This window comes from Calditerricola yamamurae (genome assembly GCF_054654135.1).
Genome location: NZ_BAAIFH010000006.1, coordinates 171,291 through 400,954, shown reverse-complemented (window position 1 = coordinate 400,954; position 229,664 = coordinate 171,291). Strand labels below are relative to the sequence as shown.

Sequence of the window (229,664 nt, the reverse complement as noted above, 5' to 3'; positions counted from 1 at the left end):
CCTTGTCATTTTCTTCGTCGCTGCCAGCGGCATTGTGCGCAGCTTGATCGGGCTGTTCCGCCGCACCAAGGGGAAAGGGGGCGCGACCGATGGCATGGCTTCTTAGCCTGGGAGACATCATCCACAACACGCTGGTCTTCTCCACGGCCCTCATCCTTGCCGCTGTGGGCGGGGTGTTCTCCGAGCGATCCGGGGTGGTCAACATTGCCCTGGAGGGATTGATGATCGTGGGGGCCTTTTCCGGTGCTGTGACCGCCATCTTCCTCGGGGAGGTGGCCGGTTGGGGTGACGGGGCGCCCTATGTGGCCCTCGCGGTGGCGGCCCTCGCCGGCATGCTGTTTGCCGTGCTGCACGCAGTGGCCACGGTGACGTTCCGCGCCGACCAGGTGGTCAGCGGCGTGGCCCTCAATTTCCTGGCGTTCGGGTTCACCATTTTCATGGTCAAGCTCTTCTTTGACGGGGCGGCGCAGACAACGACCATCCAGCACCCCCTGTCGGAATGGCGCATTCCCGTGTTGAGCGAGATCCCCGTCCTGGGTCGGGCGCTGTTTGTCGCCTATCCGACGACGTACCTGGCCTTTCTGGTGGTGGCCGTTGCCTACTACGTCCTGTGGAAAACGCCCTTTGGCCTTCGCCTGCGCGCCGTTGGTGAACACCCGCGCGCGGCCGACACGCTGGGCATTAATGTGCAACGCATTCGCTACCTCGCCGTGCTGATCAGCGGGGCACTGGCTGGCCTCGGCGGTGCCAGCGTGGCCCTGACGACGACGTCAAACTTCAGCCACAGCACCATCGCCGGGCAGGGATTTATTGCCCTGGCGGCCATGATCTTCGGCAAGTGGCACCCGGTGGGGGCGATGCTGGCCGCCCTGTTTTTCGGACTCACCCAGGCGGCCCGCACGATCATCCAGGTCTTCGGTCTGGCCAAGGTGGTGCCGGTCGATCTGATCAACCTGCTCCCGTATGTGGTGACGATCCTCGTCCTGGCCGGGGTGGTGGGGCGAGCCGAGGCCCCGGCTGCGCTGGGCAGGCCGTATGTGAAGGGCGAACGGTAATCGGCCGCTGGCGGTTGCAGACACGCCAACGAGGCTTCGCGCGTACGCCGCGCCAAGTGGGGCACGCTAAGGGTAGCCCGATGTCGATGGCAGCTGGCTTTGGAGGTGGGCTCTGTGTGGACGTGCCCGCATTGCGGCGGGACGCGCGGCTTTTTCTTTACCGACGAGAATCTGCAAGGCATGCTGTGCCTGGCATCCGATTGCGGGCGTTTCGATCCAACGGCTGTGTTCCCGGCCCACGAGGTGTCCGGGGATGAGCTCCCGCCCTTCTGATGACGGCGAGCGGAAATCCCGCTCGCCTTTTCGTTTCCTTGGTTGGTGTAAGGCTGGTCGTTCGGGTACAATACGGATAATGAGCACAACACGCGAAAAAGGAGCGATGGGCGTGAACGGTCCGGCTTTTGTGCAAGATGCCGAACAAGGCGTGCGCTATCACGTCCTGTCGACGGAAAAATTCAAGACCAACACCGTGGTGGTCAACGTGCAGCTGCCGCTGGCGGAGGAGACGGTTACCCCGGCCGCCCTCCTGCCCTTTGTCCTCAAGCGCGGCAGCCGGTCGTACCCCACGACGCAAGCGCTGCAGCGCCGCCTGGACGAGCTGTACGGCGCGTCGCTGGAGGTTGATGTGGCCAAACGCGGCGAGCGACAAATCCTGCAGTTCCGCCTGGAAGTGCCGAACGAAGCCTACCTGAACGCGGCCACCCCGCTCCTCACCGAGGCGTTGGCCGTGCTGGGCGAGGTGCTTACGCGCCCGGTGGTGGAAAACGGTGCCCTGGCCGCTTCGTTTGTGGCATCAGAAAAAGAAACCTTGCGCAAAAGACTGGAAAGCCTCCTCGACGACAAGATCCGCTACGCCAGCCAGCGCTGTACGGAGGAGATGTGCCGCGGTGAACCGTACCGCCTCTTTGTGTACGGCCGCAAGGAAGACCTCGCCGCCATTACACCGCAGACCCTCCACAGCCTGTACCAGGACCTGTTCGCCCACTATCCCATCGACGTGTTCCTCGTTGGCGACGTTGACCCCGACCGGGCACGGCAGGCGTTGGGGAAACTGTTTGACGGCCTGTCGCGCCAGCCGAAGGCCGCGCTGCCCCCGACGGTGGTCAAGACGGAGGTGGCTGAGCGGCGCACCGTTGTGGAACGGCTCGACGTGACGCAGGGGAAACTGAACATCGGCTGCCGCACGCCGGTGACGATCGCCGACGCCGACGCGTATCCGGCCCTGCTGGTCTACAACGGCGTGCTGGGCGGTTTTCCCCACTCCAAGTTGTTCGTCAACGTGCGGGAGAAGGCCAGTCTCGCGTATTATGCCGCCTCGCGCCTGGAGTCCCACAAGGGCATTCTGATGATCTTCTCCGGCATCGCCGTAGAGAACTTTGAAAAGGCCTTGGCCATCATCGAGGAACAGCTGGCCATGCTGCGGCGTGGGGAGATCACCGAAGACGAGCTCCAGCGGACGAAGGTTTCCCTGGCCAATCAGTACCGCGAGCTCCTGGATAATCCTCGCCAGCTCATCGATTTCGCCTACCACAGTGTGCTGGCCGAGCGGTCGATCACCGTGGACGGACTCATCGAGGGCATCATGGGCGTCACGCGGGACGACGTGGTGCGCATCGCCGAGGGCGTCGCCGTGGACACCGTATACTTCCTGCGCGACAGGGGGGACGAGCGTTGAAGACGATTGTGTACGACCGCCTGAAAGAGACCCTCCACCATGACCGGCTGCCAAACGGGCTCGACGTGTACGTGCTGCCCAAGCCGGGCTTCCACAAGACCTACGCCACCTTCGCCACGCGCTACGGTTCCGTTGACAACCACTTCGCCCCGCCGGGCAAGGAGCCGATCCAGGTGCCGGACGGCATCGCCCACTTCCTCGAACATAAAATGTTTGAAGAAGAAGACGGCGACATCTTCCTGCGTTTTTCGTCCCTTGGCGCCTCGGCCAACGCCTACACCACCTTCGAGCGCACCACCTACCTCTTTTCCTGCACCGGAAATGTTGAAGAGAATTTGACGACGCTCCTCGATTTCGTTCAGCGCCCCTACTTTACCGACCAGAACGTGGAGAAGGAGAAGGGGATTATCGCCCAGGAGATTCGCATGTATGACGACAACCCCGAGTGGCGGGCCTACTTCGGCCTGCTCCAGGGGCTCTACCACCGCCACCCCGTGCGGACGGAGATTGCCGGCACGGTGGAGTCGATCATGACGATCACCAAGGAGCTTCTCTACCTGTGTTACGAGACCTTCTACCATCCGTCCAACATGGCCCTGTTCGTCGTGGGCCCGGTTGACCCCGCGCGCATCCTGTCCCTTGTCGCCGAAAACCAGGCCGGGAAAACCTTTGCCCCGCCCGGCGCCATCCGCCGCTTCTATCCCGAGGAGCCGGCCAACGCGTGCCAAGCGCGCGTCGAAATCGCCTTGCCGGTGGGCGTGCCGAAGTGCTTGTTTGGCTTTAAGGACCCGGCCGGTGGTGTGTCGGGTGATGCGTTGCTGAAACGAGAGCTGGCTACGCAGCTCCTGTACGACATCGTCTTGGGGCCGGGGTCCGACCTGTACCAGAAGCTGTACGACGAGGGCCTGATCGACGACACCTTTGGGGTGGAGGTGTCGGTGGAGACGACGTACAGCTTCTCCTTGGCCGGCGGGGACACCCCCGATCCCGACCGGCTGCTCGACGAGGTGCGGAAGGGGCTGGAGGCGGTCGTGCGAAGCGGCATCTCCGTCACCGATTTCGAGCGGGCCCGGCGCAAGCGGCTGGGAGAGTTCCTGGCCCATCTCAACGCGCCCGAATTCATCGCCAACCAGTTCACCAAATACCGCTTCCAGGAAACCGATCTGTTCCGGACGGTGGCCCTCCTCGAGTCCCTGACCGCCGACGATGTCAACGCGCGCATGGCCGAGCATTGGGATTTTGCCCGCTTTTCCGCCTGCATCGTTCGCTCCCCGCAGGGGAAGGAGGCGACCGCGAAGGAGGGAGGGGCGTGACGGCAGACCGTCCCCTTTCCGGGCGGTGGGCCCTCGTGACCGGTGCGTCGGGCGGCATTGGCCAGGCCATCGTTCGCGCCCTCGTCGCCCAGGGAGCCAATGTGCACATCCATTACCACCGCCGCGAGCAGGAGGCGCTGGCCCTTGCGGAGTGGTGCCGCGCCCAGGGCGCGATGGCCTTTTGCCATCGCGCCGATTTGCGTGTGGGGGCGGAGCGCGAGGCCCTCTTCGACCGCGTGGCCGTGCTTGGCCGGCCGCTGATCCTGGTGAACAACGCCGGAACCTCCCATTACGGTCTTGCCGTGGACACGACAGAAGCGGTGTGGGATGCCCTCTGCGACCTGCACCTCAAGGCGGCCTTTTTCGCCTGCCAGCGGGTCATTCCGTGGATGGTGGCGGCGCGGTTCGGGCGCATCATCAACATCTCGTCGGTGTGGGGCCTGGCCGGAGCGGCGTGCGAAGTGGCCTATTCGGCGGTCAAAGGGGGGCTCAACGCCATGACGAAAGCCCTGGCCAAGGAGCTCGCCTCCAGCGGCATCACGGTGAACGCCGTGGCGCCAGGGGCCATCGATACGCCCCTCGACGCCTTCCTGTCCCCCGAAGACCGGCAGGCCCTCGCCGAGGACATCCCGGCCGGACGGCTGGGGCTGCCGGAGGATGTGGCGGCGTTGGTCGCTTTTTTGGCTACGCCGGCAGCCGGGTACATCACCGGCCAGGTGATCGCCGTCAGCGGCGGATGGGTTTGCTAGGCGGTGCATAATTTTGTCCCTCCGTGATCACCCTAAACGTGAACCCAAACCCACCGCGACCAGGAGGGACGCAACGATGTCGGTGCTCGACTCCTTCGAGCAGTGGAAACAATTCCTGGCCCAGCGCGTCGAACAGGCGCAGAAGATGGGCATGTCGTCGGATACCATTGCCAACGTGGCGTATTACATCGGGGATTACCTCGCCCAAGAAGTGGACCCCAAAAACCATGAGGAACGCCTCCTAAAGGAATTGTGGGAGGCGGGAACGGAAGAGGAACAGAAGACGCTGGCCAACCTGATGGTGAAGATGGTCAGCAAACAGTAAACCCATGGCAAAACCCTTCTTGCTCGTCAAGAAGGGTTTTCCTTATGTTCAAGAATTTGTTGTCCATGCAAATTCTTTTGCAGGTCGGTGGGGATCCGTGTAGAATGAGGAGGGGAGAGGCGAGAAGCGGAAGGGAGTGGCGCGATGAACGAGTGGTATTTGGAGTATGAGATCACGAAAAACCGCCCGGGATTGTTGGGCGACGTGGCGTCGCTTCTCGGGATGCTCGGGGTGAGCATCGTCACGATCAACGGGGTCGAAAACCGGCGGCGGGGCATGCTCCTCGTCACCGATGACAACCATAAAATTCAGGTCCTGGGTGGCCTTCTTCGCAACATCGAGAATATTCGCGTGACCCGCCTGCGCCCGCCGACGCTCCTGGATCGGTTGGCCGTGCGCCACGGGCGGTACATCGAGCGCGATTCCGACAACAAGAAGACCTTCCGCTTTGTGCGCGACGAGATTGGGCTGTTGGTCGATTTTCTGGCGGAGATATTTAAAAAGGAAGGCCACCAAATGATCGGCATTCGCGGCATGCCGCGTGTCGGCAAGACGGAGTCGCTGGTTGCGGCCAGCGTGTGCGCGAACAAGCGGTGGACCTTCATCTCGTCCACGTTGTTGCGGCAGACGGCCCGCACGCAGCTGGCCGATGATGAGATTTCCCCGGACCATGTTTACTTGATTGACGGCATTGTCTCCACATTGCGATCCAATGAGCGGCATCACATGCTGGTGCGCGACATCATCCGCCTGCCGGCCACCAAGTGTGTCGAACACCCCGACATCTTTGTGCGGGAGACCGAGTTCGAGTGGGACGACTTTGATTACATCATCGAACTGCGCAACCATCCCGACGAGGAGATTACGTACGAAGGCGTCGAAGGCGGGTTTTCCGCCTTTGATTTCTGACGGAGCGAGGTGATCGTATGTCGACCGAACTAGGGGACGTGTTGCGGCGCGCGCGGGAAGCGAAGGGACTCACCCTGGAGGATTTGCAGGAGCGGACGAAAATCCAGCGGCACTACCTCGAGGCGATTGAGCGCGGCGACTTGCACGTGTTGCCGGGCCATTTCTACACGCGCGCATTTGTTCGCCGGTACGCGGAGGTGGTCGGGCTGGATCCCGACGAGATCGTTCGGCAGTACGAGGCGATCTTGCCGAAAACGGAGGAATCCACTCAGATTCCCACAATTACCCAGACGCGTGCCAGCCGGCGCCGGGCGGTGTCGGCGGGCGGATGGACGGCGCGCGTCCTGCTGTATGTGTTTGTGGCCTTAATTGTTACGGTGCTGGTGTTTGCCTTGCGGGAAGGAACAAGCCCGGGGCCGGACGGGCAAGACCCCTTCCACGACGGCATGGTGCAGATTGAATCGCCTCCCGCCGCCGATACGGGAACGGTGAAAACCGTGCCCGAACCGCCCACAGCGCCGGGCACGCCGACGGATCAGGCCGGCGAACCCGCTCAGCCGAGCGAACCGGTCACCCAGCCCCAGCTGCAGCCGGTCAAGACCGACGGACCGACATGGGTATACGTCGTCAAGGGAGTGGACCGGCTCACGATCGCCGTCACGGCGTCCCGCGAGCGGTGCTGGCTGCAGGTGCGCAAGGCCGAGGAGGCGGGCGGGAAGTTTCGAAATGGCGCGGTGATTGAAGAGGTGTCGCTGGCGCGCGGGCAAAGCAAGACGTGGGAGGTGACCGATGCCGCTGCGGTCCGGTTGCGCCTCGGGAATGCCCCCGGCGTTGACGTGACGATCAACGGCGTGTCGCTCCCCACGGCGGACATGCCGCAACCCGTTTCCGTTTACGTCAAGCGCGAAGCGTCGCCGACTCCTTCCGGCACCTGATGTCTTGGCCTGCATCCCGATCGCCCGTGCGGGATGCAGGTTTTTGTTTTTGACACCGTTCATCCGGTTGCAGTATACTTGGGGGAGGAAACTGGAAACGCGTTGGAGGAACCATGCATGGCAGAAAAAGTGGCGATTGTGACCCTTGGCTGTGAAAAGAACCTCGTAGACTCCGACATCATGTCGCAACTGATTGAGGAAAAAGGCTACCAACGCGTCGCGTCGCCGGAAGAGGCGACGGTGTGCATCGTCAACACCTGTGGGTTCATCGACGCCGCGAAGGAAGAGTCGATCCAGGCCATTCTCGACATTGCCGACTACAAGGAAACCGGACAGCTCAAGGCGCTGATCGTCGCCGGCTGTTTGACCCAGCGATATAAGGAAATGCTGATACAGGAGATGCCGGAAATCGACGGCATCGTCGGAACGGGTGATTTTGATAAGATCGCGGACATCATCGAGCAGGCGCTGGCGGGGCACAAACCGGTGTCGGTCGGGAATCCCGTCTTTTCTTATGAACGCGTCTGGCGCCGCAAAGTGCCCGAAGGAACGGCCACGGCCTACCTGAAAATCGCCGAAGGGTGCGACAACCGCTGTACCTTCTGCGTCATTCCCCAGCTGCGCGGGAAGTTCCGCAGCCGATCCTTCGAGTCGATTGTGGAAGAGGCGCGCATGCTGGCCGAGCAGGGCGTCAAGGAGCTGTGTCTGATTGCCCAGGACCTGACCAACTACGGGGTGGACCTCTACGGGCGCCATGCGCTTCCGGAACTCTTAAACCGCATCGCCGAGGTGGACGGCATCGAGTGGATCCGCCTTCACTACATGTATCCGGGGGCGTTCACCGACGAGCTGCTCGAGGTAATCGCCACCAACCCGAAGGTGTGCAAGTACATCGACATGCCGTTGCAACACAGCGAGGACCGGATCCTGAAGCGAATGCTCCGTCCCGGACGGCAGCGCGACATCCGGGCGCTGATTGCCAAAATCCGCGACCGCATTCCCGACGTGGCCCTGCGCACCTCGATCATCGTCGGGTTTCCGGGCGAGACGGAGGAGGAATTTGAACGCCTGTGCGATTTCGTGCGGGAGATCCAGTTTGACCGCCTCGGCGTGTTCACCTACTCGCAGGAAGAGGGGACGCCTGCGGCACGCCTGCCGGACCAGATCGACGAGGAGACGAAGGAACGCCGCGCCAACACGCTCATGGAGATCCAGCGCGAGGTGGCGGCCCAGCGCTCCCAGCGTTTCATCGGGAAGGAGCTGCCCGTCCTCATCGAACGTTACGACGGCCAAAATGACGTCTTCATCGGCCGTACGCCCTACGATGCCCCGGAGATCGACGGCGAGGTGTTCGTCAGCGGATACCGTGGCAAACAAGGGCGGATCGTCAACGTCCGCATCACCCATGCTCATGACTACGACCTGACAGGAGTGGCGTGCGAGTGAACTTGCCGAACGCAATCACGCTGGCGCGCATCATTCTCGTGCCGGTCGTCATGCTGTTCATCCTCGTGCGCTTTGACTTCGGCTCGGTGACCATCGGCGGCATGAGCACGTCGGTCAGCGAGCTGATCGCGGCCGGCGTGTTCATCGTTGCCGCAATTACCGACGGGCTCGACGGGTACATTGCGCGGAAGCGGAAGTTGGTCACCAACCTGGGGAAGTTTCTCGACCCCTTGGCCGACAAGCTGCTCGTCTCCGCCGCGCTGATCTCCCTCGTCGAATTGCAGCGCCTTGACGCATGGGTGGCGGTGGTGATCATCAGCCGGGAGTTCGCCGTCACGGGGTTGCGCCTTGTGGCGGCGGCGGAAGGGCGTGTGATCGCCGCCAGTTCCCTCGGCAAGGCCAAGACGTGGACGCAGATTGTGGCCATCGTCGCTCTCATCATCAACAACTTCCCCTTCCGCTCCATCGGCTTTCCCTTTGACACGGTAGCCATCTGGGTTGCCATGGCGATGACCATCCTTTCGGGGGTCGACTATTTTGTGAAAAACAAACATGTCATCCAGTTGAGCCGGTAGCGGTAGGTTGCGCCTGCGCGGTGGGTGAAGGCGGCCTACGCTTTCATTTTTGGAGGCGAACGATGAACGCGGAGATTGTCGCTGTGGGTACCGAACTGCTGTTGGGGCAAATTTGCAACACGAATGCCCAGTTCCTGTCACGCAAGCTGGCCGAGTGGGGAGTTGACGTGTACGTTCACACGGCCGTCGGGGACAACGCTGCGCGACTGCGCGCCTGTCTGGAGATCGCCAGCCGCCGTGCCGACATCGTCATCCTCACCGGCGGGCTGGGCCCGACGCCGGATGACCTGACCAAGGAAACGGTGGCTGCATTCCTCGGGTTGCCCCTCGAGGTGCACGGGCCGTCGCTGGCGCGGATCGAGGCCTTTTTCCGGCAGCGGGGCCTATTGATGACGGAGAACAACCGCAAACAGGCGCTGGTGTTGAAGGGAGCCACCGTGCTGCCCAATGAGACCGGGCTGGCCCCGGGGATGGCGGTCCAAGCCGAGGGCAAGCTGTACGTCCTGCTGCCGGGACCTCCGCGCGAGCTGGTGCCGATGGTGGAACGCCACCTACGCCCGGTGCTGGAGGCGTTTGCCCCCATGGGCGCTGTTGTGCACTCGGAAGTGCTGCGCTTTTTCGGCATCGGCGAGGCGGCCCTGGCTGAGCAGATCGCCGACCTGCTGGACGCGCAGACGAATCCCACGGTGGCCCCCCTCGTGGAGGACGGCGAGGTGACGCTGCGGCTGACGGCAAAGGCGCCGTCTCGCGAGGAGGCCCGCGCCCTCATCGGCCCCGTGAAAGCGGCCATCCTCGCCCGCATTGGGCGTTACTACTACGGTTCGGACGACGATCGCCTGCCCGTCGTCGTTGTACGCCGGCTCGCCGATCGCGGCCTGCGCTTGGCCGTTGCCGAAAGCTGCACCGGGGGCCGGATTGCCGAGCTCATCACGGGCGTTCCGGGCGCTTCCCGGGTGTTTGCCGGCGGCATTGTGGCCTATACGCTAGAGGCCAAGCGGAACCTCGTGGGGGTGTCGGGCGAAACCCTTGCCGCATACGGGACGATCAGCCCTGCCTGCGCGCGGGAGATGGCCGCGGGCGTTCGTCGCGCCCTGCAGGCTGACGTGGGGCTGGCCGTGACCGGCGTGGCCGGTCCCGACCCGGCCGAAGGCAAGCCCGTAGGCGAGGTGCACCTGGGATTGGCCCTCCCGGACGGGACGGTGCAGACGGAGCGCCTCCAGCTGGCCGGCGATCGTGAGGCAATCCGCTTGCGGGCGGCGAAACATGCCCTGTTCTGGTTGTGGCGGGTGCTGGGCGATCTTTGTCCCCCTCACGCCAAGCAAGACTGCGAGTGAGACCTTGAGAGGTTATGATAACGAAAGGTGAGCGAGACGAATGGCTGACTTTGCGCAATTCGGCATTTCCAAAGCGATCCTCGACGCCCTTGCCGACATGGGCTTCGAAGAACCGTCGCCGATTCAGGCAGCATGCATTCCCCTGGTGCTGGACGGCCGCGACGTGATCGGCCAGGCCCAGACCGGAACAGGAAAAACGGCGGCGTTCGGCATTCCCATTGTCGAACGGGTTACCCCCGTGCCACGCGTTCAGGCCATTGTGCTGGCGCCGACGCGGGAACTGGCCATCCAGGTAGCCGAGGAGATCGGCAAGATTGCCAAATACAAGCGGGGCGTGCGTGCCCTGCCCATCTACGGCGGACAGTCGATTGAGCACCAGATCCGGGCGATGCGAAAAGGGGTGCAGATCGTCATCGGCACGCCGGGGCGCGTGCTCGACCATTTGCGCCGCAGGACACTGCGCCTGGATGACGTGCGCTTTTTCGTGCTCGATGAGGCCGACGAGATGCTCGACATGGGCTTCATCGACGACATCGAGGCTATTCTTCGCCTGGTGCCGAAGGACCGCCAGACGCTGCTCTTCTCGGCGACGATGCCGCCGGAGATCCGCCGTCTGGCCTTTCAGTACATGAACCGCCCGGAGGTGGTCGCCATCTCCCGCGGTTCGGTGGCGGCGCCGACGGTGACGCAGGTGTACTACCGCGCCCTGGAGAGCCAAAAGCTCGACGTGCTCTGCCGTATCCTAGACGCCGAGGATGTCGAGCGCGGCATCTTGTTCTGCCGCACGAAGAAGGGTGCCGCCGAGCTGGCCCAGGCCCTACAGGCGCGCGGCTACAGTGCCGACGCGTTGCACGGTGACCTGAACCAGTCGCAACGCAACAAGGTGATGGACGCGTTCCGCAGCGGGGAACTGGAGCTGTTGGTGGCCACCGACGTTGCCGCCCGTGGCATCGACGTGGAGAACGTCACCCATGTCATCAACTACGATATCCCGCAAGACCCGGAAAGCTACGTGCACCGCATCGGGCGCACCGGGCGGGCCGGCAAGACGGGGATGGCCATTACGCTGGTGACGCCCCGGGAGATGAAACAGCTGCAGCACATCGAGCGCACGGTGAAGGTGTCCATTGAGCCGCGCGACGTGCCGACGGTCAGCGAGCTGGGCGACCGACAAATCCAATACTGGACAGCACAATTGACGGCCCAGCTGGACAAGAAGGACCTGGATCTCTATCGCGCCTTCGTGCAGCAGTGGGCCGATGATGGCGGCGACGTGGTCGACCTGGCCGCCGCCGCGTTGAAGCTGGCCTTTGGGCCGGGCGACGCGGAGGGCGAGGAGTACAACTTCGGGGATACCGGCGCGCGCGACGGCATGGTGCGCTTCTTCCTCAACGTGGGCCGCAGCGCTGGGCTTGGCCCCCGTGAGGTTGCCGAGGTGATCGCCGAACAGGCCGGGATCCCGGCGCGGACCATTGGGCGGATCGACCTCTTTGACTCCTTCGCCTTTGTGGAAGTGCCCACCGAGGTGGCTCCCTTTGTGTACGAGGCGCTGCGCAACGCGCGCATCAACGGGCGGCGGGTGAACGTGGAGCCGGCTAAGCCGCGTGCCGCGCGCGAAAATGGAAACAAGGCGGCGAAGAAGGGGAAGCGCAACCAGACGCCGGTCAGCTAAGGCGAACATTTTTTCGCCTTTCCTCTTGGCAATCCGCCCACGAGCATGTATGATGGAAGAGAAATGACATGCAGCCCGACTTGGAAATTGGGGAAAAGGGGAGAGCGTTGTGTCCGATCGACGTGCGGCCCTTGAGATGGCCCTGCGCCAGATCGAAAAGCAGTTTGGGAAGGGGGCCATCATGCGCCTTGGAGAAGCGGCACAGGCGCAGGTCTCCACGGTTTCGAGCGGCATCCTCGGGTTGGACATCGCCTTGGGAGTCGGCGGCTATCCGCGCGGACGGATCATTGAGGTGTACGGCCATGAGTCGTCGGGGAAGACGACGGTGGCCCTGCATGCCATCGCCGAGGTGCAGAAAATCGGCGGCACGGCGGCGTTCATCGACGCCGAGCACGCCCTTGACCCGGTCTACGCACAGAAGGTTGGCGTCAACATCGACGAGCTGCTCTTGTCCCAGCCCGACACTGGCGAGCAGGCGCTGGAGATCGCCGAGGCGTTGGTGCGCAGCGGGGCCGTCGACATCATCGTCGTTGACTCGGTGGCCGCCCTCGTGCCGAAGGCGGAAATCGAGGGCGAAATGGGCGATGCCCACGTCGGCCTGCAGGCCCGGCTCATGTCTCAGGCCCTTCGCAAGCTGGCCGGGGCCATCTCCAAGTCGCGTTGCATCGCCATCTTCATCAACCAGATCCGCGAGAAGGTTGGCGTGATGTTCGGCAACCCCGAGACGACGCCGGGCGGCCGCGCCCTCAAGTTTTACAGCAGCATCCGCCTGGAAGTGCGGCGGGCCGAGGCGATCAAGAACGGCAACGAAGTGGTGGGCAACCGCACGCGCATCAAGGTGGTCAAGAACAAGGTGGCCCCGCCCTTCAAGCAGTGCGACGTCGACATCATGTACGGCGAAGGGGTCTCGCGAGAAGCGAGCATTCTCGATATGGCTACAGAGCTGGACATCATCCAAAAGAGTGGGGCGTGGTACGCGTACGGTGACCAGCGGCTCGGCCAAGGGCGCGAAAACGCCAAACAGTTCCTCAAGGAGCACCCGGAGGTGGCCGACGCTATCGAGCAGAAGATCCGGGAGTACTATAAGATCAACCCGGTCAAAGTGCCCAGCGCGACGGTCGATGAGGAACCGGTCGATGACCTGTTCCCGGTGGACGTGGAATAACCTCCGGAAAGCACCTGCAACGGGTGCTTTCTTCTTTTTCAAAAGGCGGTGAGCGAACACCATGGACGGGGTGATCACGGCCATTGAGCCCCAACCGGGGCGTTCCAAGCGGTACAACGTTTACGTGGACGGCAAGCTGGCCTTCTCGGTCCACGAAGATGTGGTGGTGCGCCTGCGCCTGGTGAAGGGCCGTCGCCTGGATCCCACTGCCTACCAGGCGGTGCTGGCGGAGGAGGAAGAGAACCGCATCCTGCAGCGCGCCTTGCGCTTCTTGGCCGCGCGGGCGCGCGCGGAGGCGGAGGTGCGCGCCTACCTCCTGCGCTGCGGTTACGCGGCCGAGCGGGTCGAGGCCGTGTTGGCGCGCCTGCGCGAAGCGGGATGGCTGGATGATGCGGCCTTCGCCCGCCAGTGGGTGGAGGCGCGCAAATCCGGACGTCCCCGGGGGCGGCGGCTGGTGCGGCTGGAACTGCTCCGGCGAGGTGTGGCGCCGGAGGTGGCGGATGCGGCCTTGGCCGCGTGGGCGGAGGAGGACGAGCGGCAGGCGGCTTACGCTCTGGCCTGCCGGCGCCTCCAGCGCTACCGCACGCCGAGGGGACTGGATGCGGCGAGGCTGTACCGGTTCCTCCTCGGCAAAGGGTTCGCCCCCGGAATCGCCGGCGACGTGGTGCGGCGCCTTGCGGAGGAGGGGGACGCGTGAAGCTGCTCTTCGTGACCGACACCCACATCCGCGGCACGACGCCGCGCAACCGGCGCGACAACTTTCCGGAGACGTTGAAGACCAAGCTGATCGAGGTGATGGAGATCGCCGCCGCCCACCGCGTTGACGCGATCATACACGGCGGCGATGTTTTCGACCGCCCCGACCTGGCCCCGGCGGTGGTGCGCAGCTTTGCCGCCGTGCTGCGCGACGCGCCGGCGCCCATCTACGCCGTGGCCGGCAACCACGACGTGTACGGGCACAACCCGGAGACGGTGGGCCGGACCATGCTCGGTCTCCTCGACGCCTTCGGCACGGTGCGCCTCCTGCACCCGGGTGAGCCGGTGCGCCTTGAAAAGGGCGGCGTCACCGTGCAGCTGAGCGGTCAGCCGTTTCACTACGACATCGACCGCCGGGACCCGTTGCTTGACTATCGTCCGGCGGACCGCGCACACGCGGACGTCACCGTGCATGTCGCCCATGGCATGGTGACGGATAAGCCGCTCCCCGGCGGCGTGCCCTACACCCTTCTCGACACCCTGTGGGGACCGGACGCACCGGATGTGCTCCTGACCGGCCACTACCACGCCGGCTTCGGTGCCCACAAGCGGGAGGGGAAGTGGATCGTCAACCCCGGGGCCTTGTCGCGGGTCAACAACCAGCTGGCCGAGGTGCAGCGCATGCCGCAGGTGGCTTTGCTCACCGTTGGCGCTGGGATCGACGTGGAACTCCTCCCGCTCTCCTGCGCGCGCCCGGGCGAGGAGGTCCTCGACCGCCACTACGTGGAACAGGCCGCCTACCGCGAAGAGAAGCTGACCCGCTTCGTGCAGCAGGTGCGCGCGGCCGAGGGCTTTCAGACGCTGGAACTGGCACAGATCCTCGACCGCCTTGCCGGGCTGACCCAGGTGCCCGACGCCGTGCGCGCGGAGGCGCTGCGCCGCCTCGCCGCGGCACAGGAGCGGCTGGCGAAAGGGGAGCGTTCGCCGTGAAGAAGGCCATTTGCCGCCTGGTGATCGAGAACTTTCAGTCCCATGAGCGCAGCGAGCTGGAGTTTTCGCCCGGCCTGAACGTCATCGTCGGACCGTCGGACAGCGGCAAGAGCGCGATCATCCGCGCCTTGCGCTGGGCCCTCTTCAATCAACCGCGGGGGAGCGACTTTGTGCGGGCGGGCGCCGATCGTTGCCGGGTGACGGTGTGCTTCGACGACGGCACCGCCATCGTACGCGAGCGCACGGCGACGCGCAACCGGTACCTCGTGCGTTTGCCGGACGGACGGGAACAGGTGTTCGAGGGGTTTGGCACCGGGGTGCCGGACGAGGTGCTCGAAGCCCACGGCATCCGTCCCCTCATGCTCGACGAGGACCTCGAGACCCTCGTCCACCTCGCCATGCAGCTCGACCCGCCCTTTTTGCTCAGCGAGCGGGCGGCGGTGCGGGCCAAGGTGCTCGGCCTCCTCAGCGGGGCGCACCTCATCGACGCGGCCATCCGCGACACGCAGCGCGACGTGCAGGCCCTCGGGCAGGCGATCCGCCACCATGAACAGGAGATCGAGCGGCTCCAGGCCGAGCTGAAGCCCTATGACGCCCTCCCGGCATACCGGGCCGCCCTCGAGCGGTCGGAAGCGGCGGGAGCGCGGGCGGAAGCGGAGTTCGCGCGTCTCACCCGGTTGCAAGCGGTGTATGAGGCGTGGCGAACGGTGGAGGCGGAACGGGCGCGGTGGAAGGCCGTCCAGGCCCGCCTTTCCGCCCTTCCCGCAGCGGAACGCGTCGTGGCGCAACTGGAGGCTTTGGTGCTCCGCCTGCGCGAGTGGCGGCGGTGGGCCCAGCAGCTGGCCGAAGGGGAGCGGGCCCTTGCCGCTTGCCGGACGGTGCTGAAGCAGACGGCGCACATCGCGCTGGCAGAAGAGACCTTGGCGGCACTAGCCCTGCGGGTGGAGCAGCAGAAGCGGTTGCGCACCCTGCGCGAGCGCTGGACGGATCTGGCACGGCAAGAACGCCACGCCGTACGCGTGCGCGATGCAATGCGGGCCGTGGAGGCCGTTGCCGCGCAGGCCGAGGCAGTGGGACAACTGGTGGAGCGATATCGGCGCCTCGTCGACGTCCGCGCACGCTTGCGCGAGGTGGGGGAGCGGCTGGCGCAGGGCGAAGCCTTCCTTCGCGAACAGGACGCGACGCTGCGCCGGCTGATGGGCCGCCTGCGCGCCGTGTTGGCGGCGATGAAAACGTGCCCGCTGTGTGGCAGTCCCGTCGACGAAGACCGCATTGCGCACATCCTGGACGAGTGGGGAGGAGATGCCGGTGAACCAGGCGGGGAAAGACAACGGCAGCCACTATGAGGCGGAGCTCAAGACGATCAAGGAGGCCATCGAGAAGGCGAAAAACCTTCGCTACCGTGCCGAGGCGCGCCTCGAGCAGCTCGAGGCCCAGCGCGACGAGATCCTACGCGAGCTAGACGAACTGGGGGTCGCGCCCGAGCGCCTCGATGAGGAGATTGCGCGGCTGGAACGGGAGATCGAGCGCCTTCTTGCCGAGGCGTGGCAGCACATTCCGAAGGAGCTCGTGGAAAAATGAGCGCAGACCTTCGCGCCGAGCTGGAGCGGCTGCGTGCGGCGCAGCGCCGGGCTCGGGAGCACCTGGCCCGCCTGGAGGGCAAGCAGGAAGCCCTCCTGCGCGACCTCCGCGCGCGGCAAGTGGCTGTGGAAGAGGCCCGTTCCCGCCGCGAGCTGTATGAGCAGACGCGCATCCTGCTGCAGGAGACGGGCGCCTACGCGCGGGAACAGGCGCGCCAGCAGCTGGCCATGCTCGTCACCAACGCCCTGCAATATGTGTTCGGGCCGGGCATGCGTTTCGAAGTGGAGGTGGGCGAGCATGGCGGCAAGCCCGTCGCCGAATTCTACGTGGTGTCCGACGCAGACGGTATGCCGGTCGTCACCCGACCGCAGGACGCCCGAGGCGGCGGCGTGGTGGACGTGGTCTCCCTCGCATTGCGCGTCGCCCTGCTGCAGGCCTTGAACCCCCCGCTTCCCGGGCCGCTCATCCTCGACGAGCCAGCCAAACACGTCAGCGAGGATTACATCGTCTCCGTTGTCCAGTTTTTGCAATCGGTCAGCGACGTCTTCTCGCGGCAAATCATCATGGTCACCCACAACACGCATCTGACGGAGTCGGCCGATACCGGGTACACCGTGCGTCTTGTGGGCGGGCGTTCCCATGTGGTGCCCCTCCGCCAAACTTGACAACCTTTTTTTTATCCGCTTAAAATCAGGTGTATGTGAAGGTTTTTCCTTCACGTTTCCTCCAAGGTTTGCACGCCTGCGGGCGGATCAATCGAGGTACCCGTGGGGCGGTCGCAAGGACGCGATCGTGGCAGATTTGCGCGGTGAAGGAGGTGACGATGTTGGACGGTGTCGTTTTCGTACCCGTCCTCCTCGCCTCCACCGCCGTCGGTGTCGGAGTTGGCTACCTCATCCGCAAGCAAATTGCGGAAAAGAAGATCGGCTCGGCAGAAGAGGCGGCTCGGCAGATCGTTGAAAGTGCGAAAAAAGAAGCGGAAGCTGTAAAAAAGGAAAAAATTCTCGAAGCGCGTGATGAAATTCACCGCTTGCGCAGCGACGCGGAGCGGGAAATCCGCGAGCGTCGTGGCGAGTTGCAACGCTTGGAACAGCGCCTCTTGCAAAAGGAGGAATCCCTCGATCGCAAGCGTGAAACCCTCGAGAAAAAAGAAGAAGCGCTTGCAGCCAAGGAACGGGAGATTGCGGCAAGAGCGCAAGAGATTGACGAATTGCATCGCAGACAGGTGGCCGAACTGGAACGCATCTCCGGTCTGACGACGGAGGAGGCCCGGGAAACGATCCTGAAAACCGTGGAAAACGAGGTGCGGCACGAGGCGGCCCAGCGGATCAAGGAGATCGAGCAGCAGGCCAAGGAGGAGGCCGACCGCCGCGCCCGGCAGATCATTTCCCTTGCCATCCAGCGTTGCGCGGCGGACCATGTGGCGGAGACGACGGTGTCGGTCGTCACCCTGCCGAACGACGAGATGAAGGGCCGCATCATCGGGCGCGAGGGCCGGAACATCCGTACCCTAGAAACGCTCACCGGGATCGACCTGATTATCGACGACACACCGGAAGCGGTCATCCTGTCGGGGTTTGACCCCATTCGGCGGGAAATCGCCAAAACGGCCCTCGAAAAACTGGTTGCCGATGGCCGCATCCACCCCGCCCGCATCGAGGAAATGGTGGAGAAAGCGCGGCGCGAGGTGGACGAGCGCATCCGCGAATACGGTGAACAGGCGACGTTCGAAACCGGTGTGCACGGGCTTCATCCCGATTTGATCAAGATCCTCGGGCGCCTGCATTTCCGCACCAGTTACGGCCAGAACGTCCTCAAGCACTCCATTGAGGTGGCCCACCTGGCCGGACTGATGGCTGCGGAGCTGGGCGAGGACGTGCAGCTGGCCAAGCGGGCCGGCCTCTTGCACGACATCGGGAAGGCCCTCGACCATGAAGTCGAAGGATCGCACGTGGAGATCGGCATCGAGCTGGCCAAGAAATACGGCGAGCACCCGGCGGTGATCAACGGCATTGCCGCGCACCATGGCGACGTGGAGCCGACGTCGGTGATTGCCACCCTGGTCTGCGCGGCCGACGCCCTGTCGGCAGCCCGCCCCGGTGCGCGCCGTGAAACGTTGGAGGCGTACATCAAGCGCCTGGAGAAGCTCGAGGAGATCGCTGATTCCTTCGACGGAGTCGAAAAGTCGTACGCCATCCAGGCGGGACGCGAGGTGCGCATCATTGTCAAGCCGGACCAGGTGGACGACCTGGCAGCCTTCCGCCTGGCCCGCGAGATTTCCAAACGCATCGAAAACGAGCTGGATTACCCCGGTCACATCAAGGTGACGGTTATTCGTGAAACCCGAGCCGTCGAATATGCCAAATGAAGTGGCACATCGGCCACTTCTTTTTTTCGTGGTACAATAAACCTGAATGTGGGATTCGGGAGGGATTCGGTGAAGCTGCTGTTTATCGGTGACGTGGTCGGCGCGCCCGGACGCGCCATGCTGCAGGAATACCTTCCGCTCCTCAAAAGCCGCTTCCAACCCGACATTGTGGTGGTCAACGGGGAGAATGCCGCCGGCGGGCGGGGCATCACGGCGGAGATTGCCCGGCAGTTTTTTGAGTGGGGCGTGCACTGTATCACGATGGGCAACCACACGTGGGACAACAAGGCCATTTTTGACTTCATCGACGATGAACCGCGCCTTGTTCGCCCGGCCAACTATCCGCCGGGTACTCCGGGGCGTGGATACACCGTCGTGGCCGCCGGCGGCCGCGAGCTGGCGGTGGTGAACCTCATGGGACGCACGTTTCTGCCGCCCCTCGACTGCCCCTTCCGCACGGCACAGGCGCTTGTGGACGAGCTTCGCCTGCGCACCCCGCTGATTCTCGTTGACATGCACGCCGAAGCGACGTCGGAGAAGCAGGCCATGGCCTGGTTCCTTGACGGGAAGGTGTCGGCCGTCGTCGGTACGCACACCCACGTGCAGACGGCGGATGAACGCATCCTGCCCGGGGGAACGGCGTACATTTCCGATGTGGGTATGACCGGCCCCTATGATGCCATCCTGGGCATGGAGCGCGAGGTGGTGATCAAAAAGTTCCTCACCGGCCTGCCCGTGCGCTTCGCCGTCGACGAGAGCGGGCGCAAGCAGCTGAACGCCGTGTTCCTGGAACTGGACGATCAAACGGGCAAAGCGCGTTCCATCCGGCGGATCCGCATCGACGACGACCACCTGTGGAGCGGTTAGAATTTTGTGAATCGTCTCCTTGGCGAGAAGGAATTTTCTTGCGCATCGCGAATAGAATACAGTAGATCCCCCTTCACCACCCTTTCGCCAAGGAGGTAGCAGTCCATGGAAGTATTAAAAGTTTCAGCAAAGTCAAACCCGAACGCTGTTGCTGGTGCGCTGGCCGGTGTCCTGCGCGAACGGGGTGCGGCCGAAATCCAGGCCATCGGGGCCGGCGCGCTTAACCAGGCGGTCAAAGCAGTCGCGATCGCACGAGGATTTGTAGCGCCGAGTGGTGTCGACCTCATCTGCATTCCCGCCTTCACCGACATCATCATCGATGGCGAAGAGCGCACGGCAATCAAGCTGATTGTCGAGCCGCGGTGATCACCCCATCATCTGCACAGTGGACCTGTTTGTCTCCGGGGGAGGCAAACAGGTTTTTTGCATGCCGAAGCGTGGAGGTCGAACGATGTTTGTGGTTGACGGCCATTGCGACGTGTTGTGGCGGCTCTGGGAGAACCCGGGCCGCTCCGTTTCCGATAGTGCGCTGCAGGCCGGGGTAGGGCGCCTCGCCGCCGGCAACGTGCGCGCACAAGTGTTTGCCCTTTTCGTTCCCCCGCACGTTCCGCGCGGCCAGCGCCTCCAGGCGGCGCTCGCGATGGTGGATCGCTGGCACGAAGATGTACTGGGCAAGGCCGGCTTTCGGCCTCTCCTGTGGCGAGAGGACGTCTCTGCGGTGAGACGTGGTGACGCGCGCTGGGCTCTTTTGGCCTTGGAGGGGGTCGAGGCGCTGGAAGGGAACCTGGTTCACCTGCGCGTCCTTTATCGCCTGGGCCTGCGCATGGTAGGGCTCACCTGGAACGAGGCCAATGAGGCGGCAGACGGTTGTGGGGAGCCGCGCGGGGGCGGGCTGACGCGCTTTGGGCATGCTCTCGTCGAGGAAGCCAACCGCTTGTCCCTGCTTCTCGACGTGGCTCACCTGTCCGAGCGCGGGTTTTGGGACGTAGCCGCAGCAAGCAACAGGCCCCTTGTCGCCAGCCACGCCAACTGCCGCGCCGTGCACGATCACCCGCGCAACCTGACCGACGACCAGTTGCGGGCCATCGCGCAGTCGGGCGGCGTGGTCGGCCTCACCTTCGTCCCGGACTTTCTCACGGATGGAGAGGCGACGCGTGACGATGTGCGCCGCCACCTTGAGCACGCCGTGTCGGTGGCCGGCGAGGACCACGTGGCCTTCGGCTCCGATTTCGACGGCATCGTGCGCGTGGTGACGGGCCTGGAACATGCGGGTACCTATGCCGAGTGGGCCGACTATCTCCTGCGCTACTATCCGGCATCGAGCGTGGAGAAGTGGCTGGCGGGAAACTGGTTGCGCGTGCTGGCGGCCGGGCTGCCGGCGCGTCCATGACAAACTTGTGACAAAAAGGGCTAGTGACAGATTGCAAAACGTGCTACACTTAGGAATGTAACAAACGAATTATTGGGAGTGTAAGGGGTGGAGTTCGATGCTGAGCCAGCTATCCTGGAAAGTTGGGGGCCAACAGGGGGAGGGTATCGAATCGGCCGGCGAAATATTTGCGACCGTTTTGAATCGGTTGGGGTATTATCTCTATGGCTACCGGCATTTTTCGTCCCGTATCAAAGGGGGGCACACGAACAACAAGATCCGCGTCAGTACAAAACCGGTGTATGCCATTTCAGACGATTTGGATATCTTGGTTGCTTTTGACCAGGAAACCATAGATCTGAATAGTCACGAGCTGAAGGAAGGCGGCGTGGTCATTGCGGACGCGAAGTTTAATCCCAAGCTTCCTGAGGGGATCCACGCACGCCTCTTTTCTGTGCCTTTTACTGAAATTGCCCAGGAGTGCGGCACCGTCCTCATGAAAAACATGGTTGCCGTGGGGGCGTCCGCCGGCGTGCTGGGGCTGCCCATTGAGGCGTTCCGCAGCGTAATCGAGGAGACCTTCAAGCGTAAGGGGCAGAAAGTGGTCGACATGAACATGGAGGCCCTGCGGCGGGGGGCGCAGTTCGTCCTCGACCAGGTGGGCGGGGCGATGCCAGAGTTTAAACTGGCGCCCGCCGACGGCAAGAAGCGCCTGTTCATGATCGGCAACGACGCCATTGCCCTTGGGGCCATCGCCGCCGGATGCCGCCTGATGTTCGCCTATCCGATCACGCCGGCGTCGGAGATCATGGAATACCTGATCAAGAAATTGCCCAAGTTCGGCGGAACGGTAGTGCAGACGGAAGATGAGATTGCGGCCATCACCATGGCCATCGGCGCCAACTATGCTGGCGTGCGGGCAATGACGGCGTCGGCGGGTCCGGGGATCTCCCTCAAGACGGAAGCGATCGGCCTGGCCGGCATGACGGAAACACCCCTTGTCATTGTCGATACGCAGCGTGGGGGACCGTCGACCGGTCTGCCCACCAAGCAGGAGCAGAGCGACATCAACGCCGTGCTGTACAACAACCACGGCGAGATTCCGAAAATCGTCATCGCCCCGAGCACGGCGGAGGAGGCCTTCTATGATACGGTGGAGGCCTTCAACCTGGCGGAAGAGTATCAGTGCCCGGTGATCATCCTTTCCGACCTGCAGCTGTCCCTCGGCAAGCAAACCGTCGAGCCGCTGGACTACAGCAGGGTAGAAATTCGCCGCGGCAAGCTGCTCAAGGATGAGGAGATCACCCCGCCGGAAGGGGAAATGTTCAAACGTTACGCCTTCACCGAGGATGGCATCTCGCCGCGCGTCATTCCGGGGCAGAAGTACGGCATCCACCACGTCACCGGGGTGGAACACGGTGAGACGGGGCGGCCGTCGGAAGACCCGGTCAACCGCAAGAAGATGATGGAAAAACGCCTGCGCAAGCTGCAAAACCTCCGCTTCCAGACGCCGCTGTATGTGGATGCGCCCCACGACGAGCCCGACCTGCTCGTCATCGGCATCGGTTCCACGCGGGGAGCCATCACCGAGGCGAAGGAGCGACTCGAAGCGGAGGGCATCCGCGTCAACCATGTGCACGTGCGCCTCTTGGCGCCGTTCCCGACGGACGCGCTCAAGCCCTACATGGAAAAAGCCAAGCGGGTGGCTGTGGTGGAGCACAACGCCACGGGGCAGCTGGCCAATCAGATCAAGCTGCATGTGGGCATGCCCGAAAAGATTCGCAACGTACTGAAGTACGACGGCAATCCGTTCCTGCCTTCTGAAATCACCAACGCTTGCAAGGAGCTGGTCCAAGATGGCCACCTTCAAAGACTTTCGTAACAGCGTCAAACCCAACTGGTGCCCGGGATGCGGCGACTTTTCGGTCCAGACGGCCATCCAGCGCGCCTGCGCCAACGTGGGCCTGGAGCCGGAAGAAGTGGTGATTGTATCCGGCATCGGCTGTTCGGGCCGCATTTCCGGTTACATCAACGCCTACGGGTTCCATGGCATCCACGGTCGGGCCTTGCCCATCGCCCAGGGCATCAAGCTGGCCAACCGGAACCTCACCGTCATCGCCGCCGGGGGTGACGGGGACGGCTTTGCTATCGGCATGAGCCACACCCTTCACGCCATCCGGCGCAATCTGGACATCACTTACATCGTGATGGACAACCAGATCTATGGTCTCACCAAGGGGCAGACGTCGCCGACCAGCGCCTTCGGCTTCGAAACGAAGAGCACCCCGTACGGCTCGATCGAAGCGCCCGTCAGGCCGCTGGAACTGGTCCTGGCCGCCGGGGCCACCTTCGTCGCCCAAGGGTTCTCCAGCGACCTCAAGGGGCTGACGCACATTATTGAGGAAGGCATCAAGCACAAGGGCTTCGCCTTCATCAACGTGTTCAGCCCGTGTGTCACCTTCAACAAAGTGAACACCTACGACTGGTTCAAGGAGAACCTGGTCAGCCTCGACACGATCGAGGGCTACGATCCGACGGACCGCATCCAGGCCATGAAGACGGTTATGGAGCACAAGGCCCTCGTGACGGGGATCATCTACCAGCGTAAGGACATCCCCAGCTACGAAGAGCGCATCCCCGGTTTTAAGGATGTGCCGCTGGCCCATCAGGACCTGCGCTTGGACGAAGGGGCCTTCGAAGAACTCGTGAAGGAGTTCATGTGATCGGTTCGCATCCCGCCGTCCGCTGTTGGGCGGCGGGTTTTTGCCATTGGAAGAGGAAATTCCCTGTGGAAAGGACGTTCTCCATGAAGTGGATCGTGCTCGGCTGGCAATCGCCACACCCCGGGCCCCACGGGGCCACTCCGGGCTACCTCGTGCAGACGGCCGGAGGAAACCTGCTCATCGACTGCGGCAGCGGGGTGGTGAGCCGGCTCCTGGCCCGCCTGTCCCTGGCCGAATTGACGGCCGTCATCCTCACCCATTACCATGCCGACCATGTGAGCGACCTCGGCGTGCTGCAGTACGCCGTGATGACGGCCGTGCAGCGCGGCGAGCGTGCGACCCCGCTCACGGTGTACGCCCCGCGCCAGCCGGAGGACGATTTCGCCCGCGCCGCATACAAAACCTATGTTCAGGCCGTGCCGATTGACGAGGATGCGTCCCTTGACCTGGCCGGCGTCACGGTTCGCTTCCGCCGCACGGCGCATCCCGTCCCGTGCTATGCCGTGCGTCTTGACGGCGAGGGGCGCGCCATCGCCTATACGGCGGATACCGGTCCCGACACCGCGTGGGGCGCGTTCCTGCGTGACGTGGACCTCCTGGTGGCCGAGGCGACATTCCGGACGGCTGACGTGCCGCCGGGGGCGCGGGGACACCTGACGGCGGCGGAGGCGGGTGCGCTGGCCGGACGGCATGGCGCGCGCCGGCTGCTTTTGACCCACCTGTATCCAGGGTATGACCCGGTGCACCTGGTGGAGGAAGCCCGGACCACCTATTCGGGCCCGATTGTTGTGGCCCGTGACGGCTTTGAGGTGTCTCTGTAGAGTGGACATTTTCTTTACCGCGCGCACGACGTATACTATAATGTTCTTGGTTATCTCGGCATGATTGCGCTTTCAATACAGAAAGGAGCTGTACACCATGGGTGGAACCATGCGCGCGGTGGTCAAGACGCAGGCTGCGCCGGGAGCGGAGCTGCGGGAGGTGCCCATTCCGCAGCCGGGGCCCGGAGAAGCGCTGGTGCAGGTCAAGGCGACCACCATTTGCGGCACCGACGTGCACATCTACGTGTGGGACGAGTGGGCCCAAAGCCGCATCCGCGTGCCACAGATTATCGGGCACGAGTTCTCCGGCGTGGTGGTGGACGTCGGGCCCGGCGTGACCCACGTGAAAGCGGGGGACCACGTGTCGGCCGAGACCCACTTCGTGTGCGGCCACTGCCCCCAGTGCCTGACGGGCCAGGCCCACATCTGCAAAGACACGCGCATCCTGGGCGTGGACCGCGACGGCTGCTTTGCTGAATACGTGGTCGTCCCGGCGCAAAACCTGTGGAAGAACGATCCTTCGCTGCCCTTTGAGGTGGCGTCGCTGCAGGAGCCCATGGGCAACGCCGTTCACACCGTGCTGTCCGGCCCGGTGGCCGGCAAAACGGTGGCCGTGGTGGGGTGCGGGCCCATCGGCATCATGGCCGTGGCCGTGGCGCGAGCGGCTGGCGCGGCGAAGGTGCTCGCCGTTGATGTCAATCCGTACCGCCTCGAGTTGGCCAAGGCGATGGGAGCCCACGTGCTGATTCACGCCGGCGAGGAGGACCCCGTGGCCCGCGCCCTTGAGGTGACCGGCGGCAACGGCGTCGAGGTCGTCTGCGAGATGTCGGGTCATCCGGCTGCTATCCGCCAGGGGCTTAAGATGCTGGCCAACGGCGGCCGCATCGCTATGCTCGGCCTGCCGACGCAGGACGTGCCCCTCGACATCACGAACGACATCGTCTTTAAAGGGGTCACCGTTCAGGGGATCACCGGGCGGCGAATGTACGAGACATGGCAGCAGACATCCGGCCTGCTTGCTTCAGGCCAGGTGAACCTGGAGCCGCTCATTACCCACCGCTTTCCGCTCGAACGGTTTGCCGAGGCCTTTGAATTGATGAAGAGCGGGCGGTGCGGCAAGATCGTGCTCATCCCGTAAATGCGCGCCGGAGCACCGGCCGCGGGTGTCGCGGATGCCGCGGCAGGGTGTTCAGGCGCTGGCCTGATTACGCGCAAAGGGGGAATTGGATGAAGGGCTTGGCCCATCTCCGTGAGGAACTGGAACAGCTCAAAGCCCAGGGGATCTTTCGTCCGCTGACGGAAATCGCGTCGGCCCAGGGCGCGCGGGTGGTCATCCGTGGGAAAGAGGTGATCCAGCTCGCCTCCAACAACTACCTGGGGCTGACCACCCATCCCAAGCTGAAGGAAGCAGCCCTTAAAGCCGTCGAGCGTTTCGGGGCGGGGACCGGCTCGGTGCGCACCATCGCCGGGACGTTCACGATGCACGAGGAACTGGAGAAGAAGCTGGCCGAATTCAAGCACACCGAGGCGGCCCTGGTATTCCAATCGGGCTTCACGGCCAATGTTGGCGTCCTCTCGTCCATCCTCGACGAGCGCGACGTTGTCATTTCCGACGCCCTTAACCACGCCTCGATCATCGACGGCATCCGCCTGACCAAGGCGGCGCGGCGCATCTACCGCCATAACGACCTGGACGACCTGGAGGCGGCGCTGAAGGAGACGCAGCAGTACCGCACGCGCCTCATCGTCACCGACGGCGTGTTCAGCATGGACGGTGACATCGCTCCGCTGCCGCAGATCGTGGAGCTGGCGGAACGCTACGATGCCCTCGTCATGGTCGACGATGCCCATGCCAGCGGGGTGCTCGGGAAAAACGGCCGCGGTACGGTAGACCACTTCGGCCTGCACGGCCGCGTGCACATCCAGGTGGGCACGCTGTCGAAGGCCATCGGTGTTCTCGGCGGCTACGTCGCCGGCTCCGAGGTGCTGCGCGACTGCCTGATCCACCGTGCGCGTCCGTTCCTGTTCAGCACATCCCATCCGCCGGCGGTCACGGCGGCCTGCCTCGCTGCCATCGAGGTGCTTCTCACCGAACCGGAGCGCATCGAGCGGCTGTGGGAGAACACGCGTTTCTTCAAGGACGGTCTGAAGAAGCTCGGTTTCGATACGGGCAACAGCGAAACGCCGATCACGCCGGTTATCGTCGGCGACGGGGCGCTTGCAATGAAGCTGTCCGACAAGCTTTTCGAATACGGCGTTTATGCCCAGGGCATCGTCTACCCCACGGTACCGAAGGACAAGGCGCGCGTGCGCACCATTGTCACCGCCGTGCACACGAAGGAGGACCTCGAAGCCGCCCTCCACGCCTTCGAGAAGGCGGGGAAAGAGCTGGGGATCATCTAAGCGGAATAACGGAACAACGAGCGGGCAGCCGAAGCGGCTGCCCGTATGTTTTTCTTTGCGTTGCGTTTGTCCGCGAACCAGTGGAGCGAGGGGGAGGCCTTTCCGTTCAATTTCGCGATCCCAATGGCATCTTTCTCGAATTGTTTACCGGAACGTTGGCGGAACGGATGAAGGTTTGGGTATGAGCGGAACTGTGGAAGAAGGGCGAGAGGCAGATGAAGCCTCTCGTTTTTATGTGCGGGGGAGAGGTGTCCGCATCAAGGAGACACGTTTTCTTTTTCCTCATAGTTGCGCATTTCCATCCTTGACGGTACAACCAAAAGGAAAGGGTCGCCCCGAGGACCTCACCGGCGAGCGACACGAAAAACCCGTTTACCGATCCAAACACGACGGCATTGGCGCCCGAAAGGAAAACGGACGGCATGTACCCGGGGGAGGTACGCATTGTCAAAAACATCGTTGACAAAGGCTCATGTTCGTGGTATGGTGGACAGGGTAATACCCTAAGGGGGTATTAACGGATGAACCAGGCAAGTGACAAAGCAGCCTTGTTGCGTCGCCTGCGGCGTATTGAAGGACAGATCCGTGGCGTGCAGAAAATGATCGAGGAAGATCGGTACTGTGTTGACATCCTCACGCAGCTGGCGGCCATTCGCGCAGCGACCAACGCGGTCGGCCTGGCCATCTTGGAGCGGCACATCCGGGGGTGCGTGCAGAACGCGATCCGGCAGGAGCAAGGCGATGAGATGATCGACGAACTGCTGGATGTGATCCAATCGTTCATTAAATCCTCGTGAACCCGACGCGCGACCGTAAAAAACAGCATCGCGCCAGCCGATACATAACAAATGGGAGGAACGAGCAGGGGGTAGGGGGCGAAGGAGGAAGAGAACCGGAATGGATCCGTGGTTGTGGTTCAAAAAGCGGAAGTCGGTGAAAAGGCGCCGGTGGACAACGATTTTATTTTTTTGGGTGTGGGTTGTATGGACGGGGACCCTGGTACTGCCTGGGTGGGCATCCCTGGCCGCCGCGTCATCGACGAGTGAGGGCGGCCAGGTGGATCATCCGCCACCGCCGACGATCACGGCGCAGGCGGCGGTGCTCATCGAGGCGGTATCAGGGCGCGTCCTCTTTGCAAAGAACAAGGATCAGCCCATGTATCCGGCCAGCATTACCAAAATTATGACAGGGATCGTCGCGCTGGAAGTAGGGCGGCCCGACGAAATGGTCACGGTGTCCAAACATGCGCGGGCAGCAGACGGAACGCGGGTGTACCTGGCCGAGGGGGAGCAAAAGCCGCTCCTCGACCTTGTGTACGCCGCGTTGGTCAACTCCGGTAACGACGCGGCCATCGCCATCGCCGAACACATCGCGGGGAGTGAGGAGGCGTTCGCCGCGATGATGAACGAAAAGGCGCACGCCATCGGTGCGCAGCATACCCATTTTGTGAACGCGAGCGGCCTGCACGACCCGCAGCATGTGACAACCGCATATGATATGGCCCTGATTGCACAGTACGCCATGCGGAATCCGACGTTCCGCGCGATCGTTCAGACGAAACGCAAACCGTGGCACGGGCAGGAGTGGCAGTCGGAGCTCGTCAACCACAACCGTCTGTTGTGGGAGTATCCCGGAGCCACCGGGGTCAAAAACGGCTTTACATCGAAAGCCCGCTTTACGTTGGTCGCGTCGGCAGAGCGCAACGGCGTGTCGCTCATCTCGGTCGTGATGGGGGCAAATTCGGCGTCCACGTTGTACCGGGAGACGAAGGTGCTCTTGGATTACGGCTTTGCCGTCGCCCCCAACCTTCCACCTGCCCCCTGGGTGCTTGTCGAGAACAGTATGGTGACCAAACAGAAAGCGAAATCCGTCGTTCGCGCTTCCTCGGCCGGAGCGGATGAGGCGGAAAACGATGGCTGGAAGCAGTGGGTTTCCGCTGTAAAGGAACGGATCGGGAAATGGCTTGTGGGGATGGTGCTGCTGACGCTGTGCGGGGTCGGGATCGGGTTGTTGGTGCGGGCGAGCCTGGGGCGTCTTCTCGTAAGGCGTCGCCGCCGGCGGATGTGGGTTTCCCGCTGGGGACCGGATTCCCGACATTTTCCCCCTCGTCACCATCTGTAGTGTCAGTCCGCATCGGAAGCGTTTTTGAGTATAAAACGACTGCGGGGTGCACAGGTCACCCCGCTTCTGTTTTTCCTCTCTAGTTTACATAATGTATATTATAGGACGTAAAAAAGGTGCGAGAAAAAACCTCGGTGTTTGTCTCAAACAAAGAGTTCACTCTATATTTTGAGACGAAAAAGGAAAGCGCGAAATGAGCGGTATCGATTTCATTTCGTACACGTTTCGTCTGGGTCTGCGCGTTTACGGTTCCGAGGATTCGGGATTGTGGGTTTCGCGATACTCCTGATACCGCCGGTGGACCGTCGCCTTGGAGACGTCATACCCTAGGCCGCGCAACGTGGCGGCAATTTCGGCGAACGTCAGTCCGTGTTGTTCCCGCAGGCGCACCACTTCCTCCACCGGCACGTCGAGCCGCGTGCGTCCGGCGTGTGCGCCGCGGTTCTTCAGGTTGTCCTCCGGCCGGTAGCCGGCGGCCATGGCCCGGCGGATGCCGCGGGAAATTTTGCGGTTCATCAGGCGCCGCTGGTATTCCTCAACCTCGGCCAAGATCTTGATGACGAGCCCGTCCATCTCCGACAGGACAATTTCTCCCTGGTGTTCCAGGGTGTACACTTTTGCGCCCATGCGGAAAAGCTGGTGGAGCACCGCGATTTTGGTGTGACCGCGCCCGATGCGCGTCTCATCCTGGATCACGACGCCGTCGGCCTGCCCGTCTCGCACCAGGGACAGGAGCCGAAACAGCCCGTCTCGCTCCACGTCGTACCCGCTGGCCTGCTCGGCGATGCGCTCGACGATGGTCCAACCCTGTTCTCGGGCAAACTGCTCCAACTCCGCGATCTGGCGGGCCAAGCTGGTCGCCTGTTCCGCTTTTTCCGTGCTGACGCGCGCATACAGCACCACGCGCATGCTCCTCTCCCCTCCCCTTTCGCGCCATCACGGCATGCTCTTCCTTCTTATTGTAGCGGGAACGGACTTATTGTAGCGGGAACGGATCGCCTGTGTGGACGCGATGGCGGGATGTGGCAGGCGGTTGATCCGGAGCTTGCTGTCACTCCGGCGGAAATCGGTTTCCGGCGTCATCAAAGGGCACGTGGGCGAGCAGGTGCGGATCTTCCATCAGGCCCGCATCGCGGTCGGCCAAGAAGGTGCGGTCGACAGGTAACTCCTCGCCGGTCCTCGGCTGCTGGGTGCTTAAGGGAGCGCCTTTTTGGGGTGCGCGCGCGGCGGGCAGTTCGCTGTCATCTTTGTGGTGCCAGGAAATGTCCCGAACGTCCATTTCGATCGCTCCTTTGCTGTGGATTTGGCGCAGGGAAATGTGCGCGTGCTTATGGACGAGTATGCCCGATTGCGCGCGCCATTATGCCGAACGTGCGTTTGTGGGGATGCGCGCCATATGGTATAATGAAACCAAATTGTGGGCAGCACGAGGAGGATATCGTGTATGGAAAAGCTATCAAGTCGGCAACGGGCCATTTTGGAATTTATTAAAGAGGAAGTCCGGAAGAAAGGCTACCCCCCGTCGGTGCGCGAGATTGGGCAAGCCGTTGGCCTGGCGTCGAGCTCGACGGTGCATGGCCACTTGGCGCGGCTGGAGAAAAAGGGGTATATCCGGCGCGACCCCACCAAGCCGCGGGCCATTGAGATTCTCGACGTCGATCCGCCGGCCACGGAGGTAGAAACGACGCTGGTGCCGGTGCTGGGGAAGGTAACGGCCGGCCAGCCCATCGAAGCGATCGAAGCCGTGGAGGAAACCTTCCCCCTCCCGAAGGATTGGGTGAACAACGACACCGTCTTCATGCTCCGCGTCGAGGGCAACAGCATGATCAACGCCGGAATTTTCGACGGGGACCTCGTGATTGTTCGCCAGCAGCCGGTGGCCAACAACGGCGACATCGTCGTCGCCCTCACTCCCGACGGCGAAGCCACGGTGAAGCGCTTCTTCAAGGAGAAGAACCGCGTTCGCCTGCAGCCGGAAAATGACGAGATGGCCCCTATTCTGCTTCCCGAGGTGAAAATCGTCGGCAAGGTGATCGGCGTGCTGCGCCGGTTTCAGTAACCGAATCGAGTAGGAGGGGGCGGCTAACCCCCGTCCTCTCACACCACCGTACGTACCGTTCGGTATACGGCGGTTCACAAGGATTGACGAAGCTGAGCGTACAAGTCGGCTAAACTGAAGAGGCCCCGTTCTCGCCAGTACGCGAGGCCGGTGGCCTTATTCATTTGTGGAGAAAGAGCCCGGCGCCAGTATCCCTTTCGGGAACCGCTCAGCATTTTCGCCCATTCAGGCGGCAACCCAAGGGCGATCAGGTTTCGGCGGATCGTCTTCGGTCTTTTCCATTGCTTTAGGAGGCACATCCGCAACCGCCTTTGGATCCATTCATCCAGGGATTGGAGCGGGCTTGGGGTGTCAATCAGGCGGAAGTAGCCGATCCACCCCCCGCAGGTAGGCGTTCAGCCTCTCGATTCGCTCCTCCATGCTGACGCTGTGGCTCCGACGGGTCAGATTCCGGATGCGATCCTTAAACCGTTTAACGGTTTCCGACGCCAGGCGGATGCGCGGCGTTTTCTCGCTGGTAAACGAGAAGCCCAGGAATTTGCGTTTCCACGGGCGGTCTACCGCGCTTTTCTCCAGGTTGATCTTCAGTTTCAGCCGTCCCTCGACGAACTTTCGAATGCTGGCCATGACGCGTTCGCCTGCCCGACGGCTCTTCACGTAGATGTTGCAGTCATCGGCATAGCGAACGAACTTGTGGCCGCGTTTCTCCAACTCTTTGTCCAGGTCATCCAGAAGGATGTTGGCCAGGAGAGGGCTCAGCGGACTGCCTTGCGGCGTTCCTTCCTCGCTCCGCACACATACCCCACCCGCCATGACGCCAGCCTGGAGGTAAGCCCGAATCAGCTTCAGGACACGCTTGTCCTTCACCTTGCGGGCTACCCGAGCCATCAGGATGTCGTGGCCCGCCCGGTCGAAGAACTTTTCCAGGTCCATGTCCACCACATAGCGATAGCCGGCCTCCACGTACGCTCGCGCCCGGCGCACCGCCTGGTGCGCGCTGCGTCCTGGCCGGAAACCAAAGCTGGCCTCCGAAAACCCTGGATCAAAGATGGGCGTGAGGACTTGCAAGAGGGCCTGCTGGATCAGGCGGTCCAGCACCGTGGGGATACCCAGCAGCCGCACACCGCCACCGGGTTTCGGGATTTCGACTCGGCGGACCGGAGACGGCCGATAGGTTCCCGCGAGCAACTCTTCGCGGATGCGTGTCCAGTGGTTGACGAGATAGACGCGGAGATCTTTCACCTCCATCCCGTCAATCCCTGGTGCACCCTTGTTCTGCTCAACACGGCGCAAGGCGCGGAGCATGTTCTGTCGCTCCACCACCTGCTCCATCAGGTTGTCGCCTGCTTCGCGGGGCAAAGTGGCGAGGGGTGCCGGAGAAGGACTCGGCGCTCCTGCGGTCCCCCGCGGGTTCACCGCTTCCTCCCGCAGGCAGCTCCCTTTTGGGATTTTCGGCTGTCGTCGCCCTTCTCGCGAACCCATGTCGCACCCACCCCTTTCCTTGTGTTCGGCCCTTCCGTCTCCCGGACGTCACGGGGGACGTACGATGACCTCTGCTGACTCCTGCCAGTTCAGCCGCGCCTTTCGACGCGCACTTACCCGGTAACCGGGCGTACCCGGCAGGCCTCCCCGGGTAAGAGCGCTGTCTTTCCCTCCATCTACCCGCCCCATTTACTGCCTGTACCCTTCGGCGGCAAGGACTTCGTCTTGTTGTGCAGACTCGTCCAAGCACAGACAGCCTCGTATGGGGTTCCTGTTCGTCGGGCCGCAAGGTTCCGCCGGCTTCCTTCAGACTCCGCCTCGCGGCGGACGCCCTTGCCTTAAGCGAACGGGCGACTGCCATCTTCGCCGCTCGGGACTTTCACCCTATAGACAGCGCCCATGCCGGGCGCACAAACTGTCAATCCCCCACCACAAGGTGGGGGCAAACGCTTTCTGAGCCGTTTGGGACAATGTCGAAAAAGTTGTATGACCATACTTATCCCACGAAGAAGGGGCCAAAAGGTTGACCATGAAAAAAGCATGTTGCTCCTCCACAGGAATTCTCCTAGATTGTAAACCATCCGATCAAAATACTTTTACAAATTCATTGTTGTCTTGCTTTGGTCAATGCGGAAATGAGGTTCACACAAATCACGCAGATCAAACCAACCAGAATCGCTACACCGAACAAAATGCTGTAAACAAACACACTTGCAGGCTTGAATCCACCGAAATAAAGGTAGATGACCACTAGATACCCTAGCATTCCGATAATCAAAAAAGGTAAAGCCCCCACAATGCTTATTCTAAAGATTTCTTTTTTAGTATAATAAGGAAGCTTTATCACAAACTGCCTCCAGAAAATAGCGAACGTGAGCGCAATAACAAGCAGCTCAATAAAGGGAAAGCGAGGACCAGGGAAAAGGAAGATCATAATAAAAAAGAAAGAGATACAAAGCAGAAAAACGATTACGTTTAGAACCGCCAAACGTAAACCATACTTCGTTGTCGAGTCGAGCTTTATAAAAGAAAGAAAGCGAAGGAGCAAATTTAACCCCTCCTCAATAAATGATCTAACCTTATACGGATTCTGATTTAAACGTGTTTGCTAAACAGTTGTTGAATATAGTGGCTCTTTTAATGGCAGTGATGCCATTGGCTATGGCCAATATTTGGAGAACAATTACGCGTTCCGTTGCACCACTTATTCGTTTCTGTATCCATAATTGCTTCTTGCCAACACCACGGTTGCGCAAAAGTAACTAGCGCGTAATAACAATCACTCAACAAAAAACCTTTACAGTCATCTCCTCCATTATCATCAAGGCATGGTATATAGGCGGTTGTGTTGACTTCGGAGTCAGTATTCCTGTGATTTGTGGAATGAGACATTTTCTTAGCAATCTGGCTCACGTCTTTCTCGATGGTCAACAATATATGATGACCATCCTCTTTAAAATTCCATTTTCTTCTAATCATTTCAATGTTATTGAAATAAAGTACTACATCAACTTCATTTTCATAAATATTTTTAATGTGGAAATGACCGTTTTTATCAATTAGAACTTTCATATCACCAACGCCAACCTCCCAATTAGGAGGGTTCAAAACGATCTTACCATTACCGTCAGAGAGTTCAATAAACCTTCCATAATTTTGATCATTCAACTTCATCTTATTATCATGTGATAAATTTTCCATCTCCTCTTTGGGTATATTCAAAACAATTTCAACCTTTCCGGTTAATTCATGTCCGATTGTTGATTTAGCAAATACAACTTCATTTGTATAGTACCCTACAACTAAGACAGCAATCAAAACAACAAGAACAACAGGAAATAAATATTTATTGATTTTCATCAACAAGATCACTCCTTCCTAAATTTACTATGCAAACATTGGGATTAGCATTACCCATGCAAACAATTGATTACACACCCAACATAAGCAGATATTTCGTGCTTAAAGTATGGATCCCTCCGTTTTTTTTACTGCAGCAGCAATAGCATCGATACTGAAGTATTACCTGAAGTATTATTATTGGATTTGTTTTTTAACTTTTTCACTCGTATTAACCCTGCAATGAGTTCACTAATCCCCCCTATCAGAATAATGATGTTAAGAATGAAAGTATGAATACTGTATGGTTGTTTATAATAGGAATATACATTATAAGCACCACCAAAGATCATTATAATGGAAATGAGGAACTGACGTAAAAGGCCCCCATCATTCAAAAATAACACCTCCAAACCATATTTGTGGAGAAGTGAGAACGTAACTTTCTGAAAAGATTGTACAACACATAATTCCATCCGTCAAGTTCTGTAAGTTCTAGAGCTTTTTTCGCTGTGCCTGTATCTAGGTCTGATCTGCATCAGGCCATCTTCAGTTTTGGGGGATTCCCCGATTCTTTTTTAAACAAGATTGGTTTTCATGCATATATTACCCAGGTTTCTAAAAAAAAGACAATACTCACCTCTCTTTTTCCAATCCACGGAAAAAGGATAAACAAAACCATCCTGCTCTTCCTCAACTACGCAACCTGTACAAAACTCCTCAGATTCCCTGACAATCCCTCGCGCAGGCGTCCAAGCGCCATTCCCAGCATGACCACCAGCGCAAGCCCCACACGCACGCGCATCTTCTTCAGCCCTCGGATCGTGTGCGTCTCAAAGCCGTACATCGTATCCAGACGGGAAAACACGCGCTCCACCGCCGTGCGCTTTCGGTACTCTCGCGCCCATCTCGCGCTCCCGCGCGCGATCGGCGTAAACAAACGCCGATTCACGTCCATTCGAATGCGCAATCCCCTCGCTGCGGGGCACTGGGCCTCTCCGGCACAGGGCAAGCCGTACGCCTTTGCCGGACACCGCTTTTTCAGCGTTCCGCGCTCTGCTTCAAAGCCTCCTTCGGCCATTGTCCGCATTGTCCCCGTTTCTGGACACACGCAGAACACGCGTCCTTTGTTGTCATACACCACGTTTGTTTGCCCCTCAAGGATTCGCGTCGCCTCACCGTCCCGCCAGCTTGCCCGGATGTCGATCACCGGCCGGATGCGGTGTTCGTCCCACAGCCGCACGATGAGTTTCGTGTCGTCGTAGCCTTTGTCCGCCGCAAGCACTTCGGCACGCGCCAGCACTTCTGGACGTTTCGCTTGCAGCTTTTCCAAAAGAGCATGGGCTGTGGCGACATCGGCTTTTGAGGCGGGTGTCACCGTGTAGGCCACCGGCAGTTCATGGGTGCTGTCGACGATGAGATGCAGCTTGTATCCAAACCACCGGAGCTTTGTCGCGTTCCCCTCGCGGTCGCGCACCGTCTTAAACCCATAATCCGCATCCCCGTCCCGCCGTCCGTCGGGCGCGGTGTTTTTCGGCCGGTGACGCGCGTACGACCGAATGGCTTTGCTGTCCAGGGCCAGGCGCTTGCCGTAGTCGGGAAGGTATGTGGCCACAGCCTGCTGGAGCGCGACAAAGAGGGACTCCAGCTCGGCCTCATGGGCTTCAACCCGTTTCCAGAAGCGACTGAAGGCCGCGGCACTTGGCACGCGGTCGCCAAAGCCCAAAAGCCAGCGCAACTGCCCGTTTCGGCTCAGTTCGCGTCGCAGGGATCCGACGCGGGTGCTGGAACACGACGAGGGCGATATACGCATTCCACATGGCCCGCACGGGATAATCGTCCCGGCCCTTGCCGCGCGCTTTCTCCAGTTTTTGCATGAGGGCTTCGTCCGGGAGATGTTCAAGGACAAGCTTGAGGCGTTCGAGATCACCGAGTCCGGCAATTTCGTTCCACGAAAACAGGGAGCCTTGTGGTAGAATGGCCATACAGATCTTCTCCTTTGAGGCAGGTTCTTCTCCTTTTGAGTTTACCAAAAGGAGGGACAACCTGCTTTTTTCATGGTCAACCTTTTGGCTCCTTCTTCGTGGGGTAAGTATTGTCAGACAACTTTTTCGACATGGCCCCAAACGGCTCAGAATCGAGTAGGAGGGGGTGGCTAACCCCGTCCTCTCACACCACCGTACGTACCGTTCGGTATACGGCGGTTCACCAGGATTGACGAAGCTGGGCGTACAAGTCGGCTAAACTGAAGAGGCCCCGTTCTCGCCAGTACGCGAGGCCGGTGGCCTTATTCATTTGTGGAGAAAGCGCCCGGCGCCAGTATCCCTTTCGGGAACCGCTCAGCATTTTCGCCCATTCATGCGGCAGCCCAAGGGCGATTAAGTTCCGGCGGATCGTCTTCGGTCTTTTCCATTGCTTCAGAAGACACATCCGCAACCGCCTTCGGATCCATTCGTCCAGGGATTGGAGCGGGCTTGGGGTGTCGATCAAGCGGAAGTAACCGATCCATCCCCGCAAGTAGGCGTTCAGCCTCTCGATTCGCTCCTCCATACTGACGCTGTGGCTCCGACGGGTCAGATTCTGGATGCGATCCTTAAACCGTTTGACGGTTTCCGCCGCCAGGCGGATGCGCGGTATTTTCTCGCTGGTAAACGAGAAGCCCAGGAATTTGCGTTTCCACGGGCGGTCTACCGCGCTTTTCTCCAGGTTGATCTTCAGTTTCAGCCGTCCCTCGACAAACCTCCGAATGCTGGCCATGACGCGTTCGCCTGCCCGACGGCTCTTCACGTAGATGTTGCAGTCATCGGCATAGCGAACGAACTTGTGGCCGCGCTTCTCCAGTTCTTTGTCCAGGTCATCCAGAAGGATGTTGGCCAGGAGAGGGCTCAGCGGACCGCCTTGCGGCGTTCCTTCCTCGCTTCGCACACATACCCCACCCGCCATGACGCCAGCCTGGAGGTAAGCCCGAATCAGCTTCAGGACACGCTTGTCCTTCACCTTGCGGGCTACCCGAGCCATCAGGATGTCGTGGTTAACCCGGTCAAAGAACTTCTCCAGGTCCATATCCACCACATAGCGATAGCCAGCCTCCACGTACGCTCGCGCCCGGCGCACCGCCTGGTGCGCGCTGCGTCCTGGCCGGAAACCAAAGCTGGCCTCCGAAAACCCTGGATCAAAGATGGGCGTGAGGACTTGCAAGAGGGCCTGCTGGATCAGGCGGTCCAGCACCGTGGGGATACCCAGCAGCCGCACACCGCCACCGGGTTTCGGGATTTCGACTCGGCGGACCGGAGACGGCCGATAGGTTCCCGCGAGCAACTCTTCGCGGATGCGTGTCCAGTGGTTGACGAGATAGACGCGGAGATCTTTCACCTCCATCCCGTCAATCCCTGGTGCACCCTTGTTCTGCTCAACACGGCGCAAGGCGCGGAGCATGTTCTGTCGCTCCACCACCTGCTCCATCAGGTTGTCGCCTGCTTCGCGGGGCAAAGTGGCGAGGGGTGCCGGAGAAGGACTCGGCGCTCCTGCGGTCCCCCGCGGGTTCACCGCTTCCTCCCGCAGGCAGCTCCCTTTTGGGATTTTCGGCTGTCGTCGCCCTTCTCGCGAACCCATGTCGCACCCACCCCTTTCCTTGTGTTCGGCCCTTCCGTCTCCCGGACGTCACGGGGGACGTACGATGACCTCTGCTGACTCCTGCCAGTTCAGCCGCGCCTTTCGACGCGCACTTACCCGGTAACCGGGCATACCCGGCAGGCCTCCCCGAGTAAGAGCGCTGTCTTTCCCTCCATCTACCCGCCCCATTTACTGACTGTGCCCTTCGGCGGCAAGGACTTTGTCTTGTTGTGCAGACTGGTCCAAGCACAGGCAGCCTCGTATGGGGTTCCTGTTCGTCGGGCCGGAGGTTTGCCGCCGGCTTCCTTCAGACTCCGCCTCGCGGCGGACGCCCTTGCCTTAAGCTAACGGCTACTGCCGCCTTCACCGTTCGGGACTTTCACCCTATAGACAGCGCCCATGCCGGGCGCACCCAAAACAAGGCGGGTACCGGCCGGTACCCGCCTTTTTTTTTTTCACCACAGGACATCGATCCAGAACCAGGCGATGATCACCAGTTTGAGGATGGCCTTTGCCACCGCCCCGCCCAGGAAGCCGAGAAGCGTCGCCAAGCCCACGGTGAGCGCTTCTCGCAGGTTCCGCCCGCGCACCAGCTCGGCGGCGAGGGCGAGCAGGAACGGGCCGACGAGCAGACCGAGCGGGCCGAGCAGCAGTGGGCCGACGAGGGTACCGGCGATAGCCGCCCACACTGCGGCCTTGGATCCACCAAACCGGCGCACGAAGAGGGAGTTGGCGGCAAAGTCGGCGGCGAAAATGGCGACGGTTACGAAGGCGGCAGCGATCCAGAAGGATGTCGACAAGGCGGTGGAGTTGATGCCGTAGTGATAAAGCAAGAACGCCACCCACAAGAGGGGGATGCCGGGCAAGATGGGCACGATTGTGGCCAGGAAACCGAGGGTCATGCAGGCCAAGACGGCTACCCACAAGAGGCTGGTCATCATTGCGGTTCCTCCATTCTGGGGAAAGGAGTATGGATATCCGACACCGATTTGCCGTTCACTGAACAAAAGGGGCTGGCCAGCGGCCAACCCCTTTTACTTTCGCTGTCCCTACTCCCTCTCCCTGCTTGTTGCGCGTTACCGCCTTCCGCCTTTAGTAGTGCTCGAGGTACTGTTCCCGCTCCCACGGGTGTACCTGTACGCAGAAGAGGTTCCACTCGATTTCCTTCGCCTCAATGAAGTGTGTGAGGGCATGCTCGCCAAGAGCGTCGCAGATGACGGGATCCTGCTTGAGGCACTCGAGGGCCTCCTTGAGCGTTCCCGGCAGGCTTTCGATGCCCAGATCGCGACGTTCCTCTTCGGTCATGATGTAGATGTTGCGGTCGACGGCCGGCGGAAGGGTGAGCTTGTTTTTGATGCCGTCAAGGCCCGCCTTCAGCATGACCGCCAGGGCCAGGTACGGGTTGCACGACGGGTCGGGACTGCGCACCTCGATGCGTGTGGATTGGCCACGCGACGCAGGGATGCGCACCAGTGGGCTGCGGTTTTGCACCGACCAGGCTACGTACACCGGCGCTTCATACCCCGGCACGAGGCGCTTGTAGGAGTTGACCGTTGGGTTGGTGATGGCCGTGAAACCGCGGGCATGCTCGAGAATGCCGGCCAGGAAGTGGCGGGCCACCTGGCTGAGGCCCAGCTCGTCGGTCTCATCGTAGAAGACGTTCTTCTCGCCGACAAACAGGGACAGGTGCGTGTGCATGCCCGAACCGTTGACACCGTAGATCGGCTTGGGCATGAAGGTGGCGTGCAGTCCGTGCTGACGGGCGATGTTCTTGACCACCAGCTTAAACGTGATGATGTTGTCGGCGGCCGTGACGGCGTCGGCATACTTGAAGTCGATTTCGTGTTGCCCGGGAGCCACTTCGTGGTGCGATGCTTCCACCTCAAAACCCATCTTGTCGAGGGTGAGCACGATGTCGCGGCGGCAGTTTTCGCCCAGATCGACCGGTGCCAGGTCAAAGTACCCGCCTTTGTCGTTGAGCTCCATGGTTGGCTGGCCGTTTTCGTCAAGCTTAAAGAGGAAGAATTCCGGCTCCGGCCCTACGCTCATCGTCGTGAAGCCGAGTTCTTGCGCCTCCTTCAGCACGCGCTTCAAGATGCCCCGCGGATCGCCGGGGAACGGTGTGCCGTCCGGCAGGTAGACGTCGCAGATCAGACGCGCCACACGCCCCTCTTCCGCACTCCACGGGAACACGACCCACGTGTCCGGGTCGGGATACAGGTACATGTCAGACTCCTCGATCCGCACGAAACCCTCGATGGTGGAACCGTCAAACATGATCTTGTTGTCGAGGGCCTTCGGCAGCTGGCTGACGGGAATCTCCACGTTCTTAAGGGTTCCGAACAGGTCGGTGAACTGCAGACGAATGAAGCGAACGTTCTGTTCCTTTGCCAGTTTGAGGATGTCGTCCCGGGTGTACTTGCCCATCCTTCCGCCTCCCAATCCATGTGCCTGTCACCCAGTGGTCGGGAACCAGCTGTGTGGGTGATGCGTTTACCTCCATTGTATGGGGAAATGGCAAACTCGTCAACAGTTTTCTAACCTTGTGTGTAAGAAAATCTAACATGAAGGCAAAAACGAAACGCGCAACCTTCCGGACTCCCGGAGGTGCGGAAGGTTGCGCGTCAGGCCGATTTGTTCGCTTTGGCGCGAGATTAGTGGAAAAACCGAGAAAGTTCGCCCTGGATGAGCGTGGCCTCCTGGCCGGGACGGTGCATCAGTACCTGCTGCTTCAACAGCTCGTGCAGCTCCTTTTCGGTCAGCTGTTTCCGCTTCGACTTGCCCTTGGATTCGATGACGTTTTCCGGCCGAGGCGTTTCAGCGTCTTTCATGGCCAGCATCTTTTTGATCCCGGCGATGTTGACGCCCTGTTCGATGAGCGACTTGATCTCCAGCAAGCGGTCGATGTCATTCAGGGAAAACAGCCGTTGATTCCCCTTCGTTCGCGCCGGCTTGACCAGTTCGTGCTGCTCGTAGTAGCGGATTTGTCGGGCGGACAGGCCCGTCAACTTCATGACGATGCCGATGGGAAACAATGCCATGTTGCGGCGGATGTCGTCAGCCATGCTCGCCCCTCCTCCGCCACACCGAAATCGCTTTCATGGGGGTCTTTGAATTTATTGTATGCTCCCCTTCTGCAACCTGTCAAGGGATGTTACATTCTTTCCTGTGTTCCGGGAAGCGACTCCTCGGCGGGGGGCGTGACGAAACCATCGGCCAGCATCTTGTCGACGGCGGTGAGGACGCCGACTTTTACGTGGGCATAGGTGAGCCCGCCCTGCAGGTAGCCGACATACGGCGGGCGAACCGGGCCGTCAAAGGTGAGTTCGATGCTGGCGCCCTGGATAAACGTGCCGGCAGCCATGATGACCGGGTCGGCGTACCCGGGCATGGGGCTTGGCTGGGGCACCACATGGGCATCAACCGGCGAGGCCTGTTGGATACCCTGGGCAAAGGCGATTAGCGGCTCCGGCGAACCGAAAACGATGCGCTGGATGAGGTCGGTGCGCGGTTCGTCCCACCGCGGGCGTGTGCGAAACCCGAGCTGTTCGAGCAGCGCGGCGGCAAACACCGCCCCCTTGAGCGCCTCGCCCACGACATGCGGTGCCAGGAACAGGCCGAGGTAAAAGTCAAAGGTGGCGCCGAGGGTGGCGCCCACTTCGCGGGCAATCCCGGGGGCCGTCAGGCGGGCGGCCGCCTGTTCCACCAAATCGGCCCGCCCCACGACGTACCCGCCTGTCTTGGCCAGACCGCCGCCGGGGTTCTTGATGAGCGAACCGGCGAGGATGTCGGCGCCCACCTCGGTCGGCTCGCGGGTTTCGGTAAACTCGCCGTAACAGTTGTCGACGAACACGATGGCGTCGGGGCGCAGACTCTTGACAAAGCGGACCATCTCCCCGATCGCGTCAATCGAAAACGAGGGCCGGTCGTCGTAGCCGCAGGAGCGTTGAATGGCCACCACCTTGGTGCGCGGGGTGAGCGCCTCGCGCACCGCCGCCTCGTCGATCCACCCGTCGGGCCCGAGGGGCACGGCGCGGTAGCCGACGCCGTATTCGCGCAGCGACCCGGCCCGCTCCCCGCGCACGCCGATCACCTCTTCCAGGGTGTCGTAGGGTTGCCCCGTGATGTACACCAGGTCATCTCCCGGGCGGAGGAGGCCGAAGAGCACGAGGGCGATGGCGTGGGTTCCGGATACAATTTGCGGGCGCACCAATGCCGCCTCGGCGCGGAAGGTGCGCGCGTAGACGGCTTCCAGCGTATCACGGCCGACGTCGTCCATGCCGTAGCCGGTGGACGGCGCGAAATGGTAGTCGCTGACCCCGCAGGCGCGGAAGGCGTCGAGCACTTTCCACTGATTGGCTTCCACGATCCGTTCGATCTCCCGGAAGCGCGGTGCGATTTGCTCCTCCACGCGCGCGGCGATGGTGCGCAGGAGCGGACCGTAACGAAGCGAGGCGTACAGATCGGTTACGGGTTGAGCGGTTTGTCGCGCATCAGTCATGCTGGTTCCCTTCCACGTCCAGAATGTGCACGAAAATGCCGGATTGGGCCAGGCGCCGGGCCGTTTGCCGGTCCATGGAGGCTTCAAGGGTGTAAGCGGACCCGCTTTCGTCCAGCTGCCACCTCCGCACCACGGCGTGTTCGTGGATGGAGGCCAGCAGGCGACCCGCGGAGACGGGCACGCGCAGGCGCACGGTCACGAAGTCGCGCTGCCGCAGGGCATCGATGCGTTGCCGCAGGCGCTCAAGGTCGCGGTCGGAATAGGCGGAGATGGCGATCTCGTCGGGGTGATCCACGAACAGGCGTGCGTGGGGGGGCAAAAGGTCAATCTTGTTCCACACGAGGAGTTCGGGCAGGTGCACGGCCCCGATGTCGGCCAGCACCTGCCGCACCACGGCGATGTGGCGATCGGCGTTCGGATGGCTCGCATCGACGACGTGGAGCAAAAGATCGGCGTCGCAGACTTCCTCCAGCGTGGCGCGAAAGGCGGCCACCAGGTGGGTGGGGAGGTTCTGGATAAACCCGACCGTGTCGATCAGTACCGCGTCATGGCCGCTTGGAAGCTTGAGGCGGCGGACCGTGGGGTCAAGGGTGGCAAACAGCTTGTCCTCGGCCAGGACGTTGGCCCGGGTCAGGCGGTTGAGAAGCGTCGACTTGCCGGCATTCGTGTAGCCGACCAGGGCCACGCGGAAGACGCCCCCTCTGCGACGCCGCTCGCGCAACAGGACGCGGTGGCGCACCACTTCCGCCAGCTCGTCCTCGAGGTCGGCGATGCGCCGCCTGATGCGTCGCCGGTCCACCTCCAGCTTCGTTTCCCCCGGTCCCCGCGTGCCGATGCCCCCGCCCAGGCGGGACAGCTCGCGTCCCTTCCCGGCCAGGCGGGGCAACAGGTAGCGCAGCTGGGCCAGTTCCACCTGCAGTTTGCCTTCCTTCGTGCGGGCCCGCTGGGCGAAGATGTCCAGGATGAGCTGCGTGCGGTCGATCACCTTGCACGGGATGACCGCTTCCAGGTTGCGAACCTGGGCCGGCGACAGCTCCTGGTCCACAATGACGAGGTCCGCCTCGGCCTCCTCGGCTAGCCGGGCCACCTCTTCCGCCTTCCCCCGCCCCATGTACCAGGCCGGATCGGGCTGGTGGCGATTCTGCGTCACCGTGTACACCACTTCGGCGCCGGCCGTCTCTGCCAGGCGGTGCAGCTCGACCAGGGCGTCGTCGAAGGCCGCAGCATCCTGACCGTCTGTGCGAATGCCGACCAAAATGGCGCGTTCCATCGCACCCCTCCCGATTGTCCCGCTCCATCTTACCAAATGTCGCGCGCTTCGGCCACCTCGAGGTCCTCCGGCAGGAGGGTCATCAACTCGTCGCGCGTGACCGGCGACTTGTGGAGGAGGCGAAGGGCCTGCCGGCGAAAGGCGCGCTCGAGCACGTTGCGCACAAAGCGGGCATTGCTGAATCCGCCGGCGGGGTGATCCATCGCCCTGACGATCATGCGTTTCAGCTTGAGCCGTGCCGTCGGTGACAGCACATAGTCGTGGTCACGGACCATCTGGTCGGCGATGGCGAGGAGTTCGTCCACGGTGTAGTCGGGAAAGGTGAGCTGAATGGGAAAGCGCGACGGAAGGCCCGGATTGACGCGCAAGAAGGCATCCATTTCCTGCGGGTAGCCGGCGAGAATGAGGACAAACTCGTCGCGGTGGTCTTCCATCGCCTTCACCAGGGTGTCGATGGCTTCCTTACCGAAATCCTTCTCCCCGCCGCGGGCGAGGGAATAGGCCTCGTCGATAAACAGCACCCCGCCGAGCGCCTTTTTGATGTGCTCCCGCGTACGCTGGGCGGTATGCCCGATATATTCCCCCACCAGGTCGGCACGCTCGGCCTCCACGAGGTGGCCCTTGGCCAGCACCCCCATCTCGTGGAGCAGGCGGCCGACCAGCCGGGCTACGGTGGTCTTCCCCGTCCCCGGATTACCGCGGAAAACCATGTGCAACGTCTGCCGTTGGGCTTTGAGGCCGGCCTCCAGCCGCCGCTGGCCGACGGTCAGGTACGCGTACACGCCATACAGCACCCACTTGACGCGGTCGAGGCCGATGAGGCGGTTGAGCGCCTCCACCGCCTCGCGCAATCCGGGCGGCGTTGCCGGGTCCGCCAGCACGTCGGCAAAGGGCGCGCGCGGAACTCTGGTCGGCGGAACCGGATCGAAGAGCACCTGAATGCGCGGTCGATGCGCCGTTCGCACCTCGCTGTTCATGCCCGCACCCCCTATCTCTCCCAGTATACGCGGGCAGGGGGCGGGGCCTAGCCGGTCAGACGTAGATCATTTTCACCGTCATGCCGCCGTCGATGACCAGGTTCTGTCCGGTGATGAACCCTTCGCGTTCGGTGGCGAGGAACAGGCAGGCGCGGGCGATGTCCATCGGATCGCCGACGCGTCCCACCGGGTGCTGCGCGCGGTCGGCCTCGGTGTGCTCCGGCTCGTGGCGCAGGCGCTTCTTCTTCCACCGGGCCGTCTCGATCCACCCGGGACTGATGGCATTTACTCGGATCCCGTACGGGCCCAGGGAGATGGCCAAGGCATGGGTGAGGGCGAGCACCCCGCCCTTTGACGCCGCGTAGGCCTCGCTGCCCGGCTCCGACATGAGGGCGCGCGTCGAGGCGATATTGATGATGCTCCCTCCCCCGCTGGCTTTCATCAGCGGAGCGGCGTGCTGGCTGCACAAGAGTGTGCCGGTCAGGTTGACGGCGAGGACGCGGTTCCATTCCGCCAGGGTCAGGTCCTCCAGCGGCGTAAACCGGCTGATGCCGGCGTTGTTGACGAGGATGTCCAGGCGGCCGCAGCGGCGTTCCACCTCCGCAAACAGCCGGGCCACATCCTCTTCCCGGCTGACGTCCGTCGGCTGCCACCAAACCTCCTTGCCTGCTGCCCGCAGCTCCGCTTCCGCTTCCCGTCCCGCTTCCTCATCGCATTCGGCGAGCACGACCACGGCCCCTTCCTCGGCAAACAGCGTGGCCACGGCCCGTCCGATTCCCTGACCGGCTCCCGTGACCACGGCGACACATCCTGCCAGTTTCATGGCGCTTCCCCTCCCGGATGACGAATCGACGGAAACGGTCAGCACTTCCGCGCACGTCAAACAGGGGTGGCGCGTGTGAGCGCCGCACAACGAAGGACGGGCGCCACCCGATCGGGAACGCCCGTCCTGAGAAAACACGCCGGACCGTGTTCCGGCGCGTCGGTTGCCACCGCGTGCTTCCGCCATGGGGTCATGCGCGCAGCCGGTTACGATTCGCTCGCAGGTGCCTGCTGCGCCTCCTGCTTGACCGGTTGCGCCGGTTGCGGGGGTTCGGGCATCAGGGAAACCGGCCGCTGCGGCGTGAAGGTGGAAATGGCATGTTTGTACACCATCATCTGCTTCCCATCGCTTTCAATGACGACGGTGAAGTTGTCGAAGCCCCGGATAAACCCGCGCAGCTGAAAGCCGTTCACCAGATAAATGGTCACCGGGATATGCTCTTTGCGCAGCTGGTTTAAAAAGGTGTCCTGGATGTTGATCGCCTGTTTCATGGGCATCCCCCTTCTCTATTTTTCACAGGATCCTATTCGGCGCGGGCAAAGAACTTTCCTGCCACGAGCCGGCAAATTTGTTCGACGCGCTCGGCGCGCGTCGCCGGGTCGGTCATGTCGAACCAGACGATGCCCGGCATGTGACGGAACCACGTCAACTGCCGCTTGGCAAACTGCCGCGTGCGCCGCTTGATGGCCTCCACGGCCGTCTCGAGGGGGACCTCCCCTCGCAGATAGGGCAAGAGCTCCTTGTATCCCAGCCCCTGCATGGCCGTCGCCTGCTCGTCAAATCCCCGCGCCACCAGCCGGCGCACCTCGTCGACGAGCCCGGCGGCGATCATCCGGTCGACCCGCTCGTTGATCCGCTCATACAGCACGCGGCGATCCATGGTCAGGCCGATCAGGAGAAGATCGTAGGGCGAGGGCCGCTCCTTGTCGCGCTGGAATTCGGCCATCGTCCGCCCGGTGTGCGCGTAAATCTCCAGGGCGCGGATGATGCGTCGCACGTCGTTGGGGTGGAGGCGCGCCGCCGTTTCCGGATCGATTTCCCGCAGCTTCGCGTGCAGGGCCTCGTTGCCATGTTGTTCGGCAAAGCGGCGCCACCGTTCGCGGAGGGCAGGGTCGGCCGGGGCGTTGGAAAAGCGGTATCCTTGCACCACCGCCCGCACGTACAAGCCGGTGCCGCCGACGAGGATGGGCAGCCGGCCGCGGCGGTTGATGTCGGCGATGAGGGACGTGGCCAGGGCCTGGAACTGGGCTACCGAGAACGGCTCATCCGGTTCGAGGATGTCGATGAGGTGGTGGGGGATTTCGGCGCGGACGGCGGGGTCGACTTTAGCCGTGCCGATGTCCATTCCCCGGTACACCTGCATCGAGTCGCCGGAGATGATCTCCCCGTTGAAGCGGCGCGCCAGGATGAGGCTGACGTCGGTTTTGCCCACCGCCGTCGGGCCGACGATGGCCACGAGGCGCTGGCGTTCCGGCGGCATTGCCGCGACCTCCTGGCGCGTGCCTTCCCGTGGTGCCTGCCCGGTCATGGCGTGTCCACCCGGATGATGCCGTAGGCCACCGAGTTGCCGACCTCGTGCACCTCGGCAAAGCCGAGGCGAGTGAACTCCTCGCTGCCCTGCCGCTCCTTCATCACCACCATGCGCCGGGCGACGCGCCGCGCCTCGCGCACGGCCTCCGGCGATAGCGGAGCCGGGTTGGCAAAGGGACGAAGGATGGCAATGCCTTCCGACGCCTCCACCGGGCGGCGGAACATCGGGTCGAAGTAGACGACGTCAAAGGAGCGGTCGGCGCATTGGCGCAGGTAGTTGAGGTGGTCGGCGCAGATGACGCGGATGCGGCGCAGTGCGGCGTCAATGGCGGGTGACCCGCTCCGGTAGGTTTTGAGCCCCTCGGAAACGACGGCGGCGATGAGGGGAACCGACTCCAGCCCCACCACTTCACCCTCTTCCCCTACGGCCAACGACAAGACGGCCGCGTCGGCGGCCAGTCCCAGGGTACAGTCGAGGACGCGGTCCCCGGGTCGGATTTCCATTCGCGCGATCATAGCATCAGTATCGCCGCGAAGGAGGTGTCGCATACGGATCATGGCCGTGTTGGGGTGATAGACAAAGGGCCGTTCGACGCCCGCGCGGTACAGGCGCGGCCCCTCCGCTGTCACGACGAGCACCGTGTCGGTGTGTTCCTCGCGCATCAGCCGGGCGATGGTCCGCTTTCCGCGCGGAACCACGCGCGCGTTCAGGAAGCGAGCCAGCCGTTTGGCCGTATCGCGCTGCGCTTCATCGGGTTTTGGCGAGGTGGTGACGATCATTTCACATCACCCGCTTGAACCATTTTTCCAGCTCATAGGTCGTCACCTGCACGACCACCGGTCGCCCGTGGGGACACGTGAACGGCATCCGGCACCGGGCCAAGTCGGCCAGAAGCGCTTCCATCTCCTGGTGTGTCAGGTAGCGATTCGCCTTGATGGCTGCCTTGCACGCCCGTGACGCGGCAAGGTGTTGGCGCAGGGCGGTCTCGTCGACGCGCGGGTGGCGCAAAACGAGGCGAACCAGGTGGTCGACCCATTCCGACTCTTCCCCGCGGGGGAACCAGTGGGGATGGGCGCGGATGACAAAGGCGTGCGGACCAAAGGGTTCGACATCGAGCCCCAGCCGGCGCAGCTCGTCGAGGCGCTGGCGCAGCACCTCCGCTTCGCCGGGCGGAAGGTCCACGGTCAGGGGCACAAGCAGCGGCTGCACGCGCAGGGGTTCTTCCGCATAGGCGCGGAGGATCGCCTCAAACCAGATGCGCTCCTGGGCCGCGTGCTGGTCGATGAGGAACAGGCCGTCGGGGTTCTGCGCCAGGATGTACGTCCCGTGCAGCTGGCCGATGAGGTGCAGCTCCGGGAAGGGACGGGTTGGACCGGAGGCGTCCGGTTCCGCCGGTGCTGTGTCGCGGGGCATGGTCGGTTGCGGGCCGGCCTTGGCGGCGCGTGGCAAGGGCTTCTCGGTCCCCGCAGACGGCTGCGGCACCGGCTTGGGGGGATCCCGGTCCGGTGGCGTGCCCGAATCGTCGGGCAGCGGCCCGGTTGCCGACGGCGGCGATGCAACCGCCGAAGGGGAGTCGGCCGAGGCGAACAGTGCCGCTGCTTCCCGGGCCACGTCGGCTCCCACACGCCGCGCCGCGTCGAGGGTGGCCAGACGCATCGCCATCTGTTCCGCGCGCGGCTGAACCGAGCGAGCGGGTTTGGTCGGCGTGGGAATGAGGGCCTCCCCTGCCAGGGCGTCGCCGATGGCGTCGCGCACCAGGGCCAGGAGCTCCTCTTCCTTGCCGAAGCGCACCTCCAGCTTGGACGGGTGTACGTTGACGTCGACCAGCTCGGGGTCCATCTCCAGGTGCAAGATGGCGATAGGATAGCGGTGCACCGGCAGCAGGGTGCGGTAGCCGTCGAGGACGGCGCGCAGCAGCGACGGGTTTTTCACATACCGGCCGTTGACGAAAACGGAGATGTACCCGCGGGTGGCGCGGCTCACCTCGGGGCGGCCGACGAGGCCGGTCAGCCGGTAGTCGAGGCTCTCGGCGCGCAGCGGGACGAGGTGCTTGGCCGTCTGGTGGCCGTAGACGGCTGCCGCGGCGTGGAGGAGTTCCCCGTCGCCGGGGGTGGCCAGCAGACGATTGCCGTTGTGCGTGTAAGCAAAGGCGACGTCGGGTCGGGCCAAAGCGAAGCGCGTCACGTAGTCGGTGATGTGGCCGAGTTCGGTGTGCACCGTTTTGAGGTGCTTGAGTCGCGCCGGCGTGTTGTAGAAGAGGTCGCGCACCGTCACTTCGGTGCCCCCGCGCGCCGGGGCGTCTTCCACCGCCATCACGCGCCCGCCTTCCACGGTGACGCGCGTCCCCACCGCTGCGCCGCGCGGGGCGCTGGTGAGCACGACACGGGAGACGGCGGCGATGGACGGCAGCGCTTCGCCGCGGAAGCCCAGCGTGCGGATGCGGAACAGGTCGCGCTCGCGTGCGAGCTTGCTCGTGGCATGGCGCTCGAACGCCCGCCGGCAGTCGTCGCGGTCCATCCCCTCCCCGTCGTCGCGGACGGTGATGCGCGCAAGGCCTCCCTCTTCCACGTGTACGTCAACCCGACGCGCCCCGGCGTCGAGGGCGTTCTCCACCAGTTCTTTCACCACCGAAGCCGGCCGCTCCACCACTTCACCGGCGGCAATTTTGTCGATGATCCGCTCATCCAGGCGCTGGATCTTCCCCACCCGGTCTTCCTCCTTCCCGCTACCGCTTCGGTTGCCGGTTATCCGGAGGACACCTCCGATTTGCGCGTCAGACGGCGTTTCCACTCGAACAAGAGCTGCAGCGCCTCCAGCGGTGTCGTTCGCTCGGGATCAAGGCGGCGAATGGCCTCGAGGACCGCTTCCTCCTCGGGATCGCGCGGCGGTGTGAACAGCCAGTCGGTAAAGGACAGCTGCTGCGGTTCGCCGGACACAGCGTCGGGCGATGCCGGCGTCGAGGCGGGAGACGGACGGCCCGCCCCGTCACGATCGCCTTCCAGTTCGGCCAGGATGGCGCGGGCCCGCTCGATCAGCTCCGGCGGCAAGCCGGCCCGTTCGGCGACATGGATGCCGTAACTCTTGTCCGCCTTGCCCGGGAGGATCTTGTGCAGGAAGACCAGCTTGCCGTCCTGCTCCGAACAGGCCGCGTGGACGTTCACCACGCCGGGGAGCCGTTCGCCGAGGACGGTGAGCTCGTGATAGTGGGTCGAAAAGAGCGTCTTTGCCCCCACTCGGTCATGCAGGTATTCGATCACGGCTTGGGCCAGCGCCATACCGTCGTAGGTGGACGTGCCGCGGCCGATCTCGTCGAGGAGCAGAAGGCTTCGCCGCGTCGCCCCGAGCAGGGCGGCCCGCGTTTCCACCATTTCCACCATGAAGGTGCTGTGGCCGCCGGCGAGGTCGTCAGACGCACCGATGCGAGTGAAGATGCGGTCGACGATCGGGATGCGCGCCCGCTTGGCCGGCACGAAACAGCCCATCTGGGCCAGGATCACGGTGAGGGCCACTTGCCGCATGTAGGTGCTCTTGCCGGCCATGTTCGGTCCGGTGATGAGCAGGATGGGTCGCTCGTCGTCGAGGTACACGTCATTGGGCACAAAGGCGCCGTCGGTCAGCGTGGCCTCCACCACCGGGTGGCGGCCCTCTTCGATGACCAACGGCCCGTCATCGGCCAGCTCGGGACGGACGTAGCCCCGCTCGGCACTGACGTCAGCCAGGGCTTGGAGCACGTCCAGCTCGGCGATGCGGCGGGCCAGGGTCTGCAACCGCACCAGGTGCCCCTTCACCCGATCGCGCAGGGCGCAGAACAGCTCGTGCTCCAGGTCGACCAGGCTGCTTTCCGCTTCGAGGATGAGCGTCTCTTTTTCCTTCAGCTCCGGGGTGACGAAGCGCTCGGCGTTGGCCAGCGTCTGTTTCCGCTCATAGCGGTCCTGCGGCACGAGGTGCAAATTGGGCTTGCTGACTTCGATGTAGTAGCCGAAGACGCGGTTGTAGCCCACCTTCAGCGACTTGATGCCTGTGGCCTCGCGTTCCCGTGCTTCCAGCTCGGCAATCCATGCCTTGCCCTCGCGGCTTGCCCGGCGCAGCTCGTCGAGGCGCGCGTGATAGCCCTCGCGGATCATCCCCCCCTCGGTAATCGTCGGGGGCGGGTCGTCGACCAGGGCCTCGGCAATGGCGGTGGCCACGTCGGGACACGTGTCGGTTTCCGCGGCCCATTTCGCCAAGGGGCCGCCCGCCTCGGCCAGTTGCGCCAGAAGGGCGGCCGCCGCCTCCAGTGAGCGGCGCAGCTGGACCAGGTCGCGGGCGTTGGCGCTGCCGAAGGCGATGCGCCCGGCCAGCCGCTCCAGGTCGTAGACACCCTTAAGCTGTTCGCGCACCTCGAGACGGAGCGGCAGATGGTCATAAAAAAACTGAACGGCGTCGAGACGCTGTTCAATGGCCCGGCGGTCCAGCAGCGGCTTGTCCAACCAACGACGGAGCAGGCGCGCGCCCATGGCTGTCATCGTCCGGTCGAGGAGCCAGAGCAGCGAGCCTTTGCGCTCCTTGCCGCGGATCGTTTCCACCAGTTCGAGGTTGCGCCGCGCGCTGGTGTCCAGCTGCAGGAACTGGCGGGCGCGGTACGGCACGATCCGCGTGATGTGGGCGAGCGTCCGCTTCTGTGTCGCTTCCAGGTACGTGACCAGACGCGTCGCCGCGCGAACCAGCCCGTCCGACGCTTCCCCGCTGATGCGGGCGCGGACGGCGTCCCGCACGGCGTCGGCGTCTCCGTTCCACTCTGTCACCACCGCTCCCCACAGTTGCTTCAGGGTGCGGCGCGGGACGCGCGATGCGGCCTGCTCGTCGAGGAGCACCTCGCGCGGGGTGTAGGCGGCCAGCTCGTCCAGAAGGGCCTGGGTTTCCTCCGTCTCTGTCACGAAAAAGTCGCCGGTTCCCACGTCGCACACGGCCAGGGCCAGCCGCCCGTCCGCCTCGCCGGAGACAGCGGCCAGGTAGTGGTTCTCGCGCCCCGCCAGGCTGTGCCCCTCGATGAACGTGCCCGGCGTGATGACGCGCACCACTTCCCGCCGCACGACGCCTTTGGCCGTCTTGGGGTCTTCCATCTGCTCGCAGATGGCCACCTTGTAGCCTTTGTCTACCAGCTGGCGGATGTACTGTTCGGCCGAGTGGTGCGGCACGCCGCACATCGGCACCCGTCCGCTTCCCCCGTCGCGGCCGGTCAGGGTAATCTCCAGCTCGCGGGCCGCCACCACGGCGTCATCAAAAAAGAGCTCGTAAAAGTCTCCGAGCCGGAAAAAGAGCAGCGCGTCGGGATATTGTTCCTTGATGGCTAAGTACTGCCGCATCATCGGCGTGTAGCCGCCCATTTTCCCACCCGTTTCCTCGCCAAATTCATCGCCTATTATAGCACACGCCATGCCGCGTGGAACGCCGGATCGCGCCCCGCTAGGACGGCCTGGGGCCGCCTTTGGCCGGAGAGGATGCGTTCCGGGCAAAGGGCGGGAGTTGCCAGGCCTTGCGGATGTCTGCCGTCTCCTCCCACGGCTCGCCGTGCTGCGCAAGGTCAAAGAAGGCGTTGAGGGTACTTGCGTAGCGGGCAAAGGATGGCAAGCGCTCAATGTCCGCCCGCACCTCCGGCAAGAGGAGACGCAGCGCCTCACGGTCGCCCTCGTAAAAGGCGCGCTGGGCGTCCGGCTCGGCCAGGGGCAGCTTGCGCAGGGCGAGGTAGTGTTCGGCGATCAGTTTGGCCAAGACGATGACGCCCTTGGCGATCGTCGGGGAGACGAGCCAGCTGGGCAGCGTGCGGTATTCGAAGCCGCCGTGTTCCTGGGGCCGCCAGTCGCCGAGAAACCCATATTTCGGCCGACGGGCGCGCGACGCGGGCGACTCCAGGCAGGCCAGCGGAAGGGCCAGATAGTTGTCAAGGGCCCGCAGCAGGTGGCTGTTCGCGCTGACGCGGCTGAAATGCAGGTGCCCGCCGATGGGATAGCCGTCAAAGGGCATGCCCCCCGCTACCCAGGCCACGTCGGATCGCGTCACCCGTCGAACCCCGAGAAGGAGGTTGCGAATCAGGTCGCGCAGAAGGTCCTTCGGTTCTTCTGCGGGGCGTGGGCGCACTTCACCGATCGGCAGGCGCGTGCGCGTCTTGTCGCCGCGCAGCCAGAGCTGGTCGCACCCGATGCCCCCCCTTCGCGGAAAAAATCGGGAGGCCAGGATCAGCTGGCCCCGCCCGTCGCGCAGCATAAATTCGGGGTCGGCTCCCAAGAGCACCGGTCGGGTTCGCTTCCGATCCCGTTGAAGATTCGCCTCGTACAACGCCAGCTGGCGTTCCAGGCGGCGCACCAGGAGATCTGGCAAGGGTGGGGACGGCTTGACATCCAGCACCGCCCACCCCCCGTTTTTGCGGAGGCCCAGGCGCACCCGTGCCACATCGAGGCCCAGCGCGTACACCACCCGCCAGGCAAAGGTTTGGGCGCGTTTGACTTCCCGGCTGGCAGCCGTAGCCGTTACCTCCACAAAACGCGTTGCACCCCGCCGCAGGCGGTGGGCCAGCAGGGGTCCATCCGGTGTCCGGTACACGGCAAAAGACGTAAGCTGGAACACGAACACCACGTACTGGCGGAGCCACTTGTGTTCCGCTGCCTCGGCTTTGGGGGGCAGCCCGTTGACGGACAGGATGGTCCGCATGCGCTCGGGGTCGGCGACGTTGGCCAGTCCTTCCTGCCCATTGAGCACCGGAACCGGTGCTTTGGAGGCCGCCAGCGCGTCAATGCCCCACTGCAACACGAACGGTACGTTTTCCGCCGTCAGCTGGCTCCCGTGCGGCAAGGAAAACCGGGGAAGCTCGGCCTCCTCTCCGTGCAGCACAAATCCCGGCATTGCCTTCGCCATCCTTCCCTAGGCCGGTCGAAAAAAGAACGGGAGGAGGTGCGCCTCTCCAACCCGGTTAGTCGAGATCGTCCAGCAGGATGTCCGGATCCAGCTCCTCCCCTTCGCTAGTGCCATCGGAATGCACCGCATCGTGCTCCTCGTACTTGTCTTCGCCGCATCCCGGCGGATAAACGAGCACGCAGAGCTTTGTCTCGGCCACCGCCTCGACGTAGAATTCCCCTTCCACCTTCACGATCACGCCGTCCCGGTTTTTTGTCGTCGTTGCCTCGACCGCGCTTGGCGCCTGCGTCACCCGGCAGTGGACCTGCACTGACTCGGGAATGACGTTGGCATCGAAATAGTTCAGGGTTACCTTCTCGACGTAGGAAACCGTTTCCTTGGCCACGGCCGTCTTCGTGTTGTTGTCAAAGGAATACCAGATGTTGACGTCATAGGAACCGACAATTTCGACCGCATCCCCCGCTTTCTCTGCGGTATAGGTGTGGTTGATCACCCAGCATCCCAGAATGCTGGAGGGTGTTTCCGGAGGACGCACAGTATGGGTAGCCTGAAAGTAGAGCCGGCCCTTGCCGCAAATCGCCTTGGCAAAAATTTCACGGCATTGAACGTCCCGTTCGGCCAGGGGCATGGCAAACCCTCCTCCTGCGAATGGTCAGTTCCATTCTATGCAGGACATTCGTCTAGGTGCACAAAAATCACCGCCGGGCCCGGAAAGCACAAAAAGCCCTGCGGGTGTATTCCCCGCAGGGTTTTCACTGCCCGCACCGGTCAACGATGCGGCGTGCAGGCCTGCTGTGCGGCGCTTGTCGATCAGTCCGCGCCCGTTTTGACGTCGAGGGTCCCCGAAACCGTCTGCGCAATCACGTCGGTGATGAGCTGCAGGACCTCGTTCAGGTCGGCCTGCAGCGCTTTGTATTCCTGTACGAGGGGGATCTCGTCGAGCTGGCGCAGGAGCGCCGCCACCTCCGCGTCCATCTGCCGGGCCAATCCGGGCTTCCGGAAGTGATCAAAGGCTGTGGCCTGCTTCTGCTTGCGGCGAATCTCGTCGGTGATGCGCCGAACCTTCTCGTTCTGCTTGATCCGCTCCTCGGCCTGGCGGAAGCGCACCACTTCCTCACATGAGGCCAGGTAATCGGCCAGTTGGCGCGCCTTGGCCAGGACGTCTTCGGCCGTCACGCCGGTGTCAGCATTGGCCACGGCGTCACACCCCGCTGGCAACGAGGGCCTCGCCGTAGAGGGTGTGGGCGTGGGCCTCGGTGATCTTCACCGGCAACAGCTTGCCCACCAGCGCCTCACCGCCCGGGAAATGGACGAGCTTGTTCGTGCGCGTGCGGCCAGAGAGCATGTTCGGGTTGGTCTTGCTCCGACCTTCCACCAACACCTCGACCACCTGGCCGCGCAGGGCCTCATTCTTCTTGCGGGCGATCTCGTCCACCACGGCGTTGAGGCGGTGCAGGCGGTCCTTCTTCTCCTCCAGCGGCACGTTGTCCTCCATTTCTGCCGCCGGCGTGCCCGGGCGCGGCGAATAGACGAAGGTATAGGCGGCGTCGAACTCCACTTCCCGCACGAGGGACAGGGTGTCCTGGAACTGCGCTTCCGTCTCGCCGGGGAAGCCGACGATGATGTCCGTCGTCAGGGAGACCCCCGGGATGGCCTCCTTGATCTTGCGCACGAGCTCCAGGTACTGCTCGCGCGTGTACTTGCGGGCCATCCGCTTGAGGATTTCCGAGTTGCCCGACTGCACGGGCAGGTGGATGTGCTCCACCAGGTTGCCGCCCTTGGCCAGCACCTCGATCAGCTTGTCGTCGAAGTCGCGCGGGTGGCTCGTGGTGAACCGCACGCGCGGGATGCCGATCTTGCGGATGTCGTCGAGGAGATCGGCGAAGTCGTAGTCGAGGTCGACGAAGTCCTTGCCGTAGGCGTTGACATTCTGCCCGAGGAGCGTCACTTCCATGTAGCCTTGGCGGGCCAGGTCGCGCACCTCGGCCAGCACGTCCTGGGGCAGGCGGCTGCGCTCCTTACCGCGCGTGTACGGCACGATACAGTAGGTGCAGAACTTGTCGCACCCGTACATGATGTTCACCCACGCGCGGACACCGTCCTGCCGCACCTTGGGCAGGTTCTCGACGATGTCGCCTTCCTTCGACCACACCTCGACGACCATCTCTTTCGAGTAGAGGGCCTCGCGCAGCAGGACGGGCAGCCGGTGGATGTTGTGCGTCCCGAAGATGAGGTCGACGTGCGGGTAGCGCTGCAGGATGCGGTTCACCACTGCCTCCTCCTGCGACATGCACCCGCACACGCCCAGGATGAGCTCAGGCTTGGTGCGCTTGAGCCCCTTGAGGCGGCCCAGCTCGCCGAACACCTTGTCCTCCGCGTTTTCGCGTACGGCGCAGGTGTTGTAGAGGATGATGTCCGCCTCGCGCTCATCCTCCGTCGGCGCGTACCCCATCCGCTCGAGGATGCCGGCGATCGTCTCGCTGTCGTGGACGTTCATCTGGCAGCCGTAGGTGCGGATGAGGTAGGTGCGGCCGCGGCCGATGTCCTTCATGTCCTCGGGTATATCGAAATCGCGGATGACGTTGACGGCTTCCTTTCCGCGCTTTTTCGCTTCCTTCAGGTTCGGCGGGACGAAGTAGCGGCTGAAATCGATCGTCATTTGGGCCATGATGTCACCCCCTTACAAAAGAAAAGCGCCTGCAGAATCGGCAGGCGGCGCAATCTCAATGCTACTTTAGCATGAGGAAGTGGGAATTGTCAAGGGCGGAGGGGCTCTACGCTAAAAAGTGTGGGAACTAAGAGGAAAAGGCGGTCGACGAGCCAAGGGATAGTTAAGCACACCACATCCCGAAGGAGGCTCGCGACCGCCTATGAACAAGCTTACCGCAGAAATGTTCGGCTTACAATCGTGGATTGTTTACCGTACCGTCCATCAATCCGACAGCATCCACGTCTACGCAGGTCGGCCGCGTAAGGAAGCGCGGTGTCCGGATTGTGGACAGCTGACACGCCGCGTCTACGATCGTGCGCGCGAATGGAAACGGAAGCTGCACACCTGGTGCAACGAGAAACCAGTTTACCTCTGGGTACGTCCCCGGCGCTTCCAGTGCACGGCCTGTCGAAAAGTGTTCACCGAACGCTTCCCTGGCATTCGCCCCTGGGCACGCAGGACCGAACGGGCCGAAGCCCTTTTGCTCCAGCGCCTGAAAGCAGGCAGTTTTCGTCGTGCCGCCCAGGAAAGCGGAACAAGCACCAGCACCTTGCGCCGTCTGCTTTTCCGGTGCGTAGGCCAGCAGATAAACCTCGAGGAAGCCCTCCGGGATGTTGATGCGTTCGTGCTGAGCATCGATGAACACAGCTATCGCGGCCGTGACATGATGGTCACGGTCACGTGCGTATGGCCAAAACGGCGCCTTTTGGCCATCTTGCCGGATGACCGCATGAAAACGCTGGAGCGCTTTTTGCGACAGTTGCCGGATACGGTTCGTCGGCGCATTCGGGCCGTATGCATCGACCTGAAGGATGCTTGGCGCCATGCCGTGAAGCGCGCTTTGCCCGGCGCTGTCATCGTGGCAGATCCGTTTCACGTTATCCAGGACGCGAATCGGCGGGTTGACGAAGCACGGCTTGTGGAACAGCAGGTGACCGGGGTACGCCTGCCTCGATGGCCGCTTTTGAAGAACGAGGACGATCTCACTGAACGCCAAGCTGCCCAGCTTGCCGCCATTCGGAAGCATCACAAGAACGTGGCCCACTTTCACTGGGTCAAAGAGCAGCTGCGAGACGTCTACCGCGCCTCCAATCGAGACGAAGCCGCAGCCATCCTGGACCGCGTGATCTTTGAGACCCAGTCGGCAAGCGATGCCGCGCTCCTGCAGTGGGGACGCACGCTCCGCCGCTGGCGCGAGGCGATTCTGGCCTACCACACCTGGCGTGTTTCAAACGGCTACACGGAGGGCGTTCACACCAAGATCAAGCTGCTCAAACGAATCAGCTACGGGTTCCGCAACCGCGAAATCTATGTGCGGAAGATGCTCCTCGCTTTTATGCCCTTGGCTTGGTTGACCTCCCATCCACAGTTATTGACTTAGAGCCGGGCGGAGGGTTCTCTTACGCGTATTTCCATAAAAGGCAGACTCGTGCGCTTGGGAAAAGGCAAACACGCACGTAAGCTTGAGAGGATCAGTCGCGTGTCACACCGTCTTGCCAGCGGGGAGCTCGTTTTTCGATGAAGGATTGAATGCCGTGGATGCCGTCGGGGTGTTTGCTGTTGCGGACAATCACTTCAGTCGCGAATGCGAGCGCGGTCCAATCCTCGAGCGGCAACTGTTGATAGAACAGACGTTTGCCGATCTCGATGACGTTTAAGCTGTGGGCGGCAATTTCCAAGGCCAGCGCTTCGGTGGCCGCGTCGAGTTCATCGTCCGGCACCACGCGGTTCACCAGCCCCATCGCTTCGGCTTCCTTCGCGCTCACGAGACGGCCGGTGAACAACAGTTCGGCCGCTTTTTTGCGCGGCACGTTGCGGCTAAGAAACACACCCGGCGTACTGCAAAAAAGTCCCCATCGAATGCCCGTTGTTCCAAAGCGGGCGCTTTCTGCTGCTACCGCCAAATCCGCCACGGCGACGAGTTCCAGGCCGGCGGCGACGGCGATGCCCTGCACCTTGGCGATGATCACTTGGGGCATCTCGCGGATCGTTCGTTTGAGACGATAGCTTTGTTCAAAGAGGGCGTAGACGTCTTGCAGGTCTCGTTCTTGAATCTCGCGCAAGTTGTGTCCCGACGAGAACACTTTGGGTATGCCTTGGAGCACGACGACCGCCACGTCTCGCGCGCTGGCGATCGCGCGCAACTTCGTTTCCAAGGCTTCCATGAGATCGACCGTCAGCGTGTTATGCCGGTCGGGATCATTCAGGGTCAACCAGCCAACTGGCCCCCGGCGATCGTATAGGATTAAATCCTTCATTTCTAAACCTCCTTAATCTTTTTTATCTAATTTTACTTTCCATCCCCTGCCATTCTCGATTTTTCAACACGTGTTTTTGAATTTTCCCCGTGCTTGTCTTGGGCAACTCTCCGAATTCAATGGCTTTTGGACATTTGAAATGAGCCAAACGCTCCCGGCAAAACCCAATCAGCTCATCCGCCGTCACCTGATGCCCTGGGCGCACGGTGACGAACGCTTTGGGGACTTCCCCCCATTTGGGGTCGGGAATGCCGATCACGGCCACTTCAAGCACTGCGGGATGTTCGAGGAGCGTCCGTTCAACTTCGATAGAACTGATATTTTCCCCGCCCGAAATGATGATGTCTTTTTGCCGGTCTTTGAGTTCGATGTAACCGTCCGGATGCCAGACGGCGACATCGCCGGTGTGAAACCAGCCGCCGCGAAAAGCTTTTTCCGTCTCCTCCGGGGCTTTGTAATAGCCGAGCATGACGCCGTTGCCGCGCATGACGACTTCGCCCATCGTCTGGCCGTCCTTTGGAACCGGCCGCATTTCGGAATCGACCACCATGAGCTCTCCGAGCCCGATATAGGGAATGCCTTGGCGCGCTTTGAGCTTTGCCCGTTCTTCAAGCGGAAGCGCCTCCCATTCGGTGCGCCATTCGTTGATCGTAAACGGTCCGTACACTTCAGTAAGGCCGTAAACGTGCGTGACCTTTCCTCCCAGACGTTCAATCTGGCGGAGCAGAGACGGGCTGGGTGGTGAGGCAGCGGTGATGATATGGATCGGATGGGGGAAGGCGCGCCCTGCGTCGTTTAGGTATTGCACCAACATGGTGAGCACGGTCGGTGCAGCGCAGAAATGGGTCACGCCTTCGCATTCAATCAGGTGGACGATTTGCTTGGGATCGACCTTGCGCAGAAGGACATGCCGGGCACCGACGGCGGTAACCGCCCAGGAGAAGCACCATCCCGCTGCATGAAACATGGGAAGCGTCCAGAGGTAAACACTTTGCGGGTCAAGCCTGGTTTCAATGACTTCCGACAACGCATTGAGAAAGGCCCCTCGATGGTGCAGCATGACGCCTTTCGGGCGTCCCGTGGTTCCGCTCGTGTAGTTGATGGAGATCAGTTCCCATTCGTCTTGAACCGCAATGGGCAGGATGTCAAAGGGCGCCTGTGCCAGCCATTCTTCGTAAATCCTCCAGGTTAGACCGGCCTCGTGAAACCCATTCGTTTCGCTCTGCGTCATGCCATCTCCGTCGACGACAACCGCTTTGAGGGCTTTCGCGTTTTTCAAGATCGGCCGGACGTGCGTCACAAACTCAGAGTCCGCCAGGAGAACGCTCGCCTCGGAGTGATCAAGAATGTACGCAATTTCTTGCGGTGATAAGCGAATGTTGATGGGGACAAGAACGGCCCCGATCAACGGGACGGCCAAGTGCGCCTCAAGCGCCATGCGCGTGTTGGGGGCGAGCACGGCCACGCGGTCGCCGCGCTTCACGCCAAGGCGCGTCAGGGCATTCCCGAGGCGGTGAACCTGTTCATGCAGTTCGCGGTATGTGTAACGACGGTCCCCCTCCACCTCCGCCACTTGGTCGGGGAAAGCAACGACCGTTCGCTCGAGAAACATGGCCGGGGTGAGGGGTGTGCGATAAGCCAGCGTCTCGCTCAAGAGAAGACCCCCCTTTAGATGGTGTTGAGATTGTTGTTTGGGATTATTTTAGGCTAATCTTATCTTTTTTCTCAATATTAATTTTCTTAGTGTTCGAATCAACTTTCAGTATATACAACCAAAAACCCGTGCCAACCGATCCGCCCCGCTTGCTTTTCCAGTGGGTACACAAATGGCGCCGCACCAACAAGCCGGTGCGGCGCTCCCATTAATTCTCCAGATTTGAAAGGTTGAGTAGCAAATTATACGTAAACCAGCCGTCGCCGGTGACAAAAATCTGCGGCTTTGCCGTGGCGGCGTCCCGTTGGATTCCGATCCCGTCGGAATAGGGCGTGAACGAAACGATCTTGTCAAAACGGATCCGGAAGCTTTTCTTAGGGCCGTAGAAATAGAGATGTTTCGTCGTTACGGCAAGGATTCCGGTATCGACGTGAATGCGCTCGGTGGTTTCGATGGGGTGCCCTCGGAAGGAGCCCACGCGGTAATAGACTCCTTTGGCGATCCGGATGCTTACGCCGCGGCTGCCGCCCGTATACCGACGGCGCGTCCGGTCTTCATAATACTTCACATCGTTGAAGGCCCAAATAAGCTTCTCCTTTCGCTGAAAGTTAAAGGGCAACTGGCCGACGGGTCGAAAGCGTTCGGGAACTTTTCCCTCCATCAAGTCGCGCAACACCAGTCCTTTCACAAAACACGTGTACGCGCCATTCATGTCCAGATCCTCTTGCGTCAGTTCAAAGTGCTCGGCAAAGGCAACGAGCCGGGATTCTTCCTGGGGTTCTAGGTTGCCGTCTTCCAAAAAATGCTCTACGGCCTTCTCCCAACCGGTTACTAACGCCTCACGGATTTCGTTTGAAGAGAGAAAGCTATTTGCGGCAATTGCCGCAGAGCGGTTGGTAACGTCTTCTAAGGGGTAGGTGCCAATTGCCGCTTCCCTAGCCAACCGGATGATTTCGTTCCAGCCTTGATCACGTTTTTCCGCACATTCGCGATGCTTTTTGCGAAAGATTCCGGCGGGCTTTCCGCAGTAGATGCACGTGCCCATTGCCCCTCTCTCCTACTCGGTATAATGGGGGGGCAGCTGCGTGGTCAGCCGCCCCCTCCGCTTATTCCTCAAACTCCAGAACATTAACCCCCAACACCCGCGCGTTCTCATTGATTACGCGCTGCACGTGATCGGGCAGGCCGTTGGGGATGCGCACTTCGATGTCCAGTTTTACTTCCACCTCGGCAGCGTCGAGGCGTAGTAGGTGCGCCAGCAGCTCATGGTAGATATCGGATACTTTCCCGATCAACCGTTCCGGTGGCACGTTAGCTGTCAGGTTGAGGCGGCGCACCTTAGGCGGTGGCGGGACAATAGGGGGACCCACCGGCGGGTCAATCGGTTCCGGTCCGGGTCCCGGCCCCGGTGGATTGACGGCGCTGCCCCCGGAACCGCCGGGGTTAGTGCTGCCGCCAGATCCTTCTCCCGGTTTTCGTTCAAGGTTGTCTTGTTCCTCTCGCTTTTTCAACGCCCCTTCATAGGCCCTGGCCACATCGGGGCGGATGAGCACGCCGTCTTCCACGGATACCCGGGCTCCGATGATCCCATATACAAATCCGTCGTACGTGCCGTCGGCGTGAGCGGCCTTCGCATAGCCGAAATGCTCCTTGCTGGCCAAGCCCTTTTCAACAGCCTGTTTGAGGACCTCGGCATCGCGCAGGCGGCTCAGGTAGAGGTAGCGGGCATAGCACGTCCACACTTCTTTTATCGGCAGGTGGCGGTTGTCACGCCACAGCCATGTTTGCAGTTCCCCCGCCAACAGTTGTGGGTGGAAGGACAGGACGAGATGACCGCTTTCTTCCATTTTGTTTCCCGCGCGCACGGCAAGGTTTTCCCCGCTGGTGCCGGCCAGGCGCAACGCTTCCCACTGCACCGGCCCGATGCCGTCTTGCGTGGGCACCAGCAGCCAGTCGTATGCCTCCTGCAGGCGGACATTCACCGTCTGATCCCAGTGGCGAATCTGGCTTTTGACCATGTGCTGCTGGTGCATGTCCAGGTTGAGCTGTTCGCTGTCCTCCTCGACCGATTTCCAGGCCAGGTACAGGCGCACCGCCTGCGCCAGGCTGTCCCAACGCCCGGCGTCGGTGGCGAGGAAGACGAGCATGTTGCGGTACAGCCGGGGCATATTGCCACGCTCTTCGAGGATGCGCGCGGCCAGCTGGATGGCCCGGGTTTCCTCGAGGCCCTTGCGGTGCGCTTCCCGCGGCGGCAAGATGACCAGGCGCACGGCCGGCTCGTCGGCCACTTCCTGGCCGTCATAGGGGGCCACATGAACGGCGTGGAACGGTCCCTTCTCGCGTTTTACGTGCTCGCGCAGACGGCGGACGATTTCCGCCTCCACGTCCTGGTCCGTCCACTGGCCGGCCCGCTCCTGGGCCACGCGGTTGACGGTGGCGCGGGTGCTGAACCAGTACCGTCGGCCGTCGGCATAGAGGTAGGTCAGCTCCTCCTGCAGCCGGCGAAGGGCGTCGCCGAATACGTGCACCTGCTCGCCCGGGAGCACGCAGCCGAGGAGGATGCGGCCTTCTTCGATGCCCCGCGTGCCGCTTGTTTGCGTACCGTGGGGCGCGGTACCCAGAAAGATCGTGCGTGCCACGCGGCGGCAGGCCGACAGCCGGCCAAAGTGGGGATTGGCCAGGTCAAGCTGGTGGGCGCGCGACTGTTCACCGTCCACGTCGGCGTCAAGGACCGGGTGCCAGCCGTACTCGAGCACCTTGGTCAGCTCGGAAGCCACCTGCTGGCTGTCGAGGGGCAGAGTACCAGGCAGGATCACCACCGAGCGGTCCCCCACCTGCCACAGGCGGTGGATCACCAGGGCCATGAACCGCAGGACGCCGCGGGTGCGCTGGAAGCGTTCCAGCGTCGACCAGTCCTCGTACAGGCGGTCAAACAGCTCCGGGTGGATGGGGTAGGCCATGCGGAACCGCCGCTCATATTCCCGCTCCTGCACGTGGCTGGGAAAGAGCGTGCGGTTGTTGCGGTAGAAGGCCATGAATTCGCGCACCACTTTGTCCCGGGCCTCTTCGTCGATGTGCTGGAAGAGGCGCCGCCGCACGATCTCCATGCTTTCCTCGCGCGTGGCCGGCTTCCAGATCGTCTCCAGGCGGCCAAAGGTGTGCTGGAGGCGTTCGAGGGCGGCGCGCCCCCCTTCCCCGCCCACCTCGATGTCTGACTGCGGGATGCTGGCCACCACCAGCGCGTCCTTGACCCGCTTGGCCCCTTCGGTCAGGGTCTGCACAAAGGTGAGGTTGGCGTCAAAGCTGCCGGCGGGCAGGCGCAGGTCGGCATTGGGGTGATAGAGATTGCGGGCGAAGGCCACCCACTCGTCGATCAGGATGAGGGCCGGGCCGTAGCGGAACAGGAGCTCCTTCACCTTGTCCGAACCCGGAGCAATGCCCGTCTCGTCCTCCCGGCGCACCAGCTCGTAGGCTTCTTTGCCGCCCAGCTGGTAGGCGATCTCGCCCCACAGGGTGTGCGTCACCACCCCGTCGGGATAGGTGCGCGGCTCGGTGGGCGACAGCTTGGTGCCGACGATGACGGCGCGGTTGGCCACCGGAAGGTCCTCGTCCACCTCGCGCACCAGCTCGGCCAGGTCGGGCACCTCGGAAAGGCGCACCTCCCCGCCGAAGAGGTGGTACAGGGCGAGCATGGTATGGGTTTTGCCGCCGCCGAAGGAGGTCTGCAGCTGCACCACCGGGGCGCCGCCCTTTCCGGTGAGGCGCAGAATGGCCAGCTTCAGCACCTCGCGCAGCCCCTCGGTAAGGTACGTCCGGCGGAAGAATTCCGTGGGATCCTGGTATTCCGGCTCGGCCTCACCGGCGATCACCTGGGCCAGGTCGCAGGCGAATTCGGCTTCCTGGAAGCGGCCCTGGGCCACGTCGTCGTGGGGCGTGGCCACCTCGCGCCAGGGCTTGAGGTGGGCAAGGGCCTCCACGCGGGTGGGCTCGAGGGTGCGCTGCTGGGCCAGCTTGCGCTCCTCTTCGCGCAGGAGCACCAGCTGCAGGTCGCGCACCATCTTCCCCACCTCGTCTGCCCGGGGCGAGCGGATGGCGGTGAGGAGGCGGTGCATCGTGTCGAGGGCGCGCAGGGCATCGCCGGTGGAAAAGGGCTGCTGGTGGGCCCACTGGTTGCGCACCTCGCGCAGCTCGCTGACGTAGCTGCGCTCGCTGTGCCCGAACTGGCCAGCAAAGAGGGTGCGCCAGTTGTTCCACATGACGATGAGGAGGGCCTGCACGTCGAGCTTAGCAAACTTTTCGTCGTCGGACCCGTCGTGGCGGATGGCGTCGATACCCACGGTGCCCGTAAGATGTGGTTCCACACCTTCTACAAACCAGCCGCGGCCGAAGTGGGCCTTCAGCCTGCCTCTCAGGTACTCGCTGAGGGCTTCCTGGAGAATTTCCAGGCCCTTGCCCACCCGTTCGCGGTTGCTCGTGGCCATGGAAGTCCCCTCCTCTCCCCGTTTCGGACTACGATTTTTTTCTCGTGCATTGGAACGTTCTTGTAGCCTGGTGCGAAAACCTTACCACAGCGAGCCGGTCGTGCTGGATGTCAGGCTCCCGGCTTTTTCTTTGAGGCGCGGCCACAGCGTCACGAGCAGGTTGAAGGCCAGCGCGTCGGCGGCCAGCTGCTTGCGGTCGCACAACGTGTACAAGCGGTAGGCCAGCTCGCGCACCCCATCGGCGCGCGCCCCGAGCCGAGCCAAGAGGGCAGCGGCGGCTTCTTCCCCGCGCCGTTCGAGGGCCTGGGCCACGTAATGGACGGCCTCCCACAGCGCCAGGCGCGTGTCGGCCTCCGGATCCCACTCGTCGCGGTATTCCTCGCGCTTCTTGAGGCGCACTTTCCCCGCGCGGGCTTCGAGGATGCCCGCCTCCTCGAGGCCCTTAACGCTCGTGTTTTTGGCCACAGCCAGCGTCTCGGCGTCGCCGTAGGGCCCCTCGCGGTAGCCGTACTGTTCAAACCAGCCCAGGGCCCAGCGCGTGTCGGCATCGTAGTCGCCCTCCTGCTCGGCGAGGAGCTCGTCCAGCACCTGGTTGATGAGCCCCAGCGCCGTGCGGACGGTCATCGGGGAGCCGTCGGCCTCCAGCACCTGCTTATAACGGGAGAAGACGGCCATGCCCGGACCGATGAGGGACTGGGCCAGGTCGACGGGGGCGATGTTGCCGCTCTTGAGCGTTTGCAGCGCCTCGGCCAGCTCCCGGCGCAGCTGGGTGAGGAAGATGCGCCGCGGCACGACGGGGGCATCCTCCGGGCGCGGGCGCAGGGCCAAGACGATGGAGGAAGCGAGGGCGTTGGTGCCTAGGGCGAGTGCGCGGGCGGTGCGCTCTGTACGCAAAGGCAATGTAGCAGTAATCTGGAAGCCCTCGGCCAAGAGGGCATTGAGCATTGATTCCCATCCCGTGGATATAATGGAACCATCCCCATCATGTTTATTTTCTTCCACTTTGCTTTCCTGTTGTTTGAAGGCATAGTAGAGGGTCATCGGGTAATCTGGATGAGTGCGCTGTTTCATCAAACGAAAAGCATGACGCAGACCCTCTTCAAAATGGCGTCTGGCTGCTTCCTTATCTCCACCAAAACGGTACGGCGTAGCTACAAGCTCCTCTGCTTTAGGTACGAGCATTGTAGCAAACAGGTCAGGGTAGACTGAGCGCAGGTTTCGTCGAAGCCAGATGTAGAAGAAATCCGACAGGTCGGCGTATCCAATATTGTCGTAGTATGGTGGGTCGGTAGAAACTACGAAGGGTCGTCTATTAGGGATTGCTTTGGCTGCGTCAGCTTGCACGGCTTCTCCTGAACCATTAGCCGGTAAGTATTCGACCACCTTAGCCACCCATTCCACAGCACCTGACCAATTACCACTAGAGTCACTGAAGGGATTTGCTTCAGCGTAATCCCAAACCATGGGCAAGGCCTGACGAGCAAAAGTGTGTCCCATTTTTTCTGCTGGTGCAGTCCATGTGCTAATACTTGACCAATAGTCTGCACTCCGATCAATAGCTAATGCCAAATACACCCGCACCGCCTCGGCGTAGGCTTGGGCACCACTGCCTCCTTCCCGCAGCGGCACGTTGTCGTCTACCCAACCGGCGGCAACGGCCGCCGCGCGCACCTGCTCCTCCACCTCGTCCAGCAGGTCGCTGAAGGTGTTGAGCGCCACCAGCTGTCGCGGGGTAAAGAGGTGGGCATAAGTCGTGAGACCGTAAAGTGTGCACCAGATAGCTCTCGGGTCATAAGGAAGGTTTTGTATTGGTTTCCATTGTGGGTAAGCTTTTTTCGCTATATGTTCATGATCTGTTATCGGAGTTAAATAAACACGACCTTTCGTTCCTTCTGCGACGATCGCTAGCAAAATGGAACCGATTTTTCCCTTTTGTCCCTCTCCTTGAATGTATTTAAGAGTTACAGGTTCACCACAGCATAAACAAACCGCTCCTTTTCGACTCAGCACCGTCCCCTCCCGCGGCGCGCCACGGCCTGTGTGCACAACAAAACGCACCGCCGGCGGGTTCTGCGTGCGGTCAACCACCGGTTCCACCCATGCTTCGTTTCCCTTTCGCTTTGATAGCCAGAACGAGCGAACGAGCGGCATTTCTGCCCCGCAGGCGGGATTGGGGCAGCGCACCGTACGCGCCCAGAGCCAGGCGATCACCGTCGCCTCGCCACCGCCCTGCTCCTCAGGCAGCCGTACCTTGGGGTACAGATGGCCAATGCGCTTTTCTGCCTCGTCGCGCATCCACCGGCCGAAATACAGAATGTCTTCGGCAAGGCCGGTGGCGCCCTTCCAGTCGCCGTCGGCCAGACGGCGCCGGGCCTCGGGATTGACCGGAGGCCGGCCGGCAAAGCGCGGCGGGATCTCAATCAGGGCCTTGTTGAGGAGCACGGCGACCGGGTTGAGGTCGCTGGCCACGGGCATGAGGCCAAGGCGCTGCGCCTCAAGGGGAATGCTCCCGCCGCCGGCGAAGGGATCGAGCACCGGCGGGGCGTGCTCTTCCAAAAAGGCCCGCACGGTATCCGGCGTGGGCGGATCGGACAGCGTTAGCCCTTTTTCCCGCGCGATGCTTCGGGCAATCTCCAGCCGCGCTTCATGGAGCACGGCCTCGTCCTGGGCGTTCTCCCATTTCACCAGCCGTTCGATCAGGCGGTGCAACCGTTCCCGCTCTTTTGATGCGGCATCGGGCGGCAGGTCGTTGCCGGGGTCGTCCACCAAACTGGCAAAGAGTACTGCCCGGGCCGCGGCAAGGGGGCGGCGTGCCCACCAAAGGTGAAGCGTCGATGGGTGACCGTGGCGGAGCGACTTTTCCCGTGCCGATTCGCGGTTGATGGCCTCAAGCGGCAACGCTACCTCAATCAGCTTCTTCCGATAAGCCACGTCAGGTCCTCTCCTTTGGCCATAAGCTCAGGCAAATCGTAGTTCACGCTGGTGGCGGCGAAGTCGGGCTCGTTGCGGAAGGGCTGGCGGATGTAAACCACGCGCTGGGCGCGCCCGTCGGCCACTTCCACCACGGCCAGCCAGTAGGCGTCGGGGCGGTTGAGGGCGGTGAGGATTTCGTTCCGCGTCACCGTGACGGTCGGCGCACCGGCAACGCGTCCCTTCACCTCAATGAAGCGGAGCGTCCCCGTCTGTCTGTCGCGCGATTCAATGTCGTAGCCGCGGCGGTCGGCTGACACGTCGCGCGGCTCGTGGCCCAGGGCGCGTTCCACCGCCATCACCGTTTCCATGGCAATACGTTCCACCATCCGGCGTTCGTCCGATGAGGTCCCCTCGTGCGCGCCGGCGGTTTCTCCTTCTACGCGCAAAAGCCCCACTGGAATGACCAGGGCCGCACCGAGGATCACCGGCGGGCGGGCGAAGAGCTGCGCTTCCCGGTCCAGCTCGGCCATTCGCCGTCTCAGGCGTTCCTCCAGCTCGTCGGCGCGGCGGCGAGCGTTTTCCGCGTTGAGGCGGGCGTTGGGCTTGCCCTCACGCTCCTGCATGCGCAGCTCGGCGGCGCGCCGGTCCCAATAGGCAATGGCCTCCAGCAGGCGCTGCCGAACCGCACGGCGCGTTTTGGCCACCTGTTCCGTGCGCAGGGCCTCCACCTCGTGCATATGCTCCGGTACCAGTTGGCGGATGGCGTACTCTAGGGCCTGGTTTTCGACGGCCGCGCGCGCCCACGTTTGCTGTTCGAGCAGCGGTTGGATGCGCGCTCGCTCCTCTTCCGTCAGCGGGCGCAGGTCGAGGTGCGGCGCGTACCCGGCCGCGCAGGGAGCGCCATCGGGCGGAATTTCCACGAAAACCAGCCGCTTCGACACCACACGATGCTCCCCGTTCGGCAGCACCGTCCCGTCGCAGATGGCGTGCTCCAGCATTACGAGCACGCGCATTTCTTGGCCGTGATCGTGTTCGTCCACCAGGATGGCCCCTTCCCGAAGGGCATCGCCGTGCCGCTCAAGAATGAGGTCAACGACGGCGTCGAGGAGCGGATGGCCGGGGCACAAAAACTCCGCGGCCGGTTTGCCGGGAATGTCCATCAGCGTCTTGTCGAAGCAGACGCGGGCATAACGAGGCAGCACGGGCGCGCCCCGGGAACGCTCGCGGGCACGGCGCAGCACGGCCGGCGGCACGGCGATGATCTCGTAGCGCCCCTTCTCCCGTTCGCGGATCTGTCCGCCAAGGTGGGCAAAGGCGTTGCGGAAGAAAGAGGCGATGAAATGCGGCTGCAGGCGGCGGGCAGCGGCGCGCTCCATCTCGTCGCGTACGCGCTGCAGGGTGTTCGGGTCCAGGAGCTCCCCGGTCAGGGCGTGCTCCTGCAGCAGCTTGGCCAGCCGCTCGCGGTCTAGTTCTTGGTCGACCACCTGGTGCAGCCGCGCGCGCACGTCGGGCCGCTCTCCATAGCGAATGGCTTCAATGAGCAGGTCGCGCAGCCGGTTGCCCTGAAAGAGCTTGCCCAAGATGTCGAAAACGGCCCCGCCGAGGGCCTTCCGTTCGGCCTCCAGCTTGCGCAGCAGGTGGGCGAGCACGTCCCCCTCCCGCGTCCCTTCGGCCACCAGGTTCCACAGGTGGCACACCTCGCGCTGGCCGATGCGGTGGATGCGCCCGAACCGCTGTTCGAGGCGGTTGGGGTTCCAGGGCAGGTCGTAGTTGACCATGAGATGGGCGGCGCGGTGCAGGTTGATGCCCTCCCCCGCCGCGTCGGTGGCGATGAGCACCACGGCGGCGGGGTCATGGCAAAACCGTTCCTGTGCTTCCTTCCGCTCCTCGCGCCGCATGCTGCCGTGAATCGTCACCACCGCCTCGTGCTGCCCGAGGAGGTTGCGGATTTTCTCGGCGAGGTAGTGGAGCGTGTCGCGGTGCTCGGTGAAGATGACCAGCTTGCGCCGCTGGCCGTGCTCGTCGCGCATCCAGTGGGATGCCTCCCGATTGGGATCCCCTTCAAGTAACAGGGCCAGCTCTTCCCATTTGCGGTCGCGACCGCTTTGCCGCAGGCGGCGGGCCTTCTCCTCCAGTTCCCGCAAGACGGCGATTTCTGCTTCCAGTTCGGCCACGGTGCGCGCCGCAGTGGCCCGGTGGGCGATCTCCGCTTCCACTTCTTCATCATCGGACAGATCATCCAGATCTTCAAGATCGTCCGGAGCTTCCATTTCCAAGGACGGTTGCCAGAAAGACAGGTGTCCGACGTGGGCTTTCCGCCGCACCTCCTGCAGCCAGCCTTCGAGCCGCTCCCGCCGTCGGCGCAGCGATTGGTAGATGGCCTCCGGTGATGACGCCAGGCGACGCTGCAAAATGGTGAGGGCCAGCCCCACCGTGCGGCGCTGGTTTTCATGGTCCGCCAAACGGTCAATGCGGTTCCACTGTTCGCGTACGTAGGCGGTCACCGCTTGATAGAGCTCGGCCTCTTCCGGCGACAGCTGGTAGGTGACGGTGTAGGCCCGGCGCTCAGGAAAGAGCGGTTTGCCGTCAAAGGTGACCAGCTGTTCCTTCGTCAGGCGGCGCATGAGGTCGTCAATGGGACCGAGCGTCGCGTCACGGTACCGCCCCTCAAAGCGGTCGGGATCGAGCAGGGAGAGAAAGAGCTGGAAATCCTCTTCCTTGCCGTTGTGCGGCGTGGCGGTCATGAGCAGGAAATGGCGGGCAATGCGCGACAGGAGCTTGCCCAGCTTGAAGCGCTTCGTCTCCTTGATCTCGCTGCCAAAGCGCGTCGCCGCCATCTTGTGGGCCTCGTCGACGATGACGAGGTCCCATTCCGTTTTGGCCAGCTTGGCCTGGGCCTCCCCATCGCGGCTGAGGTGATCGAGACGGGCAATGAGCAGCGGCTGCTCCGCAAAGGGGTTGCCCGAGGGCGATTCAGCAAAGGACTGCCGTGTCAACAGGGCAAAACGCAGGTGGAACTTGCTTTCCAGCTCGTCCTGCCACTGCTCGACAAGGCTGCCCGGAGCCACGATCAGGCAGCGCTGCACCTCGCCGCGGAGCATCAGCTCCTTAATGAGCAACCCGGCCATGATGGTCTTCCCCGCCCCGGGGTCGTCGGCCAAAAGGAAACGCAGCGGCTGGCGCTTGAGCATGATGCCGTAGACGGCGGCGATTTGGTGGGGCAGCGGTTCGATTAAAGAGGTATGTACGGCCAAAAGCGGGTCAAACAGGTGAGCCAGTCGGATGCGCAGGGCTTCCACAGCCAGGCGAAAGCGTGCGCCATCGGCCCGGAACGACCATTGCGCGTCAGGCTGCACCGGTTCAAGGCGCTCGGCTTGATGCTGAAAGAGGAGCTGGTTGCCGACGCGGCCGCTCGGGTCTTTGTACGTGACTTCTACGGCGTCCTTGCCGTAACGCGTCACATCAATTAGGGTTACAGCTTGATCCGGCACCAACCCGCGCACCGTGAGGCCGCGGACCAGCTCATCGAGGCGCATGGTGTCTCCTCCTGTTGCCCGTCTGTACAGCATCACAATCCCAAAATCAAAATCACAATCATGCATTTTTCGACAAGGCAAAAAAGATTCCTGCTTCTTCCAATTACTGTTATACAAAAGGCGGCGCCTCGTTCGCGCCGCCTTAACTTGCTGTTCACGAATTTTTCCCCGTAGGCTTCGGGAGGAATCACATGCCCGCCAATGCTTCATCCCGCAGGTCGGTGATGAACATGTGCCCGGGGGCGTGGGTGATCATGAGGTCGAGCTTGGCGGCCATGGCCACTGCCTGGGGTGTCACGCCGCAAGCCCAGAAGACGGGAATTTCCCCTTCCCGAATGGTCACCGGATCGCCGAAGTCGGGCCGGGAAAGATCGTGAATGCCGATGGCCTCCGGGGCACCGATATGCACCGGGGCGCCGTGGGCCGCCGGAAAGCGAGCCGTTACCTGCACCGCGCGGGCGACGTCTTGGGCCGGAATGGGCCGCATGCTGACCACCAGCGGTCCTTCGAAGGGTCCCGCTTTCCGACACGGGAGGGTTGTGCGGTACATGGGCACGTTTTTCCCTTCTTCGAGGTGGCGCACGGGAATCCCGGCGTCCAGCAGGGCCTTTTCAAAGGTGAAGCTGCAGCCCAGAAGAAAGGCAACAAAGTCGTCTTGCCAATGGGACAGCAAATCGGTTGTCTCCTCCACCAGTTCGCCGTGGCGGTAAATCCGATACTTCGGCACATCGGTGCGCAGATCGGCCGTGGGTGCCACCTGCTCGGGAACCGGCGAACCGGGTTCGGTTACGTCAAGCACGGGGCATGGTTTGGGGTTTCGCTGGCAAAAGAGCAAGAAGTCGAAGGCCCATTCTTTTCGCAGCACCACCAAATTGGCTTGCACGTACCCATTCGCCATGCCGGGCGTGGGACGCACCCACTCGCCCCGGCGGATCATCATCCGTGCCTCGTGAGGCGAAAGCTTTGCGATGTCGCGCATCTCCTTTCCTCCTCTTCGGTTGCGCGGCAATGGCGTTGGAGACGGGTTTCCCTCACGTTTGGAAAATCGCCTATTGCAATAATTTTGGAAGTTCGATGGTCAGCGTTTTCACGCCCAGATAGGCCATGGCGATCACCACCACGCCACCAAACACGGCGAGCCACACCGGATGCCGATAGGTTCCGACAATCCGCTTTTGGTAGGCGGCAATCAGGATTACACTGAGGGCAAGGGGCAAGATCAACCCGTTCAGCGCGCCGACGAGGATGAGCACCTTCACCGGCCGGCCGACGGCGATAAACACGAGGGTGGAGATGAGAATGAAGGCAATGATAACCCACTGGTGATGCCGATCAAGAATGCGGCTGAAGCTGCGCAGGAACGACACCGACGTGTAAGCGGCCCCGACGATGGACGTCACCGCGGCGGCCCACATGACCATCCCGAACAGCTTGTACCCCACTGTGCCGGCGGCATGCTGGAAGACCGAGGCGGGCGGGTTATCCGGATTGAGGGCCAGGCCTTGGGATACGACACCGAGGGCGGCCAAAAACAGTACGACGCGCATGACCGAGGCGATCAGGATGCCCGAGACGGCGCTGCGGCTTACCTCCGGCAGGGCGCCCGGCCCGCGCAGCCCGGCGTCGAGGAGGCGATGGCCGCCGGCAAAGGTGATGTAGCCGCCGACGGTGCCGCCGACCAGCGTGACAATGGCCAGCGTATCCACGGTGTCGGGCCAGAAGGATTTCACCACTGCCTCGCCAACGGGCGGTCCCGAGACGATAGCCACGTACAGCGTCAGCGCGATCATCACAAAACCCATCAACTGAGCGAAACGGTCCATCGCTTTGCCGGCTTCGCGAACGAGGAAGAGGGCCACGGCGATGAGTGCGCTCAGCACCGCCCCCCATTTGACGTCGAGTCCGAACAGCACGTTCATGCCCATTCCCGCTCCGGCCACGTTGCCGATGTTGAAGGCCAGCCCACCCATGGCGATCAGCGCGGCAAGCAGGTAGCCGAGCCCGGGCAAGACGGCGTTGGCGATGTCCTGGGCCCGCTTTTCCGACACGGCGATCACCCGCCAGATGTTCAGCTGGGCCCCGATGTCGAGGAGGATGGACATCAGGATGACAAAGCCGAAGCTTGCGCCGAGTTGTTCGGTGAAGACGGTGGTCTGTGTGAGGAAGCCGGGTCCGATGGCCGACGTGGCCATGAGAAACGCGGCACCCAGCAGCAGGCTCCAGTTGCGTGTCATGACGTCCCTATGCCTCCTTGGACCCTGTGGCGAATGTGGTCAAACGTTTGCAGGAGATTGGCTTATTCCGCTCCCACCGCCCTCACCGCGATGCCCTCGGCCTCTAGGCGGGCGCGGATCGCGCGGGCCAATTCCACCGCCCGCGGGCCGTCACCGTGGAGGCAAACCGTGTCGGCTTGCACGGGAACCTCGGTGCCATCGAGGGCGCGCACCGTCCCCTCCTTCACCAGGCGAATGACCTGTTCTGCCGCCCGGTTGGGATCGTCGATCACGGCACCGGGCGTCCGCCGCGGGGTGAGCGAGCCGTCCGCCTGGTACGTGCGGTCGGCGAAGGCCTCGGCGGCGACGCGCAGGCCGGCGCGCTGTCCGGCGTGGACCAGCTCGCTGCCGGCCAGGCCGAAGAGGATCAACCCGGGATCGACGGCGGCCACCGCCGCGGCAATGGCGTCGGCGAGGGCGCGGTCCTTGGCCGCCATGTTGTAGAGGGCGCCGTGCGGCTTGACGTGCTGGAGGCGCCCTCCCTCCGCCTTCACGAAGGCGGCCAGGGCGCCGACCTGGTAGACCACCAGGTCGTAGGCCTCCGCGGGCGTGATGGCCAGGTTCCGCCGCCCAAAGCCGACAAGGTCGGGCAGCCCGGGATGCGCCCCCACGGCGACGCCGCGGTCGAGGGCCATCCGCACCGTCCGGCGCATCGTGGACGGGTCGCCGGCGTGAACACCACAGGCGATATTGGCCGAGGTGATGTAGGGCAGCACGGCCTCGTCGTTGCCGAGGCGCCAGATGCCGAAGCTTTCTCCCATGTCGCAGTTGAGGTCGATGCGGAGCATCCCCATTCCTCCCTTTGGCTTCGTGGGCTTACAACGGGCATTCCGCCAGCCGCCACGCAATGGCCGCCCGGAGCCGCCGAAGTAGCTGCTCGCGCTGGACCAGCAGCGCCTGGGCCTCGCCCATGGACACCTCGCGGAAGCGGACAATGGCCCCCGGCGGCGTTTGGGCCAGCACGGGCAGGTCGACGGTGGCCACACAGGCGATCCGCGGGTAGCCGCCGGCGGTTTGCCGGTCGGCGAGGAGCACGATGGGCTGGCCGTCGGGCGGCACCTGGACTGTGCCGGTGCTCACCCCTTCGGACACGAGTTCGATCGGCTCCCGCAGCGCCAGGGTCGGGCCGGCCAGGCGATAGCCCATGCGGTCCGATTGCGGCGTAACGCGAAAGGGACGCGTAAAGAAGGCCGCCTGCGCCTCGGGGGAAAACGCGTCGAACTCGGGGCCGCGCAGGGCGCGCACCGTCGGCGGGGCCGCGTAGGCGGGATAGGCGCGGGGGCTGACGCGCCACGTCACCGACGCCAGCGGGCGGCGGCCGAGCCGGCCGGACAGGGCAGCCATCAGGTGATGGGCCAGGGGCGTGGGGACGCCCGCGGGCAGCCGGTCTCTTTCCCGCAAGGCGCGGCCGCCTATGCCCCCCAGGCCGGCGCGCCGATCGGTGCTGCGGCTGCCGAGGACGCTGGGCACGTCCCACCCGCCGGCGACGGCCAAGTAGGACCGCACGCCCCAACGCGGCCGTCCGAAGGCGAGCACGCTTCCCCGCCGCACCAGCACCGGTCGCCACTGCGGCAGGGGCATGCCGTCCACCGTCGGCGAAAGGTCGGCACCGCAGACGGCGATGAGCGCGTCCGCGTCAAAGCGCAGGCGCGGGCCCTGCAGGGTGATCTCCAGGGCAGCGGCATCCTCGCTGTTTCCCACCAGCGCATTGGCCACGCGCAGGGCCACGGGATCCATTGCCCCGCCCACCGGGACGCCAAAGCGCTGCCAACCGGGCCGGCCGAGGTCCTGCACAGTGGTGAGCAGGCCGGGGCGCAGCACCGTGACCGTCATGCCGTTGCACCTGCCGGACCGGTTTCGGTTTCATGGGCATGCACCGTACCATCGTCCGGGTTTGCCCTTTCGGCAAGGGTGTCGGCCTCCGGCCAGGCAGCAAACGCCTCTGCGGAGATGGGCCGGAAGCGCACCCGGTCGCCGACGCGGAGCAGGCAGGGCGGGTCGCGGTCGGGCTGAAACAGCCGGATGGGCGTGCGGCCGATGATCTGCCACCCGCCCGGGGTTTCCATGGGATAGATGCCCGTTTGGGCCCCGGCGATGCCTACCGAGCCTGCCGGCACGGAAGCGCGCGGCGTGCCGCGACGGGGAACGCGGATCGGTTCGGGCACCGTTCCCAGGTACGGAAAGCCGGGCGCAAAACCGATCAGGTACACCCGGTACGTCGTCCCGGCGTGCAGGCTCACCACCTCCTCCGGGGCCAGGCCGCAGGCGGCGGCCACCGCCTCGAGATCCGGACCGTGTTCGCCGCCATAGCAAACGGGGATCTCCACTGTGCGCGCCGCCGCTTCCGTCCCCTCCCCCACCGCGTCCAGCAGCGCGGAAAGCCGCGCGCGGACGGCGTCGTAGGGCGTCGGCGCGGCAGCGGAGACGGGCACGGCGCACGGGTCGTAGTGCACGGTCACCGATGCGTACGCCGGAACGGCCTCCACACACCCGGGAAAGGGGTGGCGCGTCAGGTATTCGGCCAGGGCGAGGGCGCGACGATGTACGGCGGGATCGACGGTGCTGCCGAAGCGGACCAGCACGGCCGTGTCGCCCAGCGGCAGGATGACGGGCGTTGCGTGCTCGGGAGTTGCCATGGTGCCCCCTCCTTTCAGCCGCCTTGCCATCCGAGCCGACGGGAAATGTCGGCGGCGGCGCGTTTGACCTTGTCGATCAGCCCGGGCAAGGCGTCCGGCGCATAGTGGGCCTCTGGTCCCGCCACGCTGAGCCCGGCCACCACCTGGCCCGTGTGGTCAAACACCGGGGCGGCCACCGCCGACGAGCCGGTTTCCAGCTCGGAATGGCTGACGGTGTATCCGCATTGGCGTGTTTCCCGTAACACGGCGCGCAGGCGCTGGGGGTCGGTGATCGTGCCGGCACCGATGGGCGTGAGGGTCACGTGGTGGAGGTAGCGCTCCTGTTCGCTTTCCGGCAGATACGCCAGCAGGATGCGCGGACAGGCCCCGGCGTAGAGCGGGGCGCGGCGGCCGATGCGCGTGTACACGCGCACGGGGTGAAGCGCCTCCACCTTCTCGATGTAAATGGCCTCCGTTCCGTCGCGTACCACCAGGTTGACCGCGTCGCCCACCTCGTCGCGCAGCGCCTGCATGACGGGAAGGGCCACACGGCGCAGGTCGAGGCGTTCGGCCACAAGCCATCCGAACTCCAGAAACCGCAGGCCAAGGCGATATGCCCCGCCTGCATCGCGGGTGAGAAAGCCCATGTCCACCAGGGCGCTGACCATGCGGAAGACGGTGGTCTTGGGGAGACCCGACCGTGCGGTAATTTCCGAAAGGGACAGTTGTTCGTGATCCCGGAACAGATCGAGCACCCGCATCGCCCGCACCAGCGTGACGTTCTTCGACGTGACGTTTTCCGGCATGCCTTACCTCCCCCGCTGATCGGCGGATGTGCGCGATTGTTCCGAAATTCGGAATGAGCGTTCCGAATATGAATATTCTTTCGCCTATCGTACCGCGTTTCCCCGAAATCCGCAAGGGCTTGTCGCCCCTTCACCGTCCGGGACAAAAAAGGCGGAGCCCGGCCGCCTCGTGGCAGCCCGGTTCCGCCTCACGAACGTCCTTCACTCTCCCAGTGCCCGCTTGACGCGCCGTTCCATCTCCGCGTAGGGCACGACACCGAGCACCACGTCGACAATGATGCCGTCCGAATTGACGTAGAACGTGGTGGGCACGGCCTGCACCGCATACCGGTTCGCCACCGAACCCTTCTCGTCCAGGAGGACGGGCAAGGAAAACCCGTGAGCCCGAACGAACGTATGCACATCCTCCAGGTCGTCGGTGTCGGTCAGGTTGACGGCGTAAAAATCCACCCGGTTCTTGTACGTTTCGTAGAGCTTGACCAGATCGGGCGCTTCTCGCGCGCACGGCCCGCACCACGACGCCCAGAAATTGATAACCGCCGGCCTACCCCCCGTCGGGAAGACGCTTTCCTGGCCCTCGAGGGTCGGAAGCCGAAACGCCGGCGCACGAAAACCGATGGCCGGCTTTTCCTCTGCCGTGGCGGTTCCGGATGGCGTCGCGTGGGAAGGCGGACCGGACGAAGCCTCCTCCTCCGGCGGGGTGGCGCTCTGGTAGACGGCGAAGGCGGCCATGACCAGCAACAGGCCGACGACAAGCGCGGTGCGCATGGAAACCCCTCCTTTGCCGGTGCCCGATGCTTGGGGCGCCGAACGCGGTTCGTCTTGTCCCATTATAGCCCGGAAACGCGAGATCGATGTGGAAACCGCCGGTACCAGGGGCACGTACCCGGAGCCGGCATGGTACAATATCGGGCGGGTGCCTATCGGGGTCCTCGAGGCCCCCGATGGTGTTGGCTGACCGCACGGGTTGGCTGGCGTGCTCGATCCTGCATACGGGAGGGATGGACGCATGATCCGCGTGCTGTTCGTTTGCCTGGGCAACATCTGCCGCTCGCCGATGGCCGAGGCGGTATTCCGTCACATGGTGAAGGAAGCGGGGCTTGACGGCGTGGTGGAGGTCGATTCGGCCGGTACCGGCCACTGGCACGTGGGTGAGCCGCCCCACGAAGGGACGCGGCGCGTTCTCGACCAAAACGGCATCGACTGGCGGGGCATCCGCGCCCGACAGGTGGTACCGGACGACGCCGAGCGCTTCGACTACATCGTGGCCATGGACGCGGAGAACCAGGGGGAGGTGGTCCGCATGCTGGATCTCCATCGTCCCGGGCGGACCAAGCAGCCGCAGGTGTTTCGCCTGCTCGACCTGGTGCCGGACGCCCCTGTGGCCGACGTTCCCGATCCGTACTACACCGGCAACTTCGACGAGGTGTATGAGCTGATCCACGCCGGCTGCGCGGCGCTTTTGGAGCGCATCCGCCGCGACCTCGCCCTGCAGTCGCCGGGTGACGGGGATGCGGCGGGCCGGAGGGGGAACCGGCCGTGACGCTCCCGGCCGCGCTGGTCGCCGCTGTTTGCAATGCCCTCGCGGACACCGTCGGCCCCGCGGCCGATGTGCGCGTGGTGCCCGTTGGGGGCGGGGACATCTGCCGCGCGGCGAAGGTGAAGGTCGAGCGCCGCACCTTCTTTCTCAAATGGCGACCCGACGCCCCGCCGCACTTCTTCGCCGCCGAAGCGAAAGGCCTGGCGCGCTTGGCCGACGCCCACCGGGATACCGGCGTCGGCGTGCCCCGCGTCCTCGCGGTTGGCAACGGGGAAGGGGACGCCCCGCCGTTCCTGCTTCTCGAGTGGATCGAGCGGGAACCGAACCATGCTGAAGCGGCTGTTGCACTGGGAGAGGGGCTGGCGCGCCAGCACCGCGTGTGCGGCTCCGCCTACGGCTGGGACGGGGGCAGCTTTCTCGGGCCGCTTCCCTTCCCCGCGGGGTGGCGTCCAGACTGGCCGACCTATTACCGCGACCTGCGCCTCGCTCCCCTCGTGGCCGAAGCGGACCGGCGGGGGCTTCTAAATGCCGAGCGCGCCGCCCGCCTGCGCAAGCTGCTCGATCGCCTCGAGGATTGGCTGGCGCATCGCCCCGACCCGGCGTTGCTTCACGGCGACCTGTGGGGCGGAAACTGGATGGTCGGGTTCCCGGTCTCACCGGGTGGCGACGAAGCGAACCGGCAGTCCCGCCCGTATCTGATCGATCCGGCCGCTTTCTACGGCGATCCGGAACTGGACCTGGCGATGACGGAGCTCTTCGGCGGCTTTCCGCCGGCCTTCTACGCCGCATACCGGCGCGTGCGCCCGGTTGATCCGGGGTATCCGGACCGCCGTCCCCTGTACCAGCTCTATTACCTCCTCGCCCATCTCGTGCTGTTCGGAGAAGGGTACGGCACGGCCGTCGACCGCATCCTGCGGCGGTACGTGGGCTGATCCGACCAAAGTAAAACGCCCTCGGCCGCGTCGAGACCGAAGGCGCCGAGTTCAGCATGACACGCCGCCGGGGGCGGCATGTCATTTCGCGCTGACGGGATCCTCTTCCAACCAGTTGTAAAAGGTAAAGGGCTCTTCCTCCTCCGTCTTCTGCGTCGGCGTGTGCAGCGGCGACCGCTTTTCCTTCCGTTCACGGAAGCGCTGGGCGTAGGCGCGGGCTTCTGCCGCCGTACGGATGCCGTTTTTGTGCCACTCCAGGAGGATGCGGTCGATGTACCGGAAGTTGCGCTTTCCGCAGTACACCGCCTCGCGCAGGGCGGCCCGCACCAGCTCTTCGCTGTAACCGTCCTCTTCCAGCCACAGGGTGATGGCCTCGCATTCGAGGGGCGACAAGGGGCGGCCGAATTCCTTCTCAAACAGGCTGTAGAGATCGGTGGGCTCGTTTTGCGGGAGGCGGAGGGCCTCCCGCTGTTCCTCAGCCCACAGTTCGGCAAGCCGGCGATACAGCGGCGAGAGGTCAAAGCGTTCCATGGGCAGCCCCTGCTCGTCGGTCCCCTCTTCCACCGCCAGCACCCCCTGCTGGACGAGACGCTGCACCATCGACAGGATCTGCGTGGCGTCGGCCGACATGCGCGCTTCCAGCTCCCGCACCGAGGGAAACGCTTTTCCTTCGGCACGGAAGGCAATCAGGTGGATCAGAAACATCATTTCGTCGTCGCGAATGCCCAGCTTGCTGTAGTACCGGAGCAGCGCGTGCGGCAGGACGGTGACCGGCTCCTGCCACAGGCGGGCGACCCACGCGTCCACAGCTCTCCCCTCCGGTATTCGTTGGCGGTTCTCACTTACGGGTGCAGCCGGTACAGCATGCGCGGGAACGGGATGGCCTCGCGCACGTGCTCAAGGCCGCAGATCCAGGCAATGGTCCGCTCCATGCCTAGGCCAAACCCGGAATGGGGCACAGTTCCGTAGCGGCGCAGGTCAAGGTACCAGCCGTAGGCCTCCATGGACAGGCCGTGCTCGGCAAAGCGCTGCTTGAGAAGTTCCGGATCGTGGATGCGCTGGCTGCCGCCGATGATTTCGCCGTAGCCTTCGGGGGCGATCAGGTCGGCGCACAGCACCACCTCGGGGCGGTTGGGGTCCGGCTGCATGTAGAAGGCCTTGATCTTCGCCGGGTAGTGGGTGATGAACACCGGCTTGTCGTGGGCTTCGGCGAGGGCCGTCTCCTCCGGCGCGCCGAAGTCCTCGCCCCACTCAATGGCATGGCCCTGCTTCTGCAGGAAGGCGATGGCCTCATCGTATGTCATGCGCGGGAACGGCGGGACCACCTTCTCCAGCTTCGCCGTGTCCCGGCCTAACGTGGCCAACTCCCGGGCGCAGTTTTTCAGCACCGACTGGACGATGTGGGACACGAGCTGCTCCTGAATCTCCAGATTTTCCTCGTGCTCCACGAAGGCCGCCTCCGGTTCCAGCATCCAGAACTCGATCAGGTGGCGGCGGGTTTTCGACTTTTCGGCGCGGAACGTGGGGCCCAGGGTGTAGACGCGGCCTAGGGCCATGGCTCCTGCCTCGGCATAGAGCTGGCCGCTCTGCGACAGGTACGCGTCTTCGTCGAAGTACTTGGTGTGAAACAGCGTCGTTGTGCCCTCGGCCGAGGTGGGCGTGAGGATGGGCGCGTCCATGCGCACAAAGCCGTGCTGGTTCAGCCATTCCTGGGCGGCGCGGAAGACCTCGGCCCGGATGCGCAAGATGGCGTTTTGGCGCGGCGTGCGGATCCACAGATGGCGGTGGTCCATCAAAAAGTCAACGCCGTGCTCCTTCAGGGCGATCGGGTACGGCTCGGCGATCTGAATGATGCGGATATCCTGGACGGCCAACTCGTATCCGCCGGGCGCGCGCGCGTCCTCCCGCACCGTGCCCGTTACGTACAGGGAGCTCTCCTGGGTCAGGCGGTTGGCCGCTTCCCACACCGATTCGGGAACCTCGTTTTTGACCAGAACGCCTTGGATAACGCCCGTTCCGTCACGCAGCTGCAAAAACTGGATCTTGCCGCTGGAGCGTTTGTTGTAAAGCCAGCACCCGATGGTGACGGCTTGTCCGACGTGGCGGCTTACCTGCGAGATCGTTGCCTTCACCTGTGTTCCCTCCGCTTCTGGCGTATCCCAAAAGCCGTTACCCATTATACTGAACGGCCCGTTTGACCGTCAAACGACGGCGCCGGTTGCCCAAAACGCAACCACCGGGGCCCCGATCGGGGTGGCCCCGGTGGTGGCCCGGTCGTTCGCCGGATGGCTCCGACCGGCAATTATCCGGAATGCCGCGCGACAAACCGCTTGATGCGGGCGACGGCTTCCTGGAGCGCCTCGAGCGATGTGGCGTAGGAGATGCGGATGTGGTGCGGGCATCCGAAGCCCGAACCCGGCACGACGGCCACCTTCTCCTCCTCCAGGAGCGCCTCGGCCCACGCGTCGGCATCGGCGAAGCCGCCCGCTTCGCACGCCTCGCGCACGTTGGCGAAGGCGTAAAAGGCGCCGGCCGGCCACCGGCAGGTGATGCCGGAGATCTCGTTGAGCGCCGGGATGAGCCAGTCGCGCCGCTGGCGGAAGGCCCGCTTCATTTCCTCGAGGGCGTCCTGCGGCCCGGTGATCGCCTCCAGCGCGGCGTACTGGGCCGGCGTGGTCGGGTTGGAGGTGCTGTGGGATGACAGGTTGTTCATCGCGCGGATCACCTCGCGCGGCCCGGCGGCGTACCCGATACGCCAGCCGGTCATCGAGTAGGGCTTGGAGACGCCGTTGACGGTGATCGTCCGCGCGTACACTTCGGGGCCGAGGGAGGCGATGGAAACGTGCTCGCCGTCATAGATCAGCTTTTCATAGATCTCGTCGGAGATGATCCAGATGTCGCGGCGAACGCACACCTCGGCCAACGCGGCCAGCTCGTCCCGCGTATACACAGCCCCCGTCGGGTTGGAGGGCGAGTTGAGGATCACGGCCCGCGTGCGGTCGGTGATGGCCGCCTCGAGCTGTTCGGGGGTGATCTTGAACCCGTTTTCCTCCTTTCCTTCCACGAACACGGGCACCCCCTCGGCCAGCTTCACCTGTTCCGGGTAGCTGACCCAGTACGGAATGGGAACGATCACTTCATCCCCCGGGTCGACCAGTACCTGGAAGATATTGTACAGGGCGTGCTTGGCCCCGACGGTGACCGTCACCTGGTCCGGTGTGTAGGTGAGGCCGTTGTCCGCGCGCAACTTTTCGGCGATGGCCTTGCGCAACTCGGGGATACCGGATGCCGCCGTGTACTTGGTGTGTCCGGCGCGCATGGCCCGCTCTGCCGCGACGATGATGTGTTCGGGCGTGTTGAAGTCCGGCTCCCCCGCGCCGAGGCCGATCACGTCGTGCCCCTGGGCGCGCAGTTCCTTGGCCTTAGCCGTGATGGCCAGCGTTGGGGACGGCGAGAGGGCTTGAACCCGCTTGGCCAGACGCATACCGCCAACCTCCTGCGTATACCGTGTTTCTTACAACAAACGCAACACAGCAAGCCGTGGATTTCCCCACTAGCTTACCATGTTGCGCGGCGAATGGGAAGTGAGGATTGTCCGCAAACGCGCGCCGTCGAGCCATTCCTCGTCGAGCAGGATTTGCGCGCCCTTGCGCAGTGCGTCGCGACGTTCCTCCAGCAGCGCGCGCGTGCGCGCCCACAGGTGGCGCACAATGGCCTCGTGCTCCCGCTGCAGGGCCGCTTTGTCCGCCGTTTCCCGATCGACCAGCCCTAAATCGGACAAGCCATGATCGATGATCTGGCGCACCATCTCCTGCACCTGGTCAAAATCGCCCCGCGCGCCGGTGCTGTACTCTCCGAACTCCAGCTCCTCGGCCACCGCCCCGGCGAGGGCGACCATGATGCGCGCCTCCAGCTGGGACCGCGTGTACAGGTACCGGTCGTCGGGTGGCGTCTGGCGCACATATCCGAGGGCCTGGCCGCGCGGCGCCAGCGCCACCTGGGCCACGGAACCCGGCCGCAACGCCTCGCTCACCAGGGCGTGGCCCATCTCGTGAACCGCCACGCGTTCCTTCTCCTCGCGGCTGGCCTCGCGGTCGAGCACCTCGCCCATCATCACCTTATCCACGGCTTTGGCAAAGTGGGCACGCGTGATGACGGGGCTGTCCTCGCGCAGGGCGTAGATGGCTGCCTCGTTGGCCACACTTTCCAGCTGGGCGCCGGAGAAGCCGAAGGTGTCCTTGGCCAGCTGGACCAGGTCCACATCGTCGGCCAACGGCTTGTTTCGTGTGTGGAGGCGAAGGATGGCCTCCCGGGCGCGGCGGTCGGGCAGCGGTACGGCGATGTGGCGGTCAAACCGCCCCGGTCGGAGGAGGGCCGGATCGAGCATGTCTAGGCGGTTCGTCGCCGCGATCACGAGGATGCGCGGGTTTTCGTTCGCGTTCAGCCCATCCATTTCGGTAAGCAGCTGGTTCAGCGTCTGGTCGTATTCGCGATTGAGGCCGCCTTCGCGCTTGCCGCCGATGGCGTCGATCTCGTCAATGAAGATGATCCCGCTCGTTTTCCTGCGCGCGTTGGCTTGGGCACGCACCTGGCGAAACAGCTCGCGCACGCGCTGCGCGCCGACGCCAACATACATTTGGATAAAATCGGATCCCGAGGCGGCGACGAAGACGGAGTCGGTGTAGGCGGCCGCCGCTTTGGCCAGCAGCGTCTTCCCCGTCCCCGGCGGACCGTACAGCAGGATGCCCTTGAGGGGCCGGATCCCGTAGCGCTGCGCCTTCTCGGGGTCGCGCAGAAACTCCAGTGCCTCCATCAGTTCGCGCTTGGCGTGCTCCTGCCCGCCGATCTGGTCAAACGCAAAATCGGTCGCTTCACAGGCCCGCGCGAACGACGCATCCCGGCGCGGGAAGGGCATCCCCTGCGCGCGCGCCAGGAACACAAATGCCCCGGCGAGGACCAGCACGAGGAGAGCGGGCCACACGCGGGAGCCGATGGTTACCAGGAAGAGTCCGGCGCCCAGGGCCGCTCCGAACAGCACGTCTCTTTTCACGTTCTGACCTCCCTTCGCCCCGGTGCCTCGCCGTACGGAACCACAAGAACCAGCTCCTCGTCGTCCCGTTTGAGCGCGATGTACAGCCGGCGTTCATCCAAAAAGACGTCGCTGCGGTCGAGGCGGTACCGCCCTTTCCACGCTGCCGCGACGGACGGGATGCGCGTGTATTCGCCTTTCTCTAGCGCTTCCAGCACGGCAAAGGATTCGCGATACCAAATCTCTTCCAGCGGCGACGGCTTGTTCTCGACGCGGATGAGCACCTCGCGCCCGCCTGCGGCTTTCGTCAGCGTCTGGTCCAGCTGGTGAAAGGTGCGGGCTGCATTGGCATCGGGGTCAAGCTGCACGTCCACGACAACGGCCGACGGGGTGACGTTCACGCCGGTCACATGGATATGGGGAACGCCCGCCAGCGCCTGACGGATGGGCGCTTCCACGGCCAACCGCTCGTAGCCGAACCACCCGGTCAGGAGGAGGGCAAACGTTGCGAACAGGGAAACAAGCACGACGATCGGTCGGGTTGGTTTCACGGTTTCTCCCCCTTCTCTTTTTCCTGAATGGGGCGGAACGTTTTCATAATCCAAGTATAACAAACACCAAATAGAATCTGATTATAATATTCCTGTCAATAAAGGCAAAAATAAATAAAGACGGCTTACGAAGCCGTCTTCAGCAAGCGATAGGTTTTGAGCAGTGCCCCGGTATAGAAGTCGAAGTAGGCGTAATGCTGGCGACCGGCCGCGTCGACATAAGCGGCTTCCCACACCGGGCGCCCCTCCTCGATGCCCGACACGATGCGCCCGACGCGGGCCTTCGGGTCCTGGGCCAGAACCTGCGCCCGGATGTGCTCGCGGCTCACCCCTGCGGCAATGCGCTCGGCATGTACCGGGCCTTCCCCGTCGCGTCGCACCCAGGCCACCCACGCGTTCCCGTTCCGGTCTGTGCCGTAGAGGGCCAGGAACGCCTGGCGGCCGTGAAAGCGCTCCACGTGCGACACGCGCACCAGCGGCGTGGCCTGGCCCACCTTCTGCAACAGTGCGGGCGTCACCCCTTCGTGGGCCTCAGCCGCCAGCGTGCGGTAGAGGGAGACGACGTGCCAACTCACCAGAACCATAAGCGCCACCAGCGTGGCGACAACGGCCATGCCCCTTGTGCTCACGGCAGCGGATTCAACCCTCCAAAAACCGGTATCCCAGCACGTGCTGCAGCGGGTGCGGTTGATCCTCGAACCGAACGATCACGAGCAATGCAGCCACCCGCGCGGTGCGGGTCCACGCCGAGGATGTACGTGACGCGGGCGCGGCCTTCCACTTCCTCAAGGACACCGCGGTCATGGAAGGCGGGTCCCAGCGCGCGGCGACGAGCGCCGCCACGGCGGGCGGCGGCACGTCCACGCGCATCGCCGGCACGGCGGATCCGCTGGTCTGCATGTCGTGCGTCGGCGTTGCCCGGTCGAGGTATCGGCGCACCAAGCTCAGGTGGTCGCGCGGTGAAAACAGGCCGTGCAGTGCAGGCGGAACGGCCACATCCCGTCCGTTGACGCGCAGCGTCAGAATCCCGCCGCGGGACACCAGATGATACGTCTGGGATTGCAGGCGGCCCGTGATCGTCCAATCCCGGCCGGTCACCGTGCCCACGAAATAGCGCGCCGGGTCGCCGTTCCCCACGGGGGAAACCGGCTTGTCTTCGCCGAGGATGACTTTCAACACAAAGCGGTACGGCTGCGGGTCGGTGAGGGCGCGATCCACCGCTGCGACCAGTCGGGCACGTTCGTCCTGGCCGAACGTTTGCGCGTCCGTTCGGGCGTCGGGGCCCGCCGGAGCGCATCCGGCGCCGAGCAGGAACAGGAGCATGAGCATCGTACCAACCGACCAGCGCATCGCCGCCACCTCCCGGCCCGCAGCAGGACCAAGGGAATCGGGCACGACCGGTGATGCGGCGTGCGGGAGCCGCATCGCGGCGTTTCCCGTCACGTCCGGTAGATGGTGAACACCATTTTGTCCGGATCCTGCCGATCCTTGGCCAAGCCGAACATCAGGTCTTGCTCTTTGAGCGTGCGGTTCAGCACGTCGACGATTTTGTACAAGTCCTCGCTCGCCTGCACCTTCACCGTTGCCAGGACTTCCAGCTTGCTCTCCATCGCCCTTTCCCTCTCGTTCCATCAATATGCCAAGCGCCCAAGGCGTATGCGGGGTGCCGCGGTGAAAAGTGACACACATCGCCGCCCCCACCGCACCTCATACTATTCCTAGGCGTACCGAAGGAGGTGTCTCCCGTGTACGCACCCTCCCCTCCGGTGCCGGATGTCTCCCGCCTCGTGTTCTCCCTCGATGAGCGCCACCCTTCGTGGGTGCACCTGGAATCGCCGTACCGTCAGCCCAACCCCATCCCCTTTCGCAACTTGCACCTGTCCGACTGGCTGTCCTTGTCGTGACGCCCAGACCGTTGTTCCATAACCGCTTCCCCCTGCCCTCCCTGAACCCCGGCTTGTCCGGGGTCTTTTCTGCGATCGGGCACGTCCGGGCGGTTAGAACAGCGTCCGGCCCGTCAGTTCGGTCGCCAGGCGGGCGGCTTCGTAGCGGACGCGTTCCTCGTCAATTGTCACGCACATCCCGTCTTCCACCACCAGCCGCCCGTCCACGTACACCCGCCGCACGTCCGCCGAGCGGGCGGCGTACACCACGTGGGAAACCGGGTCATAGTGCGGATGCCAATGCGGTTCCCGGGCGTCCAGGAGGACGAGGTCCGCCCGCTTGCCCACCTCCAGCGATCCAATCCGGTCGCGCTGGAAAACGGCATCGGCGCCGTAGATCGTTGCCATCTTCAGCGCCTCCACCGCCGGCACGGCCAGCGGATCTTGGGTATGCCCCTTGTGGATCAAGGCGGCCAGGCGCATCTCCTCAAAGAGGTCCAGATTGTTGTTGCTGGCGGCGCTATCGGTCCCCAGCGACACGGTTACCCCGCTGGCCAGCAGTTTGGGCACCGGGGCGATGCCGCTGGCCAGCTTGAGGTTGGAGCCCGGATTGTGGGACACCTTAACATCGTACTCGGCCAGAACGGCGATTTCCTCGTCGGTCAGATGCACGGCATGGGCAACGAGGGTCGGCCGGTCGAAGACGCCGAGCCGGCGGAGGTGTTCCACGGGACGCACGCCGTAGTCGCGGACGTTCTGCTCCACCTCGCGCGCCGTTTCGGACAGGTGGATATGCACCGGCACGTCCAGCTCCGCGGCGGCGTCGACGATTTCCCGGATGTAGTCGGGCGGGCACGTGTATGGGGCATGCGGGGCCATCATCGTGGTGATGCGCCCCCCCGCCGCGCCGCGATACGTGCGGGCGAAGGCTTTGGCCTCTTCCAGCTTGGCCACCTGCACCTCGCGGGGGCACAGGCCGATCACGCCGCGGCACAGGACAGCGCGGATGCCCGTCTCCTCCACGTTGCGGGCCACCTCGTCCATGTGGTCGTACATATCGACAAAGGTGGTCGTTCCCGTTTTCAGCATCTCGGCGATGGCCAGGAGGCTCCCCCAGCGCACATGCTCGGCGGTAAAGCGCGCTTCGAGGGGCCACATCTTCTCCTCGAGCCACGCCTGAAGCGGCAGGTCGTCGGCGTAGCCGCGGAGGAGGGCCATCGCCGCGTGGCCGTGGGTGTTGATGAGGCCGGGCAGCACCACGCCGCCGCGGCCGTCGATGGCCTCGTCGTAGGCCGCGCGCGCCTCCTCGTCGGGGGTGGGCCCGACATACGTGATGACGCCGTCCTCGAAGGCCACGGCGCCGTCCTTGATTACGTCGAAGGCGGCATTGGCCGTGATGACCGTGACTCCATAGATGATGGTGTTCACCGCGGATCCCCTTTCCCCTTGACATGCATTCCTATTTAACCAGAGCCTCGCGGGACGGTCAAGCCGCCGCCCGGCTTTCCGGCCCGGCGGTACAGGTTCGGCGGCCGTGCCCGGTCGCGCGTTTGCGGCGTGCGCCCAACGGTTACCGGTCAACAGGGTGCCGCCGGAGAAAATCGAGGATGGCGTCGAGGGCGGCGCGTCCGGCGGCTGCCGTCACCGGGGCAAAGAGGTCGCCCATTTGGCGGAGCCGCGCGGGCACGGTTTGGATCGTAAAATCGGCGGGCTGGGCGCCGCGCGCCAGCTCCTCCCACGTCACGGGCGCCGACACCATGGCCCTCGTCCGACCACGCGGCGAATACGGCGCAGGCAAGGTGCGGCTGGGTCCGTGCTGGAGGTAGTCAACATAAACCTTGGTGCCGCGATCGCGGACGCGCCGTTCGACGGTAACGAGGCGCGGGTATCGCTCGGCGAGGTAATGGGCCAAAAAGGCGGCCACCTGTCGCGTCTCGGCGTAGGTGTATCGGCGCTGGAGGGGGATGTATACCGCGAGACCGGTGGCTCCCGATGTCTTGACGTACGTCGGGAGGCCCAGGCGATCGGTCTCCTCCTTGAGGCGGAATGCCGTCTCGACCACGGCGGAAAATCCGGGGACGGAAGGGTCGAGATCAAAAGCCAGCTCCAGCGGGTATTCGGGGTCGTCCACTTCGTGGAAGGACACGTGAAATTCCAGGGCCGCCTGGTTGCCGAGCCAAAGAAGCGTACGGAGGTCATTGAGCAGGATGGCGTTTACACTGCCCACCCTCCGGCGCGGGATCCAGGGGGGCGCGAAGACCGGCGCATTCTTCTGGTAGAAGGATTTGCCGTGAATGCCGTCGGGATAGCGGATTACCGTGAGAGCGCGGTTGCGCGTGTAGGCCAGCAGGGGTTGGGCCACGGCGTAGAGGTATGCCAGGTAGTCCCGCTTCGTGACCCCGACCTCCGGCCACAGCAGCTTGTCCGGATTGGTCAGCGTCAGGCCGGCCAGCTCGGCGGCCGACGCCGGCGGTGCACCGCCGGAGGGCATGCGGTTGCCGTTCATGGTTTCTCCCCGTCCCGCAACCCGTCGGGCGGCGTGGCGAGAAATCCCACCAGCTTGGGGTGGCGCAGGCGGCCGTCGGGCGTCTTTTCGCGGTATTGCACGCGGGCGGCAAGATACGGGAGAAGCCAGCGCAGCTGCTCCCCGCGCTGGCGGTCCACTGCCCCGCGGAAGGGTGGACGTTCGGAGACAAGGTGGGCCGTTCCGGCGGCCAGGAGCCGCCGCTCTTCTTCCGAGAGTCCGGATGCCACGCGGCCGACGTACGTCCACGTGCCATCGCCGGAGCGCTCGGCGAGAAGCACGGAACGGACGCGGCCCGCCCATTCGGCCAGGCCGACGATTGCAAAGACCCCTTCGCGGCAGGCCTTCACCTTTAGCCAGTCGCCGTGCGTTTTCCCCGGCACGTAGCGGCCCTGGCGACGCTTGGCCACCACCCCTTCCTCGCCCTGCGCGAGCACGCGGTTCCACAGCGCCTCACCGTCCCTTACGGTTTCCACCGCAAACAGAGCTTGGGAGTTTACCGGAATAAGATTATGTAAATATTCCTGGCGCGCCTCCCACGCCTCGGCAAACAGCACCGTCTCGCCGTCGCGCAGGCAGTCGAACACCGCGTAGCACGCCGGCCATGTGCGGGCGTACTGTTGCGCTGCCGCCGCGTCGCGGACCCGGATGCGGCGCACCACATCGGAGAAGGAGGATCGGCCCGCGTGATCGAGCACAATCGCTTCGCCGTCAAGCCAGCGGCGCCGGTTCCCCAACGGCTTGAGGGCCGCCACCAGCTCGGGAAAGGCGACGGTCACGTCCCGCCCGTTTTTGGACCACAAGCGGACGCCGTCGGGCCCCACATCCGCCACCAGGCGCACGCCGTCCCATTTGACCTGAAACGCGTAGGACGGATCGCGCGGCAACGCCGGGCTCAAGATCGGCTCCATGGGGGCAAAGGGCATCACCGAACCCGAGGGGGACCGCTTCGACCCGCGTGCCGTCATCCGGTCGCCTTCTTTCGGCGGCGGGGTGTGCGTTTTGCCGGGGCGGCCTCCTTTGCGGTGGCCTCCAGCGACGCTTGCAGCGCCGCCATCAGGTCGACTACCGGGGCCGGGCGCGGGGTTGGGGCCGTCTTGACCTCTTCTCCTTCGATCTTCTTGGCGATCCGCTCGCGCAGGGCCTCGCGGTATGTGTCGGTATACTTCTCCGGTTCAAAGGGGGCCGACAGGTTTTCCACCAGTTGAACGGCCATACGCACTTCCTTCTCGTCCAGATCGGTCTCAACCGGCAAATTGGGCACGAGCCGAATGCTGCGCACCTCATCCGGATAAAAGAGCGTCTCGAGCATCAGCCCGTCGGCAATGGCGCGCACGGCGCACAGCGACGACTTGGCGCGCAGCGTGACGCGGGCGATGGCGATTTTCCCCGTTTCCGCCATGGCGCGCCGCAGGAGGGCGTAGGCTTTCTCCCCATTTTCTCCCGGCGAAAGGTAGTAGGACTTGTGAAAGTAAACGGGGTCGATTTCGGACAGGTCGACAAAATCCAGGATCTCGATCGCTTTGCGCGCTTCGGGCTGCACAGCGTTCCAGTCATCCTCGGTGAGCACGACGAACTTGCCCGGCTCGTACTCGTAACCGCGCACGATGTCGTCCCACGAGACATCCTGGTTGCAGTGGGGGCAGCGGCGTACGTATTCGATGGGCGTGTGACACGCCTTGTGCAGGTAGCGAAAGCGGATGTCCTTCTCTTCTGTGGCCGCGAACAGGCGCACGGGAATGTTGACCAGCCCGAAGCTGATGGACCCTTTCCATACCGTATGCACGCGCGTCACCTCTCACCCGTAGTCTCGGAGGGGATCGCGCGCGCTATGCGGAAACGAAACTGGAAACTTAGGGCAGATAATAGGCCAAGCTGTGCAGCTCCAGGGTCACGTCGGCGTGGTGCACCCGCACCCCTTCCCTGACGCGCAGGTTGATCGGCGCGAAATTGAGGATGGCCTCCACCCCGGCTTCCACCAACCGATCCGCCACGGCCTGTGCGGTATAGGCCGGTACGGCAATGATGCCGATGCGGATGCCCTTCGCCTTGACCGTTTCCGGCAGTTCCTCGATGGGTTGGATACGCAGTGCGCCGATCTCCTGGCCGATCTTGGCCGGATCGTTGTCAAACACAGCCACAATGCGCATATTGTCCTGGCGGTACATGGTGTAATGGCACAGGGCGTGGCCGAGATGGCCGGCACCAACCAGGCAAAGGGGAATCGGCCGGTCCAGTTTTAAAATCTGGCGGATCTTTTCGATGAGATACGGGACTTCATAGCCCACGCCTTTGCGTCCAAATTCGCCGAAATAAGCCAGGTCTTTGCGGATTTGCGCCGGATTCATGCCCAGTTTTTCGCCCAGCTCCTGCGAGGATACGGTTTTGATGCCCAGGCTGTCCAGATAGGTCAGGTAGCGCAAGTAGACAGGCAGGCGTCGGATCACAGCGTCGGAGATCTTGGACGTTTTCAACCCGGCGGTTCCTCCTTTGTTGCGAATCCCGTATCACCTACCGTGTTTTCTCCTTTTCCAGAGACAATTCCTGCTGTCCGGCACGCAGACCGACAAGGACAACCTGATACTGGAGTCCGTCGGTGATGACCGCAACCGAACCGTGGCGGGACGGCTGGTAGATGTCGGCCCACGAGTCCGACAAGCGCTCCAGCACCTCCTCCCGCCCGAAGTCCCCCTCCTCGCCCCGGGAAAACACAATGGCCACCTCGGGGTCCACCGCGGCCAGGAAGTCGGGGTGCGACCCTTGCGCGCTGCCGCAGTCGCTCACCTTGAGGACCGCGGACCGCAGATCGGGATTGGCGGCGAGGATGGCCGCTTCCGCTTCGGCGTTGATCGAGCCGGTGAACAGAAAGCGCACGTCGCCGTAGGCAAGGCGGAACACCAGGGCGTTATTTTGGGGGGAGAGGGACAGCGGGGGGCGGGGATGAAGCGCGGTCAGGATGGTGCCGCGGTTGAGGTGCAGGCGTTGCCCGGCGGTGAGGGCCACGAGGCGGATCCCTTCGGGGATGCGCGGCGGCAGGACCACCTGGCGTGTCAGGGCGGGAAACACCAGCGCTTCGACGGGGTAGGCGTCGAGGACCGCTTGGGCATTCCCGGCGGCTTCGGGCATGTCGCTGGAGAGGATCAGCCAATCGAGGCGACGGACCCCCGCCTCCTCGAGCAGGGCAAAGAGGCGTGCCCGCGCCTCGGCCGCCCCCGTATCAACCAGGGCCGTCTCGCCGCTGGACCACTGGAGGAGCGTCGCCTCGCCCTGCCCGATGGCCAAAAAGGTAACCTTCAGCCCCGTCCAGTCCACCGTCGGCTTGGCGGCGGGCCGCGGCGGCGAGGCGGCCGGCAAGGCCCACCCGCCGACCAACCACCCGATGGTCACCAGCACCACCACGATGCGTGCCACCGTCCTCACGCGCGACACCCCCTGCAGATGGTCCCGTTGCCGTCCTCTGCCGGCGGACCGGAGCGGCATTATGCCGGCGGCGTGGCAGGTGGCGGGGCCGAAGCGTGCACGGAAGCGAGGTACTGTTCCCATGCGCGGCGGGCCCCGGGGACGTCGTGATTGAGGAGGTGGGCCAGGCCCTGGTACACATAGCCTTCCACCAGCGCCGGATTGAGGGCCACGGCCCGGTCGAAGCAGCGGGCGGCCTCGGCAAAGGCGCCGTCGGTAAGGGCGAGATGCCCCGCGTGGTAGAACCCCAGGGCCTGTGCCGTCCTCGTGGGCTGGACCCGCAACTTTTCGCACAGCACGCGCGCCTTCTTGCGCTCGCCGCGGCGCGCGAGCAGGATCACCAGCGTGGACAGGCCCAGTACGTGGTCGGGGTGGCGGTCGAGGATGCCGCGGACGACACGCTCGGCTTCCCGGTCGTCACCGCCGTGCAGGAGCACCCAGGCGTACGAAAACTGGTGGTCGGGATGGCGCCCCAGCGACAGGGCTTTGCGGAGATAGCCCATTCCCTCCGGGCGGCCGGCCAGCCACAGCGTCCATCCTAGCCCGTGGAGGGCCTCGGCGTCTTTCCGGTTGTAGGCCAGCGCTGCGCGGTAGCAGTCGGCCGCCGCGCCATACCACCCGTTGGCTTCGAGGCAGGCGGCCACCTGCTTGAGCACCGCGGGCGGCGACTGGCCGGCCAGGAGCCGCGACCAGAGCCGTTCCGCGTCTTCCCGTCTTCCCGCGCGCAGGTAGGCCCGCAGGAGCAACACGGCGGCGTCCCAATCGCGCGGGTTCTCCTCCACGAGCGGATGCAGCAAGGCGATGGCTTCCGCGGGGGAACCGGAGTGCAGCAAGGCGGTGGCCAAGTTGTAGCGGACAACGGGCGTGTTCTGGCAGCGCAGGGCTTCACGGAAGCAGTCCCGCGCCTCCTGGAATTGTCCGCGCATGCCGGCCAGACAGCCCAGGCCGTTCCAGCTCGCCGCCCGCACCGTGGCGTCCGGCGCCTGGAGGAGTTCTGTAAACCGTTCGGCCGCTTCGGCCCACGCGCCGTTGTATAAAAGCGTGCAAGCCAGGAAGAGGCGGATCACGGCCTCACCGGGGTGCTCGGCGACGGCGCGGCGAAAACACACTTCCGCCTTGTCGAACATGAACAGATTGAAATAGCCGAGGCCCTGGCGAAACCACGGCGGCTCTCCGGCGGCCGTCTCCGGGGAACCACTTGAGGGGGGCGTGGCGGAAGGAGGCGCATCTCCCGCCTTTTCCGCATGCGGAAGCGCGGCGGTCGGGGGTGACGCGTCTGCCTCCTTCGCCGCGGGCGCGGCCGATCCGCGCATGGATCCCTCGAACAAGCACAGCGCCTCTTCCACCTCAAGCCACCGGTCTATGACGCGGTCGTGAAGCGCGCGCAGCGCGGCCAGGTCCTCCGCCAGCCGGGCCCGCGTGGCCGGGTCGCCGGTTGCCCACGCCTGCTCGATGCGCGCCAGGGACTCGAGCATGGCGTCGAAAAACGCGTCCAACAGCAAAACGGCCCACCTCCCGGAACCCTTCTTGTTCACAGTCTTTGCCCGGGAAGGGGACACCATGCGCCGGTGAGGACGTGCGGGCATCACCTGACCATGGCGTGTTCCTCGGCACCGAGCAGCTCGACGATGCGGTTGCCCTCGCCCATGATGGCAATGCGCGGGCGGTGGCGGAGGGCTTCCTCGTCGGTCATGAGGGCATAGGAGATGATGATGATGACGTCTCCGGGCTGGACCAGGCGGGCCGCCGCGCCGTTCAGGCAGATGACGCCGCTGCCGCGCGGGCCGGGAATCACGTACGTCTCAAAGCGCGCACCGTTGTGGTTGTTCACCACCTGGACTTTTTCGTTGGGCAGGATGTCCACCGCGTCGAGGATGTCCGCGTCGATGGTGATGCTCCCGACGTAGTTGAGGTTGGCCTCCGTCACCGTGGCGCGATGGATTTTTGCCTTCATCATCGTGCGAAACATCGGCGTTCCCCCTTTCGTCCCTCAGTCGAGGGTGACGAGCGCGTTGTCAATAAGGCGCGTGCGGCCGAAGCGCACGGCCACGGCGATCAGCACCTGTTCCCCCGGGACGCCCCGCGGCGGAACGAGATCGGGATAGGCCAGGATGTCGACGTAGTCAATGTCCGCCAGCGGCTTTTGCGCGATCCGCTCGCGCACGCCGCGTTTGAGGGCCTCCCAGTCGCGCACGCCGCTGGCCACGGCGTCCTTTGCCCACTGCAGGCTTTCGTACAGCACGACGGCCTGGCGGCGCTCCTCCGCCGACAGGTACACGTTGCGCGAGCTCATGGCGAGCCCGTCCGCCTCGCGCACAATGGGGCACGGCACGATGGTGACCGGAATGTTCAGGTCGCGCACCATCCGCGAAACGACCGCCACCTGCTGCGCGTCCTTCAGCCCGAAGAAGGCGTAGTCGGGCTGGACGATATTGAACAGCTTGAGCACCACCGTCGCCACGCCGTCGAAGTGACCGGGGCGGGACGCGCCGCACAGGGGGGCGCTCAAGTCAGCCACGTGTACCTTTGTCTTGATCGGCTCGGGATACATCTCCGCCACGTCGGGAGCAAACAGCAGGTCCACTCCCCGCTGGCGCGCCAACCGCTCATCCCGCTCCAGGTCGCGCGGGTAGCGGTCGTAGTCCTCGTTCGGACCAAATTGCAGCGGGTTGACGAAGATGCTCATCACGACGTAGTCGGTCATCTCCCGCGCGCGGTCGACGAGGGAAAGGTGCCCTTCGTGCAGGTAGCCCATCGTCGGGACAAAACCGATCCGTTTTCCCGCTTCCCGCGCCCGTTGCACCGCGGCGCGGACTTCGTCAATCCGCTTGACTACCTTCATTGCACCGTCTCCCCGTACAGGCGTTCCAGCACGCCGTCGGCCATGGCAAAGGTGTGCTCCGGTCCGGGGAAGGCCCGCCGCCGCACCTCGTCGGCGTAGCGCTCCACCGCAGCCCGGATCGTTTGGCCGATATCGGCATACTGTTTGACAAACTTCGGTTTCAAGTCGCTGGCAAAGCCCACAAGGTCGTGAAACACCAGCACCTGCCCGTCACACGACGCTCCGGCGCCGATGCCGATCGTCGGCACGGAGACCTTCTCCGTCACCAGATGCGCCAGGGCCTCGGGCACGCATTCTAAGACGATGGCAAAAACGCCGGCTTCCTCCAGCCGCTTGGCGTCCTCGACGATCTTGCGCGCCGAGGCGACGTCCTTTCCCTGTACCTTGTAGCCGCCGAGCTGGTGCACGGCTTGCGGGGTGAGGCCCAGGTGCCCCATCACGGGAATGCCGGCCTGCACGCAGGCGCGCACGGCGGGCAGGATTTCCTCCCCGCCCTCCATCTTCACCGCGTGGGCGTGGCCTTCCTGAATCAGGCGGCCAGCATTCTTCAGCGTCTCCTCGCGGGTGCCGTGGTACGTCAGAAACGGCATATCGGCGACGATGAGGGCGCGCTTGGCACCCCGGGCCACGGCCCGCGTGTGGTGGACGATGTCGTCCAGCGTGACCGGTATGGTCGAGTCATAGCCCAGCACGACCATGCCCAGCGAGTCGCCGACCAGGATGACGTCCACGCCAGCTTCGTCCACGAGCTTCGCCGAGGGGTAATCGTAGGCCGTCACCATGACGATCGGCCGCCTCTCCTGCTTAAGCGCTTTCAATGTGTGAATGGTGATCCTGCTCACGGTGCAACGCCTCCTTCGGCGCTCTGGCCGGCAAGGACAAAAAAACCTTCTCGCCGAAACGGGAGAAGGACGGTCACACGCCGCGCTTCTCTGTCTCGGTCCTTTGCAGGCTCAGAGCAGATGTGCGCAGACGGTATGCGGTTTTCGTCCTGAACATCCGGAACTTCACCGCATCGCGCAGTGCGGTTCCCGCTGGATACCGCCTGCCTTTCTTCTAGTATAGCAAAACGGGGCGCCTCACGCATGGAGATCGAGATCGGCGGAGTAAATTTTCCGAATCGTCCCATTTCCCTGTTCCAGCAGCAGGGCGCCGTCGTCGTCGATGCCCCGGGCCACGCCGACGAATTCACCGCCCGGCGTGCGGGCGACGACGCGCCGGCCGAGGGAGACGGCCCGCGCCTCCCAGCGGCGCTTGAAGGGGGCGAAACCCTCGCGCAGGTAGGTGTCGTAATCGGTTTCCAGCCCTTCGAGAAGCCGCTGGGCCAGGGCGACGCGGGAGAAGGATCGCCCCGCGGCCATGGCCAGCGATCCGGCGCGCGCGCGCAGCTCCGGCGGAAAGTCTTCCTCCTTCTGGTTGACGTTGAGGCCGATGCCCAGGATGACGAAATGGACGCGGTCGGCCTCGGCGGCCAACTCGGTGAGAATGCCGCACACCTTGCGGCCGCCCGCGAAGAGGTCGTTGGGCCATTTGATGCCCACGGACAATCCGGTGTGCTTGGCAAGGGTGTCGGCCAGGGACACGGCGGCCACCAGCGTCAGCTGCGGCACGCGCGCCAGCGGCACCTCCGGGCGCAGGACCAGGCTCATCCAGATCCCCGCATCCGGCGGGGAATGCCACGTGCGCCCGAGGCGCCCCCGTCCGCCCGTCTGCACGTCGGCGGCGACGACCAACCCTTCCGGCGCCCCCGCCTCGGCACGGCGGTGGGCCTCGATCTGCGTCGAGGCGATGGCGTCGAAGTAGACCACCTCCCGCCCGAAACGCGTCGCCTTCAGTCCGTCCTGCACCTCCACCGGGTACAGGCGATCGGGCGCCGCGACGAGACGGTACCCCGCCTTGCGCACCGCCTCCACGCGGTAGCCGGCCTGGCGGAGCTCCTCAACGTGCTTCCAGATGGCCGTGCGCGAGACGCCGAGCACGCGGCTCAGCTCCTCGCCGGACACAAACTGTCCACGCGCCGCCTTCAACCGCCGGATGAGCTCCTCGTTGATCATGTGCCGTCGCCTCTTTCCCTCGCGTATTCGAGCAAGCGCTCCTTGTCGTTGGGCAGCTCGCCGCAGGCCACGCGCGTGAGCAGCTCGCGCAGCAGGCGGCCCACCCACGGTCCGGGCGGACGTCCGATGGCCTCCAGCAGATCGCGCCCGTCCACGGCCAGATCCTTGAGGCTATGTGCCGGCATGGTGGCGTAAATCGCGCGGACCCGCTCGCGAAGGCGCGCGGCGGCCGCCCTCCCCCGCTCCAGGGCGTCCGGACGGCCCGCCGCCTCCCGCGCCGCGCAGAGGTCGGCCAGCGCCAGGCAGCGCGACAGGCCGTGCGCGAGCAGGAGCTGCTGCCAGTGGCGCGTGGCGCCCTCGCCGGGGCACGCCTGCCGCGCTTGCCCCACGAGGGTTGTCACCTCGTCGATGCGCTCCCGCGAAAAGCGCAGGGCGCGGGCGAAGGATTCCGCCTCCTGCTCCGTCCACCCCAGCAGCACGGCCAGCAGGGCCCAGCGCGTCCCAACACCCTCCGGAACCGCCAGCACCGCCAGGTCGGGCCATGCTTCCGGCGCCAGGTATGGGGCCAGGTCGTCGGCGGCAAACAGCTGGCTTTCAAACAGGAGGACAAACCCGCGTCCGGGGTTCGGGCTGGCCATGATCTTGTCGAGCTCGTCGGCGATGCGCTCGTGCGCCACCGGACGCAGGGTGGCCCGGCACGCCTGAAGCGCCTCCCATGTCTGCGGCTCGATGGCGAAATCGAGCTGCACGGCGAAGCGGACGGCGCGCACGAGGCGCAAGCCGTCCTCGGCGAACCGCCGCATCGGATCGCCGACGCAGCGGATGCGCCGTGCCGCCAGGTCGTCCCGACCGCCGAAGGGGTCGACGAGACGCCCGCGCCGGTCGAGGGCCATGGCGTTGACGGTGAAGTCACGCCGGGCCAGGTCTTCTTCGATGCGGTCGACGAAGACGACTTCGTCGGGATGCCGCGCGTCGCTGTACCCCCGTTCGACGCGGAACGTGGTTACTTCAAAGGCATGGCCGTCCACGCGCACCGTCACGGTGCCGTGGCGAATCCCGGTGGGGAGGCTGTCGGGAAACAGGGCCATTACCGTTTCCGGTCGGGCGCTGGTGGCGATGTCGATGTCGTGGATGGGGCGGCCGAGCAGGCGGTCGCGCACATACCCGCCGACGAAGTACGCCGCGTGGCCGGACTCTTCCAGTCGCTGCAACACGCGGCGGCCGGCCGCTTCCACTTCCGTTTGCATGGCCATCCCCGCCTTCCTGCGCATACTAAGGTTCGCTGTCCCGTGCGCATTGCCCCGCGGGACATGGGTCAACTGCGGCGTTGCGGCGCGCCGGGACGTATACACCTGCCCCTTGTCTTGAGGATAATGAAAAGGAGGGAGGTGTTGGCATGCGCACGGCGTTCGGGCTGTTCGTCCTGCTTTCCAAGCTGATCCAGAACTTCAAGCGTTTCCGGCGCGTGTGACGGTGCGGCCGTCGCGGCAACCGGTACCGGCTAGGCCTGCGTGCCCACCACTTCGCGATACAGCGCCTCATATTCGTCGCAGATTTGCTCGGCGGCAAAGCGTTCGCGCGCCCGCCGGCGGGCGTTTGCGCTGAAACGGGCGTAGCGCTCCGGGTCGCGCAGGAGCGCCAGCGCGTCGGCGGCCATTTTGGCCACGTCGCCGATGGGCGACAGCAGGCCGCACTCCCCGTCAACCACTACCTCGGGGATCCCGCCGGTGCGGGTGGCGATGACCGGCACGCCGCAGGCCATGGCCTCCAGGGCGACAAGGCCGAAGCTTTCCTTTTCCGACGGCAGCACCAGCAGGTCCGCTGCCGACAGCAGGTGGGCCACGTCCGCCTGCTTGCCGAGGAACAGCACGTCGTGGTGCAGGTTTTCGGCCACCAGCCGTTCCTGGACGAGGGGGAGCTGGGGACCTTCCCCGATCAAGACCAGCTTGGCCGGAAGGGCGCGCCGCACGCGGGCGAACACCTCGACGACATCGACCGGCCGCTTGACGGGACGAAAGTTGGAGATGTGGATGAGGACGGCTTCGCCGCGCGGCGCCCACTCCCGGCGCAGTTCCCGCGCGTCACGTCGGTCATAGACGCGCGTGTCGATGAAGTTGTAGATGCGTCGAATCGGCTTGTCCACGTTCAAGAGGCGCCGGGTTTCCTCCACCAGGCTGTCCGATACGGCAGTGACGGCGTCGCTTTGTTCAATCCCGAAGCGGATGACGCATTTCATCGTCCGGTCGTAGCCCAGCACGGTGATGTCCGTCCCGTGCAGGGTGGTGACCACTTTGAGCTGTGGCCCAACCATTTGCTTGGCCAGGTACGCGCTGATGGCGTGAGGGACCGCGTAGTGGACGTGCAAGAGATCGAGCCCGACCAGCCGGGCCACCTGGGCCATGCGCGCCGCCAGGGCCAGGTCGTATGGCGGGTGGCGGAACACCTCGTACTGGACAACATCCACTTCATGGAAATAGATGTTTTTCATAAACTGTCCCAACCGAAAGGGCATACTGGACGTGATGAAATGCACCTCGTGCCCGCGCTCGGCTAACAGCTTGCCCAATTCGGTGGCCACCACGCCCGACCCGCCCAAGGTCGGGTAACAGGTGATCCCAATGCGCAAACGCTCTTCCCCTCCTTTTTAGCGGTCGCGCTTCCACGTCGCGACATCGACCACCACCGGCACCGTGCTGACAAACCCCTCCCCGTACGCGGTGCCGGCCAAGTGGCCAAACCAGCGGTCCCGCGCCCGGAGCGCGTCGAGGAAACCCTGGTTGAGCGGGGTGGCAACCCGTCCCGGATCGGCCACAAACTGGCTGCGATAGGCCAAGAGGGCCTTTTCCTTCAGGGCCTGGGTTTCGCTGGTGTCCACCACGAAGGACGGCTTGGTGTAGCCGTGGATGAGGTAAAAGTACAGTGCCGCCACCCGATGGGGCTCCTCCGAGCATCCCGGCGGCACGTATCGCCGCAGGGCGGCGTTGGCCACCGCTTCCTGCACCAGCTGGCTGCACAACCGGTGGTCCGGATGGCGGTCCTCTTCGTACGGCGCGAACACGACCCGCGGCTTCAGGCGCCGGATGATCGCCGTCACCGTGGCCACCGTCTCCTCGTTGACGCGAAACCCGCGGTCAGCAAGCCCCGCGTTTTCCCGCACGGCCACGCCGAGCAGGCGTGCCGCCTCGCGTGCCTCGGCGCGCCGCGTCTCCACGGTGCCGTTCGATGACAGCTCGGCCTGCGTCAGGTCGCAGATGGCCGTCACGAGGCCGCGGCGCGCGCACAGGGCCAGCGTCCCGCCCATCCCGATCTCCACGTCATCGGGATGCGCTCCGAAGGCCAGCACGTCCACCTTCACGCGTTTTCATCCTTTCCGCAGGGGTTTGGCACGTCAACGGGCGGCGCCGACCCGGGCTCGACCACCTGGCGCCAGGCGAAGTCGCCCTGTTCGAGGCTGCGCACGAGGATCTCCGCCGTCCCCGCATTGGTGGCCAGCGGGACGCCGTAGACGTCACAGAGCCGGAGCAGCGCCATGATGTCCGGCTCGTGAGGCTGGGCGGTGAGCGGGTCGCGGAAGAAGATCACGAGGTCGATGCGGTTTTCGGCCACCAACGCGCCGATTTGCTGGTCGCCGCCGAGGGGCCCCGACCGGAACCGGTACACGGGGAGGCCCACCTCGTCCGCGATGCGCTTCCCGGTCGTGCCCGTGGCGTACAGCGTGTGCCGGGCGAAAATGTGGCGATACGCCAACACGAAGTTGACCAGCTCGTCCTTTTTTCGGTCGTGGGCAATCAGCGCGATGCGCACCCTCTGGTTCCTCCCGGTTCCGCGAATTCAATCCAGCAGGTGCTCCAGCCCGTACACCAGGCGGTCGAGCGTCATGACCCGGCGAATGGCCAGCGCCACGCCCGGCATGAAGCACGCGCGGCTCAGCGCGTCGTGGCGGATGGTCAAGAGCTGGCCTTCTCCCCCAAACAGCACCTCCTGGTGGGCGATGAGGCCCGGCAACCGCACGCTGTGGATGCGGAAGCCGCCGACGTATGCCCCACGCGCCCCTTCCACCAGCTCTTTTTCGTCGGGATGGCCCTGGCGAAACTCCGCCCGCACCCGTTGAATGCCCTCGGCCGTCTTGAGCGCCGTCCCCGAAGGTGCGTCCAGCTTCTGGTCATGATGCAGCTCGATGATCTCCACGTGGGGGAGGTACTTGGCGGCCATCTGCGCGAACTTCATCATCAGCACGGCCCCGATGGCAAAATTGGGGGCAATGACGCCGCCCACGCCACGCATTTCGGCGTGGCGCGCCAGCTCCTCGACATCCGTCTCGCTCAGGCCCGTCGTTCCGACCACTGGGCGCACGCCACGGTCCAAGGCCGCCTCAACGTGACGGCGCACCACCTCCGGCGTGGTGAAATCGACGAGCACATCGGGCCTGTACGTATCGAGGGCGCGTTCCAAGTCGCGCACGAAGGGGACACCCAGTTCGCCCAGGCCGTTAGTCGTCCCGACATCCACCCCGTCGAGGTGCGCGTCGATGCCGACGACGAACGAAAAATCGGGTTCCTGCACGAGCATCTTCACCACTTCGCGCCCCATCCGTCCCTTTGCCCCGGCCACGGCCACGCGAATAGGCTTGTCCGTCATCGGTCATCCCCCCGTTGCGGTTCTTTGGGCGTCCACCGGTCGCGGTCGCGTGTGCGGAACTTTTCCATGACGCGCGTGTACGCGTCCTCGAGATCGATGCCTAGGGCGTTGGCGAAGCAGACGACGATGAAGAAAATGTCGCCCAGCTCCTCGGCGATGGAGCCCTCGGGCTCGTCTTTCTTCTTTGGTTTTTCCCCGTATTGGTGGTTCACCTCGCGGGCCAGCTCCCCCACTTCTTCGGCCATGCGGGCCAGCATGGCCAGGGGAGAGAAATACCCCTCACGGAACTGGCCGATGTATGCGTCCACTTCCTCCTGGATTTTGCGTAGCGTTTTGGCGTTCATGGCTCCGATCCTTTCTCGATTGAGCTTCCGGCGTTCTCTTTTCATCCTACCAGAGGTCAACGGCGCAAACAAACCGTTTCCGTCCCGCAGCACATCCCAACCGAACACCGGACGCGCGGCGCGACGCCGCACCGCGCCCTTGCCCCCGCGAAGGCTTCCCCGCTATAATAATGGCTGTTTCCTTATCAAACGTTCACATTCATGGGGGAACGTGCCGTGCGTATCCGGTTGAAAAATCTTCTCGCCATCACGGTGGGTTGTGCCATCTTTTCCTTTGGCCTCAACTACTTCACCATTGCCAACGGGTTGGCCGAAGGAGGGTTTACCGGGATCACCCTCCTTGCCAACTACATCTTCGGGTTTGATCCAGGCCTTGTCAACTTGCTCCTCAATGTGCCCCTCTTCTTCATCGGGTGGAAGGTGCTCGGCCGCACGAGCATGATCTACACCATCTACGGGGTAGTCGCGGTGTCGGTCTTCTTGTGGGTATTCAAAGACTTTCGCCAGCCGCTGCACGGCGATCTGCTTCTCGCCGCCCTGTACGCGGGCGTCACCCTCGGGTTGGGTTTGGGCCTGATCTTTCGCTACGGCGGCACCACCGGAGGAGTGGACATTCTCGCCCGTTTGGCGCAGAAGTACCTCGGCTGGACGATGGGAAGAACCATGTTTCTCTTCGACCTGTTCGTCATCGGCGCATCGGCGTACTACATCGGGCGGGAGAAGGCCATGTACACGCTGGTGGCCGTTTTTGTCGCCACCCGGGTAATCGACTTCGTGCAGGAAGCAGCCTACTCGGCCAAGGCAGCCCTCATCGTCTCGGACGCCACGGCGGACATCGCCCGCCGCATCCTGCATGAGATGGATCGGGGTGCGACGCTCCTCAAGGGCAAAGGCGGCTACACGGGGACGGAACGGGACGTCCTCTATGTAGTCGTCAGCCGAAACGAGGTCCAGCGGCTGAAGGCGCTCGTCCATCAGGTGGACCCGTATGCCTTCGTCGCCATCCAGGATGTCCGCGACGTGCACGGCAAAGGGTTCACCCTCGATGAATACAAACGGCCGATCGAGGGCTGATGGCCGGTCACGGGCGGCGTTCCAAGCGATAGCGGTACCAGGCCACATAGCCCAGCACGGTGAACACCACAACGGCCATCACCGCCACGACGGCGTAGATGGACGACGGGCCCATCCACGGTGAGGCCGAGGCGGCATGCGCCAATTCGAAGAGACGGGCCATCCGGTTGTGGAACTCCCACACCACGGCCCGGTCCACGTGGGGAGCGGATTGGTCGAGGGCCCGAATGAGGGAGTCGAGGGCTTCCACGTCTTCAGGGGGCTGCTGGATCACCACCGCAGGCCGCACGATGGTGTAGATCTCGGCGAGGCGACGGTACGCCTGCAGCCAGTTGTTTCCCGAAACGGCCCCGCTGCGTAGCTGGCGAAGCTGCGTCTCTACCTCTGCGCGGTATTCCTTCCACAGGGGCTGCTGGCGGTGGAGCAGGGCGTCGGCAGCCAGACGCACGCGAAGGGCATCGCGCAACATGGCCTCGGGATCGGGCTGGACCCGGGCAAAGGCGCGCTTTCCTTCCAGCACGGCCGCCAACACGGCGTGCAGCCCTTCCACCGAAACGGGCAAGCGGCGCGTCAGCGCGACCACCGCTTCAGCCAGTTCGGCATAGTGCGCGCGCGCCTCCTCCCACCGCTCCTGGCGGACGGCCTGTTCCACGCGCACCGTCAAGTGCTCAATGTGCTTGAGCAGCCGCTCCGCATTGCCTTGTACGGCCTCCTCACCGGATGCATCTCCCGGCCATAACCCGGCCCCACTCCCCCACAGGAAAAGCCATAGGCATAACATCCGCACCAGACCCCTCATCGCGCTCCCCCTCCCTGCCACTACACTCTATGGGGGAACGGACAAGGATAGACCGGTCAGTTTTCGCGCCCCCTTTCCCCGGACCACGCCGCCGCCACGCTGCGGGCGAGGACGATGGAAAGCAGCGAAAGCCCCACCGTCGCCCACCCGACGAGGTGATCATAGGGTTCCAAGGTGGGACCCATCCACGGATGGACGTCCAGCCCGTAGTCGACGGCGTCGTTCAATAAGGTCCACGCCGCCACGCCCCACCACTGGTACCCCTTGATCCGGTAGAGGAACGCGTAGAGAAGCGCTTCGAGTGCCATGGCCAGGTGCGAGGCGACCAGCATCCAGTTTTGCCACGGGATCGGACCCCCGAGGGCTCCCGTGGTCAGGATGACCGCCGGGGCCCAGATCCCATACTTGACCATTGTCACCGCGGCAAAGGCGTGCACCCAACCGTTTGCGCGACCGGCGAGCGCCATGGCCAGCACTAGGGTAAAGGCGGCACTGGCCGTCGGCGAGTCGGGAACGAAGGGCCACAGCGCCACCGGTGTTGCGGCCAGCTGTTCGCGGTACCAATAGTAGCCGTATAGCGTGCCCAGGAAGTTGACCCCCACCAGGAACGCCATCACGTCACGCCGCGCCGCCAGCGCTGGCCACCACATTCGCCAGTCCCCTTGTCTCAATCCCATTCCTCTCCTCCTTTCGATAAAAAACCGGCCGGGGAAACCCCGACCGGTTTGGTGCACGTCCTTCTTCACACCGGCGTTACTTCTTCTGAGCCAGCCACTCGGCCAACTTCTGAAGCTCCTCCTCAGAACCTTGGAACTGGCCAGGCGGCATTTGCCCTTTCCCGTTCTTGATGATGTCGACGATCTGTTCCTGCGACAGATTGCTGCCGACATGCTCCAGGCTAGGCGCAAACCCGCTCCCCTTGAGATCCACGCCGTGGCAACCCTGACAGGTCGTTTGCTTGGCCCAAATCTTTTCGCCTTCCGGCGCGTCCGGGCTGACTTCCACGGTCGGCGCCCCGCTGCCGCCGCCTTGGCTGGCCATGTGCTTCTGGTGCTCGTCCACCGCGGCCCAGGTCAGGAACACGATGGCGGCCAGCGCCAGCAGCATCAAACTGGTGGCCACCGGACGATCCTTCGGCCGGCGCTTCGGCCCGCGGTCCAGCCACGGTGCCAGAAGCAGCGCCGCAAAGGCCAAGCCCGGAATGAGGATCGTCCCGACCACGGTGTACGGACCCGACGTGTACTCATACTTCAAGAGCTGGTACAGGAAGAAGAAGTACCAGTCGGGCAGCGGCGTGTAGCTGGTGTCGTTGGGATTGGCCGGCGCCTCCAGCGGGGACGGGTGGGCCATCGTCAGCACCAAAAAGGCCACCAGACTGACGACGGCGATCATCCATTCCTTCAGCAGGAAGTTCGGGTAAAACGGTTCGGTTTTGCCGGGGAACTCGGTGTAATCCGGCGGCGTCAGGGGCCCGCCGCGCCGTTTTATGACCCGCGAATCGCCAACGTACTCCACGTCCTTTTCGTGACGGCCTGCCATCTTACGCTGTCCCTCCTTCGCTCCATTCCGTGCGCATCATAGCGGACCGGAAATGCCTTGCCGGCGGATGAGGATGAAGTGCACGCCCATCAGCGCAAGCAGGACCCCCGGCAGGAAGAAGACGTGGATGGCAAAGAAGCGTGCCAGCGTCTGGGCACCCAGAACATCGCCGCCCTTGAGGAAGGTTTCGATGTACGGGCCAATGAGCGGCACGGAACCGGCGATTTTCACGCCCACCTGTGTAGCCCAGTACGCCTTCTGGTCCCACGGCAGCAGGTACCCGGTGAAGCCAAGGCCCAGCATAACGAAGAATAGGAGCATTCCAACTACCCAGTTCATCTCACGCGGGCTCTTGTACGCACCGGTGAAGAACACGCGCAGGGTGTGCAGGAACATCATCACAATGACCAGGCTGGCACCCCAGTGGTGCATGCCGCGGACGATGACGCCGAAGGCCACCTCGTTTTGCAGGTACTTGACGCTTTGATACGCATTCAGGATGTCCGGGACGTAGTACATGGTGAGGAACATGCCGGACAGGATCTGGATCACAGTGATGAAAAACGTCAAACCGCCGAAGCAATAGACAAACGCGGAAAAGTGATGGGCGGGGTTGACGTGTTCGGGCACCTCGTGGTCGGCCAGGTCGCGCCACAGCGGACCGATGTTGAGCCGTTCATCCAGCCACTGGTAGATCCTGCGGAACACCGATTATGCCCCCCCTCTCGGCTTCGGCGTCAGGCTGAGCAGCAGCTTGCCGTCCTTGACTTCCACTTCGTATTCGTCCAGTGGCGCCTGAGGCGGCGTGCCCGGTACGTTGATCCCGTTTTCGTCATAGAATCCGTTGTGACACGGGCAGTAGAAATGGTTGGGGCGATCCGGGCTCGTGTTCCACTGCACTTGGCACCCGAGGTGCTTGCAGATCGGCGACAAGGCCAAGATCTTGCCGTCCTTGTTGCGGATATAGGCCGACTTTTCCGCCTCTTCCTCATGCCAGCCGTCCTTGATCTTGACCTTGAACTTGACCAACTTGTAGTCCGGTCCGAAATCGTCGACCTTCCCCACCTCGACCTTGCCGGCGCTGCTTGTTCTCTTGAGCGCCGGGTCAACGGCAAAGCGGAGCATGGGTGTAAGGATCCCGGCAGCCATGAACGCCCCCGTACCCATGAGGGTGTACGTCAGGAACTGCCGCCTTGACATGCCCTGACCGTTCTCTTTGTCGCTCATCGTCCGAACCTCCCATCTATGCTGACGTCACCCGGACAGGATTTGGCACACGTACACAAGGACAACCTCATGATACCCCTAGGCAATGGAAAGCGTCAAGAATATCATGTTCCGCTGCGCACAACGTCGGCAGGCTCCGGTTTCGCTACGCGTTGTCCGATTTTTGCTGTTCCGGGTCATTCCACAAGGCGACGATCTCCTCCACCAGCGCTGCGACCGGATCTCCTTCCCGCTCATGTGTCGACAGCACGACGCCACCGGGTACTGCGAAGGGTTCGCCGTCGGTCAGCACCACGACGTGGGCAAAGGTAGGTTTGAGGGCCGCTACGGCCTCGTCGGGGGAAGCGGAACCATACAGGGTGAGGATCGGGAAGCGGACGAGCCGGCCGGCCAGGTGCTGCTCCACCCGGTCGGCGCACTTGGCCAGACGCGCGCAGCGCGAAAGGGTCTCCGCCCAGTCGGTTTCGGACATGCGCACCACCGGGAGCAAGGCCGTGTCCACATAGGGCTGGAGCGTCGGCCATTCCTCGACCGGGATCGAGTTCCACTGCACGACGTTCGTCACCGCCTTTCTACAGAATTCCCCCGTCGGGTGAAGCCAAAAAAGAAAACTCGGCAGTGCCGAGTTTCAGCCTTCCTTACAATAGCACGTTTTCTCTTCCCCTTCAACGAACCGACGGGAAGCATCCCCGCAGCTTACGTTCGCTCGTATTCCAAAAGGCTCCGCAGCTCTTCCGTCAGCATGAAGAACTGTTCCTGATTGTTCTCCGCCAGCGCCCGGTCGATCTCCTCATATAGCCGCTTCTTTCGGAACGCTCTCAGCGCCTCGTCCAACACCAATTCGGCCAGCAGACCCAACACCATGTTCTCTTGAATGAGGTTCTGCCTTTCCATGAGATGTCCCCCCAATACCGCGGCGTTTTTCCGGACGGCGGTTTCCTTTTGCCGACACCGACTGCCTGCGGCTACCCCCGCGGTATCCCGCAGCAGGGTCCGCTGTTCCACCCTGGCAATTGCCAGCAGACGGTTCCCTTTTCGGCCCGGCCGGGACTCGTTGAAATATTATGAACAGGGTCTGTATTGTACTGTATTCTCGATGCGCCCGAAATTCCCTTCTGCCTCCCGAAAAAAATTGCTCCCATCCGGTCACTACCATTTTTGCCCGTTCCCCCCTGTATTAAACCTCCTGCCAAGCGATTGGCTGTTCGGCAAATCCCACCCGCTCGCCCACCCACTCGATGCCGAGCGGGGTAAGGGACCACAAGCGGTTTCCGTACACATCGAGACCACTTACGAGCATGCCCAGGTGAAGCCCCAGGGGGAGCACCTCGCTTTGCATTACGGCTGCGGAATCCGCGGTCCTGTCGCCCGTGACGTCAGCCGGTAGGGCCGCCAGCAGGTCTCCCTCGCGCACCCATCCATCACGGCCGGCGAGGAAAAGAAAGACGAGCAGCTGGGGAAGTGCGGGGATCCGATGCTTGGTTGTCCGCACCCAGAAACGAAACAGTTCCCCGCCGAGGTCGAGGTCGGTTCCCTCCCGCAACAGCCGCTCTCCTTGCGCCGTCAGCGAGAGGCCGAAGGGGCCTTCCCCCTCGGCGATCAGTCCGATGTAGCAGGTAAAGTCGTACAGCAGCGCAAAGCGACGCGGATACCGGACGGATCGGCCGCGGGAAGCCGGCATCGCCGCCCGGTCGACGGGCTCCTCGCTCACTGCAAACTGCCGGAACAGCAACTGCTGCTGTTGCCGATGGAGGACGCCCTCGGCCGTCAGCCGGAGGGGGGTTTCGGCGACAAAGCGCAGCCACGTGTACAGGTCGTCGAGAAGCAGCCCCCGCTCGTCCCGCACGACCACCGGCGGGTCGGCCAGGGGAACCGCACGGCGAATTTCCGTTTCCAGGTAGCGAAACAGGTGCTCCTTCACGTCGACGGGAAAGACAAACCCGTGGCGCGTGGCGCGGGATACGCCGCGAAACAGCCAACCGCGCTTGAGGAGCGCGGCAACACAGTGGCGTCCACTACCGCCGGATCCGGCTTGGCGCGCCTTGGCCAAGAGTTCCTCAAGCGTAAAGCACGCCCGTCCTTCGGCCAATAGCGCCCACACAAACCGTCGTTCGTCGTCGTCGAGGTCGGTGTATTGGCGGGCGATCTCGTCATCGCGCAGGACACGGCTTAAAATCCGTTGGATCAACTCGTTTTTGGAGTGACTGTCGCATGGGCAGCGGTACGTTAAGGCAATGCGATGCAAGTCGTCAATGTCGGCGAAGGACAGCAGGTCGGCAACGCGCATGAAAAACCCCTCCGTTGGAAACGTCACCCATTAGTATGGCGACGCCGGAGGGGTTCCATTCCGTTTGCGGTATCGCGGGGCAGCGCACGCAGGAGCGCCGGCCAACGCGGGTCGATGGATTACCCGTCGGCATCCGCGTCGGCGCGGGCCCGGGCAATGGCCTCCCGCAGCGCTTGCCACGGCTCGTCTAAGGTCTCTTCGCCGCCGACCATCTCCTCGAATACGGCGGCGGCACGGTCGACGCGTCCTGCCTCCAAACACGCCCAGGCCAATTTCTGGGCCACCACCTCGTCCCCTTTGTCCATCTCCCATGCCTGCTCGAGCCGTTCGATCGCCGATGCCACGTCCCCTTCGGCGAGATGGAGATCGGCAAGGGCGATGTACGCGGGCACGCAGTCGGGGTTGTCCCGACGCACTGCCTCCAGCAACGTCTTGGCCTCGTCGCGCTGCCCCATCCGGGCCTTGAGCAGCGCCAGGCCCAAGCGGGCTCGCTCGTTTGCGGGGTCGCGTGCCAGCGCCTCTTCATAGTGGCGTGCGGCGTCTTCCCATGCGCCGCGCCGTGCCCAGCGGGCCCCCAGCTCGACGTACAGGTCGGCGTCTTCATAGGGCGTGCCCACCAGCGATTCGAGCAGCGCGAGGGCGTTTTCCTCGTCGCCGAGCTCGTCGTACAGCTGGGCCAGGTGGCGAGCAAACAGGAGCGGCTCGGGGTGGTGGCGCCGGGCCTTCTCCAGATAGGAGACGGCCACCTCGTACAACCCTTCCGTCGCGTACAGGTCGGCCAGGTTGACCAGCACCCGCACGTCATCGGGGCGCTCGTCCAAGAGAGACATGAGCACATCGAGGGCGGCGTCGGTTTCACCCAGTTCCAGATAAACCTCGGCAAGCAAGAGGCGCGCCTCGGAATCGCCGGGCCGCTCTGCTAGCACTGTATCAAGCAGGCCCCGCGCCTCGTCGGGGTGGCCCAGGTCGGCATAGGCCGTGGCAACGGCGAGCAGCTTGTCCGGGTCGTCCCGGGCCACACGCTTGGCCTCGGCCAGACGCCGCAATGCGCCTTCCGCGTCCCCGCGCTCCAGGGCTTCCCATACCGGTTTGAGCCATTCTTCCATTTGGCGAGTCATCGGTTCCGTCACGCGCTCCTTTGTTGGGCCGCGACGCCGCCACAAGCATCCGGCGTCCGCGGCCGGATTGCGGGTTGTCCCCTTTCGATTGTACGCAAATCCTCGTTGCGTCCCAACCGGTTGAGGCTTACAGGGGAGCGGACAAGGCGTAGAGATGCGCCGGCCGGGAGGACAAGAGGCGCCCCGATCCGGGCGACAGGGCCCGAAACGGCTCGCTGCCCACGAAGACCCCGCGTACGGCGACGGCATCGGGCGCAAAGAGCGGCAGGCGTCCGTCGCGATACCGGAACAGGAGGAAGTCGGCGTCACTCCCCGGAGCCAGGCACCCCTTTTGCGGATAGAGCCCGGCCAGTTTGGCCGGATTGGTGGCCAGGAGCCGGACCGCTTCCACCAGTGCGTTGTGGGCCCGCTCCGCCGGCACGTCCCAACGGGCCTTCGCCGGTTCCTCGGGCAGGCAGAGGGCGATGACACGGGGGTCGCCCGTGACGCCCTCTCCTGTTCCGGTGAGGGTGCAGGCAACCGACAATCCCTCGGGAAGCGAAACGGGCCGATCGGGCCGCTCGAAGGGCCACGCCACGACCGGCGGGGTGTAGCCGCTCACGCCTTCGGACGCGCGCGCCGCCCAGCGAGAGAGCCAGCGCAGGCCTTCCGAGCTGTCCTGCGGATGGGGAGATTCCGGGCGCAGCACGAGGCGCAGGCCGTGGTTTTTCGCCGCCATAAGCAGTTCCCCCCAACGGGAATGGCCGAAGTGCTGTGGGTCGCGCACGCGCACATCAACGAGCCGGAGGCCATGTCTGCCCGCGTAGCTGAACAGGAAACGGTTCACCGCCTCAAAGGGGACATCCAGTTTGAGGCCATAATCCAGGCAGCTGTTGAAGTGCACGGCGCATCCCCGGTCAATCACATCGGAAAGCGGCCCCTGCCGGGGGTCAACGGCTTCCACCACCGTGGTTACCCCGCGACGGATCCATGCGCCGAGCTGCTCGCGATACGGGGCGCTGGTCGCTGCGGCGAAAGAGCCGTTCGTCAACACCCAACCGGGGGTAATCCATGCGCCCTCCGCATCAAGGGCCGGGACATCACGGATGACCGTCTCCTGCTCCTCATCGGAGGCGACGACCCGCTCCACCTTGCCGCCGCACACCCACAGGTCGGCCCGCATGGCCCCTCGGGCCGTCACGACCGTCCCGCCGCGCACCACGTAGTCAACCACCGTCCTGCGGTTCAACCCAGATGGACCCATCGGTCTCCTCCTCCCCCGCACACCTTGTCCCTTTCACCCTATGCGCCGGGGAAGGCGAACATGCCCCTCGCCGACGGGGCCGAAACGGGCCGCGGACCGACCGCCGAGGGGACGCCGCGCGCGCATCGCCTGATCCGTTCCGCCGTGCAAAAAAATACGCCGCCTTTGTGGGCCTGTAAGCCCTTACAAAGACGGCTGCGCAAAATGGGGCGCGTTACACATTCGGATAGGAGTGGAGAGAAACCACACTGTACTTTTAGTATACCGGAAATGGATGCGTTGTCAATGATAAATTGGCTCTACGCTAAAAAGTGTGGGTTCTAAGAGGAAAAGGCGGTCGACGAGCCAAGGGATAGTTAAGCACACCACATCCCGAAGGAGGCTCGCGACCGCCTATGAACAAGCTTACCGCAGAAATGTTCGGCTTACAATCGTGGATTGTTTACCGTACCGTCCATCAATCCGACAGCATCCACGTCTACGCAGGTCGGCCGCGTAAGGAAGCGCGGTGTCCGGATTGTGGACAGCTGACACGCCGCGTCTACGATCGTGCACGTGAATGGAAACGGAAGCTGCACACCTGGTGCAACGAGAAACCGGTTTACCTCTGGGTACGTCCCCGGCGCTTCCAGTGCACGGCCTGTCGAAAAGTGTTCACCGAACGCTTTCCTGGTATTCGCCCCTGGGCACGCAGGACCGAACGGGCCGAAGCCCTTTTGCTCCAGCGCCTGAAAGCGGGCAGTTTCCGTCGTGCCGCCCAGGAAAGCGGGACAAGTGCCAGCACCTTGCGCCGTCTGCTCCTTCGGTACGTAGGTCAGCAGGTAAATCTCGAGGAAGCCCTCCGGGATGTCGATGCCTTCGTGCTTAGCATTGATGAACACAGCTATCGTGGCCGTGACATGATGGTTACGGTCACATGCGTGTGGCCAAAACGGTGCCTTTTGGCCATCTTGCCGGATGACCGCATGAAAACACTGGAGCGCTTTTTGCGCCAGCTGCCGGAGACGGTTCGTCGGCGGATTCGGGCCGTGTGCATCGACCTGAAGGATGCTTGGCGCCATGCCGTGAAGCGCGCTTTGCCCGGCGCTGTCATCGTGGCGGATCCGTTCCACGTCATCCAGGACGCGAATCGGCGGGTTGACGAAGCACGGCTTGTGGAACAGCAGGTGACCGGGGTACGCCTGAGGCGCTGGCCGCTTTTGAAGAACGAGGACGACCTCACCGAACGCCAAGCTGCCCAGCTTGCCGCCATTCGGAAGCATCACAAGAACGTGGCCCACTTTCACTGGGTCAAGGAGCAGCTGCGAGACGTTTACCGTGCTTCCAATCGAGACGAAGCCGCAGCCATCCTGGACCGCGTGATCTTTGAGACCCAGTCGGCAAGCGATGCCGCGCTCCTGCAGTGGGGACGCACGCTCCGCCGCTGGCGCGAGGCGATTCTGGCCTACCACACCTGGCGTGTTTCAAACGGCTACACGGAGGGCGTGCACACCAAGATCAAGCTGCTCAAACGAATCAGCTACGGCTTCCGTAACCGTGAGATCTATGTGCGAAAGATGCTCCTCGCTTTTATACCCTTGGCTTGGTTGACCTCCCATCCACAGTTATTGACTTAGAGCCTGATAAATTTGGAACATTTCGATTGCCCGCTGCACGGCGAACGGGAGGCCGCATGTTCCCCGACCTCCCGCACGTTCGCCGTTTGCCCGGTTATGGCCTCCCGCCTGTTTGCAGAGCCGGTGCCGTTCGCTTCACTTTGCAACCGTGCGCAACCGGTCGAAGAAATCGGGGAACGACACCGCTACCGCCTCAGCCCTCGCGATCTCCGTCGGCCCGTCGGCGATGAGCCCCGCCACGGCCAGGGCCATGCCGATGCGATGGTCGCCGTGGCTGTCGCACCGTGCCCCGACAAGCGGCGTCGGGCCGTGGATGATCATGCCGTCCGGCGTCGCCTCAATACGCGCCCCCATTTTCGACAGTTCCGCCACCACCGTGGCGATGCGGTCCGTCTCCTTGACGCGCAGCTCCTGGGCGTCACGGATCACCGTCACCCCCTCGGCCTGCGTGGCCAGTACGGCGATGACGGGAAGCTCATCAATGAGCCGCGGAATGAGGTCGCCGCCGATCGCGGTGGCCGCCAGCGGCGCGTGGCGGACGCGCACGTCGCCGACCGGTTCACCGCACGCTTCCCCGGTCTCCTCCACCTCGACCTTGGCGCCCATCGCCTTCAGGACGTCGAGGATGCCCGTGCGCGTGGGGTTGAGCCCCACCCCGCGCACGACGAGGTCACTCCCCGGCACGAGGGCGGCGGCCACCAGGAAAAAGGCCGCCGACGAGATATCGCCGGGCACCTCCACCCGCTGGCCGGTCAGGCGCTGGCCGCCCCGCACGCGCACGGTAGTGCCGCACAGGGTAAGCTCGGCGCCGAAGGCTCGGAGCATCCGCTCCGTGTGGTCGCGTGACCGCTGGGGTTCGGTCACCGCCGTCTCCCCGTCCGCCTGCAGGCCGGCAAACAGCAGCGCCGATTTCACCTGCGCGCTGGCCACCGGCGACACGTGATGGATGGCGCGCAGGGGGCCGCCGCGAATGGCCAGCGGCGTGTACTCGCCGTCGGCGCGCCCGTCGATGTGCGCCCCCATCGCGCGCAGGGGAGCGGTAACACGCCGCATCGGCCGCCGGGCGATCGACGCGTCCCCCACCAGCACGCTATGGAACGGCTGCGTGGCCAGCACGCCGGCCAGGAGGCGGATCGTCGTCCCCGAGTTGCCCACGTCCAGCACGTCCTCCGGCTCGCGCAACGCGTACCAGCCCGCGCCGTGCACGGTGACGCGGCTGCCCTCCTGCTCGATGGCCACCCCCAGACGGCGGAGACAGGCGATGGTGCTAAGGCAGTCGACCCCCGGCAAAAAGCCGGTGATCTCGGTGCGCCCTTCGGCCAGGGCTCCCAACAGGACGGCCCGGTGCGAAATCGACTTGTCTCCGGGGACGGTCAGTTCCCCGCGCAGGGCACGGACGGGTTCCACGCGCATGCCTACTGCTCCTCCTTGCCGGCGTGGGTAAGGGCCTCCCGCTCATGCACGGTGTAACCCGCGCGCGCCAGGAGCGCGCGCGCCCTCACCCGATCGGCCTCGCGCTGAAAGACGAGGCGCAGCACGCCAAAGATGTCTTCGCGGACCTCCAGAACCTCGAGGTTGACCAGGTTGATGCCATGTTCCCCGAGCAGGGTGGCGATGCGGCCAATGACCCCGGGACGGTCGGGGACATCGACGAAGAGCTCGTGCACCATCGGCAGCGCGCCCGGGCGGCGCTCCGGCAGCCGGTCGCGGAAAGTGCGCGCCGTGCGGAAAAACCGCTCGATGGCCGCGGCGTCGCCCGCTTCCACCTGAGCGATGATCGCGGTCAAGTCGTCCTGCCACCGCCGCAAGTGGTCCAAGAGCACGGTGCGGTTGTCGAGGACAATGTCCCGCCACATGCTGGGATTGCTCGACGCGATGCGCGTAAGGTCGCGAAAGCCCCCAGCGGCCAGACGCTCGTACCAGGCGTCTTCCGCCCCCAGGTCGGCGACGAGGTTAACGAGGGCGGCGGCCACCACATGCGGCAAGTGGCTGATCGCCCCCACCACGCGGTCGTGGGCCACCGGATCCATGGTCACCACTTTGGCCCGGGTGGCAGCCAGCAGGTCGGACAGCGCTGCGACGGCGCCGGCAGGCGTATCCTCCTCCGGCGTCAGGACGTAGTAGGCGTTTTCGAACAGGTCGGCCCGCGCCGCTTCCACGCCCGACTTGTGCGACCCGGCCATGGGATGCCCGCCGATAAACGTTACGCCCCGCGCGGCCAGTTTGCGCGCGGCGCGCACGATGCCGGCCTTGGTGCTCCCCGTGTCGGTGACGATGACGCCCGGCGCAAGCGGCAGCGCCGCCAAGCGGTCAACAAGGGCATACAGCTTGCCGACCGGAGCGCAGAGAAAGACCACGTCGCTTTCCGCGACCGCCTCCTCGAGCCGATCGGTCACCTCGTCAACGGCCCCGCGGGCAAGGGCGGTGCGCAGGCTCGCGGGGTTGGGATCGCACCCTACCACCACGACATCGGGACGCTGCTTCAAGGCCAAGGCCAACGACCCGCCGATTAGCCCCACACCCACAACGGCGATGCGCACGCGGCTACGCCTCCACCAGCGCTGCCGCCAGCGCCTCCAGCACGCGGCGGTTTTGCGCTTCGTCGCCGATCGTCACGCGAAGGGCCGTGGGAAAGCCAAGGGCCTCCCCGGAGCGGACAATGACGCCTTGTCGCAAGAGAGCCTCGAACACGGGTCCGGCTGGCCGTCCGATATCGACAAGGATGAAATTGCCGTGGGTCTCGTAATGGCGCAGGCCCAGGCGGGCAAAACCCTCGTAGAGCTGTTGCTTGCCCTTCTCGTTCTGCTGCATGCACGCCTCTACAAAGGCCTGGTCGTCCAGCGCGGCTAGGGCGGCCTCCTGGGCCACGAAGGAGGTGTTGAAAGGTTCGCGCACCCGGTTCAGCGCATCGATCACCGCCGGCGCGGCGATGCCGTAGCCGATGCGGAATCCGGCCAGGCCGTAAATTTTCGAGAAGGTGCGCAGGAAGATCAGGTTCTCGTGTTCGCGCAGGAGCGCGAGGGAACGGGGAAAACGCGGGTCGGTGACGTACTCGACATAGGCCTCGTCAAGCACCACGAGCACGGTACGGGGCACGCGGGCCAAAAAGGCCACCAGCTCGTCGTGGGTCACGATGGTGCCCGTGGGGTTGTTCGGGTTGCAAACCCACACCACGCGCGTGTCCTCCGTGACGGCCTCGGCCATGGCATCGAGGTCGTGGCGCCCGTCCTTCAGGGGCACCTCGATCACGCAGGCGCCTTCGATCACGGCGTTCGTCTTGTATCGCGGGAACGTCGGGTGGGCCATCACCGTCGATGCCCCCGGCGCGAGGTAGGCCCGCGCGATCAGCTGGACGATTTCATCGGAGCCGTTCCCGAAGATGAGCGCCTCTTCGGCCACACCGAGGTGCGCAGCCAGTGCGCGGCGCAGCGCAGTGGCCGCGCCGTCCGGGTACCGATTGGCCGACGAAAGCGCCCGGGTGACGGCTTGTTGCACCCGCGGCGAGCAGCCAAAGGGGTTCTCGTTGGAGGCGAGCTTGATCACCTCCGTCAGGCCATAGGCGCGCTTGATCTCCTCGATCGATCTCCCCGGCTGGTATACCGGCAGGTCGACAATGTGGGCTTTGGGCCGCACCGAGAAACCACCTCTGCCAATACGCAATTTTCTTTCTATCTTACTGCGAGGGGACAGAGAAGACAAATCGCATTTTCTGTTGATGAAAGCGCATTAATCAAGCAAATCCACGACAAAGCGGCGCACGGCGGCAAGGGCATCACTGCGGCGCACCGGGGAGGCCAGGTCGTCTTCCCGCTCCATGATGAGGCGTACCAGGGCACTGCCAACGATCACCCCGTCGGCAAAGGGGGCAAGGGACCGCACCTGTTCCCGGCGGTGCAGGCCGAACCCCACGGCCACCGGTACAGGCGAGGCGGCACGCACGTCGGCCAAGAAGGCGCACAGGTCGGGGTGCAGCGCATCCCGCTCCCCCGTCACGCCAAGGGAAGAGACGGCATACACAAACCCGGTGGCGGCGGCCACAATGCGGGCGATCCGCCGCCGGGATGTCGGGGCCACGAGGGGGACGAGGGCCACTTCCGCTTCGGCGGCAGCCGTGCGCAGCATGCCGGCTTCCTCGTGGGGCAGGTCGGGCACGATGAGCCCGTCGCCGCCGCTGGCCCGCAGCCGCTCGACAAAGGTCGCTTCTCCTTTTTGGAGCACGGTATTGGCGTAGGCAAGCAGGACCACAGGAAGGGTCAGCCCGGCGCGCCGCATCTGTTCAAGGAGCGCAAACACCCGGGCAACGGTCATGCCCCGTGCCAGGGCGGCCGCCGCCGCCGTCTGGATCACCGGGCCGTCGGCCAGCGGGTCGGAATAGGGCACGCCCAGTTCCAGCACATCGGCTCCCGCCTCCTGCAAGGCGAGGGCCAGCTCCACCGTAGCCTCGGGTGTGGGATAGCCGGCAACGAGGAAGGGAAGAAATGCCGGACGATCGCTACGGGCAAAGGCCTGCGCCAGCGGAGCCATCACAGATCGCCTCCCAGGTGGTGATGGATTGTCTCCACGTCCTTGTCCCCACGGCCGGACAGGCAGACGAGGACGATGGCGTCCTTGTCCATTTCCCGCGCCCGCCGCACCGCCTCGGCCACCGCGTGGGCACTTTCCAGGGCGGGCAGGATCCCCTCGGTGCGCGCAAGGAGTCGCACAGCCTCGAGGGCTTCCTCGTCGGTTACCGCAACATACTCGGCCCGACCCGTTTCTTTCAGAAAGGCGTGCTCCGGCCCCACGCCCGGATAGTCGAGCCCGGCGGAGATGGAGTGGACCTCCTTCACGTTGCCGTCGTCGTCCTGGATCAGGTACGTGTACATGCCGTGCAACACGCCGGGGCGCCCTTTGGTAAGGGTGGCGGCATGCGCGCCGGTGTCGAGCCCCTTACCGGCCGCCTCCACCCCGACCAGCGCCACCCCGTCATCCTCCAGAAAGGCCGTGAAGATGCCCATGGCGTTGGATCCCCCGCCGACGCAGGCGACGACCAGATCGGGGAGCCGGCCGGTCGCCTCGCGCAGCTGCACCTTCGCCTCGTCCCCGATGATGCGCTGCAGGTCACGCACGAGGGCCGGGTACGGATGGGGGCCGACGACGGACCCGAGCAGGTAATGGGTGTCGTCGACGTGGGCCACCCAGTCGCGGATGGCCTCGTTCACCGCGTCCTTCAGCGTTCGCGATCCCGCCGTGACGGGGACCACCTCCGCCCCCAACAGGCGCATGCGGAAAACATTCAGCCGCTGGCGCTGGGTGTCCAGTTCCCCCATGTACACTGTGCACGCAAGCCCGAGCCGCGCCGCCACCGTGGCCGTAGCCACACCATGCTGGCCAGCGCCCGTTTCGGCGACCAGGCGCCGCTTGCCCATACGCAGGGCAAGCAGCCCCTGCCCGAGAGCGTTGTTGATCTTGTGCGCCCCGGTGTGGGTGAGATCTTCACGCTTGAGGAAGATCCGCGCCCCACCGACAGCCTCACTCAGGCGCGCGGCGTAGGTAAGCGGTGTGGGGCGGCCGACATAAGTGGCCAGCAGCTCGTTCAGCTCGCGGCGAAAGGCGGGATCGGGCAGGATCGAGCGGCGCGCCTCGTCCAGCTCGTCCAGCGCCTGCATGAGCGTCTCCGGTACGTATTGTCCACCGAAACGGCCGAACTTGCCACGTTCATCCGGATACCGGTACATGAACCCTCATCCTTTCCACCAATTGGCGTATGCGTATCGGATCTTTCTGCCCCTGCGTCTCCACCCCGGAGGACACGTCAATGCCATCCAGCGGATAGCCCGCCACCAGCATGCCGACGTTTTCCGGCGTAATGCCGCCGGCGACCCAGAGGCAGGCCCCCGCGCGGCGGGCCGCGGCAAAGGCTGCTGGAATGACGTGCCACGCAAAGGGCCGGCCCGTCCCCCCGCGCTGCACCGAAGCCGTGTCGAGAAGCACAGTGTCGCACACCGCGGCGTAACGCGCCACGGCGTCGGCAATGGCGTCGCGCACCGGTGCGCCGGCAACGGATTCGGCCGGCACGCCCACCGCCTTGATGACGGGCAAGCCATAGCGCGCGCGAACCTGGGCGCAGCGCTCCGGTGGCTCATCGCCGTGGAGCTGCACAGCGTCGAGGCGGACGGCGGCGAGGACGGTCTCGAGCTCGGCGTCGCACGGGTTGACAAAGACGCCGACGGCGCGCACCCCGGGGGGCAGGGCGGCGACGATGGCAGCGGCCTCCTCCGGCGTCACCCGGCGGCGGCTTGCCGCGAACACGAGACCGGCAAAGGAGATGGGGAGCTGTTCCAAATATCGCGCGTCGTCGGGATGGCGCAGGCCGCAGATCTTCACCGTCACACCGGCCGCTCCGGACGCCGTTTTTCCCGCCCGTTCACCGGCGTCCTCGCGCGCCGACTCGGTTGGCGCCACCGGCCTGCCGACGCGGTGTTTGGCTGGTCCATCCGCGAAGGGGACCTCGTGCCTCACGTTCGCACCCCCGCCGGACCAACCAGTTCCACCACGGCGCGGGCGATGTCGGCTTGGCGCATGAAGTGCTCGCCAACAAGGACGGCCCGCACGCCGAGGGCACGCAGGCGAGCAACGTCGGACGGCGTGGAAATGCCGCTTTCGCTCACCACGGTGACACCGTCGGGAATCCGCGCGACGAGCCGCTCCGTCACGGCGAGGTCGGTGACGAAGGTGCGCAGGTTGCGGTTGTTGATGCCGATGAGGGGACAGCCGAGGCCCAGTGCCGCCTCGAGTTCCCGCTCGTCGTGCACCTCGACGAGGACGTCCATGCCGAGATCGGTGGCAAGGCGGTACAGGGCTTTCAGCTCGTTCGGAGCCAGCGCAGCGGCGATGAGGAGCACAGCGTCGGCCCCAAGGAGACGTGACTCGAACACCTGCCAGGAATCGATCAGAAAATCCTTGCGCAGGACCGGACAGGTCACCTCCGCTTTTACCGTCGCCAGGTGTTCCGACGCACCCTGGAAAAAGGCGCGCTCGGTTAGCACGCTGACGGCGTCGACCTCGGCCGTGCGGTAGGCGCGGGCGATGGCCTGCGGATCGAAGTCACTCCGGATCAGGCCTTTGGAGGGGCTGGCCTTTTTCACTTCGGCGATCACCGCCACCGGGCGCGGGCTCTCGGCGAGGGCCCGCGCGAAGGGACGGCACGGCGGAAGGTCGCACACGGCCCGTTCCAGCTCGGCCACGGGACGGACCAGGCGCGCCTCGGCCACTTCGCGCTGTTTCTGTTTCAGGATCTCATGAAGCATGGGCGAGCACCTCCGACACACGAACCAGTTCCTCAAGCTTCGCCGCCGCCGCCCCTTCGTCGATGAGGCTCTGGGCCAGATGCACCCCCTCGGCGAGGCTCGCCGCTCGGCCGCCCACATACAGGGCTGCTCCGGCGTTGAAGGCCACCACGTCGCGGGGGCCCCCTCTCGCGCCGGCGAAGACGCGGCGGATCAGTGCGGCGTTCGCCGCCGGATCGCTGCCGCGCATTGCCTCGGGCCCGTGGCGCGCCAGGCCCGCATCCTCCGGCGTCACCGTGTACGAGACAATGCGCCCGTTTTGGACTTCGCACACGTCGGTGGGGGCAGCGACGCTCAGTTCGTCGAGGCCGTCGTGGCTGGCGACCACCAGGCAGTGGCGCGCGCCCAGCTCGCGCAGCACCTCCGCCAGTACGGGAACCAGCCGGCGGTCGTACACCCCCACCACCTGCCGCGTAGCGCGGGCCGGATTGGCCAAGGGGCCCAGGAGGTTGAAGACGGTGCGCAGGCCGATCTCCCGCCGTGGTCCCGCTGCGTATCGCATGGACGGGTGGTACAGGGGCGCAAAGAGGAAGCACAGCCCCGTCTCCTCCAGGCAGCGTGCCGCCCCCTCCGGCGTCAGCTGGATGGCCACGCCGAGGGCCTCCAGCACATCGGCACTGCCGCTCCGGCTCGATACGGCGCGGTTGCCGTGCTTGGCCACGGGCACCCCGCCCGATGCGGCCACGATGGCCGCGGCCGTGGAGATGTTGAAGGTGTCGGCCCCATCGCCTCCCGTCCCGCAGGTGTCGACGAGCCCGTCGGCGCGGATCGGCAGCGGAACGGCCCGCGCGCGCATGGCCTCCACGAAGCCGACGATCTCCTCCACTGTCTCCCCTTTCATGCGCAGGGCGACGAGAAACGCGGCGATCTGCGCCGGTGTTGCCTCCCCGGCCATGATGGCGAGCATGGCCTCATACGCCTCCTGGCGCGATAGCGATCGGCCTTCAACCACGCGACGAAGAAACGGCTTCAGCATGGCTCGGCTCCTCCTTTCTCGGCTCTCCTCGCTCGCTCGGCTCTCCCTGCCCCTGCTGCGCGAGGGCCCACCGCTCGGCCTCCTCCAGCGCGCGGACCATGGCCTTGGCCTTGTTCACCGTCTCGTCGTACTCGCGCTCCGGCACCGAGTCGGCGACGATGCCTGCGCCGGCCTGGATGTACGCCGTCCGGCCGGCGAACAGCGCCGTGCGAATGGTGATGCAGGTGTCGAGGTTGCCGTTGAAGGCCAGATACCCCACGGCACCGCCGTAGGGCCCGCGCCCGCACGGCTCCAGATCGGCGATGATCTCCATAGCCCGCACCTTGGGCGCTCCGGAAAGGGTTCCGGCCGGAAAGCAGGCCAGGAGGGCATCGAGGGCGTCCCGCCCCTCCCGCAGCCGGCCGGTCACCCTCGACACGAGGTGCATCACGTGGCTGTACCGTTCGACGGTCATGAACGGGGCCACGTCCACCGTCCCCGCCCGTGCCACGCGGCCGATGTCGTTGCGGGCCAGGTCGACGAGCATGATGTGCTCGGCGCGTTCCTTCTCGTCGGCAAGGAGCTCGGCTTCCAGCCGCCGGTCGTCCTCCGGCGCACGCCCGCGGGAGCGCGTGCCGGCGATGGGGCGCGTCTCGACGCGATCACCGGTCACGCGCACCAGCATCTCCGGTGAGGCGCCGACGAGGGTGCAACCGTCCAACTCCAAGTAGAACAGGTACGGCGAGGGGTTCCGCGCGCGCGCCACGCGGTAGACGGTGAACGGGTCGACCTCCGTCTCAACGGCAAAGCGCTGCGACAGCACGACCTGGAAGATGTCCCCCGCGGCGATGTACGCCTTCGCCTTGCGCACGGCACCGAGGAAGGCGTCGCGGTCCATGTTGCTTGTCAGCCGGTCGGCAAGCGGAACCGCCGGACGAGCGCCTGCCGCCACCGCGGCGGGGGCGCAGCCCGCCGGAGCTGATTGCGCCAAGAGCGCGCCCGCGGTGTCGGCCAGTTCCCGGCACAGCGCGTCGTAGGCCCGCTGCAGTTCCATCCGCGTCGCCCCGGAAGGCAGGAGAAGCTGGCCGATCACGTGCACCTGATGGGTCAGGTGATCGACCGCCACCACGCGATCGGCAAGCAGCAATACGGCATCGTCTGTCGGCAGATCGGCCGCGGCGTGACGGGGCAGCCGGGGTTCGGCGCAGCGGGCCCAGTCGTAGGCAAAGTAGCCGACCAGCCCGCCGGTAAACGGCGGAAGCGTCGCCACGCGGGGACACCGGTAACGCGCGAGCAGCGCGCGGATCACGGCCAGCGCCTCGCCGTCCGGCACCGCCTCCTGTCCCTCGCGTGTCACCAGGCGCGCTCGCCCGTCCCGCACATGCAGGCGAAGACGGGGCGCAAGGCCGAGAAAGGAGTACCGCCCCCAATGCCTGCCGTCCTCCACACTTTCCAACAGGAACGTGTCGGGGCCGCGCACCCGCGCATAGAGTGAAACCGGCGTTTCCGTGTCCCCGAACAGGGTGTAGGCCACGGGGACGGCCGCGTAGCGCGACGTGTAGGCCAGGCATTCGGCAAAGGAAGGGGTAAACAAAAAAATCACCTCTCCGAACAGCGTTCGAAGAGGGATGGGCGAGAGGAAAGCGTCGTTTGTTGTCGCCGAAGAATGAAACGGAATGAATCCCGACAAGGCCCCGCTCGCGGGCCCCGGGCCTGGTTTCCCGCTATCCCCGGGTTGCACACCGGCAGAACCGCCGGGGCACGGTATCGAAGGCCGAGCCCTTCCCCGGGTCGGTTTCGTCTCCACTCCGCTCTCCTCGGCTCTCCTCGACCCTCGCTCCACTCCGCTCTTCTCCGCTCTTCTCCACTCTTTTCCACTCAAAACGTGTGCACGTTCGTCCCGATCCGCAAAACGATGTGCGTGTCACTGCAGTGTTTCCGATTTTTCTTTAACCGTATCGGATCGGCTCCCGTTTGTCAATCCCCCTGCCGCCGGCATTCCTCCAGCACGGCGCGCACCGCCGCCTCCGGCACGTCGCCAACCACGACCGGCTTGCCGATCGCATGGAGGAGCACCATGACCAGCTTCCCGCCCCGGCGCTTCTTGTCGCGTTTCATCGTTTCCACAATGCGCGCCGGGTCGTGGCGGTGCGGCACCGTCGTCGGGAGCCCGAAGCGCTGCAACAGCGCGCGGATCGGCGCGGCCACCGGTTCGGCGGCCACCCCCAGCCGCTCCGACAGCACCGCCGCCGCCACCATGCCGATGGCCACCGCCTCGCCGTGGGTCAGCCCTTCATACCCGTCAAGGGCCTCCAGGGCATGGCCGACGGTATGCCCGAAGTTCAAGACGGCCCGAAGACCCGCCTCGCGCTCGTCGGCGGCCACTACCTGCGCCTTCACGCGGCAGCCGCGGTACAGCGCCTCGCCGAGGGCGTCGGCGTCGCCCCCCGCCACCGCGTCGGCATGTGCGACAAGCCAGTCGTAGAAGTCCCGCGTGCCGATGATGGCATGCTTGACCACCTCAGCCAGACCGGAGCGCACCTCCCGCGGGGGCAGCGTCTTCAGCGTGTCGGTGTCATAGAGGACGAGGAGGGGCTGGTGGAAGGCGCCGATCAGGTTCTTCCCCAGCGGATGGTTGATGCCCGTCTTGCCGCCGACGCTGGAGTCGTGGGCAAGGATCGTCGTCGGAAGCTGCACGTAGTCCACGCCACGCAGGAACGTTGCCGCGGCAAAGCCGGCCAGATCCCCGACCACGCCGCCCCCAAGGGCGAGAACGACGCTCGTGCGGTCCAGCTCGGCGCGGATCATCGCCTCGATCACCCGCTCGTAGACGGCGAAGCTCTTCGCCTGCTCGCCGGCGGGCACCGTCACGCTCGCCACGCGGTACCCGGCGCCCTCGAGGGCGCGCCGCACCCGCTCCAGATACAGCGGGCCGACGTGTTCGTCGGTGACGACAAAGAGGGTCCGTTCCGGGCCCACGCCGCGCTCCCTGAGATGCTCCCCGACCGCCGTGAGCAGTCCTGGATCGATGCGGATCGGGTACGCCCGCGCGCCCAGGTCCACCACCAGTTCGCGCATGTCAGAACGCCTCCACCTGGCGAAGGTAGGCCTCGTAGTTGCGCCGCATCTCGTCCAGGCTGTCGCCGCCGAACTTCTCGACGAAGGCCCGCGCCACTTCCCAGGCGATCACGTTCTCGGCCACCACGCAGGCGGCGGGCACGGCGCAGGTGTCGGAGCGCTCGATGGACGCGGCAAAGGGCTCCTTGGTGTCGATGTCGACGCTCATCAGGGGCTTGTACAGTGTGGGGATGGGTTTCATCACCGCGCGGACGACGATGGGCATGCCCGTCGTCATGCCGCCCTCAAACCCGCCGGCACGGTTGGTCTTCCGGTAGAAGCCGCGCCCCGCCTCCCAGGCGATCTCGTCGTGCACCTGGGAGCCGGGCAGATGCGCCGCGGCGAAGCCGATCCCGAACTCCACGCCCTTGAAGGCCTGAATGCTCACCACCGCCTGGGCGATGCGCGCATCCAGCTTGCGGTCCCAGTGCACGTGACTGCCCAGACCGGGCGGCACGTTTTCCACAATCACCTCGACGATGCCGCCGAGGGAATCGCCCTGGGCCCTGGCCTCATCAATGCGGGCAATCATGCGTCCTTCCGCCTCGGGGTCGACCGTGCGCACCGGCGACGCCTCGGCGCGCCGCACCAGCTCGTCAAGGGACATTCCCTCCGGCACATCGGCGCGCACACCGCCAATTTCCACCACGTGGCCGCCGATGCGAATGCCGAAGGCTTCGAGAAGCTGTCGGGCCACCGCGCCCACGGCCACCCGCGCCGCCGTCTCCCGGGCGCTGGAACGTTCCAGGACATTGCGCATGTCGCGGTGGTTGTACTTGAGCGCCCCATTTAGGTCGGCGTGCCCCGGACGCGGGCGGCTCACGCGCCGGCGCTCTGCCTCTCCTTCCACCGGCTCGACGCCCATGACACGCTGCCAGTGCGCCCAATCCTTGTTTTCGATCACAAGGGCCACCGGCGCCCCCGTTGTCTTGCCGTGGCGAACGCCGCCAACGATGTTCACGCGGTCCTGCTCGATCTGCATGCGCCGGCCGCGGCCGTACCCTTGCTGCCGGCGCCGCAGCTGTTCGTTGATCTTCTCCGCCGATAGTGGCAGGTGGCTCGGCAAGCCCTCGATGATCGCCGTCAACTGGGGTCCGTGGGATTCGCCTGCCGTCAAATAGCGCATCAGGGGTTTCTCTCCTCTCCCGTCGGTTGCCCCGGTTGGGAAACCGGGAGCCTGTGCTGGCGCTCCGCTCGGGTCGTTTCCTCCGGTCTGCGATTTTCGCGTCCCGACGGAGCATAATCGGAATCGTCGAACTTGCGGATATTATACTCCCTGTCGCGTCCTTCGACCAAGCCCTCTGAACGAGAGTACCTATGCAGTCACCCGGCGGTAAAAGAACGGCGCCTCCAGGGCAAACCCGTAGCGGTGCGGTGAAAAGATCTGCTCCGTGCTCCCCACGAAGAGGACGCCGCCGGGGCGCAGGGCGTCGTGGAATTGACGGTACAGGCGATCCTTGGCCTCATCGGTGAAGTAGATCATCACGTTGCGGCACACGATGAGGTCCAGACCGGTCGGAAACGGGTCGGCCAGGAGGTCGTGGCGCCGAAAGCGCACGCACCGGCGCACGCGCTCATCCACCCGCATGTGGTTGCCCTCTTGCCGGAAAAAAGCCTCGCGCAGGGCGGACGGCACCTCTTCTTGCACCTTGGCCGCGTCGTACCACCCCTCCTCGGCCCGCGCCAGCACGCTGGCGTCGATATCGGTGGCCAGCACCTCAAACCGCACCGCCGGCCGGAAGCGCAACAGCAGCATGGCCAGCGAATAGGGTTCCTCCCCGGTTGAACAGGCGGCGCTCCAACAGGAAAGGGTGCCGCCGCCTTCGCGCACGAGGCGGGGCAGGATGCGGGTCTCCAGCACCTTCCACTGGTCGGGGTTGCGAAAAAAGGACGACACGTTGATCGTCACGTAGTCGAGGAAGGTTCGCAGCAGGTGGTCATCCCGCTTCAGCGCAGCGGCGAGGGCGGCAAAGTCGGCGAAGCCGTGGCGGTCCCGGAACGATGCGAGTCGACGCCTCATCTGTTGCTGTTTATACTGCGCCAGATCGACGCCGGAGAGGCGCTTGACGGCGGCGAGAAACTGCGTGTAATCCCGATCGTCCATCACGATCCCTTCCCAGTTCCTCCTTTCCCTGCTCGCCGTTGGGAGCCTGCCGCAAAAAAAAGAACCGGCATTCGCCGGTTCGTTTCCCGTACGGGCAGCATTACACCCAACGGTTGATCGTCTTCTCGTACGACAGGATCTCCTTCTCGTCGAACCAGAGGGCAATCTCCCGCTCGGCACTTTCCGGCGAATCGGAACCATGGATGACGTTCATGCCGATGCTGACGCCAAAGTCGCCGCGGATGGTTCCGGGCGCCGCCTGCGCCGGGTTGGTCTTGCCCATCATGGCACGAGCCACCTCGATGATGTTCTCGCCCTGCCACACCATGGCAAACACCGGGCCCGAGGTGAGGAAGTTGACGAGTTCCTCGAAAAAGGGCTTGTCCTTATGTTCGGCGTAGTGCTTTTCCGCCAGTTCGCGGCTGACCATCATCAGCTTGGCCGCGACCAGCTGAAACCCTTTCCGTTCAAAGCGCGACACGATCTCGCCGATCAGGTTGCGTTGCACGCCGTCCGGCTTCACCATCAGGAATGTCCGTTGCATGGTCGAACCTCCGTTCACCACAAAATCACAGCAAGAAAACGGCCAACCGCATTTTAGCAAAACATCCCGCGGAACGCAACGCACCCCTAGTAGGACCGGTTGCCGACAAACCGGGCAACCGCCTCCAGCGTCCGACGTGCCGGCACGTCGGGCAAGGCCCGCAACGCATCGAGCGCCCGGTTCAAGTAGCGAACGGCCAGGTCCTTGGCAAAGGCAATGCCGCCGCTTTCGCGCACAATGGACAACGCTTCGGACAAGTGATCGGCCACGCGCTGGGTGGCGATCCACTCGCGCAGCACGCCAGCGCGGGGCGAGGTGGCCAAGGCATACAACGCCGGCAAGGTGACAATGCCCTGCTTCAGATCGCTGCCCACTGGCTTGCCGAGCACGTCCTCCGTTCCCGTGTAGTCGAGGATGTCGTCGGTGATCTGGAAGGCCATCCCCACGTTGTGCCCGTATTCCCGCAGCGCGCGCACCACGTGTGCCGGCGCCTCGGCCGCCATTGCTCCCAACTGTGCGCTGACGGCCATCAGCAGCGCCGTCTTGCGCTTGATGCGTCGCAGGTAGTCGCGCAAGCACAGCTGGACGTTGAAGAAATCGCGGATTTGCACCATCTCGCCAATGCACATATCAACAACGGCCTGCGACAACACCTGATGGATGCGCGGGTTGTCCACCTCCGCCGCCACCTGAAGGGAGCGGGCAAAGATGTAGTCGCCGGTGTACATGGCGATGGCATCGCCCCATTTGGCCCGCACCGTCGGCCGCCCACGGCGCGTGGCCGCGTCGTCAATCACGTCATCGTGAACAAGGGTGGCAAGGTGGATCAGCTCCAGGGCCACAGCGATCGGCTTCAGGCGCGCCATGTCGTAGCGGCCAAACCGGCCTGCCACCAGGACGAGCAGGGGGCGAAGGCGCTTACCGCCCGCCTTCAAGAGATGCTGGGCCGCCTCCCGCAGGAGCGGTTGGGGGGCGTCCAGCGCGCGCTCTAATCCCTGTTCCACTTGGGCGAGGTCATCGGAGAAATCGCGCAGGATGAGCGAGAGATTCATCGCATCCACCTTATCCTGTCATCGTCGTGTAGGGTCAGCTCCCGCGTGCCCATTCGACTGGGCGCGCGCCGTGGGGATCCCACAGGGTGAAGGAGACCGGTCCGTTCAACAGGCCCAGGCGACGCGCATCCGCGACATACTGCTTGAGCCCGCGCAGTTCGGTTTCCCCTAGGTCATGGCGGAGACCGGCAAAGTAGGCTCGCCAAAACTCCGGCGACCCGCCGCACCGGGCCTGTGCGGCGCGAATCACCTCGTCACGCCGCAATGCACCAAACCGCTTGCTCACCAGAAGCGCGCGGTACAAGCGCCCCAGGCGGTCGGCTTCGGCATCCAGGATGTCGCGGCGCACCGCCCAGACGGCGAAGGTCATCGCCAGCCCCGTCTCGCGGTACCACCATTCTCCGAGGTCGATGTGCGCCACCTCGTGGCCGTACCGCCGCCGTGCCCGGATGGCGTCGTCGCCGATGAGCAGCGCAGCGTCGGCCCGTTGGAGCATATCCTCCAGCGACGGGGCCATCGTGAGGTACGTCGGTGTGCCGCCGCCGTATCCCTCGAGCAGGATCTTCAGCAGCGCCACCGACGTGGCCGACGTATTCGTCAGCGCCACCGTGCCGCGCTTCACCTCCCGGAGGGGGCGCTTGTGAAAGAGGAAAATGGACCCGACCGGCCCCCGCGCGCTCACCGACAGGCCGGGCAAGAGCACGTACAGGTGCGCATGTTCCGCATAGGCGAAGGAGGACATCGCCCCGACGTGGATCCACCCCCGCCGCATGGCTGCATTGAGCTTCGCGGGAACCTGCGGCACCAGCTCCACGCCCGGCAGATGGCGAATGAGGTCAGGGAGGAAATGGGTGACCGGCAGCACGTTGGTGTAGGCGATGTCACCAACGCGCAAGGAACGGGTCATGGCGTATTCTCCCCCCAGCGCCGGAACAGGGTATGGTCGACGCCGCAGACGTCGAGCACTTTCCCCACCACGAAGCGCACCATGTCGTCCACCGTTTCCGGACGATGATAGAAGGCCGGCATGGCCGGCACGATGTGCGCCCCCATCCGTGCAAGGCGCAGCATGTTCTCGAGGTGAATGGCATTTAGCGGCGTTTCGCGCGGCACAAGGATCAGTGGCCGCCCCTCCTTCAGCATCACGTCGGCGGCCCGTTCCAGCAGGTTCCCCGACGCGCCGGTGGCGATACCCGACAGCGTGCCCATTGAGCATGGGATGACGATCATGCCCCGCGCGCGGAAGGAACCGCTGGCGATCGGCGCCCCGTAATCGCGCAGCCCGTGCCACTGCAGGCGGCCCGGCCGTCCCGCAGCGAGGTGGCGTTCAAGGGTCGCCGCCCGGTCAGAGGTGTCCCAGCCCAGCTCTTCGCCAAGCACCTGCCAGCCAGCTTCGGTAACCACCAGGTGGACGTCGAAATCGCGCTCCAAGAGGGCTTGCACCAACGTCACGCCGTACACCGCACCGCTGGCCCCCGTGATGCCGACCACCATGCGCTCCCGGTTCATTGCACCATCACCAGATCAAGCAACGTAAATAGGAAGACGACGACGCTGAGCACACCGTTCATGGTGAAAAAGGCCGTGTTCAGTCTCGACAGGTCATGGGGCGAGACCAGCCAGTGCTCGTAGACGAGAATCAGCCCCGCGGCGACGATGCCGACGAAGAACCAGGTGTTGAGGTGAAGCCAGAAAAACAGCAGGATCAGCCCGAGCATCGTCAACACGTGGAAGACGCGCGAGATGGCCAACCCCCGCGCGATGCCGAACCGGCTGGGAATCGAATACAGGCCCGCCTTTCGGTCAAAGTCGGCATCCTGGCAGGCGTAGATGATGTCGAACCCCGCGGTCCAGAAGGCGACGGTGGCGCCGAGCAAAAGGGCCGGTCCGTCGAGCCGTCCGGTAGTGGCCACCCACCCGCCCATGGGCGCCAGGCCGAGGGCTATGCCGAGAACCAGGTGGCATAGCCAGGTGAAGCGTTTCGTGTACGAGTAGAGCACGAGAACGGCCACGGCAATGGGCAACAGCTTGACCGCTAGCGGGTTGAGCTGAACCGCAGCGTAAAACAGAAGCGCAAAGGAGACAACGATGAACGCGATCACTTCCGGAACGCTTACCAGTCCCGCTGGCAGCGCGCGCTGTGCCGTGCGCGGGTTCGCTGCGTCGATGTGGCGGTCAATAAGACGGTTCAAGGCCATCGCCGCGCTGCGCGCCCCGATCATGGCCGCCGTCACCCAGCCGATCTCCCGCCATGTTGGCCAGTCGCCCTCTACCACCATATTGCCCAGTACCGCGCCAAGGTAGGCGAAGGGCAAGGCGAAAATCGTGTGCTCAAACTTGATCATTTCCAGGAGGATGCGGATTTTCCGCCACAGCCTACTCAATGCCATAACGCGACCACTTCCGATCCACAAGTTGCTTGATCTCCTCGCACATCTCGATGTCGTCGGGCCACGGACGGACAAATCCCTCCTCCGGCCATTTGCGCGTCGCGTCAATGCCCACCTTCGACGTGATGAACGGCAGCTGCGACGCGTGGTCGAGGTCATCCGTCGGGCCGTCGACGAACATCATGTCCCGGCGGGCGTCGATGTTGTGAAACACCCGCCACGCCACTTCGCGGTAGTCGTGGACATTCACGTCCTCGTCCACGACGATGATCATCTTGGCCAGCATCATCAGCCCCAAGCCCCATAGGCCGGCCATCACCTTGCGGGCATGGTATGGGTAGCGTTTTTTGATCGACACGATGACACAGTTGTGGAAGCCGCCCTCGATCGGCATGTTGATGTCGACGATCTCCGGCAGCATCAGGCGAAGCAGAGGCAGAAAGATGCGCTCCGTCGCCTTGCCCAGGTAGGCGTCCTCCATCGGCGGCTTGCCAACCAGGGTGGCCATGTAAATCGGGTTCCTGCGGTGGGTGATCGCCTGCAGGTGGAACACCGGGTACTTGTCGGGCAAGGAGTAGTACCCGGTATGGTCGCCAAAGGGCCCTTCCACGCGCAGTTCGTCCAAATCAACGTACCCTTCGAGGACGATCTCGGCGTGGGCCGGGACCTCCAGGTCGACCGTTTTGCACTTCACCATCTCCACCGGCGCCTTGCGCAAGAAGCCGGCAAAGACCATCTCGTCGATGTCCGGCGGCAGGGGTGCCGTCGCCGCGTACACCACGGCAGGGTCGCACCCGATGGCCACCGCCACCTCGAGGCGACGGGAGCCGGCCTCTCGCCCTTTCCGCCAGTGCTCGGCCCCACCCTTATGTTTGTGCCAGTGCATGCCCGTTGTCCGCCCGTCGTACACCTGCATGCGGTACATACCGCAGTTGCGCTTGCCCGTGACGGGGTCTTTGGAAAAGACAAGGGGCATGGTGATGAACCGCCCACCGTCTTTGGGCCAGCACTTCAGGATGGGGAAGCGGTTTAAGTCGGGGTTGTCGGTGATCACCACTTCCTGGCACGGTGCGTTCTTGACCGTTTTGGGCAGGTACGAGGCCAGCTCGGCCAGCTTGGGCAAGGCTTTCAGCTTGTCCAAAAGCCCCCCGCCCGGTTGGGGCAGCGCGAGCAGGCCCTCGATTTCCTTGGCAATGTCGTCAAGGGAGTCCACCCCCAGCGCGAGGCACATCCGCTCGAAACTGCCCATGGCGTTGGTCAGCACCGGAATGTCATATCCTTTCACGTTTTCAAACAAAAGGGCGTAGTTATGGGTTTTCGACTTCGACACCCGGTCGGTGATCTCGCTGATCTCCAGTTCGGGGTCCACCTCTTCACGGATGCGCTTGAGCCAGCCCCGTTCCTCCAGAGCGGCAATGTACTCCCGCAAGTCGCGAAACGCCATGGTTTCTCCTTCTCCCCTGCGATTGGTTCGGCTATCCCTCAACGGGCCGTTTCCCGCTTGGGCTCCGGCCTGGGTTTGTACCCGATGTGCAACGCCGCCGCGCCGCCGCAGAACCGCTTGACGAACACGTCCGTCAGGCCGACTTCCTCAAACACGCGTGCCAGCGCCACGCTGTCGGGGAAATCGATCAGCGATTCCGGCAGCCAGCGGTATTCGTCGTACTTTCCGGCAAACACCTTCCCCAAAAGGGGCAGAATGTAGAAGACGTACAGGTAAAACAGGGCGCGGTAGGGCTTCCACAGCGGCTTGGACACGTCGATGGACACGACCATGCCTCCGGGTTTGACCACCCGCCGCATCTCGGACAGTACCCGACGGATGTCGGGTACGTTGCGCAGCGCAAACCCGATCGTGGCGCAGTCGAAGGTGTTGTCGGCAAAGGGCAGGTCCATCGCGTTGCCCAGCACCAGCTCGGTACGGTCGTCGAGTCCCCGCGCGCGGACCTTTTTCTCGCCGACGGCGAGCATGTTCGCGCTGAAGTCGAGGCCAACGACGCGGCCATGGGGGCCGACCGCCTCGGCCAGGCTGATCGCCCAGTCGCATGTTCCGCAACAGACATCGAGGGCCTGCCAGCCCGGCTGCACGTTCATGCGGCGCATCGCATACCGGCGCCACGCGCGGTGGCGCCCCAGGCTGATGACGGTGTTCATGCGGTCATAATCCCGGGCAATGGATTCAAATACCGCGTGCACGCGCGCTTCTTTCGTCACCTCGTTCATCGTTTCTCCTCCCCGTCTGCCCGCATGTGCGCCGCACTAGGCCACCGGCGCGACCGCCTCCACCCGTTCCTTGAGGGACGTGAGCAGGGCGGTCAGCTCGGCGCGCACCGTTCCCGGAAGTCCCGCGGCCAAGAGCGGCTCGGCCAGCGCACGCACACGCCGCAGGGCCGCTGCGATGTCCCGGTCAAGTCCGAGCTTCAACAGCAAGGACCCCCGTGCCGCGGTTTCCTCTGCCTCGGTGCCTGCCGCCTCCCGAAGGCGCAATCGCACATACCAGCCCGGTTCCGCCTGGGGCTGGGCGGCGAGTCGCCATTCCCGCTCCAGGTTGACGAGATCGGCCAGGGCGTGAACAAAGGCGATCCACTTTTGCCCATCGGTGCGGCGTTCGGCCCCGCAATCGGCTGCGATGGCCTCGCTGTACAGATGGGCGTCGACGTTGGCGCGCAGCGCGCGATACCGCTCCGCCGTGAGGGTTTGGGCGGCCAGGGCATTGGCCAGCTCCACCTTCCACGCGTTCACCTGCTCGATCGCGCGGGCCAGCGTGCGGATGAGCATGATGTCGCCCGTCTGGGCCAGAAAAGCGTAATACTGACCGCTCGCATAGTCGCCGGCCAGAACGCTCAGTTGGCGCACACGAGGGAGAGGAGCCCGGTCCACGGTGTCGTGAACGGCCAAGCCAAGCTGCACAAGGCAAAGAGGAATGACGCGGCAGGCGATGGCTTCGTCCGATCGGGCCGTGGCATGGAGAAACAAGAAATAGGCGTACGCCAGGGGAACGGGAAAGGACGGCTTGTCCACCGCATCGGCAAATAACGGGTGATTCCATCGTTTAGAAACCTGTTCCAGAAGGGCTTGAAACGCCGCCGCAATCCGTCGATTTTGCATCTTGTCCATTTGCTGGGCCTCCAATTGGGTCACATGCCCCCTCAGTATACCATAAATCGACACGACGCTCACCGCCCCCACCACAACGGTCCGGGCTGCACATGGGCCAGTTCATGAACCAGCACCCCATAGTTCTCCGGTGACGCCTCGCGCAGGCGTGCCAAGCGTCCCGATTCCCCACGCTCGGCGTCCAGGGCCGCCACGAGGGCCGGACGCGTATTGCCCGGCGCATAGGTGACGCGCACGTACACATGCTGCACGTTGGTCGTCTGCAAAAAGGCCCGCCGCATGAGTGCCACCCAGTCGGCGTACACCTCATCCGGAGTCCACGGCTCGGACACGGCCAAATCCACGAAAAGACTGCCGCTTTCCCATTTCACCGACTGCAGCCGGCTGGAAAGCGAGAGACCGGCCAGCAGGTCGGGAAGGCGTTCTGGCGTCAGCATCACGGGGTACGCGGTCGCACTCCAAACCGGCCGATCTCCCCCCGCGTGCATCCCCGGCCGAAGCACCAGGGTTACCGCGAGGGCAAAGGCCCCCGAAAGCACCACGGCTGTCAACCATCCCCTCAATGCCCGCATGGTGTTCCCCCCGGCTGCGCAAGTACCGTTCTCTTATCACTGTACAGGGGACGGGGCTCCACCATGCCTTGTCATGAAAAAAGAGCAGGTTATCCCTGCTCCCCGTCGTCCTCCCCGGACATGATAAGCCCGTGTTTCGTGAGAATGACCGCTTTCCCGCGCACCTTGATCGCCGAGGTGTGTTCCGTGAACTGGGCGATCATCACTTCGCCTTTGTCCAGTTTTTCCGCATGGTGAAAGCGCGTGTCCTTCCCCCGCGTGAGCCCGATCACGTTCACGCCGTTCTCCTTCGCCTTGATCACCACGTACTCCCCTTGCGGCTCGAGCATACCGTCTCCTCCGTTCCCCGTACTCCATGACTCCGTTCACTCTTCAACTATCGGCCATTTCGCGCGATCTGTCAACGCTCGCGAAGGTCACGTCGAAAAGTAGAGATAGCCCACATAGCAGGATCAGCAACAACAAGACCATGGGAAACCGGAACAACCAGAACAGTCCCTTCGTCCGGTTCACCGGTTCACCCCTGTTAACAGGGTTCCCACGGATTCCTCCTGCCATGCAAAAACGCCACCTCGAACCGAGGTGGCGGTATGTACGAAGATGGTCGGGCTAGCCGGATTCGAACCGACGACCTCACCCACCCCAAGGGTGCGCGCTACCAGACTGCGCCATAGCCCGACTGCATCATTGACGCTCACGTCTTGTACTTTATCACAGGGTTGATCGTGTGTCAAGAAGAAATTGGCTCTACGCTAAAAAGTGTGGGTTCTAAGAGGAAAAGGCGGTCGACAAGCCAAGGGATAGTTAAGCACACCACATCCCGAAGGAGGCTCGCGACCGCCTATGAACAAGCTTACCGCAGAAATGTTCGGCTTACAATCGTGGATTGTTTACCGTACCGTCCATCAATCCGACAGCATCCACGTCTACGCAGGTCGGCCGCGTAAGGAAGCGCGGTGTCCGGATTGTGGACAGCTGACACGCCGCGTCTACGATCGTGCACGTGAATGGAAACGGAAGCTGCACACCTGGTGCAACGAGAAACCGGTTTACCTCTGGGTACGTCCCCGGCGCTTCCAGTGCACGGCCTGTCGAAAAGTGTTCACCGAACGCTTTCCTGGTATTCGCCCCTGGGCACGCAGGACCGAACGGGCCGAAGCCCTTTTGCTCCAGCGCCTGAAAGCGGGCAGTTTCCGTCGTGCCGCCCAGGAAAGCGGGACAAGTGCCAGCACCTTGCGCCGTCTGCTCCTTCGGTACGTAGGTCAGCAGGTAAATCTCGAGGAAGCCCTCCGGGATGTCGATGCCTTCGTGCTTAGCATTGATGAACACAGCTATCGTGGCCGTGACATGATGGTTACGGTCACATGCGTGTGGCCAAAACGGTGCCTTTTGGCCATCTTGCCGGATGACCGCATGAAAACACTGGAGCGCTTTTTGCGCCAGCTGCCGGAGACGGTTCGTCGGCGGATTCGGGCCGTGTGCATCGACCTGAAGGATGCTTGGCGCCATGCCGTGAAGCGCGCTTTGCCCGGCGCTGTCATCGTGGCGGATCCGTTCCACGTCATCCAGGACGCGAATCGGCGGGTTGACGAAGCACGGCTTGTGGAACAGCAGGTGACCGGGGTACGCCTGAGGCGCTGGCCGCTTTTGAAGAACGAGGACGACCTCACCGAACGCCAAGCTGCCCAGCTTGCCGCCATTCGGAAGCATCACAAGAACGTGGCCCACTTTCACTGGGTCAAGGAGCAGCTGCGAGACGTTTACCGTGCTTCCAATCGAGACGAAGCCGCAGCCATCCTGGACCGCGTGATCTTTGAGACCCAGTCGGCAAGCGATGCCGCGCTCCTGCAGTGGGGACGCACGCTCCGCCGCTGGCGCGAGGCGATTCTGGCCTACCACACCTGGCGTGTTTCAAACGGCTACACGGAGGGCGTGCACACCAAGATCAAGCTGCTCAAACGAATCAGCTACGGCTTCCGTAACCGTGAGATCTATGTGCGAAAGATGCTCCTCGCTTTTATACCCTTGGCTTGGTTGACCTCCCATCCACAGTTATTGACTTAGAGCCGAAGAAATTTGCGCCACGGTTGTCGAGCCATGCCGTAGCCGCGCTCAATCTGTCGCTTCCCGCGATTTTTCTTATTTCTCGGGAAACGCGTCATTTCCGAATGAGGGCAAACACCTCGGCGCGGGCGGCGGGGTCCGTTTCGAAGACGCCACGCACGGCCGAGGTGACCGTCACCGCTCCCGGTTTCTTCACCCCGCGCATCGTCATGCACATGTGCTCCGCTTCGATGACCACAACCACGCCGTGCGGGTCGAGTTTTTTCATGATCGTGTCGGCCACGGTGGCCGTGATCCGTTCCTGAAGCTGCGGACGGCGGGCCACCGTTTCCACCGCGCGGGCCAGCTTGCTGAGGCCCACCACGCGCCCGCCGCGCGGGATGTAGGCCACATGGGCCTTGCCGTAAAAGGGCACCAAGTGGTGTTCGCACATCGAGTAGAAGGGAATGTCCTTGACCAGGACCAGTTCCTCGTGATCTTCACTGAAAACGGTGGAGAAATAGGCCTCGGGGTCCTGGAACAGCCCCTGGAACACCTCTTCGTACATGCGGGCGACGCGTTTGGGCGTCTCACGCAACCCTTCCCGATCGGGGTCTTCCCCGATTGCCTCCAGAATCATGCGCACGGCTTGCTCGATCTTTTGGTGATCGATCCGGGTTGGGCCAACATGTTGTTGACCGATGGCCATGGCACGTACCTCCTCTCCCCCCGCAACAAAAAACCGGTATCCCAACCAAAAGTCATCGCCAGTTTACCACAGCAGCCACAAAAAAGCAAAGAGCCGCGTTCACGGCTCTCGTCACGTTACTGAAGCGCTTCTTTCAAGCCTTTGCCCGGTTTGAAGGCGGGAACCTTGCCGCCGGGAATGTCGATTTCCGCGCCGGTCTGCGGGTTGCGCCCTTTGCGCGGCTTGCGGTTGCGGACCTCGAAGTTGCCAAAACCGACAATCTGCACCTTGTCGCCCGCCTTCAGCGCGTCTGCGATGCTGTCAAACACGGCGTCCACTGCCCGTGCCGCGTCTTTTTTGGTCAGGTTGGCCCGTTCGGCCACTTGGGCCACTAGTTCGGTTTTGTTCACCGCTTCTCCTCCCTTCTACGGGTAAAGCCGACACCTACAGTTTTCCTCGTGTCCTTTCGATTTTATACCTTTTTTGGTCGATCTCCCCATCACCCATCACCCCAAGAGAAAAAGGCTTCCCTACGGAGGAAGCCTTCCCGGGGTCAGAGAAGAATGGCGATGAGTCCACCCGAACCTTCGTTGATGATGCGTTCGAGGGTTTCCTTCAGTTTGTACCGGGCGTTCTCGGGCATCATCGTCAGCTTGGCCTGGATGCCTTCGCGGACGATGGAATGGAGAGAGCGGCCGAAGATCTCGGAATTCCAAATCGACTGCCGATCATCTTCGAAATCGCGCATCAGGTAATGGACGAGTTCCTCGCTCTGTTTCTCGGTGCCGATGATCGGGGCAAACTCCGACTCCACTTCCACCTTGATCATGTGGATCGACGGCGCTGTCGCCTTCAGCCGCACACCAAACCGGGAACCGTGACGAATGATCTCCGGCTCGTCGAGGCGCATCTCCTCCAGGGACGGAGGGGCGATGCCGTACCCGGTGGTCCGCACCATGTGCAGCGCCTCGGCGATCTGGTCGTACTCCCGCTTGGCGTGGGCAAACTCCTTCATCAGCTTGAGGAGGTGGTCCTTGCCCTTGATTTCCACCCCGACAACCTCCATCAAAATCTTGTCATACAGCTCGTCGGGGGCGTGCAGGTCAATCTCGGCAATGCCCTGTCCCATGTTCATGTCGGCCAGTGCGGCCCGCTCCACAAACTCGTAATTGTGGAACAGCCCGACCACGCGATCCACGTCACGCAGGCGGCGGATATCCTTCACCGTTTCCCGCACCGCTTCCTCGTAGCTCTTGCGCAACCAGTGGTCCTCGTCGAGCACCATCACCCAGCTAGGCAAGTTGACGTTGACCTCGTGGACGGGAAACTCGAACAGCACCTCTTTCAGAACGTGGAGGATGTCCTCCTCGTCCATCGCATCGACGCTCAAGGCCAGCACAGGAATGTCATACTTTTCGGCCAATTCATCCCGCAGCACCTGGGTCTCCTCGCTACGCGGATGGATGGAGTTAACGATGAGGATAAAGGGCTTGCCCACCTCCTTCAGTTCGGCCACCACGCGCTCTTCCGCTTCCACGTAGGCCTCGCGGGGGATCTCGGTGATCGACCCATCGGTGGTGATGACCACGCCAAGGGTGGAGTGTTCCTGAATCACCTTGCGTGTGCCGATCTCCGCCGCCTCGTGGAAGGGGATGGGCTCGTCAAACCACGGCGTGTGGATCATCCGCGGACCGTGCTCGTCTTCGTATCCCTTCGCCCCTTCCACGGTATACCCGACGCAGTCCACCAGGCGCACGTTGATGTCGAGCCCCTCGGCCACGTGAACCGTCACCGCCTGGTTGGGGACGAATTTCGGTTCCGTGGTCATGATCGTGCGCCCCGCCGCACTCTGGGGCATTTCGTCGATCGTCCGGGCGCGATCATACTCGTTCGAAATGTTGGGAATCACCATTTGTTCCATAAACCGTTTGATGAACGTGGATTTCCCCGTCCGCACCGGGCCGACGACGCCGATGTAGATGTCTCCTCCTGTCCGCTCGGCAATGTCTTTAAAGATGTCCACCCGTTCCATCCGAATCCCTCCCGGAGTTGGTTCCAAACGCACCAGGGCTCAGTTGGACAGTACAAATATATGGGGGACCGTGGGGTTTATGACGGGAGAAAACGCAAACCCCTGCGGGAGGGGAACGGGTTCGCCGCGGACGAGGCGATACGGAAAGGCGCGCACGGGGACGAAGGGATGGTTCCGGGCGAGGAAGTCGCGCAGGTCCTGCGGGAGGCGGGCCGCATCGGCATCCTTGGGCAGAAGCCGGACCAGGTCGAGGGCGTAGTCCACGCCCACACGGCCCCAGGGATCCATCAGGAGGGGGAGGTACTGCCCGGTGTAGGGGCTTTTCACTTGAACCGGTTGAAGGTGGAGGGCCGCATAGTCGATCCCGTAGAATCCGGTGGGCTTCACATCACGAATGGGCAGCACCCCGCGTTCCTTCCAATAGCGAGTGACGGCGACCTGCACCTCGTTCACCGCTGCGGCCACGGTGAGGTCCAGAAGCCGCACCTGGGGGGCCGTCTCCACGTCGATCAACACATACTGGTAGCGCCCGCCCTGCTCGAAGGCGTTTGGCGGGACCTCGGCCAAAAAGCGCGGCACAAGCTGCCGGAAGTCGATGGGGTACTTCTCATAGCGCGGCGTGTCTGCCGGGCGGGTCTGAATGGGCAGAACGCCTTCGGCCTGTCGAAAGCGGTCGACCGCGCCTTGCACCTCCTGCAGGAATGCAGTCGAGGGTTCCTGACCGACGCGCCGTTCCTCCGGGTACAGACAGCCGGCCTGCAACAGCAGCACGGCCTGCAACAGCAAGACGGCGGCCACGCGCCGCAACCAAGGCCGCTTGGCGCGAAGGGATCGCTTGCGGTGCGGCGTGGCCAGCTCCCCGATCCGCAACCGGATCATGGCGCCCCTCCCCTTACGACGGATCCGATGTTCTCTGGGGCCGTTCGCCGGCAGATTGCGCGGGTACCGTGACGGTCACCGCCTTGTACACGCGTGTCTGACAGCCCAGGCGCACGCCTGCGGCAATGGCCCCTTCCGGCAAGCGGCGGCGCTCCACCTCCCGAAGGGGTGACACCTCCGCCGCAGGCGGAACGATGACGCGGCACCGAGTGCAGGAAGCGTTCCCGTTGCACCGTGACGGCAAAACCATCCGCGCCCGGCGCGCGGCTTCCAACAGCGTGGTCCCCGGCCGTACCTTCACCTGTTTGCGGCCGGGGAAAAAGGTGACGGTGACCATGTGGCGTTCTCCTTCCGGTTTCGTCATGCCAGGGCACGCACGACAAAGAGGAACGTGACCGGCAAAAGGGCGAAGGCCAGCGTCGAAAGGAGGACGCGAACCGGCCCCTTCGGCAGCTGGCGCGCCTTGGTAATCGTCAGGTTGGCAACCAGCATGAGGGCAATGGCGATAACGGCGTCCAGCACGCTTGGATCCCTCCGTTTCTTCCATTATACCACACCCACGAACCGCCCCGAGGCTCTGGGCATAGGATATAGCGTTCCGAACTCTTGCCCAACGGGAGGTACCCCCCTTGCAACGACCGAGCGTCGTGTGGAAAAACCCGCAAGCGATCAAGCGGACGCTGAAAACGCCCCCACGGCGGCCTTCCCCGCGCAAGCCGGCGCCGTCCCCCTCCCTGCTGAGTGCGCTTGCCAATCCGGGACAGCTGAAAGCCACCCTTGCCCACATGCGCACAAGCATCAAGGAGATGAGCGCCACCCTTCACCAGGTGGAGCAGTTGATCGACACCGCGTACAACCTGCTCGACGCGGTGGAGGTCATCGGCCGGCAAGTGGGGCGAACATTGGGGAAAGGATCCCTCTTGGACCTGATGACCCGGATCAATTTGGCGGAAGTGCTCGCCTTCCTGCAGTCACCGCTCGTGCAGACCTTGCTGGAAGACAACCAAAGGAAACAGGAGGGGTAGGCTTACCCCTCCCGTTTCCCTCTGACCTTGCCGCTGCATCTGTACTCCGATGATGACCCGTATCCCGTTCGCCAGACGTGTGAACTGATCATTTTTCCTGTTAGTACGTTATGGCCGGCGAGGCAGACAGGTTCCATTGTCAAGCGTGGAATCTCACTCGCTCAAGCGTTTGGCAATGGCCAGCAGGTCGTTCACGCTGAGGGAATGGGTTTTGACATACCGGACGATGCGGTCCTCTTTCTCTTTCGAGAGCGGCTTGTTCACCATTTTGGCCACCTGGCGGACCAGTTCGCGCAGCTTCTTTTCGTCACGCAGGTCGTCCTGGCTCATGCCACTGGCCAGGCTGCGAATGAGCGATTCGTCCACTTTCCCCTTCGTCGTTGCCTTGATTTTGTCCAACAGGTTCTTGGGCAAACGCGGGTTGTGCTTCACGGCATCCTCCCCCTCGGGAAAATCGATCAGTCTATCCTATGCCGGGGAGGATGGCGACGTGCGTCACCGCTCGGTGTCCCGCACCTGGACGATCCATTCCCATTCGCGTGTGCGGTCCCGCCCCATCAGTTCTTCCACAGCCTGCTTGGGCGGTTTGCCCTCAAACAACACGGCGTACAGTTGCTGGGTGATGGGCATCTCCACGCCGTAGCGCGCGGCCAGCCGATAGGCCGCCTTCGTCGTCCGCACACCTTCAACCACCATGCCCATCCGGGCCAGCACGTCCTCCAGCGACGCGCCCTGCCCCAGCTGGTAGCCGGCACGCCAGTTGCGGCTGTGCCGCGATGTGCACGTCACAACCAGATCGCCAACGCCGGCCAGACCGGCAAAGGTGAGCGGGTTGGCGCCCATGCGGTAACCGAGCCGGCCGATCTCCGCAAGACCGCGGGTAATGAGGGCCGCCCTGGCGTTGTCCCCGTAGCCGAGGCCGTCCGACAGCCCCGCCCCGAGGGCAATGATGTTTTTCAGCGCTCCGCCCAGCTCGACGCCGGTGACGTCGGGATTGGTGTAGACGCGGAAATAGGTGTTGATGAACAGATCCTGTGCTTCCTGGGCCACAGCAGGGTCCTCCGCGGCCACCACCACCGTCGTCGGCGACTTGCGACACACTTCCTCGGCGTGGCTGGGCCCCGACAGCACGGCCACGCGCCGCCCGAGTGAAGCGGGAAGCTCTTCGCCGATCACCTCCGACATCCGCTTGAGGGTATCCGTCTCCAGCCCCTTCGCCGCGTGAACCACCAGGGACCCGTCGGGAAGGTGCGGTGCGGCCCGCCGGACCACCTCGCGCACGGCATGGGACGGCGTCACCACCACCACAGCGTCGGCGGCGGAGACGGCGGAAGCCAGGTCGGTCGTTGCCATCACGCCCGCGGGCAGGACGGCGCCCGGCAGGTAGCGGCGATTGGTGCGCCGCGCATTGATTTCGTCTACGGTTTCGGCGTTCCGCCCCCACAGCGTGACGTGGTGCCCGTTGTCGGCCAGGACCATGGCCAGTGCCGTTCCCCAGCTTCCCGCTCCCAAAACGGCAACTGAGCGTTTCACCGCCACTCCTCCCTTATCCAACCTTCACCCGTTCCCCCAGCTTGCGCTCCCGACCGTGCAGGAGATTCGCGATGTTCTGGCGATGCCGCCAGAAGGCCAGCAGGGCGATGACGACGGTACCGGCAAAAAGGCTCGGAGAGTCGTACCACAGGAAAACGAATAAGGGCAATAGTCCAGTAAACAACAGCGAGCCCAGGGAGACGTACCGCGTCACCGCGATGGCCGAGAGGGCGACGACCCCGGCCAGCGCCGCCGGTGGAAAGGCCACCACCGCCACCACGCCAATGGTGGTGGCGATCCCTTTTCCGCCGCGGAACCGGAAGAAGAGCGGCCAGTTGTGCCCGATCACGGCAAAGACCCCGGAGAAAACGGCCACCGCCTCGTCGCCCCCGGAAAGCGACCACCCGACGCCGACGGCGAGCATGCCCTTGAGCATATCCAAAAGGAAGACGGCTGCCGCCGGCTTCTTTCCCAGCACGCGCAGCGTGTTGGTCGCCCCGGCATTGCCGCTCCCGTAGCGACGAATATCGATCCCGTAGACGTACTTGCCGATGATCGTGCTGAAGCTGAGCGACCCGAGCAGGTAGCTGATGACAAAGGCCAACCACACCGTTTTCAAGGTCCGTCACATCCTACGATTTTTTCTTGAGGACGATCCGGATTGGTGTCCCTTCGAAGGGGAAGGCCTCGCGGATTTTGTTCTCCAGGTACCGCTCGTAGGAGAAATGCATCAGCTCCGGATCGTTAACGAACAGGGCAAAGGTGGGCGGCTTGACGGCCACCTGGGTGGCATAGGTGATGCGCAGCCGTTTCCCCTTGTGGGTCGGCGGGGGATTGAGCACCATCGCTTCGGCCAGGATATCGTTGACAAGGTGCGTCGGCACGCGCATGGCGTGGTTTTCGGCCACATCCACCACCTTGGGCAGGATCTTGTGCACCCGCTGTTTCGTTTTGGCCGACACAAACAGCACCGGCGCATAGGGCATGAACGTGAACGCGTCGCGGATTTTCTCCACAAAGCGATCCGCCGTCTTGTCGTCCTTCTCAACGATGTCCCACTTGTTGACGACAAAGATGGCCGCCCGCCCCGCCTCGTGAGCGTAGCCGGCAATGCGCTTATCCTGCTCGACGACCCCTTGTTGCCCGTCGAGCACGATCAGCGCGACGTCACACCGCTCAATGGCCTTGAGGGCGCGCAGCACGCTGTATTTCTCCGTCGTCTCGTACACCCGCCCCCGCTTGCGCAGCCCCGCCGTGTCGATGAGCACAAAGGCTTGTCCGTCCCGTTCGAAGGGCGTGTCGACGGCGTCACGCGTCGTGCCCGCCACGGGGCTGACAATGACCCGCTCCTCTCCCAGGATGGCATTGACCAGCGACGACTTGCCCACGTTGGGCCGGCCGATCACCGCGATGCGGATGACGTCGTCGTCGTAGGGTTCGGCGTCCTCTTCCGGAAAGTGGGCCAAGACGGCGTCGAGCAAATCACCAACGCCTGTGCCGTGGAGGCTGGAGATGGCCTGCACCTCGCCAAACCCCAGGCGGTAGAAATCGTACATGGCGTCGGCCAGCTCGCGGTTGTCCACCTTGTTGACGGCAACCACGACCGGCTTGCCGGAGCGGTACAGGAGTTCGGCCACCGCTTCATCGGCCGCCGTCACCCCATCCCGGGCGTCGACCACCAGGACGATAACGTCGGCCTCTTCAATGGCGAGCTCGGCCTGATGGCGCACCCGCTGCAGGATTTCATCCTCGGCGTCGATGTCCAGGCCGCCGGTGTCGATAATCGAAAAGGTGCGCCCCCGCCATTCTGCCCTGCTGTAAATCCGGTCCCGGGTCACGCCGGGACGATCTTCCACGATGGCGATGCGCTCGCCGACAATGCGGTTGAACAGCGTCGATTTGCCCACATTGGGTCGTCCGACAATGGCCACGACCGGTAGAGCCATGAGCGTTCCTCTCCTTCACCTTTGCACGACATCTCTTTCCTCATCATACTGGAGGGCGATTGGGCGCATCAAGGGAAAGGAAAAGCTCCCGGCTTTCCACCGGAAGCTGGCACAAGGTTGCTATCGCTTTCCTGCACAACCGAAACCATGCGGAAAAGCCGGTAGTGCACGCCTCCCACGAGGCAACCCGGCACAGGCGGTGCAAGGACCTCAGCGGTGCTTCACCAGCACCAGCACATCGTCGGCCAGCTCATGCGCCATGGCGTCCAGCACGTTTTCCAGGAGGCTGGCCATGTGCGCCATCTCGTCGCGACTTTTGGCCACGAATACCGGAGCGCCGCCCGTCGCCCGCTCCGGCTGCGTCGTGATCACCGCCACGATGGATTTGGTGACCTGGATGTTCACGCTCCTGTCCTCCTTCTGCCGCCGGCTAGGGTTGCGGCCCCCGGCGGCGGGCCGAAGACTCTCGTGGCAGGCGCACCGCTCCTTCAAGGACGGGAACCCGTTCGATGACGCGCCGGGCCAGCTCGGGGTCGCGGTTCTGCGGCAGGAGAAAGACGGCCACCTGCCCGGTGTCGAGATTGCGCCGTGCCAGGGGAATGAGCCCCGGCGTACCGTCGTCGCGGTGCACCCCCAGAATCACCGAGACGTCGTGGAGGATGGCCTGCCGCTGGCCGGGGTTGGCAAGCGTCACCGCCGCGGCGTCGTTGCGCGGTGTCAGCACAAAGCCCAGTCCCTGGCGGAGGATCAGCTCCCGGTTTTTCGTCAGGCCCACGTTCATGATCGGGGTCTCTCCGACATAGAGAATGGGCCCCGCAAAGCGCAGCGGCGCCGCAGACACCTCGGCGATGTGGCCGACCAGTTTCCCGGCCATCAGCTTGTGGTCGAGGACGAGCATGACGGCGGCGACGATCAGCCCCGCCGTCCAGCCGCCGTAGACCGTGGCCAGGGAGGTGAGGAAGGCGGTGAGAATCACCAGGTAGTTGCGCCCCTCGAACACCATGGCGATGCCCTCGATGTACGCCGGTCCCCGCGGAACGAGCTCCATCGCGTCCAGTTGCGACAGTGTATTCCGCTCCATGTTGCGCACGTCGCGGAACTGCTGGGCAGCCAGGGCCAGGAAGGTGATCGCCGTGTACTCCCGCTGCAAAAGCGCCGGCACCGCAACGGCACCCATGCCGGCCGCCACCAACCCCAGGGACAGGTGGATCACCCGGCCGTGGGGATACGTGGGATACTGGCGATAATCGGTGCGCAGCATGTGCAGGCGCGCCACAAAGCCAACCAGCGTGCCCATGAAGATGGCTACGAGATACGCTGCTTCCATCGCAACCTCCCGCTTATGCCCTGCCGAACGGCGCGCACCACCCCGGCGGCCATCGTGGCCGTTGCCACGGCCACGGCCAGGCCATCGGCGTAGGCTTGATTCCCGATGACGCGGACGTCCCCCTGGGCCGCCGCCCACCATTGCCAGAGGGGTTCCGACACCCCGTACGCAAGCAGCATCACAGGGACCCATTGCCACGCGGAGGGGGCCACAAACGCCGCCAGGGTGCCAGCGGCGAGCGGAACCAGCCATTCCGGCGGCAACACAGCCAGGACCGGGTCGCGCGCCAGAAGGATCAACAAGAGGGTCCGCATCATCCCGACCAGGAGCGCAGCGGCCAGCATGTACAGCGGGTCGGTATTGCGCAGGCGCGCCCACAGGACCCAGGCGGCCAGCAAAGGCGCCGCATAGAGCCCGACACCGATGCGCCACCCGTCGACCGGCAGATGCCACGGTGCAGTGAGGGCGCTCCCTACGGCCCACAGGTAGACGTGGCCGCGCGCGAGTCCGGACTCACGGAGAAAGCCGTCGAGCCACCCGCTCCAGGTTCCCACAAGCACGACCCAGAGAAACACATAATAGAAAAACGCAACCGTCACCGCCATCACGCTCTCGCTCAGCCTCGTCACTAGTATGGCGATGCCGGTGCGAAAATAGTCACGAACGCAGGGCATACGGCGTCACGTCGATGCCGCGCATGACGCACCATGATAGGTTGGGTCCGCCACCACCAGCAACCACACCGGTCATGACATAGAGAAAAATCGGCGAACTCATTGCGAGTTCGCCGATCGCGGTGTAGAGGAACAGCACGAAGGACGATAACGCCGGTAGCGCGCAATGCACAAACCGGATGTCGTCGTGATTATTTCAACTTGCGCAGCTGGTCACCGATCACGTCGCCCAGCGTCAGGTTGAACCCGCCGCCCATAAAGTCTTGGCGCTCGCGCCGATCCAGAGGCCGGTCTTCCTCCTGCAGCGCGCGAATGCTGAGGCTGATCCGCTTTTCCGGGATGTTGACGTCGAGCACTTTGACCTTGACCGTTTCCCCTTCCTTGAGCACCTCGTGGGGCGTGGCAATGTGCCGGTTGGCAATTTGCGAGATGTGCACCAGCCCTTCCACTCCCGGCATGAGCTCCACAAAGGCCCCAAAGCTGACCAGCCGCTTCACCACGCCTTCCCGTACGTCACCGGGGTGGATCATCTCCCCGGCCTGGTCCCACGGGCTGGGTTGCGTCGCCTTGATGGACAGGCTAATCCGGCCCGCCGCCGGGTCCAGTTTCAACACCTTGACGGTGACGCGCTGGCCCTCCTGGAGCACGTCGGCCGGTTTGTCCACGTGATGCCAGGCGATCTCCGACACGTGCACCAGGCCGTCCACACCGCCCACGTCGACAAAGGCGCCGAAATCGGTAAGCCGCTGCACGGTGCCCTCGACGACATCGCCCGGCTTCAGGCGGCTAAACACCTCTTGCTTGCGGCGCTCATCCTCCTCTTCCAGCACCGCCTTGTGGGACAACACGGCCTTGTTTTTCTCGCGGTCCAGCTCGATCACCTTCAGGCGCAACGTCCGGCCCTTATAGTCCGAGAAATCTTTTACGAAGTGGCGCTCGACGTGCGACGCCGGGACAAACCCGCGCACGCCCACGTCCACCACCAGGCCGCCTTTCACCACGTCGGCGACGCGCGCCTCCAGAATCCCGCCCGTCTCCAGGGCACGGGCCAGGCGTTCCCACGACCGTTCCGCATCTACGGCGCGCTTGGACACGATCAGTTCGTCCGCTTCGTCGTTCACCTTCAGCACCTTAACCTCCACTTCCTCGCCCACCTGCACCACGTCGGATGGCTTCTCCACGTGGACATTGGACAGCTCGCGGATAGGCAGGATGCCGTCCACCTTGTACCCCACGTCAACAAGCACCTGCTTGTCTTCCACCTTCGTCACCCTGCCACGAACGATGTCCCCCGGCGCCAGGGTCTTGACCTCCGTGAGATGTTCCATGCCGTCGACCATGCCAGTACCCTCCTTACCCCTTCCTCAGACGAGGACCTTTCGGCGAAAGTTCACCAGAATGTATTCGGAAAAGTTCGGAAGGTGCGGCGTCACCGCAGGCCTTCGCAAACTTTTCGAACCCAATGGACAAAACCTGTTCCCCGTTGGAACGCAACCCCCCGCTCTCCCGGTAGTATTTTTCATTTCCGCATGTCCCATGCGGACGGCCGCACGTCGTTTGCCGTCCCTTCGGCCGGGGCCTGCGGAACGCCGCTTCCCCGCCCGGCATCCTGCCCATGGGCTTCCGCGAGCCGGCGGATCGCGGCCATGATCGCTTCCGTGGCCTTCCGCGCCTCGGCAACCGTTGGTTCTGCGCGCCAAAACGGCTGCAGATCGACGGGCGGCCCGTAGTACACGTACACAGGTCGGAACAGGCGAAACGGGCCGTGGATGTACACGGGAATGACCGTGGCGCGCGCCTGGAGCGCCAGGAGGCCGGCGCCGGGTTTTCCCGGCAAGAGTTCGCCCGTACGGCTGCGCGTCCCCTCCGGAAAGATCACGAGCAAGCCCCCCCGCTTGAGGACGTCCAGCGCCATGCGAAGCGACCGGCGATCAACGGCCCCCCGCCGCACCGGGAACGCACCGAAGAGGCGGAACAGGCGGTTTAGCACGGGGATGCGGAACAGCTGCTCCTTGGCCATAAACGAAACCCGCCGATTGAGCGGGGCGGCTACCAGAGGCGGGTCGAGCAGGGAGATGTGGTTGGAGCAGAGGAGAACGGGGCCGGTGGCCGGCACGTGCTCCACCCCGTAAACGCGCCAACGATACACGATCCGGAAAAACAGGCGGACCACCACGCGCGCCAGCCGATACCACATGTTACTCGCCCTCCCGCCCCCGAGTGCGGCACATGGCCAAAATTTCCTCCACGACATCGTCAACGCTCAGCCCCGTGGTGTCGAGAAGCCGCGCATCCGCCGCCTTTTGGAGAGGGGCCACCGCCCGTTCCGAGTCGAGCCGGTCGCGTCTCGCAATCTCCTCCTTCACCGTCTCCAGGGCCACATGGTAGCCTCGCGCTTCCATTTCCCGCTGCCGACGGCGCGCCCGTTCATCGATCGACGCGGTAAGATAGATCTTAATGTCGGCGTTCGGCAGCACATGGGTACCAATGTCACGACCATCCATCACGATCCCGCCGTCCCTTGCCAGTTCGCGCTGTTTTTCCACCATGACCTCGCGCACCAACGGGTGGCGGGCAACGTGGGATACCTCCGCCGTGACATCGGGGGCACGGATGGCGTCGGTGACGTCTTCTCCGTCAAGCAAAACGCGTTGTCCGTTGCCGTCGGCCGCAAACGCGATGGTAAGCACGCGGGCCAGTTTGGCCAGCGCGTCTTCATCGTGCGGGCTGACACCGCGGCGCTGTGCAGCCAGGGTTAGGGCGCGATACATGGCCCCGGTGTCGATGTACAGATACCCCAAGCGTTGCGCCACGCGGCGGGCAACGGTGCTCTTGCCCGCTCCCGCGGGGCCGTCGATGGCAATGGTTAGCCGTTCCATGCCTTCACCTCAACCGCCACGAACGCCGGAGCGAATCCGCCTGGAAAGGAGATGCGGAAGGAAAACGAAAAAGCAGGTCGTGCCTGCTTTTTCAGTCACGAACTATTCGATTCCGCGCCATGGACCTCCGACACGCCGATCCAGACGAACCCGACTCCCGATATTTCAATTGTCTGCTTCCGATCATACCACATTATTCCGGGGTGCGCAACGACCTTTCTTTTCCATGCACCGGCGCCGGAGGCGGGAGCAGCCCCCCCGTGCTCAACCCTTCCCGCCGATCCACCGGGCTGAGCCACGCGCGCAGGGAATCCACCGTCAGCAGCAGTTGCGCGGCAACCGTCAGCAACAGGAGGGTTAGAACGGCCGTAACCAGCCCACGGTCGATCCAGACGGCTCTTTGCGCGAAACGGGCGTCGCGTCGTCGGTGGCGTCGCATGGGAGTCCCTCCACTCCCAGTCTTTCCCGTTTCGCCTGGCCGCATTCACAACCGCCCTACTGTCGCCGGGATTTTAGCTGTGTCCGGAAGCAAAATTGCACAATCGCCTGCCGCTCCTTCTCCGAAATGCGATCGAAACGAATGGATATCGTCGCCGGCTTGCCTTTCTCTGTCGGGGGTTGCACCCGCACCACCGTTCCGGTAAAGGTCACCGTCGTGCGCTGCGGGCGCGGCAGGGTGATCACGCCCTCCACCACCGCGCCCACGGGATACGGGCTGAGGTCGTGCACCGCGCATTTCAGGCCGCCGCCACTGATGTCCAGCGTTCGTACCGTTTGGACGGTCGTGCCACACCGCAGGGAGACGTCGAGCACGGCCTGCACGCGAACGTACTCTCGGCGTTGGACGCGAAGGATGCTCTGCGGATCCGGGCGCTCCAAGACAAGCAGGGGGATGTTGTCCTGCTTGTGGGCCTGCACGCGCGTGGGAAAGCGACAGGGCGTCCCCGTCTCGTCTAGCACCCAGCCGTACAGCGCCGTGCCGACAGAAAAGAAGCGAAACTGTCCCGTTTTGCGGTTGATCGGGATCTCCACCACCAAACTGGCATCGGTCACATCGACAATGCGCGTTTTGTAGAGCATGATTTCCTGTTGGTCATGGTCGGCATCGGTAGGCTCTTCCTCCCGCACGTCCACGTACAGCGTCTCAAACAGCCGGAACGCGTTCATGCTTCTCCCTCGTCTCCCGTCCTTCTGCTTCTGTCGGTGCGCGCGGGTGCCGCCGTGGCATGCACCCGTAAACGTCGCGCCCCTATCCTTATCTAATACGCCTTCGTTGCCGAAAAACCTTTCCCGACCACAACCGACACCCGGTGCAAAGGGGCGGTTGTGGTCGGTCAAGGCGCTGCTTCTGCCGTCGCGTTACCGCGGTGTGGCGGCGGCAGGAATGTCTTCGATCTTCTCCTCCTCGCCCGTTTGGGCGTTCAGGAAGATCCGGTAGCGGTCCTGACCGTTCCGGACCAGGAATTCGTAGCACAGCACCTCGCGCCCCGTGTCGTTCTTGATGAGGGCCAGCCCCGCGTCCTCGACGCGCACATGGCCGTTGAGGTGCCGGCGAGCCTGGGCTTCGGTCAACCCGGGCGCGGGAAGGGTGCGCGGGCGGTGGTGGCGCAGGTAGCTTTCCGCACTGTACCCGACGATGCGGCCGCTGTCCAAGGCCACCTGCACGGCCACGGCATCCGGGTAGAGCCGCACCCCGTTCTGCGTGGCGACGAACTTGTACACGCCGACCCCGTCGTATTGCGAGACCTCCATCGCCTCCATGTTCGACAGTCCCCGCTGTTTCAAAAAGGCCGTCGCCTTGTCAAGGCCCTGGTCGAGGGTGAGACGCGGTTTGTCGACGGGCCGGTTATCCAGCATCCACAGCACGTGGCCCCCCCGATAGGTGACGTCGACGTTGACATCCTGGTCCGCCTTGTCGCCGGGACGGCGAATGGCCACGCTGTAGGAGCGGTATTCGACGCCCCTCTTGTTCTCCACCACCCGTACCTTCAGATTGGCGTCCGGTCGCACCCCCAAGAACGCCAGGGCCCGTTTCTTGGCTTCCTCTGCCGTGATCGGTTGCCCCCACCGCTTGTCGAGTTCGTTTTTGTCGAACTCGCCTTCGTATGCCGCTTCGACCCCAAAATCCAGTTCTCCGTACTGGCGCACCCGATCGTCTACGGTGCGGAGCCCGTCGATGATCGTGTTGTCCATCTGCTTGTCTTCGGAGGCCAGGGCAAGCTCCACATCCATCCACCGAAGCTGCCGTTCCAAGATCGCCGTCTGCACCTTGTTCAGTTCACGCTGGATCTCCGTGGCTTGCTTGTACAGCGTCTCCAGCGTTTTTTGCTCCTGCGGGGTCAGCGGCTCCTTCGTGAGATCGCGGATGGCCGTCTGGTAGGCGAAATTGCCGATCTTCGACAAAAACTCTTCCGTCTTGTTAAACGGCATCAGGGTCAGCGGCAGTTGTCCCACGTCCTCTTGCGCGGCATACGCGAGCCGCCACACATTGGACAACGTCTGCGCCACCCCGCGCCGGGAGTTGACCGCCAGCACTTTGCCCAGTTCGCTGCGCAGCTGGTCGATGTGGTTGTTCAGCTCGTGGAAGGCGCGCTGGTACTGGTTTTCCGTCTTGATCAGGATGGCGTTCTTCTCCTGGTGTTCCTGGTACCCCCAATACCCGGCGCCAACCAGGGCCAACAGCAGAACCGGAAACAGTACGGCGGCGATGCGACGGTACATGGCGTCGTCCCCCTTCGTCACTTACAGAAAATGTGTTTGCCGATCCGCTTGAGCTGCGGACGCGACCAAATCCACTTTGACGTAGCCGTTGCGGGGTTAAAATAGTAAAGAGCCCCGCCCGTCGGGTCCCATCCGTTCAGGGCATCCCGCACCGCTTTGTAAGCCGTCTGGTTCGGCGTCAACCAAATCTGTCCGTCCGCCACACAGGTAAACGCACCGGGTTCAAACAGGATTCCGGAGATGGTGTTGGGGAACGAAGGGCTTTCCAGGCGATTGAGAATGACAGCGGCAACGGCCACCTGGCCGATATACGGTTCGCCACGCGCCTCCCCATACACCGCACGTGCCATGAGGTTGATGTCGTTCTGGGAGAGATTAGGAACCGCCTTGGCCGGCCTATCCCCCATGGACAATGCGGCCAGGGCCATGACCATCCCGCAAAGGAGTGCCCGCATCCCCCAGCGTTTCCAGTTGCGCACGATTTCGCATCACCTGCCCATCGTTGGATCGCGGTGCGTGCTGTCCAGTAGTCTGCGGCGCGTTCGGCGCGTTTATGCGGGCGCGGCCACGAAAAAAGCCGGGACTATACGTCCCGGCGCAGACTGCAGACAAACTCCCTCGGTGCCAACGCAGCCGAGGGAGTTTTTTGTCGTCTGTGAGCAAAAAGGATACAGAAATTAAGGGCATGGCGCTCTGTTTTTCCTAACCTCCATAACCAATTCGCCAGCTTTTTTAAATTCATACAAGCAAAAACAAGCATCGCCTGCATTGTCACTTTTTCCAACCCACGTAAAGTGGTCCAACGCAAGCCATGCTTCTCCTTGAGATCCGCAAATACACGCTCAATCGTTTCCTTTCGGCGTGCATATAGGCGTTTATTCACTTCTGTATGGCGCAAGTGCTCCACTTCTTCCATGTAATGGGCCCAGATATGGCGGCTCACACGCTTAACCGCGTCGTGGCTTTCTGTGCACTGGGAGCGGAATGAACAAGATCGACAGGTCGTGGCATCGGAACGGTAGATTCGGTAACCCTCACGGGTCGTGGTTTCGTAGGTAAGCACTTGTCCGGCAGGACAAAGATAGCAATCGTAGTACTCATCGTACACGTAATCCTGCTTTCGATACCTTCCGTCTTTTGTGTGGGGACGGGTATACGGCATGACCGGACGGACCTGTTGGTCCAAGAGGTACTTGCTGATATAGGGTGTTTTATACCCTGCATCCACCGCGACAGCGCTGGGTTTTCCGACGTGCTTGACAGCTTGCTCGAACACATCCGGGAAAACCTGACTGTCATGAACGTTGGCGGCCGTGACGACGGCACTGACGACAAAGCCGTTTTGGTCGCTGGCCGCATGGAAGGAGTAAGCGAACGTCTGTTCCTTTTCGTTTTTGACAAACCAGCCGCTGTCCGGATCGGTGGTGCTTTTTTTCACCTCCTTCCAGACGGCTTTAGACTTTTTTGGCAACGGCTTTTTCCCGTGCGCTTCGCGGTCCTGGTTGATTTCCTCTTCGAGAAGTTCTTGATATTTCTTGCCTTCTTCCTGGACAAGCCGCTTGATGAATTTTCTCTTGTTGGCGTTGGCTTTGACATGGGTGGAATCGATATACAACACGGAAGGGTCGACCAGCCCATGATGGCAGGCTTCTTCAAGAATGCGCGTGAAGATCCTTTCAAAGAGGTCAGTACCCTTGAATCGGCGGACATAGTTTTTGCCAAACGTCGTGAAATGGGGGATGGGCTGGGTGAGATCGTATCCCAGAAACCACCGGTAGGCGAGATTGGTTTCGATTTCTTTGATGGTTTGACGCATGGAACGGATGCCGAACAGATACTGGATGAGCACCATTTTGATGAGGACAACGGGATCGATGCTGGGTCTTCCGTTGTCTGGGCAGTAACGATCTTCCACTAGTTCGTAGATAAACGAGAAGTCGATGGCGTTTTCGATTTTGCGAACCAGGTGATCCTGAGGCACCAATTCGTCCAACGAAACAACGGTAAGCTGGTAACGGCCTTCGGCCGATTGTTTTCTCAGCATGTGGCCACCTCTGCATGATGGGATAAGAACTCTATTCGACAAAAAAGCGTGTAGACCTTGTACCTCCCGGTACTTTGTCTACACGCTGAGCCGGGACTATACGTCCCGGCGTTCTCCCTGCAGTCTTGTTGGACAGCTCTACAGTTCTTCGATGCGAATGTCGAAATCGCTGTCGTTGTCGCAGAGGCACTGGCGAAAACCGGTTTCCACCTTGCCTTCCTTCGTCATGCGTCCACGCAGGATAAACCGCTCACCGCATTGACGGCATCGGATCACAACCTTATAGCGATTGGTCTTCACCGAGGTCTCCCCCTTGTCCACTTTAGGATTTCCGCTTACCGGCGGTTTTAAAACGAGCGGTTCGGGTTTTGCTTTGGCCATCTCTACTTCCCCCTTTCCTTAACGGGGATGTTGGGTTGTTTGTGCGCAATGGAGAAAACAGGCAGGGAAAAGACAGACAAAAAGGAGGCGATTCCCGTGAACCGCCCTCACGTTGTGGTCATCAACACCGGCGGCACCATCGCCATGCGCGCCGAGGAAGGAAAAGGCGTGGTGCCGACCAACAAGCTTCCCTTTTCCGCTCTGCTCCCCTACCTCGAGCGGCACGCGCGCATCACGATGGACGACTATTTGAACATCCCGTCGCCCCACATGACGCCGCACCACATGCTGGACGTAGCCCGGCGGGTGCGGGCGGCCGTGGCGCGGGACGACGTTCACGGCGTCGTGATTACGCACGGTACGGACACGCTGGAAGAGACCGCCTTCCTGCTCGACCTGGTGGTCAAGACGGACAAGCCCATCGTCGTGACCGGAGCCATGCGCGCCAGCGACGAGTTGGGAGCTGACGGGCCCGTCAATTTGCTTGCCGCCGTGCGGGTCGCCGCCCATCCCGATAGCCGCGGCAAGGGCGTCCTGGTGGTGTTCAACGACGAGATCCACGCTGCCCGTTATGTAACGAAAACGCACAGTGCTAACGTGGCCACCTTCCAGTCGCCCCTACACGGCCCCGTCGGGACGGTCACCCATACCGACATATTCTACCACCATGCGCCGCTTGTACGGGAGCATTTCCCCGTCGACACCCTCGCCGAGAACGTTGCCCTGGTGAAAGCCGCCGCCGGAACGGACGATTTCTTCCTGCAAGCATGCGCCGACCGCGGGGTCGACGGCGTGGTTATCGAAGCCCTCGGCCTGGGCAACCTGCCGCCGGCCATGGTGCCCGGCGTACGCCGGCTGCTCACGGCGCGCATTCCCGTCGTCCTTGTCTCCCGCTGCTACAACGGCATGGTTTTGCCGGTGTACGGATACGAAGGCGGCGGCCGCCAGCTGGATGAGCTAGGGGTCATCCTGTCTTCCGGGCGGCTCAACGGGCAAAAGGCGCGGATCAAGCTGATGGTGGCGCTTCCCTTCAGCCGCGACATGAACCGGCTGCGGGAATGGTTCCGCCGGTAGGGTTACGGGACGAGCCGTCCCATCCGCTTGGTCGCGTCGATGACGTACGGGGCAATTTCCTTCATCTTTTCGAGGGTCAGCCGACTGGCGGGGCCGGAGACGGACAAGGCGGCAACCAGGCGTCCCGAACGGCTGAAGATCGGTGCCGCCACCGCCGCCGTACCCGCCTCCCGTTCCTCGACGCTGGTGGCGTAGCCGAGAGCGCGGATGGTCTCCAGCTGGCGCAGGTAGGCGTTTTTGTCCACCTGCGGCGGCCAGTCCGGATCGGCGAGGATCTTCGCCCGGGTTTGGGGGTCGGCATACGCCACCAGTACCTTGCTCGAAGCACCGACGGAAAGCGGCAGGCGCACCCCGATGGGTGCCACCCGGCGAATCGTTTGCTGGCTTTCCACGGCCTGCACGCGCACGCGGTGCTTCCCGTCGCGCACGTACAGGCTAACCGTTTCGTCGAGCAGGTCACGCAGCCGCTCCATCTCCGGCAGGAACAGCACCGCCGGATCATGGGGCAGCATCAAATTGCCTGCCAGCTCCCACACGCTGTAGCCGAGACGGTACTTTTCCGTCACGCTGTCGCGCATGACGAAGCCTTTCTCTTCGAGGGTGTTCAGCAAACGATGCACCGTGCTCTTGTTGAGCGCCACCCGTTTGGCGATCTCCGTCAAGCTCAGCTCCTTCGCTTCGGAGAACGCAAGCAATATGTCCAGGGCCCGTTCAACCGCGCGAACGGTCAGCTTGTGCCCTTCCATGGCGACGACCCCATTCCGTTTGGAGAAATCGGCGGACCTGGAATGTTCCACTATATGAAACGCCCTTCGGTAACCATTGTACTGGACAGGCCGTCTTCCGTAAAGCGTGCCGGCAGGGTAACGTGACTTTCGGCCATCCAAAATAGAGATGACGTGCCGGCGCTGATGCGATATAATGGTGCCAGGTGGAGAAACCTGGTTTCATAGAATGAAACCTCATCCGCCCGCGAATCCAGATTGCAAAGGAGGGAGTGCCGAAGATGGCCGCAAAGGATCCGTTCAACGTACGGGCCACCCTGGAGGTGGGCGGGAAGACCTACACGTACTACCGCATCCAGGGTCTTGAAGAGCAAGGATACGGCCCCGTTTCACGCCTGCCCTACTCCATCAAGGTACTCTTGGAGGGGGCCGTACGCCAGTTTGACGGGCGCGCCATTACGGCCGACCACGTCAAGCAGTTGGCCAACTGGCCGGAAGCTCACAAGAACAAGCAAGAAGTGCCGTTTAAGCCGGCGCGCATCATCCTGCAGGACTTCACGGGGGTTCCCGCCGTCGTCGACCTGGCGGCGATGCGCAGCGCGGTCCAGAAGATGGGCGGCGACCCGAAACGCATCAATCCGCTGGTGCCGGTGGACCTCGTCATCGACCACTCGGTGATGGTCGACACCTTTGGCAGCAAGGACGCCCTCGAGCGCAACATGGAGCTGGAATTTGCGCGCAACGAGGAGCGCTACCGTTTCCTGCGCTGGGCCCAGAAGGCCTTTGACAACTTCCGCGTCGTCCCGCCGGCGACGGGAATCGTCCACCAGGTGAACCTGGAGTACTTGGCCACCGTCGCGGCGACGAAGACGGAAAACGGCGAGACGGTTGTCTTCCCCGACTCCCTCGTCGGCACCGACTCGCACACCACGATGATCAACGGCTTGGGCGTGCTGGGCTGGGGCGTCGGCGGCATTGAGGCCGAGGCCGGCATGCTCGGGCAGCCGCTGTATTTTGTGATCCCGGAAGTGGTGGGCTTCAAGCTGACCGGCCGCCTCGCAGAGGGGGCCACGGCCACGGACCTCGCCCTCACCGTGACGCAGATGTTGCGCAAGAAGGGTGTCGTCGGCAAGTTCGTCGAGTTCTACGGTCCGGGCGTCTCGACGCTCACGCTGGCCGACCGCGCCACGGTGGCCAACATGGCGCCGGAATACGGGGCAACGATGGGCTTCTTCCCCGTCGACGACGAGACCCTCAACTACCTGCGCCTGACCGGTCGCAGCGAGGAACTCGTCCAGCTCGTCGAAGCCTACTACAAGGCCCAGGGCATGTTCCGCACCGACGACGCGCCGGAACCCATCTTCTCCGACACGATCGAGCTCGACCTGTCGACGGTGGTGCCCAGCCTGGCCGGTCCGAAGCGCCCGCAGGACCGCGTGGAACTGACGCGGATGAAGGAGGCGTTCAACGAGACGCTACGCGCTCCGCTGGACAAGGGCGGCTTCGGCCTCAGCGAGAGCGAGATCGGCAAGGCGGTGGAGATCACCCACCCCAACGGCGAGAAATCGACACTCAAGACCGGATCCGTCGTCATCGCCGCGATCACCAGCTGCACGAACACCTCCAACCCGGGCGTGATGCTCGGCGCCGGTATCCTGGCCAAGAAAGCCGTCGAGCGCGGGCTCAAAAAACCGCCGTACGTTAAGAGCAGCCTGACGCCGGGTTCCCGCGTCGTGACGCAATACCTGATCAACGCCGGTCTGATGGACGCCCTGGAGGAACTGGGCTTCCACGTCGCCGGATACGGATGCGCCACCTGTATCGGCAACAGCGGTCCGCTGCCCGAGGAAGTGGCCCAGGCCATCGCCGACAACGACCTCACCGTGGCGGCGGTGCTCTCGGGGAACCGCAACTTCGAGGGGCGCATCCACCCGTTGGTGAAGGCCAACTACCTTGCTTCCCCGCCGCTGGTCATCGCCTATGCCCTAGCCGGTACGGTGGACATCGACCTGACCAAGGACCCGATCGGCATCGGCAAGGACGGCCAGCCGGTGTACCTGAAGGATATTTGGCCGACGCCGGAAGAGCTGCAGGATGCGATGAAAAAGGCCATGGATCCCGAGCTGTTCCGGCAGCAGTACGCCAACGTCTTTACCGGCAACGCGCGCTGGAACGCCATCCCGACGCCGGAGGGCCTTCTTTACGAGTTCGACCCGAACTCCACGTACATTCAGGAGCCGCCCTTCTTCACCAACCTCACGGAGGAGGTCGGCGCCATCGAGGAGATTCGCGGCGCGAAGGCGCTGGCGCTTCTGGGCGACTCGGTGACCACCGACCACATCTCCCCCGCCGGCAGCATCAAGCCGGACAGCCCGGCCGGCAAGTACCTGCTCGAGCGCGGGGTGAAACGGGAGGACTTCAACTCCTACGGTTCCCGCCGCGGCAACCATGAGGTGATGATGCGCGGCACCTTCGCCAACATCCGCATCCGCAATGCCATGGTGCCCGGCGTGGAGGGTGGTTACACCAAGTACCTGCCCACCGGCGAGGTGCTGCCGATCTACGATGCGGCGATGAAGTACCAGGAAGCGGGCACCCCGCTCATCGTCCTGGCCGGCAAGGAATACGGGACGGGCAGCTCCCGCGACTGGGCGGCCAAGGGCACGTACCTCCTCGGCGTCAAGGCCGTCATCGCCGAGAGCTTCGAGCGCATCCACCGCTCCAACCTCGTCGGCATGGGCGTGCTGCCGCTGCAGTTCGCCGACGGCGCGTCGTGGAAGTCGCTGGGCATCACCGGCGAGGAAACCTTCGACATCCTCGGCCTGGACAACAATATCCAACCCGGCCAGCGCCTGACGGTGAAGGCGACGCGGCCTGACGGCACCTCCTTCACCTTCGAGGTTATTGTCCGCCTCGATAGCACGGTGGAGATCGACTACTACCGCAACGGTGGCATCCTGCAGACGGTGCTGCGCCAGCTCCTCCGCGACGACAAGGCCAACATGCCGGTGGCCTAAACGCCGCCGCGGAAAACGTGGAAACCCCCGGCGGGGTCTTCCCCGCGCCGGGGGTTTTTTCGTTCGGGGCCGCGCGTGGCGCGTAACGGCCGTCGGAAAAAAACACGCTCCCTGTCCGCCTCCGGACAGGGAGCGTCCCCCTGCTGTCCGCCTTATACCCAGCCGCGAAAGCGCGCCGCTTCGGCCATCTTGCGCACACCCACCATGTACGCGGCCAGGCGCATGTCCACCTTACGCGACTGCGCCGTCTGGTACACGTTCTCGAAGGCGCGCACCATCATCTCCTCCAGCTTGCGCTCCACTTCTTCCTCGCTCCAGTAATAGCCCTGGTTGTTCTGCACCCACTCGAAGTAGGAAACGGTGACGCCGCCGGCGCTGGCCAGCACGTCAGGCACGAGGAGGATGCCGCGATCGGTGAGGATCTTCGTCGCCTCGTAGGTCGTCGGGCCGTTGGCCGCCTCGACGACGATCTTGGCCTTGATGTTGTGGGCGTTTTCCTTGGTGATTTGGTTCTCCACCGCCGCCGGCACCAAGATGTCGCACTCCAGCTCGAGCATTTCCTTGTTGGTGATCGTATCTTTAAACAGGGGCGTCACCGTTCCGAAGGAGTCGCGACGATCCAGGAGATAATCGATATCAAGGCCGTTCGGGTCATACAGCGCCCCGTAGGCATCGGAAATGGCGATCACCTTGGCACCGGCGTCGTGCATGAACTTGGCCAGGTAACCGCCGGCGTTGCCAAAGCCCTGGACGATGACGCGCGCCCCTTCCAGCTTGATGCCGCGCTTCTTCGCCGCCTCGCGGATGCAGATGCTGACGCCCTTGGCCGTGGCGGTCTCCCGGCCGCGCGACCCGCCGAGCACCAGGGGCTTGCCGGTGATGAAAGCAGGGCTGTCAAATTCGCGAATGCGGCTGTACTCGTCCATCATCCAGGCCATGATTTGCGAGTTCGTAAACACATCCGGCGCCGGAATGTCTTTCGTCGGACCGACGATCTGGCTGATGGCCCGCACATACCCGCGGCTGAGGCGCTCCAACTCCCGGAACGACATTTTCCGCGGGTCGCATTTGATCCCGCCCTTTCCGCCGCCGTACGGAAGGTCCATGATGCCGCACTTGATGCTCATCCAGATGGAGAGCGCTTTCACTTCGTCCAAGGTGACATCGGGATGAAAGCGGACGCCCCCCTTGGTGGGACCGACCGCGTCATTGTGCTGGGCACGGTAGCCCGTAAATACTTTCACCGATCCGTCGTCCATCCGCACGGGAATGCGCACGGTCAGCACGCGGATCGGTTCCTTCAATAGCTCATATACCTGCTCGGGATACCCGAGCTTGTCCAGCGCTTCTTTGATCACGCGCTGCGTCGAAGCCAGCAGTTCTGCTCCCGCTTTTTCCGCGTCCTGTTGCTCCGTACTCCTCTCCTTCTCTTTCGCTACGCTGTTGCCCATTGGCCAACCACCTCAATTCATGATCATGGCAGTCCCTTCACCATACCAGTATACACCGGGTAGAGGAGAAGGAAAAGAGCGGACATCCTCCTATCCCATTCGTCCCACCCACAGCCCCATCCATGCCGCCGCCACGCCGGTGACGACACTCCCGACGGCATATCCGAAGGCGAGCGCCGCATGCCCGCCGGCCGCCAGACGCAGGATTTCCAGGCTGAAGGACGAAAAGGTGGTGAAGGAGCCTAAGAACCCGCCCACCAGCGCCGTGTACGCCAGGGGGGACAATCCCCCTCGCTCGATGCCCACCCCATACAGAAGACCGATTAAGAAAGATCCGGCCACGTTGGGGGCCATGGCCGTCACTCCCGCGGCTTGTGCAGGGCCAGCTGGATGAGACGGTCCACCATGTCCGGGTACGACAACCCGTACGCCCGCGCCGCGTCTGGAAAGAGGCTTGTTTCCGTCATGCCGGGGAGCGTGTTCACCTCCAGCAGCACCGGATCGCTTCCATCCTTTGGCACGATGAAATCGACGCGGGCATAGTTTTGGCAACCGAGCAGGCGGTAGGCTTCCACCGCCCACTCCCGCACCTTCCGTTCGGCTTCCGGCGTTATGCGCGCCGGAATGATGTGTTCGCTTCCCCCCGGTGCGTATTTCGATTCGTAATCATAGTAAAAGTTCCTGCGTGGTACAATTTCGATGACCGGCAGCGCCACCGGCTGCTCGTCGCCGAGCACGCCCACCGTCACTTCTACACCCGGCACAAAGGTCTCCACCAGAATGGTGTCGTCATAGCGGGCGGCCTGCTCCAGGCCGGAGCCAATCTCCTCCTCCCGCTGGGCGACCGTGAGCCCGACCGTTGACCCTTCCCGGTTGGGCTTGATCACGAGGGGCAAGCCCAGTTCGTGGGCGAGGGCAGCAGGCGTCACCCGATCCAGCTCTTCCCGCCGGATCACCCGGTCAGGCGCCACGCGAATCCCCGCCTGCCGCGCCAAGGTTTTGGTGCGCGCCTTGTCCATCGCCAGGGCGCTGGCCAGCACGCCGGAACCCACGTACGGCACACCGAGCAAATCGAGGAAACCCTGCAGCCGCCCATCCTCCCCGTACCGGCCGTGAAGGGCAATGTACACCACATCAGCCTGAAGCTGGACCAGCCGGGCCAGGCATTCGCGCGTGGGCCGAAAATCAATCCCGACCACGTCATAGCCCTTGGCCCGCAGCGCCTCCATGATGCCGCGCCCCGTCCGCAACGAGACTTCCCGTTCGGCCGTATCGCCACCGTACAGCACGACAACGCGTACCGCCACGCTCTGATCACTCCTTCTCTCTTTCTGTGCGTGTAAGGGTTTCGCCGGTTTCTCCCCCATTATACACATCCGGCGCGTCCGGGTTGCGCGTTTTCACCCGACCTCTGCGCGAAAGGAGTTGACACCCTTGGAAAAACGGCTGCTTCTCGTGTTCGCCCATCCGGACGACGAAAGCTTTACCGTCGGCGCCGTCGTGGCGCGCTATGTACGAGAACAGGGGTGCCGCGTACACCTACTCTTGGCCACGCGCGGCGAAGCGGGCAAGCCCGGTTCACCGCCGGTGTGCACGCCGGTGATGTTGGCCTGGCAGCGGGAGCGAGAGGTGCGGGAGGCCTGTCGGATCCTAGGGATCGAACGCGTCACCTTCCTCGGGTTCCGCGACGGCCACCTGGCCGACGTGCCGCGACACCACCTCGCCACGCCCATCAGAGCATACCTGGATGCCTTCCGTCCCCAGGTGGTCGTCACCTTCCCGCCCCACGGCATCTCCGGTCACCCGGATCACCGTGCGATCCAGGAGGCCACCTATGCCGCAATCACTGCGCCCGGCACACCCGAGGAAGTGGTGCGCCTCTACTACGTGACGTTGCCCGCTTCCGCTGCAGAAGCGTCGCGCCGGCGCGTGTTCACCGACCCAGACGACACCCTCGCCGCCACCGTCAGCGGCGAGGGCTACGCCCACGTTGCCGCCGCCGCCCTTGCCGCCCACCGGTCGCAGCATCTGTCGGTCGAGTCGGTGTTTCCCGGGGCCACACGCGGCGACGCAACCCATGTGCGGACGAAAAGCCATTTCCTGCTCGCCTGGGCTCGCATCCCCCAGCCAGCCGCCCACGTCGACGACCTGTTCGCGGGCCTGTAGCTCCGCACAGGGCACACGCGTCCGGTCCGATCAGCCGCCGAAGTAGCGCCACACCGTCTCGATGGCCCGATCCGCAGCAATGGGCTTCCCGTACTCCTCCAGCATCGCCATCGTCACGGCACAGGGCTCTCCGTGTTCCGCGAGGATGGCGATCACGGCGTCAACATCGGCAGCGTCCACATCCGCGGGAGAAAGGGCCAGCACGTACCGCTGGCCGTAATGATACAGTCGCCCCCCGGCATCCACGTAGCGACGAATGCGCTGGACCGCCTCCACCACTTGATCAAAATCGGGAAAGGCGAAGACGATCGTGTCGCTTTCCTCCATTGTCACGTGCATCTCGTACCCCTGGTCCTCGTCGATGACCACATCCGCGTTGTTCTTGCCGCGGGTGATGATCACCACCATGCCCTGTGCGGGGAGCGCGAAAACTTCCACGGCCACCGGTCCGGTCACTTCGAAGCCCAGCTCGAGATACGCCTGTTCCATCATCTCCTGGAACAGGTCGTATATCTTCGGAATGTCTCGCCAGATGTCCTCTTTGGCAATGCCGCGCTCCGTGAGGTCATCAAAGGTGAGAAAAAAGCGGATCTTATCCGGGCTCAGCCGCTCGATGCGCATGGCCAACCCCCCTGTGGTTCCCCTATTTCAGGTTATGAGAGCGAAAATCGAAAGGTTCGGAGATGTTTATTGTACCACTCCCGGAACGAAAAGCGCACCCCACAAACAGGGTGCGCTCTTCCTTATATTGGGCGACCCTCCGGGCTCTCGTCCCGAAACGCTTGCGCCCACCGATCCATTTCCCGTTCGACAGCCGTCCCGTTCGATTCGGCAACCGGCGGTGCGGACCGCTCTTCGGAGATCCCGCCAGAGTGGGCGGCTGCGGTAAATGCGTTCTTTTCGTGCGATGGCCCATTGCCTTCGCTGCGCGCGTCCTGGCCATTGGACCGGCGCATGATCTGGCTGATCGCCAGCCCCGAGACGAGACCCAGCGCGCTCCCGACAACAAAGGGCATCCAGCTGTTGCGCACGGGCGTTCCTCCTTTTTCCTCCCGAAGATCAGCAGGTTCTGCTGATAGGTACGGTACCCGTACGTGCAGCGGGTTATGCGGAAAACGATCGCCGCGGCAGAGCCTGGTCCCCTAACGTGGGGGTGGCCCGCCGCGGCGAAACGCGTCCGAAAGCCGCTTTCGCTGGCGAAAGACCGACACCGACCGGACGATTTGGCCACAGACGAGGAAGCTCCACACGACGGTCATCGTGGTCTCCATTCGCTGGAACTGGACGGCCAGCACGAAGCAGGCAAACCCGGCAAGCAGGAGCACGGCCAGGTGATGGCCAAGACCGCCGGGCCGCCGCAACGCCCACAGCATGCGCAGCGCCCGGAACATGAGGTACGCGGCCAGCGCGGCGATGGCCACACCGAGGGTCAGCTGCGTAGGGTTCACCAGCCATGCGCCCAACCAGTCTTCCGCCGTGGCTGCTGTCACGGCCGGACCTCCGGCGTCGAGAAACGCGTCGGCCAGGCGGCCCAAGAACCACCCACCGATCATGAGGAGAAACGAACGCCCGTACATGCGGTCTCCTCCCCCTGCCCCGGTCCGGGTCGAGCCGACCCGCCGGTGCCCACGTGCTTCGTATCGTTCCCATGTTTATGCGCAACCGGGGCAGCCCAGCCACTGTCGCGGGGGAGGTCGCCGCAACATGAACAGAACCCCGGAGGTCGCCGTTAGATGCCGAACGATACGTACTTGGTCTCCAGGAAGGCCTCGATGCCCTCGCGTCCGCCCTCGCGCCCGATGCCCGACTCCTTCCATCCGCCAAAGGGGGCCTGGGGTACCGACGGAACGGGGTCGTTTACCCCGACGATGCCGTACTCCAATTGTTCGGAAACGCGCACGGCGCGCGATAAGCTCTGCGTGTACACATAGGCGGCTAACCCGTACCGGGAACGGTTGGCCCTGGCAATCGCGTCGGCTTCGTCGTCAAACACCGCCACCGGCGCCACGGGACCAAAGGTCTCCTCCTGCCATACGGCCATCGTCTCATCGACGTCGGTGAGCACCGTGGGGGCCACGAAATGCCCGCGCCCGTAGGCCCCCTCGGTTAGCCGATGGCCACCCACGACCACCGATGCGCCCTTGGCCCGCGCGTCGGCCACCTGGGCGAGCACCTTTTCCACCGCCGCTTCGTCGACCAGGGGCCCGATGTCGACGCCTTCCTCCAGGCCGTGGCCCACCTTCAGGCTGCGCACGGCGTCGACAAAGCGCGCCACAAACGCGTCGTAGATGCTGCGGTGGACAAGGATGCGGTTGGCGCAGATGCACGTCTGCCCGGCATTGCGGAACTTGCTCGCCACCACGCCCTTGACCGCCGCATCCAGGTCGGCGTCGTCAAAGATGAGGAACGGCGCATGTCCGCCCAGCTCCAGCGAGATGCGCTTCACCTGCGCCGCCGCTTCACGCATCAGGTACTTGCCCACTTCGGTCGAGCCGGTAAAGGTGATTTTGCGCACGCGCTCGTCCCGCAAGAGCACGCGGCCGATGCGCTCCGGCTCGCCGGTCACCACGTTTACCACGCCGGCGGGCAGGCCCACCTCGTCGAGCAGCCGGGCCAGGGCAAGGGCGGTGAGCGGTGTCTGCTCGGCCGGCTTGAGCACCACCGTGCACCCGGCAGCAAGGGCCGGGGCCACCTTGCGCGTCACCATGGCTGCGGGGAAGTTCCACGGTGTGATGGCCGCCACCACGCCGACCGGCTGGCGCAGCACCTGAATGCGTTTGCGCGGCGACGACGCCGGCACCGTGTATCCGTACACGCGGCTGGCTTCCTCGGCGTACCACAAGACAAACTGCGCGGCATACGCAATCTCCCCGCGCGCCTCGGCAAGGGGCTTGCCCTGCTCGCGCGTCAGCAGGCGGGCAAGGTCCTCTTGGTGCTCGAGAATGCGCTGGTACCACGCATGCAGTACGTCGGCCCGCTTGCGCGCAGGAAGGCCGGCCCATTCGGGAAAGGCCCGGTATGCTGCCTCCACCGCCCGCCGCACATCGGCTTCGGTGGCATCGGGCACCTCCCCGATCACATCGCCCGTCGCGGGATCGGTCACCGCAAAGGTACGGCCGTCTTCGCTGTCGCACCAGGAACCGGCAATCCACATCTTGTGCATGCGCATTCTCCCACTCCCTTCGCTGCGATACGGTTTTCCCCGCGCCGTTCGCTCGGGGTGAGCCGGTTTGCGGAAACGGCGCAGCCAGACCACGGAGGCGATCACATGGCCGCCGGCGTCACCGGCAAAAGCTGGGCCAGGCGCTGCCGCCACCCCATCGGTGCGGTTCCCTTGCCCCACGATGCCGCACCGGCCGCATCGGCGTAGGCCGTCCAGTCCACCCCGCACGCCCAGCAGCACGCCGCCGGCTTCTCGCCGCCCGGCGAACCGAAATAGCGGTCCAGCGCGGCGCGCCGACAGCCCTCGCCCTCCGCCCAAGCCGCCAGCGCGCGAAGGCGCCGCAAGCGGTCCGCCCTGCGCGCGCGCAGGCGGCGGGCTACCTGTTTGGCGAGGCCATCCAGATCGGCCTTGGCGTCCTGCCACGTCCACGTGCCGGTGGCGGGGTCGTAGGCCATCGCCCCCGTCAGCTCCAGCTGGGCCACCACCGCGGAGAGATGCCGCATCTCCGGGTCGTCGACTTCATCCAGGCATGCGGCACCTTCCCCTTGCGCGCGCAGACGGGCCAGAAGCGGAACCAGGGCGCCTTCGGCGGGATACTCGCTCACCACCAGTCGCTGCTGCAACGCCAGGTCGGCCCGGTCGTACAGCAGGCAGGCATAGGCCGGCGCGCCGTCGCGGCCGGCACGCCCCGCTTCCTGCACGTAGGCTTCCAGGGACGCCGGCGCGTGGGCGTGCAGGACGAAGCGCACATCGGGCTTGTCGATGCCCATGCCAAAGGCGTTGGTGGCGAACACCACAAACAGCTCGCCGGCGCGAAACTGCTCCAGAACTCGCGCCCGCTCGTCGGCGGGCATGCCGCCGTGGAAATACGCCGCCGGCCGCCCGTCGCGGCGGGAAAACCACGTGCAGAAAGCTTCCGCCGCCTCGCGCGTAGCCACGTACACGATACCGGGCCCGGCCAGGCGAGCAAGCCGTTCGGCCAGGACGGCCTGCTTCTGGGCTTCGCCCTCAACCGGCACGCAATCAAAGGCCAGATTGTCACGGTTAACCGGCAGGATGACGCGCACCGGGTCGCGCATCTTCAGCACGGCGACAATATCCTCCTGCACCGGCGGAGGGGCGGTGGCCGTCAGGGCCAGCGTCGGAGGACGGCCCAAGGCATGAACCACCTGGCCGAGGCGCAGGTAATCGGGTCGGAATTCATGGCCCCACTGGGAGATGCAGTGGGCTTCGTCGACGACGAAAAGGGAGACCCCCGCGCGCGCCAGGCGCTGCGCAAAGGCGGGCTGCACCAGCCGCTCCGGCGACACGTACACCAGTCGGTACGCGCCGGCGAAAAGCCGCTCCTCCCGACGCCGCCGCTCAGCGGGGTCCAGCCCGCTGTGCAGCGCCGTCACGCCGCGAAAGCCGCGGGCGCGCAGCGCGGCAACCTGATCCTCCATCAGGGCGATGAGGGGCGAAACGACAACGCACACCCCATTCAGCAACAGCGCCGGCAGCTGGTAGCAGAGGGACTTTCCGCTTCCCGTGGCCAGCACGCCCAGGGCGTCCCGGCCGGCGAGCACGGCCTCGATCAGCTCGGCCTGCCCCGGGCGAAAAGCGCGGTACCCGAAGTGGCGCTCCAGCGCCGCGCACAGGTCGGCTCGGTTCACCCTTTCCCCATCCCCCCGCTCATTCCCCACTGTGTTGCCGGCACCGCCACGCTTTCACCTCCGGCCCGCGCACGCGGCGGGCGGGTTAGCGCCAGGCGGATGGCAAAATAGGACACGGTGCCACCGAGGGCATCGCGGATCGCCCGCAACCGGACCGTTCCGAGTCGGCACCGTGCCGCCCACACCGCTTCATGGGTGGCGCGGTCCAGGAAGCGAAAGATGTCAAATGTCGGATCGCGCAAGGCGATCTCCACCACGTGGTCTTCCACCGTGGCCAGGCGCAGGCCCCGGCGGCGGGCCACCTCCTCCGGATCCAGTCCGCGCAGGAGGAGGGCGCGCGTCGCTTCCGCCGACGCGGAAAGCCCCTCATACAGCCGCGGCTCGGCCATGTTGTGCAGCAAGGGAAAACGCCTGGGTTCCCTCCATGCCGCCTCCTGCACGCGGGCCACCGCCACCCGCAACGCCGCGCGCACCAGCACCGGCGATGCCCCTGCGTGTGCGGCCAGCTGCTGCGCCGTGGCCCCGCTCAGACCGCAACCGGAAAAGGAGGCCACGAGCATGTCGGCCAGACGAGGCGGCAGCCCGTCGAGGACCTGCTCCAGCTCGGCGCGCAGCTGCGCGGCACAGCTCGCCGCCGAACGGCCGGCGAGCAGCGCCCGGACCCATGCCTGGGCATCGATGGCGCGGACCACAGGAACAAAGGCGGTTTGTCCCCGCACCAAGTGGGACAGCGTCTGCACCGCAAGCAGCAGTCGCGGGTAGAGCACACGCCAGGCGCGCTCGTCGCGCAGTCCGTCCCATGTCACGAGCACCGCGTCGACGGCGGCGCCGGCAGGAGCCTCGCGCAGGGCACGCGCCCCCGCGTCCGTAACCGTTATGGAACGGCGGCCGCCGTCGGCACGTCCGCCCTCGTCAAGGTAGCCCCACGCCACCAGCTCGCGCAGCCGGCGCCGCACCGCCTCTCCCTCGGTCCCGTCCACCACGGCGTAATATCGGCGCAGCCCGTACCAGCACACGTCCTGGACAGTCTGGATGCCGCGGTGCCCTGCCAGCACGCGCCACACCGCCGTGGCCGTCCGTTCGCCCGCCATCCCGGAAGCCACCCGCAACACCAGCCAATGCAAGGGGTCGAGGCGTGCCCAGGCGCCCATCGCCTTTCTTCGCCTCCTCGACCGCGTTTTCGCCATCATTGTATCACATCTTTCCGCTCACGCCTCTCCGCTTCCGCTTCTGCATGTTTCTCCCGGCAAACGGGTATCAGAAGAACAAGGAGCCGGTGGGAGGTTGCGGGCCATGTGGAAAGGAAAGCGCAAGCGGAAAAAGCAGGCGCTGACGGAGCGTCCCGAGGTTCGCGCGTACTTTGAGCAGAAAATCGAAGTCCGCGCCGAGGATACCCCCGTGCACACGCGCGTCGACGTAAACGTGGCGCGCATCCGGGATTGGCTGGGGAATCCACCGGATCTCCAGGTGCGTCACCTGCATATTCACGGAAAAACACCGGCTGCCGTTGTGTACATTGAGGTGCTGGTCGACGCACGCCACCTGAACGAACACATTCTCGAACCGCTGCTGGGCGAGTACGGGGGCGGCGCGGAGCCGTACGTGGGCGCTGCCAAGCTGCGGGACCTGCTGGAAGTGGGGAGCCTTCGCGAGGTGGACCGGATGGCCGACGCGCTGCGCGCCCTCCTATCGGGATACGCGATCCTGTTTCTGCAGGGCGCCAGCCGCGCCGTGGCTGTTGACATTAAGGGATGGGAGAAGCGTTCGGTTGAGGAGCCCAGCACGGAATCGGCGGTGCGCGGACCACGGGAAGGGCTGCTGGAAAACGCACACGTCAACCTGGGCCTGCTGCGCGCCCGCTTGCGCGATCCGGACCTGCGTGTAGAACGGCGGGTATTTGGGCAGCGCACACAAACCGACGTCTACATCCTTTACATCGACGGCATCGTCAACCTCCAGGCGCTGGCCGAACTAAAACAACGCCTCGACAACATCCACATCGACGGCATTCTCGACTCCGGCTACCTCGAGGAACTGATTGAAGACGCCAGCTGGTCGCCGTTTCCCCAGGTGCAGGCCACCGAGCGTCCGGACAAGGTGGCCGCCCACCTGCTTGAGGGCAAGATCGCCCTGCTGGTAAACGGCTCCCCCTTCGCGCTCATTGTGCCCGCCGTGTTTCACCAGTTCTACCACGCGGCGGAAGACTACTACGAGCGGGCGCTGATCGCCTCTCTGGTGCGCGTCATCCGCCTGTTCAGCCTGATCATCTCCCTGCTCCTGCCCTCCCTGTACATCGCCTTCGTCTCCTTTCACCCGGAAATGTTGCCCACCGAGCTGGCCATCGCCATGGCCGCCGGGCGCGCGACGGTGCCGTTCCCGTCCATCGTCGAGGCCCTCATGATGGAGGTCATGATCGAGATCCTCCGCGAGGCGAGCGTGCGCCTGCCGGGGCCGATCGGACCGACCATCGGCATTGTCGGCGGCTTGGTCATCGGGGAGTCGGCGGTGCGCGCCGGTCTGGTCAGCCCGCTGATGGTGATCATCGTCGGCGTCACGACGATCGGCTCCTTCGCCATCCCCAGCTACAGCGCGGCCATTCCGCTTCGCATGCTCCGCTTCCCGCTGATGTTCCTGGCCGCCAGTTTCGGCCTGTACGGCCTGATGATCGGCGTGTTGCTCATCCTGATGCACCTGTCGACGCTCAAGTCTTTCGGCGTCCCGTACCTGGCGCCGATCACCCCGTTCCGCCCCGCCGATTCCAAGGACATCCTGCTGCGCTTCCCCTGGACATACCTGCGCACCCGTCCGCAGTTTTTCCGGCCCCGTCAGGATGTGCGCAACACCTCGTCCACGCGCCAGCCGTCGGATGAAGAGGGAAGCCCGGCATGAAGCCCCCCGGTTCGAATGCCAAGGCCCTTCCTCCCTTGCTTACGGGCGGCCAGCTGTTTGCGTTCATCGTCCAGACGATCATCGGGGTCGGCGTGCTCACCCTTCCGCGGGAGGTGGCCACCGCCACAAGGACCGACGGGTACACCCCGACATTCTGTTGCTTGTGTTGGGGTTCCGTTGGTGAAGCCGGCATCTCATCTGGTTTTTCCCCGGCGCAACTGGCACGTCGGCCCACCCCTGACGACGAACCGGTGGACCGTGGCAAGTGGACAAAGACCTCGACACCCTACACCTGGCGGATGCCATCGAAAATTAGGTGGGCCAAGGAGCCAGACCGGAACGGACTCAAACGTCGGTTCTCCTGTGATATCCATCCCATGAAGGTGGTCACCGTGCTCCCTCCCGTGATTACGACCGCACAATTGGCATATCTCATTGCCCACACAATGATCGGCGTGGGCGTCCTCACGCTGCCGCGGAACATTGCCGAGGAAACGCAGGGCAGCGGCTATGTCGCCATTCCCCTCGCCGCCCTGCTCAACTTCGTGCCCACCTGGCTGTGGTTGCGGCTGTTCCGGCGATTCCCCAATCGATCATTTTTCTGGATGATCGACCAAACACTACCATTCCAACATCGCCAGGTCAAAACGGTGTACCGCGTGCTGTGGTGGTTGCCGCTGATGGGGTCCTATTTGCTCAGCTCGGCCGTCGTGGCGCGGATCTTCGCCGACGTGATTGCCGCCACCGTCCTGCCCACTACTCCCGTGGCCATTATCGTATTCATGATGCTGCTCACGAGCGTACTGTTTGCCCTCATGAACGTCGACGCGCAGATGCGCATCAACGAACTCCTTTTTCCCATCCTCGTCTTCCCGTTGGTGGTCATCGGCGTATTGGCCCTGAGCCGGGCCGAAATGTACAACCTGTTGCACCCGCTTCACGAGCTGACGCCCACCCACGTGTTCATCGGGACCATTGCGGCGAGCTTTGTCTTCTCAGGCCATGACGTGTTGGCGATCTACGGAAGCTTTCTCCCGCATTCCCGTCGCAACACGCTGGCCGCGGCAGCCGGGATCGGCATCTCGGCCGTTCTGTACTTCTTGGTGACGGCGGTGGCCCTCGCCGTGTTCGGCTCCGAAGAACTGGTTCGCCTCACCTGGCCCACCTTTGAGCTGGTTCGCGTTACCACGTTCCCTGGCCTCATTTTCGAACGGCTCGAAAGCGCCTTTCTGACCGTGTGGGTGGTGGCCGTGTTTTCCACGCTGGCCAACACGATCGGCGCCCACCTGCTTTTGAACCAGTGGCTTTTTTCCCTCAAGAAAAAAGGAAAAATCCTCATGGCCTTCGCCATCCTCGTCTCCACCATGGCCCTGGCGCTGTGGCCGCGTGATTTCCTCAGGGTCGACCAATGGAGCGAGGCCGTCGGCTATTACACGTTTGCCGTCTCCGCAGCGTATTCACTGCTTCTGCTTCTGCTCTTGCGCCGTATGCCCGACCACGAAACGGCTTCATCGGACGGACCGTCATCAGGCACACCCAACCCCGCCGACGCGAAGGGAGGTCGACCGACGTGATGCGCATCGGGAAACCGGCCGCCCTGCTCGCCAGCGCCCTCCTTCTCCTGGGGGTTACCGGCTGCTGGGACCGGAAAGAGATTGAGGAACGCACCTCCGTCGTTGCTATTGCCCTCGACCGCCACCCGGCCGGCATCCGCGTCTCTGTGCAAGTGCCCATTCCGGTGAAGATCATCGGCGGCGCCAGCGGCGGAGGTGGCGGTAGCGCAACCGGCGTGCAAAACGTGCACACCTTCAGCACTGCAGCGCGGAATATCACCGAAGCGTTCATGCGCATTCAGAACACATCCAACCAGCGGCTGTTTTTGGGCCAGGCGCGGATCCTGATCATCAGCGAAGACGTGGCCAAGGCCGGCCTCCGTGACGAGCTCGACGCGCTGCGCCGCCACCCGGAAATTCGCCGCAACATCTGGTTGTTGGTGGTTCCGGGAGAAGCACACCGGTTACTGAAAATTTCACCCCATCTCGAGCAGATCCCGGCCGACTACCTGATCAACATCGTCCGCTCCGGCACGGAAGAGGCACGGATTCCCAACATCACCCTGGGACAATTTTTGATCAACCTGTCCAACACTTCCCGGCAACCGGTAGCCAACGTCTTGAAGGCCCATCAGGTAACGGCCCAGTGGGAGGGTGTGGCCCTCTTCCGCAACGACCGGCTGGTTGGCCACTTTTCCCCCGGCGAAACGTGGGTGTTCATGCAGCTGAGCCAGGGCACCCACGGGGGAACCGTCACCTGCTCGTGCCCGGAAGGCAAACAAGGGTCGTTTACCTTCACGCCGCGGAAAGCCGACCTGAAACGCCACGCGCGGATGGAAAACGGCACCCTTTTCCTGCACCTTGACGTGACCCTTGATGGGGTTATCAACGAGAAAAACTGCCCCACGCCCTTTGATTCGCCGCAACTCCTGCGGGCTTACGAGAAACAGGTGGAACGCGAGTTGGAGAAAACCGCCCATGCGATCATCCGCTATGCCCAGCAGCGGAAAACCGACGTGTTCGACCTGGGGTTTTACCTGCGAGCCCGGCATCCGGACATCTGGAAACGCCAGCAGAAAACGTGGGACGAGAAGGGTTTCCCCGCCGCAAAGGTAACCGTTACCTACCACGTCCGCATCAAACAACGGGGCTTTGAGGTCAATTAAGATCGAACAAGCCTTTTCTTTCCCTTTTGAACTTGCTAAACTGAGGGTGGTACGCAGATGCAAGAAAAAAGCAGCAAAGGAGGAGGAACATGGCCACAGAAAACCGTATCGTCGACGCCTTCATCGAGATCCCGGCGGGCAGCCAAAACAAGTACGAGTACGACAAGGAAGCAGGCGTCTTCCGCCTCGACCGCGTGCTGTACTCCCCGATGCACTACCCGGCCGACTACGGATACCTGAAGGGGACGCTGGCCCTTGACGGTGACCCGCTCGACATCCTGGTGCTCACCACCTTCCCCACCTTCCCCGGCTGCGTCATTAGCGCGCGCGTCGTCGGATACCTGGAGATGAGCGACGACAAAGGGCAGGACGAGAAGCTTCTTGGCGTGCCCGTCCACGACCCGCGGTGGGACCATGTGAAGGACATCGCGGACGTCCCGCCGCACATCCTCAAGGAAATCGCCCACTTCTTCGAGCGGTACAAAGACCTGGAAAACAAGGAGACGAAGATCATCGGCTGGAAAGGCGCGGAAGCGGCGGCCAAGCTGATTGACGAGTGCGTGGCGCGCTACAACGAGCAGAAGTAACGCCATGGTGCAACGCGTCGGGAGAAACCCGACGCGTTTTTCACATCAAGAACCTCGCCGACGAGGAGCGCATACCGTAGGGGTAAACGGCGACAAACGCCCAACAAGGAGTGAGGGTCATGGACGACCGTTCCCCGATACCCCCTCGTTGGCTGGATCCGCATTTCCTCCAACCTCCCGTCCCCGAGCCTTCGATTCTCCGCGAAGGGCTGTTGGCCGCGCTGGAAGAAATGCGGGTGTGGACGCGCCTGATGGCCGAACATGCCAAGTTTATCCGCATGGGACTGGACCCCAACCGGGCGCAGGAGGAGCTTTTTCGGGAAGCGGACCGGTTTGCCGTCCGGCTAGACGCGCTGTACGATCAGACGATCCACACCTCTCCGCATGCCCCGACCGATGCCCTCTATGCGCTGCGGGAACAAACGATCCACGTCGTCAATGAACTGATCCGGTTCAAACGCGAAATCATCCAAGCGTTGGAAGACTGCAAGGCATTGGCCATCCTCCCCGCGGTTCTGTGCGCCCATGTGCGGCGTGAAGCCGACCGGTTTGTGGGAACACTGGAACGCTCCAAAACGGGCCTGCGCACGAAAACGTACGCCGTTCTCGGGTTGCCCGACGGCAACCGTCGCGCCGAAACCCTGCCGCGGCTGTTGTACGGAAGGGTTACTCCCGCCACCTTGCACACCGTGGCCATGGAGGAAATTCTCTTTTTCTCGCGTACCCACGCTGAACACGCCGGCCACCTGGCCCTAACCTTCCGGCCCGAGGTACAGGACGCCTATCGCCGCGAGGCCCTGGCCTTTGAAAAGGCCTTCGAAGAACTGTTGCACCTCGCCATGGAGGTTGAACGCAGCGGGCAGGGGATGCGCAAGCTGCTCACCGAAAGCCGCAAAGCCACCGAAGCGTTTTGCGCCTACCTAAGCAAAACCCTCCGCGACCTTACAACATGCCGCATCCCCACCGGGCAAGCCAATTTCCCCCCGTTGATTGCCGATCACATGCGCCGCGAAGCGCTGTACTATTTGGACATCTTGCATCGCCTCGAACCCGTCTTGGCAACGTAACGACAGCTGTTGGGCGGCCGCAACCACCGGTTGTTGTTCACGAATGCAAATGAAAGCGGGTCTTCTGGGAAAACGGCGTTATATCGGAAATCATAGCGCTTTCATGGTCGAGCGCCAGCCAATCCCGCATCCAAAACAGGTATATCCGAACGTTGTACCGTAAACTTTTCACATCGTTCCCGTTTTCCCTATTGACGCCACGGCGGCACCGTGCTACAGTTATCAACAAACCAACCCGTTGACACCTTCCATACGCACGATCGACGATGACGGAGACGGACCGGTAGCGGGAACTGCAGAGAGCCGGTGGTCGCTGCGAACCGGTGTTCACGCGCCGACGTCCAGCCCTCCCGAGTCGGCAGGCTGAACGCCGCTGGTCAGTAGGCCTGTCCGGTTGTGCCGTTATCCACAGGGTCTTGGACCCGCTGAGGCCGTCTTCCGCGAGGGGACGGCGAAGGAGGGTGGCACCGCGAGGAATGCGCCTCTCGCCCCTCACACAGGCAGTCGTGTGGGGTGCGGAGGCGCTTTTTGTTTTCAATGCCCAACAATCAAAGGAGGCCCTGTCCATGAACGCCATCCACTTGCGGATCCCCGGACCCACACCGATTCCGCCGCGCATCCAGCAAGCGATGCTCGCCCCGATGATCGGACACCGCAGCGGCGAGTTCAAGCGGCTGTACGCGGAGGTGACCGAACGGCTTCCCCCGCTTTTCGGCACGCGCCAGCGCGTGCTCGTCCTGACCGCCAGCGGTACGGCCGCCCTTGAGGCGGCGGCGGTCAACGCCGTGGCGCCGGGAGAAGAGGCCATCGTTGTGGTTACCGGCGCCTTTGGCGATCGCTTCGCCACCATCTGCGAGCGGTACGGCATCGTCACCCGCCGTCTGGAAATCGCCTGGGGCGAAGCCGCCGGACCCGACCAGTTGCGTGCCTTCCTGCGCCAGCACCCCAAGGCGAAGGCGGTGTTCCTCACCTACTGCGAGACGTCGACCGGTGTGCTCAACCCCGTGGCCGACCTGGCCCGCGTCGTGCGCGAGGAAAGCGAAGCCCTCGTTATCGTCGACGGTGTCAGCGCCATTGGAGGGGCGCCCTGCGACATGGACGCGTGGGGCCTCGACATCGTCGTCACCGGATCGCAGAAGGCACTGATGCTTCCACCGGGCCTGGCGCTCATCGCCGTCAGCGAGCGGGCATGGCACGCCATCGCCGAGAACCCCGCGCCGCGCTTCTACCTCGACCTCCTCGCCTACCGCCAATCGGCGGAGGACGCGTCCAGCCCGTACACGCCGGCCGTCTCCCTCTTCTTTGGCCTGCGCGAAGCACTGGCGATGATCGAGGAGGAGTCCCTTCCCAAGGTGATCGCCCGCCACGCATTGTTGCGCGACATGACGCGCGCGGCGATCCGGGCCCTAGGCCTCCCCCTCCTTGCCGACGACGCGGCGGCGTCGCCCACGGTCACCGCCGTCGGTCCCTTCGACGGCCGCGCCCTTGATCCAGAATCGCTGCGCGCCGTGCTGCGCCAACGCCACGGCCTCGTCCTCGCCGGCGGGCAAAAGAAGCTGAAAGGGCGCATCTTCCGCATCGGCCACATGGGCTGGTGCGCGCCCTACGACGTGCTCGCCGTCATCGCCGCACTGGAAACCGCACTGATCGAAGTCGGTTACCCCGTGGCCCTTGGCAGCGGGGTACAAGCAGCCCAGGAGGTGTACGTGAACCATGTATCGCGTGCTCATCACGGATCCGCTGTCTGACCAGGGAATCAAGCCGCTGCTCGAGGCCGACGGCGTCGAGGTAGACCAGCGTCTGGGCCTGACGGAAGACGAACTCATCCGCGTTATTCCCGAATACGACGCCCTCCTCGTCCGCAGCCAGACAAAAGTGACCGCCGCCGTCATCGACGCAGCGGAGCGGCTCAAGGTGATCGGGCGTGCCGGCGTCGGAGTGGACAACATCGACCTCCTGGCCGCCACACGCAAGGGAATCGTCGTCGTCAACGCGCCCGACGGCAACACGATCTCCACCGCCGAACACACCTTCGCCATGCTGATGGCCCTCGCCCGGCACATTCCCCAGGCCTGCGCCGCGCTCAAAGCGGGCACCTGGGACCGCAAGTCCTTCGTCGGCGTCGAGCTGGCCGGTAAAACCCTCGGCATCGTCGGCCTGGGGCGCATCGGGTCGGAGGTGGCCAAGCGGGCCAAGGCCTTCCACATGCGCGTGGTGGCCTACGACCCGTACTTGACCGAGGAGCGTGCCGCCAAGCTGGGCGTGGAGATGGCCGACCTCGACACCCTCTTTGCCGAAGCCGACTTCCTCACCGTGCACACGCCCCTGACGAAGGAGACGCGCCACCTCATCGGGCGCGACGCCTTCCGCAAGATGAAGGACGGCGTGCGCATCCTCAACTGCGCCCGCGGCGGGATCATCGACGAGGCTGCCCTGTATGAGGCGATCCGCGCGGGCAAGGTGGCCGGTGCCGCCCTCGACGTGTTTGAGGAGGAACCGCCGAAGGACAATCCTCTCGTGGACCTGCCGCAGGTGATCGTTACCCCGCACCTGGGGGCCTCCACCGTGGAAGCCCAGGAAAACGTGGCCCTCGACGTGTGCGAAGAGGTGCTGCACATCCTGCGCGGTGAGCCGTTTAAGAACGCCGTCAACCTGCCGTCCATCCCGGCACACGTAATGAAGAAGGTGGAGCCCTACTACGGGCTGTGCGAAAAGCTGGGCCGGCTTGTCGCCCACACGCTGGTTGGCGCGCCGCGGACGATCACGGTCACCTACTCCGGCGAGCTGACGGAGACGGATACCAGTTTCCTGACGCGATCCGTCCTGAAGTGCGTGCTGTCCTACCACCTGGGCGCGACGGTCAACTTCATCAATGCCCCACACCTGGCCAGGGAGCGCGACATCCGCGTCACCGAGCAAAAGTCCAACCAGCCGAGCGCCTTCACCAACCTGATCACAGTGGAAATCGCCTCGGCCCAGGAAACGCGCCGGGCATCGGGCACGTTGCTCAACGGCTTCGGCCAGCGGATCGTCAAGATCGACGGCTACTCCGTAGACGTGGCCCCGGAAGGCCACCTCATCCTCATCCGCCACTACGACCGGCCCGGGGTCATCGGCCGCGTGGGGACCGTCCTCGGCCAGCACGGAATCAACATCGCCACGATGCAGGTCAGCCGCCGTGACGTCGGTGGACACGCGATGATGATCCTCACCGTGGACAAGCCCGCTTCCCCCGACGTCCTCGACACCCTCGGCGAGCTGGACGAGATCCGCAGCGTGATGGAAATGGAATGGTAAGGAAACACCAACGGGGAGCCCCGCTTCGGCTCCCCGTTTTCGCTGCCCCTACCGGTGGCTGCCTTCCAGGTCCCGCATCATCATCATGTAACGGTGGTAGGCCATCAGGCACTCGTAATAGGCACGCATACAGCGGTAATAGGCGCACATTTCCTGCGGATGGGGCATGCCCATGTACCCCGGAGTTCCCGCGTCATAGCCCCCGTAGGGCATCGGCGCGCCGTAGGGCATCATCGCCCCCCCGTAATGCGAATCGTCTCGCGTGCATGGCGAACCGGCATGCGCGCTGGGGGCATCGTCCCAACGGTGGTCGGTTGGATACATGGGCGCACCGTCCATAGGATGATGGTGCGACGGTTCTGCCGCCGACACCCTGTCGTGCTCGTGTCGATCCCGCTTGGCTTCCATCCTGGTCCCTCCCGTGGTAATTGGCCTACGACACTTCTACCTTATGCAGGCCCTCGGCCCGTGTCACGGGAGGGACGCGTTTTAGGCTCTTGCCCATCCTCCTCACCGCTGCCCGTGCGCGGGAAAAACATGGTGAAACGGGTCCCCTCGCCCATCTTGCTGCTGACGGTAATCGACCCGCCATGGGCGTCCACCAGGTTCTTGACGATGGCCAGGCCCAATCCGGTACCCGCCTGCCCCCGCGTGCGCGCCTTGTCCGCCTTGTAGAAGCGCTCGAAAATAAAGGGCAGGTCGTCTTCCGGAATGCCCACACCCGTGTCAACCACATCGATCCACACGCCGGTGCCCTCGTCGCGCAGGCGCACCAGCACCGTTCCCCCGGGCGGCGTGTAGCGGAAGGCGTTGTCGAGGAGATTGGTCAGGATCTGTTCCAGCCGGTCGGGATCGACGTGCAAGGGTCCGATATCGCCCACTGCCTCAGCCTTCAGGGTAATGCCCTGCTCCCGTGCCATGGCGGCAAATTTCCGGAGCAGGCGGTCAATCCACGGCACCGGATCGATCTCCTGCCGGTCGAGCTGGAAGGAGCCGGCCTCCATCCGTGCCAGGTCCAGCAGGTCGTTGACCAGGCGCCCCATACGTCGCGTCTCTTCATAGATGACGCGGGCCATCTCCTTGCGTTCCTCCGGTGTGGCCGCGATGTCGTCGATCATTGCCTCGCTGTAGCCCTGAAGCATGGCCAGCGGCGTACGCAGCTCATGGGAGACGTTGGCAATGAAATCCTTGCGCAGCTTGTCGAGACGCCGCTCCTCGGTCATATCCCGCAGCACGGCCACCGCGCCACGCACGTCATCACGGTCGTACAGCGGCGCCATCACGACCGACCAGATGCGGCCTTGCACCTGCAAATCGGTGGACAGCTCGCGCTTGTCGCGCATCACGCGCTGGAAGAGACCCAACAGCGGCGTGGGGAGTGCGGCGCCGTCGCCTTCCTGCCAGGCGCGCAGAATGCGTTCGGCCGGCGGATTCGTCAGCACCACACGCCCATCGCGGTCGACGGTGATCACGCCGTCCGCCATGCTGCGCAAAATACTGGCCAGCTGCTCCTTTTCCCGCTGCAGGGCGTGGATGGTTTCGTCCAGTTGGTTGGCCAGGCGGTTGAAGGTGCGCGCCAAATCCCCGATCTCGTCACGCGTGCGGATCGGTACCCGCGCGTCGAAGGCGCCCTGCGCCATGCGATCGGCCGCCTTCTTCATCAGCCGTAGGGGCTCGGTGATGCGCGTGGAAAGGAAAAAGGCGAAGAACGTGGTCAGCACGATGCAGATGCCGGCCGCGTACAGCAAGAGCCGCCGGATATGCGTCATGGTGTTTTCCACGTCTTCCAGCGTGCGGTAGAGAATGAAGGCCCCATACGTCCCGTCGCCGAGCGGCACCGGTTCACCGACGGCGACGATCTCTTGCGCAACCGGCGCACCCCCGGCGTTGCCGTCCCCCTCGACGACGGGAAAGCGCCCGCGCACCACCACTTCCTTGCCCTTCAGCACCTCCTGCAGGTCGGTGTGACCCAGGAGCGCCTCCAGGGGCACCTCCGGCACCGAAGCGCGGCGACGCGGCCGGTCGTCCAGCAGCACACGCTTCGGCTTCTCCTGGCTGTCCAGGCCGATCACGACGAGCCGCGTATCGTGGGCTTCCACCACCGACCGCGCCAGCCGGGTGACGTCCTGGCGGTCCGGGCTTTCGACCACCATCGCAACCAGTTGCTCGGCCAAATGCTTCAGGTCATTCGACTGCTTCTCATAAAAGTACCGGTCTAAAAATTGGAGCAGCAAGGCACCGAGAATGACCAGCACCACGCACGCCAGGCCGATGATCGTCGCCCACAACTTGCCGACGACGCTGCGCCAGATCACGTGCGCGGCACCTCGAGCTTGTACCCCACGCCCCACACGGTGACGATCATCTCCGCCGCCTTGGGCGATGCCCGGTTCAGCTTCTCGCGCAGCCGCTTGATGTGGGTGTCCACCGTGCGCAAGTCACCGAAGAACTCGTAATGCCACACCTCACGCAGCAGCTCCTCACGGGTGAACACCTTGTCCGGATGCTGGGCAAGGAAATGGAGGAGCTCATATTCCTTGGGCGTCAGGTTAACCTCCGTGTCGCCGACCGTCACGCGATGGGCGTCGTGGTCGATGATCAGGTTGGGGAGAACGATGACGTTGCGGGCGTGCGTGTCGGTACGCAGGTAGGCCGTTGGCGACGAACGGCGAAGCAAAGCCTTGACGCGCAACACCACCTCGCGCGGGCTGAACGGCTTCACCACGTAATCGTCAGTGCCGGCCTCGAACCCCTCGACGCGGCTCGTCTCCTCCCCGCGCGCCGTGAGCATCAGCACCGGTGTGGCCTTTTTCGCGCGCAGCTTGCGACAGACGTCGATCCCGTCCATCCCCGGCAGCATCAGATCGAGGACGATGAGGTCATAGTCGGTCTCGAGGGCCTTTTGGAGCGCCTCCACACCGTCCGCCGCCTCGTCGATCTCGTACCCTTCCCGCTCCAGGTACATGCGGAGGAGGCGGCGAATGCGCTCCTCGTCGTCGACGATCAGAATGCGCACCGTTTCGTTCTGCGGCATCGCCATCACGGGCACCTCCTCAGACACCTGCATAGGAATGTAGGCCGACAATCACCAGGTTGACCACCACCAGGGTGATCATCACCACGATGAAACCGACCACGGCCAGCCATGCCGAGCGCAGACCGTGCCACCCGCGGGACAGGCGCAAATGCAGGTACGCGCTGTAGAAGAGCCATACGATGAGGGCCCACACTTCCTTCGGATCCCAGCCCCAGAAGCGGCCCCACGCCTCGTGGGCCCAGATCATGGCGAAGATCAGCCCGCCGAGGGTGAAGATGGGAAAACCAATGGCGATGGCGCGGTAGCTGATCTCGTCCAAGAGCTCGGGCTCGACGTCACGTAGCGTCGGCTGGAGCACTGCACCCAGCCGCCTGCGCGCCCAGAGGCGCAGCACGCCGTACACGGCCAGGCCACCCAGCACGGACCACACCAGCGTGTTCAGCTTCTTGGCCGCGTCTTTCCCCTTCATCCATCCCGGGGCTTCAACCAACGGCTTAAAGTACCCCACCTTGACCATTTCCGCATCCTTCGGGCCGACGAGGCTCGGCAGCGTGTAGACCGTCTCCACCATGCGCTCCTCCCCCGGCTTCGCATTGGGGTCGGGGAAACGGAACACCGTTTCCTTGCCAAGGGCCGCAAAGGTAAAGGAGAGCGCGACAAAGGCGAGCACGGCCAGCACCACCCACAGTGCCACTTCCAACCACCGCGCCTGCGCCGACGGATGATCCTGGCGCACCGTGCGGACCAGGTACATCAGCCCTGCGGCAAACCCGACGGCAAAGGCCCCTTCCCCCAGCGCCGCCGTCGTCACATGCAGGTACAGCCAATAGCTCTGAAGGGCGGGGATGAGGGGGGTTACCTCGCGCGGGAAGACAGCTCCGTAGGCAATCATCAGCACATCGAGGAGCATGACGAAAACGCCCAGGGCCGGCACGCGATAAATCCGGTAGAGGATGAGGAACGCCAGAGCAATGGCAAAGCCAAGGAACACGATAAACTCAAACATGTTGCTGACGGGAATATGGCCACCGGCAATCCAGCGCGTCACAATGTAACCCGTCTGGGCTGCCACACCGAGGGCGGCCATAGCGTAGCCGAGGCGGCCCATGCGCCGGGCGTTTTCCCGCGGGTCGCGGCCCGCCCAACGCTTTCCGGTAATGGCCACGACAAACGCCACCATCGAAAGCGCGTACAACACGAACGCCACAAGCAGCAGGGCACTCGACAGCGCGATGAGCCCTTCGGTCGTCATGTCCGTTTCCCTCCTTGGTCCAGGGAGCCGGCCTCAACCGCCAGCCCGGCTTCCCGCGCCACAGCCAAGACGTCTTTCTTCAGTCCAAACCAGTTCTTGTTCGTGTGGGCGGCCAGATACACGACGCCGTTTTCCACCTGCACCCAGATGCGCCGATGTTGCCAGTAAAAGCCCATAACCAGTCCGACCATGACCACGCCACAGCCAAAGAAGATGACCGGCAAGCTGCGGTCCATGCGCACCATCAGCCCGCTGACGTCGACAAAGCTCATGTCGCGGAACTTCAGCTCATAGGCGTTGGTCTTGTTCGGCTCCTCAATGGTCAAGCCCAAGAACAGCCAGCTCTTTTCGCCTTCGGGCTTGTCCGGTGTCTTCACCCGAAAGACAAAAGCGGGGTTGTTGGGAACATTGGACTTCGTCGACGGCTCGTTGTTTTCGTTCAGCACAAAGTCCGGGAAGTACTCGAGAATCTCCACCGTTGCCCCATCGCGCAAGCGGTACGACGGTGCCGGGTCGTGCAGGTCGACGGTAAAGGTGCCGAAGGACCGGCCCGTTTGCTTGTGGCGCAGCTCCAACGTCAGGCGGCCAAATTCCGTCAACGACCCCGCCTGGTACAGGAGGAGCCCGTCGTGCTCCAGCGGATGGTTGACGCGGATAGGCGCACGCGCCACTTCCTCCAACTGCGGGGAAGCCCCCGGCTTGTCCCCGTCGACACGACGGTACAGCACGGCGTCGGTGCGGTATTCCTTCACCACCTTGCCGCCGTTCAGGTCGATCTTCTGCGGAAACTCATGCTCGTCGTAGTAGGTCACGGTAAACCGCTCGTTCTTCACGTAGTAGGGCGTGCCCGGGATCGGCTTGGTCTCCCCTTCCCGAACCCATACGTATTCGTTCATATAGAAACCCGGAACGAGCCGTAACAACACACCAACGAGAAAGATGATGAGACCCACATGGTTGATATACGGCCCCCAGCGGCTAAACCGCCCCTTCTCGCCGAGGAGGGCAAGGCCCTCGCGACGCACGTGGTAGCGGCGCTTGGCCATGGCTTGTTCCGCCGCCGCAAGCAGCTCGTCCGCCGTGCGGCCCTCGAGGGGCACCTGCGCCGCCACGCGCTGGCGGGTGAGAAAGTCAACATGCCGCTTAACGCGCTGGTTTTTCAGTGCCCGGTACAGGGGCACGACGCGATCGAGGCTGCAGATGACCAGTGACGCCCCGATCATCAAGAGCAGTCCGACGTACCACCAGCTTTCGTACAAGCGGTGAAAGCCCAGTTGGTAATACAGCTCGCCCAGCGTCCCATAGGCCTCGCGGTAATACTGCTCGGCCTGTTCCGGCGGCACGGGGAGGTACATCTCTTGCGGAAAGATCGTCCCGATCACTGAGGCGACGAGGGTGATGACGATGAGGACCACCGCCACCTTGACCGAGGAGAAGAAATTCCACACCTTGTCCAGCAGCGTGCCGCGCCGCGTCTGCGAGCGACGGGCGGCTCCCTCGTAGCGCATGTTGAGCACACCGGTGGAATCCGCCGCCTCGCCCATCGGACGGCCGCACGATTCGCACAGCGCAGTCCCCGGCGGATTGGTGTGCCCGCATTCGCATTTCACTTCGTCCACGGACATTCACCTTCTTTCCTGACAAAAAAGTACTTCGCGTTTTGAATTGTAAACCTCCTTTCCCCTTTCCTATTATACTGTTTCGCGTTTTCCCTTCTTTTCGCGAAGATGTGAACATTCGGTGACGATCACAGCCCAACCAGCGCCCTGAGCCGGCGCACCTCCTCGGGCGCAAGTTCGCGCCACTCGCCCGGCCGCAGTCGGCCCAACGTGAGAAACCCGACGCGCACCCGCTTGAGCACCAGCACCGGGTGGCCCACCGCCGCGCACATGCGCCGCACTTGGCGGTTGCGCCCCTCGTGAATCGTCAGGCGCAGCAGCGTGCGCCCGGACCGTTCGGCGAGCCGTTCCACCTTGGCCGGGTGGGTCCACCCGTCCTCGAGGAGGATCCCCTCGCGCAGGCGGCGCAGATCCTCCTCGTCGGGATGTCCCTTCACCCACGCCTCGTACACCTTGTCCAGCTCGTAGCGCGGATGCATGATACGATGGGCCAGCTCCCCGTCGTTGGTAAGGAGCAAGAGCCCTTCTGTCTCATAGTCGAGCCGGCCCACCGGGTACACGCGCTCCGGCACACCCTCGAGTAAATCGATAACGGTGCGCCGGCCGTGCGGGTCGCGCACGCTGGTGATGACCCCCGCCGGCTTGTACAACAGGAGGTAACGCTTGCGGGTCTCCAGGCGTACCGGCATCCCGTCGACGGCGATGCGGTCCTTTGCCGGATCCACCTTGACCCCCAGCTCGGTCACCGTTTGCCCGTTCACCTGCACGCGGCCGGAACGGATCAGCTCTTCGCACTTGCGGCGCGAAGCGACGCCGGCATGGGCCAGCACCTTCTGCAGCCGTTCCATCGGGCTCACCTCGCTACCATCATAGCGGTTTTTGTTGATAAAGACAAACGGGGCGTGTAGGGCTCGGAGTCGTTTTCCTATCATTCGGGAATTGCACAAAAAACAGAACCAGGACAAGGGAGGTGCCCGTGTCCTGGAGCTTTGAGGAGACGTTTTCTCTCTTCCCTACCCAAACACCCGGTTGGTGATCCAGATCGCCGCGGCAATACCGGCCAGATCGGCCAAGAGGCCCACGGTGAGGGCGTAGCGCACGCGGGTGATGCCCACGGCGCCGAAGTAAACGGCCAAGACGTAGAAGGTGGTGTCGGTGCTGCCTTGGATGGTGGAGGCCATCCGCCCGATGAGGGAATCGGGGCCGTGGGCTTGAAACAGGTCGACCATGTAGGCCAGCGCCCCGGACCCGGTGAGGGGACGCAGGAAGGCAAGGGGGACGATCTCCTCCGGAACGCGCAGAAGCTCGGTGAGGGGACGGAAGAGGGACACGAGAAGATCCAACGCGCCGGAGGCCCGAAACAGGGAAATGGCCACCATCATCGCCACGACGTGCGGAATGATGGCCACAGCGGTACCGAACCCCTCCTTCGCGCCCTCGACAAAGGCCTCGTACACCGAAACGCGACGGACGAGCGCCACGGACAAAATCCCGGCGAGCAGCGCCGGAAGCGCCCATACCGACAGGGCTGTCACCCACCCATACACGCGCGATCCCCCCTTCCCGTTGCTGCCGCCCGGGCGCGTGGCCCCCGCGTTGATCGCTACCGTCCTCCACTCCGCCGGCGAAACCACCGGTCGAACACAATCGCCGTCGCCGTCCCGATGGCCGTGGCAACAAGGGTCGTGCCAACAATCTCGACGGGGTTGCCGGAACCCATCTGCGCACGCAGGGCGATCACCGTGGTGGGAATGAGCGTCAGGCTGGCGGTGTTGAGGGCCAAGAGCGTGCACATGGCCGGCGTGGCCGTCTTGGGGTCCGGGTTGAGCTTCTGAAGCTCCTCCATCGCCTTGATGCCCATCGGCGTGGCCGCATTGCCCAACCCGAAGAGATTGGCCGTCATGTTGGACAGGATGTATCCCATCGCCGGATGATTCGGCGGCACGTCGGGAAACAGCCGCCGGACCAGCGGGGCAAGCAGCCGGGAGAGGGCGCGGAGGATTCCGGCCTGCTCGGCGATCTTCATCATTCCCAGCCAAAAGGCAAGGATGCCGATCAGGCCGATGGCGATGCTCACCCCGGTCTTGGCCCCTTCAAAGACGGCGCGGTTGACCGCGTCAAGGCGACCGGTGGCGGCACCGACCATAATGCTGATGACGATCATCCCAAGCCAGATGACGCTGATCACAGCCGTCCCCCCTCAAACAGGGCACGCCAGAAGGCCCGCCAGTACGCCGAAAAGGTGAGACGATCCCCTTCGGGACGCTCGACGGCCAAAGGCACGGTGCCGATGGGCGTACCGCTCAGCTCCAGCCGCAACACGGCCGGCGGCTCCCACGGAAAGCGGCTGGTGCGGTTCTCGATCGACGAGGTGACATGCTCGACCTCGTCCGCCGCCAGGGGATACGTGAAGGCGCGCAGGGCCCGGTAGCGGACCACGCCGTGGGCCGTCGGCTCTTCTTCCACGATGTCCCCTTCGCGCACCAGCTCCACGAGGGGAAAATGGGCAAAGCCGTACGTCAGCAAGGCCGCCGTGTCGTTCCAGTCGTCCGGCGCATTCAGCACCACCGCCGCCAGCTGGCGTCCGTCGCGCGTGGCCGAGGCGACCAGGCAGCGTCTGGCCAGTTTGGTGTAGCCGGTCTTGACCCCGTCAGCTCCCTCGTACAGGTGCAGCAGCTTGTTCTTGTTGTGCCAGACGCGGTCCCAAGGCTTACCCGGCCACGGCGCACGGTGCACCTTGGTCGACACAATGCGGCGGAACGTTTCGTTTTTCAGGGCATAGGCCGTGAGCACGGCCAGGTCGCGGGCCGTGGAGTAGTGCTCGCCGTCGTCAAGGCCGTGGGGGTTGGTGAAATGGGTGCCGGTGAGGCCCAGCTCGCGCGCCTTTTCGTTCATCAGGTAGGCAAAGCCTTCCACGGACCCGCCAACGTGTTCGGCAATGGCCACCGCCGCGTCATTCCCCGAGCGCAGCATGAGGCCGTAAAGCAGGTCCTCGAGGCGCATGCGTTCACCCAGCTCCAGGTAAATGGAAGACCCTTCCTTGCGGTAGGCGTTGGGGCCCACGACCACTTCGTCGTCGAGGTTACCGCGCTCGATGGCCACGATGGCGGTCATAATCTTGGTCAGGCTGGCAATGGGCATGCGCTGATCCGCATGTTTTTCATAGAGGATGCGCCCCGAAGCCACGTCGATGAGCGCCGCGGCCTGCGCCGATACCTGCGGCGGTTCTGTGTCGACGGCCGCGGCCACCGGTGGCATGGCCACCCCCAACAGGAGCAACCCGATGACCCACCACAAAAATATGCCCCTGCGCATGATGCCACCTCGTCCCGCGAGATGGTACATGCTTATGCAGGGGCACGGCTCGTCATTCGCCGCGTGTCGTCCTTGCCGCCGGCCGATCGGCGGCCTGCCCTTGCGCATCCGCAGGTGCGGCTTCCGCTTCCGGCAGCGGGGGAAGATCGGACAGGTCGTTGAGGCCGAAATAGGTGAGAAAGGCCTTGGTCGTGCCGTAGAGGATCGGCCGCCCGGGACCTTCCGCCCGCCCCACTTCCTCAATGAGGCCCTTGTTCAGGAGCGTTTGAATGGCCTTTTCGCATTTGACGCCGCGGATATCCTCCACCTCACCGCGCGTGATGGGCTGACGGTAGGCGATGATGGCCAGCGTCTCCAGGGCGGCCTGCGACAACTGGCTGTTTGCCGGCAAGTCAACCAGCTTGGCCAGATACGGCGCGTGTTCGGGAAGGGTTGTGAGGCGATAGCCCCCCGCTGCCCGAACGATGCGCAGCCCGCGCCCGGCGCGTTGCCACTCGTCGGCGAGCTCCTCCACCAGGACCTTCGCCTCCTCCGGCGTCACCTCAAGCACCTCAGCCAGGTCCGCCGCCGTCAGCCCCTCGTCTCCCGCGGCAAAGAGCAAACCTTCAACGACCGCCTTGAGCTGCTTGCGGTTCACGTACCCGCTCCCCTCCCTTCGCCACCCATTCGAGGGTGATCTCGCCGAAGGGCGTCCCCTGCTCGCAGCGCACCAGACCGAGCTTCATCATCTCCAGCACGGCGAGGAACGTGACGACGACATGCTCGCGCGTCACGCCGGCCGGGAACAGAGCGAAAAAGGAGATCCGCCCACCACGGGCCTCCAGCATCCGCCGCACGTGGGCCATGCAGTCTTCCACGCGGACGGCGTCGCGCGTCACGGTAAGGGCCTCCTGGCGCGGGCGCACCCGTGCTCGCCTCATCACGCGCCAAAAGGCCTGCGCCAGGTCGTCCGGCGTCAGGCCTTCCACCGGATTCTTCTGCGGCGGGGCATAAGGGGAAAGATTAAGCGGAGGCCTCGTGTAGACGCAGCCGTACGCCGCTTCGCGCTCCCGCAACGCACGGGCGACTTCCTTGAAGCGCTTGTACTCGACAAGCCGGGCCACAAGGGCCGCGCGCGGGTCCTCATTCCCCGCGCTCGGCACCGGTTGCGCCGCCGGTTTCGTGTGGCGCGGCAGCAGCATCTTGCTCTTCAGCTGCAGCAGCGTCGCCGCCATGACGAGAAACTCGCTGGCCACCTCCAGCTCCAGCTCCTGCATGGTGGCCAGATACGCCAGGTACTGTTCGGTAATGCGGGCGATCGGAATGTCGGTGATGTCCATCTGTTCCTGTTCGATGAGGTAGAGCAGCAAATCGAGCGGTCCCTCGAAGGTCTCCAGCTTGATCTGAACCGTCATCGGCGGCATGATCCCTCCTGCCGGACCCAGGCCACAGCGCGGCTACGCCACAACCAGCTGGATCAGGGCCAGGAGCCCCTCCAGTGGCGGATGCAAGAGCACGTTGCGAAGCGCGGGGAAGAAGACGATGGCCAACAGCAGAAAGGGCCCGTACGTCTCAAGGGGTTCAAAGTAGCGGTCGTACTTGTAGGGAAAGAGAAACCGCACAATCTTCGCGCCGTCCAGCGGGGCGATCGGGAGCAGGTTGAACACCACCAGGGCGGCATTGATCAGCAGGCTGTAGGCAAACACGTTCACCACGAGCTCCGCAAGCCACGGTGGCCCCGCGTGCACGAGGGGGATGCGGTCGGCGTGGACAACCAGCCATCCGAAAACGAAGGCCAGCACCAGATTGGACAGCGGCCCCGCGGCGGCCACCAGGACAATGCCCAGACGCCGGTTGCCGCGAAAGTACAGGGCGTTGAAGGGCACCGGCTTGGCCCAGCCAAAGGGGCCGAAGAGAATCATGAGCAGCCCAAACGGATCAACGTGCGCCAGCGGATTGAGGGTGAGCCGCCCCTCTTCCTTGGCCGTCGGATCGCCAAGCCGCCACGCCGCCATCGCGTGGGCCCATTCGTGAACGGAAAAGGCAATGACAAAGGCGATCAAGCGAAAGAGCAGCGTGTCGAGGTCAAAATGGAAGAAATCCACCTCGTCTCCTCCCTACCCCAGCCGGCGCATCAGGTTGGCCATCTCGATGGCCGCTGTGGCCGCCTCCCAGCCCTTGTTGCCGGCTTTCGTGCCCGCCCGCTCGACGGCCTGCTCGATCGTGTCCGTAGTCAGCACGCCGAAGATCACCGGGACCCCGGTCTGCAGCGCCGCCTGGGCAATACCCTTGGCTGCCTCGGCGCTTACGTACTCGAAATGGGGCGTGGCCCCGCGGATCACGGTCCCGAGACAGATGACGGCGTCGTACTTGCCGCGTTCGGCCAGCTTACGGGCGACGAGGGGGATTTCGAAGGCCCCGGGCACCCACACCACGTCGACGGCTTCCTCGGCCACGCCGTGACGCTTGAGGGCATCCAGGGCTCCATCGAGGAGCTTCGCCGTAATAAACGCGTTGAACCGGCTGACGACAATGGCAAAGGAAAGCCCCGTCCCGACCAGATTGCCTTCGATTACGTTGGCCACAGGTATCACCCCTCCTGCCTGAAAAGTGGGGATGGCGCGGTCACGCGGCACGCCGGCCGTCCGCGCCATCAGAGATGCTGCAGCAGGTGGCCCAGCTTGTGCTTCTTGGCCCACAGGTAGCGCACGTTTTCTCGGTTCGGCGGGATTTCCAGGGGCACACGCTCGACGATGGTCAGCCCGTACCCTTCCAGTGCGGCGCGTTTGCGCGGGTTGTTGGTCATCAGGCGCATTTTCCGCACGCCAAGGTCGTAGAGGATTTGCGCCCCGATCCCGTAATCGCGCGCATCGGCCGGAAAGCCGAGGTGAAGGTTGGCTTCCACCGTGTCCAGCCCCTGTTCCTGCAGCTTGTAGGCCTTCAGCTTGTTCAACAGGCCGATGCCACGGCCTTCCTGACGCATGTAGAGTAACACACCGCTGCCTTCCTCTTCAATCTTTTTCAGCGCCGCGTGGAGCTGCGGTCCGCAGTCGCAGCGGTAGGAGCCGAACACGTCGCCGGTGAGGCATTCGGAATGGACGCGAACGAGCACCGGCTTCTCCGGATCGAGTTCCCCCTTCACGAGGGCGATGTGCTCGCGGTGGTCCACTTCGTTGGAGTAGCCGATGACCCGAAACTCGCCGAAGGCCGTCGGCAGGCGCACTTCCACCTCACGCCGGACCAGCTTGTCTGTGCGGCTGCGGTAGCGGATGAGATCAGCGATCGTGATCATTTTCAGCCCGAACCGGTCGGCAATCCGCCGCAGGTCGGGCACGCGGGCCATGGTGCCGTCTTCCTTGATGATTTCGCAGATCACCCCGGCCGGGTAGGCCCCGGCCAGCCGTGCCAGGTCCACCGCCGCCTCGGTGTGGCCGGCGCGGCGCAGCACGCCGCCCTTCTTGGCCACCAGCGGGAAGATGTGGCCGGGGCGGCGGAAATCGGTGGGCCTGGCCGCCGGATCGATGAGGGCCTGGATCGTTCGCGCCCGCTCGTAGGCGGAGATCCCCGTCGTCGTGGAGATGTGGTCGACGGATACGGTAAAGGCCGTACCGTGGCGGTCGGTATTGTGCTCAACCATCGGCGGCAGGTCAAGTTCGCGGGCCCGTTCCTCGGTGATCGGCACACACACCAGCCCGCGCCCGTGGGTGATCATGAAGTTGACCACTTCCGGCGTGGCCTTTTCGGCCAGGGCGACGAAGTCCCCCTCGTTCTCGCGGTCCTCGTCGTCCACCACGATAATGACGCGCCCGGCTTTCAACTCGGCAATGGCTTCCTCAATGCGGTCAAACATCCCTGCTCGCCCCTTTCGCTCCCGTTTCGCTTGACGGAGATCTGCCAGGTTGCCCGTATCTTACGCGAAACCGTTTTCCGCAAGCTTGGCCCATGTCAATCCGGAGGAACGGCTCGCGTCTGCCCCGCCGGCCGATGCGGCACCCATGGCGCGTTGCACGAACCGCTCCACGTACTTGGCAATCACGTCGCACTCGATGTTGACCGGGTCGCCCGGCCCCAAATGCTGCAACACGGTATTGGCCAGCGTGTGGGGAATGATGGAGACGGTAAACCCTGTATCGGTGACATCCACCACCGTCAGGCTGATGCCGTCGACGGCCACCGATCCCTTGGGAATGAGGTAGCGGCGCAGCTCGGCGGGCACCTCGACGGCAAAAATGACGGCATTTTCCCGCGGCGTGCGCGAGCGGATCACGCCCACCCCGTCGACATGCCCGGTAACGATGTGACCGCCGAACCGCGCGCCGGCGGCCATGGCCCGCTCCAAATTCACCGGCGCGCCGGGCTTTAGCCGTGCCAGGCTCGTGTTCTTCACCGTCTCCGGCATCACGTCGGCCGTGAACGTCCCCCCGCCGAGGGCCGTCACGGTGAGACAGACGCCGTTCACGGCAATGCTGTCACCGATGCGGGCGTCCTCCAGCACGCGGCGGGCTTCCACTTCCAGCACCATCGACGTCGGCCCCACCGGCGAAAGGCGCCGCACGCGGCCCACTTCCTCAATGATTCCGGTAAACATGACGCTCCCTCCCGTTCGGACACCGGTCTCACCGCCCGATTCCGCCCGCATCGTCACCTTCTCCGGCCCACACGGGATAACCGGAGATGACGATGTCGGGACCGACCGTCGTCACCTCGACGTCGCGCAAGGAAACGGCCTCGTCCATTGTCGCCGCCCCCTCCCCGCCGACTGGCGTCGGTGCCACCCGTCCGCCGACCACTTTGGGGGCAAAGAAGGCAATCACCTTGTCCACCGCCCGGGCGGCAAAAAACGACGCGTTCACCTCGGCGCCGCCTTCCACGAGGAGCGAGGTGATGCCGCGCGCGCCGAGCAGGCGGAGCAGCCGGTGGATGTCGACCCGCTCGCCATCGCCGGCCACCAGCACCTCGGCCCCCTGGGCCGTGACGGCCCGGATGCGCTCCTCCGGCGCCTGCGCCGTGGTCACCACCCATGTCGGTGCCGCCCCATCGGTGAGCACGCGGGCGGAAAGGGGCAGGCGCAGGCGGGAGTCGAGAATAACGCGCACCGGGTTCTTCCCCCCTCCCGGCAAGCGCACGGTGAGCCGGGGATCGTCGGCGATCACCGTGCCCACACCGACCAGCACGGCGTCGCTCCGGCGGCGCAGCTCGTGGACGTACCGGCGCGCATCCTGGGAGGTGATCCACCGGCTGTGGCCGGTGCGCGTGGCGATCTTGCCATCGAGGGTGCTGGCCGTTTTCACCGTGACGAAGGGCACGCGGTGGACGATGTACTTGTTGAACACCTCGTTGAGCCGCCGACAGGCCTCCTCCAGCACGCCGACGGTCACGTCGATCCCCGCCTCGCGCAGCCGGGCAATTCCCCGCCCGGCCACCTGCGGGTTGGGGTCCACCGCGCCTACCACCACGCGGCGCACGCCGGCAGCGATGAGCGCCTCGGCGCACGGCGGTGTGCGGCCATAATGGCTGCACGGCTCCAAGGTCACGTAGGCCGTTGCCCCCCGCGCCGCTTCGCCGGCCATGCGCAGGGCATGCACTTCGGCGTGGGGCTCACCGGCCTTCAGGTGGGCCCCCAACCCGACGATGCGTCCGTCGCGCACCAGGACGCAACCCACCGCCGGATTGGGCGACGTTTGCCCCACCGTGCTCTTGGCCAGCTCCAGGGCGATGCGCATGTAGTGCTCGTCGTCATGGCCCATGCGTTGCGCGTTGTCCACCCCGTCGCCCTCCTTCCCCGTTGGCGTGTTCCCTTCCGCTGTCGCGTACGACGCCGCTCCCGGCAAGCAAAAAAGCCGCCACGTTCCTTCGTGGCGGCGGATGGGATCTGCGTTTGTGCAAGCCGTCACAAAACGGCGCAGGACGGGCAACGATTGCCCCCGGCCGGCCAAAGGCACAAGCCTGCCGGCCATCCCCGTCGAACAACAGGGGCAAATGGGCAAGCCGCTCCCCTCCATTCCTTCTCCCATCCAGACTGTCACTGTCGGCTCCGGAATCGCACCGGATCAACCGCTTGCGCGGCTCGCGGGCTGAGGCGCTGAGGCCATCACCGCCGGTCGGGACTTTCACCCGGCCCCGAAGGAACGGTGGTTGCGTGCAGGATGCGGTTGTTCCGGCGGCTCAGACGCGGGCCGCCTTGATTGGTAGTATACCGCAACCGCACGGGCGCTGTCCATGTCGGGTATCCTTGCGCGCCTCGCAGCAGGCCGTTGCGAACCGGCTTGAAAACCAACCCGCCGCTTTACTTACCTATATGAAACGACGCTACTCCACACCAAAGTACCTCGCCTCGGGATGGGCGAAGACCATCGCCGACACGGAGGCCTCGGGGTCCATCATGTATCCCTCGGTGAGGCGCAGGCCGATCTCCTCCGGCTGGAGCAGGCGGAACAGCTTGGCCTGGTCCTCCAGATTGGGGCAGGCCGGATAGCCGAAGGAGACGCGGATCCCCTGGTACTTGGCGGCGAAGCGATCGGCCATGGTCATCTCCGGCGGGTCGGGGAAGCCCCACGCGTCGCGGAGGATGTGGTGCAGCCGTTCGGCGAAGGCCTCGGCCAGCTCCAGCGCCGCTGCCTGCAGGACGTGGGCGCGCAGGTAGTCGCCCTGCTCCTTCCACGCCTGCGCCTGCTCGCGAATGCCCGTGCCGGCCGTCACGGCGAAGAAGGCGACGTAATCCATCACGCCGCTCGACGTCGGACGCACGTAATCGGCCAGGCACAGGAAGGGCGGCTTCTTCTGGCGGGGGAAGGAAAACCGCTCCACCACCCGCGTGGGGTTGTCCGGGTCGTAGATGAGGATGTCGTCGCCGTCCGACTGGGCCGGGAAGAAGCGGTACACGGCGTGGGCCTCGATCAGGCCGCTCGCCTCCGCTTCCGCCAGCACCTCGTCGACGACGGCCTTGAGCTTCACCGCCTTCCCGTCTCCCTCGGCCAGCAGCTTCTCCACGTTCCCGCGCAGGCCAAGGTGCTTGCCCAAGAGCATCCGCCAATTCAAATACGGAAGCAAGTGGCGCAGCGGGTAGCGGCGCAGCACGTGGCGCTTGAGGTCCGGCGGCACGAACACCGGTGCCTCCTTCACCCGGGGGCGTGCCGGCAACGTGGCCACGGCCACACGCGCTTCCGCTTCCGCCTCCGCGCCGCCGGCCTGGACGCGCCGTCGGGCCGCCTCCAGCGCCCGTCGCTTCTCGGCGTCAAACAGGGCGTTGGCCAGCTCCAACCCCTCCATGGCGTCCTTGGCGTAGAGGACGAGCCCATCGTAGACCGGGGCGATGCGCGTGGTGACGAACTTGCGCGTCAGGGCCGCCCCGCCGATGAGGAGCGGCACGGAGATGCCCGCCGCCTTGAGGTCCTGGGCGGTAAGGACCATCATCTGCGCCGACTTGACGAGGAGCCCCGATAGGCCGATGGCGTCGGGCTTTTCCCGGTGGTAGGCTTCGATCAGCTTCTCCGACGGCACCTTGATGCCCAGATCTACCACCCGATAGCCGTTGTTGGACAGGATGATCTCGACAAGGTTCTTGCCGATGTCGTGGACATCGCCCTTCACCGTGGCCAGGAGGATCGTCCCCTTGGTGGCCGTCTCCTTCTTCTCCATGTACGGCTCGAGGAAGGCTACGGCGGCCTTCATCACCTCGGCGCTCTGCAGCACCTCGGCCACGATGAGCTGGTTGTCGTTAAACAGGCGCCCCACCCTGTCCATGCCGGCCATGAGCGGCCCGTTGATGATGGCCAGCGGGTCGCCGTATTTCTCGAGGGCCCGCTCCAGATCGTCGTACAGCCCCTCCTTCGTCCCCTCCACGATGTAGCGGGCCAGGCGCTCCTCCAGCGTCAGGTTCTCCGCCGGGGCCTTGGCCTTCCGCTCCGTTTTCTTCTCCCGGAAATGGGCCGTGAAGCGGGCCAGCGCCTCCTCGCAGGCCGCTTTGTCGGTGGAAAAGAGCAGCGCCTCGGCCAGGGCGCGTTCCTCTTCCGGAATCGACGCGTACCGCTCCAGGCGCTCGGTGTTGACGATGGCGTAGTCGAGGCCGGCCTTCGTGCAGTGGTAGAGGAAGACGGCATTGAGCACCTCGCGCCCGGCCGGCGGCAGGCCGAAGGAGACGTTGCTGATGCCGAGAATCGTCGGGCACTCCGGAAAGCGTTCCTTGATGAGGCGGAGGCCCTCGATCGTCTCCACGGCCGCCCCGACGTAGGCCGCGTCGCCGGTGCCCACCGGGAAGACGAGGGGGTCAAAGATGATGTCGCGCGGGTCGAGGCCGTACTTGTGCACCAAGAGATCGTAGGATCGCGCGGCCATCTCCAGCTTGCGCTCCCGCGTCACGGCCATGCCCTGCTCGTCGATGGCGCCGACAACGACGGCCGCCCCGTAGGCGTGGACGAGCGGCGCCACGTCGGCGAAGCGCTTCTCGCCCTCCTCCAGGTTGATCGAGTTGATGATCGCCTTCCCCTGGGAAAAGGTCAGGCCCAGCTCGATCACGCGCGGGTCGGTGGAGTCGATCATCAGCGGTACCTTGACCTTCTTCACCACGTGGGCGAGAAAGCGTGCCATGTCGGCATGCTCGTCACGATCGGGATCGGCTAGGCAGATGTCGAGGATCTGGGCGCCGCCCTTCACCTGGGCGCGGGCGATTTCCGCCGCCTCCTCGTATTTTCCCTCGGCAATGAGCCGGCGGAACTTGCGCGAACCGATGACATTGGTCCGCTCGCCAACGAGGAGCGGGCGGTTTTCCGGCTCCAGGTAGACCGCCTCGATGCCCGAAACAGCGTGCACCGTTCGCCCCTTCGGCACGCGGGGCGCGTAGGCGGAAAGGGCCTCGGCCAGCGCGCGGATGTGCGCCGGCGTCGTGCCGCAACAACCGCCGGCGATGTTCAGCCAGCCCTGCTCAGCGAAGGCAGCCATCTTTTTGGCCAGCGCCTGCGGCGTCTCATGATAGTGACCGTCCTCATCGGGCAAACCGGCGTTGGGGTAGCAAAGGACGAAACAGTCGGCCAGCTCGGCCAGGGTGCGCAGGTGGTCGCGCATGAACTCCGGCCCCGTGGCGCAGTTGAGCCCCACCGCCAGCGGGCGGAGATGGCGCACCGACAGGTAGAAGGCCTCGAGGGTTTGCCCGGCGAGCATCGTCCCCGTAGGTTCGATCGTCCCCGAGAGAAACAGGGGCACCTCGCGTCCCGTCTGGGCGAAGGCCCTGCGAATGCCGATCCCGGCCGCCTTCACGTTGCGCGTGTCTTGGGCGGTTTCCACGAGGAGGAGGTCAACGCCCCCCTCGAGAAGGGCCACGGCCTGCTCGCGGTACACATCGACCAATTCGTCGAAGGTGATGCCGCCGGTCACCGACAGGGATTTGGTTGTCGGGCCGATGGACCCCGCCACAAAGCGCGGCCGGTCGGGAGTGTCATACCGGTCGGCGGCCTCGCGGGCCAGGCGCGCCGCGGCGCGGTTAATCTCACCGACACGGTCCGCCAGCCCGTACTCGGCCAGCACAACCCGCGTGGCGCCGAAGGTGTTCGTCTCGATGATGTCGGCCCCCGCCTCGAGGTAGGCCTCATGAATGCCGGCGATCAGGTCGGGGCGGGTGAGGTTGAGCACCTCGTTGCACCCGTCATAGGCCTCGCCGCCGAAGTCTTGCGGCATGAGACCGGCCTGCTGGATCATCGTCCCCATTGCTCCATCCAGGATGAGAATGCGTGTTTCGAGTTCCTTGCGAAGGGCTGTACACGCCATGGTTTGCTCTCCTTTCTTTATCGCTGCGGCAGTGCGGCACCGGCTGCCGCAAGGGCCTGGGCCAGGTCGGCCTGGAGGTCCTCCAGCGCCTCCAGTCCCACCGACAGGCGCAGGAGGCCGTCACCGATGCCCCGCGCGCGGCGCACCTCGGGCGGCATGGCCGCGTGGGACATCCGCGCGGGATAGGTAAGGATGCTCTCGACGGCGCCCAGGCTCACGGCCACGATGGGCAGGCGCACGGCCTGAACGAAGCGGCGCACCGCCTCGGCCGATCCCAGATCGAAGGCCAGCACCGCCCCATCGCCGGTGGCCTGGGACCGGTGCGTCGCGTGGCCGGGATGGTCGCGCAGGCCCGGGTAGTAGACGCGGCGAACGGCCGGATGGGTCTTGAGCCAGGCGGCCAGTTGCGCGGCGGTGCGCTCGGCCTGGTCGAGCCGCACCTTCAGCGTCTTGAGGCCGCGCACAGGAGCCAGCTGTCCTGGACGCCGAGCACGGCGCCGACGGCGTTTTGCACCGCGTACAGGCGGCGGCCCAGCTCCGCGTCGCGAACGATGGCCAGCCCGGCCACGACATCACTGTGGCCGCTCAGGAACTTCGTCGCGCTGTGGACGACGATGTCGCACCCCAGTTCCAGCGGCCGCTGCCGGTACGGCGTGAGAAACGTGTTGTCGACGATGGTGAGCAGGCCGTGGCGCTGCGCAATGGCCACCATCGCCCGCAGGTCGGTGATCTTCAGCGTCGGGTTCGACGGCGTCTCGATGTAGAGGGCCTTCGTGTTGGGCCGGACGGCGGCCGCCACCCGCTCGGGGTCGGTGGTGTCGACGAAGGTGGTCTCGATGCCCAATCGCGCCAACACCGTGGTCAACAGACGGTACGTGCCGCCGTAAACGTCCTCCGAAACGACGAGATGGTCACCGGTGGAAAAGAGCATCAACACGCTGGCGATGGCGGCCATGCCGGAGGAAAAGGCGAAGGCCGCCGCCCCGCCTTCCAGCCGTGCCGCTGCCTCCTCCAGCGCTGCCCGCGTCGGGTTGCCTGAGCGCGCATAGTCGAAGGCGGGCGGCTCATCGAGGGACGCGTGGTGGTACGTGCTGGCCAGGTAGATCGGCACGCTGGCTGCACCGGTGACGGGATCGGTTTCCGACCCGGGGTGAATGAGCCGCGTAGCAAACTTCACCTCGTTCCCTCCTCTCCCGTGCGGACCGCCGCGGATAGGGCTCCACAGGGATGCGTTCCCACCGGCTCGGCTTCCCGGCCGCTTGGGGGTGCCCCTGCACGTTCCCCTTCCGCCAGCACCTTGGCCCGACCGCGGCCCACCTCCTCCGCCGCCCGCTCGAGGGCCTGGGCCAGGTCGGCAATCAGGTCATCCGCGTGCTCGATGCCGACGGACAGGCGCAGCAGCCTGTCGTCGACCCCGACGGCGCGGCGGATCGCCTCGGGGATCTCGGCATGGGTCTGCATCGCCGGATAGGTGATGAGGCTCTCCACGCCACCCAGGCTTTCGGCGAAGGTGATGAGCCGCACATGGCGCAGCACCGGCTCCACCAGGGCCGGGTCGACGACCCGGAACGACAGGAGCGCCCCCGGCCCCTTCGCCTGACGGAAATGGACCTCGCGTCCGGGATGGCCGGGCAGATCGGGGAAATACACCGCCTCCACGAGCGGATGGTCAGCCAGGAAACGGGCGATGCGCGACGCGTTTTCCTGCTGGCGGTCGAGGCGCACGGCCAGGGTTTTCATCCCGCGCATGAGCAGCCAGGAATCCTGCGGGCCGAGCACCGCGCCGATGGCGTTGTGCAGGAACGCCACGCGCTCGGTCAGCTCCTCGCCCCTGGTCACGATCAGGCCGGCGAGGACGTCGTTGTGTCCGCCGAGGTACTTCGTCGCACTGTGGACGACGATGTCGGCGCCCAGTGCAAGGGGCCGCTGCAGGTACGGGCTCATCAGCGTGTTATCGACGATGAGGAGCAGGCCGTGGTCCCTGGCCACCTTCGCCAGGGCGGCGATGTCGGCCACCTGCAGGAGGGGGTTGGTCGGCGTTTCGATGAAAAGGGCTTTGGTGTTCGGCCGCAGGGCCCGGCGCACCGCGTCGACGGACGAGGCGTCGACGTAGGTGGCCGTCACCCCCGCCCGGGCCAGCACCTGTTCAAACAGCCGGTATGTGCCGCCATAGAGGTCGTGGGACAGCACGACGTGGTCGCCGCGGGAAAAGAGGGCCGCCACCGTCTGGATCGCCGCCATGCCCGACGCGCAGGCGAACCCGCCGTCGCCGCCTTCCAGCGCGGCGATGGCCTCCTCCAGCACCTTCCGCGTCGGATTGGCCAGGCGGGAGTAGTCAAAGCCGGTGCTCTGCCCCAGCGCCGGGTGGCCGTACGTGGCCGCGTAGTAGACCGGGTAGCTCACAGCACCGGTAACGATGTCCTTCCGGTTGCCAATTTGGGCCAAACAGGATTCGACGCGCACCGCCTCTTCCTCCTTTACGTGTCCCTACAGTTTGCTTGCCAACAACGAAAAAGGCCTTTCATCTCTGCAGATGAAAGGCCGGAATTGTCGTTCCGCTCTCATCTCCCAGAGATGAACCATCTCTGCAGGAATTGGCACCACACCGACCGTGCGTCGGTAGGTTGCCGGGCTTCATCGGGCCAGTCCCTCCGCCACTCTTGATAAGAGCTGGATCATGGTGCTATGCGGTTGTTCTACGTGTGATTTGCTTTAACTATACGAGATCATCTAATCCTCTGTCAACAATTCGTTTGCAGCGTGCGTGTCAACTTTCAGTAGGTGCCCCGACACAAAAATTTGAGTGATCGGTTTACACCCTTCTTGGAATCGCCCGCACAAGCTCACGAAGCACATACTTTACCCAAGGCGCACCGGATCCAGGCCCGTTAAGGGCCGGAATCCTTGCGCGCAGCCATCCCTCTATGTCTGCTCTCCAACTCTTTTCCCTTTCCTCCGCCGCTCCTTTGCCAAACACATGGCTCATTCTTTCCGGTTGGGCTGTCCACTTGGTTTTCACCACTTCAGCCAGTTCCCCATTTGCCCGCGACGCCAAAAGCCGCGCCAACCGGCCGGCCCCCTCGACGCTCCAACGCGCTCCATGACGCTTCATCCGCCGTGCAATGTGATGAAACACTTGTCCCTCAATCGCCCCTAATCGCACGGGCTCTCCCAACTCCCGAATGCCTTCCCAGTTGGTCCGCAGATAGCGCCGCAACTGAACCACACGCTGCCGCTGTGCCCCGCGGCTGCGATGTTCGGCTGCTTTCAGAGCCTGCTCAACCCCTTCCCAATCGGACGTTGCCAGCGCAGCACAAACCTCCCGATACGCCTTCTCGTCATGTCGAAGACTCTCCACCAGGTTCCGACGAAGGTGAAACGGATCGAGCCGGTATTGCGCTCCCGGAAAATACGCACACCCTTCTTTTACAAACGCCGCTCCATCACCCCCCACATACCATCGCTCCACTGCGCCGAAATCCCAATGTTCACCAAACTTCGCCACGCACTCTTCCCAAAAGGTCGTCCCTTCTGCTACACCGGCATGCACACAACGTTCTTGCAAACGACGCCGCTGGGCCGAAACGTCCCCTTTTCCCTCGTAGGCCACCGCCACCTTAACGGGAATCGTTGCCCGCTTCCCTTCCGAACGCCGGGCTGGTACCCAAACCTCATCCGCTTCCACATACACTGCCGAGCTCTTTCGTTGCCCTTTGGGGCTTACGCCCCGTTCAAACACATCCCGCCGCCGCTGTTCGATCTGTTGCCCCAATTCCCTACCGGCCTTTTGTACCTCCTGCCAGATGCTCATGGCCCGGATGTCCACATTCCCAAGCGTCACGTGCTTGAGCACTTCCGCTGCCCGGTGATACGGCATCTCCACCGCCAGGGCTACGGCCAACTGTCTTGCCCACGGCGAAAGCCGCTGGCGTGGTGCCAAGCCCAGCGCCTCATCCAGAAGGTACCGGCCCTGACCGCTTTCCCGGTCCACGTAGTACCGCCGCTCAATACGCACCTCACCAAAGGGCGTCAGTACCGTGCGCTCCTTGCGATGCACGATCTTTAAATGCTTCCGATCCCGGTTTTTCATAAACTGTTGATCCAACTCCGCACAGGACGCCTGCAAAAGCCGGAGGGTTGCCTGCTGCACCAGCCGGTAGATGCCCTTCTCCAATGCCTCAAAATCCGGGCTTTGCTTCAGGAGGTCAGCCATTTCCTGCACAAGAAGGAGGATTTCTTGCACGGTTTCGCGAATCCATTCCATGAGACCTCACCGCCTCCTCGACTTCGTGTCGGGGCAAGTTGCCTGGCCAGACAACTTGCGGTGAGGTCTCTTTTCGTTTTTTCCTCACCGTGTTCCTACTGAAACTTTACACGCTCTTTGCAGCTTGGCCTGCAGCCCCTTGGCCAGGGTTCCCTTGTCGCGCCCGGCCCGATGTTTTCGGCAAAGCACGCGGCGTGGAAGGGGGGGCCGCCTTCCGTCCGTCACGGGGTCCTCTTTTCGATGGGGTTTCGTTTGTGATACTAATAATCTGTAATGCGAATAAACCGGTGTAAACCGCACCCGGTGTGGCGGCCGTCATCTCGGAGGTGTACCGAACATGGCTCGTGTCGCTGGAACCGCCTCAAAGCCCGTCCATCCGGGATTTGAACAGATGTTTCAGCCCGGTCGGCTGACGCTGGGCGTCTTCTTCCCGATCGAGGCGTTTGAGGGAGCCAATCCGACCATGCGCAATCAGGTGGCCTTGGCCCAACGGGCGGAAGCGCTCGGCTTCACGGCCCTCTGGTTCCGCGACGTGCCGCTCCTGGATCCCAACTTCGGGGACATCGGCCAGATCTATGACCCGTGGGTGTACCTCGGTTACATCGCCGCACAGACGCGCAGCATTGCCCTGGTCACCGGCGCCATCATCCTGCCCCTGCGCCATCCCCTTCATGTGGCGAAAGCGGCGGCCTCTGTCGACGAGTTGTCCGGCCGGCGGCTGGTTTTGGGGGTGGCCACCGGTGACCGTCCCGTGGAATTCCCGGCCTTCGGCAAGGGATGGGAGGAGCGCGGCCAGCTCTTCCGGGAATCCCTGGACTTTATCCGTCGGGCATGGGCCGAACGGTTCCCGTACATCGACTCCCCGTGGGGACACATGAGCGGTGCCGACCTGGTGCCCAAGCCGCCGGCGGGCTGGATCCCGACCCTCGTCACTGGCCACAGCCAACAACCCATCGAGTGGATCGCCCGGCACAGCGACGGTTGGATCATGTATCCTCGCCCGCCACAAGTGCAACAGCGGGTGGTCAGCGAGTGGCGGCGGGCCACCGAAGAGGCTGCTCCCGGCGTCTTTAAGCCCTTCGCCCAGTCCCTCTACATCGACCTCGCCCACGACCCGGATGAGCCGCCACGGCCGATCCACCTGGGCTACCGCTTGGGCCGCAACGTCCTGATCGAGTTGTTGAACACATTGCAGGCGATCGGCGTCAACCACGTTGCCCTCAACCTCAAATACGGCCAGCGACCGGCCCACGAGGTGCTGGAAGAAGTGGGCGAGTACGTCCTGCCCCATTTTCGGGCACAAACGGCAGCCACCAAGTCGAAATCGTCGGGGTAACAAACAAAAAGGCGACTCCCTTTGCCGTAAGGACGACGAGGGAGTCGCCTGTTCCCTGCGGCCTGCACACACGTGCAGGCCGTTTGTTGCATTCTGGACGATCAACCCCGGCGTTATGCCCCTTTTCGGATGCGGATCTGCCACTGGGCATCGCCGGTCTGCTCAAAGGCCACCACCTCGTGACCGTTTTGCACCGCCCAGCGGGGCAGGCTTTCCGTCGCCTGGGTGCAATCAAAGTCGATCACCAATTCATCCCCTGGCGCCAGTTCCGCCATGGCGTTCTCCGCCTCGATGAGCGGAAAGGGGCACACCATTCCGAGTACGCGCAGGTGTTTCGTCATGCCCATTCCCTCCCCGATTGTCCACTTACGCGCTCTGTGCAGCACCGGTCACCACAACCCGCTGCGCGCGGCGTCGCGGGCGAACCATGATCCAATACGTCGCCGTCCACGTTCCGAGGATGATAAAGGGCGTGGCCACCCAGCCTTCCCAGGTGAAGAGGGCGGTGTTGACCAGACCGTTCCCGATGGTGCACCCGCCGGCAATCCCGGCGCCAAAGCCCATGATCAGGCCGCCGATGAGACTCCGCATCGCCGTATTCGCGTCGGGCACGCGCCAGCGGAACTCGCCGCTGCCCTTCGCCGCCGCATACGACCCCAGGGCGATGCCCACCACGAGAAACACGCCCCAATCGAGGACCGACGCGTCACCGGTCACGGCGTATTGGAGCAGCTTGCCCGTCGGCGTGGTGACGCCAAGGCCGTACAACCGTCCCGTCGCTTCGCTGAGCGGCCAGGCCAACACGGCGATCAGGCCGACCAGCACGGCGGTGACGAAGGGATGCCAGCGCTTTTCGAAGAGCAGGTGGGCCAGCCCCCGTTTCCGCGGTTTCGGAGACGGCACCGGCACCTGCGGCCGCCGCAGGTGGCGCCAGACGGCCGCCAGCGTCACACCGGAAAAGAGGACAACCAACAGCCAGGGAGACAAGCCCAAGGTCTCATGAATGAAGGCGTGCGGGGCTTTCGGGGCGGTCAGCACATCGTGCAGCGGTTTCAGCGCGCCAAATTTGGTCGCCGCACTGCCGACCATGTACCCGAAGAGGGCAATCCAACTCCCCACCAGCCCCTCGCCGGCGCGGTACCACGTCCCTGTCGCACAGCCGCCGGCCAGGACGATGCCGATCCCGAACAAGAACCCCCCGATGACCGCGGCCAGGTACGTGAAGGGGATCTCCGGAATCTGGATGACGCCCAGCGCAGCCAGAGTGTACACGCCGACACTCTGGACCGCAATGGCAATCAGCGTGGCCAAGAACAGCCGGTTGTCGCGCGTCAGGTACACATCACGGTACGCGCTCACCATGCAGAAGCGGCCACGCTGCAAAACGAAGCCCAACAGCGCGCCGCAAAACAGCCCCGATAGGGCCATGCCGACCATTCCTTATACCTCCAATCGGAATACACGACTTTACGCCCATTGTACCGCCTCCACTCCCGTCCCGCAAGACCTTCGACGAAGAGCACCTGCCCAGCCTGCGCCCTCGCGTATCGTCTCCGTAATAAAACCTTCCTCCTCGGAACAAGGTAAAAAGAGACCAATCTCCGGGAAAAAGGCGGTTGAATCGCAATGTTCCTCCGTTTGTGGCGAAGATTCCTAGGCAAGCCGGCACGCCCGGCCAAACGCATTTCGTCCTCGCCATCGAACACCGAGCTGGCGCCGAACTTGGAAGCAAACGTCCACGCCCTGGAGGAACAGTACCGCGACTGCAGTGATTTTGTCGTCCGCCCGTTTCGGATCGGGGGAGGACGCAACGCCGCCCTGCTCTACCTCGAGGGCCTAACCGACGTAGAGGCCGTAAACGAACACGTTCTCGAACCGCTCATGGACCTCCCCGAGGCCCATGCCGACATCTTGGCCTTGGCACAGCAGCGCATTCCCATTTCCAAAGTGAAAATCGTGAACACGACCGCAGCGTGCGTCGAGCATATATCCATCGGAGAAGCGATGCTCCTCATCGAGGGCGAAACGCGTGCGCTGGCCTTTGGCATCAGCAAATGGGAGAAACGGGCCGTCGACGAGCCGGAGGCGGAGACGGTCGTTCGCGGGCCGCGCGACGGCTTCACCGAGACGATCACCATCAACATCTCCTTTTTGCGGCGCAAAATTCGCAGTCCGCAATTGAAAGTGAAGAGCCTGTCGGTGGGCCGGTATACCCAAACGCAGGTCGCCGTCGCCTACATCGAGGGCCTCGCCGACCCCACGCTGCTCGAGGAAGTGACCAACCGCCTGAAGCGCATCAACATCGACGGCGTGCTGGAGAGCGGATACCTCGAGGAATTCATCGAAGACAACCCGTGGTCTCCGTTTCCCCAGGTGCTGTCCACCGAGCGGCCGGACGTGGCGGCAGCCAGCCTCCTCGAAGGCCGCGTCGTAATCCTTATCGACGGCACACCTTTTGTGTTGGTGGTACCGGTAACGCTGTTTTCCCTCATGCAGGCAAGCGAAGATTACTACAACCGCTTCTTGATCGGTACCATCATCCGCTGGCTGCGTTATGTGTTTACCTTCATCGCCCTGTTCCTGCCGTCCCTGTACGTCGCCGTCATTACCTATCATCAGGAAATGATCCCCACCACCCTGCAGCTAAAAATCGCAACGTCCCGGGAGGAAATTCCCTTTCCGGCACTGGTGGAAGCGCTGCTGATGGAAAGCACCTTCGAGATCCTCCGGGAAGCCGGCGCCCGCCTGCCGCGGCAGCTCGGCGCCGCCGTCAGCATCGTCGGGGCGCTGGTCATCGGGGAAGCGGCCGTGTCCGCCGGCATCGCGTCGGCCCCCATGGTCATGGTCGTCGCCATCACGGGGATCGCCTCCTTTGCCATCCCCCGCTATCCCGTAGCCATTACCGTGCGCATGCTGCGCTTTCCGATCATGTTCCTCGCCGGAACCCTCGGGCTGTTGGGCATCATGCTCGGGCTCCTGGCCGTTACCGTGCACCTGTGCACGCTGCGCTCCTTCGGCGTGCCCTACCTCGCGCCCGTCGCCCCGGCCAAGGGCCGCGACCTGCGCGACGTGCTGGTCCGTGCGCCGTGGTGGGCCCTGAACACGCGGCCGCGGCTGACCGGCCAGGCCGACCGCGACCGCCAAGCGCCCGGGCAGCAACCCGGTCCAACCCGGGACGGAAAAACGTAACCAACGAAACCACATGGAGGTCGTGCTGGTGCCATGAACCGCGCGGGACGTATCGCCGGTGCCGGACGGATGGCCGCTTCCCTCTGGATCTTGCTCTTGCCCCTCTTGACCGGCTGTTGGGATCGCGTGGAGATCAACGATCTGGCCCTGGTGACGGCGGCCGGCCTGGACAAAGGTAACGGCAACACCATCAAGCTGTCCCTGCAGCTCGCCGTCCCGGCGGCAATGCCGGGTGCGACCGGCGGGGGGGAAGGAATGGGGAGCAGTGGGTCCGGCGGCGGCAAACCGACGATCGTCGCCGCTGCCGAAGGCGTCACCATCCCCGACGCGATGTCCAAACTGCAGGAAAAACTGCCGCGGCGCATTTTTTGGGGCAACAACCGGGTGATCGTGATCGGCGAAGACCTGGCCCGGGAAGGAATTGTCCCGCACGTCGACTTTTTCGCCCGCTTTCCGCGCAACCGCCTGCACGCCTTCGTATTCGTCAGCAAGGGAGACGCCGAGCAGGTGCTGGCGCACATTCCCCCCATCGAGCGCAACGCAGCCGAAGCGATGCGCGAGCTGGCCGAATTCCGCTTCGGGAAACGCACCACGCTGAAGGATCTGCTGCAGAAGCTGCACACCGAGCAGCAGACGGTGATCGTGCCGTGGATCGAGAAGACAGCGGTCGACGGGAATCAGGACCGAGGAACCCTGCTGCGGCTCAACGGGGCGGCGATCTTCAAAGGCGGCAAGATGATCGGCTACGCCGACGACCGGCTGATGCGCGGCATCCTGTGGGTGCGCGACGAGATCGAGACCGCCACCATAACCGCCAAAGTCGACCGCGACGGCTACATTTCCATGCAGCAATTGAAGGCCCATACGACGATGCGTCCGTCGATTCACAACGGCAAGTGGAAACTGACGCTGGACATCATCACAGACGACGACGTTGTGCACAACGCGTCCACCCTGGACCCCGATGACCCCAAAGTGGCGAAAATGCTGGAGAACAAGACGGAAGAAATCATCAACATCCGGGTGCGTGAAGCGCTTGACCTCGCCCAGAAACAATTGAAGGCGGACATTTTCGGATTTGGCGAAGCGTTCCGGCGCGCGTACCCCAAGGAATGGCAGGCGGCCAAAACGCGATGGAACGAGATCTTTCCAACGGTGGAGGTCACCGTGCGCGTGAAGGCGAGCGTGAGGCGGGCCGGTTTGACCAACGTGCCGCCGGCCATTCCGGAAAGCGAGGTGAAGAAAAAGTGAAGTGGGGAGCGGTGGCGGGCCTCACCGTGCTCGTTGCCGCCATGGCGCTGTACGAGTGGCCCAAAATCGACGCCCATCGGAAAAACGAGCGGCGGACCTTTGTCGTCCTGACGGCACTCGGTTGGCTCCTGAGCGTGCTGCTGCTGTTTTGGCCCGAGCTTCCCGGCCCCCGTCAGTTGGTGGAGTGGGTGTTCCATCCCGTGGTGAGAGGGTTGGAACGTATTGGAATCGGGAAATAAGACCGCCGCCATTTCCGGTGGGGCAATGCCCTCGCGGCATCAAGAAAGGGGAGAACCGCTGTCATGATCGAGCGCGGAAAAATCTCATCGTCCCAACTGGCCAAGATGATGTATCTGTCCATTCTGTCTACGTACATCCTTGTTGCCCCCGCCTTCATCAGCCAATACGCCGGCCGGGACATGTGGATTTCGCCCCTGTGGGCCTCCCTCGTCGGCATGCTGACCGTTGCCATCGCCTATGCCCTCCATACGCGACATCCAGGGCAGACGGTGATCCAGTACAGTGTCACCCTTCTCGGCCCGTTTCTCGGGAAACTGGTCGGCTTTCTGTACCTGTTCTATTACCTTTTCCTCTCCGGGGTCATCGTGCGGGAATACGGCGAATTCGTGATCGGGGCATTTTTCACGCGTACGCCCATCGTTGTCGTGATGGGCAGCATCCTGCTCATTTCCGCCTTCGCCGCGCGCGGGGGCGTGGAGGTCGTCGGCCGGCTGGCCGAGCTGTTCGTACCCGTTTTCGTCGCCGTGGTGGCGCTGTTCATTGTGCTGATCCTGCCCGAACTCGATCCGAAGAACATGCTGCCGATCCTGGAACACGGCTTCGCCCCGTCCTTGAAAGGGGCGTTCGTTCCCCAAGGGTGGATGAGCGAACTGTTTCTCCTGGCGTTTCTGCTTCCCTTTCTCACAGACCGGCAAAACGGGATGAAGAGCGGCCTTATTATGGTCGTGTTCGTTACCGCCACCCTCACAATCGCCAACCTTGCCACGCTGTGGCTGTTCGGGGACATCACGTCCCGCCTGACCTTTCCGACCTATCGTGCCGTGCAGTATATCGACGTCGCCCAATTCCTGCAAAACATCGACGCCCTCGTCATGGCCCTGTGGGTGAGCAGCGTGTTTGTCAAAATCGCCGTGTTCCACTACATGCTGGTTCTGGGCACCGCACAATGGCTGGGGCTTTCCGACTATCGCCCCCTCGCCCTTCCCCTCGCCTTGCTCGTGCTCATCATGGCGGTTTGGTCGGCACCCGGTTTCTCCCAATTGCTGCGCTTTATCGGGACGGCCCTCCCGGTGTACAAAACGGTGATGCAAATCCTCCTGCCGCTGGTACTGTTGCTCGTGTCGGCGCTTCGTCGTCGGCGTTCCCCGTTGCCCGGGGTGGAAAGCGTTGACCGATCTGCGGGAACGGCCAGTACCACCACCGGTCCTGCGGGCGCGACGTGACGAAGTTGGTGGATACAGGAAAAGACCGCCACGCGCCACAATCCCCGCCTGCGAACGAACGGCCCGTCGGCGGCTACAAGCGCCAACGGGCCGTGGATTACCGTTCATCGCCCATGCGAGGGCGCGCGCCCCGCACCAGCGGATGGGGAGCTTTTGCGCGGGGCGCGTGCAGCACCTGCGCCCACAGGATACCCGCCACCACCGCATCGGCGGACAACGGTAAGGCCAATGGGGCGTTCGCTGGCCGCGCCGTGCCGTCTCGCCCCTTTCGTACCGGCCGCGGCCCCTCGGCGTCCGCCGCGTTCTGCGGTGCGGTCGCCGTCGGCGGATGGGGCGAAGCAACAGGGACATGACGCGGACCGGCGGGCGGCGGTGCCGGCAGGGCGGGGCCGTCCGGTCGGTCAATCGGCGCGCCGCCGGGGGGAACGGGATCCCGGGTCGCCGGCGGGGACGCCAAAGAACCGGACTGTCTTGGTTCGGCGCGGCGTTTCGCCTGCTGCCGCCGTTCCGGAAACAGGAACAGCAAAAGCCAGTACAGCGCGATTAGCAGCCAGATATTTGAAAACAGAACGTCAATCAGCCGCTCCATCGCCTTCCCCTGCCCCGCCGCTCCCGTCCTTGCCCTTGCCGGTCAAGCGGCTCAGCGCCTCACGCATCTCCGTGTCGGCCATGAGGTTGCGCATGTTGAAGTAGTCGAGCACGCCCAGGTTGCCCGAGCGCAGCGCCTCGGCAATGGCCAGGGGCACCTGCGCCTCCGCCTCGACCACTTTGGCCCGCATCTCCTGCACACGCGCCTTCATCTCCTGTTCCCGCGCCACGGCCATGGCCCGACGCTCCTCGGCCTTGGCCTGGGCGATGTTCTTGTCCGCCTCGGCCTGGTCGATCTGCAGCTGGGCGCCGATGTTCTTGCCCACATCGACGTCGGCGATGTCGATGGACAGGATTTCAAAGGCCGTTCCGGAGTCGAGCCCCTTCTCCAGCACCGTGTGGGAGATGGAATCAGGATTTTCCAACACCTCTTTGTGCGACTTCGCCGAACCGATCGTCGACACGATCCCTTCCCCCACGCGGGCGATGATCGTCTCCTCCCCGGCGCCGCCGACGAGGCGGTCGATGTTGGCGCGCACCGTCACGCGGGCGCGCACCTTCACTTCAATGCCATCCATCGCCACCGCCGCCACGACGGGCGTCTCGATCACCTTCGGGTTGACGCTCATCTGCACCGCCTCCAGCACGTCGCGCCCGGCCAGGTCGATGGCCGCGGCCCGCTCGAAGGTAAGGGGAATGTTGGCCCGTTGCGCGGCGATGAGGGCGTCGACGACCCGGTCGACGTTTCCGCCGGCCAGGTAATGGCTCTCCAACTGGTTGATCGTCAGGTCCAGCCCCGCCTTGCGCGCCTTGATCAGGGGGTTGACGATGCGCGCCGGCACGACTCGGCGCAGGCGCATCCCGACGAGGGTGAGGATGCTGATCGGCACCCCCGAAGCCAGCGCCGAGATCCACAGCATCACCGGCACAAAGGTGAAAAAGACGGCCAGCGCGATGACCACGAGCCCGGCGATCATCAACAGCCCTACGGTACCCGTCTCAATGACCATGTCCGCACTCCTTCCCCGGCATTTGACATCATTTTACTCTTCCACCGCCCGCACCACAACCCGCACGCCTTCTACCTGGATCACTTCCACCTGGCGGTCAGCGGGAATGTATCCGCCGTCGCTGACCACATCGACGCGTTCGCCGTCGATGAGGACAGAACCGGCCGGCCGCAGCGGGGTGAGCGTTTTGCCCCGCTTCCCGACGAGGGCCTCGCGGGACGGCGGGGCCACATACCCCGCCTCCGTGCGCAGGGCGTCCTTCAAGACAAAACGGCGAAACAGGCCGCGGCGCGCCCCGTAACGCACCGCAAAGGCGGCAAAGACAATCGCCACCAGGGCGGCGATGCCGAAGGTGATGAGGCCCTGCGCCGCGTCGGATGCGGCCAGCACAACGCTCGCGGCAACGGCCGCCACACCCAGGGCGCCAAAGACACCAAAACCGGGTACGAACACCTCCACCAACAGGAGCACCACCCCGGCGAAGAACAGGACGAGATGCACCGCGTCGGCAAAGCCAGCCGCCAAATGGCCGAAAAAGTACAAGCCGAGCAGAATCAACCCCGCCACACCGGGCAAACCAAAACCGGGCGTAAGCAGCTCCCACAAGAGCCCGACAAATCCCCCCGCCAACAGGAGGGGCGCAACGTACGGGTGCGTCACCCATCGGGCGATGCGTTCCCCCATCGTTGGCGTGACGGTTACCACCTGGGCCCCCGCCATCCCCATCTTGGCCAGCACCTCGTCGCGCGACGCGGCGAGAACGTCGGCATACCCGAGACGCAGCGCTTCCTGCGCCGTAAGCGAGAGCACCTGGCCCTTTTCCCCCACACCCGGTATCGCCATCTCGGGATCGACCATCGCCCGGGCGATCTGCGGGTTGCGCTCCCTCGCCTGGGCCGCAGCGGCCATCTTCTCCGCCCACGCCGAGACGACCTTGGGACCCGCGGGTCGGCCGGCCCAATCGACCGGTGTTGCCGCGCCCATTGCACTGCCGGGGGCCATGGCAATGTTGTCAGCATTCAGGGCAATGTAGGTCCCGGCGGAGAACGCGTTGTTGACGATGTACGCCACCACCGGTATGGGAGAGGTACGCACGAGATGCCCGATCCGGTCGGCAGCGCCAAGCTTCCCGCCCGGCGTGTCCAGCTCCAGCAGAACAAGGTCGGCGCCCCCTTCTGCCGCCTCGGCCAACGCCCGCTCCAGGTAGGCCGCCAGCCCGCGTTCGATGGCATCGCGCACGGGCACGACATAAACCGTTTTCCCCGTTTCTACCGCCGCGGTTCCCGCCGCCATGTACGCCCACACCAAAAGCATGACCCCGAGCAGCCACGCGCGTATCGCCCACCGGCGGCTTGTCGTCCGTCGCCCCGCATTCCCCTTCATGTCCTTCCCTCCTCTGGTCGAAGCTTCCTCGCCCCTCTACCTTCGCACACCCGCCTCTCCGTTGCAAGCCCGGCAATCCCATGCAGGCCATACAAAAGGCGCGCCCGGACCTTCTTCCGAGCGCGTGCCCCGCTTCATGACCGCGCCGCCGCCTCCACCGACAGCGGCATGTCGTTACGCACCAGATCGTCGTAGGTCTCGCGCCGCACGACCACCTTGGCCCGACCGTCGCGTACAAAGACGACGGCCGGGCGGCGCAGGCGGTTGTAGTTGCTGGCCATCGAATAGGTGTACGCGCCGGTGCAGGAGACGGCCAAGAGGTCGCCCGGACGCACCGGAGGCAAGGCAATATCCCAGATCAGCATATCCCCCGACTCGCAGGTTTTCCCGGCAATCGACACCGTTTCCGTCGGCTTTTCCCACCCGCGGTTGGCCAGCATCGCCTCGTAGCGAGCCTGGTAGAGGGCCGGGCGGATGTTGTCGGCCATCCCGCCGTCGACGGCAACATACGTGCGCAGGCCGGGAATCACTTTCACCGCGCCCACCGTGTACAACGTCGTTCCCGCCTCGCCCACGATGCTGCGCCCCGGCTCGAGCCAGATTTCCGGTTCCGGGTATGCCCGCGCACCGCACTCCCGACGCACGGCGGAGACGATCGCCTCCACGTAGGCGGCCACGGGCAGCGGCGCGTCGTTCTCGGTGTAGCGAATGCCGAAGCCGCCGCCGAGGTTGACCACCGCGGCCACGTACCCCGTTTCCGCCCGAACGGCGTCCAGGAACGCCATGACGCGGGAGATGGCCGCGACAAACCCCTCGGTCTCAAAGATCTGGGACCCGATGTGGCAGTGCACGCCCACAAGGGCAAGCGCCGGCGCGCTGAGGGCGCGCTTGACCGCCTCAACGGCCATCCCGCTGCCGATATCAAAGCCGAACTTGGAATCCTCCTGTCCCGTCTGGATGTAGGCGTGGGTGTGGGCCTCCACGCCGGGCGTCACCCGCAAGAGGATGTTCACGCGCTGTCCCCGCTCGCGTGCCATGTCCGCCAGCATGGCCAGCTCGTGGAAGTTGTCCACCACCACGCAACCGATACCCACGTCGAGGGCCATGACCAGCTCCTCGGGCGTCTTGTTGTTGCCGTGAAAGTGGATGCGCTCCGGCGGAAACCCGGCCTTCTGCGCCGTATACAGTTCCCCGTCCGACACCACGTCGAGGGCGAGGCCTTCCTCGGCCGCCAACTGACACATGGCCACGGTGCAAAAGGCCTTGCTCGCGTAGGCCACCTGAAAGCGCGCCCCGGTTTTGCGGAACGCCTCGACAAAGGCGCGGCATTTCTCGCGGATCAGGGCCTCGTCGTAGACGATGAGGGGCGTGCCAAAGATGCGGGCCAACTCTACGGTGTCGCAGCCGCCGATCTCCAGGTGCCCCTTTTCGTTGATCCGGCTTGTGCCGTGCAGGTGCATCTCGGGTCCTCCCCATCCCTACTTCCTTTGCCTAAAAAGAAAAAGGCAACTCACCTTTATAGTTGCCCGGATTATACCACAGATTCGGCATGCGCTCAATTTGGCGTTTGTCCCCGCGGGCGGCGTTCACGAACCCTTCCCGGAAGGTCATTGGCGGCGGGCGTCCTGCGGGCGCACGATGCTCGGCCGCGTTTTCATCGACGGCACGCTGGTGCGGAACAAAATGGTGCGCAGCGCGGGCCAGTTGAAGGGGATGAGCGGCCAAAGGTAGGGGGTGTTGAGGGAGCGGGTCATGGCCAGAACAAAGATGACGAGGGTGACACCGAGGACGAAACCCGGAACCTTGAACAAGAACACCATCAGCAGGAGAAAGAGGCGGACTAGCTTGACGGCCAAGGATAGCTCATAGCTGGGCGTGGCGAACATCCCGATTGCCGCCACGGCCGTGTACAGGATGGTTTCGGGCGCAAACAGGCCGACCTTGATCGCCACTTCGCCGATCAGCACGGCGGCGATGAGCCCCATCGCCGTGGCCAGCGGCGTTGGCGTGTGGACGGCGGCCATACGCATCAGGTCGATGCCGATTTCGGCTAGGATAAACTGGAAGAAAATGGGTATTTCACCGGACTTCTTTGGCCCGATGAAGGCCAGTTCCTTGGGCAGCAGCTCGGGGTTGAACACGAACAGGAGCCACAGCGGCAGCAGAAAGATGGACAGGAGAATCCCGATGAACCGGATCCACCGCAAATAGGTGCCCACCACCGGCGTCTGCCGGTACTCCTCGGCGTGTTGCACATGGTGGAAAAAGGTCGTCGGCGCGATGATCACGCTGGGCGACGTGTCCACCAGGACGAGGACGTGTCCCTCGAGCAAATGGCTGGCGGCGACGTCGGGCCGCTCGGTGTAGCGCACCAAGGGGAACGGGTGCCAGTTGCGGCCCACCAGAAACTCCTCGAGGGCTTTTTCGGCCATCGGCAGCCCGTCGACGGTGATGCGGGACAGTTTGTCGCGAATGAGGCGGACCAGTTCCGGGTCGGCAACATCCTTCAGGTACGCGAGGCAGACATCGGTTTTCGAGCGTTCCCCGACCTGGACCAGCTCCATGCGCAAGCGCTCGTCCCGGACGCGTCGGCGGATCAACGCGGTATTGAACACCAGCGTTTCGGTGAAACCGTCGCGCGACCCGCGAACCACCCGCTCAGTGTCGGGCTCCTCGGGTTGGCGGGCCGGATAGTGGCGCGCGTCAACGGCCAAGGCGGTCTGCTCGCCGTCGATGAGCACCACCAGGTGGCCGGCCAGCAGCTTGTCTACCACCTCGTCCATGCGGCGCAATTCCTCGACCTGCGGATGGGTCAAGTACTTGCGGAATATGCGCGTGAGCACCTGTGGGACCAGCTCTTCCCGCTTTACCCGCGAAAGCTCGCGCAGCATTTCCACCACAACCATGTTGTCGGCAAAGCCGTTGAGAAAGTAGAGCGCCAGCTTCTTCTCCCCTACCGAAATCTCCCGAACCCCGATGTCAAAGCTCACCCCGATGTCGAGGCGTTCCTTCAAGTATGCCTGGTTGACCGCCAGCCTTCGGTGAACGGGGGCGTTTTCCCCCTTGGAAGCAGACGTTCCCTTCTCCTCATCCACCATCGCAATCCCCCCGCGTCAAGAGAGACTCAACCGCGTTGCGTCCCACGGGCTCGCCGCCCGGTGGTCCGCACCACAGTCGGCACACCGCGCCTTACCCCTTGGGCCGGAACAGCAGGGCGCTGAGGAAACCGAAGATGATGGCGGCAGAGATCCCGGCACTGGTCACTTCAAAGATCCCGGTAATGATCCCGATGATCCCGTTCCGCTCGGCCTCCGCCAACGCCCCGTGAACGAGGGCGTTGCCAAAGCTGGTGATCGGCACCGTCGCGCCGGCCCCGGCAAAATCGATCAGTGGCTCATACAGCCCCACGCCATCGAGTATGGCTCCGGCCACCACCAAGATGCTCATCACGTGGGCCGGGGTGAGGGAAGTCAGGTCCATGAGCAACTGGCCGATGACGCAGATGAGCCCGCCCACGACAAAGGCCGTTACATACTCCATTCACGCTCCCTCCTCGGCAGCCGCCACCCGCTCCAGGGCTACGGCATGGGCGATACACGGGATCGATTCGCCTTGCTGGTAGGTGATGGGGCTCAGCAACGCACCCGTGGCCACGACGAGCACGCGACGGTATGTGCCGCTGTTCAGCCCCTTGACGATGTGGCTGTAGGTGACCACGGCGCTCGACGCGCATCCACTGCCACCGGCAAACACGCCCTGTTCCGGGCTATAGATCATCAGGCCGCAATCGCGGTGCACCGCCCCAATGTCGTACCCCATTTCGGCGAGCAGCTCCCGCACCAGAGGCGTACCCACGCTGGCCAGGTCACCCGTGACAATGAGGTCATAATCCTCCGGCGTACGCGCCGTGTCGCGAAAATGGGTCGCAATGGTATCGGCGGCGGCGGGCGCCATGGCCGACCCCATATCGAAGGGGTCCTTTTGCTGCCAGTCGATCACCCTACCGATGGTGGCGTGGGTGATGCGCGGCCCGCCTATCCCCTTGCCCACGACGGCGGCCCCGGCACCGGTTACCGTCCACTGCGCATACGGAGGCTTTTGACCCCCATACTCAGTCGGGTACCGGTACTGCTTCTCCGCCGTGCAGTTGTGGCTGGAGCAGGCGGCCACGGCATAGGTAGCGTAGCCGGCGTTGACCAGTGCGGCGGCGATGGCAAGCGACTCCATGGACGTCGAGCACGCCCCGTACACGCCCAGAAAGGGAAACTGCAGGCTCCGCGTCGCAAAGGTTGCCGAGATGATCTGGTTCAGCAGATCGCCGGCGACGATGACATCGATTTCCTCATTGGCCAGGGCGCCCTTGTCAATGGCGGTCTGGACGGCCATCTCCAAAAGCTTCCGTTCCGCCCTTTCCCACGTCTTCTCCCCGAGGTACAGGTCGTCAAACACGAGATCGAATTCTCCGGCCAAGGGCCCCTGCGCCTCTTTTGGCCCGACCGCCACGGCGCTGGAGACGATGCGCACGTCCCCGGTGAACTGCCACGTCTGGCGACCGAGCCGCACCCGCCCGTCGCGCACGGTTATCCCCCCATCCCGACTACAAGGGTGCGAATCAGTCCCACAACAAAGGCAGCCACCACGCCGAACACGATGACCGACCCGGCAAGTTTAAACATGTTGCTGCCAACGCCGAGTACGTACCCTTCGGCGCGGTGCTCGATGGCCGCCGAGGCGATGGAGTTGGCAAACCCCGTGACGGGGACCGCTGTACCCGCACCGGCGAACTGCCCGATCTTGTCGTATACGCCGAGTCCCGTCAGCATGGCCGACAGGAAAATCAGTGTGGCCACCGTCGGATTCCCCGCCGTCCGCTCGTTAAAGTCAAAGAAGTACATGTAGAAGTTTTGGATCGCCTGCCCGAAGGCGCAGATGAGTCCGCCAACGAGAAAGGCCTTCACCCCATTGCGCGCGACGGGCGGCTTGGGCTTGACCTCCTTCACCCGTTGCTGGTACCGTTCAATGCGCAGTCGCTGCTGACGCAGGGCGTCGGAAGTTTGCGGAACCTTCATCAGCCCACTCCCTCCTGCGGTCAATGGTCTACCCTTTAGCCTGCAACGGCCAGCGGGCCGCTATGTCCCGGCAACCCATTCAAGTTGTTTTCTCAAATACCATCCATTGGAACAGGGAACCGAACACTTTTCCCAACACCAAGGCCATGAGCAGTATGAGGATGCGATCCACCATGAACACGCGCTTGGCCAGGATGGGCAGCACGTTGAGCACCTCCGTCAGCGCGGCGGCCAGGAGGCCGATAAAACAGCCGGCAAACAATCCGTACACCCCCGCGAGCCACGTCGGTGCGTGCAGGGAAATCCCGGAAAAGTCCACCCATGTGCAGAACAGGGCCCCGCTGATAATGGCCCCCTCAAACCCGTGGACGAAGCGTTGCGCACGGCTGAACTGCGCCAGGCGCGGAATGACGTCCAGCACCGTCAGGAAGGCGACGAAGCCACTGCCCACGGCGATGCCCCCGCCCAGCCCGATCAGGACCAACAGCAAATGGGCCATCATGGGTCATCCCGCTCCCGTCGGGCCCGTTCGTTGGCAATCACATACTGGTCCAGGTTTTGCTGGTACAGGAACATCTCTACCTCGAGCGGGCTTGGTTCCTCGTTCAGCTTCTTGCGGAACAGGTGATTGAAAAAAAGCACCATGCCCACACCAATGCCGATGGAGTAGGGAATCTGCAGGACGAGCGGATCGGACTTGTATTCCCCGGTGATCAGGAAGTATAACCGCCGGTGGACCTCCTCCATGCTCACGTCGGCGTGGAAGTTCATGATCGCCAGCCCCGACCCCACAAACAGCAGGATCCATGTGAGGGCCACAAACACAAGATGCGGCTTGCGCCGGTCGTACAAGACCTCGATGATCGTCTCCGTCGGCCCCACGGGCACCACGTCGACATTCGGCAGGCGGCGCTGAATCGCGTCGATCACGTGCATCACGTCGATGACCACCAATTGCCCGTCGGACATCTGGATCGGATAGATCGGCAACATGCGAATCGCGCGGATGATCGCCGGATCGCCCACAAAGGTGCACACGTCACCCACCCTGACCACTGCCTGCGGACGAACGTAGATTCGTTCTTTCATGGAAACATACAGCGTAGCGTTTGCGGATGCCATGGCCATCCCTCCCGCTTTGGGCTTAGTATGCCCGACCGCGACCGGGCGCGACAGCTCGCCGTTCTTGTCGAATCTGGAAGGATGCGCCTTCGTTTTGTGCAGAAACAGCAATATCCTGAAGGGCACCGCGGCACGGCACAAAAAAAAACGAGACGGCGGTGCGTCCGCCATCCCGTGCGCTAGGGCGTCATTTCGTCGCGAATTTTTTGCAAAATGCGCTTCTCAAGCCGTGAAACTTGCACCTGGGAAATGCCGAGGCGCTCGGCCACCTCGGACTGCGTGTAGTCCTTGTAGTACCGGAGGTATACGATGAGCCGTTCCCGTTCGTCCAGTTTCCGGATGGCCTCCTGCAGGGCCAGCTTGTCGAACCAACCCTCCTCGTTTCCGTCGGCGAGCTGGTCCATCAGCGTAATCGGGTCGCCCTCGTTTTCGTACACCGTCTCGTGAATCGACGCCGGCGCGCGACCCGCCTCCTGGGCAAACACCACTTCCTCCGGCGTCATGCCCAGCGCCTCGGCCAGCTCGCCCACCGTCGGCGTCCGCCCGAGGGCCTTCGTCAAATCGTCCTTTTTGCGGCGAATGCGCTGCGCCGCCTCCTTGAGCGAGCGGCTCACCTTCACCGAACCGTCGTCGCGCAAAAAGCGCTGGATCTCGCCGATGATCATCGGCACGGCATAGGTGGAAAACCTAACGTCGTAGGACAGGTCGAATTTGTCCACCGCCTTGAGGAGCCCAATGCACCCGATTTGAAAGAGGTCGTCGGCCTCATACCCGCGCCCGAGAAACCGCTGCACAACCGACCACACCAAGCGGACGTTGGCTTCCACGAGCCGGTTGCGCGCTTCCGTGTCGCCCGCCTGGCTGCGGGCAATCAGCGCGCGGACCTCCTCGTCCGTCAACTGCGGATTCGGTTCACGCACGTCCACGCTCATCCGCTCGTCTCCTTCATTGGCGCACGGCGGCGGGGTGGGTGGAAAGCTGCTTGACGAGGCGGACGCGAGTGCCCTTGCCGGGTGCCGACGTGACGGTCAGCTCGTCGACGAAATTTTCCATAATCGTAAAGCCCATGCCTGACCGCTCCAGCTCCGGCTTGGTGGTGAACAGGGGCTGGCGGGCCTGCTCGATGTCGGCAATGCCCACGCCGTCGTCCTCGACGACGATCTCCACGCGGCTGCCTTCCACTGTCACATGGATACGCACGATGCCGTCGTCGCGGCCTTCGTACCCGTGGATGATGGCGTTGGTTACCGCCTCCGAGACGACGGTCTTGATTTCCATGAGCTCCTCCAGGGTGGGGTCGAGCTGCGACAGGAAGGCGGCCACCGCCACGCGAGCGAAGGACTCGTTCTCGCTCCGGCTGGCAAAGGACAGACACATGAAGTTCGTTTTCACCGTCACGCCACCCCCAACGCGTGCAACGCTTCCCGCTCACTCTCTTCGATGCGCAGGATCTTAAACAGTCCGGACAGCTCAAAGAGGCGATAAATGGTGGGATGGATGGAACAGACGACCATCTCCCCGCCCATCTGGGCGACCCGCTTATAGCGTCCCAGGATCACCCCGAGGCCGGAGCTGTCCATAAACGTAAGGTCGGCCAGGCTGAGGACAATGCTGCGGATGTTCTCACGGTTCATGATCGCGTCCACCTGCTCCCGCAGCGAGTCGGCCGTATGGTGGTCCAGTTCCCCCGCCAAGCGGATGATCAGCACGTCACGTCTTGTCTCCAACTCCACATGCAATCGCATCGCTCCCTCTCCTTTCCCATCGTTCACCCATCTCTTCTCTGCCTACAGGCCCAGTTCCTGCCCTTCGACGAAAGTACAAAAAAATCGAGAAGCCTTGTCGAAAACGGCTTCTCGAATGCACGCGTTTCGCCATCGTCCGCGCCGCACGCGTCAGGGCAGCTGCAGCACGCGGTGGACGGCGCGCTTCCAAAGCTGGCCAAAGGTGGCCGCATCCACGTTTTCTGACGCCACCAGATCGAGCCGCGCCACCTCTCGGCCCTGCTTGGTCACAATCACATGCCCTAGCACATCGCCGGCCTTCACCGGCGCCGGGACGCGCTCCGGAAGCTCTACCGTCGTCTGATACTGCCCGGTGTCTTCCCCGCGCTTGATGAGGAGGCTGAAGTGGCGCGCGGCCACCACCGGAAGGCGCCCCCGCTCGCCCTTTTCTACGGGGAGTTCCTGAATCACGTCGCCGCGCTGGTAGAGCGGTTTGGTCGTGTACTGGCTGAAGGCGAAATCAAACATCCGGGCCACCTCGGCGTTACGCGTCTTGGTATCCGGCTCGCCGAGAACGACGGCAATGACGCGGAAATTGTCGCGCTTGGCCGTGGCGGCAAGGCAAAACTTCGCCTCGCTGGTGTACCCCGTTTTCAGGCCATCGCAGCCCGGATAAAAACGAACCAAGCGGTTGGTGTTGACGAGCCAGAAGGGGCGGTTGGTGTCCTTGCGCAAGTAATCCTGGTATAACCCGGTATATTTGGTGATGGCCTCGAACTTGAGGAGCTCGCGGGACATGATGGCGATGTCGCGGGCCGAGGTGTAATGGTTTGGAGCGGGCAACCCGTTGCTGTTGGCAAAATGGGTGTCGGTCATGCCGAGCTGGCGCGCCTTCTCGTTCATCATCGCCACGAAGGCCTCTTCTGTCCCGGCGATGTGTTCGGCCAGGGCCACGGAGGCATCGTTTCCCGAGGCCACGGCGACGCCTTTGATCAGGTCCTCCACGGTCATCTCCTCGCCGGGTTCGAGAAAGATCTGCGACCCGCCCATCGAGGCGGCGTATTCACTGGCGCGCACCTTGTCGGTCAGCTTGATCTTGCCCTGGTCAATCGCCTCCATGACGAGGAGCAGCGTCATGACCTTGGTGATCGAGGCCGGTGGCAGGCGCAAGCGGCTGTTTTTTTCGTACAGCACCGTCCCGGTGTCGGTGTCGATCAAAATGGCCGACACCGCGTTTGGGGCCAGGTTGACCGATGAGGGCTCCGGCTGGGGCTTCGGCTGCGCCCATGCGACATTGGCAGCGAGGAGAAAGGCGGCCAATGCAGTCAGGAAAAACGCGCGGATCGTCTTGTGCATGGGTGTCCCTCCACGTGTAGGCTGCGCTGTTTCTTATCTTTGCCAGGTTGTGGAGGTTTCATCCCCCTGCGACGTCCGCGCGCTATCACGCAAGACGCACCCGGTCCTAGATGCGCGCCTCGCCCTCCGTCGTCACCCGTCCGCGCACAAGCGGAGGCGGGGACACCGGCTCGTCGGCAATGGTGAAGGCGCGCTGCAGGCGCGCGGCCACCGCCTCCACATCGGGGCGGTTGGCGTGGATCACCGCCAGCGGCTCGCCGGCTTCTACGCGGTCGCCCACCTTCTTGCGCAGGACGACGCCCACGGCCAGGTCAATGGCCGACTCCTTCGTCTCCCGCCCCGCGCCGAGGAGCATGGCGCACTCGCCCACCTCGCGCGCCGCCACGCGGGAAACGTAGCCGCGCCGCGGGGCGGGCACGGGGATCTGATGCGCCGCCTGCGGCAGGCGGTCCGGCTCGTCGACCACGCGCGCGTCGCCCCCCTGTGCCGCCACGAAACGACGAAAGGCTTCCAGCGCCGCGCCGGTCTCGATGTTCCGCTCCAGGACCGCCCGCGCCGCGCGGGCATCCGGCGCCGCGCCGGCGAGCACGAGCATGTGCGCCCCTAGCACCAGGCACAGCTCGGTCAGGTCGGCCGGCCCGCGCCCGGCCAACGTGTCGATGGCTTCCCGCACTTCCAAGGCATTGCCCACGGCATACCCGAGGGGCTGGCTCATGTCGCTGACCACGGCCACGGTGCGCCGGCCGAGCCGCTCCCCGATGGCCACCATGGCCCGCGCCAGAGCGAAGGCGTCGGCTTCCTCGCGCATGAAGGCCCCCTCGCCGGTTTTCACGTCCAGCACGATAGCGTCGGCCCCGGCGGCAATCTTCTTGCTCATCACCGAGCTGGCGATGAGCGGGATCGACTCCACCGTCGCCGTCACGTCACGCAGGGCGTAGAGCAGCTTGTCGGCCGGCGTCAGCTTGGCGCTCTGCCCGACGACGGCCAGCTTGATGCGGTTCACCTGCTCGACGAACTGCTGCGGCGTCAGCTCGGCACGAAAGCCGGGAATGCTCTCCAGCTTGTCAATCGTCCCCCCGGTGTGGCCCAGCCCGCGCCCCGACATCTTGGCCACGGGCACGCCGGCCGAGGCCACGAGGGGCCCCAGCACCAGCGTCGTCGTGTCGCCGACGCCGCCGGTCGAGTGCTTGTCCACCTTCACCCCGGCGATGGGCGACAGGTCGACCGTCTCGCCGGAGGCCACCAGCTCCCAGGTGAGGTGCGCCGTCTCCTCGTCGGTCATGCCCCGGAAATAGACAGCCATGGCCCACGCGGCCATCTGGTAGTCGGGGATGCGCCCCGCCACATAGCCCTGGATGAGAAAGCGCAGCTCCTCGGCGGTGTGCGTGCCGCCGTCGCGCTTCTTGCGGATCAGGTCGACAGCACGCATCAGGTCCTCACCCCGGCTACAACGGCCCGCACGAGGGCGGTGAACTTCGGCTTGGTGCGCTCGGCCACGGCCACCACCTGCTCGTGGGTGAGCGGCTCCAGCTCCTCGCCGATGGCCATGTCGGTGATGCAGGAGATGCCCAGGACGCGCAGACCGCAGTGGGCGGCGGCGATCACCTCGGGAATGGTCGACATGCCCACGGCGTCGCCACCCAGCCGGCGGAGCATCACGAGCTCGGCGGGCGGCAGGTAGTTGGGTCCGCTGATGCCGGCGTAGACTCCCTTCTGCACGCGGATGCCCAGATCACGCGCCTTCTGCTCGGCCAGGGCGATCAGCTCCGGGTCGTACGCCCGCGACAGGTCCGGGAAGCGCGGCCCCAGCTCGTCGTCGTTCGGCCCGATCAGCGGGTTGTCTCCCGTGAAGTTGAGGTGGTCCACAATCAACATGAGGTCGCCGGGCTGGAAGGCCTTGTTCATCCCCCCGGCGGCGTTGGTGACGATCAGCACCTTGGCGCCGAGGAACTTCATCACGTACACCGGAAAGGCCACCTGGGCCATGGAATACCCTTCATAGTAGTGAAAGCGGCCCTGCATCGCCACCACGGTCTTTCCTTCCAGGCGGCCGATCACCAGGCGGCCAGCATGGCCGGCCACCGTCGACACGGGAAAGTGCGGAATCTCCCCGTAGGGAATCACCGTCGCGTCGGCGATCTGCTCGGCCAGGTCGCCGAGCCCCGACCCGAGGATCAAGCCAATCTCCGGCACGTGGTTCGTCCGCTCGCGAATGGCGGCAACGGCTTCGCGCACCGTTTGTGCGCGGTTGGCCATCTGCACTCCTCCTCCTTTTGTCCCCATGCTTCCAAGCGTCCAACAGGCATCACAGCGCTTCCACAATGCCCCCGACAAGGGCGCGGAAGGTGTCCTTCACCCGCTCTGCCGTCTCCATCACTTCCTCGTGGGACAGCGGCTGCGGTAGGATGCCGGCGGCCATGTTGCTGATGCACGAGATGCCCAGCACGCGGATCCCGGCGTGGCGAGCGACGATCACCTCCGGGACGGTGGACATGCCTACGGCGTCGGCCCCCAGCGTGCGCAACATGCGGATCTCCGCCGGCGTCTCATAGCTCGGGCCGAGGAGGCCGGCGTACACGCCTTCCCGCAGGGAAATCCCGAGCTTGGCGGCGACGTTCTTCGCTAGCTCGCGCAGGCCCTTGTCGTAGGCTTCGGACATGTCGGGGAAGCGCGGACCGAGCCGCTCGTCGTTGGGCCCGATGAGCGGATTGCGGAAGGTCAGGTTCAGGTGGTCGCGGATCAGCATCAGGTCGCCGGGCCGAAAGTCCGTGTTGACGCCGCCGGCGGCGTTGGTGACGATCAGCGTGTCGACGCCAAGGGCCTTCATCACGCGCACGGGAAAGGTCACCTGTTCCAGCGAGTACCCCTCATAGGCGTGGAAGCGCCCCTTCAACGTCATCACCGGCTTGCCGCGCAGCGTGCCGACGACCAGCTTCCCGTCGTGCCCTTCCACCGTGGACACAGGAAAATCGGGAATCTCCCCGTAGGGAATCTGCACCCCCTCCACCTCGTCGGCCATCACGCCGAGGCCCGAGCCGAGGATGAGGCCGATCTTCGGCTGCACAGGCAGCTTCGGGGCCAGAAAGGCCCGCACCTTCTCGATGCGTTCGTACAACGACACGGTCCCCTCTCCTTTCCAACCATCCTTGCCCGTCCGCGGTGTTCGGTCAGCGGCGGACGATCAGATCTCGCCCAAAAAGCTCCTTCCGATCGCCGGAGGCGTCACGCCGAAGTTGTCGGCCACCGTGGCCCCCACATCGGCGAAGGTTTCGCGCAGGCCGAGGTTTCGCCCGTCACGCAAAGCCGGGTACCAAACGAGCAGCGGCACGTACTCCCGCGTGTGGTCGGTGCCGTGGTGCGTCGGATCGTTCCCATGGTCCGCGGTGATGACGAGCAGGTCGCCCTCGGAAAGGGCCCCGAGGATCTCCGGCACCCGCCGGTCGAAGGCCTCGAGGGCCTGGGCGTATCCTTCGGGATCGCGCCGGTGACCGTACTTGGCGTCAAAGTCGACGAGGTTGAGGAAGGCCAGCCCGCGGAAGGAGCGTCGGGCCACCTCCAGCAGCTTGTCGACGCCGTCCTCGTTGGAGGCCGTCTTGATCGCCTCCGTCACCCCTTCGCCGGCGTAGATGTCGGAAATCTTGCCCAGGGCAATGACGTCGTAGCCGGCGTCGGCCAGACGGTTCATCACCGTCGGCGCCGGCGGCTTGACCGAGTAATCGCGGCGGTTGGCCGTGCGCACGAAGGCCCCCGGCTTTCCGACGAAGGGCCGCGCGATCACCCGCGTCACGGCGTACTCGTCGCGGAGGGTCAGCTCGCGGGCGATCTCGCAGATGCGGTACAGCTCGTCGAGGGGGATCACCTCCTCGTGGGCGGCCACCTGGAACACGCTGTCGGCCGACGTGTAGACGATGACGGCGCCGGTGCGCATGTGCTCCTCGCCCAGCTCCTCGATGATGGCCGTGCCCGACGCCGGCTTGTTCCCGAGCACCTTCCGCCCGATGCGTCGCTCAAACTCGGCGATCAGCTCCGGCGGGAAGCCGTTCGGGTACGTCTTGAAAGGCACCTTCGTGTGGATGCCCATCAGCTCCCAGTGGCCGGTGGTCGTGTCCTTGCCGGCAGAGATCTCCGCCATCTTGCCGTAGTGGGCCTTCGGAGACACCGCCGGCGGGATCCCCTTCACTGAGGCGATGTTGCCGAGCCCCAGCGCCGCAAGGTTGGGCAGCGAAAGCCCCACCGTTTCGGCGATGTGCCCCAGCGTGTTCGCCCCCTCGTCGCCGTAATCGGCGGCGTCGGGCAGCGCGCCGATGCCCACGCTATCCAGGACGATAAGGAAGATGCGCGAAAATCGCATGGTACCGTCCTCCTTGCCATAGTTGCCAGACGTCAGACCTCTGTGGCGCAAAAAGACGCGCCGCCACGCCCCGCTACGCTCGCGGGTGCGTACGCGCGTAGATCTCCTTCAGACGCGTTTTGGTGACATGGGTGTAAATCTGCGTCGTGGAAATGTCGGCGTGGCCGAGCATCTCCTGCACGGAGCGCAAATCGGCCCCGTTCTCCAAGAGGTGCGTGGCAAAGGAATGGCGCAGCGTGTGCGGCGTGATCTCCTTGGCAATGCCCGCCTCGCGGGCGTACTTCTTGATGATTTTCCAGAACCCCTGCCGCGTGAGCCGCCGGCCGTGGTGGTTGACAAACAGGGCTTCTTCCCCCTGGTTGCGCAGCAGCATCGGCCGGGCCCGCTCGATGTACGTGCGGGTGGCGTCGACGGCGATCCGGCCAAGGGGGATGATGCGCTCTTTGGACCCCTTGCCCATGCACCTGAGGTAAGCCAGGTGCAAATTGACGTCGTGCAGGTTCAGCGACACCAGCTCCGACACCCGCAACCCCGACGCGTACAGGAGCTCCAGCATCGCCTTGTCGCGCAGGCCGGTCGGCGTGCGCAGGTCGGGCATTTCCAGGAGGCGTTCCACTTCCTCTACCGACAGCACCTTGGGCAGGCGTTTCTGCAGCTTGGGCGTCTCCAGGTTGACCGACGGGTCGTGCTCGATGAGGCGTTCGCGAAACAGGAACTGGAAAAACGAGCGGATCGACGCCAGGTGGCGCGAGATCGTCGCCGTCGCCTTCCCTTGCTGCTGCAAACGCAGGAGAAAGCCGACGATGTGTGCCCGCGTGGTCTCCTCGATACGCTCGACGCCCTGTTCCTTCAGGTAAACGAGAAAGGCCGTCAGATCCTGGCGGTACGAGACCAGCGTGTTGGCCGCTAACCCCCGTTCGACGTCAAGGTAGTGGATAAAATGGTCAATCAGCGTTTCCATCGCTCGTCAAAACTCCTTCGTCGCCACATCGTCCCGGGGTTCCACGCTATTGCTCATTCCACACGAGGACCCGCAAATCCTCTTCCCACCGGGCCGTTTTCGTTCCGAACCGCACCCGCCGTTCCGCCGCACTCCGCTCAACCCACCGGCACGGGCGTGCGGACAGACATGTGCCCGCTATTCCCCGTAACGCAAAAAGGTGAGCACGTGATCCCACACGCTGCCTTCGCCGCTTGCATCCGGCGCAACCGGCGTGATCACCTTCACCGCCCGGCCCTTGGGCTCCTCGTACGGGTTGAGGGGCAGCATGTGGGCGGTGACCCAATCGATGCTCCGGTAAAACAAATAGGTCAGGAGCAGAAAGAGGACACAAAAGCGCACCAGGAGCAACAGGCGCCGCACCCCGGCCATCGGCGGTTCGCCCCCTTCTCCCTCGTGTTCACACCGCAGTACAAGCTGTTCTATCCTATGCCGAACGGGAGCGGGGATATACGTGGAACGCAGGGAGCGGTGGGTGTCGCATCGTTCCCCATGGGCCAGTATACCAAAACCCCTCGGCGATGGGGCTTTGCATTGCGGGATCATCATGAATTCGCCGTTCAACCCGGGCGCTACTTTTATCTGCCCGTATCTTTGAATCCGTGGGACGTGATCAACAGGACCACGCGGTCTTCTACGCCAATCCCATTCTTCATCCACAACCCTTGGACTTGGAGCCTTTTGGCCAGGATGGGGAGCGAAACAAAGGGGGTGCCGCCCTCGCCCAGGGTCGGAAATGTGCGATAGGGAAGCCGCTCGCCATAGCGAAGCATCCCGCGCCGGTCTTCTAAAGGTGCCCAAGGGTCCGGAGCGTAGGCAAGGCTGACGCTCGCGGGGTAGCCCGCACTCAGACACGTTGGGCAGCCGTCAACGGCTCTAAGACTTCAGGGCTGTAGGTGCGATCACAGCGTAAGCATACAAATTGCGTAAATCTCGGATTTCGTTCGAGCATTGTCACCGTTCTCCCTACATTTAACTGTCAGCTAAAATGAACAATTCACGAAAAGTTTCCCAAGTCTCGTGCGTCTATCTAGAAATCCCCGCGCATTACACGGATTAGCCAATTTACCACGAAAAGCGACAATGGTATCAACATAAACGTAATAAAGACACTGAGTACATTGGTTATACCCGTAACAGGTATCGATAGCCGATTCCAAATAAAAGCCAGTACTTTTAATAAGGAGATAAAAACGATTGCCGTTAACGCAAAAAACACAATACGTTCCTTCACATTATCGCCCCACTTCATTAACATTCATAGTGGAATTATTACCGTTAACAACATAATAATGCACCGGCGACCTTTACATGCCCTCATGGATAGATCAGCCGCCGGTGCGCTCTGTCTAACAGTCGTTCTCCCCAATCCCTAAACGCCTAAATGTAGCTTGCAACCATCGGAGAAGTTACCGACTCCTTTTGCCTCGGAAAGTGAACAAGGCCACCGATCTCGCTTACTGGCGAGAACGTGGCCTTTTCAGTTTCACCGGCTTGTACACTCCGCTTCGTCAATCCTTGTGAACCGCCGTATACCGAACGGTACGTGCGAATGGTTGTGAGAGACGGGGGTTGGCCGCCCCCTTCTCCTCGACGCACGCACCGAGCCCTCTCGCGTCCCTTACATCAGCGCCTCCAGCGGCGTGTGCGGCCGGTTGAATGCACGGGCGACACCCTCGTGGGTGATGTGGCCCTTCATCACGTTGACGCCGCGGGCCAGGGCGCGGTTGTCGCGAATGGCCTGGAACACGCCCTTCGTTGCCAGCTGCACGGCATACGGGATGGTGACGTTAGTCAGGGCGATGGTCGATGTGCGCGGCACGGCGCCCGGGATGTTCGCCACGGCGTAGTGCACCACGCCGTGCTTGACGTAGGTTGGGTTGCTGTGCGTCGTCACGCGGTCGATCGTCTCGATGGAGCCGCCCTGGTCGATGGCCACGTCCACGATGACCGACCCCGGACGCATCGACTTGACCATCTCTTCCGTCACAAGGCGCGGGGCGCGGGAACCGGGGATCAGCACCGCGCCGATGAGGAGATCGGCCTTGGCCACGCTGCGGGCAATGTTGTAGCTGTTCGACATCAGCGTGGTCAGCCGCGCGCCAAAGAGGTCATCGAGGTAGCGCAGGCGGTCCGGGTTGACGTCGAGAATCGTCACGTTGGCGCCCATGCCCATGGCGATCTTCGCCGCGTTGGTGCCGACGACGCCGCCGCCAATGATCACCACTTCCGCCGGCGGCACACCCGGCACGCCACCGAGCAGCACGCCTTTGCCGCCCTTGGGCTTCTCCAAAAGCTGCGCGCCGATCTGCACGGCCATGCGCCCGGCGATTTCGCTCATCGGGGTCAACAGGGGCAACGCGCCGTTGTCGAGCTGGACCGTCTCATAGGCGATGGCCGTCATGCCGCTTTCTACG

General features: G+C 63.9%; 218 protein-coding genes, 1 tRNA gene, 5 pseudogenes and 2 riboswitches (2 of these 226 cut by a window edge). Of the genes and pseudogenes, 54 read left to right on the top strand and 170 right to left on the bottom strand.

Going from position 1 to position 229,664, the window contains the following annotated elements:
* The 30 genes and pseudogenes from ACYQ0Z_RS08295 to ACYQ0Z_RS08150 all read left to right on the top strand — a co-directional run.
* Positions 1–106, top strand: partial view of an ABC transporter permease gene (locus ACYQ0Z_RS08295; protein ID WP_459866613.1) — the 3' portion only. It extends 1,010 nt beyond the left edge of the window; the window shows 106 of its 1,116 coding nt (coding positions 1,011–1,116); the start codon falls outside the window, past its left edge; it ends in the stop codon at positions 104–106.
* Positions 90–1,055, top strand: a complete 966-nt coding sequence (locus tag ACYQ0Z_RS08290) for an ABC transporter permease (protein WP_459866610.1) — start codon at positions 90–92, stop codon at positions 1,053–1,055. The genes ACYQ0Z_RS08295 and ACYQ0Z_RS08290 overlap by 17 nt, the downstream gene beginning before the upstream one ends.
* A gap of 379 nt (positions 1,056–1,434) precedes the next feature.
* Positions 1,435–2,730, top strand: coding sequence for an EF-P 5-aminopentanol modification-associated protein YfmF (yfmF, locus tag ACYQ0Z_RS08285; protein ID WP_459866607.1), 1,296 nt, complete (start codon positions 1,435–1,437; stop codon positions 2,728–2,730).
* A complete protein-coding gene (gene yfmH / locus ACYQ0Z_RS08280; RefSeq protein WP_459866604.1) occupies positions 2,727–4,043 on the top strand; it encodes an EF-P 5-aminopentanol modification-associated protein YfmH in 1,317 nt (438 codons plus the stop codon). Before yfmF ends, yfmH begins: the two co-directional genes overlap by 4 nt.
* The gene (gene ymfI / locus ACYQ0Z_RS08275) at positions 4,040–4,792 is read left to right on the top strand and encodes an elongation factor P 5-aminopentanone reductase (RefSeq protein WP_459866601.1); all 753 of its coding nucleotides are present in this window, start codon (positions 4,040–4,042) and stop codon (positions 4,790–4,792) included. Before yfmH ends, ymfI begins: the two co-directional genes overlap by 4 nt.
* A gap of 76 nt (positions 4,793–4,868) precedes the next feature.
* Entirely contained in the window at positions 4,869–5,117 is a 249-nt protein-coding gene (locus ACYQ0Z_RS08270) for a DUF3243 domain-containing protein (protein WP_459866598.1), read from the top strand.
* Between the two features lie 144 nt (positions 5,118–5,261).
* Complete coding sequence (locus tag ACYQ0Z_RS08265; RefSeq protein WP_459866595.1) at positions 5,262–6,026, top strand: YmfK family protein; 765 nt, start codon at positions 5,262–5,264, stop codon at positions 6,024–6,026.
* Between the two features lie 17 nt (positions 6,027–6,043).
* Positions 6,044–6,961 carry a helix-turn-helix domain-containing protein gene (locus ACYQ0Z_RS08260; RefSeq protein ID WP_459866592.1) on the top strand — a complete coding sequence of 306 codons (918 nt, stop codon included), beginning with the start codon at positions 6,044–6,046 and terminating at the stop codon, positions 6,959–6,961.
* A gap of 117 nt (positions 6,962–7,078) precedes the next feature.
* Positions 7,079–8,407: a 30S ribosomal protein S12 methylthiotransferase RimO gene (gene rimO, locus ACYQ0Z_RS08255; RefSeq protein ID WP_459866589.1), complete on the top strand. Its 1,329-nt coding sequence runs from the start codon at positions 7,079–7,081 to the stop codon at positions 8,405–8,407.
* Complete coding sequence (gene pgsA, locus ACYQ0Z_RS08250) at positions 8,404–8,982, top strand: CDP-diacylglycerol--glycerol-3-phosphate 3-phosphatidyltransferase (protein ID WP_459866586.1); 579 nt, start codon at positions 8,404–8,406, stop codon at positions 8,980–8,982. Before rimO ends, pgsA begins: the two co-directional genes overlap by 4 nt.
* 62 nt (positions 8,983–9,044) lie before the next feature.
* Entirely contained in the window at positions 9,045–10,316 is a 1,272-nt protein-coding gene (locus ACYQ0Z_RS08245) for a competence/damage-inducible protein A (RefSeq protein WP_459866583.1), read from the top strand.
* Positions 10,317–10,356: 40 nt separating this feature from the next.
* A complete protein-coding gene (locus ACYQ0Z_RS08240; protein ID WP_459866579.1) occupies positions 10,357–11,988 on the top strand; it encodes a DEAD/DEAH box helicase in 1,632 nt (543 codons plus the stop codon).
* Positions 11,989–12,097: 109 nt separating this feature from the next.
* Positions 12,098–13,153: a recombinase RecA gene (recA, locus tag ACYQ0Z_RS08235; protein ID WP_459866576.1), complete on the top strand. Its 1,056-nt coding sequence runs from the start codon at positions 12,098–12,100 to the stop codon at positions 13,151–13,153.
* Between the two features lie 61 nt (positions 13,154–13,214).
* Complete coding sequence (locus ACYQ0Z_RS08230) at positions 13,215–13,850, top strand: RecX family transcriptional regulator (RefSeq protein WP_459866573.1); 636 nt, start codon at positions 13,215–13,217, stop codon at positions 13,848–13,850.
* Positions 13,847–14,839 (top strand): metallophosphoesterase family protein, encoded by a 993-nt coding sequence (locus ACYQ0Z_RS08225; protein ID WP_459866570.1) that lies wholly within the window; start codon positions 13,847–13,849, stop codon positions 14,837–14,839. Before ACYQ0Z_RS08230 ends, ACYQ0Z_RS08225 begins: the two co-directional genes overlap by 4 nt.
* Positions 14,836–16,185, top strand: coding sequence for an AAA family ATPase (locus ACYQ0Z_RS08220; RefSeq protein ID WP_459866567.1), 1,350 nt, complete (start codon positions 14,836–14,838; stop codon positions 16,183–16,185). Before ACYQ0Z_RS08225 ends, ACYQ0Z_RS08220 begins: the two co-directional genes overlap by 4 nt.
* The gene (locus ACYQ0Z_RS08215) at positions 16,148–16,420 is read left to right on the top strand and encodes a hypothetical protein (protein WP_459866564.1); all 273 of its coding nucleotides are present in this window, start codon (positions 16,148–16,150) and stop codon (positions 16,418–16,420) included. Before ACYQ0Z_RS08220 ends, ACYQ0Z_RS08215 begins: the two co-directional genes overlap by 38 nt.
* On the top strand, positions 16,417–17,085 hold the full coding sequence (locus ACYQ0Z_RS08210) for an ATP-binding protein (RefSeq protein ID WP_459866561.1): 669 nt from the start codon (positions 16,417–16,419) through the stop codon (positions 17,083–17,085). Before ACYQ0Z_RS08215 ends, ACYQ0Z_RS08210 begins: the two co-directional genes overlap by 4 nt.
* Positions 17,086–17,246: 161 nt before the next feature.
* Positions 17,247–18,788, top strand: a complete 1,542-nt coding sequence (gene rny, locus ACYQ0Z_RS08205; RefSeq protein WP_459866558.1) for a ribonuclease Y — start codon at positions 17,247–17,249, stop codon at positions 18,786–18,788.
* A 69-nt stretch (positions 18,789–18,857) separates the two neighbouring features.
* Complete coding sequence (locus ACYQ0Z_RS08200; RefSeq protein ID WP_459866555.1) at positions 18,858–19,655, top strand: TIGR00282 family metallophosphoesterase; 798 nt, start codon at positions 18,858–18,860, stop codon at positions 19,653–19,655.
* Positions 19,656–19,760: 105 nt separating this feature from the next.
* A complete protein-coding gene (gene spoVS / locus ACYQ0Z_RS08195) occupies positions 19,761–20,021 on the top strand; it encodes a stage V sporulation protein SpoVS (protein WP_054671882.1) in 261 nt (86 codons plus the stop codon).
* 85 nt (positions 20,022–20,106) lie between these two features.
* Positions 20,107–21,045: a dipeptidase gene (locus ACYQ0Z_RS08190; protein ID WP_459866552.1), complete on the top strand. Its 939-nt coding sequence runs from the start codon at positions 20,107–20,109 to the stop codon at positions 21,043–21,045.
* 97 nt (positions 21,046–21,142) lie between these two features.
* Entirely contained in the window at positions 21,143–22,906 is a 1,764-nt protein-coding gene (locus ACYQ0Z_RS08185) for a 2-oxoacid:acceptor oxidoreductase subunit alpha (protein WP_459866549.1), read from the top strand.
* Positions 22,881–23,747: a 2-oxoacid:ferredoxin oxidoreductase subunit beta gene (locus tag ACYQ0Z_RS08180; RefSeq protein WP_459866546.1), complete on the top strand. Its 867-nt coding sequence runs from the start codon at positions 22,881–22,883 to the stop codon at positions 23,745–23,747. Before ACYQ0Z_RS08185 ends, ACYQ0Z_RS08180 begins: the two co-directional genes overlap by 26 nt.
* An 83-nt stretch (positions 23,748–23,830) precedes the next feature.
* Positions 23,831–24,568: an MBL fold metallo-hydrolase gene (locus ACYQ0Z_RS08175; RefSeq protein WP_459866543.1), complete on the top strand. Its 738-nt coding sequence runs from the start codon at positions 23,831–23,833 to the stop codon at positions 24,566–24,568.
* Positions 24,569–24,665: 97 nt separating this feature from the next.
* A complete protein-coding gene (tdh, locus tag ACYQ0Z_RS08170; RefSeq protein WP_459866540.1) occupies positions 24,666–25,706 on the top strand; it encodes an L-threonine 3-dehydrogenase in 1,041 nt (346 codons plus the stop codon).
* 89 nt (positions 25,707–25,795) lie between these two features.
* The gene (locus tag ACYQ0Z_RS08165) at positions 25,796–26,971 is read left to right on the top strand and encodes a glycine C-acetyltransferase (protein WP_459866537.1); all 1,176 of its coding nucleotides are present in this window, start codon (positions 25,796–25,798) and stop codon (positions 26,969–26,971) included.
* Positions 26,972–27,030: 59 nt separating this feature from the next.
* A pseudogene (locus ACYQ0Z_RS08160) lies at positions 27,031–27,156 on the top strand (glutathione transferase); the annotation flags it as partial.
* A 336-nt stretch (positions 27,157–27,492) separates the two neighbouring features.
* Positions 27,493–27,768, top strand: coding sequence for a metal-sensitive transcriptional regulator (locus ACYQ0Z_RS08155; protein WP_459866534.1), 276 nt, complete (start codon positions 27,493–27,495; stop codon positions 27,766–27,768).
* A gap of 100 nt (positions 27,769–27,868) precedes the next feature.
* Positions 27,869–29,092, top strand: a complete 1,224-nt coding sequence (locus ACYQ0Z_RS08150; RefSeq protein WP_459866531.1) for a D-alanyl-D-alanine carboxypeptidase family protein — start codon at positions 27,869–27,871, stop codon at positions 29,090–29,092.
* A 243-nt stretch (positions 29,093–29,335) separates the two neighbouring features.
* Here the strand turns inward: ACYQ0Z_RS08150 and ACYQ0Z_RS08145 are convergent, their stop codons facing one another.
* Together ACYQ0Z_RS08145 and ACYQ0Z_RS08140 are read right to left on the bottom strand one after the other, a co-directional pair.
* A complete protein-coding gene (locus ACYQ0Z_RS08145) occupies positions 29,336–30,001 on the bottom strand; it encodes a YneB family resolvase-like protein (protein ID WP_459866528.1) in 666 nt (221 codons plus the stop codon).
* Positions 30,002–30,143: 142 nt separating this feature from the next.
* Complete coding sequence (locus tag ACYQ0Z_RS08140) at positions 30,144–30,371, bottom strand: hypothetical protein (protein ID WP_459866525.1); 228 nt, start codon at positions 30,369–30,371, stop codon at positions 30,144–30,146.
* A gap of 165 nt (positions 30,372–30,536) precedes the next feature.
* Between ACYQ0Z_RS08140 and lexA the strand changes: the two genes are divergently transcribed.
* The gene (gene lexA, locus ACYQ0Z_RS08135) at positions 30,537–31,151 is read left to right on the top strand and encodes a transcriptional repressor LexA (RefSeq protein WP_459866522.1); all 615 of its coding nucleotides are present in this window, start codon (positions 30,537–30,539) and stop codon (positions 31,149–31,151) included.
* A 74-nt stretch (positions 31,152–31,225) separates the two neighbouring features.
* Here the strand turns inward: lexA and ltrA (ACYQ0Z_RS08130) are convergent.
* The 22 genes and pseudogenes from ltrA (ACYQ0Z_RS08130) to miaB all read right to left on the bottom strand — a co-directional run bounded on the left by ltrA (ACYQ0Z_RS08130) (position 31,226) and on the right by miaB (position 56,745).
* A pseudogene (gene ltrA, locus ACYQ0Z_RS08130) lies at positions 31,226–32,633 on the bottom strand (group II intron reverse transcriptase/maturase).
* 604 nt (positions 32,634–33,237) lie between these two features.
* Entirely contained in the window at positions 33,238–33,681 is a 444-nt protein-coding gene (locus ACYQ0Z_RS08125) for a hypothetical protein (RefSeq protein WP_459866519.1), read from the bottom strand.
* An 89-nt stretch (positions 33,682–33,770) separates the two neighbouring features.
* Positions 33,771–34,493 carry a hypothetical protein gene (locus tag ACYQ0Z_RS08120; RefSeq protein WP_459866516.1) on the bottom strand — a complete coding sequence of 241 codons (723 nt, stop codon included), beginning with the start codon at positions 34,491–34,493 and terminating at the stop codon, positions 33,771–33,773.
* 676 nt (positions 34,494–35,169) lie between these two features.
* On the bottom strand, positions 35,170–36,210 hold the full coding sequence (locus tag ACYQ0Z_RS08115; protein ID WP_459866513.1) for a transposase: 1,041 nt from the start codon (positions 36,208–36,210) through the stop codon (positions 35,170–35,172).
* The gene (locus tag ACYQ0Z_RS08110) at positions 36,137–36,457 is read right to left on the bottom strand and encodes a hypothetical protein (protein WP_459866510.1); all 321 of its coding nucleotides are present in this window, start codon (positions 36,455–36,457) and stop codon (positions 36,137–36,139) included. The genes ACYQ0Z_RS08115 and ACYQ0Z_RS08110 overlap by 74 nt, the downstream gene beginning before the upstream one ends.
* 220 nt (positions 36,458–36,677) lie before the next feature.
* Complete coding sequence (gene ltrA / locus ACYQ0Z_RS08105; protein ID WP_459866507.1) at positions 36,678–38,084, bottom strand: group II intron reverse transcriptase/maturase; 1,407 nt, start codon at positions 38,082–38,084, stop codon at positions 36,678–36,680.
* Between the two features lie 455 nt (positions 38,085–38,539).
* On the bottom strand, positions 38,540–39,025 hold the full coding sequence (locus ACYQ0Z_RS08100) for a DUF456 domain-containing protein (RefSeq protein ID WP_459866504.1): 486 nt from the start codon (positions 39,023–39,025) through the stop codon (positions 38,540–38,542).
* Positions 39,026–39,176: 151 nt separating this feature from the next.
* On the bottom strand, positions 39,177–40,511 hold the full coding sequence (gene glnA / locus ACYQ0Z_RS08095) for a type I glutamate--ammonia ligase (RefSeq protein ID WP_459866501.1): 1,335 nt from the start codon (positions 40,509–40,511) through the stop codon (positions 39,177–39,179).
* Between the two features lie 227 nt (positions 40,512–40,738).
* Positions 40,739–41,149, bottom strand: coding sequence for a MerR family transcriptional regulator (locus ACYQ0Z_RS08090; RefSeq protein ID WP_459866498.1), 411 nt, complete (start codon positions 41,147–41,149; stop codon positions 40,739–40,741).
* An 89-nt stretch (positions 41,150–41,238) separates the two neighbouring features.
* On the bottom strand, positions 41,239–42,546 hold the full coding sequence (locus ACYQ0Z_RS08085) for a methionine gamma-lyase family protein (protein ID WP_459868805.1): 1,308 nt from the start codon (positions 42,544–42,546) through the stop codon (positions 41,239–41,241).
* A 31-nt stretch (positions 42,547–42,577) separates the two neighbouring features.
* Positions 42,578–43,855 carry a GTPase HflX gene (gene hflX / locus ACYQ0Z_RS08080; protein ID WP_459866495.1) on the bottom strand — a complete coding sequence of 426 codons (1,278 nt, stop codon included), beginning with the start codon at positions 43,853–43,855 and terminating at the stop codon, positions 42,578–42,580.
* Between the two features lie 29 nt (positions 43,856–43,884).
* A complete protein-coding gene (locus ACYQ0Z_RS08075; RefSeq protein WP_459866492.1) occupies positions 43,885–44,832 on the bottom strand; it encodes an AAA family ATPase in 948 nt (315 codons plus the stop codon).
* A gap of 55 nt (positions 44,833–44,887) precedes the next feature.
* A complete protein-coding gene (locus ACYQ0Z_RS08070) occupies positions 44,888–45,655 on the bottom strand; it encodes a glucose 1-dehydrogenase (RefSeq protein WP_459866489.1) in 768 nt (255 codons plus the stop codon).
* Between the two features lie 206 nt (positions 45,656–45,861).
* Complete coding sequence (hfq, locus tag ACYQ0Z_RS08065; protein WP_459866486.1) at positions 45,862–46,146, bottom strand: RNA chaperone Hfq; 285 nt, start codon at positions 46,144–46,146, stop codon at positions 45,862–45,864.
* Between the two features lie 32 nt (positions 46,147–46,178).
* On the bottom strand, positions 46,179–47,135 hold the full coding sequence (gene miaA, locus ACYQ0Z_RS08060; protein ID WP_459866483.1) for a tRNA (adenosine(37)-N6)-dimethylallyltransferase MiaA: 957 nt from the start codon (positions 47,133–47,135) through the stop codon (positions 46,179–46,181).
* 44 nt (positions 47,136–47,179) lie between these two features.
* Positions 47,180–47,965: a class I SAM-dependent methyltransferase gene (locus ACYQ0Z_RS08055; RefSeq protein ID WP_459866480.1), complete on the bottom strand. Its 786-nt coding sequence runs from the start codon at positions 47,963–47,965 to the stop codon at positions 47,180–47,182.
* Position 47,966: 1 nt separating this feature from the next.
* Positions 47,967–49,892: a DNA mismatch repair endonuclease MutL gene (gene mutL / locus ACYQ0Z_RS08050; protein WP_459866477.1), complete on the bottom strand. Its 1,926-nt coding sequence runs from the start codon at positions 49,890–49,892 to the stop codon at positions 47,967–47,969.
* A gap of 38 nt (positions 49,893–49,930) precedes the next feature.
* The gene (mutS, locus tag ACYQ0Z_RS08045; RefSeq protein WP_459866474.1) at positions 49,931–52,552 is read right to left on the bottom strand and encodes a DNA mismatch repair protein MutS; all 2,622 of its coding nucleotides are present in this window, start codon (positions 52,550–52,552) and stop codon (positions 49,931–49,933) included.
* A 79-nt stretch (positions 52,553–52,631) separates the two neighbouring features.
* Complete coding sequence (locus tag ACYQ0Z_RS08040; RefSeq protein WP_459866471.1) at positions 52,632–54,065, bottom strand: putative amidoligase domain-containing protein; 1,434 nt, start codon at positions 54,063–54,065, stop codon at positions 52,632–52,634.
* A 67-nt stretch (positions 54,066–54,132) separates the two neighbouring features.
* Positions 54,133–54,705 carry an outer spore coat protein CotE gene (gene cotE, locus ACYQ0Z_RS08035; protein ID WP_459866468.1) on the bottom strand — a complete coding sequence of 191 codons (573 nt, stop codon included), beginning with the start codon at positions 54,703–54,705 and terminating at the stop codon, positions 54,133–54,135.
* Between the two features lie 182 nt (positions 54,706–54,887).
* Positions 54,888–55,274 carry a YlbF/YmcA family competence regulator gene (locus tag ACYQ0Z_RS08030; RefSeq protein ID WP_459866465.1) on the bottom strand — a complete coding sequence of 129 codons (387 nt, stop codon included), beginning with the start codon at positions 55,272–55,274 and terminating at the stop codon, positions 54,888–54,890.
* 4 nt (positions 55,275–55,278) lie between these two features.
* Entirely contained in the window at positions 55,279–56,745 is a 1,467-nt protein-coding gene (gene miaB / locus ACYQ0Z_RS08025) for a tRNA (N6-isopentenyl adenosine(37)-C2)-methylthiotransferase MiaB (RefSeq protein WP_459866462.1), read from the bottom strand.
* A gap of 202 nt (positions 56,746–56,947) precedes the next feature.
* Here miaB and ACYQ0Z_RS08020 point away from each other — a divergent pair, with 202 nt between their 5' ends.
* Positions 56,948–58,168: an ISL3 family transposase gene (locus ACYQ0Z_RS08020; RefSeq protein WP_459866459.1), complete on the top strand. Its 1,221-nt coding sequence runs from the start codon at positions 56,948–56,950 to the stop codon at positions 58,166–58,168.
* A 91-nt stretch (positions 58,169–58,259) separates the two neighbouring features.
* Here the strand turns inward: ACYQ0Z_RS08020 and ACYQ0Z_RS08015 are convergent, their stop codons facing one another.
* The 13 genes from ACYQ0Z_RS08015 to ACYQ0Z_RS07955 all read right to left on the bottom strand — a co-directional run bounded on the left by ACYQ0Z_RS08015 (position 58,260) and on the right by ACYQ0Z_RS07955 (position 78,091).
* On the bottom strand, positions 58,260–59,045 hold the full coding sequence (locus ACYQ0Z_RS08015) for an enoyl-CoA hydratase-related protein (protein ID WP_459866456.1): 786 nt from the start codon (positions 59,043–59,045) through the stop codon (positions 58,260–58,262).
* Between the two features lie 22 nt (positions 59,046–59,067).
* Positions 59,068–60,699: an acyl--CoA ligase family protein gene (locus ACYQ0Z_RS08010; RefSeq protein ID WP_459866453.1), complete on the bottom strand. Its 1,632-nt coding sequence runs from the start codon at positions 60,697–60,699 to the stop codon at positions 59,068–59,070.
* 208 nt (positions 60,700–60,907) lie between these two features.
* Positions 60,908–61,744, bottom strand: coding sequence for a hypothetical protein (locus ACYQ0Z_RS08005; protein ID WP_459866450.1), 837 nt, complete (start codon positions 61,742–61,744; stop codon positions 60,908–60,910).
* A 61-nt stretch (positions 61,745–61,805) separates the two neighbouring features.
* The gene (locus ACYQ0Z_RS08000) at positions 61,806–65,180 is read right to left on the bottom strand and encodes a DUF499 family protein (RefSeq protein WP_459866447.1); all 3,375 of its coding nucleotides are present in this window, start codon (positions 65,178–65,180) and stop codon (positions 61,806–61,808) included.
* A gap of 81 nt (positions 65,181–65,261) precedes the next feature.
* Positions 65,262–68,111: a DUF1156 domain-containing protein gene (locus ACYQ0Z_RS07995; RefSeq protein ID WP_459866444.1), complete on the bottom strand. Its 2,850-nt coding sequence runs from the start codon at positions 68,109–68,111 to the stop codon at positions 65,262–65,264.
* Positions 68,090–71,629, bottom strand: coding sequence for a protein NO VEIN domain-containing protein (locus ACYQ0Z_RS07990; protein WP_459866441.1), 3,540 nt, complete (start codon positions 71,627–71,629; stop codon positions 68,090–68,092). The genes ACYQ0Z_RS07995 and ACYQ0Z_RS07990 overlap by 22 nt, the downstream gene beginning before the upstream one ends.
* Positions 71,630–71,816: 187 nt before the next feature.
* Positions 71,817–72,608, bottom strand: coding sequence for a putative hydro-lyase (locus ACYQ0Z_RS07985; protein ID WP_459866438.1), 792 nt, complete (start codon positions 72,606–72,608; stop codon positions 71,817–71,819).
* 70 nt (positions 72,609–72,678) lie between these two features.
* Positions 72,679–73,863, bottom strand: a complete 1,185-nt coding sequence (locus ACYQ0Z_RS07980; protein ID WP_459866435.1) for an NRAMP family divalent metal transporter — start codon at positions 73,861–73,863, stop codon at positions 72,679–72,681.
* A 62-nt stretch (positions 73,864–73,925) separates the two neighbouring features.
* Entirely contained in the window at positions 73,926–74,690 is a 765-nt protein-coding gene (locus tag ACYQ0Z_RS07975; RefSeq protein ID WP_459866432.1) for a LamB/YcsF family protein, read from the bottom strand.
* Between the two features lie 28 nt (positions 74,691–74,718).
* On the bottom strand, positions 74,719–75,735 hold the full coding sequence (locus tag ACYQ0Z_RS07970; RefSeq protein ID WP_459866429.1) for a 5-oxoprolinase subunit C family protein: 1,017 nt from the start codon (positions 75,733–75,735) through the stop codon (positions 74,719–74,721).
* Entirely contained in the window at positions 75,732–76,538 is an 807-nt protein-coding gene (gene pxpB, locus ACYQ0Z_RS07965) for a 5-oxoprolinase subunit PxpB (RefSeq protein ID WP_459866426.1), read from the bottom strand. The genes ACYQ0Z_RS07970 and pxpB overlap by 4 nt, the downstream gene beginning before the upstream one ends.
* Before the next feature lie 14 nt (positions 76,539–76,552).
* Positions 76,553–77,323, bottom strand: coding sequence for an IclR family transcriptional regulator (locus ACYQ0Z_RS07960; protein WP_459866423.1), 771 nt, complete (start codon positions 77,321–77,323; stop codon positions 76,553–76,555).
* 201 nt (positions 77,324–77,524) lie between these two features.
* Complete coding sequence (locus ACYQ0Z_RS07955; RefSeq protein ID WP_459866420.1) at positions 77,525–78,091, bottom strand: TlpA family protein disulfide reductase; 567 nt, start codon at positions 78,089–78,091, stop codon at positions 77,525–77,527.
* 241 nt (positions 78,092–78,332) lie between these two features.
* On the opposite strand from ACYQ0Z_RS07955, the gene ACYQ0Z_RS07950 reads away from it, so the two are divergent.
* Positions 78,333–78,866, top strand: coding sequence for a low molecular weight protein-tyrosine-phosphatase (locus ACYQ0Z_RS07950; RefSeq protein WP_459866417.1), 534 nt, complete (start codon positions 78,333–78,335; stop codon positions 78,864–78,866).
* The gene (locus ACYQ0Z_RS07945; protein ID WP_459866414.1) at positions 78,863–79,795 is read left to right on the top strand and encodes a fructosamine kinase family protein; all 933 of its coding nucleotides are present in this window, start codon (positions 78,863–78,865) and stop codon (positions 79,793–79,795) included. Before ACYQ0Z_RS07950 ends, ACYQ0Z_RS07945 begins: the two co-directional genes overlap by 4 nt.
* An 81-nt stretch (positions 79,796–79,876) precedes the next feature.
* On the opposite strand, the gene ACYQ0Z_RS07940 is transcribed toward ACYQ0Z_RS07945, so the two are convergent.
* The 8 genes from ACYQ0Z_RS07940 to ACYQ0Z_RS07905 form a co-directional block, all read right to left on the bottom strand.
* Positions 79,877–80,602, bottom strand: coding sequence for a DnaD domain protein (locus ACYQ0Z_RS07940; protein WP_459866411.1), 726 nt, complete (start codon positions 80,600–80,602; stop codon positions 79,877–79,879).
* Between the two features lie 35 nt (positions 80,603–80,637).
* Entirely contained in the window at positions 80,638–81,972 is a 1,335-nt protein-coding gene (gene asnS / locus ACYQ0Z_RS07935) for an asparagine--tRNA ligase (protein WP_459866408.1), read from the bottom strand.
* A gap of 125 nt (positions 81,973–82,097) precedes the next feature.
* Complete coding sequence (locus ACYQ0Z_RS07930; RefSeq protein WP_459866405.1) at positions 82,098–83,279, bottom strand: pyridoxal phosphate-dependent aminotransferase; 1,182 nt, start codon at positions 83,277–83,279, stop codon at positions 82,098–82,100.
* Positions 83,280–83,348: 69 nt separating this feature from the next.
* On the bottom strand, positions 83,349–84,845 hold the full coding sequence (locus ACYQ0Z_RS07925) for an AAA family ATPase (RefSeq protein WP_459866402.1): 1,497 nt from the start codon (positions 84,843–84,845) through the stop codon (positions 83,349–83,351).
* The gene (locus tag ACYQ0Z_RS07920) at positions 84,842–85,375 is read right to left on the bottom strand and encodes a hypothetical protein (protein ID WP_459866399.1); all 534 of its coding nucleotides are present in this window, start codon (positions 85,373–85,375) and stop codon (positions 84,842–84,844) included. Before ACYQ0Z_RS07920 ends, ACYQ0Z_RS07925 begins: the two co-directional genes overlap by 4 nt.
* 125 nt (positions 85,376–85,500) lie before the next feature.
* Entirely contained in the window at positions 85,501–85,989 is a 489-nt protein-coding gene (locus ACYQ0Z_RS07915) for a cell wall elongation regulator TseB-like domain-containing protein (protein WP_459866396.1), read from the bottom strand.
* 25 nt (positions 85,990–86,014) lie between these two features.
* A complete protein-coding gene (locus ACYQ0Z_RS07910) occupies positions 86,015–86,800 on the bottom strand; it encodes a hypothetical protein (protein ID WP_459866393.1) in 786 nt (261 codons plus the stop codon).
* 14 nt (positions 86,801–86,814) lie between these two features.
* A complete protein-coding gene (locus ACYQ0Z_RS07905) occupies positions 86,815–86,985 on the bottom strand; it encodes a YpmA family protein (protein WP_083463080.1) in 171 nt (56 codons plus the stop codon).
* A 135-nt stretch (positions 86,986–87,120) separates the two neighbouring features.
* On the opposite strand from ACYQ0Z_RS07905, the gene ACYQ0Z_RS07900 reads away from it, so the two are divergent.
* Entirely contained in the window at positions 87,121–87,279 is a 159-nt protein-coding gene (locus ACYQ0Z_RS07900; protein WP_459866390.1) for a hypothetical protein, read from the top strand.
* Between the two features lie 93 nt (positions 87,280–87,372).
* Here the strand turns inward: ACYQ0Z_RS07900 and ACYQ0Z_RS07895 are convergent, their stop codons facing one another.
* The 17 genes from ACYQ0Z_RS07895 to ACYQ0Z_RS07815 all read right to left on the bottom strand — a co-directional run bounded on the left by ACYQ0Z_RS07895 (position 87,373) and on the right by ACYQ0Z_RS07815 (position 103,119).
* Positions 87,373–88,686 carry an amidohydrolase gene (locus tag ACYQ0Z_RS07895; protein WP_459866387.1) on the bottom strand — a complete coding sequence of 438 codons (1,314 nt, stop codon included), beginning with the start codon at positions 88,684–88,686 and terminating at the stop codon, positions 87,373–87,375.
* Between the two features lie 142 nt (positions 88,687–88,828).
* Positions 88,829–89,764 carry a non-homologous end-joining DNA ligase gene (ligD, locus tag ACYQ0Z_RS07890; RefSeq protein ID WP_459866384.1) on the bottom strand — a complete coding sequence of 312 codons (936 nt, stop codon included), beginning with the start codon at positions 89,762–89,764 and terminating at the stop codon, positions 88,829–88,831.
* Positions 89,761–90,750 carry an ATP-dependent DNA ligase gene (locus ACYQ0Z_RS07885; protein WP_459866381.1) on the bottom strand — a complete coding sequence of 330 codons (990 nt, stop codon included), beginning with the start codon at positions 90,748–90,750 and terminating at the stop codon, positions 89,761–89,763. The genes ligD and ACYQ0Z_RS07885 overlap by 4 nt, the downstream gene beginning before the upstream one ends.
* A complete protein-coding gene (gene ku / locus ACYQ0Z_RS07880) occupies positions 90,747–91,568 on the bottom strand; it encodes a non-homologous end joining protein Ku (RefSeq protein ID WP_459866378.1) in 822 nt (273 codons plus the stop codon). Before ku ends, ACYQ0Z_RS07885 begins: the two co-directional genes overlap by 4 nt.
* A gap of 67 nt (positions 91,569–91,635) precedes the next feature.
* Complete coding sequence (locus ACYQ0Z_RS07875) at positions 91,636–92,256, bottom strand: redox-sensing transcriptional repressor Rex (protein WP_459866375.1); 621 nt, start codon at positions 92,254–92,256, stop codon at positions 91,636–91,638.
* A gap of 37 nt (positions 92,257–92,293) precedes the next feature.
* The gene (locus ACYQ0Z_RS07870) at positions 92,294–93,202 is read right to left on the bottom strand and encodes a ComEC/Rec2 family competence protein (RefSeq protein WP_459866372.1); all 909 of its coding nucleotides are present in this window, start codon (positions 93,200–93,202) and stop codon (positions 92,294–92,296) included.
* Between the two features lie 59 nt (positions 93,203–93,261).
* Entirely contained in the window at positions 93,262–94,743 is a 1,482-nt protein-coding gene (locus ACYQ0Z_RS07865; protein ID WP_459866369.1) for a tetratricopeptide repeat protein, read from the bottom strand.
* An 83-nt stretch (positions 94,744–94,826) separates the two neighbouring features.
* Positions 94,827–95,210 carry an aspartate 1-decarboxylase gene (gene panD, locus ACYQ0Z_RS07860; protein ID WP_459866366.1) on the bottom strand — a complete coding sequence of 128 codons (384 nt, stop codon included), beginning with the start codon at positions 95,208–95,210 and terminating at the stop codon, positions 94,827–94,829.
* Positions 95,211–95,231: 21 nt separating this feature from the next.
* The gene (gene panC / locus ACYQ0Z_RS07855; RefSeq protein WP_459866363.1) at positions 95,232–96,083 is read right to left on the bottom strand and encodes a pantoate--beta-alanine ligase; all 852 of its coding nucleotides are present in this window, start codon (positions 96,081–96,083) and stop codon (positions 95,232–95,234) included.
* Entirely contained in the window at positions 96,080–96,925 is an 846-nt protein-coding gene (gene panB, locus ACYQ0Z_RS07850; protein WP_459866360.1) for a 3-methyl-2-oxobutanoate hydroxymethyltransferase, read from the bottom strand. The genes panC and panB overlap by 4 nt, the downstream gene beginning before the upstream one ends.
* A 237-nt stretch (positions 96,926–97,162) precedes the next feature.
* Positions 97,163–98,137 carry a biotin--[acetyl-CoA-carboxylase] ligase gene (locus ACYQ0Z_RS07845; protein ID WP_459866357.1) on the bottom strand — a complete coding sequence of 325 codons (975 nt, stop codon included), beginning with the start codon at positions 98,135–98,137 and terminating at the stop codon, positions 97,163–97,165.
* Complete coding sequence (locus ACYQ0Z_RS07840; protein WP_459866354.1) at positions 98,134–99,390, bottom strand: CCA tRNA nucleotidyltransferase; 1,257 nt, start codon at positions 99,388–99,390, stop codon at positions 98,134–98,136. The genes ACYQ0Z_RS07845 and ACYQ0Z_RS07840 overlap by 4 nt, the downstream gene beginning before the upstream one ends.
* Positions 99,391–99,638: 248 nt before the next feature.
* Complete coding sequence (gene bshA, locus ACYQ0Z_RS07835) at positions 99,639–100,763, bottom strand: N-acetyl-alpha-D-glucosaminyl L-malate synthase BshA (protein WP_459866351.1); 1,125 nt, start codon at positions 100,761–100,763, stop codon at positions 99,639–99,641.
* Between the two features lie 18 nt (positions 100,764–100,781).
* A complete protein-coding gene (gene bshB1 / locus ACYQ0Z_RS07830; RefSeq protein ID WP_459866348.1) occupies positions 100,782–101,492 on the bottom strand; it encodes a bacillithiol biosynthesis deacetylase BshB1 in 711 nt (236 codons plus the stop codon).
* Positions 101,489–101,941: a methylglyoxal synthase gene (gene mgsA, locus ACYQ0Z_RS07825; RefSeq protein ID WP_459866345.1), complete on the bottom strand. Its 453-nt coding sequence runs from the start codon at positions 101,939–101,941 to the stop codon at positions 101,489–101,491. The genes bshB1 and mgsA overlap by 4 nt, the downstream gene beginning before the upstream one ends.
* Positions 101,942–101,968: 27 nt before the next feature.
* Positions 101,969–102,775, bottom strand: coding sequence for a 4-hydroxy-tetrahydrodipicolinate reductase (gene dapB / locus ACYQ0Z_RS07820; protein ID WP_459866342.1), 807 nt, complete (start codon positions 102,773–102,775; stop codon positions 101,969–101,971).
* On the bottom strand, positions 102,772–103,119 hold the full coding sequence (locus tag ACYQ0Z_RS07815) for a nucleotide pyrophosphohydrolase (RefSeq protein WP_459866339.1): 348 nt from the start codon (positions 103,117–103,119) through the stop codon (positions 102,772–102,774). The genes dapB and ACYQ0Z_RS07815 overlap by 4 nt, the downstream gene beginning before the upstream one ends.
* 201 nt (positions 103,120–103,320) lie before the next feature.
* On the opposite strand from ACYQ0Z_RS07815, the gene ACYQ0Z_RS07810 reads away from it, so the two are divergent.
* A complete protein-coding gene (locus ACYQ0Z_RS07810; RefSeq protein ID WP_459866336.1) occupies positions 103,321–104,193 on the top strand; it encodes a YitT family protein in 873 nt (290 codons plus the stop codon).
* A 7-nt stretch (positions 104,194–104,200) separates the two neighbouring features.
* On the opposite strand, the gene ACYQ0Z_RS07805 is transcribed toward ACYQ0Z_RS07810, so the two are convergent.
* The 10 genes from ACYQ0Z_RS07805 to ACYQ0Z_RS07760 all read right to left on the bottom strand — a co-directional run bounded on the left by ACYQ0Z_RS07805 (position 104,201) and on the right by ACYQ0Z_RS07760 (position 112,406).
* Positions 104,201–104,992: a sporulation protein YpjB gene (locus tag ACYQ0Z_RS07805; RefSeq protein ID WP_459866333.1), complete on the bottom strand. Its 792-nt coding sequence runs from the start codon at positions 104,990–104,992 to the stop codon at positions 104,201–104,203.
* A gap of 56 nt (positions 104,993–105,048) precedes the next feature.
* Complete coding sequence (locus ACYQ0Z_RS07800) at positions 105,049–105,642, bottom strand: DUF1405 domain-containing protein (protein ID WP_459866330.1); 594 nt, start codon at positions 105,640–105,642, stop codon at positions 105,049–105,051.
* 103 nt (positions 105,643–105,745) lie between these two features.
* Positions 105,746–106,531 carry a c-type cytochrome gene (locus ACYQ0Z_RS07795; protein ID WP_459866327.1) on the bottom strand — a complete coding sequence of 262 codons (786 nt, stop codon included), beginning with the start codon at positions 106,529–106,531 and terminating at the stop codon, positions 105,746–105,748.
* Positions 106,532–106,567: 36 nt separating this feature from the next.
* Positions 106,568–107,239 carry a menaquinol-cytochrome c reductase cytochrome b subunit gene (gene qcrB / locus ACYQ0Z_RS07790; RefSeq protein WP_459866324.1) on the bottom strand — a complete coding sequence of 224 codons (672 nt, stop codon included), beginning with the start codon at positions 107,237–107,239 and terminating at the stop codon, positions 106,568–106,570.
* A 3-nt stretch (positions 107,240–107,242) separates the two neighbouring features.
* Positions 107,243–107,758, bottom strand: coding sequence for a QcrA and Rieske domain-containing protein (locus tag ACYQ0Z_RS07785; protein WP_459866321.1), 516 nt, complete (start codon positions 107,756–107,758; stop codon positions 107,243–107,245).
* 145 nt (positions 107,759–107,903) lie between these two features.
* The gene (locus ACYQ0Z_RS07780) at positions 107,904–108,323 is read right to left on the bottom strand and encodes a DUF2487 family protein (protein WP_459866318.1); all 420 of its coding nucleotides are present in this window, start codon (positions 108,321–108,323) and stop codon (positions 107,904–107,906) included.
* 131 nt (positions 108,324–108,454) lie between these two features.
* Positions 108,455–108,652 carry an IDEAL domain-containing protein gene (locus tag ACYQ0Z_RS07775; protein WP_459866315.1) on the bottom strand — a complete coding sequence of 66 codons (198 nt, stop codon included), beginning with the start codon at positions 108,650–108,652 and terminating at the stop codon, positions 108,455–108,457.
* 283 nt (positions 108,653–108,935) lie between these two features.
* The gene (locus ACYQ0Z_RS07770) at positions 108,936–110,045 is read right to left on the bottom strand and encodes a hypothetical protein (protein WP_459866312.1); all 1,110 of its coding nucleotides are present in this window, start codon (positions 110,043–110,045) and stop codon (positions 108,936–108,938) included.
* 119 nt (positions 110,046–110,164) lie between these two features.
* Complete coding sequence (locus ACYQ0Z_RS07765; RefSeq protein ID WP_459866309.1) at positions 110,165–111,175, bottom strand: tetratricopeptide repeat protein; 1,011 nt, start codon at positions 111,173–111,175, stop codon at positions 110,165–110,167.
* Positions 111,176–111,290: 115 nt separating this feature from the next.
* Positions 111,291–112,406, bottom strand: a complete 1,116-nt coding sequence (locus tag ACYQ0Z_RS07760) for an amidohydrolase family protein (RefSeq protein WP_459866306.1) — start codon at positions 112,404–112,406, stop codon at positions 111,291–111,293.
* 395 nt (positions 112,407–112,801) lie between these two features.
* Between ACYQ0Z_RS07760 and ACYQ0Z_RS07755 the strand changes: the two genes are divergently transcribed.
* Positions 112,802–114,022 carry an ISL3 family transposase gene (locus ACYQ0Z_RS07755; RefSeq protein ID WP_459864201.1) on the top strand — a complete coding sequence of 407 codons (1,221 nt, stop codon included), beginning with the start codon at positions 112,802–112,804 and terminating at the stop codon, positions 114,020–114,022.
* Positions 114,023–114,157: 135 nt separating this feature from the next.
* Here ACYQ0Z_RS07755 and aroA read toward each other — a convergent pair whose 3' ends face one another.
* The 23 genes from aroA to ACYQ0Z_RS07640 form a co-directional block, all read right to left on the bottom strand.
* Positions 114,158–115,435 carry a 3-phosphoshikimate 1-carboxyvinyltransferase gene (gene aroA, locus ACYQ0Z_RS07750; protein WP_459866303.1) on the bottom strand — a complete coding sequence of 426 codons (1,278 nt, stop codon included), beginning with the start codon at positions 115,433–115,435 and terminating at the stop codon, positions 114,158–114,160.
* 2 nt (positions 115,436–115,437) lie between these two features.
* Positions 115,438–116,562: a prephenate dehydrogenase gene (locus ACYQ0Z_RS07745; protein ID WP_459866300.1), complete on the bottom strand. Its 1,125-nt coding sequence runs from the start codon at positions 116,560–116,562 to the stop codon at positions 115,438–115,440.
* 4 nt (positions 116,563–116,566) lie between these two features.
* Complete coding sequence (hisC, locus tag ACYQ0Z_RS07740) at positions 116,567–117,655, bottom strand: histidinol-phosphate transaminase (RefSeq protein WP_459866297.1); 1,089 nt, start codon at positions 117,653–117,655, stop codon at positions 116,567–116,569.
* 93 nt (positions 117,656–117,748) lie between these two features.
* Positions 117,749–118,546, bottom strand: a complete 798-nt coding sequence (gene trpA / locus ACYQ0Z_RS07735; RefSeq protein ID WP_459866294.1) for a tryptophan synthase subunit alpha — start codon at positions 118,544–118,546, stop codon at positions 117,749–117,751.
* Positions 118,546–119,739: a tryptophan synthase subunit beta gene (gene trpB / locus ACYQ0Z_RS07730; RefSeq protein WP_459866291.1), complete on the bottom strand. Its 1,194-nt coding sequence runs from the start codon at positions 119,737–119,739 to the stop codon at positions 118,546–118,548. Before trpB ends, trpA begins: the two co-directional genes overlap by 1 nt.
* On the bottom strand, positions 119,720–120,523 hold the full coding sequence (locus ACYQ0Z_RS07725; RefSeq protein ID WP_459866288.1) for a phosphoribosylanthranilate isomerase: 804 nt from the start codon (positions 120,521–120,523) through the stop codon (positions 119,720–119,722). Before ACYQ0Z_RS07725 ends, trpB begins: the two co-directional genes overlap by 20 nt.
* Entirely contained in the window at positions 120,520–121,311 is a 792-nt protein-coding gene (trpC, locus tag ACYQ0Z_RS07720; protein WP_459866284.1) for an indole-3-glycerol phosphate synthase TrpC, read from the bottom strand. The genes ACYQ0Z_RS07725 and trpC overlap by 4 nt, the downstream gene beginning before the upstream one ends.
* Positions 121,301–122,326, bottom strand: a complete 1,026-nt coding sequence (gene trpD / locus ACYQ0Z_RS07715; RefSeq protein WP_459866281.1) for an anthranilate phosphoribosyltransferase — start codon at positions 122,324–122,326, stop codon at positions 121,301–121,303. The genes trpC and trpD overlap by 11 nt, the downstream gene beginning before the upstream one ends.
* The gene (gene trpE / locus ACYQ0Z_RS07710; RefSeq protein ID WP_459866278.1) at positions 122,295–123,899 is read right to left on the bottom strand and encodes an anthranilate synthase component I; all 1,605 of its coding nucleotides are present in this window, start codon (positions 123,897–123,899) and stop codon (positions 122,295–122,297) included. The genes trpD and trpE overlap by 32 nt, the downstream gene beginning before the upstream one ends.
* A gap of 383 nt (positions 123,900–124,282) precedes the next feature.
* Complete coding sequence (gene aroB / locus ACYQ0Z_RS07705; RefSeq protein WP_459866275.1) at positions 124,283–125,383, bottom strand: 3-dehydroquinate synthase; 1,101 nt, start codon at positions 125,381–125,383, stop codon at positions 124,283–124,285.
* 1 nt (position 125,384) lies between these two features.
* Complete coding sequence (gene aroC / locus ACYQ0Z_RS07700) at positions 125,385–126,548, bottom strand: chorismate synthase (RefSeq protein WP_459866272.1); 1,164 nt, start codon at positions 126,546–126,548, stop codon at positions 125,385–125,387.
* A 189-nt stretch (positions 126,549–126,737) separates the two neighbouring features.
* Complete coding sequence (locus ACYQ0Z_RS07695) at positions 126,738–127,526, bottom strand: CheR family methyltransferase (RefSeq protein WP_459866269.1); 789 nt, start codon at positions 127,524–127,526, stop codon at positions 126,738–126,740.
* A 100-nt stretch (positions 127,527–127,626) separates the two neighbouring features.
* Entirely contained in the window at positions 127,627–128,070 is a 444-nt protein-coding gene (gene ndk / locus ACYQ0Z_RS07690) for a nucleoside-diphosphate kinase (RefSeq protein WP_459866266.1), read from the bottom strand.
* A gap of 86 nt (positions 128,071–128,156) precedes the next feature.
* Positions 128,157–129,122 (bottom strand): polyprenyl synthetase family protein, encoded by a 966-nt coding sequence (locus tag ACYQ0Z_RS07685; RefSeq protein WP_459868802.1) that lies wholly within the window; start codon positions 129,120–129,122, stop codon positions 128,157–128,159.
* Between the two features lie 34 nt (positions 129,123–129,156).
* On the bottom strand, positions 129,157–130,029 hold the full coding sequence (locus ACYQ0Z_RS07680; protein ID WP_459866263.1) for a menaquinone biosynthesis protein: 873 nt from the start codon (positions 130,027–130,029) through the stop codon (positions 129,157–129,159).
* Positions 130,026–130,631 (bottom strand): UbiX family flavin prenyltransferase, encoded by a 606-nt coding sequence (locus ACYQ0Z_RS07675; RefSeq protein ID WP_459866260.1) that lies wholly within the window; start codon positions 130,629–130,631, stop codon positions 130,026–130,028. The genes ACYQ0Z_RS07680 and ACYQ0Z_RS07675 overlap by 4 nt, the downstream gene beginning before the upstream one ends.
* The gene (locus ACYQ0Z_RS07670) at positions 130,628–131,512 is read right to left on the bottom strand and encodes a UbiA-like polyprenyltransferase (protein ID WP_459866257.1); all 885 of its coding nucleotides are present in this window, start codon (positions 131,510–131,512) and stop codon (positions 130,628–130,630) included. The genes ACYQ0Z_RS07675 and ACYQ0Z_RS07670 overlap by 4 nt, the downstream gene beginning before the upstream one ends.
* Positions 131,499–132,956 (bottom strand): menaquinone biosynthesis decarboxylase, encoded by a 1,458-nt coding sequence (locus tag ACYQ0Z_RS07665; protein ID WP_459866254.1) that lies wholly within the window; start codon positions 132,954–132,956, stop codon positions 131,499–131,501. The genes ACYQ0Z_RS07670 and ACYQ0Z_RS07665 overlap by 14 nt, the downstream gene beginning before the upstream one ends.
* Before the next feature lie 38 nt (positions 132,957–132,994).
* The gene (locus ACYQ0Z_RS07660; RefSeq protein ID WP_459866251.1) at positions 132,995–133,735 is read right to left on the bottom strand and encodes a demethylmenaquinone methyltransferase; all 741 of its coding nucleotides are present in this window, start codon (positions 133,733–133,735) and stop codon (positions 132,995–132,997) included.
* Positions 133,736–133,771: 36 nt separating this feature from the next.
* Positions 133,772–134,629: a heptaprenyl diphosphate synthase component 1 gene (locus ACYQ0Z_RS07655; protein WP_459866247.1), complete on the bottom strand. Its 858-nt coding sequence runs from the start codon at positions 134,627–134,629 to the stop codon at positions 133,772–133,774.
* Between the two features lie 59 nt (positions 134,630–134,688).
* Positions 134,689–135,201 carry a hypothetical protein gene (locus ACYQ0Z_RS07650; RefSeq protein ID WP_459866242.1) on the bottom strand — a complete coding sequence of 171 codons (513 nt, stop codon included), beginning with the start codon at positions 135,199–135,201 and terminating at the stop codon, positions 134,689–134,691.
* A gap of 89 nt (positions 135,202–135,290) precedes the next feature.
* On the bottom strand, positions 135,291–135,530 hold the full coding sequence (gene mtrB, locus ACYQ0Z_RS07645; RefSeq protein WP_459866240.1) for a trp RNA-binding attenuation protein MtrB: 240 nt from the start codon (positions 135,528–135,530) through the stop codon (positions 135,291–135,293).
* Between the two features lie 272 nt (positions 135,531–135,802).
* A tRNA-Pro gene (locus ACYQ0Z_RS07640) sits at positions 135,803–135,879 on the bottom strand.
* A 165-nt stretch (positions 135,880–136,044) separates the two neighbouring features.
* On the opposite strand from ACYQ0Z_RS07640, the gene ACYQ0Z_RS07635 reads away from it, so the two are divergent.
* A complete protein-coding gene (locus ACYQ0Z_RS07635; RefSeq protein ID WP_459864201.1) occupies positions 136,045–137,265 on the top strand; it encodes an ISL3 family transposase in 1,221 nt (406 codons plus the stop codon).
* 94 nt (positions 137,266–137,359) lie between these two features.
* Here ACYQ0Z_RS07635 and folE read toward each other — a convergent pair whose 3' ends face one another.
* The 6 genes from folE to ACYQ0Z_RS07605 all read right to left on the bottom strand — a co-directional run bounded on the left by folE (position 137,360) and on the right by ACYQ0Z_RS07605 (position 141,365).
* Entirely contained in the window at positions 137,360–137,953 is a 594-nt protein-coding gene (gene folE / locus ACYQ0Z_RS07630; protein WP_459866237.1) for a GTP cyclohydrolase I FolE, read from the bottom strand.
* A gap of 116 nt (positions 137,954–138,069) precedes the next feature.
* On the bottom strand, positions 138,070–138,342 hold the full coding sequence (locus tag ACYQ0Z_RS07625) for an HU family DNA-binding protein (RefSeq protein WP_459866234.1): 273 nt from the start codon (positions 138,340–138,342) through the stop codon (positions 138,070–138,072).
* A 143-nt stretch (positions 138,343–138,485) separates the two neighbouring features.
* Positions 138,486–139,964, bottom strand: a complete 1,479-nt coding sequence (gene spoIVA, locus ACYQ0Z_RS07620) for a stage IV sporulation protein A (RefSeq protein WP_459866231.1) — start codon at positions 139,962–139,964, stop codon at positions 138,486–138,488.
* Positions 139,965–140,003: 39 nt separating this feature from the next.
* A complete protein-coding gene (locus ACYQ0Z_RS07615) occupies positions 140,004–140,843 on the bottom strand; it encodes a hypothetical protein (protein ID WP_459866228.1) in 840 nt (279 codons plus the stop codon).
* A 13-nt stretch (positions 140,844–140,856) separates the two neighbouring features.
* Positions 140,857–141,180, bottom strand: coding sequence for a 2Fe-2S iron-sulfur cluster-binding protein (locus ACYQ0Z_RS07610; RefSeq protein WP_459866225.1), 324 nt, complete (start codon positions 141,178–141,180; stop codon positions 140,857–140,859).
* Between the two features lie 23 nt (positions 141,181–141,203).
* Entirely contained in the window at positions 141,204–141,365 is a 162-nt protein-coding gene (locus ACYQ0Z_RS07605) for a DUF2768 family protein (protein WP_459866221.1), read from the bottom strand.
* Positions 141,366–141,472: 107 nt separating this feature from the next.
* Between ACYQ0Z_RS07605 and ACYQ0Z_RS07600 the strand changes: the two genes are divergently transcribed.
* Positions 141,473–141,868 carry a hypothetical protein gene (locus ACYQ0Z_RS07600; RefSeq protein WP_459866218.1) on the top strand — a complete coding sequence of 132 codons (396 nt, stop codon included), beginning with the start codon at positions 141,473–141,475 and terminating at the stop codon, positions 141,866–141,868.
* A 153-nt stretch (positions 141,869–142,021) separates the two neighbouring features.
* Here the strand turns inward: ACYQ0Z_RS07600 and ACYQ0Z_RS07595 are convergent, their stop codons facing one another.
* The 16 genes and pseudogenes from ACYQ0Z_RS07595 to ACYQ0Z_RS07520 form a co-directional block, all read right to left on the bottom strand.
* Positions 142,022–142,300: a stage VI sporulation protein F gene (locus ACYQ0Z_RS07595; protein ID WP_459866215.1), complete on the bottom strand. Its 279-nt coding sequence runs from the start codon at positions 142,298–142,300 to the stop codon at positions 142,022–142,024.
* A gap of 63 nt (positions 142,301–142,363) precedes the next feature.
* Positions 142,364–143,401 (bottom strand): NAD(P)H-dependent glycerol-3-phosphate dehydrogenase, encoded by a 1,038-nt coding sequence (locus ACYQ0Z_RS07590; protein WP_459866211.1) that lies wholly within the window; start codon positions 143,399–143,401, stop codon positions 142,364–142,366.
* A 13-nt stretch (positions 143,402–143,414) separates the two neighbouring features.
* On the bottom strand, positions 143,415–144,011 hold the full coding sequence (gene plsY, locus ACYQ0Z_RS07585) for a glycerol-3-phosphate 1-O-acyltransferase PlsY (RefSeq protein ID WP_459868799.1): 597 nt from the start codon (positions 144,009–144,011) through the stop codon (positions 143,415–143,417).
* 22 nt (positions 144,012–144,033) lie between these two features.
* Complete coding sequence (der, locus tag ACYQ0Z_RS07580; RefSeq protein ID WP_459866209.1) at positions 144,034–145,347, bottom strand: ribosome biogenesis GTPase Der; 1,314 nt, start codon at positions 145,345–145,347, stop codon at positions 144,034–144,036.
* Positions 145,348–145,557: 210 nt separating this feature from the next.
* Positions 145,558–145,752: a capping complex subunit for YIEGIA gene (locus ACYQ0Z_RS07575; protein WP_459866206.1), complete on the bottom strand. Its 195-nt coding sequence runs from the start codon at positions 145,750–145,752 to the stop codon at positions 145,558–145,560.
* Between the two features lie 25 nt (positions 145,753–145,777).
* Entirely contained in the window at positions 145,778–146,674 is an 897-nt protein-coding gene (locus tag ACYQ0Z_RS07570) for a YIEGIA family protein (RefSeq protein WP_459866203.1), read from the bottom strand.
* Positions 146,653–147,279 carry a YphA family membrane protein gene (locus ACYQ0Z_RS07565; protein WP_459868796.1) on the bottom strand — a complete coding sequence of 209 codons (627 nt, stop codon included), beginning with the start codon at positions 147,277–147,279 and terminating at the stop codon, positions 146,653–146,655. The genes ACYQ0Z_RS07570 and ACYQ0Z_RS07565 overlap by 22 nt, the downstream gene beginning before the upstream one ends.
* 260 nt (positions 147,280–147,539) lie before the next feature.
* Positions 147,540–148,688, bottom strand: coding sequence for a 30S ribosomal protein S1 (gene rpsA, locus ACYQ0Z_RS07560; RefSeq protein WP_459866200.1), 1,149 nt, complete (start codon positions 148,686–148,688; stop codon positions 147,540–147,542).
* 179 nt (positions 148,689–148,867) lie between these two features.
* Positions 148,868–149,545 (bottom strand): lysophospholipid acyltransferase family protein, encoded by a 678-nt coding sequence (locus tag ACYQ0Z_RS07555; RefSeq protein ID WP_459866196.1) that lies wholly within the window; start codon positions 149,543–149,545, stop codon positions 148,868–148,870.
* Between the two features lies 1 nt (position 149,546).
* The gene (gene cmk, locus ACYQ0Z_RS07550; RefSeq protein ID WP_459866193.1) at positions 149,547–150,227 is read right to left on the bottom strand and encodes a (d)CMP kinase; all 681 of its coding nucleotides are present in this window, start codon (positions 150,225–150,227) and stop codon (positions 149,547–149,549) included.
* Between the two features lie 193 nt (positions 150,228–150,420).
* Complete coding sequence (locus ACYQ0Z_RS07545) at positions 150,421–150,666, bottom strand: hypothetical protein (RefSeq protein ID WP_459866190.1); 246 nt, start codon at positions 150,664–150,666, stop codon at positions 150,421–150,423.
* A gap of 56 nt (positions 150,667–150,722) precedes the next feature.
* Entirely contained in the window at positions 150,723–151,394 is a 672-nt protein-coding gene (locus ACYQ0Z_RS07540; RefSeq protein WP_459866187.1) for a flagellar brake protein, read from the bottom strand.
* Positions 151,395–151,586: 192 nt separating this feature from the next.
* On the bottom strand, positions 151,587–152,948 hold the full coding sequence (gene ypeB, locus ACYQ0Z_RS07535; protein WP_459866184.1) for a germination protein YpeB: 1,362 nt from the start codon (positions 152,946–152,948) through the stop codon (positions 151,587–151,589).
* A gap of 17 nt (positions 152,949–152,965) precedes the next feature.
* Positions 152,966–153,331, bottom strand: a pseudogene (locus ACYQ0Z_RS07530) (cell wall hydrolase); the annotation flags it as partial.
* A 200-nt stretch (positions 153,332–153,531) separates the two neighbouring features.
* Positions 153,532–154,992: an IS1182 family transposase gene (locus ACYQ0Z_RS07525; RefSeq protein WP_459866181.1), complete on the bottom strand. Its 1,461-nt coding sequence runs from the start codon at positions 154,990–154,992 to the stop codon at positions 153,532–153,534.
* 138 nt (positions 154,993–155,130) lie between these two features.
* Positions 155,131–155,373 carry a hypothetical protein gene (locus ACYQ0Z_RS07520; RefSeq protein WP_459866178.1) on the bottom strand — a complete coding sequence of 81 codons (243 nt, stop codon included), beginning with the start codon at positions 155,371–155,373 and terminating at the stop codon, positions 155,131–155,133.
* A gap of 96 nt (positions 155,374–155,469) precedes the next feature.
* Here ACYQ0Z_RS07520 and ACYQ0Z_RS07515 point away from each other — a divergent pair, with 96 nt between their 5' ends.
* Positions 155,470–156,447, top strand: coding sequence for an asparaginase (locus ACYQ0Z_RS07515; protein WP_459866175.1), 978 nt, complete (start codon positions 155,470–155,472; stop codon positions 156,445–156,447).
* A gap of 2 nt (positions 156,448–156,449) precedes the next feature.
* On the opposite strand, the gene ACYQ0Z_RS07510 is transcribed toward ACYQ0Z_RS07515, so the two are convergent.
* Complete coding sequence (locus ACYQ0Z_RS07510) at positions 156,450–157,193, bottom strand: IclR family transcriptional regulator (RefSeq protein ID WP_459866172.1); 744 nt, start codon at positions 157,191–157,193, stop codon at positions 156,450–156,452.
* 260 nt (positions 157,194–157,453) lie between these two features.
* Here ACYQ0Z_RS07510 and acnA point away from each other — a divergent pair, with 260 nt between their 5' ends.
* Positions 157,454–160,189: an aconitate hydratase AcnA gene (gene acnA, locus ACYQ0Z_RS07505; RefSeq protein WP_459866169.1), complete on the top strand. Its 2,736-nt coding sequence runs from the start codon at positions 157,454–157,456 to the stop codon at positions 160,187–160,189.
* Between the two features lie 152 nt (positions 160,190–160,341).
* Here the strand turns inward: acnA and ACYQ0Z_RS07500 are convergent, their stop codons facing one another.
* From ACYQ0Z_RS07500 to ACYQ0Z_RS07490, 3 genes and pseudogenes are all read right to left on the bottom strand, one after another.
* A complete protein-coding gene (locus ACYQ0Z_RS07500; protein ID WP_459866166.1) occupies positions 160,342–161,640 on the bottom strand; it encodes a Glu/Leu/Phe/Val family dehydrogenase in 1,299 nt (432 codons plus the stop codon).
* Positions 161,641–161,730: 90 nt separating this feature from the next.
* Positions 161,731–162,018, bottom strand: a pseudogene (locus ACYQ0Z_RS07495) (fluoride efflux transporter FluC); the annotation flags it as partial.
* The gene (locus ACYQ0Z_RS07490; protein WP_459866163.1) at positions 162,000–162,947 is read right to left on the bottom strand and encodes a D-alanine--D-alanine ligase family protein; all 948 of its coding nucleotides are present in this window, start codon (positions 162,945–162,947) and stop codon (positions 162,000–162,002) included. The gene ACYQ0Z_RS07490 and the pseudogene ACYQ0Z_RS07495, both read right to left, overlap by 19 nt.
* 127 nt (positions 162,948–163,074) lie before the next feature.
* On the opposite strand from ACYQ0Z_RS07490, the gene ACYQ0Z_RS07485 reads away from it, so the two are divergent.
* Positions 163,075–163,806 (top strand): PIG-L deacetylase family protein, encoded by a 732-nt coding sequence (locus tag ACYQ0Z_RS07485; protein WP_459866160.1) that lies wholly within the window; start codon positions 163,075–163,077, stop codon positions 163,804–163,806.
* Between the two features lie 30 nt (positions 163,807–163,836).
* Here the strand turns inward: ACYQ0Z_RS07485 and ACYQ0Z_RS07480 are convergent, their stop codons facing one another.
* From ACYQ0Z_RS07480 to ACYQ0Z_RS07455, 6 genes are all read right to left on the bottom strand, one after another.
* Positions 163,837–164,427: a genetic competence negative regulator gene (locus ACYQ0Z_RS07480; RefSeq protein WP_459866157.1), complete on the bottom strand. Its 591-nt coding sequence runs from the start codon at positions 164,425–164,427 to the stop codon at positions 163,837–163,839.
* A gap of 122 nt (positions 164,428–164,549) precedes the next feature.
* Positions 164,550–164,837: a hypothetical protein gene (locus tag ACYQ0Z_RS07475; RefSeq protein WP_459866154.1), complete on the bottom strand. Its 288-nt coding sequence runs from the start codon at positions 164,835–164,837 to the stop codon at positions 164,550–164,552.
* Positions 164,838–164,948: 111 nt separating this feature from the next.
* Positions 164,949–165,383, bottom strand: a complete 435-nt coding sequence (locus ACYQ0Z_RS07470) for a hypothetical protein (protein WP_459866151.1) — start codon at positions 165,381–165,383, stop codon at positions 164,949–164,951.
* Positions 165,384–165,535: 152 nt separating this feature from the next.
* Positions 165,536–166,975, bottom strand: coding sequence for an NAD-dependent succinate-semialdehyde dehydrogenase (locus tag ACYQ0Z_RS07465; RefSeq protein WP_459866148.1), 1,440 nt, complete (start codon positions 166,973–166,975; stop codon positions 165,536–165,538).
* 95 nt (positions 166,976–167,070) lie between these two features.
* Positions 167,071–168,621 (bottom strand): RecQ family ATP-dependent DNA helicase, encoded by a 1,551-nt coding sequence (locus ACYQ0Z_RS07460; protein ID WP_459866145.1) that lies wholly within the window; start codon positions 168,619–168,621, stop codon positions 167,071–167,073.
* The gene (locus ACYQ0Z_RS07455) at positions 168,618–169,772 is read right to left on the bottom strand and encodes a YpbB family protein (protein ID WP_459866142.1); all 1,155 of its coding nucleotides are present in this window, start codon (positions 169,770–169,772) and stop codon (positions 168,618–168,620) included. Before ACYQ0Z_RS07455 ends, ACYQ0Z_RS07460 begins: the two co-directional genes overlap by 4 nt.
* A gap of 142 nt (positions 169,773–169,914) precedes the next feature.
* Between ACYQ0Z_RS07455 and ACYQ0Z_RS07450 the strand changes: the two genes are divergently transcribed.
* From ACYQ0Z_RS07450 to serA, 7 genes are all read left to right on the top strand, one after another.
* Complete coding sequence (locus tag ACYQ0Z_RS07450) at positions 169,915–171,510, top strand: spore germination protein (RefSeq protein WP_459866139.1); 1,596 nt, start codon at positions 169,915–169,917, stop codon at positions 171,508–171,510.
* Positions 171,507–173,084: a GerAB/ArcD/ProY family transporter gene (locus ACYQ0Z_RS07445; RefSeq protein WP_459866136.1), complete on the top strand. Its 1,578-nt coding sequence runs from the start codon at positions 171,507–171,509 to the stop codon at positions 173,082–173,084. Before ACYQ0Z_RS07450 ends, ACYQ0Z_RS07445 begins: the two co-directional genes overlap by 4 nt.
* Positions 173,084–174,229, top strand: coding sequence for a Ger(x)C family spore germination protein (locus tag ACYQ0Z_RS07440; RefSeq protein ID WP_459868793.1), 1,146 nt, complete (start codon positions 173,084–173,086; stop codon positions 174,227–174,229). Before ACYQ0Z_RS07445 ends, ACYQ0Z_RS07440 begins: the two co-directional genes overlap by 1 nt.
* Before the next feature lie 89 nt (positions 174,230–174,318).
* Positions 174,319–174,816 (top strand): inorganic diphosphatase, encoded by a 498-nt coding sequence (locus ACYQ0Z_RS07435; protein ID WP_459866133.1) that lies wholly within the window; start codon positions 174,319–174,321, stop codon positions 174,814–174,816.
* Positions 174,817–174,935: 119 nt separating this feature from the next.
* Complete coding sequence (locus tag ACYQ0Z_RS07430; protein ID WP_459866130.1) at positions 174,936–175,883, top strand: DUF2935 domain-containing protein; 948 nt, start codon at positions 174,936–174,938, stop codon at positions 175,881–175,883.
* Between the two features lie 566 nt (positions 175,884–176,449).
* A complete protein-coding gene (locus ACYQ0Z_RS07425; RefSeq protein WP_459866127.1) occupies positions 176,450–177,631 on the top strand; it encodes a pyridoxal-phosphate-dependent aminotransferase family protein in 1,182 nt (393 codons plus the stop codon).
* The gene (gene serA, locus ACYQ0Z_RS07420) at positions 177,597–179,180 is read left to right on the top strand and encodes a phosphoglycerate dehydrogenase (protein ID WP_459866124.1); all 1,584 of its coding nucleotides are present in this window, start codon (positions 177,597–177,599) and stop codon (positions 179,178–179,180) included. Before ACYQ0Z_RS07425 ends, serA begins: the two co-directional genes overlap by 35 nt.
* 48 nt (positions 179,181–179,228) lie before the next feature.
* On the opposite strand, the gene ACYQ0Z_RS07415 is transcribed toward serA, so the two are convergent.
* The 20 genes and pseudogenes from ACYQ0Z_RS07415 to ACYQ0Z_RS07320 all read right to left on the bottom strand — a co-directional run bounded on the left by ACYQ0Z_RS07415 (position 179,229) and on the right by ACYQ0Z_RS07320 (position 202,405).
* Complete coding sequence (locus ACYQ0Z_RS07415; RefSeq protein WP_459866121.1) at positions 179,229–179,588, bottom strand: hypothetical protein; 360 nt, start codon at positions 179,586–179,588, stop codon at positions 179,229–179,231.
* A 41-nt stretch (positions 179,589–179,629) separates the two neighbouring features.
* Complete coding sequence (locus ACYQ0Z_RS07410; RefSeq protein ID WP_459866118.1) at positions 179,630–181,495, bottom strand: ATP-binding protein; 1,866 nt, start codon at positions 181,493–181,495, stop codon at positions 179,630–179,632.
* Positions 181,492–182,214 (bottom strand): response regulator transcription factor, encoded by a 723-nt coding sequence (locus ACYQ0Z_RS07405; protein WP_459868790.1) that lies wholly within the window; start codon positions 182,212–182,214, stop codon positions 181,492–181,494. Before ACYQ0Z_RS07405 ends, ACYQ0Z_RS07410 begins: the two co-directional genes overlap by 4 nt.
* Before the next feature lie 19 nt (positions 182,215–182,233).
* Positions 182,234–183,469 (bottom strand): c-type cytochrome biogenesis protein CcsB, encoded by a 1,236-nt coding sequence (ccsB, locus tag ACYQ0Z_RS07400; RefSeq protein ID WP_459866115.1) that lies wholly within the window; start codon positions 183,467–183,469, stop codon positions 182,234–182,236.
* Entirely contained in the window at positions 183,466–185,088 is a 1,623-nt protein-coding gene (gene resB / locus ACYQ0Z_RS07395) for a cytochrome c biogenesis protein ResB (RefSeq protein ID WP_459866112.1), read from the bottom strand. Before resB ends, ccsB begins: the two co-directional genes overlap by 4 nt.
* A gap of 128 nt (positions 185,089–185,216) precedes the next feature.
* Complete coding sequence (locus ACYQ0Z_RS07390; RefSeq protein ID WP_459866109.1) at positions 185,217–185,936, bottom strand: pseudouridine synthase; 720 nt, start codon at positions 185,934–185,936, stop codon at positions 185,217–185,219.
* A 165-nt stretch (positions 185,937–186,101) separates the two neighbouring features.
* Positions 186,102–186,635, bottom strand: coding sequence for a spore maturation protein (locus ACYQ0Z_RS07385; protein WP_459866106.1), 534 nt, complete (start codon positions 186,633–186,635; stop codon positions 186,102–186,104).
* Positions 186,636–186,691: 56 nt separating this feature from the next.
* On the bottom strand, positions 186,692–187,276 hold the full coding sequence (locus ACYQ0Z_RS07380) for a nucleoside recognition domain-containing protein (RefSeq protein ID WP_459866103.1): 585 nt from the start codon (positions 187,274–187,276) through the stop codon (positions 186,692–186,694).
* Positions 187,273–188,403 carry a D-alanyl-D-alanine carboxypeptidase family protein gene (locus tag ACYQ0Z_RS07375; RefSeq protein WP_459866100.1) on the bottom strand — a complete coding sequence of 377 codons (1,131 nt, stop codon included), beginning with the start codon at positions 188,401–188,403 and terminating at the stop codon, positions 187,273–187,275. Before ACYQ0Z_RS07375 ends, ACYQ0Z_RS07380 begins: the two co-directional genes overlap by 4 nt.
* 52 nt (positions 188,404–188,455) lie before the next feature.
* Positions 188,456–189,040: an SMC-Scp complex subunit ScpB gene (gene scpB, locus ACYQ0Z_RS07370; protein WP_459866097.1), complete on the bottom strand. Its 585-nt coding sequence runs from the start codon at positions 189,038–189,040 to the stop codon at positions 188,456–188,458.
* Positions 189,009–189,797: a segregation and condensation protein A gene (locus tag ACYQ0Z_RS07365; protein ID WP_459866094.1), complete on the bottom strand. Its 789-nt coding sequence runs from the start codon at positions 189,795–189,797 to the stop codon at positions 189,009–189,011. The genes scpB and ACYQ0Z_RS07365 overlap by 32 nt, the downstream gene beginning before the upstream one ends.
* Positions 189,798–189,839: 42 nt before the next feature.
* A complete protein-coding gene (locus ACYQ0Z_RS07360) occupies positions 189,840–190,487 on the bottom strand; it encodes a site-2 protease family protein (protein ID WP_459866091.1) in 648 nt (215 codons plus the stop codon).
* A 12-nt stretch (positions 190,488–190,499) separates the two neighbouring features.
* A complete protein-coding gene (ribH, locus tag ACYQ0Z_RS07355) occupies positions 190,500–190,967 on the bottom strand; it encodes a 6,7-dimethyl-8-ribityllumazine synthase (protein WP_459866088.1) in 468 nt (155 codons plus the stop codon).
* 68 nt (positions 190,968–191,035) lie between these two features.
* The gene (locus tag ACYQ0Z_RS07350) at positions 191,036–192,232 is read right to left on the bottom strand and encodes a bifunctional 3,4-dihydroxy-2-butanone-4-phosphate synthase/GTP cyclohydrolase II (RefSeq protein ID WP_459866085.1); all 1,197 of its coding nucleotides are present in this window, start codon (positions 192,230–192,232) and stop codon (positions 191,036–191,038) included.
* Positions 192,233–192,292: 60 nt separating this feature from the next.
* The gene (locus tag ACYQ0Z_RS07345) at positions 192,293–192,970 is read right to left on the bottom strand and encodes a riboflavin synthase (protein WP_459866082.1); all 678 of its coding nucleotides are present in this window, start codon (positions 192,968–192,970) and stop codon (positions 192,293–192,295) included.
* A gap of 28 nt (positions 192,971–192,998) precedes the next feature.
* A complete protein-coding gene (gene ribD / locus ACYQ0Z_RS07340) occupies positions 192,999–194,129 on the bottom strand; it encodes a bifunctional diaminohydroxyphosphoribosylaminopyrimidine deaminase/5-amino-6-(5-phosphoribosylamino)uracil reductase RibD (RefSeq protein ID WP_459868787.1) in 1,131 nt (376 codons plus the stop codon).
* A gap of 251 nt (positions 194,130–194,380) precedes the next feature.
* Positions 194,381–194,514: riboswitch (FMN riboswitch) on the bottom strand.
* A gap of 177 nt (positions 194,515–194,691) precedes the next feature.
* Positions 194,692–198,141, bottom strand: a complete 3,450-nt coding sequence (metH, locus tag ACYQ0Z_RS07335) for a methionine synthase (RefSeq protein WP_459866079.1) — start codon at positions 198,139–198,141, stop codon at positions 194,692–194,694.
* 17 nt (positions 198,142–198,158) lie between these two features.
* Positions 198,159–199,318 (bottom strand): annotated as a pseudogene (locus tag ACYQ0Z_RS07330) (aminotransferase class I/II-fold pyridoxal phosphate-dependent enzyme).
* Positions 199,315–200,604, bottom strand: coding sequence for an aminotransferase class I/II-fold pyridoxal phosphate-dependent enzyme (locus tag ACYQ0Z_RS07325; RefSeq protein ID WP_459866076.1), 1,290 nt, complete (start codon positions 200,602–200,604; stop codon positions 199,315–199,317). Before ACYQ0Z_RS07325 ends, ACYQ0Z_RS07330 begins: the two are co-directional and overlap by 4 nt.
* Before the next feature lie 95 nt (positions 200,605–200,699).
* A riboswitch (SAM riboswitch) is annotated at positions 200,700–200,811 on the bottom strand.
* A 142-nt stretch (positions 200,812–200,953) separates the two neighbouring features.
* Positions 200,954–202,405, bottom strand: coding sequence for an ISLre2 family transposase (locus tag ACYQ0Z_RS07320; RefSeq protein ID WP_459863556.1), 1,452 nt, complete (start codon positions 202,403–202,405; stop codon positions 200,954–200,956).
* A 337-nt stretch (positions 202,406–202,742) separates the two neighbouring features.
* On the opposite strand from ACYQ0Z_RS07320, the gene ACYQ0Z_RS07315 reads away from it, so the two are divergent.
* Positions 202,743–203,741 (top strand): LLM class oxidoreductase, encoded by a 999-nt coding sequence (locus ACYQ0Z_RS07315; protein WP_459866073.1) that lies wholly within the window; start codon positions 202,743–202,745, stop codon positions 203,739–203,741.
* Positions 203,742–203,854: 113 nt separating this feature from the next.
* Here ACYQ0Z_RS07315 and ACYQ0Z_RS07310 read toward each other — a convergent pair whose 3' ends face one another.
* Positions 203,855–204,082 carry a sulfurtransferase TusA family protein gene (locus tag ACYQ0Z_RS07310; protein WP_459866070.1) on the bottom strand — a complete coding sequence of 76 codons (228 nt, stop codon included), beginning with the start codon at positions 204,080–204,082 and terminating at the stop codon, positions 203,855–203,857.
* 25 nt (positions 204,083–204,107) lie between these two features.
* Positions 204,108–205,178: a YeeE/YedE thiosulfate transporter family protein gene (locus ACYQ0Z_RS07305; RefSeq protein ID WP_459866067.1), complete on the bottom strand. Its 1,071-nt coding sequence runs from the start codon at positions 205,176–205,178 to the stop codon at positions 204,108–204,110.
* 189 nt (positions 205,179–205,367) lie between these two features.
* Here ACYQ0Z_RS07305 and ACYQ0Z_RS07300 point away from each other — a divergent pair, with 189 nt between their 5' ends.
* From ACYQ0Z_RS07300 to ACYQ0Z_RS07285, 4 genes are all read left to right on the top strand, one after another.
* Complete coding sequence (locus ACYQ0Z_RS07300) at positions 205,368–206,930, top strand: spore germination protein (protein WP_459866063.1); 1,563 nt, start codon at positions 205,368–205,370, stop codon at positions 206,928–206,930.
* 33 nt (positions 206,931–206,963) lie between these two features.
* Complete coding sequence (locus ACYQ0Z_RS07295) at positions 206,964–208,181, top strand: Ger(x)C family spore germination protein (protein ID WP_459866060.1); 1,218 nt, start codon at positions 206,964–206,966, stop codon at positions 208,179–208,181.
* Positions 208,178–208,420 (top strand): hypothetical protein, encoded by a 243-nt coding sequence (locus tag ACYQ0Z_RS07290; RefSeq protein ID WP_459866057.1) that lies wholly within the window; start codon positions 208,178–208,180, stop codon positions 208,418–208,420. Before ACYQ0Z_RS07295 ends, ACYQ0Z_RS07290 begins: the two co-directional genes overlap by 4 nt.
* A gap of 63 nt (positions 208,421–208,483) precedes the next feature.
* Positions 208,484–209,644, top strand: a complete 1,161-nt coding sequence (locus tag ACYQ0Z_RS07285; RefSeq protein WP_459866054.1) for a GerAB/ArcD/ProY family transporter — start codon at positions 208,484–208,486, stop codon at positions 209,642–209,644.
* Positions 209,645–209,741: 97 nt separating this feature from the next.
* Here the strand turns inward: ACYQ0Z_RS07285 and ACYQ0Z_RS07280 are convergent, their stop codons facing one another.
* The 21 genes from ACYQ0Z_RS07280 to ald all read right to left on the bottom strand — a co-directional run.
* Positions 209,742–210,233 (bottom strand): hypothetical protein, encoded by a 492-nt coding sequence (locus tag ACYQ0Z_RS07280; RefSeq protein WP_459866051.1) that lies wholly within the window; start codon positions 210,231–210,233, stop codon positions 209,742–209,744.
* Positions 210,217–211,242: a flotillin-like protein FloA gene (floA, locus tag ACYQ0Z_RS07275; RefSeq protein WP_459866048.1), complete on the bottom strand. Its 1,026-nt coding sequence runs from the start codon at positions 211,240–211,242 to the stop codon at positions 210,217–210,219. The genes ACYQ0Z_RS07280 and floA overlap by 17 nt, the downstream gene beginning before the upstream one ends.
* A 33-nt stretch (positions 211,243–211,275) precedes the next feature.
* The gene (locus ACYQ0Z_RS07270) at positions 211,276–212,625 is read right to left on the bottom strand and encodes an NfeD family protein (protein ID WP_459866045.1); all 1,350 of its coding nucleotides are present in this window, start codon (positions 212,623–212,625) and stop codon (positions 211,276–211,278) included.
* 134 nt (positions 212,626–212,759) lie between these two features.
* On the bottom strand, positions 212,760–214,085 hold the full coding sequence (lysA, locus tag ACYQ0Z_RS07265) for a diaminopimelate decarboxylase (protein WP_459866042.1): 1,326 nt from the start codon (positions 214,083–214,085) through the stop codon (positions 212,760–212,762).
* Positions 214,086–214,232: 147 nt separating this feature from the next.
* On the bottom strand, positions 214,233–215,723 hold the full coding sequence (locus ACYQ0Z_RS07260) for a spore germination protein (RefSeq protein ID WP_459866039.1): 1,491 nt from the start codon (positions 215,721–215,723) through the stop codon (positions 214,233–214,235).
* Between the two features lie 91 nt (positions 215,724–215,814).
* Positions 215,815–216,165: a stage V sporulation protein AE gene (gene spoVAE, locus ACYQ0Z_RS07255; RefSeq protein ID WP_459866036.1), complete on the bottom strand. Its 351-nt coding sequence runs from the start codon at positions 216,163–216,165 to the stop codon at positions 215,815–215,817.
* On the bottom strand, positions 216,166–217,209 hold the full coding sequence (spoVAD, locus tag ACYQ0Z_RS07250) for a stage V sporulation protein AD (RefSeq protein ID WP_459868784.1): 1,044 nt from the start codon (positions 217,207–217,209) through the stop codon (positions 216,166–216,168).
* Positions 217,206–217,694, bottom strand: a complete 489-nt coding sequence (gene spoVAC / locus ACYQ0Z_RS07245; protein ID WP_459866033.1) for a stage V sporulation protein AC — start codon at positions 217,692–217,694, stop codon at positions 217,206–217,208. The genes spoVAD and spoVAC overlap by 4 nt, the downstream gene beginning before the upstream one ends.
* A 79-nt stretch (positions 217,695–217,773) precedes the next feature.
* Entirely contained in the window at positions 217,774–218,196 is a 423-nt protein-coding gene (locus tag ACYQ0Z_RS07240; protein ID WP_459866030.1) for a stage V sporulation protein AB, read from the bottom strand.
* Complete coding sequence (locus ACYQ0Z_RS07235) at positions 218,193–218,816, bottom strand: stage V sporulation protein AA (protein WP_459866027.1); 624 nt, start codon at positions 218,814–218,816, stop codon at positions 218,193–218,195. Before ACYQ0Z_RS07235 ends, ACYQ0Z_RS07240 begins: the two co-directional genes overlap by 4 nt.
* Positions 218,817–218,995: 179 nt before the next feature.
* Positions 218,996–219,748, bottom strand: coding sequence for an RNA polymerase sporulation sigma factor SigF (sigF, locus tag ACYQ0Z_RS07230; protein WP_459866024.1), 753 nt, complete (start codon positions 219,746–219,748; stop codon positions 218,996–218,998).
* A gap of 13 nt (positions 219,749–219,761) precedes the next feature.
* Complete coding sequence (gene spoIIAB / locus ACYQ0Z_RS07225) at positions 219,762–220,193, bottom strand: anti-sigma F factor (RefSeq protein ID WP_459868781.1); 432 nt, start codon at positions 220,191–220,193, stop codon at positions 219,762–219,764.
* A gap of 17 nt (positions 220,194–220,210) precedes the next feature.
* Positions 220,211–220,561, bottom strand: coding sequence for an anti-sigma F factor antagonist (spoIIAA, locus tag ACYQ0Z_RS07220; RefSeq protein ID WP_459866021.1), 351 nt, complete (start codon positions 220,559–220,561; stop codon positions 220,211–220,213).
* Positions 220,562–220,711: 150 nt separating this feature from the next.
* Positions 220,712–221,896, bottom strand: coding sequence for a D-alanyl-D-alanine carboxypeptidase family protein (locus tag ACYQ0Z_RS07215; RefSeq protein WP_459866018.1), 1,185 nt, complete (start codon positions 221,894–221,896; stop codon positions 220,712–220,714).
* 106 nt (positions 221,897–222,002) lie between these two features.
* Entirely contained in the window at positions 222,003–223,325 is a 1,323-nt protein-coding gene (locus ACYQ0Z_RS07210; RefSeq protein ID WP_459866015.1) for a pyrimidine-nucleoside phosphorylase, read from the bottom strand.
* Positions 223,325–224,152, bottom strand: coding sequence for a purine-nucleoside phosphorylase (locus tag ACYQ0Z_RS07205; RefSeq protein WP_459866012.1), 828 nt, complete (start codon positions 224,150–224,152; stop codon positions 223,325–223,327). Before ACYQ0Z_RS07205 ends, ACYQ0Z_RS07210 begins: the two co-directional genes overlap by 1 nt.
* Before the next feature lie 49 nt (positions 224,153–224,201).
* Entirely contained in the window at positions 224,202–225,011 is an 810-nt protein-coding gene (locus tag ACYQ0Z_RS07200; RefSeq protein ID WP_459868778.1) for a purine-nucleoside phosphorylase, read from the bottom strand.
* 66 nt (positions 225,012–225,077) lie between these two features.
* Positions 225,078–226,247 carry a phosphopentomutase gene (gene deoB / locus ACYQ0Z_RS07195; RefSeq protein ID WP_459866009.1) on the bottom strand — a complete coding sequence of 390 codons (1,170 nt, stop codon included), beginning with the start codon at positions 226,245–226,247 and terminating at the stop codon, positions 225,078–225,080.
* 73 nt (positions 226,248–226,320) lie between these two features.
* Positions 226,321–227,208 (bottom strand): site-specific tyrosine recombinase XerD, encoded by an 888-nt coding sequence (gene xerD / locus ACYQ0Z_RS07190; protein ID WP_459866006.1) that lies wholly within the window; start codon positions 227,206–227,208, stop codon positions 226,321–226,323.
* 177 nt (positions 227,209–227,385) lie between these two features.
* Entirely contained in the window at positions 227,386–227,619 is a 234-nt protein-coding gene (locus ACYQ0Z_RS07185; protein ID WP_459866003.1) for a DUF4227 family protein, read from the bottom strand.
* Between the two features lie 1,249 nt (positions 227,620–228,868).
* A protein-coding gene (ald, locus tag ACYQ0Z_RS07180; RefSeq protein WP_459866000.1) for an alanine dehydrogenase crosses the window boundary here: on the bottom strand, positions 228,869–229,664 show its 3' portion. 320 nt of this gene lie beyond the right edge of the window; 796 of the gene's 1,116 nt are visible here — the last part of the coding sequence; its start codon lies off the right edge, out of view; it ends in the stop codon at positions 228,869–228,871.

Coding starts and splice junctions, on each gene's coding strand:
- ACYQ0Z_RS08290 (WP_459866610.1), top strand. CDS start 90: ATGGCATGGCTTCTTAGCCTGGGAGACATCATCCACAACACGCTGGTC.
- yfmF (WP_459866607.1), top strand. CDS start 1,435: ATGGGCGTGAACGGTCCGGCTTTTGTGCAAGATGCCGAACAAGGCGTG.
- ACYQ0Z_RS08270 (WP_459866598.1), top strand. CDS start 4,869: ATGTCGGTGCTCGACTCCTTCGAGCAGTGGAAACAATTCCTGGCCCAG.
- ACYQ0Z_RS08265 (WP_459866595.1), top strand. CDS start 5,262: ATGAACGAGTGGTATTTGGAGTATGAGATCACGAAAAACCGCCCGGGA.
- ACYQ0Z_RS08260 (WP_459866592.1), top strand. CDS start 6,044: ATGTCGACCGAACTAGGGGACGTGTTGCGGCGCGCGCGGGAAGCGAAG.
- rimO (WP_459866589.1), top strand. CDS start 7,079: ATGGCAGAAAAAGTGGCGATTGTGACCCTTGGCTGTGAAAAGAACCTC.
- ACYQ0Z_RS08245 (WP_459866583.1), top strand. CDS start 9,045: ATGAACGCGGAGATTGTCGCTGTGGGTACCGAACTGCTGTTGGGGCAA.
- ACYQ0Z_RS08240 (WP_459866579.1), top strand. CDS start 10,357: ATGGCTGACTTTGCGCAATTCGGCATTTCCAAAGCGATCCTCGACGCC.
- ACYQ0Z_RS08230 (WP_459866573.1), top strand. CDS start 13,215: ATGGACGGGGTGATCACGGCCATTGAGCCCCAACCGGGGCGTTCCAAG.
- ACYQ0Z_RS08210 (WP_459866561.1), top strand. CDS start 16,417: ATGAGCGCAGACCTTCGCGCCGAGCTGGAGCGGCTGCGTGCGGCGCAG.
- spoVS (WP_054671882.1), top strand. CDS start 19,761: ATGGAAGTATTAAAAGTTTCAGCAAAGTCAAACCCGAACGCTGTTGCT.
- ACYQ0Z_RS08190 (WP_459866552.1), top strand. CDS start 20,107: ATGTTTGTGGTTGACGGCCATTGCGACGTGTTGTGGCGGCTCTGGGAG.
- ACYQ0Z_RS08185 (WP_459866549.1), top strand. CDS start 21,143: ATGCTGAGCCAGCTATCCTGGAAAGTTGGGGGCCAACAGGGGGAGGGT.
- ACYQ0Z_RS08180 (WP_459866546.1), top strand. CDS start 22,881: ATGGCCACCTTCAAAGACTTTCGTAACAGCGTCAAACCCAACTGGTGC.
- ACYQ0Z_RS08175 (WP_459866543.1), top strand. CDS start 23,831: ATGAAGTGGATCGTGCTCGGCTGGCAATCGCCACACCCCGGGCCCCAC.
- tdh (WP_459866540.1), top strand. CDS start 24,666: ATGGGTGGAACCATGCGCGCGGTGGTCAAGACGCAGGCTGCGCCGGGA.
- ACYQ0Z_RS08165 (WP_459866537.1), top strand. CDS start 25,796: ATGAAGGGCTTGGCCCATCTCCGTGAGGAACTGGAACAGCTCAAAGCC.
- ACYQ0Z_RS08155 (WP_459866534.1), top strand. CDS start 27,493: ATGAACCAGGCAAGTGACAAAGCAGCCTTGTTGCGTCGCCTGCGGCGT.
- ACYQ0Z_RS08150 (WP_459866531.1), top strand. CDS start 27,869: ATGGATCCGTGGTTGTGGTTCAAAAAGCGGAAGTCGGTGAAAAGGCGC.
- ACYQ0Z_RS08145 (WP_459866528.1), bottom strand. CDS start 30,001: ATGCGCGTGGTGCTGTATGCGCGCGTCAGCACGGAAAAAGCGGAACAG.
- ACYQ0Z_RS08140 (WP_459866525.1), bottom strand. CDS start 30,371: ATGGACGTTCGGGACATTTCCTGGCACCACAAAGATGACAGCGAACTG.
- lexA (WP_459866522.1), top strand. CDS start 30,537: ATGGAAAAGCTATCAAGTCGGCAACGGGCCATTTTGGAATTTATTAAA.
- ACYQ0Z_RS08120 (WP_459866516.1), bottom strand. CDS start 34,493: ATGAAAATCAATAAATATTTATTTCCTGTTGTTCTTGTTGTTTTGATT.
- ACYQ0Z_RS08110 (WP_459866510.1), bottom strand. CDS start 36,457: ATGGCCATTCTACCACAAGGCTCCCTGTTTTCGTGGAACGAAATTGCC.
- ltrA (WP_459866507.1), bottom strand. CDS start 38,084: ATGGGTTCGCGAGAAGGGCGACGACAGCCGAAAATCCCAAAAGGGAGC.
- ACYQ0Z_RS08100 (WP_459866504.1), bottom strand. CDS start 39,025: ATGATGACCAGCCTCTTGTGGGTAGCCGTCTTGGCCTGCATGACCCTC.
- glnA (WP_459866501.1), bottom strand. CDS start 40,511: ATGGGCAAGTACACCCGGGACGACATCCTCAAACTGGCAAAGGAACAG.
- ACYQ0Z_RS08090 (WP_459866498.1), bottom strand. CDS start 41,149: ATGGCTGACGACATCCGCCGCAACATGGCATTGTTTCCCATCGGCATC.
- hflX (WP_459866495.1), bottom strand. CDS start 43,855: ATGGAACGCGCCATTTTGGTCGGCATTCGCACAGACGGTCAGGATGCT.
- ACYQ0Z_RS08075 (WP_459866492.1), bottom strand. CDS start 44,832: ATGAACAGCGAGGTGCGAACGGCGCATCGACCGCGCATTCAGGTGCTC.
- ACYQ0Z_RS08070 (WP_459866489.1), bottom strand. CDS start 45,655: ATGAAACTGGCAGGATGTGTCGCCGTGGTCACGGGAGCCGGTCAGGGA.
- hfq (WP_459866486.1), bottom strand. CDS start 46,146: ATGAAACAGGCGATCAACATCCAGGACACCTTTTTAAACCAGCTGCGC.
- miaA (WP_459866483.1), bottom strand. CDS start 47,135: ATGCCGCCGGAACGCCAGCGCCTCGTGGCCATCGTCGGCCCGACGGCG.
- ACYQ0Z_RS08055 (WP_459866480.1), bottom strand. CDS start 47,965: ATGATCGTCACCACCTCGCCAAAACCCGATGAAGCGCAGCGCGATACG.
- mutS (WP_459866474.1), bottom strand. CDS start 52,552: ATGGGCGGCTACACGCCGATGATGCGGCAGTACTTAGCCATCAAGGAA.
- ACYQ0Z_RS08040 (WP_459866471.1), bottom strand. CDS start 54,065: ATGCCGGGATTTGTGCTGCACGGAGAGGAGGCCGAGCTTCCCCGGTTT.
- cotE (WP_459866468.1), bottom strand. CDS start 54,705: ATGCCCCTGGCCGAACGGGACGTTCAATGCCGTGAAATTTTTGCCAAG.
- miaB (WP_459866462.1), bottom strand. CDS start 56,745: ATGGCCCAAATGACGATCGATTTCAGCCGCTACTTCGTCCCGCCGAAC.
- ACYQ0Z_RS08020 (WP_459866459.1), top strand. CDS start 56,948: ATGAACAAGCTTACCGCAGAAATGTTCGGCTTACAATCGTGGATTGTT.
- ACYQ0Z_RS08015 (WP_459866456.1), bottom strand. CDS start 59,045: ATGAAGGATTTAATCCTATACGATCGCCGGGGGCCAGTTGGCTGGTTG.
- ACYQ0Z_RS08005 (WP_459866450.1), bottom strand. CDS start 61,744: ATGGGCACGTGCATCTACTGCGGAAAGCCCGCCGGAATCTTTCGCAAA.
- ACYQ0Z_RS08000 (WP_459866447.1), bottom strand. CDS start 65,180: ATGGCCACGAGCAACCGCGAACGGGTGGGCAAGGGCCTGGAAATTCTC.
- ACYQ0Z_RS07990 (WP_459866441.1), bottom strand. CDS start 71,629: ATGCGCCTCGATGAGCTGGTCCGCGGCCTCACGGTGCGCGGGTTGGTG.
- ACYQ0Z_RS07985 (WP_459866438.1), bottom strand. CDS start 72,608: ATGCGCGACATCGCAAAGCTTTCGCCTCACGAGGCACGGATGATGATC.
- ACYQ0Z_RS07980 (WP_459866435.1), bottom strand. CDS start 73,863: ATGACACGCAACTGGAGCCTGCTGCTGGGTGCCGCGTTTCTCATGGCC.
- ACYQ0Z_RS07975 (WP_459866432.1), bottom strand. CDS start 74,690: ATGCTCCGCATCGACCTCAACTGCGACATGGGAGAAAGCTTCGGCATC.
- ACYQ0Z_RS07970 (WP_459866429.1), bottom strand. CDS start 75,735: ATGACGGTCACGGTGCTGCGCCCCGGCCTGCTCACCACTGTGCAGGAC.
- pxpB (WP_459866426.1), bottom strand. CDS start 76,538: ATGGCAACTCCCGAGCACGCAACGCCCGTCATCCTGCCGCTGGGCGAC.
- ACYQ0Z_RS07960 (WP_459866423.1), bottom strand. CDS start 77,323: ATGCCGGAAAACGTCACGTCGAAGAACGTCACGCTGGTGCGGGCGATG.
- ACYQ0Z_RS07955 (WP_459866420.1), bottom strand. CDS start 78,091: ATGCGCACCGCGCTTGTCGTCGGCCTGTTGCTGGTCATGGCCGCCTTC.
- ACYQ0Z_RS07950 (WP_459866417.1), top strand. CDS start 78,333: ATGATCCGCGTGCTGTTCGTTTGCCTGGGCAACATCTGCCGCTCGCCG.
- asnS (WP_459866408.1), bottom strand. CDS start 81,972: ATGGGTAACGGCTTTTGGGATACGCCAGAAGCGGAGGGAACACAGGTG.
- ACYQ0Z_RS07930 (WP_459866405.1), bottom strand. CDS start 83,279: ATGCGTCTGGCCAAGCGGGTTCAAGCCCTCTCGCCGTCCCCAACGCTG.
- ACYQ0Z_RS07915 (WP_459866396.1), bottom strand. CDS start 85,989: ATGGCCGTTGTCGCCACGCTGGTGGCGCTTATGGTTCTGGTGAGTTGG.
- ACYQ0Z_RS07910 (WP_459866393.1), bottom strand. CDS start 86,800: ATGCGGCTCCCGCACGCCGCATCACCGGTCGTGCCCGATTCCCTTGGT.
- ACYQ0Z_RS07905 (WP_083463080.1), bottom strand. CDS start 86,985: ATGGAGAGCAAGCTGGAAGTCCTGGCAACGGTGAAGGTGCAGGCGAGC.
- ligD (WP_459866384.1), bottom strand. CDS start 89,764: ATGAACGGCAACCGCATGCCCTCCGGCGGTGCACCGCCGGCGTCGGCC.
- ACYQ0Z_RS07885 (WP_459866381.1), bottom strand. CDS start 90,750: ATGACGGCACGCGGGTCGAAGCGGTCCCCCTCGGGTTCGGTGATGCCC.
- panD (WP_459866366.1), bottom strand. CDS start 95,210: ATGTTTCGCACGATGATGAAGGCAAAAATCCATCGCGCCACGGTGACG.
- panC (WP_459866363.1), bottom strand. CDS start 96,083: ATGAAGGTAGTCAAGCGGATTGACGAAGTCCGCGCCGCGGTGCAACGG.
- ACYQ0Z_RS07845 (WP_459866357.1), bottom strand. CDS start 98,137: ATGATCAACGAGGAGCTCATCCGGCGGTTGAAGGCGGCGCGTGGACAG.
- ACYQ0Z_RS07840 (WP_459866354.1), bottom strand. CDS start 99,390: ATGGCCATGCAAACGGAAGTGGAAGCGGCCGGCCGCCGCGTGTTGCAG.
- dapB (WP_459866342.1), bottom strand. CDS start 102,775: ATGACGGACAAGCCTATTCGCGTGGCCGTGGCCGGGGCAAAGGGACGG.
- ACYQ0Z_RS07815 (WP_459866339.1), bottom strand. CDS start 103,119: ATGAACGCCAAAACGCTACGCAAAATCCAGGAGGAAGTGGACGCATAC.
- ACYQ0Z_RS07810 (WP_459866336.1), top strand. CDS start 103,321: ATGGGGGAACGTGCCGTGCGTATCCGGTTGAAAAATCTTCTCGCCATC.
- ACYQ0Z_RS07805 (WP_459866333.1), bottom strand. CDS start 104,992: ATGAGGGGTCTGGTGCGGATGTTATGCCTATGGCTTTTCCTGTGGGGG.
- ACYQ0Z_RS07800 (WP_459866330.1), bottom strand. CDS start 105,642: ATGTGGTGGCCAGCGCTGGCGGCGCGGCGTGACGTGATGGCGTTCCTG.
- ACYQ0Z_RS07795 (WP_459866327.1), bottom strand. CDS start 106,531: ATGGCAGGCCGTCACGAAAAGGACGTGGAGTACGTTGGCGATTCGCGG.
- ACYQ0Z_RS07785 (WP_459866321.1), bottom strand. CDS start 107,758: ATGAGCGACAAAGAGAACGGTCAGGGCATGTCAAGGCGGCAGTTCCTG.
- ACYQ0Z_RS07775 (WP_459866315.1), bottom strand. CDS start 108,652: ATGGAAAGGCAGAACCTCATTCAAGAGAACATGGTGTTGGGTCTGCTG.
- ACYQ0Z_RS07770 (WP_459866312.1), bottom strand. CDS start 110,045: ATGCGCGTTGCCGACCTGCTGTCCTTCGCCGACATTGACGACTTGCAT.
- ACYQ0Z_RS07760 (WP_459866306.1), bottom strand. CDS start 112,406: ATGGGTCCATCTGGGTTGAACCGCAGGACGGTGGTTGACTACGTGGTG.
- ACYQ0Z_RS07755 (WP_459864201.1), top strand. CDS start 112,802: ATGAACAAGCTTACCGCAGAAATGTTCGGCTTACAATCGTGGATTGTT.
- aroA (WP_459866303.1), bottom strand. CDS start 115,435: ATGCGCGTGGAACCCGTCCGTGCCCTGCGCGGGGAACTGACCGTCCCC.
- trpA (WP_459866294.1), bottom strand. CDS start 118,546: ATGGCTCCGCTGGCGCAGGCCTTTGCCCGTAGCGATCGTCCGGCATTT.
- trpB (WP_459866291.1), bottom strand. CDS start 119,739: ATGTACCGGTATCCGGATGAACGTGGCAAGTTCGGCCGTTTCGGTGGA.
- trpC (WP_459866284.1), bottom strand. CDS start 121,311: ATGCTTCATGAGATCCTGAAACAGAAACAGCGCGAAGTGGCCGAGGCG.
- trpD (WP_459866281.1), bottom strand. CDS start 122,326: ATGCTGAAGCCGTTTCTTCGTCGCGTGGTTGAAGGCCGATCGCTATCG.
- aroB (WP_459866275.1), bottom strand. CDS start 125,383: ATGCGCGAACTGGTGGTGGACCTGGGCGCGCGGGCGTACCCGATCCGC.
- aroC (WP_459866272.1), bottom strand. CDS start 126,548: ATGCGCTATTTGACGGCAGGCGAATCCCACGGACCCCAGTTGACGGCG.
- ACYQ0Z_RS07695 (WP_459866269.1), bottom strand. CDS start 127,526: ATGGACGATCGGGATTACACGCAGTTTCTCGCCGCCGTCAAGCGCCTC.
- ndk (WP_459866266.1), bottom strand. CDS start 128,070: ATGCAACGGACATTCCTGATGGTGAAGCCGGACGGCGTGCAACGCAAC.
- ACYQ0Z_RS07685 (WP_459868802.1), bottom strand. CDS start 129,122: ATGAATCTCTCGCTCATCCTGCGCGATTTCTCCGATGACCTCGCCCAA.
- ACYQ0Z_RS07680 (WP_459866263.1), bottom strand. CDS start 130,029: ATGACCCGTTCCTTGCGCGTTGGTGACATCGCCTACACCAACGTGCTG.
- ACYQ0Z_RS07675 (WP_459866260.1), bottom strand. CDS start 130,631: ATGAACCGGGAGCGCATGGTGGTCGGCATCACGGGGGCCAGCGGTGCG.
- ACYQ0Z_RS07670 (WP_459866257.1), bottom strand. CDS start 131,512: ATGGCATTGAGTAGGCTGTGGCGGAAAATCCGCATCCTCCTGGAAATG.
- ACYQ0Z_RS07665 (WP_459866254.1), bottom strand. CDS start 132,956: ATGGCGTTTCGCGACTTGCGGGAGTACATTGCCGCTCTGGAGGAACGG.
- ACYQ0Z_RS07660 (WP_459866251.1), bottom strand. CDS start 133,735: ATGAACGAGGTGACGAAAGAAGCGCGCGTGCACGCGGTATTTGAATCC.
- ACYQ0Z_RS07655 (WP_459866247.1), bottom strand. CDS start 134,629: ATGGACAAGATGCAAAATCGACGGATTGCGGCGGCGTTTCAAGCCCTT.
- ACYQ0Z_RS07650 (WP_459866242.1), bottom strand. CDS start 135,201: ATGCGGGCATTGAGGGGATGGTTGACAGCCGTGGTGCTTTCGGGGGCC.
- mtrB (WP_459866240.1), bottom strand. CDS start 135,530: ATGCTCGAGCCGCAAGGGGAGTACGTGGTGATCAAGGCGAAGGAGAAC.
- ACYQ0Z_RS07635 (WP_459864201.1), top strand. CDS start 136,045: ATGAACAAGCTTACCGCAGAAATGTTCGGCTTACAATCGTGGATTGTT.
- folE (WP_459866237.1), bottom strand. CDS start 137,953: ATGGCCATCGGTCAACAACATGTTGGCCCAACCCGGATCGATCACCAA.
- spoIVA (WP_459866231.1), bottom strand. CDS start 139,964: ATGGAACGGGTGGACATCTTTAAAGACATTGCCGAGCGGACAGGAGGA.
- ACYQ0Z_RS07615 (WP_459866228.1), bottom strand. CDS start 140,843: ATGATCCGGTTGCGGATCGGGGAGCTGGCCACGCCGCACCGCAAGCGA.
- ACYQ0Z_RS07610 (WP_459866225.1), bottom strand. CDS start 141,180: ATGGTCACCGTCACCTTTTTCCCCGGCCGCAAACAGGTGAAGGTACGG.
- der (WP_459866209.1), bottom strand. CDS start 145,347: ATGGCTCTACCGGTCGTGGCCATTGTCGGACGACCCAATGTGGGCAAA.
- ACYQ0Z_RS07570 (WP_459866203.1), bottom strand. CDS start 146,674: ATGGAAGCAGCGTATCTCGTAGCCATCTTCATGGGCACGCTGGTTGGC.
- ACYQ0Z_RS07565 (WP_459868796.1), bottom strand. CDS start 147,279: ATGGCGGTGACGGTTGCGTTTTTCTATTATGTGTTTCTCTGGGTCGTG.
- rpsA (WP_459866200.1), bottom strand. CDS start 148,688: ATGGTCGACGGCATGGAACATCTCACGGAGGTCAAGACCCTGGCGCCG.
- ACYQ0Z_RS07555 (WP_459866196.1), bottom strand. CDS start 149,545: ATGTGGTATCGGCTGGCGCGCGTGGTGGTCCGCCTGTTTTTCCGGATC.
- cmk (WP_459866193.1), bottom strand. CDS start 150,227: ATGGAACGGCTAACCATTGCCATCGACGGCCCCGCGGGAGCGGGCAAG.
- ACYQ0Z_RS07545 (WP_459866190.1), bottom strand. CDS start 150,666: ATGCGACGCCACCGACGACGCGACGCCCGTTTCGCGCAAAGAGCCGTC.
- ACYQ0Z_RS07540 (WP_459866187.1), bottom strand. CDS start 151,394: ATGAACGCGTTCCGGCTGTTTGAGACGCTGTACGTGGACGTGCGGGAG.
- ypeB (WP_459866184.1), bottom strand. CDS start 152,948: ATGTACCGTCGCATCGCCGCCGTACTGTTTCCGGTTCTGCTGTTGGCC.
- ACYQ0Z_RS07525 (WP_459866181.1), bottom strand. CDS start 154,992: ATGCTGAGAAAACAATCGGCCGAAGGCCGTTACCAGCTTACCGTTGTT.
- ACYQ0Z_RS07520 (WP_459866178.1), bottom strand. CDS start 155,373: ATGGCCAAAGCAAAACCCGAACCGCTCGTTTTAAAACCGCCGGTAAGC.
- ACYQ0Z_RS07510 (WP_459866172.1), bottom strand. CDS start 157,193: ATGGAAGGGCACAAGCTGACCGTTCGCGCGGTTGAACGGGCCCTGGAC.
- acnA (WP_459866169.1), top strand. CDS start 157,454: ATGGCCGCAAAGGATCCGTTCAACGTACGGGCCACCCTGGAGGTGGGC.
- ACYQ0Z_RS07500 (WP_459866166.1), bottom strand. CDS start 161,640: ATGGGCAACAGCGTAGCGAAAGAGAAGGAGAGGAGTACGGAGCAACAG.
- ACYQ0Z_RS07480 (WP_459866157.1), bottom strand. CDS start 164,427: ATGCGCATCGAGCGGCTGAGCCCGGATAAGATCCGCTTTTTTCTCACC.
- ACYQ0Z_RS07470 (WP_459866151.1), bottom strand. CDS start 165,383: ATGTACGGGCGTTCGTTTCTCCTCATGATCGGTGGGTGGTTCTTGGGC.
- ACYQ0Z_RS07465 (WP_459866148.1), bottom strand. CDS start 166,975: ATGCGCATGCACAAGATGTGGATTGCCGGTTCCTGGTGCGACAGCGAA.
- ACYQ0Z_RS07455 (WP_459866142.1), bottom strand. CDS start 169,772: ATGGGCGCCTGGGCACGCCTCGACCCCTTGCATTGGCTGGTGTTGCGG.
- ACYQ0Z_RS07450 (WP_459866139.1), top strand. CDS start 169,915: ATGTGGAAAGGAAAGCGCAAGCGGAAAAAGCAGGCGCTGACGGAGCGT.
- ACYQ0Z_RS07445 (WP_459866136.1), top strand. CDS start 171,507: ATGAAGCCCCCCGGTTCGAATGCCAAGGCCCTTCCTCCCTTGCTTACG.
- ACYQ0Z_RS07440 (WP_459868793.1), top strand. CDS start 173,084: ATGCGCATCGGGAAACCGGCCGCCCTGCTCGCCAGCGCCCTCCTTCTC.
- ACYQ0Z_RS07435 (WP_459866133.1), top strand. CDS start 174,319: ATGGCCACAGAAAACCGTATCGTCGACGCCTTCATCGAGATCCCGGCG.
- ACYQ0Z_RS07430 (WP_459866130.1), top strand. CDS start 174,936: ATGGACGACCGTTCCCCGATACCCCCTCGTTGGCTGGATCCGCATTTC.
- ACYQ0Z_RS07425 (WP_459866127.1), top strand. CDS start 176,450: ATGAACGCCATCCACTTGCGGATCCCCGGACCCACACCGATTCCGCCG.
- serA (WP_459866124.1), top strand. CDS start 177,597: ATGTATCGCGTGCTCATCACGGATCCGCTGTCTGACCAGGGAATCAAG.
- ACYQ0Z_RS07415 (WP_459866121.1), bottom strand. CDS start 179,588: ATGGAAGCCAAGCGGGATCGACACGAGCACGACAGGGTGTCGGCGGCA.
- ACYQ0Z_RS07405 (WP_459868790.1), bottom strand. CDS start 182,214: ATGCCGCAGAACGAAACGGTGCGCATTCTGATCGTCGACGACGAGGAG.
- ccsB (WP_459866115.1), bottom strand. CDS start 183,469: ATGACGACCGAAGGGCTCATCGCGCTGTCGAGTGCCCTGCTGCTTGTG.
- ACYQ0Z_RS07390 (WP_459866109.1), bottom strand. CDS start 185,936: ATGGAACGGCTGCAGAAGGTGCTGGCCCATGCCGGCGTCGCTTCGCGC.
- ACYQ0Z_RS07375 (WP_459866100.1), bottom strand. CDS start 188,403: ATGCGCAGGGGCATATTTTTGTGGTGGGTCATCGGGTTGCTCCTGTTG.
- ACYQ0Z_RS07365 (WP_459866094.1), bottom strand. CDS start 189,797: ATGACGGTTCAGATCAAGCTGGAGACCTTCGAGGGACCGCTCGATTTG.
- ACYQ0Z_RS07350 (WP_459866085.1), bottom strand. CDS start 192,232: ATGTTTGACCGCATTGAGGAAGCCATTGCCGAGTTGAAAGCCGGGCGC.
- ACYQ0Z_RS07345 (WP_459866082.1), bottom strand. CDS start 192,970: ATGTTTACCGGAATCATTGAGGAAGTGGGCCGCGTGCGGCGCCTTTCG.
- ribD (WP_459868787.1), bottom strand. CDS start 194,129: ATGGGCCATGACGACGAGCACTACATGCGCATCGCCCTGGAGCTGGCC.
- metH (WP_459866079.1), bottom strand. CDS start 198,141: ATGGCGTGTACAGCCCTTCGCAAGGAACTCGAAACACGCATTCTCATC.
- ACYQ0Z_RS07320 (WP_459863556.1), bottom strand. CDS start 202,405: ATGGAATGGATTCGCGAAACCGTGCAAGAAATCCTCCTTCTTGTGCAG.
- ACYQ0Z_RS07315 (WP_459866073.1), top strand. CDS start 202,743: ATGGCTCGTGTCGCTGGAACCGCCTCAAAGCCCGTCCATCCGGGATTT.
- ACYQ0Z_RS07310 (WP_459866070.1), bottom strand. CDS start 204,082: ATGACGAAACACCTGCGCGTACTCGGAATGGTGTGCCCCTTTCCGCTC.
- ACYQ0Z_RS07305 (WP_459866067.1), bottom strand. CDS start 205,178: ATGGTCGGCATGGCCCTATCGGGGCTGTTTTGCGGCGCGCTGTTGGGC.
- ACYQ0Z_RS07300 (WP_459866063.1), top strand. CDS start 205,368: ATGTTCCTCCGTTTGTGGCGAAGATTCCTAGGCAAGCCGGCACGCCCG.
- ACYQ0Z_RS07295 (WP_459866060.1), top strand. CDS start 206,964: ATGAACCGCGCGGGACGTATCGCCGGTGCCGGACGGATGGCCGCTTCC.
- ACYQ0Z_RS07285 (WP_459866054.1), top strand. CDS start 208,484: ATGATCGAGCGCGGAAAAATCTCATCGTCCCAACTGGCCAAGATGATG.
- ACYQ0Z_RS07280 (WP_459866051.1), bottom strand. CDS start 210,233: ATGGAGCGGCTGATTGACGTTCTGTTTTCAAATATCTGGCTGCTAATC.
- floA (WP_459866048.1), bottom strand. CDS start 211,242: ATGGTCATTGAGACGGGTACCGTAGGGCTGTTGATGATCGCCGGGCTC.
- ACYQ0Z_RS07270 (WP_459866045.1), bottom strand. CDS start 212,625: ATGAAGGGGAATGCGGGGCGACGGACGACAAGCCGCCGGTGGGCGATA.
- lysA (WP_459866042.1), bottom strand. CDS start 214,085: ATGCACCTGCACGGCACAAGCCGGATCAACGAAAAGGGGCACCTGGAG.
- ACYQ0Z_RS07260 (WP_459866039.1), bottom strand. CDS start 215,723: ATGGTGGATGAGGAGAAGGGAACGTCTGCTTCCAAGGGGGAAAACGCC.
- spoVAE (WP_459866036.1), bottom strand. CDS start 216,165: ATGGAGTATGTAACGGCCTTTGTCGTGGGCGGGCTCATCTGCGTCATC.
- spoVAC (WP_459866033.1), bottom strand. CDS start 217,694: ATGAAGGTTCCGCAAACTTCCGACGCCCTGCGTCAGCAGCGACTGCGC.
- ACYQ0Z_RS07240 (WP_459866030.1), bottom strand. CDS start 218,196: ATGATGGCCCATTTGCTGTTGGTCCTGATCGGGCTGGGCGGGGGCATC.
- ACYQ0Z_RS07235 (WP_459866027.1), bottom strand. CDS start 218,816: ATGGCATCCGCAAACGCTACGCTGTATGTTTCCATGAAAGAACGAATC.
- sigF (WP_459866024.1), bottom strand. CDS start 219,748: ATGAGCGTGGACGTGCGTGAACCGAATCCGCAGTTGACGGACGAGGAG.
- spoIIAB (WP_459868781.1), bottom strand. CDS start 220,193: ATGTGTCTGTCCTTTGCCAGCCGGAGCGAGAACGAGTCCTTCGCTCGC.
- spoIIAA (WP_459866021.1), bottom strand. CDS start 220,561: ATGCGATTGCATGTGGAGTTGGAGACAAGACGTGACGTGCTGATCATC.
- ACYQ0Z_RS07215 (WP_459866018.1), bottom strand. CDS start 221,896: ATGCACAAGACGATCCGCGCGTTTTTCCTGACTGCATTGGCCGCCTTT.
- ACYQ0Z_RS07210 (WP_459866015.1), bottom strand. CDS start 223,325: ATGCGTGCTGTCGACCTGATCCGCAAGAAGCGCGACGGCGGCACGCAC.
- ACYQ0Z_RS07205 (WP_459866012.1), bottom strand. CDS start 224,152: ATGGCCAACCGCGCACAAACGGTGCGCGAAGCCGTTGCCGCCATTCGC.
- deoB (WP_459866009.1), bottom strand. CDS start 226,247: ATGCGATTTTCGCGCATCTTCCTTATCGTCCTGGATAGCGTGGGCATC.
- xerD (WP_459866006.1), bottom strand. CDS start 227,208: ATGGAAACGCTGATTGACCATTTTATCCACTACCTTGACGTCGAACGG.
- ACYQ0Z_RS07185 (WP_459866003.1), bottom strand. CDS start 227,619: ATGGCCGGGGTGCGGCGCCTGTTGCTCCTGGTGCGCTTTTGTGTCCTC.